Origin of the sequence: Zobellia russellii (genome assembly GCF_044597075.1) — a bacterium.
In the GTDB taxonomy this organism is placed as follows: Bacteria; Bacteroidota; Bacteroidia; order Flavobacteriales; family Flavobacteriaceae; genus Zobellia; species Zobellia russellii.
Genome location: NZ_CP139000.1, coordinates 1,276,276 through 1,506,961 on the forward strand (window position 1 = coordinate 1,276,276; position 230,686 = coordinate 1,506,961).

Below are 230,686 nucleotides of genomic sequence, written 5' to 3' on the forward strand. Positions count from 1 at the left end.
CTATCTATTGTTTTTCCCAAATGGTAAGTATCCTTTGCAATGGTTTTATACAGCTCATCGCCCTTATACATCAAACTGGTAAGTTCTTCTGTATATTCCTCTTCATTCATGGTATTAAAATTACCATAGAATAATAAATTATTGGTGCTTTTACTACCGTGCGTAAGCTCTGGTCTTGTAGCAAAAACAGCATAGCCAATAGAAAGTAAATTAGTTCCCAACATTATCGTTGCCGGAAAAATTAAATGAGGATCCTTATCTAATTGGCTAAGTACGGTACCAATAACTATAGATAAAATAAGGGCGTTAATAGATATAAGTATGTTGGACTTTCTATCAATCATCGTATTTAATGTATACTGATTTTTAGACACCAAACGAAACAAGGTTTCCGCACCTCGCTCTGAACGAGGTTCTATCTTTGAAAGTTTCTTCTTTAACTCTTTCAGCTTCTCTTTATCAATACCCAACTCTTTTCTTAATTGTTTATCAATTTCTTTGGCTTCCTGTTTTTCGTTCATCTTATAAGGGTTATAAAGCTATAAGTTGATTTTCCATAAAATTGGGCATTTTTATATTAAAATGCTCATAAACCAATTTTGGAATTCCCAAATCGGCCATATACACCTCTACATCGCTTGGCAATTTTTCCAATATAGTTTTTGGAGCTGCCAAGGTCATTACTTGATTTGCTTTAAACCCAACTAACTTTCCATCTTTAGAAATACCAACAGGAATATCCAATGATATTCTAAAGGCCGGTGATGTGTTGGCCAATTCAATGCTTTTTGCAAATGCATCTGACAGTGGTAGTCTCTGAGAGAACCCTAGATAAGCATCTACCCAAATATCCGTAATTTCGGGTATACCTTCTTTAGCCCCAAATAACAACGCTCTTTCTAATTGTGCTTTCGGCAAATCTTTGGTAATAGGCACAACCAAATCTAAATTCACATTAAATCCCCAAGCAGAAAGTCTACGGGCAGCCACTAGTCCGCCACCGCCGTTATTTCCATTACCAATACCAATTGTGATTACAGAGGTCTCAGTTGCCTTTTTGGTAATTAATCTTGCTAATTGAAGCCCTGCGTTTTCCATCATTAATTCAATGGACAGGTTATACTTTTCAACCGCCCAATAATCCATCTCCTTAAAGGCTCCTAAGGAAAGACTGGTTACCTGCATACTTACTTTTTGTACGAATTAATAGCTTCCTTGAAAAACTCTACCGCTTGTTCTTCGTTAATTTTTGTGGCTGGCAAAACGGCTCCTTTAAAACTATCATTTTTCCATTCTCCCCGAGAAAGTGAATTAAACTTAGTTGTATCTAAAGCGCTATGACCTTTATACCCGCTGATATAAAAATAATGCTCGTTGACCATATCGTCTGGAATAGCTAAACCAAAACCTACAAAAATATCTGAATTTAGACTGGCATAAGCCCCAGTATCAAAATGATGCGGCCATATACGAACATCGGATTCCAAACCCGTTTCTTGAAGTGTGTTTATCAAGCCCAACTGTGCTATTGTCCTAAAGACTCCTAGTTTTATTAAAGATATGGCATTCAGCGTATAAATAAAAGTATCATCTACTGAATACGGTAAATCATAATTGAAATCATAAATGTACTTTTTACCCAAAAAAGTATCCGCAGTGTGAGTTAACCACTCCAATACTTGCCTGTGCGTTTTCCCTTCCAACGAAAAAGAAACATCCTCATCCGGAGAAATCCACTCTAATGAAAAGTTATTATAACTTAAAGCGAGGAGATCTCCTTTCGGCGATAATGGGTGGGTTTCCAATTGTTGCTTTGCAATGGACCAACCTAGATTGGTATGACTATCATCGGCTTTCTTATCTACAAAACTAATTCCCGCTGCTGCCAAATATTGGGCCGCTAAATGCATCGTTTTTATCATTTGGTCTGTTTATTTAAATTTTTGGTTGGCTCAAACTTTTACGGTAACATGGGATAGGTTTAAATATTGGTCGCAGTAGTTGGGCTTTACTTTCAATCCTACCAAAGGAACCTTTTGTACATAAGGCTTTAACTTAATAAGAAAAACATATTACTTCTTAACCTCCCGTAATCTTTTAAACTGTTTATAAGCTTTGTCTATGGCTGTCTTTGGGGCTGTGTCAAATTCCTTATCCGTTATTTTATAAACCTTTTGTATACTATCTAGCTTATAGTGCATTTGTTCTATAACAGAAGAATATGTACGGTCATCAATGAGATTTGTCAACTCCCTAGGGTCTTTGTATAAATCATAGAACTCCCAGCTATCTATATCATCGTAAAAATGGATGAGCTTATACCGTTTAGTTCTAACTCCATAATGCTTTTTGACCATGTGAAAAGCCGGGTAATCGTAATAATGATAGTAGAGCACATCCCGAAATTCATCAGAATTCATACTCCCATCCAACAAACCTTTGAACGATTGTCCCTGCATGGCCTCACTTTGGTTTTTCACTTCGGCAAAGTCTAGGAACGTTTGTGCAAAATCCAAGTTCTGTACCATAGCATCTATTTTGGTCTTTGGGGGAATCGTTCCTGGCAACTGCATCAACAAGGGTGTGCCAAATGAGGTTTCGTACATAAATCGTTTATCGAACCACCCGTTCTCTCCCAAATAGAATCCTTGATCGGAAGTGTAGACCACCAACGTATTTTTATATAGTCCGCTTTCTTCCAAGTAATCTAAAATTTCCCCAACGCCTTCGTCTACCGCGGCTATAGTAGCCATGTAATCACGTAAGTAGCGTTGGCCTTTCCATTCGGCAAGGGCCTTTCCTTTTAAGTTTGCCTTATGAAATGTATTGTTTTTAGGTAAATAGGCTTTATCCCAAGTTATCCGTTGTTGGGTTGACATTCGCTCAAAATCCGTAGTCCATGGGTTGTGTGCCAATTTAGTGCTGCCGTACCCTTGGGTCATTTTTAAATCATGCCCTTCGTACATGTCTTCATAAATGGTCTGCAATTGCGCTTCCGCTGCGCTTTGCTTTTCAAAGGATGGAAAATAAGTGTCGGGAAGAGGAAACTGCACGGAGTCATATGTATTCATGTGACGTAAGGCGGGCATCCAATTACGGTGAGGGGCCTTATGATGTACCATCATAAAAAAGGGAAGACTGTCTTTTCTTTCATTTTTCAACCAGCTTAAAGCATCATTGGTAATAATATCCGTGGCATAGCCTTCTATACGGGTGGTGTCTCCATTTTCAACAAAATCAGGATTATAGTAATTGCCCTGATCAACAAGTATCTTGGAATAATCGAAACCTTGGGGTGCACCGTCCAAATGCCATTTTCCTATTAATGCCGTCTGATAACCTTCTCGCTTAAGTATTTTGGGCAAAGTAGTTTGGTTACCGTCAAAACGGTCTCCGTTCTGTCTAAAACCATTTATATGACTGTGTTTGCCCGTAAGAATGACCGCCCTACTTGGCCCACAAATGGAATTCGTTACATAGCTATGTTTAAAAAGCGCACCATTCCTCGCTAATCGGTCTATATTGGGTGTGGGAGCCAATTGTCCAATAGGATGACCATAGGCACTTATGGCCTGAATAGCATGATCATCGGCCATGATAAATAGGATGTTTGTCTTTTTAGCCTTCTCTTCCACCTGTGGAGAGCTTTCTTTACAACCCATAAGAATAAAAGCGAAAAGTACTCCCGGAAAACATAATCGTAAAAGCATAAAAACAGAATTGAGACTATTTTAATGTGAAAGAGGTTTTTAAATCTGCGGTAGCATCAGTTCCTACAAAAACTTGGAACTCCCCTGGCTCGGCAACAAATTCCAAGGCAGCGTTATAAAACTTCAGGTCTTCGGGTTGTAGGATCAGTTTAACCGTTTTTGTTTCACCCTTCATTAAGAATATTTTCTTGAACCCTTTTAATTCGCGCATGGGCGGGGTTACCGAGCGTACTACATCCCGAAGATATAATTGCACCACTTCTTCCCCATCAAATTTACCTGTATTGCTTACCTCTACCGAAACCGAAATAGACATGTCCTGTCCAATTTCATCTTTATTCAACTGAATATTTGAATAGCTGAAATCGGTATAACTCAGACCATGACCAAAAGGTAAGAGCGGCGTATTTTCCACATCTAGATAATTCGATTTAAATTTCTGAAAGTTATCTCCCTCTATGGGTCTGCCCGTGTTTTTCATACTGTGATATACTGGAATTTGCCCAACATTCCTGGGCCAAGTTGCCGTTAGTTTTCCTGATGGATTATAATCCCCAAAAACTACATCGGCTATAGCATTTCCCGCTTCTATACCTGGGTGCCACACTTGAAGTATACTCGAGGGAAGCTCCAGTTCATCGGCAATGGTCAAGGGTCTTCCGCTCATAAGGACAATTACCAGAGGCTTTCCAGTCTTTGCCAATTCCCTTAAAAGTCGCTTTTGGCTTTTGGGAAGTGAAATATCCGTTCTACTGGCCGCCTCTCCACTAAACTCACTGGCTTCCCCTACCACGGCTACAATGACATCGGCATCTTTGGCTAAATCTAACGCCTCCTTTAAAAGGGTCTCCGAAGAGCGCTCGTCTATTTCTACCCGTGTTCCAAAAACATTGGCCCGTTGGGCCAAATCGGGATTATCCGTAATATTGGCGCCTTTGGCATAGCTTATTTTGGCTTTGGGGGCCACATTCTTTAACCCTTCTAAAACGGGAACGGATAACTGTGGGTCTCCCGTTGGAGCCCAAGTGCCCAGCATATTGTTCTTGTTATTCGCCAAAGGTCCTATCAACGCTATTTGGGCATTCTTCTGTAACGGAAGTATTTTGCCCTGCTTCTTTAATAGTACAAAAGAGCGCTTTGCAGCCTCACGGGCCAGATTTCTGTTCTCGTCCGTAAGAATATCTTTTGCCGGTCTACTCTCATCGGAATAGCGGTAAGGGTCATCAAAAAGACCCAATTTGTATTTGGCGGTCAATATCCTGCGGCATGCCTCGGTTATTGCGGACTCGGTAACCTTGCCCTCATCTACTGATTTTTTCAAAGTGGTAAGAAATCCTTCGCCCACCATATCCATATCAAGCCCTGCGTTTAAAGCTAAAGCGGATACCGCTTGTAAATCTCCCAATCCGTGAGCGGTCATCTCATTTACCGACGTGTAATCGGAAACAACAAAACCTTTAAAACCCCATTGCTCGCGCAATAAATCGGTAATTAACCATTTGTTGCCCGAAGCCGGAACGCCATCAATATCATTAAACGAAGTCATGGCACTACCCACTCCGGAATCTACGGCCGCCTTGTAAACGGGCAGATATTGATTGTACATTTTCAACTTGCCCATATCTACCGTATTGTAATCGCGCCCGCCTTCTGCGGCACCATAAAGGGCCAAGTGTTTTACCGTGGCCATCATCGTATTTGGCGCCGACAAATCAGCTCCTTGATACCCTTCTATCATCGCCTTGGCAATGGCACTCCCCAGATACGGGTCTTCTCCAGCACCCTCCGCAATGCGTCCCCAACGAGGGTCTCTGGCAATATCCACCATAGGAGAGAAATTCCAGTTGATTCCATCTGCCGTGGCCTCCTTAGCTGCAGTTTCGGCCATTTTTTGAATAAGTTCCAAATCCCAACTAGCTGCTGTTCCCAGTGGAATGGGAAAGGTGGTCTTATACCCATGTATGATATCCGAACCAATAAGCAAGGGAATCTTTAATCGTGAATTTTCAATGGCTATTTTTTGTGCTTGCCTGACTTTCTCAGGACCGGAAACCCCAAATAGACCTCCTACTTGGCCTGCCTTGATTTTTGCCTCTACATTTTCGCTCACCACAGAACCTGTAGCAATGCCACCTCCTGGGGTCAGTAGATTAAGCTGACCAATTTTTTCTTCCAATGTCATTTTGGATAGAAGCTGCTCTACCGCTTCTATCTTTTCTTGGGAACTCGTGAAAGTCGTAAAGCCAACTACAAGTGTCAAAAAACAGATTACCTTCTTTATATCCTTCATTTTCTGTTGTTTATATTTTTTATATCGAATTAAATTTTGGCAAAATCATCCCTTTGGCAAATCAGTTTACACCAATTCCCCACATGGTATTCGTTAATTCTTAAAGTGAATTCCTAATAGGTAAAACCTAAATTATTGAGTCCGCGCTGCACATCTTCGTTTTGCATAAAGAGTTGCCATAACAATCCCGACCTATGGTTCTCAATCATTACTAAAATAGGACCTTGGTCAATGGCCAAATACGCATCGGCTACCCAAAAATCATTTTGCGGACTAAAAGCATCATAAAAACCGGCAGGCCCTAAAAGCTGGTCTTTTTTGCTATAAAAATACCGTAGTGCCTTCATGGATTCCTCTGGTGTGTATGGCATAGAGCTCAAAGCCGCCGTAGGCGAAATTATTCCTGTATCATTGGACGGACTATGGGCATTATAGCCCAAACTTCCATCGGCATCCCTACTGTAACTGGCGGTAAGCCCCCAACAATCTTCCCCATAACCTTTATAACTTTTAGGGTTATCCACGCAGTAGGCGTAATTGATTTTTGCATGGTTAACCGTAGCATCACCATAATTCACAAAGGCATCGGCCAAGTTACTTGGGTCTAGCCCCATATAGGAGTAGTGTGCCCAGAACAATGGCCCGCCTTTTTGGGAACTACCTGCATGGTCAACAATAAGCGGAATTTCATAAGCCGAAGCGCCATTGGCTATAGCACCAATGGACGCCCAACCATTTTCATATGTATCTTTGGTGATAGAAAAATCAGGGGAAGCCGCTGCCATGACATAGGTTATCAATACTTCATTATATCCCTTTAATTCTAAATTGATGTCAAAACCAAAATCAGGACTCCAATGCCAATACAACGTATTTTTATTTTGCGTGAACCAGTCCCATTCAACATCTTTCCAAAGTGCATCTGCTTTTTCGGCCACTGCCTTTTCTTTGGAACTACCCTCCTTTAAGTATTCTTTTACGCAGATAAGCCCCTGCGCCAAAAAAGAAGTTTCAACCAAATCGGCCCCATTATCCTTTTCACTAAAGGGAAGCGTTTTCCCGTTACGCCCATCTAACCAATGGGGCCATGCGCCATGAAACCTGTCGGCATTTTCCAAAAAAGAAATAACCTTAGACAGTCTTTCAACACCTTCGCTACGGGATACAAACCCTCTTTCCATAGCGACCAAAATCCCCATAAGTCCAAAACCGGTGCCTCCAACGGTTACTGTGTTGACGTCATTAGATGGTTCTTGGGGATGATACCTTTCACGCGCAGCACCAGATTCCGTTTGGGCAAAATCCCAGAAATATTTAAAAGTTTCTTTTTGGGTCAAGTCGAGAAGTTCCACATCCGTGAGCTCCACTTCTTCCTCCCCTACTTCCTGTTCGTCCTCAACAGGTGTTTCCGGAAGTTCAGAAATGCCGATTGCACCACCACCTCCATCATCCGAAGCACATGAAACTAATAGTAACGACACCAAAATTGAAACGAACAATTTACTCATTTGAAATATTTTCCGAACTAAAACCTAATTTTTTCAATCCGCTTTGAACATCAATATTCTTCATAAAAAGCTTCCAAAAAAGTCCGCTTCTGTAGTTTTCTATCATTACTGGAATAGGTCCTTGGTCTATAGCCAAATATCTTGGCACATACCATTTATCCTCTAAACTAAAGGCATCATAAGGACCGTATTTACCAATCAGGGAGTCTTGTTCCGTATACATATATCTCAAGAAGTTCTGACTCTGTTCCGGTGTGTAAGGCATTGAAGAAAGGGCAGCTGTTGGAGAAATAACACCCAAATCCTTATCAGGTCTGTGGCCTGCATAGCCTTTCATGGAATAACTTGAGGTCAATCCCCAAAGGTTCTTTCCGTATCCTTTATAATCATGTGGATTTTCAACCGCATGACGATACTGAATTAATGCATGGTTTTCGTTTAGTTTCCAATAATCCGCATATTGATCCGTTAATCCCTTTGGGTTCAAACCTAAATAGGAATAGTGCGCCCAAAACATGGGACCTACAGGAGACCTGTCATGCTCATAATGATTCAGCACAGTACGAAGGCCGTAAAAAGTAGTGTCATTTTTAATTCCTCCACTTTTTGCCCAACCTTGCTCATATACTTCTTTATTAATTGTATGAGTAGGCGAAGAAGCCGCCAAGACATACATGACCAGAGCCTCATTATATCCGCCCACGGGAAAATTCATCTCCCATTTGTATTCTGGAGACCAATGCCAATAAAGTACATTTTCTCCTTTGGTATACCAGTCCCATTCTACTTCTTCCCAAAGTTTTTGAATTCTGGCCGCCAATTCTTTTTCGCGGGCATTGCCCTCCTCAAAGTATTCCTTAACGGTCAATAAACCTTGAACCAGAAAAGCGGTTTCCACCAAGTCGCCACCATTATCCATTTTACTGAACGGTGTCATCTTACCATCGGGCATAAGCCAGTGAGGCCAAGCCCCATGAAACCGGTCTGCTTTTTCAAGGAAACCAATACTTTTTTCATATCGCTCCAGAGCCTCTTCACGTGTAATAAAACCACGCTCCACACCTACCAAAATGGCCATTAAACCAAAACCTGAACCTCCGGTAGTTATAATATCCTTATCATGCGCGGGATATACATTATCAAGGTGAATACGTTCTCTGGCTAAACCAGATTTAGGTTCCGCTCCTTCCCAAAAATAATTGAATGTTTGTTTCTGAACGGAATCCAATAATTGCTCATCCGTCAGTTCTTGTACAACCTTAAATTCGGTTTTGTTATTTTTATTATCTGTTTTGGAAGGGTTGCCTCCACAACCCACCAAAAGCATGCCTGTTACCAAGGCAATTGCGACTAATTTCATATTTTTTTATAAAGTGATTATTGAACTTCTGTTGGGTTTATCTACAGTCCCGAGTTCATAATTTCCTGTATTTCTTCTTGTGTAAGGGCCTTGTCAAATAAACGAAGCTCATCGATCAGGCTTTCGTCCGCCAAGTGGCCCCATTCCGTAAATCTAGGCGCCCCAGAACCTATGGATAGCAAATCGCATCCGGACCAATCTATTCCACCGCTTATCACATTTTCAGAAACTACTTCACCATTAATGTATAGAACCGCATTTGAACCTGAAATGGAAAATGCCAAGTGTACCCACCCATCGGTTGTTGGATTAATAGCTGCTAAATCACGACCGTCTAACCAAACATCAGATTCACCAGTACCAATATTTAACTTAAAAATTTCCTTTGTAGCATCACCTTCATGTAGCAACCTAAATCCACTAGTCCTCAAGTTCTGAGTTTCAGGATAATTTCCATTTTCAGTATCTTCAGGACTCATCGTCAATACTCCTCCATTACCTGATTCAATATCGACCTTATACCAGAGTGCAGCACTAAACTCATCAGTTGTTAAACCGTTAGAAGGAACTGTCAAATATGAATCCGCTGCTCCAGCGTAAGCACCTTCGCCAGCTACACTTTCTTCGGAAATAGAGGGTGTTCCAACCACATCGGCCTCTGCATCCGTAAACAGATTCGTGTACAAACCTTCAAAAGGCATATAGAACATCTCTCCTGGGAAATTAGGCGGATAATTGGATATTACGATACCCGAGTCATCCTGAATAATCTGTTTTACTTCATCTTGGGTGATAGCACGATCAAATATGCGCAGCTCATCCATTAGACTTAAATCTGACTTATGATTCCAAGCCGAAAAATTGGGCTCACCGGACATGATTGAAAGAATATTCACATCTGTCCAATCGACACCTGTTATTTGATCTTGACGGACCATCTGCCCATCAATATAAACTGTAGATTCCGTTGACGAAATTGTTAACGCTACGTTCACCCATTCCTCTCCGGAAGGGTCAACTTCAGCAACTTCCCATCCTCCTAAATTAGTGCTACTATCCCCAGAACCTACGTTAAGCATAAGGCGTTGATTTCCATTTGAGGCTTCGCGAAAGAACCTAAAACCACTGTTTATATTGTTTCCTCCATCTTCATTAAGCGGGGGACTCATTGCCAAAATACCGGCACGGTCAGGAACTGCATTTAGTTTTACCCAAAAAATGGCGCTTAATTCGGTATTCTTGAATCGCTCGGGGTCTAGGGTCAAATACGCGCCTTCTGCCCCTGCATAAGCGCCATCTCCCGCTAGACTCTCCTCAGTTATTGTAGGCGAACCAATTTGTTCCGCTTCTTCAAAGCTTAATAAATCTACATACCCACCTTCAAAAGGCATATATAGAATTTCACCAGGGTATTTTCTAATGTAGGCCGGTTCCTTAGTGAAGTTAACTACCTCACTAGTGGACTTTCCATCCAAATCTTTGGCAATAACCGTAAGCTGATGCGTTCCATCTTCAAGTTGGTCGTACACCAAATCATTTACGATCAACTTACGGTAGTCTTTAAAACTATTGTAATTGCCTATTCTATTACCATCAAGCAGTACTTCAACCGAACCCAACTCAATATCATCTTCGGCCTGGAACTTTACGGTTATCGTTGCCAACTCTTCATTTACCTTTACCGCTAAACCTTCCGCAGGCGAAGTAATGGTAATGGCCGGCGCAGAAGCATCTACACCTGGATCAACCTCGGTTAAGGCGTCTATGCCTTGATCACAGCTATAAAAAAGAGCAGTGAGTACCAAACACGATACTATATATTTTACATTTTTCATCTTTCTGTTTTGTTAGTTGATTAGATTAATTGCCCAATACAGGAAACTGGTCTACTTGCGGCTGCGGATAAGGCAGAAAAGTTTTTGCCTCGGTAAAGGTGCGACCGTCATATGTTAGTTCATCAAACTTTTTAAGGCGAATCATGTCGTAATAGCGTTTACCCCATTCCATGGCCAACTCGGCAAATTTCTCATCAATGACTTGATCCAAGGTTACACCGGACAAAGCAGGAAGCCCAGCTCTTTCCCGAACCAAATTCACCGCTTGATCGGCCGACATAACAGAACCTGAAGCCCCTTGTGTCAAAGCTTCGGCATACATCAACAAGATTTCGGCATAACGGATAACATTGTTATTCTTATTACTGCCATATTCCGTTCGCCCTTCAATCAACTGATTAGAAGGGAGGTAGTGTTTTCCACTTGAGAAATAACCTCGGGCAAAATCATTTATAACATCTCCGTCTCTAGTAACATTGGTCATAAAGGAAGGTAAATCAGCATACGATGGATCGGTCTGTAGTTCTGCAATACCTCGCTCCGTAAAAAGAACACTTGTTTCCAAACGTACGGTTTCACCACGGTCTAACATGAACTTGATAAATTTAAAGCTAGGCTCAAAGAAACCCCACCCGCTGTTGGAACCTTCTACCGCTGGAGTCCAATTTTGTGGCCCATAGGGGGCATATAAATGTGCGAAACGGTCGCCCTCACCTTGATTAAAATCCGAGTACTGTAAATCAAGAATGCTCTCGTTACTCAATTTTCCGGGCGTTTTAAAAAGCTCATAGAAATCCGGATAAAGGCTGAATTTCCCCGATGCTATAATCTGCCCGGCAGCATCTGCTACAAGCTGGTAATTCTCTAATTCCTGATTAGCCAAAGCTTTGATGGCCAAAGCCGTATATTTGGTAACGCCTCCTTTTAAATCCGTTCTTTCATTGGGTCGCATTTCGGGTAAAACCGGAATGGCCAAATCCATCTGGTCAGAAACGTGTTGCATAACCTCTGCCTTAGTAGGCAAGGTCTCTACTTCTAAAAGTAACTCCGTATCCGAAGATTCAGGAATAAATATATCTCCATATACCTGTGAAATCTGAAATAACATCATTCCGCGTAATACCTGAATTTCTGCTATATACTGGTTGCCCAGTGCAATTTCAGCATCTGTTCCAAATTCTTGGTATCTAGTTATCTGCTCCATAGCGGTATGTGCCGAAATAACATCTGCATAAATATTTTCCCAAAGCGAGTTTACCATCCAATGGTCCTTGCTGTAATTAAACTTGTCCATTTCCGTAAACTCGGGCTGATCGCCAAGACCACCGGAATTAACATCGTCTCCACGCACGGAAATAATCAGGGGTTGTTCCCATCCCCTGGAATAATAGGCCTCATATGCCCCAACGGTAGACAGCAGCATCCCCGATGCATCCGTAAAATCCGTTCCTCCGGCAAAATTATTGTTCAGTTCAGGTTCGTCCAATTTATCTGTACATCCCCAAACGGCCAGAACCAAAAGCAACACTAGGGAAGGTTTTGAGATTTTTTGTAATAGTTTCATAGTGCTATTTTTATATTTTAATATTTACTCCTACCGTATAGATAGCAGGTATTGGGTATGTATCATTATCTACGCCATTAGGCACTTCCGGGTTAAACCCGTTGTAGTTGAATACCGATAAAGGTTTCTCTGCCGTTACGTAAATACGGGTTCGTGGCAGTCCTTTTATAGCCCCATCGTTATTAATGGTATAGCCTAAAGTGATGTTCTGAATTCTAAAGAAGTCGCCATTTTCGATAAAGAAATCGCTTAACTGTTGATTCCAACCTTTTCTAATACCTGCGGAAGAAGGATAACTATTGGAAGTACCCTCACCATGCCATCTATTCAAGGCAAAATCACGGTCCCAGTTGGTATCATTGGTAAAGATGACCTCGCCACGTTTACGATTTAGGATTTTGTTTCCACCTTGACCTAATGCCGCAGCAGAGAAATCCCAGCCTTTATAGTTAAAACCCACATTAAAACCATAGGAATAGGTTGGCAAATAGTTGCCCAACATAACGCGGTCATCTGCAGTAATACCCTCTACCCCATCTTGATCTTTAAATTTCAAATCTCCGGGTACAATGGTCCTACCATTGGCAATTTCTACCTGAGCAGCAGGATCTGCAGCTATTTCTGCATCATTCTGATATACACCATCAACCTCAAGACCAAAGAAAGAAAAGACAGGGTCTCCCACTCGGGTACGTTGTCTGAACTCTGCAGAACCGGTATCAATATTCAATTGACGATCCGTATCCAGCACTTCATTTTTTAAGGAGGAAAAATTGGCCCCAATAGAGTAACTGAAATCATCCGAAACCTGATCGTTCCAGTTTAAGGCCACCTCAAGACCTTGGTTTCTTATTTCACCCACATTCTGACGGGTTGCATCAGGAATCAAAGGCACTTCAATAGGAATTACAGCATCCTTGGTATCCCTTACATAATAATCCGCTTCCAGCGAAAGCCTATTATTTAGAGAACGCGCGGATATACCCACATTCGTTTCTTCCGTAACTTCCCATTTAAGAGCCGTAAAGTTACTTGTAGTATTTACCCCGTTCACCATAGTATCACCAAAGGCCGTAGTTACTACCGTAGAAGTAATAGCACCCTCACTACCAGGTACTTTATCATTACCTAGCTTACCCCAGCTACCACGGAATTTAAGAAAATCGAAAACGCCATTGTTTTGCATGAAGTCCTCTTCGGACAACACCCATCCTGCACCAATAGTTGGGAAATAGCCCCATTTTTCTTGATACTTGTTGGTGCCATCTGCACGGTAGGTACCGTACAACAGGTATCTGTTATCATAGTTATAGGAAACTCTACCAAAGAACGATAGACCATACTCACGGCGGCCGTCATCCTTAACATCATCTTGTACTATGGTCTGTGCTTGATCTAAATAATAAGCCTCTTCTCCTGACAGTGGAAAGTTTAACCCTTTAGCCTCCAAACGCTCAAAAGATTCATCTCTAAAGGAAGAACCTCCCAGAACGGTTAGATTGTGTTTGCCAAAAGATTCGGTATAGGTTAAGGTGTTGTCCCAAATTTGATTTGAATACGTATCGTTACGCTTTAAAAGCTCTGCATTTTCCCGTTGAAAACCGTTTCCAATAAAGTAAGGCAAACGCACCTCTCTACGCTCAATGGTTTCAAAATTATGATTGTACGCTGTCTTAAAAGTCAATTTTTCAGGAATGATATGTACCTGGGCATAAAAATTGGCCAACACATTTCTGATTTTAGACCGTAGTTCGCTATTATCCATGGTCGGGAACGGATTCTGTCCGCCACGATATCCCAAATCCTGTGCATTTGCATAATTCGTAGGGAATACATTTTCGTTACCCGCCAGATTTTCACCATATACCGGAAGAATAGGAACCGCGTAATACGCCAACCGAAATGCAGAGTTTTCCGCATCGTAACGGGTTGCGTTACTTATTACCATATTTCCACCAACGGTTAAATTATCGTTTACCTTAAAATCTATCTTACTTCTAAGGTTAAAGCGTTCGTACTCATTTTTCATTTTAAGAATACCTTGTTGCCCAAAATAGTTGGCACCAATGGCATAGGTAGCATTATCACTACCACCTGTAACTCCCAAACTATGGTTTTGAATCAGGGCCGGTCTCAAAATTTCGTCGTACCAATCTGTATTTACATTGGGTACATTTGGGTTGATTCTGCTACGGCCGTAGCGTTGCATAGCATTATCTATAAATTGAATGTCAGGTGTAGAACCGGATTCTTGCGCCAAGGTCACGAATTGCTCCGAATTGGCTAGTTTCAAAACGTTCTGTGCCACTTGAAAGCCCGAATACCCGTCATAAGTAATCTCGGCTTTCTTATTGTATGCTCCAGATTTAGTTTCTATGAGCACCACCCCATTGGCTGCACGTACACCATAAATAGCGGCCGCAGATGCATCCTTTAATACCGAAATAGAAGTGATGTCCGCAGTATTTAAAAAGTCGATATCATCAAAGAACATCCCATCCACTACGTAGAGCGGACCAGAAGCACCCGTATCATACGAACCTATACCACGTACACGTATTGTTGGGCCTTGACCGGGACTTCCATTGCTTACCACCTGTAGACCCGCAACTTTACCTTGTAAAGCCTGCATAGGTGAACTTGTTGGTGTAGCGGCCAGCTCCTCTGCCTTAATTGTGGTAATGGCAGACGTAAGGTCTTTTGACTTCATTTCGCCATAACCAATAACAACTACCTCATCTAAAGCTTGAGCATCTTCCGATAAGGTAACATTAATACTCGCTTGCCCGTTCACGGCAATTTCTTGAAATGTAAAACCGATATAGCTTACTACTAAGGTTGCATCTTCTTCTACACCGTTGAGCGTGTAGTTTCCATCAAAATCGGTTTGGGTTCCTGTTGTGGTACCTTTTAAAACGATACTTGCTCCTGGTAACGGCTCCCCATTGGTATCGCTTATTATACCCGTAACAGTAATTCCATTTTGGGCAAACAATACCAGTTGAAAGAGAAAGAAGCATATCGATAAAATAATGTTTCTTATTTTCATAATTGTCTAAAAGTTGAGTTATAAATTTATCAATCTGTTAAATTCATGCACAAGTTATCAAAAGGACTTCCTCACATTTTTGAGAAAGGGTACATAAAAAGTACATCAGTCTTAATAGCGGGCCCAAACCCCGTAACACACGTCTTTTGCAGTAGTCCTAATGTTAAGTAATCATTAAACTTTAACATTGTGATGTAGTGTTGATGTAGTGGTATAATCTAATGAAAATTAGATATGTAAGAATTGTAGGGTTATAATACCCTCTATTTGAACTTAATTAGAAAGTTGGATAGGTTTTGTGAGCTATCAATACCCAATTTCTTTCTTAATCTGTACCTATGTATTTCTACGCCCCGTATGGAAATAGCCATAAGAGGTGCTATTTCCTTACTGGATAAATTCATTTTTAGATAGGCACAAAGCTTCAAATCTTTAGGAGTCAATTTTGGGAACTGTTGTAATAAATTATCAAAGAAGTCATCGTGAAGTTCCTTGAAATTGACTTCAAAATTCTTCCAATCTTCATTCTCGTTAATAGACCCATCCAATTTTTTGGTCAGCGAACGGTAACGTTGTTTGTTTGGGAAAGCATCCTTGTTCAAGACCATTAAATCCTTTAGCTCTAAAATAAGCTCGTTCTTTTTGGCTACACTCATTGTGGTTCGGGCCAATTCCGTTTGTTTATGTTTTATTTCTTTCTCCAGTTTTTCTTTCTCCAATTGTGCCAGACGTTCTTCCTGCTCCCGCTGCAGTTGAATTTTTAAAATCTTATGTTTTCTTTTTAATTTTTGTCTGTTGTACCATCGCACGCCCAAAACAATCAAAATTAAAATCAATGCATACCCTATCATACTTAATCTAGAGAGGTACCAAGGAGGTGCTATGGTAAAGGAAATAGTTCTAGGACTGCTCATTCTGTTATCCATAGTAACGGAGTGCACCTTCAACTTATAATCACCATGAGGCAAGTTTTGAAATTCCACTGTACCTTCTGTACGGTATTCCTTCTGCTCCAAAGGGCCATTTAGTTCATAATAGTATCTGGGCTGCACCATACTAGGTACAGATAACTGAAATTTTAATTCATGCGCGTTGGTATAGGGCACCTCAAAAACAGAGTCCTTAACGGCATACCTCACCTGATTATCTTTAAAGTAGTTGAGCTCCGGGACCGGAATAGCACTTGTACTTAATTGTCTTTGTAATTGAGCAATGTTCATTTTTGCAAAACCATCACTCAACGTTAGAAGGTAGATAGAGTCATTACGTTTTACCCCTCGCTCCATATCGGGCATTAAGCGTTGGTTCAATTGGGTTTCACTAATGGCTATGGTGTTATTCCGTAAATCGGTATACAGAAGTTCCTTGGTATCAGCATCCTTTAAAAACCAAAAGTGCTCGCCATCTGAGTAAATGAGCGATTTGTTGGTAAAAGGTTCAAACTCATCTAGAGTCGCTATTTTCCCAACTAGCGGGTCGTATTTGAACCAATTGCCTTCACTTTGTATTACAATTTGGTTTTTAATACGATACAACCTTACGTTGTAAATATTGGGTAATACAGTGGTGTCAAAAGCTATTTTCTCCTCCACCTGGGTTAGATCTTCATTCAGTTTAAAACGAAAGAGGCCTTTATAATGGTGCGCTGCCCAAATGGTATGATTGTCTTCAAAACACAATTGTTTTACCGGAAAATCTATTCCTGTAACCGTAGTCACGTTCCACCCATTACCGGAATCCTTTATATACTTGGTTACCCCAGTATATGTACCTTGCAAAAAAACATTGTTCTTTTCCGGAACTTTTACAAATTGATAACCCCCTGCACGATCGGATATTTTGGTAAGTTTCTCACCATCTACTTTATAAGTTCCCGTATTATGGCCGGCCAAAATATCATTGGCAATTATTTCCAGGTCCCAAACATGGCCTTGTGAACCTTCAAAAAATTGAAGTTCATTATCCTTAAAATAGTAAATACCCGTATTGCTACCCAAATACATAGAGTTGTCCTGTATTGCAACATCATGAGTTGTACCCAGGGCTCCTGTATGATCTGTATAAAATGTTATAGCCGAGTTAACTTGAATGCGGTCCATACCACTCTCCAGACCCACCCAAAATTGATTGTTAAATTTAGCTAGGGATAAAACCGTGTTATTTTGAAGTCCTGTTTTTCTATTCAAATTACGATAGGACCTTGAAGCGGAATCAAAAAGATAAATTCCGTTTTTAATGGTTCCAAAAGCAATTTCACCCGTCTCCAAAGCAATCAGCTTGTTGAGCTGATATTTCTTTAAAAGGCTGTTCATATCTTTATCCAACGGTACAAACTGCCCGTTTTGGTATACTAAGGCACCGTTTAATTGTGTGCCAATGAGTAATCCACCTTTAAAAGGAGTCATATCCGTTACCGTCTGGTCTTTAAGTACGTCATCATTTCCCATGGGTTCCAACTTTTCTCCATTCAAAACATACAGCCCCATGTTTTTGGCCGCTACGTAAACCTTGCCATCATATACGGCCAGCCCCGTAATCACAAAATCAGGATTTACTACCGTAATTCGCCCCTCTTCATACTTGTAAAGAGCCGAAAACGACCGGAAGTAAACAGCCTTCTCAACAGGTAGAATCTGCCAAAATTCTTCACTTGTAAACGTATGGCCCTTAATTAAATGGGTAAGCGAGGTATAATCAAGCTCTCCCGTTGTGGTAGTTTGCCAATACCCGAATTCCTCATAGGAACCTGTGTAAATCCTATCTTTTACTGTAGCTACCGATCGTACAATTGTAGCATTGGGTAACTTGTTCAAAATCCACTCTTCACCATTAAAAGAAAGTAGCCCCTTGTCATTGGCTGAAAAAACGTGACCTTTTTCATCTACGGTCAACCCCCAATTTTGGGCTCCCGCATTGTATTCAAAAACTTTATAATTATAAATGGGCGGCAATAAGGTTTGAGTGCTTGAAACCCATGGTAATAGAAATAACAAAAAGCATATATAGTATCCGTTTCTCATCTACATTAATTTCTTTTCATGTTAACAGAAGTAGCGCTAGTATATTCGCATTATAAAAGCAAAGATAAACAGTTTAAAGAAGCTTATAAGTACCGGCAAAATAATCAGTGCCACTCTTTAGTGGGGATTGTTCAACAAAACACAATACAGATGAACGAAGGAAAACGCCTGAAAACGGGTAGAATTATGTAATTTTGCCCATTGTACTTTGTAGATATAAGCTATTTATTGAGAAAATACAGGGTATTGCACACTTTATACACTCCATTGTATCCGGAGATGTATGACAAACACCTATTTAACTTATGAATATGATGAAAGAACATGAAGTTTTTATGCGCAGAGCTATTGAAATGGCGTCCAAAGGAATGAACTCAAATGCTGGTGGCCCATTTGGCGCCGTAGTGGTAAAGGATGGTAAAATCATTGCCGAAGGCCACAATAAAGTAACCTCTACAAACGACCCTACCGCGCATGCAGAAATGGTAGTCATTAGGGAAGCATGTAGTAAATTGAATAGTTTTCAACTAACGGATTGTATAATTTACACCTCTTGTGAGCCCTGCCCTATGTGTTTTGGAGCTATTTACTGGGCAAGACCTAAAGCGGTGTACTACGGCTGTGATAAGGCCGATGCCAAAGCAATAGATTTTGATGACCAATTTATCTATGACGAACTAGATAAGGAAATGGGAGATAGACAAATCTATTTTAAGCAAATGCTACAAGATGATGCCGTTCAAGTTTTTAATAACTGGGCAGAAAAACACGATAAAACTAAGTACTAGTGTTGTCACCTAAAATTTATATTCTATTTAAAGAAGCTTTCCATTGAATCTAGACGACTATGACCGAAAAAGAAAAGATGCTCAATGGCGAAGTTTATGATTCACGTGACGCGGAACTTCTTAAAATGTATCATAGGGCCCGTAAATTATTACAAGCCTATAACACTTTGGACTCAGAACTGTTAGAAGAGAGGGAGCGACTTTTAAACGAGTTACTTGCTAAAAAAGCTGCTGGCGTATGGATAGAGGCTCCCTTTTTCTGTGACTACGGAAGTAATATTTCTATAGGCCAAAACACTTTTGTCAATACCAATTGCATGTTTATTGACAACAATACAATTTCTATTGGCGAAAACGGGTTAATTGCACCTTTTGTACAAATCTACACCGCTACTCACCCCATTAAAGCTGCAGACCGGGTTATTGGAGAGGCACATAGTTCCCGTTATTTAACTCACACCAAACCCGTTGTAATTGGTGACAATGTATGGATTGGGGGCAATTCTATTATTTTTCCCGGGGTAACTATTGGTAACAACGTAACCATAGGTGCCGGAAGTGTTGTAACCAAAGACATCCCTAATGATGTGCTAGCTTATGGCAACCCGTGCAAAGTAATTAGGACAATTTAATTATTCAAATACCTTATCTGTAGTGGAGATTGAAGCTTCTTTGAAAATTCTTCCAAATAACTTTCCCATTCCATAGCATTTGAAAATTGTCCGCTCTCTTTCCAAGCAAAACCTTTTAAGTATCCTAGGAAAAGAGCTTAAAAGAACCAATGACCCATGGTACCAACAAAAAAAGTTCAAAGATGTTATCCGGTACCGATAGTATACCGTTTCATCTTTGAACTTTATTATACTTAAAACTCAATTTATTCTCCAACAAACCTTTAACGAATAAGCTAAAGTTTAGGTCCATCCTAGAAATAGCCCCCTACTCGTTAGACTCTTAATAAGAACGTGATAGTATACATATTACTATCACGTTCTTTGTAAAGAGGAATGCAATCCTATGCATTCTTCATTTAATGGTTATTTTACTCTTCTAACTAAAATTGTCCAGTCTTGTTGTTTTTTATCAGGCGATTTTCCTAAATCCACAACAGCACCACCAGATACTTTCTTGACTTTAGACTTCCTAAGGTCTCCTCCTTTTTTTGGATTGAACCATAATACTTCAAAATCTCCGGTAGCATTAGATAAATCTAATTTCGATGTTGGAACTGAATTAAGATAAATCACATAGACTTCGTTTTCCTTTGCCAAACAGTAGACTGTATTTTTATTCTCCATATTACCAACAAGGTCATTTCTGTTTTCAGTTTCCCAAAACGGAACATCATTATTCTTAAAGAAATCCATAGCGTGTACCGCTTGATCCCAGAACAAATCCCTAGAACGGTAATCTTCACAAGTAAGGTCTGAATGTGGATGTGCATATCCAAAATACCATTCATTACCCCATCCACCGGCCATAAACGTACCCCATAAGGCATTTCTACGTGCGTTATTATGATCAGGATTTTCAGCATCCGTAATTAACGAATGTTGTGCGTCACCGGGTTCATCAACCGCAACGGCCCATTGAAACCCAGCTTCCTTAGATGCTTTCAACCAACGCAATACTTGTCCGTGCACTCTACTAAAATCTTCTTTATTGGTCTGAACGGATGGTCCCGTAAGTCCACTTTCAGGCCCAAGCATATCATCAAATTCAATTCCATTATGGATTACCAAATGATGGTGGTACGGGTCGTTCTTTTTAAAGTAAGCGGCCATAGCTAGACGTTGCTCCTCTTCTTGCGGAGGTGTTGTTGGGTTAGTTACCCACTCGCCATTCTCTTCACAAAGATTCCAGTTTAAAGCCAAATGGTGTCCAAAACGGGCCATCAATTCTCGATAATACAATTTGGTGTTGGCTCCAACCCCACCATTATCCAAAAGTCCTTGGTTCTCTACTTCAAACATTTTAAAGTGAAGGAAAAGCCCCAACTTTTGGGCATGTTCAAAAATAATCTCCCATTGGTCCATTTTGGACACATCAATTCTATCATAGGTATCATAATCTATGTAAGGGAATACATTCTGATCATCTCCCGCAATATTGTTGGTCAAGAATGAGACCGAGTTCAACCCTTTTGAAGCCAAATAGTTTATAGCGCCAATGATAGCTTTACCCTTTCCGTTTTTCCAAGTTGGGTCATTCTGCTTATAATCCTGTAAATGAGCCGACCAAGTTTTAACCATACTATCTTTATGGCCATCATCTTTAAAGGTACCATCAAGGTCTACATAGGAAAGAAAATTTTCGGGCGCATCAGGACCTTGCTTTAGAAAATACTCACCAGTTTCAGCAAATTTTAAATAACGCTCCCCTACATATTGTAATCTTCCCTTAGCCCTAAAATCGTTTCCTTCTTTATCTGTTTTTTCAATAGTAAAGGCTCCACTGGCACCATCCATATAGGAACCACTGAGTCCCGTAGTAGGTTTTGTACTCACCGCCGAATAGTTTCCTTTTCTAAAATCAACCTTGTATGTCCACTCACCAATTTCGTCAGGAGCAAAATGAACACGCCACTTATTTCCTTCTTCCGAAGAAGATTGTCCCGCATAACCATCAGCAGCAAAATAACCAGGTATCACATAGGATTTACCACTTTGCGCGTGAGCAAAAGTTACATTAAAGCGATAGTTCATGAATGGGTTGTAATCCGCTTTTTCCGATGTTCTTGGGCCGTCAAAAGTCAAGGTTACTTTATGCCATTTTTTAAGCTCTCCCGAAATTTTCAAATTAGCTTGCTCAGCCATTTTTTGTTGCATTTCCTCTAGCAGTTTCTTACCGGTTCCCGCTTCAACAACCACCAATCCGGTCCATCGTGCTCGACTAAATTCCTTACCGTCCCTACTCTTTGGAACTGCCTTTATCCCTACTTCATCTTTGCCCTTTAGCTTAATGTTATTGTAGACTTTTACATACTCCAAGCCTTCTTCAAACATATTACTGCTTAACGGAGTTCTGAAATCCTGAAAGCTTTCCTCATTTTTCCGTAAAGTGTACACAGACCGTCCATCATTTTCGCCTACCGTAAACAATACCACATCATATGTACCGTCACCTCCGTCAAAGGGGAGAAAAGCCTCCGCTTCCTCATATTTTTCCGGATTGATGGCCAACCATTTTCTATCGTTATAAAATGAATTTTTATTGCTTTTAAACCCCTGTGCCGGATATATTTTGGCACTTGGCCTTATCTCCTTTGCCATAGCTAACAAATCATCAGAAGCAACCTCGTTAGTTTTTTCAGGATGAAAGCTACTATCCTTGGACAATATAAATTGGTCCATTTCAAAACCATCTTCCCTCATACTAAATTGAATATCATGCTCACCGGCCTTCTCAATATCCAAATATATCAACCCTGGTACACCGCAATGTACTTCTAGGGTTCTTTGGCTACTGCCCCAAGTCCAAACATCTTTACCTTCGCACCATTGCATACGCTGGCCCGACTCTGGCCATGTGCCATTTACCCCCACATGAATTCCATTATCTTCAGAACCGGTGCTATAGGCCCTTGCCCACACATAATATCTGCCAGGCGTAGAAAAGTTGACTTTATAATGCAAAATGGCCATCTTACCGGGCTCGTTGGAGAAATTTTCTCCTACTATAAGCTTTTCATCATGATTGGTACGCGTATCCGGTAGTATTTCTACATATCGCTCTCCACTCGCGTCTTTATAGTGCAACCTGTCCTCAGTACTTTTTAATGTTGATTTAAAGTTGGAATCTATTACATACCACTTACGGATATCCGTATTTGTTTGTTTGTAAAAATCCTCCGCTTCCACAACTACCTTTCCGCCAGTCTCATTAAACACATTGTTTTCCTGTGACTTAGCTTGAAAAAATCCAAGTGTGGTCAAGGATAGTGCGACTAAAAAGTGTTTTTTTAAACTAGACTTCCTTTCTTTTTGTTTCATTGATGTTCTGTTTTCTATTTGTTGGTATTAGTACTAAAATGTCTTTATCAAATTTTCGTTCTTTTTAAGTATTGCTATCTTAGCGTTAACCTCTTCAAAGATACAGGCGTAACAAGCTCAACAATACATTACTAATGCGATAAACAATTTGCGCAAATTTTGCACAAAACTTATGTAATCTTGTTTTTACACTATCGAATTTGCTAAAACCATACAATTATACTGAATAATTGGATGATATTTCATTTTTAATATGTGCAAAATTGCGCAAAAAATATTTAATATTTTAATAGGTGGAACAATTATCGTCATACATTTTTCAAAAAAGATTCTTTTACGGACTACAACCAAGACCTAATAGATTCTATCTTATCTTTGCTATAGACGCAGTGTTTCGTTTCATATTCTAATTAAATTATAGGACTTGAGAAATTCCCTATTCGTACTATTCTTTTTGTTTTCACTTTCCATAATTGCACAGGGTACTTTTACCAGAACACTAAAGTTAATGGGGAACAGGTTTGATATTACTGTAGTTGCCAAAGACTCAACCGAAGCAAATAAAAATATAGATTTGGCCGTAGCCGAAATTTCCAGAATTGAAGACTTGATATCTTCATGGAATCCCCATTCACAAACCTCTAAAATCAATAAAAATGCCGGTAAAAGTCCTGTAAAAGTTTCTCATGAGCTCTACAACCTCATTGAGCGAGCCATTGGCCTCTCCACACTTACGGATGGTGCTTTTGACATCAGTTACGCATCTATGGATAAAATTTGGGTGTTTGACGGCAGCATGACCCAAATACCAGACACCACAGCCATTCAATCATCAGTAGCAAAAGTAGGCTTCCATAATATAGTTTTAAACCCTGAAAATAGTACCATTTTCCTAAAAGAAGAAGGTATGAAAATAGGTTTTGGAGCAATTGGCAAAGGCTATGCCGCAGACAAAGCAAAGGCTCTATTGATTGAAACAGGGGTTGCTGCCGGAATAATCAATGCTTCGGGAGACATGAATACATGGGGGAAACAACCCAATCGCGAACCTTGGAAAGTTGCCATCACCAACCCAATGGACAAAAATAAGGTGTTTGCTTTACTACCCATTACACAAGGAGCGGTGGTTACTTCTGGTGATTATGAAAAATTCGTAAACTTTAACAGCAAGCGATACTCCCATATCATTGACCCAAGAACAGGCTTTCCGTCAACAGGAATTATTAGCGTTACCGTTTTTGCCCCAAAAGCGGAACTAGCTGATGCTTTGGCCACTTCGGTTTTTATAATGGGCAAAGAAGTAGGTTTGAACAGAATCAATCAAATGCCTAAAATAGAATGTATTATAATTGACGATCAAGGAAATATATCTACATCCGAGCATATTGAAATAGAGAAATTATGATGAAACGATTTTTAATAGGAATAGGGGTTGCCGCCACAATGCACAGCTGCATTGTAGTGAAAGAATACGAAAAAGTAAATCTCAGCGACCCGGATATGACCCTGAGCGACAAAAAATGTGACCGAAACGTTACCATAGCCCACTCCTATAGAGAAGCAGCTGTAGGAGCTAACGGAGGTAAAACAGGAGGTGGCTGCGGCTGCAATTAAGTTACAAGGTGATGCACAAACGAATTATGACTTCAATAAAAAACATAGCTTTTATCTTCTTGACAGTAGGACTTCAGTTTGCTTGGTCACAGGAGCAAAACCAGGGATATAAAAAACGGGTTCTTGAAACCACCGAAGTAGATTTTTTGACCAGCTATTATTCCCAAGATGGCGATAACGCAGCTGTAACCGGCGGAAAAGGTACAGAAGAACTAACGGATGCAACCGGAACAATTATCGTATCCATTCCGTTAAACGATGACGACGTACTCACCATAGATGCCGGCGTTTCCGCTTACACCTCTGCTTCCTCAAGCAATGTTAATCCTTTTGACAAAAGAAGCGATGCCGACCCATTTGTTGCCAGTTCAGGAGCTTCACAATCCGATACTTGGGTAAATCTAACAGGTAGCTACAGGCACAGTTCCGATGACAGAAACGATGTTTGGTCGGCCAAATTCTCCGTTTCCTCAGAGTATGACTACTTTTCTTTCGGTTTTGGCGGGAGCTACGCCAAACTCTTCAATGAAAAAAACACGGAAGCCAGCATAAACGCCAATATGTATTTGGATAAATGGACCACCATATATCCTTTTGAACTTAGACCTTTTGGCAATGATGGTGTTGGTTTTTTTAGACCCAATGAAATTACCGGCAACAGTAATTACACACCCAATTTCACCGAACTAGACAAAACCAACCGCAACTCCTACTCACTAGGACTTGGCCTTTCCCAGATATTACATAAAAATGTACAAGGTTTGATTTCATTTGATATCATCAACCAACAAGGCCTTCTTTCAACACCTTTTCAACGTGTATACTTTTCGGATGTACCAAACTCTTTTATAGAAAATTTTCAACTGGCGGATGATATTGAACGTTTACCTGATGGAAGGCTAAAATTTGCTCTAGGCGGACGTTTAAACTGGTACCTCAACGAAATTCTAACGCTTAGAACGTATTATCGCTATTATTTTGATGATTGGGGCGTCCACTCACATACGGCAAGCATAGAAGCAGCTGTTAAATTGAACAATAAGTTTACACTTTACCCTTCTTACCGATTTTACAATCAATCTGCTGCGGATTATTTTGCACCTTATGAAAGGCACCTTTCCAACGAAGAGTTCTACACCTCGGATTATGACCTATCCGAATACACCGCCAACCAATACGGTCTGGGAGTTTCCTATACCGATATTTTCACCAAAATGCATATCTCAAAATTTGGACTAAAGAGTATTGACCTGAAGTTTTATCAATACGACAGGGACACCACATTTAGCTCTTCAATCATTACCGCAGGAGTAAAATTCGTTAGGGATTAAATTGAACCCAAAACCTATTTCCAACTAGTTCGAAATAAGCATTTTATGGATTGTTGACCTTCCATCTACAGTTACAACTTGAATAGCGTACATTTCAGGTTTTAAAATACTTACGTCCATTTTATAAAGTTTAGGTTTAACCTGTATTGCATTACCCTTTTCCATTTTAACCAATGTTCCATCCATGGTATAAATAGCAATATATTCCGCTTCTTTTTGCTCTTCCTGAAGTGAAATATGAACTTCCGTATGTGCCGGGTTGGGGTATAAACTTACTGCACTTTCGCCCTGCTCCATCAACAAATCCGAACCAATTCCCGAATCCGTAACATTCCTAGACAACACACCAGCTTCTTTTTGTACGGTCGAATTTTTACTGCTCATCGAACATGTAAAATCACTCTCCCCAAAACCGGTTGGAAGTTGCCCATTTTTAGTAATATATATTTTATCAAGCTTAGCACCTTGCTCCCTATGGGCAAAATCTATGGTGTTATTTCCCTCGTTCAAATTAAAAGTAACAAACAGTGTCCTACGCTCCTTATCGTGCAATTGCCTCCAATTAAAACCATTACCCCCTAAAATATAATTCCACTTTAACCAAGGCCCGTTATTTGCCCGTACCCAAAAACTATCCGTATCACCTGTTGGAGTATCTACTAGAGCATACAGACGATATGTTCCTTCTTCAACAGAAAAGTCAAAACGTATCCTTGAACCGTCACTGGAAGGCGCACTATTAAAGTAATTGCCAGACGGCGCTTCTAAATACGTACCACCTGAAACAGAACTATCTGTTCTAAACAACCAATCAGCACCAACATCTGCACACTCCGCCTCTAGCCAAATATGGTCATCCAGACCAACCGCTTCCGGACTAACAACCACTGTAACCTCATCCGAATCTACTTGACTTTCATCATCGCTTACCGTTAACCGAAAAACATAAGAACCTTCAATTAGATTACTCACATTAAGTTCCGAAGTCGTAGCTGAAGACAAGGTAGCTGTACTTGGGCCAGTAACCTGCACCCATTGAAATGAAACCGCACCACCATCAGGATCGCTACCAGAACCATCTAAAACCACTTCATCTACAGGCAAAACTATATTTTGGTCTTGGCCTGCATTCGCAATAGGTTCAAGTGAAGGTTGCCCGCCTTCCCCGACAATCTCTATGGCATTTATAATCGGATGCCTAGAGCCTTCATCAGAAGCCAAGGCCGAAAAATCAATATTAAGCACACCATCCGTAATGGAAACCGAGTGCGTTCTTACCAATAACGCATCTGCTCCAGCCAATGCAAAAACATCTAAATTATCCTCTACCAATTCATTTTCCAACTGTACATCAAAAACGCGACTACCTATTCCTCCGGAACCTCCTCCTGTTGCACCAAACCATAGTTCGGCAAAATGTAATCTTACCGAATATGCCCCGTTGGGCAACGGAATATCATAACCCATAACCTGAGATCGGCTAAACCTAAAACTCCGGTACGGCTCAGACAAACCTGTTTGTGGCCTGTTAAGAGTTGAGCCAGTGTCAAAATGCTGGTCGGCAGTAAAGTCGATTCCGTTATAAACCGTAGACGAACCGCCTGCATTAATAAATAATGAAAAAGCCCCAGTAGTAGGTTCTGGCAGCACTTTCAGTTTAACCTCATCAAAATCCGATTCGCCCTCATCATCCGTAACTTGCAATCTAAAGACATAATCACCTTTAACCAGGTTACTAATCGTTAGGTTTTTAGTATTTGCTCCAGACAACTGTACCTCGCCAGGACCACTTTGTTTAAGCCATTGAAAGGACACCGTTCCACCGTCCGGGTCATTTCCCGAACCGTTAAAAGTATAGGTTGATGTACCTTCCAAACTCACCGTTTTATCGTTACCCGCATTTACTTCTGGCGGAAAAGAAGGTTGCTCTCCATCGCCTACAATTTCAATAGCATTAATTATAGGATGCCTGGACCCTCCATCGGAAGCCAAAGCGGAAAAATCAATGTTAAGAAGACCATCTTGTACTGTTACGTTAAAACTCTTTGTTAACAGGGTCTCCGCACCTACTTCGGCAAAAACATCAAGGTTATCAAGAACTCTACTATTCTCAATAGCCACATCAAAAACCCTACTACCAATGCCACCTGACCCGCCTCCGGTGGCACCGAACCAGACTTCGGCAAAATGTAGTTTTACCGTATAATCCCCATTAGCCAATGGAATATTGTAACTCATTTGCTGCGTACGGCTAAAACGTATGCTACTATAGGGTTGAGACAACCCTGTTCGAGGCCTGTTCAAAGTACTTCCGGTATTAAAATACTCATCTGCAACAAACTCTTCCCCATTCTGCACCACTCTTGGCCCACCGGCATTTATAAGCAATTTAGAACTGCCAGCAATGGGTTCTGGAAGGACTTTTACCAAGACTTCGTCCGCATCACTCTCGTTTTCATTATCAGTAACCGTAAATTGAAAAATATAATCCCCCTCAATTAGACCGGAAACCGTTAGATTCTTAGATGTATTGTTAGCCAGAGTCGCCGTGTTAGGTCCGCTTTTCTGCGCCCATTTATACGCTAGCGTTCCCCCATCCGGGTCACTGCCGCTACCGTTTAATGTAATAGTAGCTGTAGGCAAAACAAGGGTTTGGTCTTCTCCCGCATCCGAAATCGGACTACTATTTGTTATAGTGGACTTGTTTTCGAAAATCCGGGGAACAATATGGTCCCAACCAATGGAAACCACATCTAAATCGCCATCATTATCAATATCTACCACCTGAGCTCCATCGTGATGATCAAAACCGGTTCCGCCAGCATCTATGGTATGCTTTATCCAATCACCGGAATCACATAAATCATTCTCAAAAACGAGCAACCTATTATCTCCTTTCCATTCGCCCACCACAATATCCGGGTCGCCATCGGCATCAATATCCGTGGCATAAAGGCTAAGGCTAGAACTAATATCTGTGGCCAACACATGTTTTATCCATGTGGAACTTGGGTTGGAAGGCGCTTCAAACCACGCAAATTCTTTGCGATCCGAGGCACTAGTACCAATTCCTAATTGCCCAACCACAGCGTCCAAATCGCCATCCCCATCAAAATCGGCCAATTGTGACCTATCTGAAGTGGTACGATAACCAATACCAGTAGATATGGTAGTCCAATTGCCGTTACCGTCGTTTCTCAGCCAATTATCGGATTGAAATAAATCCAAATCCCCATCACCATCCAAATCGGCACTTTGCAAATCCTCTCCTAAGGAATCATCGCTAATATCCGTCAAGCTCCATGTACCGTTTTTGGGATCGGCCGGCACCGTCAACATTTGAACCGTAGACCCAGAAGATTCAGCACCGTTCCAATTGATTGCAATTTGAAAAGGCCCGCCAGGCTGGAATACACCCGATGTAATGCCTTGTATTTTTTTCTCCCAATACGTTGTTCTTCCCGAAGGAATATTGGTATGTATCGTAAAGTTTCCAGCGCCATCATTCTCCGCCCAAGCCATATCCGCACCTCTGTACGCACCTTGAGTACCCAATAAATCCTGATCTCCATCACCATCAAAATCATGAACAAAAGCAACATTCTTAAACGGATTCCCTATAGTTTTTTGCTCCCAATTTCCAGAAGCACTCCCAGGGTTTTTATACCACCATCCTCCAGCAACAATATCTTTTAGTCCATCTCCATTCAAATCTTCTTTGGGTAGAATATAAACGGCACGGTAGGGCAATTCCGAGCTTTGTAGTTCATGTGTTTGCCAGTCATTAGGAAAAGGGGTGGAGCTGCACGGATTTGAGGACTGGCCGTAGGCCATTCCCGTAATCAACATATTCAAAAAAAGCACCCAAAAATAAACCGATAGAAATGTATTTTCTATTTTCATAATCTCTAGTTCTAGCAAAAAGGTTGGTTAAACGTTTCCGTTAAATTATGGCATTACAGCGACCCGTAATTCCGTAATCCTCAATAAAAATAGGCTTAAAAAATAGACAAGCAATAGATGTAACCACTTAATCGACTAGTTGCTATATTAAAAGACAAACAACTACAGGACAATTACTTAAAAATTAATCCTTAAAAGAATCATTTAAATCCTTCAGACCAAAACAAGAAACTTTCTGTACCGATACCGGTACACATAAGGCCATACAATACCCTACTAAATTATTGAACGAAAACAGCTTCCAAGTATTCTTTTCTTTAGAATCCCATTGAGTTCTTAAAAGTTCCGGGGCCTTATCAGCGATAGAAACCGAAAAGGAGGTTAAATCAAAAGAGAGTCCAACTCCCTTAGCCTTAATAAAGGCTTCTTTTCGCGTCCAACAATTAAAGAAAACCTGAGCTCTTTTCTCTTCGGGAAATACCAACAAAGACGAAATTTCATCCGAAGAAAAGAAACCTTCCGCTATTTTAACTACCTCAAAATCATTTTTTATTCGCTCCACATCTACCCCTACTTCTCCTGTATTGGTAAAAGCTATTACAATGCTATCCCCTGAATGGGAAATGTTAAAGCGCAAGGGTGTGAAATGGGAATAATATGGCTTTCCAAATTCGTTATAACTAAAATTTATTTGAATCGAATTAATTTGTAAATATCCCCTGGACAAGACACGAAGGAGACCTCTGGCCAGGACATATACTTTTCTATCCTTTTCAAACTTAAACCTATTTCTTCGCTCTAGTTCATCCTGAGAAAGCAACTCTAAATAGTCAAGTTCATGAAAATCACTTGTCTTAAAAGACCATACGTGTGCTTCGTTTTCAGATAACTCCATAGGGTTCCATTCAACCTGTTTTTCTGCTAGTCTCAAAATTTTTCATACACGCATCTATAATGGCCGCCGTTTTCTCGGCAGTTAAAGCATCTTCAAAAAGTTTGTCATGATGACCTTCCACGGAAACAACAATGACTTGTTTATTCGTCATCTTTTCCCATGAAGCCACTACTTTTTCATTGAAATTCACCTCTTTTTTATCAGTTAGTAATACGTGTATATTATTATCTACGGGCTTCCAGTTGTACTGTCTATATAATTTAATATGATTATCATGTAACGTACGGACAAGCCTTTGACTACCACTGCTCATGAAAGACTTGTACTTTTCCTTGAGCGGCAGCATCAACTTTGACCTAACAAAACTACGAACTGCTTTTACCGGGTCAGACTTTAGCCTTTTTAAAAATGCCGTTGCCCTAACATTGGTCTGCGACGGAGCAAACAGACTAAGGTAGTCCGCCATAGTGTCCGCTATGATAAGATTGACCGAATCATTCATTTCATTCAACAATCTTGTAACCTCCATACCAATGGCCGTATTGAAACAATACGCTATAAAGTGGTATGGCCCTTGCGGTTGCACTTTTTTGATTTCCTTTATGAAATCAATCGCCATCTGATGGACGCTTCTATGCAAAACAAGTTTATCTTCATGACCCGATGCCTGCAGTGCATAAACCGGACGGTCTTGATGCAAATGTTTTGCAAACTGATTGTAATAAAAGAAATGGGTGCCACCGGAGTGCAAACAAAATAAACCAGGTTTTGTTCCTCCGGAACGAATAGCCACTAAATGCTTAAATTCTGAGGTGTCAAAAGCTTCTGCCCGCTTTTGTTTTTCAGTTTCTATATGTCGAGTAAGCTCAGCAATAGTCTGATACTGGAACAATTGATTGGGAGACACCTCTATTTTTTCCGCTTTCGCTTTTGAAATAACCTGTATGCTCAATATAGAATCTCCCCCTATATCAAAAAAGTTCTCATGTAAACCAATTGAAGGGAGATGCAAGACTTCTTTCCAAATAGTTGCCATTTTTGTTTCAAGCTCTGTAGACGGAAGTTCCATTTCTACAACAGTGCCGTGCACTACGGAAGGTTTCATACGAGACAGACTTACCTTGTCTACCTTGCCATTAGGCAAAAGTGGAAACTCCCCCACTTCTATTATCCTAGATGGCACCATATATTCCGGCAACTTCTCTTTTAAAAACAGTTTAAGTACCCTTTCCTCAACTGTACTGCTAACCGTAATATAGGCTACCAAACTTTTGTTGTTCTCTACCATGGCTACTGTAGCAGTCACCTTATGGTATTCGGATATGGTTTTCTCCACCTCATCCAGCTCAATTCTAAAACCACGTACTTTAACTTGATGGTCTGCCCTTCCTAAAAATTCAATAGTTCCATTATTGCGGTATCTGCCTAAATCACCCGTTCTGTAAATTATAGCGGAGCCTACTCCCAACGGATTCTTTACAAACACCTTTTCAGTAAGGTCTGCTCTATTAAGATACCCATTAGACACTCCTGGACCTCCTATATAAATTTCCCCAACTGCACCGTATGGAACCATACGCTTAGCTTTATTTAGAAGATACACCTCTGCATTAGCAACCGGCCTACCAATGGGCACATCGTCTAAGCTATTACTCTTTTCTACCTTGTGCGCAAGACACCAAACCGTAGCTTCCGTAGGTCCATATTCATTATATAAATTTACCCAGGGAACGTTTTTAAAATGGACCTCGCTCAGAGAACGTGTACAGGCCTCACCTGCCACAATAACCGTATCCAAGCTCTCTAATTTTTGCAGATTCCCCTGTTCAAGCAAAACTTGATACAAAGAAGGTAGCATAAGAGTATGACTCACCTTGTGTTTTTCAACTAGGTCCTCTATTCTCGTGAGGTCCTGTTCTATTCTATTTTCTGTTAGGATAAGATTGCCTCCTGTGCAGAGCGTCCAAAAAATTCCAGCTTTGGAACTATCAAACGAAATAGAGGACATCAACAAAAAAGCACTAGGATTTTTAGGATAAAAATCCAATCTTCCTGCTGTTGAATTGATAAGGTTTTTATGGGTTATGGGTACACCTTTGGGTTTTCCCGTGCTTCCCGAAGTATAAATAACATAGGCTAAATCGTCTTCTTTTACCTCGGGCAGAACAATATCTTTCTCCACATCAAAATCAACAGTATCAACTAAAATAGTATTCTTATTAGTGCCATCAAAAACTTTGGTGAGACTACTATGCGTCACAACAATATTGCAATTGGCATCTTCCAAAATAAAGCTTAACCTTTCCATGGGATAATTGGGGTCCATAGGCAGATAGGCACACCCAGCTTTAAGAATAGCCAATAAAGAAACTATCATTTCAACTGACCTATCCATACAAAGCATTACTATCTCGTTTCGCTTCTTTGTTTTTTGGAGTATGGCTTCAGCAATTATTCCTGACCGCCTATCCAATTCTCCATAAGACAAACATACATTACTAAATGTCAACGCATTACGATTCGTAATCTGATATGATACATCAGATATAATATTGTGAATTCCAGGATAAGTTTTGAAATGATTTCTGCCTTCTGCAACTTGAGGAAACAATACTTTTTTCTCTCCTATGGTCATCATTGGAAGTTGACCAATAGTTTCATTAGGGTTTGCAATTACCCCATTCAATAACATTTTGTAATGCGATAAAAAACGAGAAATAGTAGCAGATTCAAATAAGTCCGTATCATATTCAAAAGCCAAAGAAAGCGTTCCTTTTGACTCAGAGATAGACAGCGTTAAATCAAATTTAGAAACCTCGGTATCAAATTCAGTTTCATCTACTAAATGTAAATCAGTCCCAAAAGAAGGTGTGGCCGTAGCTGAATGGTATAAGAACATTACTTGAAAAAAGGGACTTACCGCTAAAGACCGTTCAACCTTCAATTCTTTTACCAATACATCAAAGGGTATCTCTTTATTGGAAAAAGCTGAAAGCGTATTGGCTTTTACAATTTCCATTAGGTTTAAAAAGCTACTGGAACCTTCTATCCTACTTCTCAAAACCACTGTATTGATAAAAAACCCAAGCACTTTCTCCAAAGACTTGGAGCTCCTATTAGCTATGGGGGTTCCTACTAAAATATCCGACTGTCCTGAGTACTTATACAAAAGAATGTAATACACGGTAAGCAGGAAAACAAAGGGTGTTGTGCCAAGTTGTTTTGATGTATTCAATATGTCCGAAGACAACTCTTTGTCTAGTGACAAGGCTTGTTGCTTCCCCTTAAAAGATGGTCTCGCCGGTCTCGTACGGTCTGTTTGCAGATTTAAAATAGGTAAATCTCCCGATAATGATTTTCTCCAATACTCCAATTGTTTTTCATCAATTGGTGTGTTTCGTTCCCAATATGCATAATCACAATATTGAAGAGTTTCATGTGGAATATCCAACGATTGTCCGGATAATAGTTTCAGGTACGTGTCTGCTAATTGTTGTTTTAAAACATCTATAGACCATTCATCTATTACAATGTGATGCATGGTAAAAAACAGAAGCGTTTTATTTACAGAAAGCTTAATTAAGGATACCCTTACCAGACTTGGAACGGACAAATCAAACACCTGTGATGACTGTTGCCGCATGACCGCCTCAGTTTCTTTTCCTGCTTCATGTTTCGTTAAATGACTAAAATCATATTCCTTAATTTCAGGAACATTATTATGTGTTTTAGCTATAGGACTACCCTCAACAGTTGGGTAATAAGACCTTAAAACCTCATTAGCAAAAAATATATGCTCTAGGCTATCCTTTAAATATTCAACTTTTAAATCTCCCTGAAAAGTAAGTACCTCAGAATAATTATAAAAAGGGTTGTCCTTATACAACTCTTGAAGAAACCATATACGTTGTTGCCCTGAAGACAAGGGTGCCGAGCTTGTATCAGGAGCCTTAGGAATGGTTGTTAAAGCAACCTCCTTCTCTTCACGATTTTTCCATCGGCTTAATAACGAATTATTTTTATCACTTTTTTCCAAATGCTAAGTTTTGGGTGTTATTACTTCAAACCAAAAAAATGCGCAACAGGATATAGTATGTTTTTATTGATGAAACTACCCAGACGTAAATCAATGTCAAAAGCACGTTCTGTTAACCAATAAGCGGATATAACAATTAAAACAATGGAAATCCAAAGTAGGAGTCTTGTATAAAATTTATTGTTTCTAATAAGATAAAGAATTGGAAAAATCAGTGCAATAATAGCAATTTGACCTAACTCCACCCCTATATTGAATCCAACCAGAGACAATGAAAGGTATTCGCCTTTAAAACCTAAATCTCCCAATACACTGGCAAAACCAAACCCATGAAAGAGACCAAAAACAAAAGCAATAACCCAGTCTTCTCCTTTAAATATAGGCCTGATATTGTGATAAGCTGCAAGGCCAACGGAAAAAGCTATTATTGATTCCACCACGCGAGAAGGCAATGTTATAATTTCTAAAGATGCAAGACTTAAGGTAATTGTATGGGCAATAGTAAAAAAAGTAACGATTTTAAGGATATACATAAAAGCAGGTCTAAAACTCTTAACCGGCTCCCAGCCCCAAAAACCTGACTTAGTAGTATTAATAGCTTCGCCTGTGACTCCCTCTTTTTTGCGTCTTCTTACCACAGATGGCAGAATTAGAGCTACTAAAAATAGGATATGATCCATTCCGATCCAAATGTGCCACACACCTTGTTGCACCATAGCCAGAAAACCCTTCCACAGAGAAGTTTCTTTGATAGAAAACGTTCCATTACGCTCCCCTTCGGATAAATATAGAGCAACAATATGCTCATTATTAATGAGACCCGCCTTCCAATTATACTCCATTGCCACAAGACACATATGTGATGGGTCTTCATCAAAAAAAGCGTTGTAATCCAACGTTAAGCTATCAGGTAAATTTTCTGAATTTTCAAGTCGGAAATGAAAATTGATAAAGTCTCCATAAGACAGATTTAGTTTTGTAATCTCCCCCGTAAAGACAATTGTATAGTCTGCCAGTTCAGATGAGAATTTAGCATTTTCGAATAAATAAGCCTGAATTCTTTCTTGGAATGGCCTTACCTGTTCTATACTCGGGTGCAACCCTAAATCCAGCCCAAAAACACTATTAAGTTCGTGAGCATTGACTTCAAAACGACCTTCTATTCCAGTCTTCTCATAAATCCGAAGATATATTAAACTTTGTTTTGGTTGGTGGCCAAACGTTACTATTGGCAACAGCAGAAATAGGCCAAAGATTAATGGCAGTAATAGTTTTTTCATAGCGTTCTCAAGATAGAAAATTATTTTTTAGTCTGGTCGTTAATGGTATTTTCAAAAATCAACTATTGAAAATGGTCTATAGTTTATACTGACAAAATGATATTCTTATGGTTCAGATAGGATTAATTAAATTCACCGTAATATCAATTTATCAACAAAACACCCTTCAATATTAATTTAATTTATAAAACATTAGGTAAAATTCAGTATTTTTCGATGATTGACCTATAAATCAGTTATTGAATTACTTTTAAATTTGATAAGCTCCAAATCATAAATTAACTTAGCCAAGCTATGAATCAGAAGATTTCAATACTGTTTGAAGTCCTCATGGTTTGTGGTATGATATCAACTAGACCGTGAATTTGGAATCAACTTACACCTTACCACAATTGTTGGGCAGTGTAGCAATTGCATCACCCCAAAGTGAAGCATTTCGCTATTTGGAGGAAACTATGTCTTATGGAGACCTTCACAAAAAAACCGATCAGCTAGCCTCATACCTTATCTCATTAGGTATTAAGAAAGGTGACCGTATTGGTATATATATGAACAGATGTTTGGAAACCTGTATTGCAGTATACGGAATCTTAAAAGCCGGAGCTGTCTATGTTCCCTTAGACCCTTTTACCCCAATTAACCGAACACTTGCAATTATAAATGATTGTGGAATTACGTGTCTGGTAACCACTCCTACAAAAAGAAGAAAGATAGACAACTTGCTGAACGAGCAAAGTCCAATAAAAACAATTATTGGAGATACCCTTAAAAACACAACGCAATCCATTTCATGGGATGAGATTTTCTCGGTTTCAACTGATGGTTTCATTGCGCCCAATATTTTGGAGCAAGATTTAGCATTTATTCTTTATACGTCCGGTTCAACAGGAGTTCCAAAAGGTATTATGCATACGCATTACAGTGCCTTGAGCTTGGCCAAAATTGCTGCTGACACTTACAGCTTTAACTCTGATGATGTTTTTGGGAATCCCGCTCCGCTTCATTTTGACCCTTCCACTTTTGGCTATTTTGTAGCTCCATTGGTTGGCGCCACTACGGTTATTATTCCAGATGCCCATTTAAAAATGCCAGCAAGCCTAAGTGCACTTATCGCAAATGAAAAAATTACAGTCTGGTATAGCGTTCCCCTTATGTTAATCCAGCTTTTAAATAGTGGTACATTAAGTAAAAATGACTTCGGTTCTCTACGATGGGTGCTTTTTGCCGGTGAGGTTTTTATCACTAAACACCTTAGAGCACTCATGAACGAATGGCCGCATGCCAAGTTCAGTAATCTATACGGTCCGGCAGAACTTATTCTTTGTACCTATTACCATCTACCGGAGCCTCCTAAAACAGATGACCCTATTCCTATTGGTAATGTTTGGGGCAACACCGAGTTTAAAATACTTTATAAAAACAATAATGATGTAAGCTCTAATGAACCTGGTGAGTTAGCAGTACGCTCAGCAACTATGATGCAAGGGTATTGGAACAACAAATCGCTAACGGAACGTTCCTTTCATAAAGTAACCATAGCGGAAGGATACGACCATATCTATTATAAGACCGGTGATTTGGTTAAACTTAACCCAAAAGGAGAATTATTGTTTTTAGGCAGAAATGACCGGCAAATAAAACTTAGAGGGTATCGCGTTGAGTTGGACGAAATAGAACTAACCTTATTAAAATATAAAGATGTTGAAGAAGTAGCGGTTCTGGTGTTAGGAAAAGAAGAGGAAGTACAAGAACTGGCCGCGGTAATAAAACCTTCTAAAGATTCCTGTATAAACCTTACCTATCTCATGGAGTTCTGTAAAATAGAACTTCCCTCCTATGCTGTTCCAAAAACCATAGAATTTATGGATGATTTTCCAAGAACCAGTTCCGGAAAAATAAGCCGAAAAGAAATAGGTAAATTATTGGAAGAAAACCAAATATGAAAGACAAGATAGTATCGTACATCAAAAATAAATTAGCCTCAGAACCTATTGAAGAAATAGAGGTTGATGAAGACCTCTTGGGGTCTGGACTTGTTGATTCTATTGGAATGGTACAGTTGATTCTTTTTATTGAAACCGAAGCAGCTATAAAGGTACTGCCAGAGGAGATGACCATTGAGAATTTCATGACCATAAACCACATGCTAAGATTTATAGACAGCAAACAAGATACCGACACGAAGCAGATTTAATTATGAAGAGTAATCAAAAAGATACGTTTCTACCTCTTACAAAAAGTCAGTCTGCACTTTGGGCCGGTCAGCGAATGCATTCAAATGTTCCGCTTCACAACGTGGTATACACCTTTGAAATAAAAGGAGAAATAAACCACACCCTATTCGAAAAGGCATTTCAAAAACTTATCAATGCGACAGATATACTTCGGATGGTCTTTTCCGAAGAACAAGGAAATCCAATACAGACCATTCTTAATGAAATAGATTTTTCATTGGAACTTGTAGACTTTACCAGTAACAATGATAATATTACTGTTGATGAATGGCTCTACCAACGTACATTGCAGCGCATGGATATTTCAAAAAGGGTATTTCATACTGCTCTATTGAGAACCGGCCCGAACAACTACATTTGGTTTTTAAAGCTTCACCATTTGGTGACGGATGCCGTATCCAATTCCATTCTTTATAATCGGATGAATTCCTTTTACCAAAACGAATTAGAAAAGGTAACCGCCCCATTACAAGATTTTCCAACGTTTTCAGATTATATAAAATATGAAAACGACCAGATTACAACCAAATCAGGTGCTGATAGCCAAAACTATTGGATAGATAAAACGAAAGATACATTAGAGCTACCTCAATTTTACGGAGAAAAGCTTAATAAAAGTACCGAAGCCAAGCGCACGTATGTTCACCTTGGAGCCGAACGTTCTCAGAAATTACGGTATTTAGCAAAACAACCTGAGTTTAGGGGATGGACGGAAGACCTGACACTCTTTAACTTATTCCTCACACTATATTTCAGCTATATCCACCGGGTAAGCGGACAACATAAAATAGCAATTGGTGCGCCAGCACATAATCGTCCTACCCGGGATTTTCAGAAAACTGCCGGGCTTTTTATTGAAGTTCTCCCCCTAGTGATTGAAATTGAGGAAGACGATACGTTCATCAGTCTTTTTAACCGAGTTAAAGTTGAAACAAATGCATATTTACGAAATGTAAGCCCTGGGTGTGCAACACCTAGCACCAATGCTAGTTTCAATGCCATTTTAAATTACATACACGCAGATTTTCCTGATTTTAACGGCTTTCCTACAAAAACCGAATGGCTGCATTCCGACCATATGGACAGCAATCATGCGCTCCGCACCCACGTTTATGACATGAACAAAAGTGGTGCGTTCAAGATAGCTTTTGATACAAATTGCCACACTTTTTCAAAAGCTACGGCAGAAGAAATGCCTAATCATTTTCTGAACATCCTAGACGGTTTTTTAGAAGATTTTGAACAATCCATATTTAAACCCGCACTACTACCTATTGAACCTTTAAAATGTAATAGTGAAGATATATCATCTACACAATTTCAATCTATTTTAAGTAGCTTTCAACATAATCAGGAACAACATCCAAATTCCGTTTCGCTACAAGCGGGGAATGAAATTCTCACCTACAGCTCATTGAACAAAAAGGCCAATCAACTGGCACATTATTTAAAAAGTAAAGGTGTTGATAAGCAAAGTAGAGTGGCTCTTCATTTTTATCGCAGTCCAGACTACATAATCAGCATACTAGCCGTTCTAAAAACAGGTGCAGCATTCATTCCCGTCTCATCGGACCAACCAGCGGAACGAATTAAATACATCATTTCAAATTCTCAGAGCGCTCTTTTACTTAGTCAAAGCGAACTCATTTCAAAAATAGAAGTGCCAGATATTGGCATTCTAGATATCCAAAAAGAACGTTCAATTATTAAAGAACAACCGGTTACCGATATTGAAATACAAAACGAACCCACAAGTTTAGCGTATATACTCTACACATCTGGGAGCACAGGCAAACCCAAGGGCGTCTTAATTTCAAACGGGGCGTTGTCTAATTATATTTTCTGGGCAAAGGAAGCTTATAGCGTTAATCAAAAATCGGTTTTTCCGCTTTTTACGTCCATAGGTTTTGACCTGACCATCACCTCTACCCTTTTACCTTTAGTAAGTGGTGGCAGAATCAATATCTATAAAGAACCCACTACCGGGCCGGACGTAAGTCTGTTGAAAGTTATAGAGGATAATCTGGTAAATTGTGTTAAGCTCACCCCTTCCCATCTATCTCTTTTAAAAGACAAGAAACTAGAAACCTCCTATATACACACCATGATTGTTGGTGGTGAAGAATTAAAATCGAGCTTAGCAAAAACAGTACAGGCAGCATTTTCTTCGGAATTAAAAATATATAACGAATATGGTCCTACGGAAGCCACTGTGGGCTGTATTTTTTCAAGATACGACCAAGATAAACACACAGCGAGTTCCGTGCCAATAGGCTTTCCTATTTCCAACATGAACGCCTATATTTTGGATACCTATAAAAATCAGGTTCCCAATGGCGTTATTGGCGAGCTCTATTTAAGTGGTGCTGGGTTATCTGACGGATATGCCAATGCCCCTAATATGACGGCCGAAAAATTTGAGAAAAACCCTTTTTCACCTGAAACTAAAATGTACAAGACTGGAGATTTGGGCAGAATGAATAAAAATGGGGAGTTTGAATATATTGGTCGCCTGGATGAACAAGTAAAACTTAGAGGATACCGTATAGAACTTGCGGATATAGAAAGTAACCTCCTTAAGGTTCCTGAAATAACCAACTGTGCAGTAGTATTAGTTGAGAACAAAGAAACTATCCCTGAAGAAGAGGTAGTAAACTGTACAACATGCGGATTACCTTCTAACTACCCAAACGCAGATTTTAATGAGGATGGGGTTTGTCATTTATGTACTGCGTTCGAAACCTATAAAGACAAAACCGAACGCTATTTTAAAAATGATGAACAGTTGGTTTCGCTCTTAACATCAAAAAGTGGTCAAAATCGCAGTTATGATTGCATTTCACTTTTAAGTGGTGGAAAAGACAGCACCTATGTTCTTGCACGCCTGGTAAATATGGGGCTCAATGTTTTAGCCTTCACTATGGATAATGGCTATATTTCCGAACAGGCAAAGGCAAATGTTGACCGTATTGTAAAAAAGCTGGGCGTAGACCACATTTATGGACGAACACCTCATATGAACGAAATATTCGTAGATAGTCTTAATCAACACCACAACGTTTGCAATGGGTGCTTTAAGACCATTTATACCCTGAGCACCAAAATAGCACTTGAGAAACAAATTCCATTTATAGTTACCGGTTTAAGTCGTGGTCAGTTTTTTGAAACCCGACTTACCGAAGAACTTTTTTGGGACGACGAATTGGACACCTCAAAAATTGACGATACCATTTTAGAAGCAAGAAAATTATATCACCAAGAGTCGGATGCCGTAAAACGACTTTTAGATGTATCCATTTTTGAAGACGAAAGTGTTTTTGAAAAAGTAGAATTTGTAGATTTTTATAGGTTTAGTGATGTCAGTTTAGAAGAAATGCTGGTTTATCTAAAAGAGAAAGCAGGCTGGATAAGACCTACGGATACCGGCAGATCTACAAACTGCCTTATTAACCAAGTTGGTATTTATGTCCATAAAAAGGATTTAGGGTATAGCAATTACTCTTTTCCATATAGTTGGGATGTACGATTAGGGCATAAGACTAGAAACGAAAGCCTTGAAGAAATAAACGAGGTAATTGATGAGAAGGAGGTTTTGCGAATCATGCACGAAATTGGGTATACCCCTTCACATCCAGACTGGGAAAACAACTCTAAGTTGGTTGCTTATTACACAGGTAAAAAAGACTTGTCCATTAAAAAATTACAAAATTTATTGGCCCAACAACTTCCTTCATATATGCTTCCATCTGTGTATAAACACTTGGAGGAAATGCCATTGACTTCCAACGGAAAAATTGATAAGAAAAGTTTAAAAAACCTATCGTCGGTACAGCTGGCTATGGACACATCATATACAGCACCAAGAAATGAAATAGAAGAACTACTGGAGAATATTTGGGCCGAAGTTTTGAAATTGAACAATGTTGGCGTACATGATAACTTTATTTCTTTAGGAGGTCATTCACTAGCAGCAATACGTGTCACTGCCCGGATTAACGAGGAAATTGAATATAATTTCCCTTTAAATAAAATATTTGAGATGCCCACAATTGCAGAATATGCAACCTATATAGAAGAAACCTTAACATCTCTTCTAGAAAAATAAAACCTTTAGTACCCTGTTTCCGTAAGTAAAACTGAATGCAGAGCAAAAAAGAAAATTTTAGCCGTTCAACAAAGCCAACGCTTATAAAATATGTAGCGTTGATAATCGCTTTGTGCTATATTTTAAATCCATTGCATCAAAAAATAAGCACTGTTTTTCACGAAGTTTCTCACATTTTGGAAATGCCTGATTCGATAATTGGCCATGACTCCTCCATTCATGAAAATAATACCCACTATACTCATCATCATACGGATATTGATAGGCATGAGCATAATTTTATTAATATAATTGACGCCATTTTTGATGCTTCCGGCACCAATGAATCAACAGAAGACTCGCTATTAGCAGATTTTAAGTTTGATAAGCATATTACTACAGCTTATCCGGTGTTTCATCATATTCCGGCAATGAAATCTTTAGCGAATTTTAAAACCATAGAAAGTAACCTAAAACTAGGTTATTTTACCGTTTTAAAAGAACCTCCACAACCAACCAACTTCCCCATTTCCGGTTAAGGTTTACTCCTACATTTTATTTTTTTATTCAGCATCAAGTTATGTCTATATATGTCTATGGATACGCTTGTATGTTCACTATATTTCAATCTTGTTTATTATGAAAAAACATATTACTCTTATAGTACTATTAGCTTTTGGTCTTGTGGTCCAGGCCCATGACCTTAATGGTACGGTAACGAACGAAAAACAAATTGCCCTAGAAGGTGTTGGCGTTTATAACAAAACTACCGGTGGGTATACATATACCAATGTTTCCGGATATTTTGAACTAGATGACATATCCGTTGGAGATGTTATTTATTTCTATAGTTTAGGCTATAAAAATCATCAACTTACTATTACGGAATCGCTTTTAGACAGCAACACAAACATCACCCTAATAGAATCTGCCGTTTCTTTGGAGCAAGTGGTACTGGTTTCAAAAGTAAACGCCCTTAGCAACTTTGTAAATGTTGATGTTAAAGCAAACCCTGTTAAATCTTCGCAGGAAATTCTGCGAAAAGTACCGGGATTAATCATTGGCCAACATGCCGGAGGTGGAAAAGCCGAGCAAATTTTCTTAAGAGGATTTGATATTGACCACGGAACGGATTTAGCCATTAATGTAGACGGTCTACCTGTAAACATGGTATCTCATGCTCATGGGCAAGGGTATTCGGATATGCACTTTATAATCCCCGAAACTATTGATAATATTGACTTTGGAAAAGGTCCTTATTATGCTAACAAAGGAAACTTTAATACCGCAGGGTACATCGACTTAAAAACGAAACGCAAACTAGAAAACAACTTGATTTCGGCAGAAATTGGTCAATTCAACACCTTGCGTACCGTAGGTATGTTCAAAGTGGCCGAAAGTGATTTTAGCAATGCTTATTTAGCTTCTGAGTTGGTTTTAACCGATGGCCCGTTTGATTCTTCTCAAAACTTCAATCGTCTAAATATTATGGGGCGATATACTTTTAACAATCGTAAAGACCAAGATTTGAGCATTACACTTTCTCATTTTCAAAGCAAATGGGATGCTTCCGGTCAGGTTCCGCAAAGAGCCGTAGATGCAGGTTTAATAGGTAGATTTGGAGCAATTGACGATACTGAGGGAGGAAACACAAGCCGCAGCAATATTCTCCTTAACCATACCAAACAACTAGATGAACATTCTAGGGTAAAGTCTAAGGCTTATTTGACAAAGTATGATTTTGAGCTCTTTTCCAACTTTACGTTCTTCTTGGAAGATCCAGTAAACGGGGACCAAATAAGACAATTTGAAGACCGGACCATAATTGGTGCCGAAACAAGTTACGAGCATTCCGTTCATGTTGGAGACCATGATTCTCAATTAAAATATGAATCAGGAATAGGTTTTAGGTATGACGATGTTAACGATGTTCAACTATCCCGAACAAAAAACCGTCAAACCCTATTGGAGCGTTTGGCTTATGGAGATGTTGACGAGTTAAATGCCTATGGTTTTTTTGATGTAACCTATAAAAAAAATAAATGGACTTTGAACACCGGTCTCCGTTTAGACTATTTTAAGTTTGATTATGTAAATAACCTTACCGAAACCTATGATAGCAAAAGCGAGAACAAGCTTTTTCTAGGTCCAAAATTTAATGTTATTTATGCCCCAACTTCCAATTTGCAGCTTTTTGCTAAATCGGGTATTGGATACCATTCAAATGATACTAGAGTGGTTACCGCAAACAATGGCAAGGAAATTCTTCCCTTGGCCTATGGAGCGGATTTAGGAGCAATTTACAAACCAGTAGACCGATTGGTTATTAATGCCGCTTTGTGGACATTGTTTTTAGAACAAGAGTTTGTCTATGTTGGTGATGCCGGTATAGTAGAACCAAGTGGAAAAACAAAGAGGCTCGGGGTTGATTTTGGTTTACGCTACCAAATTACCGATTGGCTTTATGCTAATGGAGACGTAAATTACACTTACGCCAGAAGTTCAGAAGATCCAGATGGGCAAGACCTTATTCCCCTTGCCCCAGATTTGACTTCCACAGCCGGGTTGTCATTTATTGATATTAAGAATTTCTCAGGTGGAATAAACTATAAATATGTAAAAGATAGACCGGCAAACGAGGATAATTCAATTGTAGCAGAAGGTTATTTTGTAACCGACTTAAATTTAAATTATTCCATAAAGAACTGGACACTGGGCGTTATTGTAGAAAACCTTTTTGACACCGAATGGAACGAAACCCAATTTGCAACGGAAAGCAGACTGTTTAACGAAACCGCTCCTGTTGAAGAAATACATTTTACACCAGGTATACCTTTTTATTTAAGAGGAAAAGTATCAGTTAATTTCTAATAGGATTTAGATTTTACTAAAGCGGAGATATGTCCAATTGGATATATCTCCGCTTTGTTATTTGTACCATACTGTAAAGATGTTAAGAATTATTCTCATTATGGTGGTTCTAACTTATCTTTGCACTATACAAAACATCATAAATATCGGCATTGTCCGTTATAACTCATACATAATAACGAAACCACTATACATGTTTCAATTTTTCAATAAGAAAAAATATTTAGTCGACTACCTAGATGGTTTTATTGACATTCATAATCACCTATTGCCAGGTATAGATGATGGGGCAAAAACAGTGGATGATTCCATAGCTCTTCTAAAAGCTTTGGCTGAATTTGGTATCACTCATTTTGTTGCCACTCCACATATCATGTCCAACTATTACCCCAATACAAAAGAAACCATAAATGCCTCTCTTACCGAGTTAAAAAACGCATTGCTACAAAATGATTTAAAAGAAATATCCATAGAAGCATCTGCGGAGCATATGATTGATGACAACTTTGAAAACCTGCTGGAAAACGACGGTGTTATGCCAATGAAGAAAAGTTATTTATTGGTAGAAATGTCCTATTTACAGCCCCCTATTAACTTTGACGAAGCTATTGTGAAAACCGCTTCGAAGCGTTTTTTCCCAATCTTGGCACACCCAGAAAGATATGGCTTTTTACACCATAGAAAGAAAAGGTATCAAGAATATAAAGACAATGGTATTCTCTTTCAAATGAACCTATTATCACTCAGCGAATATTATGGTAAAGAAGTGCCCAAAATGGCATTAGAGCTTCTAGATAACGGCTTAATAGATTTTGTAGCTTCGGATATTCATAACATGAATCAGCTTAATGCACTAAAGAAAATAACCCTTTCTAAAAAAATGGTAGATCAGGTTCTACCTTTAATTAATAACTCTATTCAGAACTTCTACTAAAAAAATTTAGTAATTTTCACATACGAAAATAGCATAAAAAATGCCGCTGAATTAGCGGCATTTTTTTATATCCAGTTATCAATTTCTTAATTCTGTACCAGTATTTTCATGGTTACTGGTTTTCCTTTATTATTGGCTATACTCAAGAAGTAGATACCGTCTCGTAAAAGATAAACAGGGATTTGATATGTATCAGCCCCAACCATAACTACTTCATCCGCATTGATTCCACTAATTAATCTACCTTGCTGGTCAAGCAAATTAATGCCCAACATCATGAAGTCCTCCGGTTGATTTAAAATTCTAACATTGGCTACGCCTTCTTTAATAGGATTCTTTTCTAAAATATAACCCATTTTATCTCCTTCCAAAGTTTCGGAAACCGTTATAACCACTGTATCCGAATGTGTTTCTCCACCGGCATTGGTAACTGTAAGGACTACCTCGTAGACTCCATTTTCTAGGAACGTACTTGCACTATCTGCTTCCTCTGATGTATTCCCATTATTGAAGTCCCAAAAATAATCTTCAATATTACCAATTGAATTACTACCCGTAAAAGTTACCTGTAAAGGGGCTTTACCCTCCTTTGGTGCAGCTTCGGCAACCGCCAAGAGACCATTTTCAGGAACTACGGTAACCTTTACCTCGTCCGTAACCGTTTGACTCTCATCATCTGTTACCGTCAATTTAAAGATATAGACACCTTCGACCATACTACTAACTGATAGTTCAGCCGTATTATCGCCATTTAATGTAGCCGTGTTGGGCCCGCTTTCTTGTGTCCACGCGAAAGTAACAGTCCCTCCATCAGGATCTGAACCTGATCCTGAGATTACCGTACTATTATCAGGTAAGGTTAACATTTGGTCCTCACCAGCATCTGCTGTAGGAGCTCCTTCAACAACCGGTTCTATTATTTCAATACCCGATATTTTAGGAAATTCCGTAACAGGACTTAAGGTAATGGTTAGACTTCCGTCTGTTACATTTATTCCGTTAAATGTTTCAATTATAGCAGTGGCAGCCCCTCCTGCTTCTACAAAAATATCATAGTTTTCAATTTGCTCTTGACCTTCTACATCAATATTAAAAACCCTAGAACCTGCGCCACCTGCAGAACCATCACCGGGTACACCATAATAAATCTCTGCAAAATGCAGATTAACACTATGCTCTCCATTAGCTACAGGTATATCATAAATTAGACTACCTGTGGTACGGTATCTTTCAGTTTGATAGAGAACATCGTTCTCTGTATTGGCTATAGCAATTGCGTTCGCAAGAGTCTCGCCTCCATTACTATGCTGATCAGACGCCCAACTTGTTCCATTGAAATTATAGTTAGGCCCGCCACTATTAACACGAGTTACCATAGATGTACTTGATTTTGTCACTGACACATCATCAAAACCTACATCCCCTTCTTCATCGGTAACGGTCAAACGAAATACGTAAAGACCATCTTGAAGATTACTAACAGATAACTCTGTTGTAGCGTCTCCACTTAATGTTGCAATACTAGGTCCGCTTTGCTGTGACCATTGATATGAAACGATTAAACCGCCATCAGGATTATTTCCAGAACCAACTAAGGTAACACTGGTTGTTGATATAATTTTATCGGACCCCGCATTTGCAATTGGTCTATTATCTTGCAAAAGTGGTGTAGTATTTTCGTATATTCTTAATACCCTATCATTTAACCATCCATTAGAAACAACATCTAAATCACCATCTGCATCAATATCTACGACTCTAGCACCATCATGATGTTCATAACCTAGAGCACCATCATCCAAAATAATTTTATTGAATTCTCCCGAACCGCAAAGATCATTTTCGAATGCTATCAGGCGTTTGTCACCCCTCCACTCTCCAACAACAATATCTTTGTCTCCGTCGAAATCTATATCTATTGCAAATACACTTAAACTCCCATTTACCTCACTATCCAAATCATGACGTATCCATAACTGTGTAGGATCTGAAGGTGCCTCAAACCAAGCAAATTGGGTCCTTGGACCTGTTCCATCACCCTCGTTACCCAAACTTAACTGCCCAACGACCGCATCCAAATCACCATCGCGATCAAAATCGGCCAACTGTGCACGGTCAGCTGTTGTAGAATAGGCATCATTTACACCGGTTTCAAACTTTTCAAAATTTAGCCCGCCATTATTTCGCAACCAATTAACACCTTGAAATAAATCTAAATCACCATCCTGATCAATATCTCCTGCTTGAATATCCTCTCCCGAAGAATCAGAACTAACATTTATTAAATCCCAAGTTTGGGTGGTTATACTATTTTTATCGGGAGGTGTAAGCATTTGAATGGGTGAACCAGTAAATTCCGCTCCGTTCCAATTTATTGCCATTCTATACGTACCAGTATTATCAAATACACCGCCAGCAAGGCCTGCCAAGAAAGGTTCTACGTAATCAGTATCTCCTTCCGGAATATTTTCAAAGACCGTAAAATTACCATTTCCATCATTTTGGGCCCACACCAATTGAGCTCCGGTATACTCGCCCGTAGTACCCAACAAGTCCATATCTCCATCATCATCAAAATCATACACATGAGCAACGTTTTTGAATGTGCTGCCTATAGTGTTCTTTTCCCAATTACCAGAAGCTGAACCTGGGTTTTTATACCACCATCCACCAGTAACAATATCTTTAAGTCCATCTCCATCTAAATCGTCATCTGCAAAGGTATAGACCACTGTATAAGGATTTGGGTCAAATTCATGCACAACCCACGATTCAGGAAACGGAGTTTCGTTACAAGTTATCAAACCTGTTACATTTACCACTACTTCATCATAAATTCCAGTCCCCGTATGGTCTGCATTAAATAATTCTATTCTAATAGTATGTTCTCCATCAGCTAAATCATTAAATGGGATAGGATCGTACCCATAGTATTTATCTATTAAGTCACTATCTACGTAATAATGAATATGAGTATCATCTTCATTAATAACCCAATTGTCTACCCTAAAAGCAACTTCGAAAGGTTTGTTAACATCCCAACCGTTTGAAGGTGAAGTAATGGTGATATTAGCATTTGTAGGAGTTCCACCTTCAAAAGTATCTTTTGATAAAATTTCTATCCCATTCACTTTAGGACTTTGTACCACACCATTAAAGAATATACTCGCAAAGCCATCGGTAACCGTAACATTGTCAAATTCCTTTACCAAAGCTGTTGCTGGGTCTGTTTCGGAAAGTATGTCAAAGTTAGATAAAACTTCATTACCTTCAATTACAACATTAAAGACACGAGCACCAGCACCCTTATCAAGTTGATTTTCATCCACACCGAAGAATATTTCAGCAAAGTGAAGTCTTATGTCATATTCCCCAGCAAGAGCTACCGGAATTTGATATTCAAAAGAGCCCTTATTATTGGTGTAACGTTCGGTTTGATACAATTCATCATCATCCGTTCCTGCAACGTCTACAGCTTTACCGTATTCACTCCCAGAGTTAAAATATTCATCTTCTTTGAAAATTTCCCCTCCAGGCCCGGTAATTTGATTTCCACCTGTATTGATTCTAATTTCCTCGAAAACAAAGAATGAAAAACTCTCAGCTACCATAGGAATACCGCTAATGTTCTCTACATTGGAAATACTAAGGTTATAATCGACATCCGCACTTAAAAGAGACGTATTTAGAAATACAGTGTGCCCGTCCGGTTGAAGCTCTGCACTTTGCACAGATACACCGTTGGTAATTGAATAATTTGACACATTCTCTGCAGTGCCCTCATCCACGTATTCGGAAAACTTAACCTCCAAAACGTTGTTTCCATCAGGTTGCACACCGTGAACTTCAGGAGGTGTGTTATCTTCTGAAACTCCATTGCCTAGAAATTCAACATAATTTAATCTTAAGATATCCTGTGATGAACTAGCATTCTTAAATACAAAAAACAAATCATGTTTTCCTGTTGGTACACTATTTATTGAAGTTTGCACATGTAACCAATTATCGTTCCCTCCGGTTGAAGGTATAGTTGTGGTTGTTACCAAGGTACCTGTAGGGCTGTCCAATCTAAGTTCAATAGTACTACCCGAATTGTCTGACGCCACCAAGTATTTGACGGCATTCATATTCATCAAATTACGTCCTTCAAAAGATATATATGAATTGTTATCTACCTGTATAGCATCCTTAGCTCCTTCCAATTCATACGTATTCGGTACAATCGTGACGCCACTTTGATTGTCAAAATATTCAGCTTCCCTCCTCTTTGGATATACTCGTATTTGCCCTCTAGATATAAGTCCATCACTATCCGTATAATTCGCATTTAGAACGTAAAAAATATCCATACCACCATCTATTTGGTGGTCTCCATCATCTAAATTAAGAGTTGATGTGCATGGATCTACGCTTCCTACATCGTGAAAATGGTTTTCATGTCCAAGAGATGGCACCACATTAATATCCTCACAGGGAATAACACCGTCTTCCGCATCATTAGCAACCAGGTTGAAATCTACATCATCGTTCCAATTAAAAAAGCCACCATCTACAGGCGAATTAAAACTAAATTCAGTAGGTGTATTACCAGCATAAATTTTTACTGTTTTAGCACCAATAGCCCCTTCAGGGTCTGTAACTTTAAGTTGTGCTGTATAAGTGCCTTTCGTAGTGTAAGGGTGTGAAATATTAGGCGTAGTATAATCGACCGTACCGTCTATATCTATATCCCAAGCATAACTTAAAGGAGAATCCCCGTTAGGATCAGTAGTCTGATCTCCAGTAAAATTAACAGTTAACGGTAAAAGTCCAAAAGTCACATCGGCCGACATAACTACAGAGGGAGGAGAGTTTGTGGTAATACCCGTATAATTAACTTGAATAAGTCTACCGATACCTTCAGGGACATCCTGAGGGCAACAACCTTCTCCATAAGCCAATATGTACATTTTACCATCTGGACCTAGTTCCATATCGATGTAGCCATCTCTACTGTTCCCAGACCCTGGAAACACATCGTCATCCAGCATTTCTTCAGAAATAATGGAACCATCTGCAGCCATTTCTACTGCCCAAATGCGACTCGTATTAAAATCAAAGTAAAAAAATAAACCATCAAATTCAGCGGGAAGACGTTGTTGATCTAATAATTCATTATCATAATTATATCTAAATCCCGCTAAATAACATTTATGGAATTTTTCAATCCATGCCTCTTGAGCTGGAGGCAGAACCGTCGCTCCCGTATTCCATTTTGAAATATTTTCTGGAGCAGCTGGATTATTATAATATGTTGGATTTGCATACGAAATTTGGTAAGGGTCATTATCTGCACCGGAAAAATAAGGCCAACCATAGTTACCCGCTTGTTTGGTCAAATTAATTTCATCTAAACCCTCTGGACCTAATTCGCTTGCAACATTTCCGTCTGGACCAACCTCTCCCCAAAATAACCAATCACTATGCTCTTTATCCACAAAAATCCGATAAGGGTTTCTAGCTCCCATTACATAAATTTCTGGTTTTGTATTTGGAGTTCCAGCGGCAAATAGATTTCCACTTGGTATAGTATAAGTTGCGCCTGGACCAGGTTTAATCCTTAAAATTTTCCCTCTTAAATCATTTGTATTAGATGAGGCCTTCTCTGCACTAAAGTCAGAATCATCTTCATCCAATGGCGAATAAAGTTTACTACCATAAGTAGTGTTATCACCTGTGGCTATATATAGGTTCCCTTGAGAATCAAAATCCATATCTCCTCCAGAATGCCATAATGCAGACCTCGAGGTATTCCACTGAATGATAACTTCCTCTGAGCTGAAGTCTACCATATCTTCAACAACACTAAACCTGGAAACTCTATAGCCAACAAAATCTATTGGTGCATAATGAAGATAAATTTTATTGTTATTTTCAAAATCCGGGTCAATCGCTACACCCACCAAACCATCTTCATGCTCATGATAAACTGGCAAAGTACCTGCTGAAACTGTAAATTGCTCGTCAGGTTTATAAATTAAGATTTCACCAAAGCGATCTAGAATAAATATCCTGCCATCAGGTGCAAATTTAAAGTTAGTTGCATTCGATAGCCCAGTTACAATATCAACTTTGGCAAATTCATCGGTTAATTGTGCTTTAACACTAGAAAGACCCGCTAAAAATATAGAGAGACATGTGAAAACTAGTTTTAAAAAGTACTTTTTTTTCATGCTAATTAAGTGTTTGGTATCAAAATCTAGCGTGTTAACACACGGCTGACAAATATAATGTAATAACACTTTGGGACTGAAATACCCTACTGCTTTTCGTTAAAAGAGGATTGATACTCGGCAAATAACCGACCGACTTGAAACTCTACAACTCATAAGGCATTTATGGACAACCTAATTCTTGACTCATTGATAAGTAGAACAAGATTAGATAAAATTTACAGGGGGAAGATTTACTTGTATTGAACTTCTTAAATTCTAAACTCTAAATTTAGCGTATAACAACAACTCATAAAAGTTAAAAATACCCCAAATATAAGTTCGGGGTATTTTTTGATGAAATTATTTAAAACTTCCACCATTTTTTTTGAGTTTTCCCATAGCCATAGCCATATTTCCCGCCATAACCTAGGTTAGAGGAATCTACATCATTAACAATAAATGACAACCCTTTAATTTTTCCTTCTTCTTGAAGTTTGATTGGGTATTCTACGGCATTTGTCTCTGTTACCCCTGCTCTAGTTACATAAAGAAGTAAGTCCGCATATTCACTAATTAAAAGCGTATCCGTAACCACCATCAAAGGTGCCGTATCTACAATTACGTAGTCATAAGTTTCAGAAACTTGGGCAAACAATTCCTTTATTCTATCGCTCATTAAAAGCTCAGCAGGGTTAGGAGGTATTCTACCTGAGTAAATCACATCAATTGTGTTTCTGTGGACCAACATAGGATTTACGATATCCCTAATTTCAATAGTGCTGTCATACAGAAATTCAGTAAGCCCGGCATCTTTATTTCTACTGGGTTTTTGCATATTATCTACATTACCTCCTGAGAAAAAAGTATACAACTTAGGATTCCTTATATCTGCACCAATCAAAAGTACTTTTTTATTGGTGCTAGCCAATATCATGGATAGGTTGGTAGAAAGAAATGTTTTACCCTCACCTGGCACACTAGATGTAACAAAAACAATGTTACTCTTCGCTGATTTTTTTTGCTTTGATTTTATTAAATAATCAAGATTGGTACGTATTATTCGTAATGACTCAGCTAACACAGAACGATCTTCTTTAACAACTAATTTCTCATCCTTTTTAGAAAGTTTAGGGAGCTCTCCCAATATAGGGATATTCTTAACAAGCTTTTCTAAATTATGCATATTATGCACTTTATTATCAAGTATATCTATCGTATATACCGTAGCGAAAGGAACCAAAAGCCCTAAAATAACAGCTGCCAAATAAACCATAGGAACTTTGGGCGATATAGGTAATTTACTAATACTATATGCTTGATCTACAATTTTAGACTTAGGAGAGCTAGATGCTGCCGAAATTTGAGCCTCTTCCCGTTTTTGAAGTAGGTATAAATATAATGACTCCGTTGTTTGTTGCTGCCTTGTAATATCCCTTAAAGCCCGTTCATTCGCAGGCGAAGAATAAATCTTAGAATTAAATCGTGCCTGCTGTCCACTTAAAGAATTCACGGTAAGTCCAAGATTATTTACCGTACTACTTAAACTGGACTGCATACTTCTTTTTAAGCCTGCAATTTGTTGATCCAGATTAACAATTACTGGGTTCTTCTCATTTGAACTTTTAAGAAGCCGCTTTCGTTCCAGAACCAGTTGGTTATATCGATCCGTAGTACTTGCTATTGTAGGGTCCGAAAGCCCAATGTTTGTTGGCAAAACTTCGTAACTGCCTTGTTGCTGAACTAATTCTTGCATTGACGCAGCCATATTAAGCTGATTTCGTGCATTTGCTAATTCCTGCTGATTAGCAACTCCCACGTTTAAGTTAACATTAGCTTCGGCTGCAATATCCGTTACACCTTTTTCAGTTTTAAAATCTTGCGCTGACTGATCTACACTGGCCAAATCAGAAGAAATATTAGCAATTCGCTCGTCAATAAAGTTAGAAGTACGATCGGCTATAATTTGCTTATCTTGGATTGCATTTTCATTATAAATCCTGACTAATGCATCAAGAATATTAGCCGCTTTTTCTCTTATTGGATCTTCTAGGCTAATATTTACAATATTTGAAAGTTCACTAGCCAAATTAACAACTATTCTGGTCCTGTATTCCTGAGAAACATCTTCTATAGGTTTTACTGAAATCCTCAATTTCTTGTCTATATAATTTTCAAACACACCAACATTTGGTGTTATTACAATATCACCAATTTCTGTTGGAATATTCTTTCCAAAAGCAAATATCTTAACAGGTTTATCCTCTTCTTCAGTATAACCGAAAGTAGTTGAGGAAGAAATAGTAACAAAAAAATCAAGCTCAGCTCTATTCAACACAGAATCAGCAGCTATAAAATTTATATTTATAGGAGGTTTTTTATATAACTCCGTTTCTTTAATATTTCCTTGAACTAAGATTTTAGTATTTAAATTCAGTTCTTTGACAACTCTAATAAAATTAGACCTAGAACTTATAAGTTGCAGCTCATCTTCTACTTTGTTTTTGCCTCCTCCTAACAAATTCAAATCCTGAAAGACATCAAGCTCAGAACCCGATGTTTTATCCTCCAATATCTGAATCTGGGTTTGAACAGCAAATTGAGGTGTTGCATATCTTATATACAGAAAGGCAATAATTAAAGCAAAAACTACGGATAGCACAAACCACTTCGCATGTATTGTATAAGTAGCTAGTATCTCCTTTAGATCAAACGAGTTGTTTGACGTTGAATTTTGATTATTCAAGCTCATTTTGTTTTTTTAATGTCATGTACTGATGTGCTACTATTTAACCTTAATTTGTTCTTGTAATTAAGAGTACAGTTGAAGTAATCAATAGTGACGCTATTGAAACTGCAATAGACATTCGGCTATCGAGAGTTGAAGACTTTATTGCAGAATTATTAGGCTCAACATAAACCACATCATTCTGAGTTAAATAATATACTGGAGAGCTTAGAGCTTCTTTTTTAGTCAAGTCTATTCTTGTATAAACTTTGGTTCCATCAAAGTCTCTAATGACCATAACATTTTCACGACGACCTTTAATAGTCATATCATTGGCCAAGCCTAAGGCTTCAAGGATAGTAATACGCTCCCCATCCACAGGATATGTCCCTGGCCTATTAACTTCTCCTAAAACCGAAACGCTGAAATTCCGTAGTCTTATATTTATAATAGGATCCTTTAAATAATCTGAAAGTCTGTCCCTTAGCAGAACCCTAACTTCTTCACCTGAAAGACCTGCAATTTTCACTTTACCTATTACTGGAAAATCTATTTCCCCATCTTTATCTATTAAATAATCTACCTGTTCCGGTCGAATACCACCTTCCGATCCACCTCGAAAAAGATTAAACGGAGCACTAGCTTCACTATCTAAAGTAGAAACATAAATGCTCACTAAATCATCAACTTTGAATTTTGGTGTAAAACTGTTTTTATCAACCAAAGTTTCAAAATCACCGGTATTTTGAAAATACACAACTTCCTTTCTTGAAGCGCAAGAAGACAATAAGATTGTAGAAACAGCCACAAGCGGCGCAACAGTTTTTAAAAATCGAAAAATATCAAGTGAAAACATTTTTTTAATGGACATAGTGTTCAAATTTTGGTGCAATGATAGTAAATAAAAAAATTATAGAACTTTTTTAAGAGGATGATTCTTAGTTGTAGTTTTGCCTTTTTTATCCAAAACACATAATTCAGAGTTATTAGATATAAATTCTGGAACTATCTCTTTCATTAAACTAACCGTACTCTCATTAAAAAACATATTGGACACACAAAGTTCATCAATTTTAGACCTTACCGATATATAGTCAAGTTCTCTAGTTTTACCTATCATAATCTTTTTATGATAGGTAGGCAAGGTGTTTTCTCCATTTGCCAACAACTCTTCGTAAAGTTTTTCACCTGGACGCAAACCGGTTATCTTGATATCTATATCTTCTGGATACTTAAGTCCTGAGAGTTTTATCATATTTTTTGCCAAGTCGAATATCTTTACAGATTCGCCCATGTCAAAAATGAATATCTCTCCTCCATCTCCCATTGCTCCAGCCTCCAATACCAATTGAGAAGCTTCCGGAATAGTCATAAAAAAACGAGTAACATTCTCATGGGTAACTGTTAACGGACCACCTTTTTCAATTTGTTTTTTGAAAAGAGGAATTACTGAACCATTAGACCCTAGCACGTTACCAAAACGCGTTGTTATAAATTTCGTTTTTCCTTTTTGCTGCATACAACTAATGTACATTTCCGCAATTCGCTTTGTAGCACCCATTACATTTGTAGGGTTAACAGCCTTATCAGTAGAGATAAAAATAAATTTATCTACGTTATGACTAATAGATAAATCGGCTACAACTTTGGTTCCCGCTACATTTATTTTAATGGCTTCATAAGCATTGTATTCCATTAAAGGCACGTGCTTATATGCTGCAGCGTGAAACACAATATTTGGCTTGTATTCTTGAAAAAGATTATTTAATCTATTTTTATCGCGAACATCTCCAACAATAGGCATAAAATTATGAAAGCCATTTTGTTTCAATTCCTGCTGCAAGTCATATAACGCAGATTCGGATTGATCTATAACGATGAGCGACTTATAATTATATGTACAAACTTGACGTACAATTTCGCTACCAATAGACCCTGCACCTCCAGTAACTAATACCACTTTATTCTTAACCTCTTCGGAGATTTTTGAATTTCTAATGTTAATTGGAGCTCTATCCAAAAGATCTTCAATCTGAATCTGTTTAATTTGAGAAACTTTCAGCTCACCATTAATCCATTGTTCTACAGGAGGGACAATTTTCACCTGAACAGGAAAATCAACCAAACCCTCAACTAACACCTTAAGGTCTTTAGGATCGATATTCTGAATAGAAAAAATAACCTCGGATATACTATTTTTCAATATAAAGTCCTTGTTCAAAACATCTTTATGGAAAACTTTTACTCCGTTTATCTGTTTCCCAACCTTTTTCTCATCTTCATCTATATAACCAACAACCCTAACCCTACTTTTCGTATGGTTAACGAGAGCACTTTGCGTTAGTATCCCTGACTCCCCTGCTCCGAATATCAGAACATTCTTATTGACCTTAAAATCACGGGCCATAAAAGTACTGTACAAAGACTTAAAGACATACCGGGAAGCAGTTAACGCAACAAAACTCAGTAAACTATGAATGATTATAATCCCTAATGGTACTGTGAAGTTTTCAAAAACCCCTAATTCACGATTAAAAAGAACCATTGAAATTAATAAAATACTAGATAGACAAATAGCATTAAATATGTTGTAAACATCCCTAACACCCGTATGCCGAACTACCCCTTTATAAGATCCTGTAAATACAAAAGAGGCCAAGGCTATCAACGATATTATTGGTAATTGAACAAAAAGTTTATCGATATCAAAGTCCAACGTGAGATTGAAACGTATAATATATGATAACACGAAAGAAATAGCTATCATAACTACATCAATAGCTAAAACCAGCCACTTAGAAGCGTACTTATGAGCATTATTGGATAAATATTCTTTTATCATCAGATTAAATTTTGGTTAGTATCAACTCTACCACTCTTTCAAGGTCACTTTGCAAAAGATTAGAGCCACTAGGTAAACACAGTCCCCGATTAAAAAGGTCTTCGGACGTACCATCAGAATAATGAGGGAACTCAGTGAAAACTGGTTGCAGATGCATAGGTTTCCATAAAGGTCTTGATTCAATATTGTCATCCAAAAGAGCAAGACGGATTTTTTCTCTTACAACAAAAGAAGGTGTAAGTATACAGCTCAACCATCTATTGCTATAATAACCACTTGGTTCTTCTAAAAATTCAATTTCAGGAAGATGTGCTAAATGTTTTTTATAAAATTCGAAATTCGATCTTCTCTGGTCAACACGATTTTGAAGTACCTCCATTTGACCACGACCAATTCCTGCTAAGATATTACTCATTCGATAATTGTACCCTACGGATGAATGTTGGTAATGAGGAGCATCATCCCTTGCTTGGGTAGCCAGAAACACAGCTTTTTTCTTTATTACTTCCTCTTTAGCAATCAGAGCCCCACCACCAGAAGTTGTTATAATTTTGTTTCCGTTAAAAGACAAAACCCCTATAGAACCGAAAGTACCGCATTTTTGATTGTTAACCCCGCTACCAAGAGCTTCAGCACTATCTTCAATAACCGGTATACCGTACTTTTTTGAAATTTCAGCTATGGCTTTAACGTTGTATGGCATACCGTACAAGTGAACTGCTACTATTGCCTTAGGTTTTTTACCCTTTTCAATCCTATCCTTAATGGCATCCTCAAGCAACTTAGGAGAAATATTCCATGTATCCCTTTCACTATCCACAAAAATTGGTGTAGCACCCAGATACATTATCGGGTTGGCAGAAGCTGAAAAAGTGAAACTTTGACAAATAACTTCATCACCTCTAGTAACACCTAATAATTCTAAAGCTAAATGGATAGCAGCAGTACCCGAACTTAGCGCGGCAACATGAACGTTACCTCCAACAAACTCGTTTATAGATTTTTCAAAATTATCTACATTTGGCCCCAATGGAGCCACCCAATTGGTATCAAATGCTTCTTTAACGTATTTTTGTTCACCCTCGCCCATATGTGGAGAAGACAGCCAAATTTTATCTTTAGTATCAGTTTTCAATTAAAAATGGTTTTAGTTCTTATAATTTGGGGTTGCCTTAATTTATTTAAAATCATCGGCCAAACATATAAATATAATCTAAAAATTACTAAAAAGTTCTTTTTGATTACGGAATACAAAACTAAACTCTAATTCCTGAACTCTTTACTAATTTTGTTGTAAGCCTAAAAAATTCGGTTAATAACACCTGAATAGCTTACATTCTTTAATTCAACTTAGACTGTCATACGTACGTAAGAAAGTTGAAAATAGATTTCCTAACCTATTTGCTACCGCTCACACCAATACATGCAAATCACTATTGGCGCTAACAATTATTAAATTAAAAAATAAAGGAGCAAATCTGTTTTCCGACTGCTCCTTTATCGTTTTTTAATTAAATTCTATTGTAATCCTTAAAATCTTTGTGATCTTTTTTGTACAATTCCTCTTCCGGTAGTGATTTAAAGTAATCATATGTCTTCTTCATCCCTTCGGACCTAGACACTTTAGGTTCCCAGCCCAAAATTTCTTTTGCCTTTGAAATATCCGGCTGTCGCTGCATAGGATCATCTTGTGGCAAGGGCTTATATATTACTTTTTGATCTGTACCTGTTAATTTAACAATTTCCTCAGCAAAATCCCTTATCGTAATCTCATGCGGATTACCTATGTTCACAGGTAAAGCGTAATCACTAAGTAAGAGTCGGTATATACCCTCAACTTCATCATCAACATAACAAAACGAACGCGTTTGGCTTCCGTCACCAAAAACAGTTAAATCTTCACCTCTAAGTGCCTGACCTATAAAAGCAGGAATAACTCTTCCGTCATTTAATCGCATTCTAGGACCGTAGGTGTTAAAAATACGTACAATTCGCGTTTCCAAACCATGAAATCGGTTATAAGCCATTGTAATTGATTCCATAAATCGTTTTGCTTCATCATATACCCCTCTTGGACCTATAGTATTTACATTACCGTAATATTCTTCAGTCTGCGGATGAACAAGGGGATCCCCATATATCTCTGAAGTAGATGCAATAAGGATTCTAGCATTTTTAACTTTTGCCAAACCTAAAAGGTTATGAGTCCCCAATGCCCCTACCTTCAAGGTCTGTATTGGGATTTTCAAATAATCAATTGGGCTAGCGGGAGAGGCAAAATGTAAAATGTAGTCCAGTTTTCCAGGAACACTAACAAATTTTGTAACATCATGATGATAGAATTCAAAATTCTCCAACTTAAACAAATGTTCTATGTTACGTAAATCACCTGTAATAAGATTATCCATGGCAATGACATAATAACCTTCTTTAATAAAACGGTCACACAAATGGGACCCTAAGAAACCTGCTGCCCCGGTAATCAGTATTTTCTTCATTTTGTATTTTTATTATTCTGATTAACTAGCCAAAAGAACTTTCACGCATTAAGCTCCAAATAGTTTGTCAAAATTCAATATCATAATCACCACGAATATAAATACAATGTGCAAAACAAAAGGTTATTTTTCTTTAAAAAACTATAAACTTCAATTATCTAAGTTAAAATGCATATAGTCCTATCCAACATCTTGTTCGTATATAATTTCGGACAATGCTTAGCAAACATAATTTACAATCCACATAAAAGGAGGTTTTAATGTGTAAGATATTGTCAAATCTGATTGTATTTCAACACATAATCTTGAAATAAATCTTTTTAAGCGAAAAAATGTAAGGTAGTTTTGAGTTATTTAGTAATCTTTGCAACCTAATAAAATGAACCCAGTCATGAAAAAAGTAAATAAAATATGCTGCATTGGTGCAGGATATGTAGGTGGACCAACAATGTCCGTCATTGCTAGTCAGTGCCCTGAGATTACCGTAACCGTTGTAGACATCAACCAGTCTCGCATTGACCAATGGAATGATTCAGACCTAGACAATTTACCCGTTTACGAACCTGGCCTAAAGGAAATAGTTGCCAAAACGAGAGGAAAAAACCTTTTCTTTTCTACCGAAGTGGACAAAGCTATTGATGAAGCCGAAATCATATTTATATCCGTAAATACCCCTACAAAGACTTACGGAAAAGGAAAAGGACAAGCGGCAGATTTAAAATTTGTAGAGCTTTGTGCACGTAATATTGCCAAAGTAGCTAAGAGTGACAAGATAGTTGTAGAAAAATCTACCTTACCGGTTAGAACAGCGAGTGCTATTAAAAGCATCCTTGAAAACACCGGAAACGGTGTTAAATTTGAAATACTCTCCAATCCTGAATTTTTAGCAGAAGGAACAGCCGTTGAAGATTTATTAAAAGCAGACCGCGTACTTATTGGTGGTGATGAAACACCTTCAGGTCAAGAAGCCAAAGACACGTTAAGTTCAATTTATGCACACTGGCTTCCAAAAGAACGAATACTGCAAACTAATGTCTGGTCTTCCGAGCTGTCCAAGTTGGTTGCCAATGCATTTTTAGCCCAGAGAGTTTCTTCCATTAATGCTATTTCGGCCCTGTGCGAACGAACGGATGCAAATGTTGCGGAAGTTTCAAGGGCAATAGGTACCGACAGTAGAATTGGACCAAAATTCCTAAACGCTTCCGTAGGTTTTGGCGGATCTTGTTTTCAAAAGGACATCTTAAACCTTGTTTATATCTCAAGAAGTTTTGGTCTGACTGAAGTTGCGGATTATTGGGAACAGGTAATTATCATGAACGATTACCAAAAGAGACGTTTTGCGGAAAACATTATATCTACCCTTTACAATACTGTTTCAGGCAAAAAAATTGTGTTTTTTGGATGGGCTTTTAAAAAAGACACGAACGATACTCGAGAATCTGCAGCCATTAATATTGCCGATGCCTTGTTAGAGGAAAAAGCAGAAATCGTAGTTTATGACCCAAAGGTATCTGCAGAGAGAATCTATGCTGACCTAGATTATTTGGATACCCGTTCTCCAGAAGAAAACAGAAAGCTTTTAACTGTTGTTTCCAATCCTATGGACGCCGTTCAAGATGCCCATGCCATTGCTATTTTGACCGAATGGGACGAATTTAAAAATTATGACTGGGATACCATTTTTGAAAAAATGTTGAAACCGGCATTTGTCTTTGATGGTCGCCGCTTGCTTTCAAAAGAAGATATGGAAGCCAAAGGCTTTCAGTATTATAAAATAGGACAATCATGAAAATTCTTGTCACCGGTGCGGCCGGTTTTATAGGATATCACCTTTGCGAAAAACTCCTTGAACAAGGATATGAAGTTATAGGCTTAGACAACATCAACGATTATTATGATGTAAACCTGAAATATAACCGATTAAAACAACTGGGCATTGCAAAAAACGATGCCCAAGTTTTTCTCAAAAAATGTTCTGGTTCTACACATGGCAATAAATTTTCTTTTGTTCGAATGAACTTAGAGGATAGAGAAGCTTTACCTCACCTCTTTAATGATGAGAAAATTGACAGAGTGTGTAATTTAGCCGCTCAGGCCGGTGTACGCTATAGTATTGAGAACCCTGAAACCTATATAGATAGCAATATTGTTGGTTACTTAAACCTCTTGGAATGCTGCAGACATAATAAAGTTGAGCATTTAGTATACGCCAGCAGTTCCAGCGTCTATGGTTTGAACGAAAAAATACCTTTTTCCACATCAGATAGTGTGGACCACCCCATTAGCTTGTACGCTGCAAGTAAAAAGAGTAATGAATTAATGGCTCATACCTACAGCCACTTGTTCGGTTTTGCGACAACAGGTTTACGATTTTTTACGGTCTATGGCCCTTGGGGAAGACCGGATATGGCCTTGTTTTTATTTACTGATGCCATCGCTAACGGAAAACCCATTAAAGTTTTTAACCATGGAAAAATGGAAAGAGACTTTACCTACGTGGATGACATTGTAGAAGGAGTTGTTCGGATTTTGACAAAATCTACCAAAAATAGAGAGTTGTACAAAATTTACAACATTGGGAACAACAACGCTGTTAAACTCACCAGTTTCATAGATGCTATTGAGAACAGTATGGGACAAAAAGCCGAAAAAGAGCTGATGCCTATGCAACCTGGGGATGTAGAACGTACTTGGGCGGATGTTGATGATTTGATTAGAGATTACGAATATCAACCTAATACCTCGGTTACAAATGGTGTTCAAAGATTTGTAGAGTGGTACAAGGATTACTACAAAGAATAATTTTATTTTGAATTAAATTTTAAAAAGAGGTCTGATCTATTGGCCTCTTTTTTATTTTTCTTCTCCTGTTTATAACTATATATTTATTCAAAGATAACTTTTGATTGAGTAAAACAGCATAGATATCTCTTTGGACTAATTTAGAGACATTTAGCAAATTTTTACTAGTTACAAAGCTATTTTTTCACATCTTTGCAGCCACTTTTTTAAAGCTAACTTAAAATACGGGCTACTAAAAATTGTAATTATTTAACATTGAATTTATGTCTCTCGAAAAACTAAATTTTTCATCTAAGTATACGATTTTGGTGACGGGTGGTGCCGGATTTATTGGTTCAAATCTATGTGAAGCCCTATTATTAAACGGTAATAAAGTTGTTTGTCTTGATAATTTCTTAACAGGAAAACGAGAAAACATTGAACCTTTTCTTAGTAATGAGAATTTTACTTTAATTGAAGGAGATATTCGTGAGTTAAATACTTGTGAGTGTGCCTGTAAGGACACTGATTATGTGCTGCACCAAGCCGCACTAGGATCCGTACCGCGCTCCATAAACGACCCAATTACAAGTAATGAGGTTAATGTTTCGGGATTTTTAAATATGTTGGTTGCAGCTCGCAAAGCAAAAGTTAAGCGTTTTGTTTATGCTGCTAGCTCCTCAACTTATGGCGATTCAAAGTCAATGCCCAAAGTAGAAGATGTTATTGGCAAACCTCTATCCCCATATGCCATTACAAAATATGTAAACGAGCTTTATGCCGACGTGTTTTCAAAAACTTATGGAATTGAGACTATAGGGCTTAGGTATTTTAATGTTTTCGGAAGAAGACAAGACCCAAATGGCGCATACGCTGCGGTAATTCCTAAAGTTACTATGCAACTGATGAATCATGAGTCGCCAGTAATTAATGGAGATGGAAGCTTCTCAAGAGACTTTACTTATATTGACAATGTAGTAGAGATGAATATCAGAGCACTTTTAGTTGATGACAAAAAAGCAATTAATACCGTTTATAATACAGCCTGTGCCGAACGAACGGATTTAAAAGAATTGGTTGAATTATTAAAACAATACTTAAGTAAGTACGACTCTAAAATTGGAAATATTAAAGTAACCTATGGTCCTGAGAGGCAAGGAGATGTACCCCATTCTTTAGCTTCCATTGACAAAGCCCAGAAATACTTAGGTTATGACCCCATTTACGACATCAAGTCGGGCCTAAAATCAGCAATGGAGTGGTATTGGAAAAATTTAAAATAAGCAAAAGTATGAACACATCAAAGATTGCGATTATCGGTCTAGGCTATGTAGGTCTACCCTTAGCACGTTTGTTTGCTACCAAATACCCAGTAATCGGTTTTGATATAAACCAAAAAAGGATTGAAGAACTACAATCTGGAAAAGATAACACCCTAGAAGTAAGTGATGAGGATTTAAAAGCCACTTTACAAGACTCCCCTAATTTTGATAAAGGTCTTTACTGTACATCCAATCTAAAGGATATTGCAGATTGTACTCATTATGTCGTAACAGTACCAACTCCAGTTGACAGTACTAATAGACCAATCTTAACCCCTCTTTACAAATCCAGTGAAACAGTTGGTAAAGTTTTGAAAAAGGGTGATTTAGTTATCTACGAATCTACGGTCTACCCTGGGGTAACCGAAGATGAATGTGTGCCCGTCTTAGAACGAGTAAGTGGATTAAAATTCAACGAAGACTTTTTTGTTGGGTACTCTCCTGAACGAATCAATCCGGGAGATAAAGAACATACTGTAGAAAAAATCCTAAAGGTTACTTCTGGCTCTACACCTGCCACTGGAAAGAAAGTAGACGAGTTATATGCTTCCGTTATTACAGCAGGAACACATTTAGCCCCCACTATAAAAGTTGCCGAGGCGGCAAAGGTCATAGAAAACTCACAACGCGATATAAATATTGCCTTCGTTAACGAATTGGCCAAAATTTTCAATCTAATGGAGATTGATACAACGGCTGTTTTAGAAGCTGCGGGAACCAAATGGAATTTCCTTCCATTTAAACCAGGCTTGGTTGGTGGACATTGTATTGGGGTAGACCCTTACTATTTGGCTCAAAAGGCACAAGAGTACGGTTACCACCCAGAAATTATTTTGGCCGGGCGCCGTATGAATGATGGAATGGGAAAATATGTTGCTTCAGAGGTCATAAAGTTAATGGTTCAAAGAGATATCAAAATTAAAGGAGCGAATATTCTTGTTTTAGGTATAACTTTTAAGGAAAACTGCCCAGACGTTCGGAACACCAAAGCAGTTGATGTTATAAGCAACTTAAAAAGTTACGGGACAAACTTAACTATATTTGATCCATGGGCTTCTAAGGAGGAAGTCAAAAAAGAATTTAATCTTGACATGGTATCAACCCTACCCAAAGAAAAGTTTGATGTGGTTGTTTTAACAGTAGCCCACAAAGAATTTCTTAAATTAAACCTTAAGAACTCTTTAAATCCTAATGGTATTATCTATGATGTCAAAAGTATACTTAAAGATAATGTAGACGGCAGACTCTAATAAATTCTACACAAATTAAAAAAGGCTAACACGCGGTGTTGGCCTTTTTTTTAATTCTGTCCTTACCTATTACAATTGAACCCAAAACAGACTTAGTTAAGAAGGGACATGCAAACATCCATGTTCACAGAATTTTCAGCTCTTCTCCACTCCTTCAATCGATTATTTTCTAGCTTATCACTTATCTATTCCAGATTACAGCGAAAATACATTGACAAATACTGCAATAAAAAATAGGCTTTATCAACTTAAGATTTAACCATATTGCGCATTTCATCGACTTTATTCTTAATTAAATGTTAAAAATTGTACTTGGTAACGTCTACAACATGGTACATTATCGTACTGTATCATGTATTCGACAAACGGTACATTTTAACATATTTTAGCGCTCTTCATCGATTTTTATATATTTTTTATCGATAAAAGCAATTTTTAAGATTTTGTTTTTATTTTTGGCCGCTTGCATTTTGTCGACTAATTTGGTTTTTGACCGATACAATACAATTTGATAACTGTAATTTTTTTGACAAAAATTTAACTTTTTAGCCCACTTATGAAATTTCACCCCACCGTTCCTAGCAAATATTTTATTGGATTCGTTTTCATCTTTCTACTCATTATTATATCGTGTAGTAAAGACAGTGAATTACTAAAAGATGCTGTTTTAGCCGACCCATCAACTGAAATTAAAGAAGATACTAAAGAAGCTTCCGAAGAAATTACGGAAGAGGAATTAGTTCCAGAAGAAGCGGTTCTTCCTGAAGAAGAAGAAATTGTAGAGGAAAAAGTTTATGAGATTAGAACAACTGTGTTTACTCCTATTCATGATGCACATTTACAAAGTGGTAAAGGATATAATCAAGATTTAATTCGTCTTGATGAAGGACATAGAGAAAGTTATTTAATGTTTGATATTAGCCCTATTGACTCTATTGGCGGAATCTTAGAAGAGGCTCACCTAGAGTTCACTATAAGTACAGATGATGGACATGGAACTATCTCTGTATTAAAAGGGGATTCAACTGACTGGTCTGAACATGATATATCAGAAATAACCGCACCTAAATCAGATACTTTATTAGGATTCACAACAGATGATTATCATGTGAATCAAACACAGGAGATTATTTTAGATCAAGAAAAATTAAATCCAGAAGTTCTTACGTTAGTACTTAAACACGAAGATGGAAATGATTTGGCTTTTGCGTCAAAAGAACATAGTTCAAAGAATGGCCCAAAACTGGTCATTACCTATAGCGCTCCCCAAGATTCTGAAGGTATAGTCTCTGATGACCAAAATCCAACTACAGAAGCACCATTGGCTCCATCTATAGATGACGAAGATTCTCCAGTAAGCGAAACACCGGAAGAGCCTACGAATCAAGAAGAAGAAGAAGAAGAAGAAGAAGAAGAGACACCAAGTAATGATACGCCTGAGGTTATAGAAGAGGAAGAGCCGGATACTCCTATTTCAACGGAAAATCAATCCCCTATTGCTGTAGTAGATGCATCACCTTCTTCAGGTACAGCTCCACTCAAAGTAAATTTCACAGGGAATAATTCCAGTGACGATGAAGAAGTTAAAAATTACGGATGGAACTTTGGGGACGGTTCATCTTCTAATGAAGCTAACCCTTCACACACCTTTGAGAAAGCCGGGACCTTTAAAGTTGTGCTTACAGTACAAGATGCACAAGGAAAAATTGATACAGAAGAAACTACGATTACGGTAAAAGCCAAAGAAAACAATGCTCCTACTGCTGTAGCCAAAGCCTCCGTAACTTCTGGCGAAGCCCCACTGAAAGTTACTTTTGATGGAAAAGAATCATCCGATGATATTGGAGTAACTAGTTACCTATGGGATTTTAAAGACGGCGACAAGGGAAGCTCGTCCTCTACTTCCCATACGTTTACAAAAGCGGGCACTTATGAAGTAGTGTTGACCGTTAGAGATAAGGATGGATTAGAGGATACAGATACCGTTACTATAACTGTCACCGAAAAAGAAAATAAAGCACCTACAGCCAAAGCATCTGCAAACACTACAGAGGGAGAGGCTCCATTAGAAATTCAATTTAAGGGAAGTAACTCTACCGATGACACTGCCGTAAAAAGCTATTTTTGGGATTTTAAAGATGGAAGTACATCTACAAGCTCAAATCCTTCACATTCCTTTACAAAAGAGGGAACTTATAATGTGATACTTACGGTAACTGATGAAGAAGGTTTAAAAGATTCCGAAACCATTACAATTACGATTACTGAAACAGAAAACAAAGCGCCAGTAGCAGTAGCAACTGGCACCCCTTTAACTGGAACGGCTCCTTTAAATGTTCAATTTAATGCCAATAATTCAACTGATGATAATGGTATTACAGGTTATTTTTGGGATTTTAAAGATGGGTCTACAACAACAAATAGGAACCCTTCGCATAGTTTCTCTAATCCTGGAGAATACAAAGTTGAGCTTAGCGTGAAAGACGCCGAGGGCCTTACTCATACTACAACCATTGACGTTAAAGTCAATCAATCTAATAACGGAAGTGGAAGTAGCGGAAGTGGAAGCAGCGGAAGTGGAAGCAGCGGAAGTGGAAGCAGCGGAAGTGGAAGCAGCGGAAGTGGAAGCAACAACAATCCGTCAAACGGTGTTAAAGCATCAACTTTTGGCTACAACTCCAATAATGCTACCGCAGCAATTAAAGCTGCTATTAACTCTTCTCATAGTGTAATCATTGTAGACAAGCAATCTAGTGATTGGGTTGTAGAACCACTTCATTTTAGAGATATCAAAAACAAAACAATTGTTTTTGAAGACGGAGTTACTCTTCGTGCTAAAAGTGGAGCATTTAGAACCTCCGATAGACTCTTACAATTTGTACACTCTAGTAATTTGACGATTAGCGGTTATGGAGCTACTTTAAAAATGAATAAAAATGAAAATGGTGGGCAACAAAATCATGCTCTCTCCATAATAGGTTCGAGCAACATTACAGTTAAAGGGTTAAAAATTCAAGATAGTGGAGGAGATGGCATCTATATATCTCAATACGATGTAAACGATTATTGTAGGAATATAAGAATCGAAGATGTTATTTCTACAAACAATAAACGACAAGGTATCTCTGTTACCTCAGTTGACGGGTTAATTGTCAAAAACAGTACTTTCTCTGCTACATCTGGAAAAGACCCTGCAGCTGGAATAGATTTAGAACCAAATTCTAAATATGAACGACTTGAAAATATAGTATTTGAAAATTGCACCGTTAAAGATAATTATGGCCCTGGAATTCTTTTAGCTTTCACATATCTTGATGGAACTTCTAGACCCATTGATATTACGTTTAAAAATATGTACTTAAGCAACAACTTCTCTTCGTCTAATTCACGTCTTTACAAGACAGAAATAGATTTGGGCATGAGCATAAACAACCGTACTAACCCAGTTAAAGGAAATGTGGTTTTTGATGGTTTACGAGTTGAAAACAGTAAATGGTCCGCCATATACACGAAAAAAACATGGGAAGCCTATCATGTTACTGTTAAAAACGCAGTTATAAAAAATGTAAGCCAAGCAAGTGATCTTCCCGCTATTCACATAGGCCTCCTTAGTTACGGGAACAAATCCAACGCTAATATGGGAGGATTTACATTTGAAAATGTTTTGATTGATTATGACGGAAAGGACCCTTCTCTCGAACTTTATGGCCCTACAAATAGCAACTGGCACCTTAAAGACATAAAAGGGGAAATAAAAGTAAAATCACCTCGAGGAATTCGTTTACACGATAATATGAATAGGTTAGGCAGTTCTTCCAGTGCTTCACTAAAAGTTGTTGAATACTAAATTTGTGAATTATTATATAACCTTGGCATCTTCCTTGTAAATCAGATAATTAAAAAATATTGGTAAATTCGGCGTCCACTAAGGTCTAGCACAGGTCCTACCTAGAGATTTTGAAGTTTTCTATTAAGTTTAATGTACTTCGCTGGGGAACATTTCCCCCAGCGAAGTACTCGATTTAGAGCTGTTCTAATTCTTTCTCCAAATTTTTGGACTTTTTCAAGTATCTTCCAATTAAAAGATGCTGATTGTATTGAGATGTTTCTCCCGAAACGAATCATTGAACCCTGCGTCAAAAGGTTTATCAGTAGGTTTCGCGGTCATAAGATATCAAGTTCGATATTGTTTTCGTAGACCCATATGCTTAATATCTTACATGAACTCACTTTGGTTGTCCGGTTTGCTTTGATAACACTTCGTTTCTCAGGCTTCCTAAGCATGAAGAGCGTCGGTTCTTTCTGCGAATTCCCGGCCATCTATGACCAAGTTTTGAGGTTAAATACTGACTAAGGATAAGGCCCTGAACTATTTAATACTGCACAGTAGATCACAATCAAAAAATCAATACTCAATACTCGCTCAAAGTAGAAAAGTTTTCCTCTACAGATTGTCTTTACTAAACCAAACAATTCCATTCAGACCTTTTATTTCTCGAGTCAAGTCATTTTTTTCACAATAGATTCTATACATGCACTTGTATCGTTAATCGCCCCTCTCTTCTAAGAAAGAATATGATGTATAAACTCTTAGCCCTTTACGGAGGCTATCTCATTCACATAAGCAATAGATTATCATTTCCCTTTCCTCAGCAAGAAATCACTTTCATTGAGGCAATTTCAGCTCATACAAAGGTTCCACAAATACTCTGTATTCCACCCTAATCTTATCGACCTTCCTACATTTTTTGAAACGACCCGAGAATTTTTATATTAAAACATCATGCCATATCCGGTTAGCGAGACTAAGGTTGGCACAAGCTTCTTGAACCGAGACTTCTCCTCTACTAACCCTTAAAACTTGCGAGGTTCAGAAAAGCCCAGACCCCATATTTTATATTCCAATTGCAAAGTGTGGACTGAAAGCTCTCTTCCTTGAAACGCACCTCTTGCCCACTGGTTTCCATCTCTGCTTATTTGATTACAAATACGATTTTCGATTCCGAGTTCCTTAATCCTTTCATAAGTAAATAATCGTTTAAACTTGAACATATATTCTCAACAACTTGTCTGCTTTTAAACTGTCTTGTTTAATGAGCAAGGTCAATCTAATTTTACTCTTAAAAAAGTTTATCAATTTGTTTCGTTACTTATTTGCACTTTTCCCGATGAAACGCATTATTTGTTAACAGCTAATACACTTTATCGAAAAAAAATGCATCTTAGCAATAATCTCAATTTTAATACCTTATACATATAAGAAGAAATTTAAAACAAAAACTCTAAATAGAGTGGTGTTCATTCCCAAATCAGCACCCGTTTCTATTGAATTTAAAACCTTGACCTACTTATGACATGCCTTAAAACTAACGCCATATGGTTACTTATGTCCATACTTTTTATATTTTTATTTTTTTCTTGTAGCAAGGATACCGATTTACTCTCTGATTATATTGTTGCTGACACGCAAGATGCTAAACTTATCGGTCATGCACTAGATGACTACTTTGTTTCCACAACTAATGCTCCAATAGTACTAGATGTCCTGGCCAACGATGGAATCGACAATATTGAGAACGTCAAAATAACTAATATATCAATTCCATCCAATGGGAATGTTACTACCAATGAAGATAAAACTATAACATATACTCCGGACACTAACCTTGATGAAAATAATGAAGAGAATCAAAGTTCTAATGAAGAACTAATAGAGCAGCCTGAAGCTCCTGTCAATGATGTAGTTACTAACGTGAATGACACAACTCCAAAAAATTCATCCGAGACTGTAGATACATTTACATATACTACTGAAACAAAAAATGAAGACAACACCACAAAAACCCAAACAGGAACCGTTACTGTAACGATAAATAAAAATTATGGAAAATTAAAAGCTTTTCCTTCAGCTTATGGAGCTGGGTCAAACGCAAGTGGTGGTCGCGGAGGCTCCGTATATCACGTTACTAATTTAAACGATAGTGGAAGTGGTAGTTTTAGAGATGCTGTTAGCAAATCTAATAGATATATCGTATTTGACGTTTCTGGAACTATAGAATTAAAGTCCAACTTAACCACAAGCTCGGACAACTTAACAATTGCAGGGCACACCGCTCCACAAGGTGGTATTACTATAACTGGGGAACTTTTTCTAATGAATAGATGCGACAATATAATAATGAGATATATCAGATTTAAACCTAAATATATACCAGAACATATAAGCGCAGGCAATAACAAAAACACCGGATATGATGCCTTAAACCTGATACATATTACAAATTCAATATTTGACCATGTGTCCATAGCCTGGGGCGGAGATGAAGCCGTAAGCATTGTTGGTAATAGTGATGATGTAACATTTCAAAACAACCTTGTTATTGATAGTCATAAAGGTATGATTCTTGGTGATAGTAACGCCTCTATCGATTCAGAAATGTCGTTGCTCAATAACGTTTTTGTCAATTCAGGATATCGATTTCCAAATGTTTGTGCGACCAATGCTGAATCCATTAATAATGTAGTACATAACTGGGACAGAAATCTCAATGTATTTCCTTGTAGACAAGGATCAGCACGATTTAATGAAATTAACAATTATTATCAACGAGGTAATAAATCTAAAAATGTCTTAGGTTCTTCAGTACATGGAGCTCATTGGTTAGACCTAAGATTTGAACAAGATGCTATGGCTTATACAAACGGTAATGTAATCAACGGGGTTCTTAATGCCGGTGATGATAATTGGCGGATGTATCGAATGCGATTTGATGTCAACTCTGGCCCTCATGCAGGATTAAAGCAATGGGATCAAGCCCCCTATGATTTTAAAGCAGACAACCCTTTCAAACTTCTAGGAAATCCAGTTCCCTTAAAAACGGCCGAAGAAGCCTTAGAAGTAGGCAAAAACAGTGCTGGATGCTCTCAAAGGTTAAATGCAGACGGATCTATTTCTTCTAATTATGACTCAATAGACGAAACTTTTCTTAATTATGTAAAAACAAATGCTGTAAACAAACATTCCAAGGCTGATGATGTATTAAAGGCTTCTTATTATATTGAATATCATCAAAATATAAGTTCTACTCCATTAAATATTCGTAACAAAAATTACGACACAGATCGAGACGGGATGCCCGATGAGTGGGAGTTAATAGCTGGTAGCGACCCAAAAAAACCTGATCACAATATTGATGCAAATAATAATGGGTACACAAATCTCGAAGAATATATCAATCTAATTGATTTTTAAATTAATAATTCGTCAAAAAAGCATAACCTTACAATGTAACTAGATTTTTTGAAGCTACAGATTATAAACTTTTTAAATGTTGTAAAACTGAAATCATTTCACATTAAGAATACTCTATATAAATTGACATTTTCGTTTATGATATAATCTAGAATAAAATTCGCTAAATTTGCACGGTAATAACGTAATTAAGACTCAGAAAAAATTAACTAAGGACTATGTCAAAATAATTCCGAAAGTCTATTTTACGCATTACGCTTGGTATCTTTCTGGAACAACTTGTTAAATCTATAATTTGAGCGAATCTCGTCATCAAGAAAAGTTAATTTCATTCTTTTTATATACAGGCTTATTTTTTGGCCTTTTGTATGTATATTTTGCACAAGAAAGATTATACTCATCAATGACCAGTGGTTCAATTGCTCTTGGTCCTGAAAAATTCTTACGGATATTTTCTGTTATCTGTATTTTTATTACAACTTTTATTAGTGTTTTTGCGGCTAAGACCAAATACGTAGTATCTATTTTTCTTGCTTATTTCCTTTTATTGTTAACGATTATATTGAACTATTCGTTAAGTGGAGCTAATTTTTCTGATATGGCTCAGTTTATGTCTAATAGAGGAATAGGCACGTGGATTTGTTTAGGTCTAATTTTTGTTTCTTACAATGACAACCGCTATGAATCGTTCAAAAAATTTGCATTAATATCTGCTATTTTTATTTCTGGTCTTTGTATTTATAATCTTCTGGATTTTGGTGTAGGGTTTTGGCGAGGTCAAGCATTGAGTAAATATAGAGTGTACGCTACAAATATGGTTTGGATTGCACCTTATGTTTTTCTCATTTTGAAAAATGAAAAAAAATTTAAGTGGGCAAGGATATTTGTTATAGTCATGGGCATTTTACTTGCACTAATCACCCAAACTAGATCATTTTTACTTATATATTTTTTTACATTACTTTTTGACTTCTTTAACACCAAAAAAAAGGCGAGCTATTTGGTTCTTTTATTTGTTGGGAGTTTAGGTTTTATTTACTTAGTTCTAAATACTTCGGTATTTAAGACATCATTGGACCTTTTGATAGATAGAGGTACTAATGACACTAGGTCCGAACAATTAAATGTTTTTCTAAATCAATTGAATTTTGTAGAGTTAGTAACAGGAAGAGGTCATTTTGCTTACTACCAATTCGGTAATGAGGTATGGACGGCCGTTGATAATCAGTGGCTCTACCTATTGTGGTGGGGTGGATTACTACCCTTTCTCTGTTATTTCTTTTTGACTTGCATTGTTCCGGTTATTTTAGTAATAAAAGGAAACCTAGATTATGAAACTAAGGTCGAATGCTTTGTCCTAATTTTATGGGTTTTGGGACTGACTGGCTTAGCAATTTACAGTACTATGTCCGTTGAGTTTTTCTTTTTTACTATGAGTATAATTTTAGGGCGAGTACTATACAAGTTTAGCTTATCAAAGACCTAACATGAAATCATCGTACAAAAAGATACTGACAATGTATGGCGCTAGCATACTAGCAATAGCATTTGGTTTCTTAATTAGTATTTTTAACTCCAGAATTTTAGGTCCGGAAGGTTTTGGTGATTATAAATTTATAGAAACTGTAGCCCGTTTTATTGCTAGTTTAGTTTCGGTAGGTTTTTTTATTTCTATTTCTCGATTATTAGCTATAAACACAAGTAATGAGGAGAAAAGAAAATACATCGGACTTTTTACCACCATTTTTGTGGTTACTTCTGCGGTTGGCATAGTCCTTTTTCTTGGTTTTTCTTATTTCCAACCTTATTTTTTTGACAATAATCTCTCCTCTACAATAAGAACAAATTTCTTTATAGTTTTGGTGATTTTGGGGCACTTGGCACTTGCGGAAATCTTGAAGGGATTACACCATATATATACGATATCCATTATAAGCGTAGTCCCGTCTATAGTCTATCTTATTTCAGCGTATATTGCAAAAACATATCTAAATATAGATATTAATGCTGAAATAGTTTTATCACTTTATTATGGTATACTTTTAATAACTTTTCTAATTGTCATTTCGAGACTCAAACCTAATTTTAAATACGAAAAGAATCTTATTACAAGCCTATTAAAAGAAAACAAATATAATGGTAGACCTATCTATTATGGCAGTCTTGCTGGCGTAGCTACAACTCATATTGCCGGTCTTAGTATTTCTTATTTTATGAATAATTCCCAAGTAGGTTTCTTCATGCTTGCATTAACCGTCTGCGGTCCATTACTTGTAATTCCATCTGTGCTCGGTACTATATTTTTCAAGCAATTTGCAGCAATTACACATATCCCAAATAAAGTATTTTACTTTAGTATACTTGGGACTGCTTTTGCGCTACTTATATTCTATCTTTTTATTGATATTGTTATTGTTACTTTTTATGATACCGCATATTTAGAAGTTGCCAATATATCTAAATATTTAATTTTAGGCTTTATATTTCATGGTTTTGGTGATTTAGTAAATCGTTTTCTTGGAGCGAAAGGTCAAGGCAAATTACTTAGAAATGCGGCTTATTTTGTTGGAGTTACGAACATTTTAGGCTACACCCTACTTATAAAGTTCTTTGGTATCAATGGAGCTATTTTAACAAAAATTTTAGCAAGTGGACTATATTTTTGTATCATGCTTTATTATTACCGTAGGTTTGTCAAAGAACAATAAAGTTTAAAAAGAACCCATAGATATATCATCCTATATAACAGCTAGTTTCTTAATTATTTTCTAAGACAAAGCGTTGAACTTATTTTAATCTTTCTTTTCATAAAAAATGGATAACTTTAACTATTATATATTTAGTAATTGTGATTTTTCCTACAATAGTGCAGCCAAAACCCGGATGCTATACTACGCTAAAGCTTTAGCAGGTGAAAATCATACTGTTTATTTAATTACCTGTTGTTCTACAGAATTTAAAAAAAAGGACTTTTCTCAGGTTTCCCCTAATGTTTACATTCTAAACCAAAAAAAAACAACAAAAAATATATTCCAAACATTCGGTTTTCTCAGACGCTTAGATGCTTTTTCAAGAAAGCAAGCCGGAAAAAATATGTTTTTAATATACCCCATGACATTTGTATTTTTAGAGCTTTTAACTATAGTATATCTTAAACTCTTTAAAAATCGCAGCGTCTTTTACGAACTAAATGAAGTTAGAAAACACGCTTCAGCAGTACATGACGTTTTATCCTTCAAAAAACTAAAATACTCAGTCAAGAAAATTGTGTTTAAAACAATTTTCACCTTAACTGAACCCATACTTGTATTTTTTGATGGTTTAATTTGTATTTCAACGGAGATAGAAAAATATGGTAAAAAGTTTAACCGTAATACTATCCGTATTCCTATCTTGACAAATCCTGATGTAGACGTTTATATTTCTGATTCGGTTTATACAACCAAAGGATATTTCAACATTGGTTTTTCTGGTTCAATTATACCTAGTAAAGAGAACTTAGTTGAATTTATAAATGTGCTCAATAAGCTTACAAAGAACAAACATAAAATAAAATTCAATATGTGTGGGCCAACAAAAGACAAATATTACAGTCAAATGTTGGAAATTGCAGAAAAGAAAGATACTCTTAATTATTATGGTAATTTAGACCCTAAGGAGCAATCAAATTTCCTAAGACAACAAGATTTATTAGTTATTCCAAGAGGGTATAATTTGCAAAACAACTATGGATTTTCGACAAAACTCTCAGACTATCTAAATCACAAAAAAATAATATTAATAACAGATATAAGCGATAATGGATTATATATTAAAGATGGAGTAAATGGTTTTATTGTGCCTCCAAATGACAATGAATCCATGTATATCAAGTTAGTGTATATTATTAACAACTTTGAAAATGTTAAGAAATTGGTTGTTAGTAATGCGCAAAAAACATCTCAAGATGAGTTTAGTTTTCAAAATTTCAGAGAACCTCTTAGAGATTTTTTTAATGGGAACAATAAAAAAAAACTCTAACAAATTAGTTCATATTTACAAGAAGTCAAGAATACATCTTTAATTATGAAAATAAGACTACTTCCTTTAATGTATACAATTAATAACCCGAACTTAAAATATAAATCTAAAAGAATACTTTACAACTCTAAAGACTTTTTAAATTAAAGAAAGATTATGAATGAAATCAATAACAATAAAAAAATCTATTTCAAGTTTGATAGTTAGGTTTTTTGGTCACTAATTTTATTTTATCAACCAAAAAACTAGTTAAATTTGAAAAATGAAGATGTCATACGTTAGTTCTGCATCTATAAATTTAAATAGTAATTGAAATATTCGATTTATAAAAAACATACCATGTTCAAAGATAAAACCTTGTTAATCACTGGAGGAACCGGTTCCTTTGGAAACGCCGTACTTAATCGTTTTCTTGAAACCAATATAAAAGAAATTCGCATTTTTTCTAGAGATGAAAAAAAACAAGACGATATGCGAAATACTCTTAAAAATGAAAAAATAAAATTCTACATTGGTGATGTTAGAGACTATAATAGCATTTCAAGGGCTATGAGCGGTGTCGATTATGTATTTCATGCGGCGGCTTTAAAACAGGTTCCTTCATGCGAATTTTTCCCTATTGAAGCTGCCAAAACAAATGTCTTTGGCACTCAGAATACTATTGATGCAGCCGTAGCGAACAAAGTAAAACGAATTATCTGCCTTAGTACCGACAAAGCTGCATACCCAATTAATGCTATGGGTATTAGCAAAGCTTTAATGGAAAAAGTAGCTGTTGCTGCTTCAAGAAACATTCCCAATGATGATACCATTGTTTGTTTAACTAGGTATGGCAATGTAATGGCATCTCGAGGTTCCGTGATTCCTCTATTTGTAAAGCAAATTGAAGAAAAAAACCCATTGACGATTACTGACCCAAATATGACTCGCTTCCTAATGTCTCTAGAAGATGCGGTAGATTTGGTTTTGTTTGCATTCAAGAATGGCAACCAAGGTGATCTTTTTGTTAATAAAGCACCCGCCAGTACTATTGGAGATTTGGCAAATGCTATTAAGGGGATTTTTAATGCCGACAATGATATTAAGATTATTGGAACCCGACACGGTGAAAAGTTATATGAAACTTTGTGCACTCGTGAAGAAATGCAGAAAGCCGAAGATATGGGAGAATTCTACAGAATTCCCGCCGATAATCGAGATTTGAACTATAGCAGATATTTCTCTGAAGGGGAAACTGACATTAGTGCTATTGAAGATTATCATTCGCACAATACGAACCAACTGACTAGTCAAGAATTAAAGCAAACGCTTCTTAATCTCGACTATATCAAAGAAAAACTTTAGATGATTTTTCATAAGAAAATTAAAGGATCTAATTTCTCAGATGAACGTGGAGGACTGATTTTTTTTAATGATTTTGACATGACCGAAGTTATTCGCATGTACGAGATATCTCCAAGTGACATTAAAATTATAAGAGGGTGGCAGGCACATCAAGAAGAAAAAAAATGGTTTTATTGTAACACGGGAAGTTTTATAATGAATATAGTACGAGTAAATGATTTCGATTCTCCCTCACCAAGCATAAATGCGGAAAAGTTTTTGCTTGATGCAAAAATTCCATCAGTATTAGAAATTTCAGGAGGTTATGCAACAGCGTTTAAAGCGCAAACTGAAAATTCAAAGCTGATCGTATTTTCAAACTTTTCTTTGGAAGAATCTAAAAATGATGATTATCGTTTTTCTATAGATCAATGGTCCGCAAATTGGCAATGAATTAAACGCACACTGATAAATTCAGCATAGATGATAAAAGTAGGAATAACAGGGCAAGCGGGTTTCGTAGGGAGTCATTTGTATACCACCCTCACCTTAGATAAAACTGTGGAATTGATTCCATTTGAACGAGCATATTTTGAAGACACAGAGGCTCTTGGAAATTTTGTGGCGCAGTGTGATACTATAGTTCACTTAGCTGCACTGAACCGTCATGAAAACATGAATGTCATCTACAACACAAATGTGGCCCTAGTCGAAGCATTGACAAATGCATGTAAAAACAAATCTGCAACTCCACATATAATTTTTTCTTCTTCTTCTCAAGAAGACCATGATAATCTGTATGGGAAATCGAAAAAAGAAGGAAAAGAGAAATTTATAGAATGGTCAACTGAAACCGAGGCGGCATTTACTTCTCTAAAGGTTCCCAATGTTTTTGGCCCTTTTGGAAAACCAAACTACAATTCAGTGGTTGCCACCTTTTGTCATAAAGTAGCGCGAGGAGAGGAACCAACTATTATACAAGATAGCGAGATTGGCTTGATTTACATCAATGAACTCGTTTCCATTTTTATCAATACAATTAAAAATAAATTAGAAACTGTGCCTTTAAGTAAATTTGGTTCAGAACTGGTAGTTCAACCTACGAGTAAAAATAAAGTTTCTCGCATACTGGAATTGCTCAATCAATATAAGTCTGACTATATAGGTAATGGAATATTTCCGAGTTTGGAAAATCCATTTGAGAAAGCCTTGTTCAACACATTTCGGTGCTATATACCAGAAAACCATTATCCTGTAAAATTCACGAAACATAGTGACCCAAGAGGAAGTTTTGTAGAAATTGCAAGAACACAGACAAGCGGGCAGTTTTCTTTCTCGACTACTGTTCCCGGGGTTACTCGGGGCAATCATTTTCATACCCGAAAAGCTGAACGTTTTGCGGTAATTAGTGGAAGAGCATTGATTCAGTTACGAAAAATAGGCACGGATAAGGTCATAGATTATTATCTTGACGGAAATGAACCTGCTTATGTTGATATGCCGATTTGGTATACTCACAATATCAAAAATATAGGAGATGAGGAACTAATTACTTTATTTTGGATAAATGAACCATATAACCCCGAAGATTCAGACACCTATTTCGAGGATGTATGATTTGGACACGATACTTTAAGTATTAAACGAAAAAATAACAAAATTTTCAAAGTTATAAGAATAAGCTAATAGCTTTGTAGGAATAATTTAAACTTATCAATCTTTTGAAAAAATTAAAAGTACTTACTGTAGTTGGCACAAGACCAGAAATCATCCGCTTAGCGTGTGTTTTAAACGCCTTAGACGCTAATAATGCCATAGAGCACACCTTAGTACATACGGGGCAAAACTATGATTATGAGCTTAACGAAATATTTTTTTATGATTTGGGAATTCGAAAACCTGATTATTTTCTTAATGCAGCTGGTAAAAATGCCACTGAGACGGTAGGAAATATTCTCATCAAGATCGATCCACTTTTAGAAGAGGTAAACCCGGATGCGTTTTTGGTTTTAGGAGACACAAATTCCTGTTTATGTGCCATTCCTGCAAAGAAAAGAAAGATTCCTGTTTTTCATATGGAAGCAGGAAACAGATGTTTCGACCAACGTGTTCCAGAGGAAACCAATCGTAAAATTGTGGACCATGTCGCAGATATAAACCTAACCTATAGTGACATAGCCAGAGAATATTTACTTCGAGAAGGCCTTCCTGCTGACAGAATAATTAAAACCGGTAGTCCGATGTTCGAGGTTTTGCAACAGTTCATTCCTAAAATCGAAAAGTCAAACGTACTTGAAAAACTTGGTCTTGAGAAAGAGAAGTACTTCGTAGTATCATCCCACAGAGAAGAAAACATAAGTAATCCAAAGAATTTTGATGGACTCATTAGCTCGCTGAACCAAATTGCAGAAAAGTATGATTACCCTATTATTGTTTCAACTCACCCGCGAACGCGAAATATGTTAAATTCTAAAAACATTGAAACGCATGAAAATATTCAATTTTTAAAACCCCTCGGATTTACAGATTATAACGCTTTACAATACAACTCTTTCGCAGTACTTTCTGATAGTGGTACAATTTCTGAAGAATCCTCTATTTTGAATTTTCGAGCCTTAAACATTCGTGAAGCCCATGAAAGACCCGAAGCCATGGAGGAAGCATCGGTAATGATGGTAGGCATGAATCCCGAACGTATTATACAGGCCTTAGCGGGTTTAGAAGTTCAAAAAAGAAATCCCGAACGCAACTTTAGGCCTGTGGCGGATTATTCAATACCCAATGTAAGTGAAAAGGTAGTTCGAATCATTCTATCTTACGTAGATTATGTCAACCGAGTTGTATGGTCAAAATAGACCGGTTGTTTCTAAATTGAATTTAGAAGTTATATCTTATAAAATACTGAAACCAACTCAAAAACATACTTGGCTCTTTGTGCTCCCTACGGACAGTGTCCAAGGTTCCGAACATATTGTAAAAAGTATGGCACTTTATGTTTCTCAAAACGAACATCCGTGCCGTGTAATTGTTCTATCCAAAAAAACTAGCATGGGTTGGCATGATGAAGAAAAAAGGTATGATATAGTCTATTTACCTTTTAACTCGTATTTCTTAGGAGCCCTTTACCTCCTGCCCTATTTGTTTTTTAAAAATTATAAGAACGTTAATTACACTTTCTCTTCTCAAACCATTATAAATGGCACGTTGGGCCTTGCTAAAAGGTTAGGAGTAGTTGAGGCCAAAGTAATTGTGAGGGAATCTAATTCAATTTTTGAACTTTTACATGGTTATAAATTAAAGATTTACTCCCTTTTTTACACTTTGGGATATAAAGGCTCTTCTTTGGTCATCACTCAAACGGACTATATGAAGGAGCAACTTCTAAAAGCGCTACCTACACTTACCAAAAACCTTAACATCAAAACAATTCCCAATCCTTTCAATTTTGAAGACATAAATTCAAGAACCGGGAACATAGCAAAAGAGTTCAAAACCAAAAATTTTATTGTTGCCGCAGGCAGATTGGCACCAGCTAAGGGTTTTGATATTCTGATAGATGCTTTCAAAGATATAACTACAGTACGTAATGATTTAGACTTGATTATTCTTGGTGAGGGAGCTGAAAGAGAAAACCTAAATAAAAAAATTGATGAATTAGGTTTAAATGAAAAAGTTCATATGCCTGGTTACGTCCAAAATGTATACGCATACTTTAAAAGGGCTAAGGTTTGTGTATTATCATCTCGTATTGAAGGGTTTCCAAACGTTCTATTACAGATGATGTCTCAGAACACTGCTATAGTTGCAACTTTAAGTGCTGGCGGAATTGAAGATATTCCCAACATCCAAACATGCCCCACAGAAGACATGGAAAAACTAAAAAATAGTATTATAAACGCACTTGAAAGTGATACCACAACCAATAAACCTATATTTGATTCGTTTTTAAAGTCAAGAACACAGTCTTCATTCTATACGCAAATAATGGAATCTGTTCATTAATTAATTCCTTATACAGGATTTTATGAATACCAATAAAAATATACTCATCCTCTGCTCCGCTTCCTTTTCTTTAAGCAATTTTAGAGGAGACCTTATAAAGCACCTATTAACTAAAGGATTTAAGGTATACTGTGGTGGACCCGACTTTGATGAAAATACATTAAAAATGGTTCACGAATTGGGTGGTATTCCCGTACCGTTCAACTTACAAAGAACCGGGTTAAACCCGCTAAGCGATTATAACACCATTAAGGAACTGAAAACCATAATGGTAACACATAAAATAGACGTACTTTTTCCATACACTATTAAACCCGTTATCTATGGCTCATTTGCTGCCAAGAAACTTGGCATTCCTGTAATTTCGCTAATTACGGGTCTCGGATTTACTTTTAGCAGGGTAACCACGAAGGCTAAAGTTTTGCAGTCCGTAACAGAGTTTCTATATAGAAAAGCCCTAAAATCCAACAAAGCTGTTATTTTTCAAAATTCGGACGATCTTGAACTTTTCAAAAACCATAAAATTGTTGCAAGAAATCAATCTTTACATGTAGTTAACGGTTCCGGTATCAACCTAGACAAATTTCCCTTTAAACCAAGAAGGCATTCCTCAAGTAGTGCTGTTAAGTTTGTACTTGTAGCCAGGTTAATGAAGGAAAAAGGGGTTGAACTTCTTATGAACGGGGCGCGAGAATTAAAACCCCATTATCCTAATTCAGAATTTCATATCATTGGCGAACCTCCTGAAAACAGTAGTTCTGCCGTCTCAAAAAAAGAACTTGAAGAACTAGACAGAAATGGGACCATAGTATATCATGGTAAATCCACCAATGTAGCAAAATCTATTTCAGAATTAGACATTTTTGTATTGCCTACTTACTATAGAGAGGGCGTACCCCGCTCTATCCTAGAGGCTTTATCTAGTGGTATGCCCATCATCACCACCATGCAGCCTGGTTGTAAAGAAACTGTTGTTGAGGGCAAAAATGGTTTTTTAATTGCGCCCAAAGAAGAAAAACCTCTTGTAGACGCTATGAAATACTTTTTGGACAACCCAGGACAAATTGAAATTATGGGTCAAGAAAGCAGAAAATTAGCTGAAAATAAATTTGATGTGAATCTAATTAACAGCCATATTTTTAATATTATTGAAAAACAGCTATAAAAGCTCTAACGGTATTAAAAAAAGTTCTGGTCTTCTGCTTAGCATGAAAGGAAAATCCGAATATCCCCCTACAACCATAAAAACCGTAATTGGTCTATCTGGATCAATGAAAAAGAAAATATTATAGTTAATTTGCCGTAGGAATATTTAACCAGTATGTACAAACATTTTATAAAACGGGTTTTGGACTTTTTTATAGCGCTATTCGGTTTAATCGTAGCCGGTCCAATAATCGTATTTGTCATAGTGTTCTTAGCCGTCTCCAATCAAGGAGACGTTTTCTTTGTTCAAAAAAGACCGGGAAAAAACGAGAAGATTTTTAAAATCTTTAAATTCAAGACTATGAACGACAAAAAAGACGAAAATGGCAACCTTCTTCCTGATGAAGTAAGACTGACACCTATTGGCAAGTTCATTAGAAAAACTTCTCTTGATGAATTACCCCAGTTACTTAATGTTCTAAAAGGTGAAATGAGCCTTATAGGTCCAAGACCATTATTGGTATCCTACCTCCCCCTGTATAATGACATGCAAAAAAAAAGGCATTTAGTAAGACCGGGTATTACCGGTTGGGCCCAAGTAAATGGAAGAAACGCGATTTCTTGGGACAAAAAATTTGAATATGATGTTTGGTACGTTGAAAACCGCTCGTTTTGGTTAGATTTAAAAATTCTTTTTCTAACTATCCAAAAGGTTATCAAGAGTGATGGCATTAGTTCAGATTCAAGCGCAACTATGGAAGTTTTTACGGGAAACAGTAAAGTATGAAGTTAAGTATAATCATCCCCTGCTACAACATGGAACTCTATCTGCCCGAATGTGTAGATAGCCTATTGAAGCAAAGCCTGCTCCCTGAAGAGTATGAAATCATTATTGTAAATGATGAGTCCAAGGACAAAACGCTTGAAATTGCCATGGACTATACCAAAAGAAATGACCATATAAAGGTCATAGATAAAAAAAATGCTGGGGTTGGGGCCGCTCGTAATTCAGGTTACGACATGGCACAGGGCGAATATATTTATTTTTTGGACCCAGATGATTATGTAGCGGAAAACACTTTGCCAGTGCTGTTAAAATTAGCTTCAGATCATAGTTTGGATATCCTTACATTTAGAACAAAGTCTGTTGTAGAAAAAAAGTATCCCGTTTCCGAAAACTTGGGTAGTAAATTAAATGATCTTACTATTGAAGATGGTATATCTTATTTGGCCCATAGGAAACACCAAAATGAAATCTGGTGGTACCTCATAAAAAGAGAGTTCATAAAAAATACGGGGATCCGTTTTATTGAAGGTAAATGGATGGAAGATGCCATACTCACTGCCGAGCTGTTCTGCCAAGCCAAAAGAATGGCACATACCAATTTAGACGTACATAGATACCGAATTTTACCAACTTCGGCAATGCGCAATAAGAGCCCGGAACATTACAATAAAGTAATTTATGACAATGCCAACGCCGCTCATGTATTTGATAAATTAATAGCAACTGTTCCTAAGGAGCATGAAAATGCCCAAGCATGCATTAAACGATTAAAGACCAGACAGCAATCGTTTGTTTTTTTCCTTATGGTACGCTTAATGAAATCGGATATATCAGTTTCGGAGATTCCGGCAATGTTATTAGACTTCGAAAAAATAGATGCTTACCCATTAAAAAAATTCATAGGAGAAGATTATCACGGAATAGGCTATTCTTGCTTGGTTTTCGTATTTAATAGAAAACCTTTGATTAATCCATTCATAAAGATGTTCCGATCTTTTTACACCTTAACACAATGAACATTCTCATATCTTCTGCGGGCAGACGCGTTTCTCTTGTCAGAGCTTTTCAAAAGGAACTTAAAAAAATATACCCTAGTGCAAAGGTATATGCTTCAGATGCCGATCCAACTTTATCCGGAGCCTGCCAAATAGCCGACGGTTATTTTAAAGTGCCTTTTGTTACACATCCTGACTATTTTGATGTTCTCATAAAAGAATCTAGAGATAGAAATATTGAGTTGTTGATTCCAACCATAGATACAGAATTACTACCGCTGGCCCAGAATAGGCTTCTTTTAGAAAAAAACGGGGTTACTCCTGTAGTAGCTTCATTTGATTTTGTGGGCAAATGCAGGGATAAAAGACAAATTCATAAGTTTTTTGAGGAACATAATGTTGCGGTAGCCAAAGAGTTTTCAAAAGATAATTATGAACTACCCTTATTCATTAAGCCAATAGACGGTAGTCGTAGTGTAGACACTTATCTTATAAAGGAGGAAAAAGATTTGACCTCCTATCATTTTGAAAATGATAAGCTCATGTTCTTGGAGTACCTTGACCATGACTTTTATGATGAATTTACCTGCGATTTATATTATGGAAAAGATAACAAACTAAAATGCGTAGTTCCTCGCAAACGGATTGAAGTCAGAGATGGCGAAGTTTATAAAGCTTTGACCGTTAAGAATCTCTTGGTTGATTACATAAAGAAGAATTTAGCGCATGTTAATGGTGCTGTTGGATGTCTTACAGCTCAATTTTTTGTTCATAATACAGAAGATAAGGTTAGGGCTATAGAAATTAACCCAAGATTTGGTGGCGGCTACCCCCTATCCTATTTATCAGGAGCCAATTATCCAAAATGGATTATTGAGGAATTTACTCAAGGTAAGCATATTGAGGAAGACTTTGATTGTTGGGAAAATGATTTGCTTATGATACGATACGATGATGAAATTCTAGTTCATGGATATAAAGGTTGATGAAAAAACAGTTATCGTTTTTGATTTAGACGATACACTCTATAATGAAATTGACTACCTCAGGTCTGCCTATTGTGCAATTGCCCAAGAATTGGATTCCAAAGAATGGAAGCCTCTATTTGCACAAATGTTCTCTATGTACAGAAATAAAGAAAACGTATTTGAACATTTAGCAACTACTTGTAATATCAAAAAGGAAGCTCTCATAAACCTTTACCGGAATCACAATCCTACTATACAACCATTTTCAGGGGTTCTTCCTTTACTACAATCAATCAAGGATAAGGGAGGTAAATTGGCTATAATTACAGATGGGCGCAGCAAAACCCAAAGAGCTAAGCTTTTAGCGTTAGGTATTGAAACTTACTTTGAGAAAATAATTATTTCTGAAGAGCTGGGCTCGGAAAAACCTGATAAAAACAACTACTTAGAAATAGAAAAAACCTTTGCAAAACATAGTTACTGCTATGTAGCGGATAATGTAAGGAAAGATTTTATAGCTCCTAATTTTTTAGGATGGGACAGTATTGGGTTGATTGATAATGGCTTAAACATTCATAGTGATGGCTATCGCTATTTTACCGAAACCCATCTTCCTAAAGTTTTTATAGAAAAAATTGGGGATATCGCCGTAACATAAAGCAATTTTCACCTTATTTTTTGAATAAAAGTTAACTATCCTATTTTTTTGAAAATCCTCCTTAAAGCAGTAATTTTATAATACTATTTTACTCATCTTTACACCATGCGAAAATAGGTTTACATTAGATAATTTGTAACTGAGTATCAATTAAATACTATCAAATGGCTTCAAGAAAAAGTTATTTGCTAACCAACACCACATCAGTAATCAAAATTTTGCTTTACGGTTAAATTCTATTGAGAAATCTCAACAATGAAATCCAACACTAACCTGAGGTTTAAGATTACTTCTACCTCAAGCATTTAACCTGCATTAATGATTGAAATTGTAACCGAAAGGAATGAATGGAACGATCTCATGAAAATGGTCGACCACTGTGACTTTTACCATACCTACCACTATCATTACCTTTCAAAAAACGAAGACGAGACACCTATTCTAATTCACTATGAAGAAGATGGGGCCAGTATTATTATACCTTTAATGCTAAGGGATATTGAAGGGACATGCTATAAAGATGTTACTTCTGTCTATGGTTATGCTGGACCACTCTGCAGCACCAAGAGCCTTAACTTTGAAAATACCACATTTAAAATTGAATTACAGAAGCTTTTTATTGAGCAAAAAATAGTTTCCGTTTTTTCTAGACTTCATCCTTATATAGACCATCAAGAAGAGATTCTTGCCAATATTGGAGACATTTCAAGTCCTGGAGAAGTGGTCTATATAGACCTTACCCTTCCGTTGGATATACAGCGCCAACAATACAGTAGTCGCTTAAAGACTTACATCAACAAAAGCAGAAAAGTATGTTCCGTCAGAAAAGGTACTTCTGAAGAAGATATTCGGACCTTTATGGATATCTATTACGAAAACATGCGTAGGGTAAATGCGGATGAAAGTTATTTTTTCAATGACCGGTATTTTTATCAGCTCATGTTAAGTTCATTCTTTAAAACAGAACTTTTACTATGTGTTATAGATGAAACCCAAGAAGTTATAGGTGGCGCCATGTTTATTAAGACCGATGAGATTGTTCAATATCATTTATCCGGCTATAAGGAAGAGTATGTTAACCTTAATGCCATTAAGCTGATTATTGATACTATGCGTATTGATGCTACTGAGGAAAACTACAAGTTTTTTAATCTTGGCGGTGGAAAAGGTGTTAAAAGTGATTCTTTATTCGCTTTTAAATCCACTTTTTCCAAAAATCACAGACCGGCTAAATTTTGGAAATGGATTGTAAATCCTAAAGTCTACAAAGACTTGGTTAAAAAGCGGGAAGAGCAGCTATGCGACAGCACAAATGATGGTGAAAGCAATTTTTTTCCAGCATATCGCCAAATGCCCAAATCTCATTAATCTTAATCTGTTTTGATAAAAAATAATCCCTTTCTCTCAGATACCTACGTTTCCGTTTGGTCTAAACACTTTAACCAAAATAAGAAACCACTGAGCTTTGATTGCTTTAAGAATATTGGTTTTTATGGCTCAAGCTACTTGCCTTTATACATTAATTCCGGAAAAACCCTAACCAAGGGCATGAATTACAGTATAGAAAGTACACATGGTAAGGGTTATAAAAATAAGGTCTTTCTTATTTATGATGTTCCAGCATATTTTAATAATGATATAAGCATTCCAGCTGACTCAAAACTCAAGTTTCAAAGCTCAAAGCAATATCCTGGTTTTGCAATAAATTTAGAAGAGTATAGCAACTTCAACGAGTATATGCTTGCTACTTTCAGTAAGAGTAGCAGATACAAATTGAATAAATACAAAAAGCGCTTTGAAGCCTGTTTTGATATTACTTACAAAATGTACTTTGGTGAAATCACTAAAGATGAGTACGATGCAGTTTTTGTTTCATTTAAAGAATTACTTACAAAACGCTTTAACGATAAACAAATAACAAATAATAACCTCAATCCTGAAGAATGGCAGTTTTATTATGATGTTGCTTATCCCTTAATTCTGGAAAACAAGGCTTCTTTGTTCGTTATTTATGACGGAAATACTCCCATTGGAGTTACCTTAAACTACCATTCCGATACCGTACTTTTTGATGCCATTACCGTTTTTGATATTGATTATGCCAAATTCCATTTAGGCTCGGTCACTATTATGAAACTAATTGAATATTGCCTAACTGAAAAAATTAAGATTTTTGATTTCTCAAAAGGATATTTTGATTATAAAACTAGATGGTCCAACAAAACATACGATTTTGAATACCATATTTTTTATGACTCCTCATCTATATTGGCTAAAACATTGGCTCAGGGACTAAAGTCCTTTTTTGATTTAAAACAGAAGTTGCGTGAGAAAAATGTAAACGAAAGATTACATAGACTAACTTATAAGCTTAAGAGCAGAAAAACAGAAGTATCAACAACGCAGACCGCGTTCAAATTTGAAGCTATTTCCGAAGAGCCACACTCACATGATTTAACCGAAATTGATTTAAAAGCTGCGGAAAACCATATACTAAAATCATTGGCTTTTGAGTTCTTATATCTTAATGATGAATGTTCAAAAGACTTAAAAGTATATAGAGACAATGCAAAACAGTATTACTTTATAGGCCAAGCAAAAAAAGCAAAGGCAATACCAGTTCAACAATTGTAAATATTGAACAAAATTGATATTAACTCAATAAACATTAAATAACAGTGCTGTTTAATTCGCTTGATTTTTTGATTTTTCTTCCAGTGGTCTTTGTACTGTACTGGTTCGTGTTCAAAAAGAGCCTGAAAATTCAAAATTTATTGGTAATTGTAGCCAGTTATGTCTTTTATGGCTGGTGGGATTGGCGTTTTCTCATTTTAATATTTCTTAGCACCGTTCTAGATTTTTTCGTTGGTCAACAAATTTTCAAATATCAGGACAACAAGCAAAAAGCCAAATATTGGTTATGGGTAAGTGTAGCTTTTAACCTAGGACTATTAGGCTTTTTTAAGTATTTTAACTTCTTTGTTGACTCCTTTATAGAGTCTGTAAATGCACTAGGTTATAGTATTAAAAGTGTTTGGACACTCCGTATTATCCTACCTGTAGGAATATCTTTTTACACTTTCCAAACCATGTCCTACTCGTTTGATATTTACTATAAAAAACTGAAGCCTACTACTAATTTCGTTTCTTTTGCCGCCTTTGTAGCTTTCTTTCCTCAACTTGTGGCAGGACCAATTGAAAGGGCGTCAAATTTATTGAACCAAATTAATACCCGCCGGGTTTTTAACTACGAACAAGCTACTAGTGGGCTTAAATTAATTCTATGGGGGTTCTTTAAAAAGCTAGTCATAGCCGATTCTCTCGCTCCTATAGTAGACGACATTTTTACCAATTACCCAGATTACCCGGCCTCTACTCTTATCCTTGGGGTATCGCTTTTTAGTTTTCAGGTATATGGTGATTTTAGTGGTTATACAGATATTGCCATTGGCACCGCAAAACTTTTTGGTGTAGAACTAATGTCTAACTTCAAGTTTCCAAACTTCTCTAGGAATATTGCGGAATACTGGCAAAGATGGCACATTTCATTAAGCACATGGTTCAGGCATTACCTGTACATTCCCATGGGAGGTTCCCGAGTAAGCAAACTAAAATCATTACGGAACATTGCGGTAATTTTCTTGGTAAGTGGCCTTTGGCATGGTGCAAATTGGACATTTGTTTTTTGGGGCGGTATTCATGCTCTACTCTACATTCCCGTATTTTTAATGGGAAGAAATCGGGTGTACGCAGATAATGTTATTGCAGAACGTACCTGGTTACCTAGTATTACGGAAATAGGCCAAGTACTTTTAACTTTCTTTCTGGTTACTTTTTCCAGAATATTTTTCCGGTCCCCCTCCCTATCCTCCTCTTTTGATTTCATAAAGCAGATAGGTAATAACTTTCGCTACGAACCCTATATGCACCCTATGGGCTATAGAATGCTGGACTTTTATGTATTGATTGCCCTTTTCACTATTTATGAATATCTGATAAGAAAGGATGAGAGGTCTCCATTTAAATTCAGTTCGCCTGTCGTCCGGTTCTTATTGTATACCCTGGTAGTTTTGAGTATATTATTATTCTATGATGATGGTGTAAACCGTTCGTTTATCTATTTTCAATTTTAGTTGGGATGAAAAAATTTGTTCTAAAAACTATAGTATATATTCTATTGATTCTTCTTGTATTGGAAGTAATTGTTAGGGTATTCCATTTATATACTGAAGACCCTCCTCGTTTTATAGATGAATACGGCGTTGAAAAGCGAGTACCTGACCATGACGGCTATTCTGTTACTGGAAATAGAAATCAAAATTTCTCGAAATTCCACATTAATAAAGCCGGTTTTAATTCCTTTAGGGAATTTACCCCATCTACGGATACATATGAAATGGCACTAATTGGAGACTCCTTTATTGAGGGTTTCCATCAAGATTTCACCAACTCTATAGGTAAACAAATAGAAAACCAGACTAATGGCGTACAAGTTTATGAGTATGGATATGCGGGTTATGATTTTGCCAATCAAATGCATCTTGTGTATGCCTATCAAGATGATTTTAAACTTATAGACCAAATTGTTCTATACTTGAATTACGATAACGATTTGGGCCGCGCAGAATATGAGCCAAACAAAGACCGAATAAAAATGTTGTCCTCTACATTGTTTAAAATAAGGGACAACATTAAGCTATTGGCCTACGGAAGCAAAATTGGGATTGTAGAGCCGCTAAAAAAACTAGCACAACGCGGTGTCGCTTTTAATGAAACCGATAAAGGGTATCAAACCAACGAGTTAAAAGACAGTGAAGAAGCAAAATTAAAACAAGATCAAGAACGGATTGCCAATTTCAAAAATCTTATAAAACTATATGGTTTTGACAAGGGTAAAACCAGCTTACTTTTGGACAGTAGAAAAACCAGTGAGCGTTTTCTAACATTTTGTCGTGATAATGACATACGTTATATTGATTTCTCTATTAGTTTTGAAAACTCAAAGAAACCCACTACTCTTATCTATGACCATCACTGGAACTCACATGGGAGAGCCTTAATTGTAAAAGAGTTAGTTAACTATCTAAAGAAAGCTAAATCATCCAAGCCTTTACCAAATACGGCAGAGTAAGCACCTGCTAATCATACACATGAATTCATTAAACTTTTTCTTTAGCGCATACACAAAAGAGTCCTTGCCCTCTTATTACAAAAGCTTACTGAACTGCTATACACAAGAACTAATCTTTACCAATTCTAAAGAAGAAAAATTTCAACTACCAGCTTCATCTTTTGTTGTGGAGGATATTCCTAGTTATTTTACGGTAAAAAAAGATGTACTTCCTAAAGAAATAGGGTGTTTAAGTATAAAGCAGTATCCCGGTTTTCTTATCAATTTTGAAAACGTAAAATCGCTCCCGGACTACCTTAATGAGAGGTTCGGAAAAACCAGTCGTTATAAACTACGTCGGGAACAAAAGAAACTGGAACAGTGTTTTGACATTAGGTATCAGATGTATTTTGGTGCTATTGAAAAACCGGAATACGATTTTTTAATGGACGAGTTTTACCGCCTATTGGAGCTACGTTCATTAGAAAAAGGAATCAAAGACAATATTAACCTAGCTACGCAAGACTTTTATAGAGCACATGTTTACCAAATGATCTTAGACAAAAAGGCTTCGTTCTATGTTATCTATAACGGTAAAATGCCAATTGATATTTGTCTTAACTTTCACATGAAAGACGTAATCTTTCAATATATAAGAACCTATGACATTGATTATTCAAAATTCAATACAGGATATACGGACTTAATGAAACAAATAGAATGGTGTATCTCTAACAAAATAAAACTTATAACTTTTTCTAAAGGCGATTTTTATTGGAAAAGACGTTGGTGCAATACTGTTTACGATTACCACTATGAAATTTTCTTTTTAAAAAAATCATTGATAGGAAGATTAAAAGCTTCATCATACTATTTATTGAAAGCCCTGAAGCAATATGTACGCGAAAAAGGATTGATCGAAAAATACCACGATTACCAATCCAAAAGAAAAAACTCTCAGGAATTAAATAGTGAGTTGCCTAAAATTAAACACACCAATATACCTTTTCATACGGAAATCAAGAATATTGAATCCATAAATTTTAAGAGCAGCGAATTCGATTTTTTAAGAAGGAATATTTACGATTTTCTTTATGAGAGCGACGAAAAAGAGTCGGAAATTAACGTTTACTCAATTTTAGACCAATCTGATTCTTACTTGGTTATAGGAAAAAACAGCAAAACGGTGCTCTCCAATACTGCATTTTCATCATCTTTTTAAAACAAATTAGAAAAAAAACCGGCTTTTTAAAACCGGTTCTGCTGTTCATCGAATATTTTCTTAATATTTTCTTAAAAAACATCCAGACACTACACTTCGTCGTATATATTCGCAGTTGAACCCCGTAAACGAGAACATCGTGGCTGAATTAAATAAAAGTTCCCAAAAGTCGACCCTAAAAGTTTGGTTCGCAGAATTGAAAGAAGATATTATTCTTTCTATTTATCATAGGTCCCCTATAATTTTTCTTCTATTTATACGTTAAATCTATCAATTAGAAGTTAATTAAAATTTTTTTAACTGATTCCCCTTGATAGACCTGAAGCATAGAATTTCGCGGTTTCCAAATCGGGAAGTTCTTTTCACAGACTTCTTTGATACACTAGTTCATCGTACTGTACACCCCAACTACGCTATACGCCTGTGGGGCAAGTTTATGGTCCGGGAGCTTGGTATGAAACTTTCTTCCGAAAAACTCTTTACAATACGTAACGAATCATTATTGTACCTTGGAAAAAAGCAACACCGGTCTACACTGGAGATAAAATACAAAGAGGTTATTGAGGAAGTCTACAGAAGACTTATCAATTCAGAGAATCTACATGATGTTCCATTCGCTAGATTCAAAAACCTATTTGAAAACGCAGATTATATTGCGGAAATATCCGTTCAGTTTAAAAATGACGAGCTTATTGAAATTCTTTCGCATTATAAACAGAAAGGATATAAAATATATTTACTATCAGACTTTTACCTTTCCAAAAGGGTAATTTTAAGAATACTAGAGCATCATAAAATTGCAGACCTCTTTGATGCTGTATTTATATCAAGTACCGTAGGACTTAGTAAAGAAAAAGGTGGACTATACCCATATGTACTTGATAAGACCAATACAGAAGCAAAATCTGTATTGATGATTGGAGACAATAAAAAAAGTGACGATATAAACGCCTCCAAATATGCTATTGACTCCTTACATTTAAAACATTTTTCGCATAAATTCAGGAATAAGCGTAATCTTTTAGGATCTGATAAAAATGATTTTAGAAAGGCCTGTAACCTTATTAAATCAAGATGTTTAAATAATGAACATAAGTTTAGTGAATATATAATCCATTTCTATTTCTTTACGGAAAGACTCTATATCAATGCCAGAAGAAATGGGACCAAAGACCTATTTTTCCTCGCCAGAGAAGGTCATTTTCTAAAACAATTGTTTGATTGTTATCAAGAAATGAACTTGTTTAAATGTGAAGAAAAGATAAACACACATTATCTAAAGGCTTCAAGACAATCTGCCACCCAACTGGCCTTGCGACCTTTGGAAAACGAAGATTTTGAAGAGTTATTAAGGAAGTTTGGAGATATGTCCTTACAGCATTTTCTTGATTGGTTTCCTTTTTCGGACACTACCAAGAACAACATTACCAAAGACATACCCGCCTCTAAGGACGAGACCATAACGGACTTCTTTAAATCGCCCACTATGGCACTTCTTAGAGAAAACGAAGCTTTTCAAATTGCCTACGAGAAAAATAGAAATTTACAGAAAACTGCATTTTTAACGTATCTAAAATCTTTTGGAGCCAATTATGAAAAACATGGCCTTGCCCTAGTTGATGTTGGTTGGGGAGGAACCATGCAAGAGAGCATTTACAAGTTCCTAAATAAAAAAACACCGGTAACCGGGTACTACTTAGGTTTAAAAGAAATATATAATATAGAAAAGGACACCAAAAGATTTGGTTTGAATTTCTCCATATATCCTAGCCAAGATTTCTATGATGATATCCTAATGGCAAACGGACAACTTTACGAACAATTATTAGCTGCACCCCATGGCAGTACATTGGCCTATAAGTTTGCAGAAGAAGGAGAGTCTCCAACCGTTGAATACCATGAACCTAATGAGAAAATGGTTTTCGATAAATTTATTTCTCCTATTCAAGATTACATGTACACAGAATTTAAAAATCTGTTTACAGAACTTCGTCCTATAGATTACTCAGAGCAAGTAACCCAGGAGTATATAACAGATATGGCTTTACGAACTGGTATATTCACCAATAGAAAGAAGCTTAAGTTTATTAACCAAATTACAAAGGGGTTCTACCAAAACGTAGGCGAAAACAAAGTTGGTCTAGAATACGACCCCAACCAAATAACTATTTCAAAAATAGGTCTTATCAAAACCTTTATAAAATCGCCTGAAAAGGTTTTTAGATACTTGGTAAAGATAAAACCCTTCTTGTACTACAAAGGCTTCTATTGGCTTTCTTGGCCGGTAAATTTATCTTACTATTATATTAAGTTCAACTTTTGGGCCAAGAGAAAATGGCTTAAGAAAGGTTTAATCTCTTAGTAACTAAAATTTAGAAATTATAAATTCTGATCGTCTGTTTATTTGATGCTTTTCTTCACTACAATGCGTAGTATCATCACATTCATTCAACAAATTGCTTTCACCATAAGCTTCGGCAGAAAGTCTACTAGCTTCAACGCCCTTCTTCAAAAGGTAGGCTTTGGTTCTATCTACCCTTCTTTGGGATAACCAGTCATTATATTTTGATGCACCTCTAGAATCCGTATGGGAAGTAATTTTCAATTCCAATTCCGGATGTTTTTCCAGAAGAGCCGCTAACCCATCCAATACTTTTTTCGATTTTGCATTTAAGTAGGATGAATTCAGGTCAAAGTAAGCAAAACCTAAATCATCAATTTCTGCTTTTATCTTTGCTTTACGTTGGTTCTCAGCCTCTAATCTAGCCTTTTCTGCAGCAGCCAAACGTGCTTCTTCCTTTTCTTTCGCCAAGCGAGCGGCTATAGCAGCCTGTTCTCTTTCCCGTTGCTCAACGGCAGCAAGAGAATCTTTTTCTTTTTGAAGCTTTTGGGCCAACTCTTCCATTAGGGCCAATTTCTCTTCTCCTTTTTTGGATAACCCCTTTTCTATTCCAAATTGATACACTACTCCCGCGGCATGTTGCAAATGATTGGTGGCCTGATCATTATTGGCCGACCATTTTCCTGATGAACTAAAATCCAGTCCAATTCTATCAGAAAACCAAGTTCTAAAGCCTACAACTGCATTATAAGTTGCCCTTGGCTCATTGTTTGCATCTGTATAACCGGCACCAACACCCAAGTAGGGGTCAAACCAGCCCGTTTGTCCTATAATTTTATTAAGATCATAAGTTAATCTTGCATCCAGCCCATAGTAGTGAGATTCTTCAAGGTTGGTTTCTCCATCAATAAACTTACCTATCTTATATTTATTATAACTACCAATAGCCTCTACTCCTATTCCACTTTTAAAATATCTGCCTATGCTTACCCTAGATGGATAAGAAAGTACGTTCCACTGCTCGCCAAATGAAAAGAGCTCGTCAAAAACATCACCAGAATCATCCACAATGTTGTAGCCAATGCCAAACATCCATGAGCTTTTTACAATACTATCTTTTTTAGTGAGTTGAAGTTCTTCTTGTGCCTGTAGCAAATTGACCGAAGCGCATAGCATAGCCACTATATAATACGTATAGGTTTTCATAGCAATTAGATTTGGGTGTTCTAACTACAAAGTAATGACTATCAAACCAATAAGACTACAATACACTTTGAACGGTAACAAAATTCGATGGTCTGCTGGAATTATAATATTCTTAACAGCCCTTAACGCTACTGTTGTAAGAGGATATTTTTCTGTGTAAGTGGTAATTTGTATACGGAGAACGGTGTAATTATAGAAGTTGATGTATCAACGTTACCGGTAATATTTTCAACTTTTAAAACAAGCTGGTCTTCGGTCTCATTTTCAACGAACAACCTAGGTTGAAAGGAGTTTTCCCTCTTTCCAGCACAATAAATAACCAAAACTTCCTTTGAAAAATCTACTTGAGGGACCGGTAACCCTGGTTTCCTTGTTCTGTTAACCGTTGAATAAAACTTCTGCAACGTTTTCATATCCGTAACTACCAAGAATTCTTCTTGGTCCGAACCGCTATAATTATCACTTTCTATAAGTTGCAATCGGGCTTGGGTTAGGGTTTGTAATTCTCCATCATTCTCTGCCCTCTTCTCCTGCACTTTACAGGTTGAAAACAAGACTAAAAAAATTAAGAGAACGGATTTCATACTAACTATACGATTTATCAAATCTTGCCTTATATGCTTTTTCATAAAGGGCTTCGTACAAAGGTAAAACCTTCATTATATCAAAACGCTCAGCAGAAATAACGGCATTTTTCTTGAACGTTTCCAAAGTTGCATCGTCCTTTAAAATACTTACGGCATTCTTAGCCATATCCACAACATCGCCAACATCACTTAAGAAACCGGTAATTCCATGTTCATTAACCTCTGGTATACCTCCTGCATTACTGGAAATAACAGGTACTTTATTTATCATGGCTTCCAGAGCGGCCAATCCAAAACTCTCCGACTCGGATGGCAATAAAAATAAATCGGAAAAACACAGTATCCGGTCTATCTCATTACTATTTCCTAAAAATATCACCCTATCCGAAATTCCTTTTTCTTCACATAACCTTTCGGCATTTGCTTTTTCAGGACCTTCTCCTACCATTACCAATTTGGCCGGAATTTCTTTCTGTACCCGGTCAAAAATCTCAATTACATCAGGAATACGTTTTACCTTTCTAAAGTTACTGATGTGGGTGATAATCCGCTCATCATCCTCTGCCATCAAAGAACGCTGACAGTCCGTAAAAGATGTGCTGTAATTTGATTTATCAATAAAGTTGGGTACAACCTCTATTTCCTTTTTTATATCAAAAATTTCCATGGTGTTTTGTTTCAGGTTTTCTGAAACCGAAGTAACCACATCCGATTGATTGATGCTAAAGGTAACCGCAGGTTTATAGAACGGATGCTTTCCAACCAAAGTAATATCCGTACCATGCAGTGTTGTAATCATAGGTACGTATATGCCTTCTTCCTCCAACATCTTTTTTGCCATGTAACCCGCATACGCATGTGGTATTGCATAGTGCACGTGAAGAAGGTCTATCTTATGAAGCTTTATAGTATCTACCAATTTACTTGATAAGGCCAGTTCATAAGGCTGATATTTAAATAGAGGATATTCGGGCACATGAACCTCATGAAAATAAATCTTGTTGCCCAAAAGCCCCAAACGAACCGGTTGCTTATAGGTTACAAAATGAACTTCATGACCTCTATTGGCCAAAGCTATACCCAGTTCTGTGGCTACTACACCGCTGCCCCCAAAAGTAGGGTAACAAACTATTGCTATTTTCATTAGTCAAATTTAGCTAAATCTGTAAAGTATGTCGGTATAAGTTGTTCTAAATTTCAAACCTGTCTCTAGATTGCACACGAAACGCGCGCTGTTTATCAATTGAGAAATTGATTAACAGTGAAGTACTACATGAAAAAAGATTGATTTAATTTAGAATGGCATCATAGATAACCTGCTGAATCCGGGTTCTTAACCCTGATTTTATCAAAAGTGTATTGGATGAAGACGGGTATGTTCTATTGGATAAGAACACATAAACAATCTCTTCCTCAGGATCAGCCCAAGTATACGTACCCGTAAAACCGCTATGTCCAAAACTTTTCCTTGAAACGCATCCACAAGTAGGTCCGCTATCTTTTAGTTGGGGTTTATCAAAACCTACGCCACGTCTCACATTTTCATCACAGAAATAACAGGTATTGAATTTTTTCACGGTACGGGCGTCCAAGAACCTAGTTCCCCCATACATACCGTTCTGCAAGTACATTTGCATAATCTTAGCCACATCTTCTGCATTGCTAAAAAGGCCTGCATGGCCTCCTACACCACCTTGCATGGCAGCGCCCATATCATGAACATAGCCCTGAACGGTTTCATAGCGGTAATATTTATCTTCTTCAGATGGCACAATCCTATTTTTTGGAAATTTCTCAAGTGGATTATATGCCGTACTTGTTGCACCTATCGGTTGATACAGAAACTTATCTACTTGCTCATCTAACCGTTTCCCGCCTACTTTTTCCACATATTTTTTCATGACGTAATACCCTACATCACTATATCGGTACCGGTTGGATTTTAAATCTTGACGCCCGATCCTATTATAAATTGAATCGTTATAAGCATCGGTCAAATACAACTTGTCCGTTACCTTATACGAAAAACCATCTGTTGGTTCCGTTCTGTAGAACTCCTTTGATGGCTTTCGGTTTTTATCAAGCGTATCTACATAGAAGGCAATCCATGCCGGAAGGCGCCCGTAATGGGACAAAGCTTTTAATACGGTAACATTTTTTAATTCCGTATCTGCGTACTCCGGGATTAAATCTTGAAATGTACTATTAAGTTTAATATCTCCCTCTTCTTCCATTTTCATAATCATAGGAAGTGTTCCTAAAATTTTAGTGATGGATGCCAAGTCATAAATACTCTGAGTGGTAATACTATCCTTGGAATCATAGGTAGGCTTTCCAAAACCTTTATTGTAAACAACCTTCCCTTTGCGGGCAATCAAGACCTGAGCCCCGGGAAACATTAACGAATCAATTCCATGGCCTACCAAGGTATCTACTTGGGCCAGTTTAGCGGCATCAAAACCTACTCTTTCCGGGTAACTGTATCCTAACCGTAACAGAGACTTTAACTTCACCTGAGTATTAACAGGAAAATCTTGGTTTGCTGTAACAGGAAGCTTTCCATCCGTAGGAATAGCGCCAAAAATCGCTTGGGCGGCCTTACGCTGTGCCAATTCACTATTTTGATATGCTACCAACACCGCGTCTATACTTTTGAAAGAAGGTACATCTAAGAGCGCATAGGGCTTAGCAAATACAGATAGAATGAGGTTGGAAGTCCTTTCCTCGGCTATCTCCTTCAACCATTGCAGTTCTTTTTTTGAAAATTTATAGGCTTTCCAAGGACTTTCATTGCTCTTATGATGACCAATAATCACCAAGTTATAATCTTTAAGTTTGTTTTTTAGCGTACCAATATCGCTTGCATTTACCTGAGTAACCTTAGCATACTTGTTCAGTTCTTCAACAAATGGATCGCTATCCGCATCGCCAAACTTTACATAAGCAATCTTTTTATTCTCCAGTTGCTTTATGCCCATTAGGTAAAAGTTGTTCTTTACAACAGTAAGTGCCTTTTCAATAGCCTCTTCATAGACCAAATCATCCGTTCTAGAATTTAAATCCTCATATAAATTCTCTAATTGAATGGGTTTGTAGTTGTTGAGTCCCACTTTGTATTTGGCCATTAGAATTTTCTTTACCGAACTAGCCAATCTTTCTTCGGAAATTTTCCCTTTATTATATGCTTTTGTTAGTTTTTCTTTGGCTTTTGCCACCTCTGTAGGCATTAAAAGAATGTCATTCCCGGCCATGAACGCCGCTACTTCAGCATCACCGTCCTTACCGTGGTTGGTTACGCCTTTCATGTTAAGGGCATCGGTAAAAACCAGACCCTCAAAGCACATTTCTTCTTTGAGCAAACCTGAAATAATTTGTTCCGACAGCGAAGAAGGAAGCTCTTTTTTCAATTCCAAGGCCGGAACTTCTAAATGTGCTACCATTACACTACTTAGGCCCTCATCTATCAACCTTCTAAACGGATATAATTCTACACTATCCAAACGTTCTCTTGTAAAATTGATGATAGGAAGAGCTTTATGTGAATCCGTGGCCGTATCTCCGTGCCCCGGAAAGTGCTTTCCACTAGAAAGTACCCCTGCACTTTCCATACCTTTCATAAAGGCAATACCTTTTTCGGCTACATTTTCTCGATCTTCACCAAAAGAACGGTTACCTATTATTGGGTTTTGTGGGTTTGTGTTGATATCTACATCAGGAGCAAAATTAATATGGACACCTAAGCGCTTGGCATGTTGCCCTATTCGCTCACCTACCTTATAAACAATGGTGTTATCCGTAATAGCCCCTAAGGTCATGTTCCAAGGAAAAGCGTAGGTAGAATCCAACCGCATGGCCAAACCCCATTCCGCATCCATACCAACCATAAGGGGTACCTTTGCTACAGATTGAAATTCATTGGTAAGTTTTGCCTGTCTAATTGGACCTCCGGTGGAAAATATAACCCCTCCTATTTGCTGTTCCTTAATGAGGCTTTTTATCTTGTCCGTACCAGCTTTTGCTTGGTCCGAAGCTACCATAACCATAAAAAGTTGCCCCAGCTTTTGATCCAAGGTCATTTCATTGTAGCGCGCATCTACCCAATTGCTTTGCGCCAAACTATCTTTGGTTACCAAAGGATGTTGCTGGGCACTGACACTCAGAAATACAAAAAAAAGAAAGGAAAAAACAGGGAAAAACCGCATTATAAAATAGATCTATGGCAATAACTAAAAACTAAAAAGAATATTGCATTTCATCCGATATATATAATGAAATCAATACCTCAGAAAATAAAAAAATAGTATTACTACATAAAACGGGAATGCCAACTTTCCGATGCCGGCACCTCCCAATGTTCCTGATATTCCTCTTTGTTGGTAACCAGATTATTGAAAACAATGGTGTTTTTTGAGACCGCTTTTTGCTTTGCCATCTTTTTAAAATCCACAAGAGGCTTGTAGGCAATATGCTCTCCTTGCTTATAGGAGACATTCATCTTATCCAACAGCTCAACATTGTATTTTTTTTCTAAATGTTGAATAAAATGTACAGATGCATCAATAGAACAACCTGATGCCGCTGTAGCACTCTGATCCAAAGCCAATACTATAAATCTCCTATATTTAATTTCGTATCCGGCCTTTAATTGACTGCCATGAGCCGTCCACTCGGTAATGAAAGCATCCAACTCTTTCTGAATTTCTTCTAATTCTGTTTCGGTAAAGCTGCGGCTACCTTGATAAATCCAAATGCGTGAAGCACTGGGTAATGTATTAAATTCTACTAGCATTTTAGTGTTCTAAATTTGGGGTTCTTATTGGGGCATTTATAAGTCTTCGGCAGAAGCCATAAGCTCTGCTATATCCATTACTGCAATGGCTCCTTCTTTCTCTTTATTCTTTACACCATCCGTCATCATAGTATTGCAAAACGGGCACCCAGCGGCAATAATTTCCGGCTGTGTTTCCAATGCCTGTTCGGTTCGCTCTATATTAACGTCCTTATTGCCTTTTTCCGGCTCCTTGAACATTTGGGCACCACCGGCACCACAACATAGTCCTTTTTCCTTACAGCTTTTCATTTCTATAAGCTCTGCATCCAATTTACGGATCAAATCCCGGGGAGCTTCATAAACATTGTTGGCCCTACCTAAATAGCACGGATCATGATAGGTTATACGCTTACCTTTAAATTTTCCGCCTTCCAAAGTAATTCTTCCATCTTCAAAAAGCTTTTTCAAGAATTGCGTATGATGAACCACCTCGTAATGACCGCCCAAACCGGGGTATTCATTTTTAATGGTGTTAAAGCAATGCGGACAGGCCGTAACTATTTTGTTAATCCCATAGGCATTCATCACCTCTATATTGGTGACTGCCTGCATTTGGAACAAAAACTCGTTCCCCGCTCTTTTTGCCGGGTCTCCGGTACAGCTTTCTTCGGTTCCCAAAACGGCAAAAGAAACATTTGCCTTATTCAACAATTGAACAAATGCTTTGGTTATCTTTTTTGCCCTATCGTCAAAACTACCTGCGCAGCCAACCCAAAACAAAACTTCGGGTTTTTGACCTGCAGCAAAAAGCTCTGCCATTGTTGGAACTTTTAATTCGTTCGCCATTCTATAAAATTCAAGTTCTATAAATTATTCTAGTGTCCTTAAAAGACTATACCTATTCTTCTTTAGCCCAATTTAATCGGTCCATTTGGTTAAAAGGCCAAGGAGCGCCATTGTTCTCTACGTTACCCATCATATTATTGAGGTCCGTAGGAGCGGCAGATTCCTCCATTACCAAGTATTGACGCATATCCATAATTATAGAAAGCGGATCAATGCTTACCGGGCAAGCTTGTACACATGCATTACAAGTAGTACACGCCCAAAGTTCTTCTCGGGTAATATAACCATCCAAAAGTTGCTTTCCGTCATCAACAAATTGGCCTTTATTGGCATCTATATTTTTGCCTACCTCTTCCAACCTGTCCCTGGTGTCCATCATTATCTTTCTAGGAGATAGCTTTTTTCCTGTCTGGTTTGCAGGACATTCATCAGTACAACGGCCACACTCGGTACACGTGTAAGAGTTTAACAGTTGCACCCAACTCAGATCCATAACATCCGAAGCCCCAAATTTAGCCGGTTCGGCAGACTCTTCTTCTGCCGGAGCAGCAAAAGGATCGGCAGACGGGTCCATCATTAATTTGACTTCTGCCGTTACCGCATCTAAATTTTTAAATTCCCCTTTAGGAGCCAACTTACCATAGTAGGTATTTGGAAAAGCCAAGAGAATATGCAAATGTTTGGAGTAATACAAATAATTTAAAAAGCATAGAATTCCAATAATATGCAACCACCAAGCAGTTCTTTCCAAAATAATTAAAGAACTCATTGACATTCCTTCAAAAAGTGGTGCTATAAACTGACTTACAGGAAACATGCCGGCTTCCGTATAGTGTGCAGCACCCATCTGTTGCAACTGGTAATCAGCACCGTTCATGGTCAAAAAAAGCACCATTAACACAAATTCTATATAAAGAATAAGGTTACCATCTTTTTTAGGCCAACCGGTCATTTCCGGTTTTAAGAATCTTTTAATCCGGACAATATTTCTACGAATCCAGAAAACGGTTACAGCCACAATAACCAAAAAAGCCAATATTTCAAACGAACCTATTAAAATATCGTAAACTGTACCGAATGGGGCAAAAAGACGATGTGTTCCTAAAAGACCGTCCAAAATAATTTCTACGACTTCAATATTTATGATAATGAAACCCACATAGACGATAATATGAAGGAAACCCGCAATAGGACGAACGACCATTTTGGTCTGCCCCAAGGCTATCATGGCCATATTTTTCCATCTCTGCCCTGTATTATCGGACACATCAACATCTTTACCCAGCTTAATATTTCTGGACAGACGTTTTACATTCCTCGCAAAGAAGCCAATACCGGCTACGAGTACGATTAAAAATAAAATATTGGGTAAGTATTCCATTTATTGTTCAGTTTGTTGAGGGTTGGCCGGGTCTTCTTCAGGAAGTTCATATTCCTTTTGCTTTTTACCAAAAACAGAAACATTTACATATCGTTTCGGGTTTAAACGAAAATCCTGTAACAACAAATCTAATTCTCTAGATGCATTGTTAAAATTATTGTACAATTCTTCGTCCTTCATGAGCTTACCTAATGTACCGTCTCCCTTTTCTATATTGGCCATCAGTTTATTTAAATTGCCCATAGTAGACTCAAGATTTGCCAATGTACGTCCTAAGCCTGCGTTATTCAATGAATCGGACAGTTTAGCAAAATTGGATGTCAATGTTTCAAAATTATCCAAAGACTCATTCAATCTACTCTCATTACTGCTCAAAATTCTGTTAAGCACTTCGGCACTTTTTTGAAAACTAGCTACGGTACTGTTCAATCCGCTTAAAGTTTCCCTTAAATCTCTTTTGGCCTTATCATCCAGAACTTCGTTTACGTTCATAAGCAAACTATCTGCATTCGTAACCGCGCCTTCTACTTTTTGTTGCAGAGGAGTAAGTTGTTTTTGGACCAATTGTGTAAGCCCCAATTGAATTCTACTTGGTAAAGTATCTCCCGTTTTTGCCATGGGAGCACCATCAAAAACAGGTTTTATCTGAATACCCTTACCTCCTATAATACCTGTGTCATAGAGTTCTGCGGTACTATTTTTAGAAAAATCGAAATCGCTCTTAATAAAAAGTTCCACCGATAAATCTCCGCTTTCATCTTTAAATTTCACACCGGTAACGTTTCCCACCACAAAACCATTTATGGTTACCGGAGTCCCTACTTGTAGGCCTCCAACTTCCTTATAAACAGCATTTAAAGTTTTACCATCTTCAAACAATGGCGACGATTTTAAGTAGCTAAAACCTAAGATGAACAACAGTATACCGCCTATAACGATAATTCCTGTTTTGATTTCCCTGGATAGTTTCAAAAGGATCGATTTTGGGTTAATGAGAGACTTTCATAAAGTTGAAGGTCTCTAACAAAATTAGAAATAAAATATGGAAGGTACTTATTTATTGCTGTGAAACCTACTTGAGGCTATCTTTAAAAGGTATACGCTTACCATCTCTATAGGCCACAATATATGATGTTTTATACCCTTTTAAATCGGCATTGGACTTCAACATTTTTGCTTCCTCTAGCGAACTTGTTTTACCATAAACATATCTAAACAGGTTTTTATAAGGCTCCTTTTCAACCCGGTTCAACCCATTAAAAGAGGAGGGTCGTAACGGAATATTTTTGGCGCTAGCCATAATTTGAACCTTATAGATAACATTAGATTTAGTTTTGGATGGTGTATCCGGTGCCTTCTGTTCTTTAGGCTCCTCTTTAACCGAAACCGCTTTTTCACCACTTTCTTTGGCCTCATCTATAATCTGAACCGCATTCTTTGTTTTTTCTTCTACTGCAACCTCGGTAGTCTTGGCCACAGACGGCTTATCTTCTATTTTCTTTGTTGCCACTTTTTTCTTAGCCGGACTTTCCTTTTTAGCTTTCTCTTCTTTTGCCGGTGCCTTAACAGCTTCCGGTTCTGGCACATCTGGAATGGTATTGGGTGTGAAATCCGCTATATTGGCCATCGCATTCTTTTTGTAGGTAAGAATAGCGTCTGCAATTGAAGTGGCCATTTCATTCTGACCTCTACTGGAATTGAGGTACGCACCTTCTTCTTTATTGGTCAAAAAACCAGTTTCTACCAATACACTTGGCATTACGGTCTGGTGTAAAACAATAAACCCGGCTTGTTTTACCTTTCTATCGGTACGTTTTAATTTATTGGAAAAATTATCTTGGATAGCTTTTGCCAAAGCAATGCTCTGATCCAAAAACTCTTCCTGCATAATGGTAAGACCTATAACAGATTCCGGAGAATTTATATCATAATCCGCATACTTAGCTTTATAATTGTCCTCTAGATAGATAACGGAATTCTCTTTCTTTGCAATCTCAAAATTCTGTTTATTGGCATGCAACCCCAAAACAAAGGTGCCGGCACCGTGTGCATTGGATGTATGAGAATCACAATGTACGGAAACAAAAAGGTCGGCATTTGCTTTGTTGGCTATTTGCCCTCGTTCATAAAGGTCTACAAATGTATCGTCATCTCGCGTGTAGATCACCTTTATATCCGGATTCTTCTCCAATTCCTTACCCGCTTTCAATACAATATTCAGTGCTATTTTCTTCTCCAAATAGCCGTTTCCAAGGTTGCCGGGATCATGACCACCATGACCTGCATCCAGCACCACAACGAACTTATCATTATCATTATCTTGGGCATTATTTTTGTGAAAAGAAGATAATAATAGTGTTAAAAAAACTATAGGAAATAAAAGAAACCGTCGTACGCGCATGTTCTCACTATGTTTATAAGCCTTCATTATGGTTAAATTTATGGTAACACCCTGTATGGGGAACGAAAAATATATGTAAGTTTGGACTCCGAAAATAAAGCCAAACGGTTACAAAAATAGGATATATAGCCTTGCAATCAAACAAACATCTTTTTCTTTTACTGGCATTGCTATTTGTTGGCACTTTCTCCTCACTTGCACAAGAAGATGGTATTATACCATTACCCATTAAGGCAGAAAAGGATACAATTATTGCGCCACTTTTTCCCGACCCGGCTAAAAAGGACAGTATTTCAGGGGACTCCACCGCATTAAAAAGAAAAAACGGAAATGATCCTCTTCTTCTAGATAAAATTAAATACAAGGCCAAGGATTACGTTAAACTTAGCCAAAAGGACCAAAAGATATACCTCTACAACGAAGCAGAAATCTATTATCAAGATACCGAGTTAAAGGCGGGTATCATTATAATGGATTATATAAAGAACGAGGTATATGCCGGCCGGATCAAAGATTCCCTCGGTAACTACACCCAACTCCCCTATTTTAAACAAGGAGACAATGAGGTAAGACCGGATAGTATCCGCTTTAATTTTGACACCCAAAAAGCGCTTATCTGGAATTCCAGAACCGAACAACAAGCAGGTCTTGGGCAATTGGGAAGCGATGCCATGAAGGTATATGCCGAAATCACAAAAAAAGAAAATGATTCGGTTTACTTTTTACACGAAGGAAAACTCACGACATCAACCGATACCGTAAATCCAGATTATTACATCCGTATTAGAAAGGCGAAGTTTGTCCCTAAAAAGAAGGTTATTGCCGGTTTCAGTAATCTTTACATAGCAGATGTTCCCACGCCCGTAGCATTGCCATTTGCCTATTTCCCCTTAACAGTTGGCCGATCCGCAGGTTTAATGATGCCTACATTCGGTAACGATCCGGACAGAGGTTACTTTTTACAGAACGGAGGGTATTATGTTCCTTTCTCCGATTATGCGGATATTACCCTTACGGGGGATTTCTATACTAACGGAAGCTATGGTTTTAGAACACAGAGTGTGTATACCAAACGCTATCGCTATCGTGGTAACGTAAACTTTAGGTATGAAAATCTAGTAACGAGTCAAAAAGGATTTGACGATTACAGCAATAGTAAGGTCTGGAACATTCAAATATCCCACTCCCAGGATACCAAAGCCAGCCCTAATTCACGTTTCTCGGCATCCGTAAACTTAGGAAGTAGTTCTTATTACCAAAACTCTTTAAACCAGGTTAACTTGCCTTTGACACAAAACAATAACCTGTCATCTTCTATCTCATATTCAAAGACATTTCCGGCCTATCCGTCCGTAAACATGAGCCTTACGGCCAGCCATTCGCAAAATACGAGTCCTACGGCCCGGGCCAATCCTGATCAGGACAACATACAAATGACATTGCCTACTTTTCAGGCCAGTATGGAACGTATATTTCCATTTGCAAAAAAGGACGGTATAAAAAAAGGCGTAATACAGAATATTAATTTTCAATATGATGTAAACGCTCGTAACTCTCTTACTACCAATGATGAGGATTTTCTAAAAGCGGCCATGTTCGATAATGCCAAAGTGGGCGCCAGACACAGAATCCCCATCAGCACCAACTTTAAAGTTGCCAAATTTTTTAGCGTTACTATGGGTGGTAGCTATGAAGACGTATGGACCCTGGAAACGTTTACCCAGCGGTACGAACTTGGTGAGGACGGCGCCATTGGCTCCGTAGTACGGGATACGATTTCCGGTTTTGACCGCTACAACAAATACAATATGAGTGCCAGCGTTGGAACTACCGTTTACGGTACTTTTAATTTTGGGGAAGACAAAAAAATTCAAGCACTTAGGCATGTTATGAGACCTTCGTTAAGTTACGGCTACTCCCCTTCCTTTGACCAGTTTTATGACGAATACCTCAATAATGATACTGGCGAAGTTGTACAGTACAGCCGTTTTGAGGGTACCTTAAACGGAGCTCCAAGCTTAGGGAAAAGTAATAGTCTTAGTTTTTCTTTGGCCAACACCTTGGAAGCTAAAGTGAGGGACAAGGATTCAACAGCCACCGAACCTAAAAAAGTTCCTATTCTTAGCAATTTTAATATTTCTACCGGATATAATTTTGAATCGGATTCCTTAAAACTAAGCCCACTTAGAATTAACGGTGGAACAAACATTCTAGACAATAAAATGTCCATTAACTTTTCCGCTGGGTTGGACCCCTACGCCATAGACAACAATGGCCGAAGAATAGAAAAGTTTAATATTGATAATGGAGGCAGCCTTTTTAGACTTACCCAGGCCAATCTTAATATTGGGTACTCTATAGACAGTGAAACCTTTTTTGGAAAAAAGGAGGATGAAGAAGAAGAAGAGGACGAAGATGAAGCCGGGGCGTACGATTATGTAGCACAAAGCGGTGGTAGGGATGACGACCTCTTTGGAAGGGCGGATAATTTTGATGACCGCCGTGGTGGGGACGATTACGACAGAGACGAAGATGAAGATATTGACAACCCGCGCTACGGGACAAAAATACCCTGGAATTTCAGGTTAGCTTATTCGGCCAGTTATTTCAATTCGGCCCGCCAGAACGAGTTTAGCAGCCACTCTCTAATGTTTTCAGGAGATATAGAACTTTCGCCGCGCTGGAAGGTTGGTGGCTCCAGTGGTTATGATTTCAAAAATAAAGGCTTCACCTTGACTCAATTGCGTTTTGAACGAGATCTTAAAAGTTTTAGAATGAACTTTAACTGGACTCCATTTGGACAATACTCCAGATGGTATTTCTTTATCGGTATAAAAAGTTCTATTCTTAGCGATTTGAAATGGGAAAACCGAAGTCAGCGTTAAGAAGCTAAATTCTTCACCGTTTCTTATTTATATTTGCTACCGTTGATGGCTTTGAGCCCAACCTTTTCCTTTTAAACCAAAATACATCATCATGAAAAAAATAATAAACACCACTAACGCCCCGGCCCCAATAGGACCTTACAATCAAGCAATTCTAAGCGGAGATACCCTATACGTTTCGGGACAAATACCCATTGACCCTGCCACAGGAGAGCTTGTTCAAGGAGATATTAAAAGAGAGGCTCGCCAATCTATGGAAAACTTAAAAGCGATACTTACGGAAGCTGATATGACTTTTGAAAACGTGGTGAAGAGTTCTATTTTCCTAGCGGACATGAATCAATTTTCAGAAGTAAACGAAGTTTACGGTTCCTATTTTGATAGCGAAACCGCTCCAGCCAGAGAAACCGTTGAAGTAGCCAATTTGCCCAAATTCGTAAATGTTGAAATTTCGGTGATAGCAGTGCGATAAAGCAAAACGGCCTTGGTTAATAACCAAGGCCGTTTTGCTTTCTTTATACAGATTGTTACAAGGTTTCCTTATGGAACTCCATAAGACCTTCAATTGGTCGTTGTCTGATAACCCCAACAATCAAATCATTACGTTCCAATACAGTTACCAGCTCATCTCTTAGGTAATGAGCAATACTTCCCACAAAGTTAATTGGCACCTTTGTAGCCAACTCAAACTGCATGATATAGTTGTTTACGAACTGCTGAAAACCTTTATCAATCACACCTTTGCAATAAGGATGATTTTTATTCTCAACTAAAAAACGGGCAAACGTGGCCAAATATGTATTTGGGTTAGGCTGCTTGTACAGGTTTTCCTTTATTACATCAGCATCCAAATCATATTCCTTGGCAAATCTGATTCCTAAATCTTGCGGCATTTTGTGGAAATAGTAATCCCTTATCAACTTTCTTCCAAAAAAGTTACCACTACCATCATCCATAGGGATATAGCCTAACGAAGTTACTTTCTGGAACAACTGATGCCCATCATAATAGCTGCAATTAGAACCCGTTCCCAGAATACAGACTATACCTTGATGACCAATTTTTGTTGTAGAGAAAATAGCTGCGTAGGTATCTTCTTTAACATCGGCCTTTGCATTTGGAAAAAACTCTTTAAAGATTTCCCTAAGGAAACTCTTCATACGCTCCGTTCCACATCCTGCGCCATAGAAATGCAATCTAGAAACCTTATCCCTGTTTTTAGAAAGTTCAAAATTATTGGCCAGTCTATCTTCTATTACTTCTCTTGTCAATACTTCAGGGCTTAACCCTAACGTTTGGGTCAAAAACAACTGATTTCCCTTTTCGTCCAAGGCAATCCAGTCCGATTTTGTGGCCCCACTATCTACAATTAAAATCATAATGTTCTTTTAAAAAAATAATCCTGAAAATAAGCAAATTTTTGCCCACTCTCAGGATTACCATTAGTAATATTCAAAAAAATTACAAACTAGCAACGTGCTGAGCTAAATCTACCATTTTGTTAGAAAAACCAGCTTCGTTATCGTACCAGCAAATTAATTTGAAGAACTTAGAGTTTAATTCAATACCGGCACCGGCATCAAAAATACTTGTACGTTTATCACTTACGAAATCCTGAGAAACAAGAGCCTCTTCAGTATATCCTAGAACACCTTTCAACTCACCTTCAGAAGCTGCTTTAAAAGCTTTTTTGATTTCTTCGTAAGAAGTTTCCTTTTCAAGACGAACCGTTAAATCTACTACAGAAACATCTGCTGTTGGAACTCTAAAGGCCATACCTGTAAGTTTACCTTCTAATGCAGGAATAACTTTAGTTACCGCTTTAGCAGCACCAGTAGACGCAGGAATAATATTCAACATAGCACTTCTACCACCTCTCCAGTCTTTTCTAGAAGGACCATCAACAGTCATTTGTGTTGCAGTAGTAGCGTGAACTGTAGTCATCAAAGCCTCTTCAATACCAAAGTTATCGTTCAATACTTTGGCCATAGGAGCTAAACAGTTAGTAGTACAAGATGCATTGGACACAATAGTGTTTGAAGCTTTCACTTCTTTATGGTTAACACCCATTACGAACATTGGCGCATCTTTAGACGGAGCAGAGATAACTACTTTTTTAGCACCACCATCAATATGGTATTGTGCAGTTTCCAAAGTTGTAAAAATACCGGTACATTCAGCAACTATTTCGGCACCAACTGCATCCCACTTAATACTTTTAGGATCACGCTCTGCTGTAATTCTTACAGTTTTACCGTTAACGATCAAGTTACCATCTTGAACATCAACAGTACCTTCGAACTTACCGTGTACGGAATCATACTTTAAAAGGTAGGCCAAGTGCTCAACATCCAACAAATCATTGATGGCAACCACATCTACACCTTCTCTTCTTACAGTTTCTCTAAAGACCAATCTTCCGATACGGCCAAATCCGTTAATTCCTATTTTTAAATCTGACATGTTCTATTGTTTTGAATTTAATTATGTTGTCATTATTTCTGAAACCCTAATAAGCTCCTTATCTATTTTAGTATGCCCTTTAATGGCCTTACTGATAGGAGTTAATATAATTTTGTTGTTCTGGATACCCACCATAAAATTGGTCTGGCCTTCCAACAAACTTTCCACAGCCTTTACACCCATTCTACTGGCCAGCACCCTGTCATAACAAGATGGTGCACCACCACGTTGCATGTGTCCTAATACGGACACTCTTACATCGTATATGGGTAAATGCTCCTCTACATATTCTTTAAGCTCAAAGACACTTTTTCCAATTTTATCACCTTCGGCAACAACTACAATACTAGAAGATTTTCCGGATTTTTTGCTGCGCTTTAACGATTCTAACAAACGCTCAAGACCACGATTAGCTTCTGGAATAAGAATTTCTTCCGCTCCTGCGCCAACTCCCGTATTTAAAGCAATATGCCCAACATCCCTACCCATAACTTCTACAAAGAAAAGTCGGTTATGAGAACTGGCCGTATCCCTAATTTTATCGATTACTTCTACGACAGTATTCATAGCCGTATCAAAGCCAACCGTATTGGAAGTACCGAATATGTCATTATCTATTGTTCCGGGAATACCTATTACAGGAAAATGATATTCTTGGTTGAATACCATGGCACCGGTAAAACTACCGTCTCCACCTATAACCACAAATGCATCAATACCTTCTGCCTGCAATTGCTCATACGCTTTTTTCCTGCCTTCTGGCGTTCTAAAGTCGTCACAACGTGCAGATTTAAGAATGGTACCACCCTTATTTATAATGTTGTTAACGCTTCTTGCGTCCATTGGCTTAAAATCCCCCTCTATCATGCCCTGATATCCTCTGTAGATACCTACGCAATCTACTTTCATATAGGCACATGTTCTAACAACTGAGCGTATTGCTGCGTTCATGCCGGGGGAATCTCCGCCAGAAGTTAAAACACCTATTTTTTTTATTTCTGAAGCCATTAAAAAAAACTAAGTCGCAAAACTAACAAACTTATTTGAATTCCAACTGTCTTATCCTTCTAATTTAACGTCATGATAACTTAGCTCACATTTTCTTAGTTTTTTCTTTAAATTATAACAAACTTATACTTTAAAACCCCTGTATATTGAGAATGCCGTAAAATGAGGTTTTCCTCCAAACTATAACGTTTTCGAGAATTTTTAGTGATTTCACTGGCGTAAAATAACCCATCTGCAGTTGAGGTTAATGGGCGTAATTTTTTGCATAAACGGTTTTATTTTAGCCGTTTATCCTTGGGGTAAAATTTTATTAAACTATCCTTACCCATTACCGAACTAGGGACTTGATCTGGTTTCGGAATTTTCTTTTTTGGTTCTTCCTTCTTTAAAATATTTTTGAAAAGCTCTCTAAAACTATTAAAATCCACCTCATAAGATATACCTACACCCTGCGTATACCCCAATCTATCCGCCAGATATTCCTGTATTTCATTTTCCCTATTAAAAAACTTGGCACTAAGCGTACCTTCTTCGTTCAGTAGCAACTGAATTTCAAAATTACCGGCCACGACGGTTTCCGTAGTACCACCAACAGGAACCCCAACTTTTCCATTAAAAAGCAAACGGTCACTTATTTGTGTAGATACCGTAACCCCTATTCTATTTTCGGTTTGATAATCTGCACTCCTGTCCAGAATACCTTGCTCATAGGACAGCCCCAAATTAAATTTGTCATTATCACCCAAAACTTGGTTTAAAAGACCTGATGCAGATTGTAACAAATTACCAGTTACCGCTTGCTGGTCTATACCCGTCTGATCATTTACAAATGAACCTTGGGCCAACAAAAACAATGCATTTCTTTCCTCTACCGTGGGATCCTGTAAACGATACTCCAGCTCTGACTGCACTATAGAGTTAGTTCCTGGAAAATCTATATTAAATTCAATATCTGGACTCTCAAGATCATCTGTTAGCTTAATAACAACCTCGGTTGCTATACGACGGGTATAACCAGGGTTATCCAATAAAGGAGCTGGATTGGCATTTAAAGCATATACGGCCTCAAGGTCCAGAGTAGCTTTTAAAGGTTCACGATCCCATACAATGGTTCCACCAGGTTTCACCTGAAAAGTCTTGTTGATGACCCCTCCAAATTTATAATTGTACTCTCCTTCAACTACAACAAAATCGCCATACATTTCAAAAGCCCCCCTAGTATTGATACGGATCAACAAAATTCCCACTCCGCTGCCCTTTAAGGAGCTTCCGGTTTTGGTATCGGTTACGATCTCTACCTCGGCATCTGGGGTAACATCTAAATCAAAAGTAAGCTCCAACCCCTGAAATTCATCAAGAACACGTTCTTCCTCTACATGGTTCAACTTGTTTTTTTCAACAAAATTGATAAATGAATAATCTCCAATAGACGCCACATCGCTCAACGGAATCTTTAACGAGGTGCCCCTAGCGGTTTTACCTTCTACTTTTATATTCAATGCTTTTGTTGGCCCAAAAATTCTACCCTTACCATCTAAATAACCGGTTCCGTAGTATAAAACCTCCTCTTCAAAATCTGTGTTTAAAATTAAAAGGCGGTCATTCTTGGTATCAACATTTAAATCTAAAAGCCAATTATCAAAAAAGGAATGACTGATCGTGCCATCTAATGTGGCTTTTGTCTTTTTATCTACATCGGTAATTCTGATCTGGTCAAAATCAAAAGTTTGTTTATCCAGATTTACCCTAGAATTGGCCGCAAAATCATAATCTACGTTCAAATAAGGTATTCCCAGTCCGGCCTTGTCCAATGTAAGCGTTCCGCTGAATTCCGGATTATCCACAGGCCCCTGTATACGGGCATTACCACTAACAAAACCTCGGATATGACTAATAATATCCTCTCCCAAGGGCGCAAAGGGCTCTAAATCAAACTTATCCAAACTCACCAATAAATTGGCCTTGGGCATATCTTCTTTGTTATTGATATTACCTACCACGCTGAGTTTTTCAATGCCTTTGTTCGTAATTTGCGAATTTACCGCGAACTCCGTTAAATCTTTGTTCCCAACAATGCCCACGGTTAAATCACCCAAACGCATATCGTTAATGGAAAAATCCTCTACAGCAAGGTTAGAAGATGGCAAGTAGATATTGTCTTTTTGTAGAATATTGAGGGTACCGTTAACTTCACCCTGCAGCTTTAAACTGTCTATTGCAGGAGTGATTTTATTAAGCGAAACGATTTTAAATTGAAGTTGTAAGTCCTTGTAAGTGGAATCTGCCAACTGCCCTTTGAGCCTAATTTGCTCTTGAGCACTATTGTTCATTACAATCTCCCGAATATCAATACTATCCAACGTACGGTTGACGACTACCTTATTTTTATTATCACCATCCTTATTAAGAATCCATTTGTTCCCTTTAAAATTAACATCCGAAGTTTTAAGACCTATAACGGATTTATTATCCTTATTAAACGTGTGGTAAAAATTGAGATTATAACTATCATTTAGATCACTACCGCCTTTAAATTCCGTTCTAAAGAACAGCGTATCTTTTAAAGTAGTGTTGATTAAATTGAAATCCTTTACATCATAATAGTTCGTAGAAAGGTCGCTTACAGAGATATACGTATTAAATAGCGGGTTCTTGTTATCTATTTTAACATCAATATTATCCGCTTCATTACCAAAAGCAACTATACTAGGCGATTTAAAAGTGAGTTTAAAATCTCCTTCATCTGCTACTATATTTCCTTTTATAAATGTATTAGGGTCAAATTTCACTTCTGGAAAAAAGACATCTACAATTTTATTGTAAATCTTGAAGTTAAAAGCAAGCGTTTGCCCATCCGAAATATTAAAAGGCCTATAGTTGGTATAGATACTACCCAGGGAATTCTGAACCAATCGCCCAAGCTCGGCAACTTTAAAACGCCCTTTCATGTACCCGGTTATAATATCCGGTGAATTGATATCTATAACCCTATCACCATTAGCCTCAAAAGCGGAAGACACCTTAAAATCTTCAAAATAATAAGTATCGTTCTTATTCTGAAAAATGGTTTTTGTAAACTTAATGTCGCCCACCAGATTATCCAAAGTGTTTCCGGTGACATCCATATTTACGTTACCCTTAAATATAGAAATGCTGTCCTTAATGAAATTCAACTTGTTCAAATCTGCATAGTCTACAGACGCTATAAAGTTGAAATCATTTCGGTTTTCACCAAAATCTGCAAGTCCTTTAAAACTGAATTTGACATTCTCATCATTACTCAACAAGGTACCATCAAACAACTGCTCTTTTAGTATTCCCGAAACTTTAAGATCATTATACTCGTAATTATTGAACTCTACGGAATACACTTCACCTATCACCTCTGTATTCAAGGTCTCTTGTACAAAGCCTTTCCCTTCTACATTAAAATCCAGAGAGGTTTTACCCAGCTTTTTATTCTCGGCAAAATCGCCCAGATCAAAGTCTATTAGCGACACAAAACCTTTATACGTAGCATTATCTATATTATTTATTTCCGAAAGCTCAAGATCGGCATAACTACTACCAATAGCGGTATTCAGGTTTACCTTGGCATCTATGGAATTTTCTGTGATAACCGCATCACCACGTATAGTAAACTGCCCCAATTTTTGAAACGAAGACGGTAAGGATTTACCCAAAATATTTGGCATTAGCGCCCGTAACTCATAATAACTAGAAGTTACGTTTTTCATATCTGCACGCATAATGAAAGGCATTTTCCGCACAAATAAATTCTTAAAGTTAAAATCACCCCTAATGCCCGTGTTATCAGATTGCAAGAAAAGCTCGTTGGCGTTCAAATCATTAAGAACACCACTTATTTTAGATGAAAAATTAACCTCCTTGCCTCTCCCGAACTGATCATAAAGCAAATTTATTTCATCAAAAGCCACGGCAGACTCCGTAAACTCAGCAGTAAGATTCACCTTGTTCAGAAAATCGGCAAAATCCTTACGCTCATAATTAAAAACCAAATCGCCCTTTAAATGCGAGCCTACCGTCTGTATCCGCAATGAATCAAAACGCATCTGTTGCTTGGTATATTTAAACTCGGTAGACATTTGTTTTACATCAATACCTCTTTGACTATTAAATGCCATGGTATTGATTTTAGCAGAAACTTCTGGACCTAAAATCTGAAAATCCGTAGCGCCAATATTGAGCTCCTCAAAATCCAACAAAAGTTCGTTCTCAAAATTCTCGTCTATTAGTTTAAATGTACTGTTCTGGATATCAACATTGGAAGAAGAGAAAAAGAACGGGTCCGTTCCCGGTTTACGTGGTTTTCCGTCATCAAACTTGTCAATGAATACCTCAAGATTAGTATTCCTGTTATCTAAATAGGTTTTTAGCTTAAAATCCAGCTCATCTATTTTAATATCTCCAAATTCCAATTTACCCTTGCTTAAATTACGCATACTAAGGATGGAAGTAGTGAGCTGGTTTACGTAAAAAAGTGTGTCTTTTTGATAATCTTCAATATACACGCCTTCTAAGTTGGTGTCCCAAGTAATTAAGGAAATACGGAGCTTATCAATATTTATACTGGTACCAAAGTCCTTGTTAATGGTATCTGTGGCATACTTAGCAAAACTTGTCTGAACAAAAGGCAACGAGAGGATGACCGTACCCAAAATACAGATCAGCACGAGTACCATCATGGTTCTAATCAGTATTTTTCTAAGTTTTTTGATAGGTCTTTATGTTTTACCTTTGCGATGTCAACTTTTATTCCAAACTCGGTGAAAAACGAAACTATTTATATTCTTGCTATTGAATCTTCTTGCGACGACACTTCCGCTGCTGTTTTAAGCAATAAAAAAGTGCTCAGTAATGTAACGGCCACTCAAAAGATTCACGAGGAATACGGCGGTGTTGTACCAGAACTTGCCTCACGGGCTCACCAACAAAACATTGTTCCGGTAGTACACCAAGCTTTGAATAAAGCAAATATCGACAAAAAACTAGTATCTGCCATAGCTTTTACACGCGGCCCTGGATTGATGGGTTCACTTCTTGTTGGAACCTCCTTTGCCAAGTCTCTTTCATTAGGCCTTAATGTACCCCTAATTGAGGTAAACCACATGCAAGCACACATCTTGGCGCACTTTATTGAAGGCCAACCAGATGGCACTCCGGAGTTTCCGTTTTTGGCCATGACCATTAGTGGCGGACACACGCAAATTGTTCTTGTAAGAGACCATTTTGACATGGAAATACTAGGCGAAACCCTAGATGACGCAGTGGGTGAAGCTTTTGATAAAAGCGCTAAAATTTTAGGTCTGCCCTACCCCGGAGGCCCATTAGTTGATAAATATGCACAAGAGGGAAACCCTAAGGCGTTTCCTTTTCCAAAACCTAAAGTTGACGGCCTTAATTTTAGTTTTAGCGGATTAAAAACGAGCATATTATATTTTATCCAAAGAGAAACGGCCCAAAACCCCAATTTTGTTGAAGAAAATCTAAAGGATATTTGTGCCTCCATCCAAAAAACAATCATTAACGTTTTGATGGATAAGCTAAAAAAAGCTGTGGAACAGACCGGTATTACGCAAATTGCCATTGGAGGTGGCGTTAGTGCCAATTCCGGAATAAGAAATGCACTTAAAATGGCCGAAAAAAATAGAGGATGGAAAACCTTTATACCAAAGTTTGAGTATTGTACGGATAACGCAGCAATGATTGGTATTGTAGGTCACCTAAAGTACAAACAAAATGTATTTGCAAAACAGGATGTTTCCGCTAAGGCGCGTTACGTTATTTCCAGCAAGTAAATAACAGTGTTCATTTTTTTCTTGTGCCCAAGTACAACCTAAGCCTCTAAAATTGTTTATACATTTGTCCTATGCAATTATTTTACAACCCCGATTTAGACAAGAGCATTACACAGTTTACCTTCTCTCAAGAAGAGAGTAGGCATATTGTTAAGGTATTGCGTAAAAAGGAAGGAGACCTACTACATATTACAAATGGAAAGGGTTATATTTTTAAGTCCGAAATACTTCTTGCGGACCAAAAACGATGCAAAGCACAAATAGTAGCTACACAAAAAAAACACCCAAAAGTACATTGGCTACACATGGTTGTAGCACCCACTAAAAACAACGACCGTCTGGAATGGTTTCTGGAAAAAGCCACAGAAATAGGTGTAAGTGAGATTACCCCCATATTTTGCGATAGATCGGAGCGAAAAGTCATTAAAAAAGAGCGCTTGGAAAAAGTGATACAATCTGCCATGAAACAAAGCTTACGCGCTTACCTACCCAAGCTTAACGATGCTATTTCTTATAAAGATTTTATGGCAAAGGAGCTTAACGGACTCTTATTTATTGCGCATTGCGAAGAGGAAGAAAAAGTTGATTTAAAACGAAGAGTTGCCCCAGACAAGGATGTTACCATACTCATAGGACCGGAAGGGGATTTTTCGCAAAACGAAATAGAAATGGCGTATGAAAAAGGGTTTCTTCCTGTTTCCTTGGGGGAATACCGCCTTCGTACCGAAACGGCCGCAATCGTAGCCTGTACTACCGTGAACATGATTAACAACGGGTAAAAAGAACACCACTAATTGAATAATTCGGTTTTAGCAGCAGCAGTGATATCGTAATCCGTTGTCTCCATTACAACAATAAGACTCAATTTTTCTCCATTTTCAACCACATCCGGGATTGTTATCGTGGCTTTACCATTTGTTTCATGTATTTCAATATTCTTTTCCCCAACTACTATGTTACTATTTTTTAGTGTTCTATTTCGGTTTTCACCACGCTTCACCACTGTAGTTCGCTCATCCAAGACCAATAAGGCCCGTAAATTTTTACCCGTAACATCTCCATCTAACTCATAATTGAACGAAACAGAGCCACCCCTTCTTTCCACCAGACTCAATACTACCGTATTTTCCGTTTCTATCGCTCCATAGCGCTTTATGGCCGCATTCATTTTACTTGAGTTAGACCCTACAAAATGAGCCTTACCATTCACCACTACCTGAGGTGTATAATTACTTCTACTCTTTAATTTGATATTATATTTACGTTGCTTATCCGTATAAACCGATTTACTGAACGGGTCTTTCCAACCAATATAATTCCAATAATCGACATGATATGAAAGTGCATAAACCGAATTACCATATTCTCTTTTCACCTGTTGCAACAATACATCTGCCGGTGGGCAACTAGAACAACCTTGTGATGTAAAAAGTTCCAAAACCACTATGGGGTCATGCCCATCAAAAGCTTCAAAAGCCTCTAGTTTTCTGGTCTTTACATCAATATTAAAAGCCATTGTAACACATCCTACCAAAACAATACATATAAGTGCAATTCTTTTCCCCACCATAATTCATACATTTGAGTTATTGTTATTTAGTTCGCCCTAAGATGAAACAACTTACATACTGCATTATAATCTTATCTCTTATGACCACCCACCTTACGGCACAAGAAGTAGCCATTCTTAAGTATAACGGAGGCGGAGATTGGTATGCCAACCCTACAGCTTTACCTAATCTTATTAAGTTCTGCAATGAAAATGTTGGCACTTTAATGAACGAAAAGCCAGAAACCGTAGAAATAAGCAGCAGTACTATTTTCCAGTACCCTTTTCTACATATGACCGGTCACGGCAATGTTGTTTTTTCGGACGAGGAAGCCCAAAATTTAAGAACTTATCTTTTTTCAGGTGGATTTTTACATATTGATGACAACTACGGAATGGCCCCTTATCTGAAAAAAGCACTTGAAAAAGCCTTCCCTAATACCGTTTTGGAAGAATTGGGCAGCGACCATCCTATTTTTAATGAATTTTATAAGTTTCCAGAAGGTTTGCCAAAAATTCACGAACACGACGGTAAACGCCCACAGGCATTAGGTTTGTTTCATGAAAACAGACTTGTACTATTGTTTACCACCGAAAGTGATCTAGGGGATGGCTGGGAAGACCCATCAGTACATAATGACCCCGAAGAAATAAGAACAAAAGCATTACAAATGGGTGCCAATATTGTGCTCTATGCTTTTAAAAACTAACATAGCCACATAAATAGACCAAAAATGACCTCAAGAACCATTAGTCAAGGAATTCTACGCTCAGTAGGGATAATAGTAGGCGTAGTCCTACTCCTTTATTTTCTTTGGAAGATACAGTCCGTAATTGCCTATTTGGCCATAGCCGCCGTCATTGCCCTGATAGGCAGACCAATAGTCCTCTTTTTAAGAAGAAAATTAAAACTACCCAACACCGTGTCCGTTATCATCACAATGATTTTTATGGTAAGCGTGCTGGCAGGTATTATAGCACTTTTCGTTCCCCTGTTGACGGAACAAGGCAAAAACCTCTCGTTGTTGGACATTAACCAGCTAGAACAAAACTTAAATTCACTGCATCAGCAAATTGTGGACTTCATTGGAACTGCGCCTAACGTTGTTGACGAAATTATTGAAGAAACAGATTTTGAAAAAACCATTGTTGATAGTTTAAATGTAGGCTTTATACCCAATTTTCTCAACTCGTTTTTAGACGTACTTAGCACGGCTAGCATTGGACTGTTCTCTGTTTTATTTATTTCTTTTTTCTTCTTAAAAGACAGCAATCTTTTTCAACGTGGAATTTTAGCTTTCGTCAACCAAAATAATGAAGGCAAAACCATAAATTCCATCGATAAAATCAATAATCTTTTATCTAGATATTTTGTGGGTCTGTTACTTCAAATTTTCATCCTGTTCGTAATTTACACCATAACCCTTTTAATCGTAGGTATAGAAAATGCGATTGTAATTGCCTTTCTTTGTGCCTTGTTTAATATCATTCCTTACGTGGGTCCTATCATTGGAGGAGTGATTATGGTAGTACTTACAATGACCAGCAATTTAGGCATGGATTTTAGCTCCGTAATCCTACCAAAAGCAGGGTATGTTTTAATAGGATTATTGATAGGTCAATTAGTCGATAATTTCTTTTCACAACCCTTGATATTTTCAAATAGCGTAAAGTCGCATCCACTAGAAATTTTCTTGGTGATAATTATTGCCGGTCTGCTCTTTGGAGTAGTAGGAATGATTGTAGCAGTGCCCGGATATACGGCGATAAAGGTCATTTTAAAGGAGTTTTTATCCGAAAACAAGCTAGTTAAATCACTTACAAAAAGTTTATAGTTATAGTTTGAATAAAAATATTTTAAATACTGGTGTACAGGAATTTATAAAAAATAAATTTAATACTGACATCATGTCAGTTCTGCTTAAAAAGCCTATTTTTGAAGAAATTTCCAATCGCGAACTTGCTGAACAACTTGAGTCTAAGAAAAAGTGCGAAAAAAAATTACCTACCTGGTTTTCTTCTGCTAATATTTACTACCCGAACAAACTAAATATTGAGCAAACTTCTTCCGAAGTTACAGCCAAATACAAAGCGGATTTAGTCAGTGGAAAATCACTTGTAGACGTCACCGGAGGTCTAGGTATAGATAGTTACTTTTTTAGCCAAAAAATAGACCAAGTTCACCATTGTGAATTAGATGAAAATCTATCCGAAATTGCAACCCATAATTTTAAAATTCTAAACATAAACAATGTAATAACCCATGCGGAAAATGGATTGGTTTTTTTGCAAAAATTAAAATCCCCCGTAGATTGGATTTACATAGACCCTTCTCGAAGAGGTGATTTAAAGCAACGCGTTTTCCTATTATCGGATTGCTTGCCTAATGTGGTAAAAAACTTGAATCTGTTATTTTCAAAATCAGAGAATATCCTCATAAAAACAGCTCCACTTTTAGATATTTCGGCAGGAATAAATGAGCTTGATTATATAAAGGAAATTCATGTAATTGCTCTAGATAATGATGTAAAGGAACTTTTATGGGTTTTAAAAAAAGGATACCAAGGTAGCATCAAAGTCAAAACAATAAATAAGACCGCAAAACAGGACCAAGATTTCGATTTTGAACTTCACGCGGAAAAAGATGCTATTTCCGAATTCTCAGAACCTCTCACCTATTTATATGAACCCAATGCGGCTATTCTCAAGTCAGGCGCATTCAAAATCATTGGCCAAGCAACACAACTAAAGAAACTCCATACTAACACCCATTTATACACCTCTGATAACCTGATTGATTTCCCAGGACGAAGATTTAAAATTGAAAGCATTTTTCCCTACAATAAATCGGCTTTGAAGAAAGCGGATATAAAGAATGCAAACATAACTACAAGGAACTTTCCTGAAAGCGTAGCCACCATTAGAAAGAAGATGAAAATTAAAGATGGCGGTCAGATTTATCTGTTTTTCACCAAAAACCTGCTCGAAAACGTTGTAGTTCTACGTTGCAAAAAGGTTTAATTTTAACATTTGTGTTTGCCTATTTGTTTTATTTGTAATATTTTTCTTTCAATATTTGATTAATTTTTAAAACATATGAAGCATTGATTACCAGATGTAAATATTACATAAACAACACTATATCAGCACTAAACAAAATTTCAAAAGCTCTAAATATTTAGTAATTGCAACATTTGTGTTATTGAAATAGGGTGAATTCGCCAAAAATAACTTGCGGCCTATTTTTAACATATCCATATTATCATTACATTTATTTTTTGTTTTTCTTAACATAAGGCTAGGAAAATAAGAATTTAATAAACTAACAAACAACACTCACATTATGAACCAAAAACGAAGTTACAATTCGTTAAAGCCCAAGGGAAAAATCTCAACTCTTGGAATTGGGCTTTTTTCGATGATGATTTGCGCTGGGTCACAAATCACCTATGCAAAATCAACCAATGACCCTAAACTTGAGGTCAAGGACATTTTTCAAACAACCATATCCGGTACTGTTTTAGACAGTGGAGGAATTCCTCTTCCGGGTGCAAACGTGGTAGTTAAAGGAACTACGAACGGAACACAAACCGATTTTGACGGAAACTTTACTTTAGAGGTAGAAAGTGATGCAACTCTAGTAATAAGTTATTTAGGGTTTGTTACGAAGGAAGTAGCTGTTGACGGACAGTCTACAGTGAATGTAACGCTGGCTGAAGATGCCGCAGCATTAGACGAGGTTATAGTTACCGGTTACTCAACAGAGACGAAAAGAGAAACCACTGCAGCCGTTTCCATAGTCAAAGCCGAAGAATTGGCGGCCATACCATCTGGAAATATAGAACAACAACTCCAAGGTAGGGTTGCAGGGGTTACCGTTCTTTCAAATGGACAACCTGGCACAACCAGCCAAATTAGAATTCGAGGCTTTGGCTCATTTGGCGGTAACCAACCTTTGTATGTAGTTGATGGTGTTCCGGTAGAAAGCACTGAATTCATCAATCCGGATGATGTTGAAACCACAACCGTTCTAAAAGATGCAGCTGCTGCATCTATATATGGGGCCAGAGCTGCTGGTGGTGTTGTTGTGCTAACAACTAAACAAGGAACAAGAAAAAGGGAAAAAACGAAAATTACAGTTGATATTACAAGTGGGGTCAGAGATCCAAACGTTGCCGGGTCTCCAAATCAATTAACACCACAACAAGATGCAGAGTGGTCTCACATTGCGTACAGAAACAACGGAATAGCAAATGGCGAAGCTCCTATTTATGATCATCCGCAATATGGCTCTGATGCTACACCTAGGATACCTGATTATTTATTGGTAGGTGGTATTGGCGGTGGTGATCAAAGTGGGGTTGTTGGAAACATTGATATGGCTGCAGTTCGTGCCGCATACGAACTTGACCCCGACAATGTGTTTCTAATAAAACCAAATCTACAAGGTACAAATTGGTATAAGGAAATTACTAGACCTGCACCAATAAGTCGTATTACCCTAGGCTTTGAAGGAGGTACAGAAGATGGTAGATACTACATGGGCATTAATGCCTACAACGAATCCGGAATACTTCTTGAGAATGAATTTGCCAGATATTCGGCCAGATTTAATTCTGAATGGGATGTAACTCCTTGGCTAAGCATTGGTGAAAACTTTCAAGCCACTTACCGGTCTATCAGAGGTGGTTATGGGGGTGACGGAGGTGTAAGTGGTGCGGACGACGAATCCGTATTATTATCCGCTTACCGTATGCCAACTATTATTCCTGTTTATGATGAATTTGGAAGTTTTGCCAGTACTAGGGCAAAAGGGTTCAATAACCCAAGAAACCCTGTAAGACAATTAAAAACCAATGATAGCCAGGATAAGAATTTTAGCTTAGCTGCATTTGGAAATTTATATGCTCTGTTAAAACCCTTTGAAGGATTAACAATAAGATCCAGTATTGGAGGACAATACTTAAATTATTATAATGTTAACTACGGTTTTAAATATTTAGGCGATTCAGAACCTGAAGCCAGTAACTCATTTTCAGAAGGCAGTGGTTATGTGTTCTCATACACATTTACCAATACAGCATCCTATGAAAAACTGTTCGGAAAACACAAAGTAAAAGCCTTAGCGGGTATTGAGGCCCTAAACACAGGTAAAGGGCGAAATATCAGTGGAAGTGGTATCAACCCGTTTTCTACTGACATCAACTACCAAAACCTGTCCACAGTACAATCGCCTAATGTAAACAGTAACTTGTTTAATGGTGTAAATTTCTTTTCGGTTTTTGGGAAACTAGATTACAACTATGACGAACGTTATTTTATCACAGGAGTATTAAGAAGAGATGGCTCGTCTAGATTTGGAGCCAATAACAGATATGGGGTTTTTCCTGCCATTTCCGGAGCATGGAGAGTCATTGGAGAATCTTTTATGCAAAATCAAGACATTATAAGCGACTTGAAAATTAGAGCTGGATGGGGAGAAATGGGTAACTCTAACAATGTTAACCCTAATAACCAATATGTTCTGTATAATTCAAATAGAGCAAGTACATTTTATCCAATTGGTGGACAAAATAGCGGAGCCGATGAAGGGTATAGACAAGGTCAGATTGCAAATCCAAATGCAAAATGGGAAACCAGTATTTCTACAAATATTGGCTTTGACGCCTCTTTTTTCAATGATAAACTAGATATTGAATTTGATTGGTGGAACAAGGACACCGAGGATTTACTTTATCAGGTTCCATTACCTGGAGTTACCGGAAACGATGCCAACGAGCCGTTTGTTAACATCGCCACCATGAACAATAAAGGTATAGACATTAAGCTTACCGGAAGAGGTAACTTCACTGAAGACCTATCTTTTGAAGTTACGTTGAACAATTCGTTCCTAAGTAATGAAATTGAGTTTTTAGCGGATGGAATCGACTTCTTTGACGGAGCGGCATATAGAGGAAATAGTCCAATTAGAAACGCCGTAGGTCAGCCATTATCCTCATTTTACGGTTATAAGGTAGAAGGTTATTTTAACACTCAAGAAGAGGTAGATGCTTTTAAAGCTGCAAATAATGATGCTGATGTTGCCTTGGGGAGATTTAAATATGCCGATGTAAACGGTGATGGACAAGTTACACCAGATGACAGGACTTTCATTGGTAACCCTATACCAGATTATACAGGAGGTGTTACATTTAACCTTAAATACAAAAACCTTGAATTTGAAACCTATTGGTTTGGTTCTTTCGGAAATGAAATTTATAACCAAACAAAATGGTTTAGAAACTTTTTTGGTACATTCCAAGGTGCGGCAAAAGGCACAGCAGCACTCAACTCATGGACTCCTGAGCTAGGTAATAATGCAGAAGCTCCAATATGGGAAAGCAAAACAAATATTTATACAAGTGGGGCAGCAAACTCCTATTATGTAGAAGATGGTTCTTTTGTAAGGCTTCAAAGGCTAGCTCTAACTTACAGCTTTGACTCTAACCTATTAGATCGCCTTGGTGTGACTAAATTTAAACTTGGTTTCTCTGCAAATAATATCTGGACCATCACGGATTATTCCGGTCTTGATCCTGTAGTAGCCGGTGCCGATACCAATTTTGGTGTTGACGTTGGAAATTACCCAGCTACTCCCTCCTATTTAATCAGCTTAAATATTGGCTTGTAGGCAACTAACAATTAAAAAATAAAACATATAATGAAAACTATAATTATAAAAAAAATATGCTACGGAACCTTGGCAACTGTATTTCTGATTGCCTCTTGTTCCGATGATTTTTTGGAAGTGGCCCCCACAGGGTCCATTGATGAAAATTCAGTCGCCACAGAAGATGGTGTACAAGGCCTTCTAATTGGAGCTTACTCTGCACTAAGCGGTGTTTTTGGAAACCGCTTTGAAGGACCTAACCATTGGGCTACGGGTTCAATCATGGGAGGAGAAGCTAATAAGGGTACGGATTCCGGAGATTATTCGTCACTAAACCCTATTCAGAGATATGAAGCTAGCCCGGTTGACCCCAACGGCGATTTCAACAACTTATGGCGAGGTCGTTACGAAGGTATCAAAAGATGTAATCAAACCTTAGAAAAATTAGCTAGGGCAGAGAACATTAAACCAGAGGTTGTTCAGCAAATTACGGCAGAAGCACGAATGCTCCGAGGACATTTCTATTTTGACCTTAAAAAGCATTTTAACAGTATCCCTTATATAGACGAATCTATTTACTTAGACGATGAACTGGATGAAGCTCAGAAACTTGAGGCTCTAAAAGCTATACCCAATACACCAGATGTTTGGGGTAAAATAGAAGCTGATTTCCAGTTTGCTTTTGACAATTTGCCCGAAACAACGGATGCGGGTAGAAACAATAAGTGGGCGGCAGCGGCTTATATGGGTAAGGCAAAGCTTTACCAACAAAAGTATGCCGAAGCTAAAGAATGGTTTGATGAGGTTATTGAAAAAGGAGTAACACCCTTAGGCGAAAAGTATGCTCTTCTAGAGGATTATGCCCAAATTTATAATGCTGAAAACGACCAGCATGCTGAAGCCGTTATGGATGTGGAATCTGCCAATAATACCGGAAACGTAAGAAATGCTAACTGGTTTGATGATTTAAACTATCCACATAACACTGGTCCCGATGGTCCTGGTAATTGCTGTGGCTTTTTTCAACCAAGTATTGAATTGGGTAATTCATTTAGAACTACGGATGAAGGGCTTCCACTATTGGATGGATCATATAACAATCCTGAAAACGAAGTTGCAAACAACTGGAAGCATGTCATTGTAGACAAACAACCCGAAAGTTCATTTGTTGAAGACGCAGGACCCTTAGACCCAAGAATTGACCATGCCATAGGTAGAAAAGGAATTCCTTACTTAGATTGGATTATTCATCCAGGGGCTGCTTGGATAAGAAGCTTTTCTTACGCTGGGCCCTATACTCCTAAAAAGTATATTTATTATCGTTCCCAAGAAAATAGTTTTACTGATGGTAGCTCTTGGACGCGAGGTTATGCTACAATGAATTATACAATTATTAGATTTGCCGATGTTCTATTAATGGCTGCCGAAGCGGAAATAGAGGCTGGATCATTGGAGCAAGCACGAACCTATGTAAATATGGTAAGAAATAGAGCCGCCAATTCAGAGCATTGGGTAAAGGAGTACGATAGCGATGAAAATGCCGCTAACTATGTGATTTCCGAGTATCCCCCGGCTCAGTTTGCAGATAAAGCTTCCGCAACCGCGGCAGTTAGGTTTGAGAGAAAACTTGAACTTTCAGGAGAGGGACATCGTTTCTTTGACCTCGTTCGTTGGGGCATTGCCGATAGTGTTTTGAACGCATATTTAGATTATGAGTCTCAATTTTTGAAAGAAAAATTTGGTGGCGCCAAATTTACTGCAGGTAAAAATGAATTTTATCCAATACCTCAAAGACAAATTGATTTGTCTGGAGGGTCAATAAAACAAAATCCTGGGTACTAATACTTAAGTTAGATACTAATAAAAGCTGCTCGTACGAGCAGCTTTTTTTGCTTATTTTAGAACCTTCTTACATATTTGCAACGTACCATATCCTATGTGTCAAATGAAATCAAATAATTCTTTCCAAGGAACATTTACGCTTCTCTTATCTATTGTATTAATAGTATTTACAAGTTGTTCCAAAAAGACACCTACAACAAGATTTGTAAACGTACACCCAAGCAAATCCAACCTGGTATTTAGCAATACCCTTGTTGAAAATGATTCTATAAACATCATGGACAACGAATTTGTTTATAACGGGGCTGGAGTTGCACTAGGAGACTTAAACGGTGATGGTCTTGATGATATTTTCTTTGCGGGAAACCAAGTTGAAAACAAACTGTTCCTTAATAAGGGAAACCTCAAATTTGAAGATGTAACCAAAGCTTCCAATATAATAAAAAACGATTCACTACAGTGGTCATCGGGGGTATCTATTGTTGATATAAATGCAGATGGCAAATTAGACATATACGTATGTAATACATTCAGAAAAAAAAATAGTAGAAGAAAGAACTTACTATATATCAATACAGGGAATTCAAAAGACGGTATTCCTTCATTTAAAGAAATGGCAGAAAAATATGGTCTTGCAGACGATACTTACTCATCTCACGCCCAGTTTTTTGATTATGACAATGATGGAGACCTTGACCTATTTATTGGAGTAAACAGGATTGAAGGTATTGACCCCAGTGATTTTAGACCTATTGAAGATGACGGCTCTTCTATGAGTAAAGACCGCCTCTACGAAAATATATGGGATTCTACCCTTAATAAGCAACGCTTTAGAGATGTTTCTGAAAAAGCTGGTATTAAATTTCATGGATATAGTCACAGTACTTTAATCCATGATTTTAACGGAGATAATTGGCCGGATATTTATGTAGCGAACGATTTTCTAAGTAGTGACCTTATATATATTAACAATCAGAACGGCACATTCAGTAATAAAGCACGGGAAATATTCAAGCATTTTAGCTTCTCTTCCATGGGGAGTGATGCGGCTGACATCAACAATAATGGAAATCTTGAGTTTTTTACTACGGAAATGCAGCCCTATTACAACAAAAGAAAAAAATTATTTCAAGGCCCCAGCAATTATCAAAAAGAGATATTCATAAAAAAATACGACTACGAAAAACAATATGCCCGCAACACACTCCAAACTCAGTTAGGAAATAACCCAAAAACAGGTTTACCCATATACGGTGATGTTTCCATGCTTACGGAAACAAAAGAAACGGACTGGAGCTGGGCCCCTCTTTTTGGTGATTATGATAATGATGGGCTACAAGACCTCTTTATTACCAACGGATTCCCTAAAGATGTTACTGATCGAGATTTTGGTGATTTTAGGATTGCCGCCAGCAAACTTCTGAATAAGGAAAAACTGATAGCTGCAATACCTGAAATTAAGATTCCTAATTTCATGTTTAAAAACAATGGAGATTTCAAATTTGTAAATAGTACCGAAAAATGGGGTTTAAACTTACCTACATACTCTAGCGGTGCGGCTTACGGTGACCTTGATAATGATGGAGATTTGGATTTAGTGGTCAACAATATTAATGACAACGCAATGCTCCTTGAGAATAAATCTAATGAGTTTAATGAACCGCAGCATTTTATCCGAGTAAAATTGACCGGAAAGAAAAACAATCCTAATGCCATAGGTTCTTATGTGGAAATTTTTTCGGATTCCATCCACCAAAAGAAATCTTTGTTATCGGGACGAGGATATTTATCACAACCGGAATTCACGCTTCATTTTGGCCTAGGAAATAATAAAAATATAGACAGTCTTGTTATAAATTGGCCAGACGGGCAACAACAAGTGGTTAAAACCAATGCCATAGATTCAGTTCTCGCTATCTCATATAGTCCTAAAGCAGGATCATTCTCCACTTTAAATACGAAAAAAACGAGCCCGATTTTCAAGAATGCTGCCAAAATGTATGACTTAGAGCATTTTTCTGAAGATTACGATTTTATTGATTTCAATTTTCAAAGTACGCTTCCTCATAAATTTTCTCAATATGGCCCTTCTCTCGCAGTTGGGGATATAAATGGCGATGGTTTAGACGATATGTTTGTTGCTTCTAGTAGAGGTTTTAAAGAAAAGTGGTTTATTCAAAAACCTGACCAAACCTTTGAACAAAACGAAGTAGCCTATAAAACTTCAGAAAAACTAGAAGAGGAAGATGCTGGAACATTACTTTTTGACGCAGACAATGATGGAGATTTAGACTTGTTCATTGCACGTGGTTGCGGCCAATACCCTAGCGGTCATGAATATTATCAAGATATTTTAATGGTCAATGATGGAAAAGGAAATTTTACTCAATCCAATATAGATCTTCCTGTAATGAAAACGAACTCATCTGCAGTTAAAGCTGCCGATTTTGATCGTGATGGAGATTTAGACCTTTTCATAGGAAGTAGGGTTTTGCCTTTCTCCTACCCTAAAACAGATCGCTCATATATTCTAAGAAATGATAGCACTAAAGACCGGATTAAATTTACCGATGTCACTACCCTTGTTTCCAAAAATCTAGAATACCCCGGTTTAATTAGCGATGCCATTTGGACCGATTTTAACGGAGACTTCTGGCCAGACCTTATTATAGCCGGAGAATGGGCCCAGTTACGCTTCTTCAAAAACGAAAATGGTAAGCTATTAGAAGTTACGGAGAACACAGGCTTATCTAACTATTCTGGGTGGTGGAATAGTATATCTTCCTCAGATCTGGACAATGACGGAGACATAGATTACATTGTTGGGAATGTTGGCGAGAATATAAATTTTAAAGGTTCGCTAGAAGAACCTGTGCGCATATACGCTAAAGACCTTGATCAAAATGGTTCCATAGACCCCCTTATATCCTTCTATTTAAGAGACAGTATTGGTGTTAAAAAAGAATATTTATACCATCCTTGGCAGGATGTAACAAAGCAATATGTTGGTATTAGAAAAATGTTCAATTCTTATGGGGAATTCGGGGAATCGACCCTACCTGAAATGTTCTCTAACGGACTTTTAGATGATGCCAAAGTAGATTCTTTGACTTATATGAAAAGTTCATGGATAGAGAATTTAGGAAACGGACAATTTAAAATGCACCAATTGCCCGTGGAGGCTCAATTTGCTCCAGTTTATGGTATTCTGCCACAAGACTTTAATGAAGATGGCCTAACGGATATTCTATTAATTGGTAATGATTACGGCATGGAAGTGCAACAAGGGCCAGCTGATGCATTCGCCGGTCTCGCCCTAAAAAATATAGGGAACGGCAAATTTACTACCGTTTCACTAAATGAGAGTGGCTTTTTTGTACCAGGAGATGGTAAAGCTATTGTTAGTTTGCGTACAGGAAATTCTAAGAAATTAATTGTAACCTCACAAAATAACGACTCCTTGAAAGCTTTTGAATATTCCGGACAAACCAGAGTAAAATTAATGGCCGTGCAACCCAATGAAATAAAAGCATTAATCAAGCTCAAGAATAATGCTAAGCAAATGCATGAGTTTTTTTGGGGCAATTCCTTTCAATCGCAATCAGGTCGTTTTGTAGAGATTCCTGCAAACTTTGTGGAAGTTCAATTTTATAATAATAACGGAAACCTAACTAGAACAATTAAACCGTAAAGGATCATTCTATCAATCTATTTTTGAGAACTAGTATATCCCAAGGATTTTCTTTGTAAATCTTGGACAAGTCTGCAGGCACGGAGTTAAAGTTAAAAGTAGAACAGCTTAAAGCTATATCAATATCTCCATCCTGGTCAAAATCACCTGAATCCATTAAAAACCATCGCCCTTGAAAATCATTTTCTATAACCTGAGTTTCAAAGACAAAATTATTTGTATCGATATTATTCAAATACACGAATGATTTTTGTGACTCTCCTTCGTAATCAGGAAAGGTAGACACTATTCCAAAATCTATATCTCCGTCTTTATCAAAGTCTGCACTTACACTTCTAGTAGCACCGTACAATGGATAGAAAAATTCTTCTTTAAAGTTATTAGCTCCGTCATTTAAATGAATACGCAGACCATGATAAGGTTTCAATACCTGAGTTCTATCTGCATTGTCCCCGTGTAAGGTTACAACATCTTGATCCCCATCATCATCAAAATCAAGCATTTCAAACCAGCTACTTCCATACAGAGGACTAAACCGAATTACTTGTTCTGTTTTAAATTCCAAATTTTCAGTTTGATAAAGAATGGTAATACCCTCATTACCTTGTGCTGTCAGCACAACAATATCTGCTTTGGTGTCTTGGTTCATGTCTTTGACCACCGTTCTTATTGCCCCTGGTTGCCCTAATAAGATATTCTTTTCTAAAGAACCGTCATCAGATTTTACAACTAATGATAAACTACCTGTTAAGTTACCATACTCACAAACTAAAATTTCATCTTCCCCATCATTATTAAAATCAAATACTGTGGTATGTACCGGTCTATGAAAATCTAAAGGTATAGGTTGAACAAATCTATCTTTTATAGTAAAAATTTTTCCGTTTGCAATTTCTGAAGGACTCAGAGAACCTATAGAAGTGGCGTACTTTACATCATCCATCTCGGTAAAGTCAGAAATAGGACCAATTCCATTAAGGATTTTTTTGAGAGTCTTAGTATCCTCCCGATACTCATAGATTCTACCTCTTAAGTCGGCAATATTTAACTTGCTATTTTCCGTATCAAATTGGGTAAATACGATAGAGCTTCCATGTACGCTATCTATATCTACCGGTACCAATTCAAAGCCATTGAGCTTTTTAGCTTGTTTTTGGGAATTGTTTAGAATAAGACTGTCTGGAGCGGTGGATACAATATATTCTTTGAGAAGTTGCCAATCAGCTTCCGAAATTTGGGGTTCAACACTATAAACGCCTGAATTTAAAATAGCATGCTGTTCTTCAAAGGAAAAACCGCTTAACGGATTAAATCCTGTGTTTTTAATCCCCATTCTTGCTCCCATTTCGGGCAACACCTTGTCTTTCCATAAACTTTTTGGCAAATGCTCAATATTGGGCAACTCATGACAAGCGGCACATTGCATTTTATACAAATGCACTCCTTTTTCATGCTTATTTTCCGAACAAGAAAATACAAACGGAAGTAGAACTACTAAAATTATAAAAACTCTCATTTTGTTTAATTACTTCCTTTAAATTGCTTGAAACAGAAGTCCTTGTTCTATTTTAGTATTCCCCCTTGTGCTTATAGTCGCCAAAACGATATTTTACAGTTCGTTTAATAGGGGTTTGCATACCATTTGTTCTTTCTAACCAATCATAAATGGCAATTGACATAGATTTTACTATTTCCTGTTTATCCGGATTCGCTATTAAATTATACATTTCATCAGGGTCGTTCTCTAGGTCATAGAGCTCATTTCTATCCCAAATTCCCTGATACTTCATATACTTATATTTGTCAGTTCGCATGCCAAATACGGTTGGAGTCATAGGAAAGTCATACTCCCAAAAATACTCATAGAAGACCTCCTCACGAACCTTTGCCCCTGGCTCTCCTGTAAGTGCCGGAATAAAAGATACTCCTGGCATATTTTCTGGTTTCTCTATTCCCGCTTCCGCTAAAATTGTTGGTCCAATATCTATATTTTGCACCATAGCCTTAGGTTTTAGGCCTCCTTTAAACAGTTCCGGACAACGCACCAGCAAAGGCACTTTAACCGATTCTTCATAAAAATGCCGTTTATCAATAAGCCCATGCTCTCCCCAACTAAATCCGTTATCGCCCATATAAATAACAAGGGTAGATTCATCAAGCCCTTCATCCTTTAAGTATTGCATAACAGAACCTACACTCTCATCTACCCCTAAAAGTGTTTCGCAATAATCCACAACCATTTCATTTATATCCCTATTCTCATGGTACATATAGTCTACGCCATGCCAACTTACTCTTTGGTCAGCTACCCATTGCGGCCATTTTAAATCTTTATAAGCTCCGGTCTTGGTCTGCTCATAAGTTGCCGGTAAATCTAATTTATTTCCTTTATATCGCCCTTTATGCCTTCTAGCCGGTTGAAACCCAGCGTGAACTGCTTTGTGAGATAAATACAGGAAAAACGGTTTCTTTTTATCTCTCTTCTCCATCCAATCAATGGCATGTTCGGTCAACAGATCTGTTATATAAGTCGAATCTTTATAAGCTACCCTCTTTCCATTGATATTTAACGTAGGGTTATAATAAACCCCTTGTCCCGGGAAACTTTCCCAGTGGGTAAAGCCTGGTTGAGGAGAGTCTCCATGATCGCCCATATGCCATTTACCAAAGAAGCTAGTTTGATAACCCGCTTTCTGAAGGTATTGAGGAAAATATGTCAAATTTCCAGGATCTGGAGCTTGGTTATCCACAATGGTATGTGAGTGGGAAAACTGCCCCGTTAAAATTGAAGCCCTACTTGGAGAACACAGAGATGTTGTAACAAAGGCGTTAGACAAATAAGCTCCATCTTCCGCAAGTTTATCCATGTTCGGGGTTTCTAACCAAGGAACTTTACCCGTAAAACCCATATAATCATAACGGTGGTCATCCGTTAAAATAAAAACAACATTGCGAGGTTTCTTCTTGATTTTCTTTTCAGGCTCCGTATTTGCAAATAGAACCGACATCTTAAAAACCATGAGAAACATTATTCCGTAAAACAACCTCATCTTGCCCATATCAATAGTATTAAATTATCGTTTTAAGAAAATTATTAATCATCTACCCTATTAAAAAAAACGTTTTTGACTACAAAATGTAACTTATTGCCGCTCCTGCTCCATAAACCATTTATACAGCTCATCATTATCATAGGCCGGCACCCAAGAATCATGGCCTACACCGGGGTACCTTGTAAATTTTACATCATACCCCATACTCTTTAATTTAGAAACCATAGTCTCCGATTCCGATATGGGAATGGATTGGTCCTCTTCTCCATGGAAGACCCACATGGGCATTTTTTTGTCTATCCAAGAAGCATATGGTAGCGGTGTCATACCACACACAACAGCCATTGCCGCAAATTTTTCGGGATACTGCACTGCCATTTCCCAGGCGGCTCCTCCACCCCTACTGAGCCCGGTTAAATAGATTCTTTTTTTATCTACACGATTGTTCTCCACTATCGTGTCCAATAATTGCATTACCGATCGCGTATTCCACCACATTTTCTTTTCTGGATTCTGAGGGGCCAAAATTAAGAACGGGAATTTTTTACCTCTCTTTATCAATTTAGGAGGGCCGTTTCTTTTTACATAAACCAAACTATCTCCAGATTCGCCACCACCATGAAGAAACAATAACAACGGAAACTTTTCCTCGGGTTTTTCCTCATACCCTTCAGGATAATAGAGGTAGTAACTATAATTTTCTTTGATGACGGTTTCTTGTTCGGCATCTATTAATTTGTATTTTGATTGTGCAGCACAACTCTGAAAAGCAAAACAGAGCAAAATAATATATAATTTCTGAGGCATTTACGTATTTTTTTCCGCGCTTAGTTGTAACGGAATTTATCCGGTTAAAATACAATTTTAAAAACAGTACAAAAAAGAAACGGACACCTAAAAAGGTGTCCGTTTTTTAATTTATTATTTAATTAAGATTTATCTATAGAGGGTGAAATGCCCTACATACCGTATATCTCTGTCATCATTTTGATTTACTACATACCAGTAATCTCCGGTTGGCAGCTCCTTACCTTCATAGAGTCCGTCCCACTTGCTTACTTGATCAAGTTCGGCAACAACCCTACCATAACGATCATAGATAATAACTTCAATATTAGGGAAGAACTCACGGTTGCCCGGTGCCCAGAAATCGTTTTCATTATCGCCATTAGGTGTAAAGAAATTAGGTATCTCTAACATTCCGGTAAACTCAAACGGAATCACCGCTACGGCCTCACATCCATTCTGATCTACCACACGTATTTCCACTTCGCCACTTTCTGTGGTCGTATACAGGCCTTCACTACCGTAAGACACTCCATCAAAGAAGAACTCATACCCTCCAAAACCTCCTTCGGCTGTTGCCGTAATCTCGTTAGGACCGGTCTTTTCAGCAAAAAGTGTTAAGGGGTCGTATGAATCTATAGTAAACTCTACAAAATTAGTACATCCATTTTCATGGTAAATATAAGCTGTATAGTCTCCTGCAGGCAAATCTCCCCAAGAACGTTCCGTGGTAGCCAATGCTGTTATAGCATCAGTTGGGTCAATAGGGTTCAATGCGAACAACAGTTCAGGAATTAAACTCTCTTCTTGCATCTGTACGGAAGCCGTACTGTTAGGGAAAATACCCTCACAACCGTATTGAACTACGGGAGATGCCGTTAAATCAACTCCTATTTCAATAGGTATGAATACATTTGTACTACATCCATTGGCATCTTGCACGAACGCGATATAGCCTTCTCCTCCTATTAGATTATCAAAGTATAAATCATCATTTCTTAGGAAAACCTCCGTTCCGTCCGAATTTGGACCTACCAAACGAGTTTCATAGTATTCAACTGATGTTACCGGATCTACAAAAGGAGTACCTCCCGTTACCGTTAACCTTGCGGTACCATCTTCAAAACCTATACAGGTCTCAGGCGTTGTACTAAAGTCCGCAATTTCCAATTCCGTAGGCTCATCCACTACAATTTCAAAAGTTTGTGGACAACCTTCCGCATCCTGCACCAATACAGTATAGGACGGATTACTAGGTGTGTTTGCAGGTAAATCTGTAAATGTATAAACCGTTGGGTTATCCGAATCACTAAAGAACTCGCTCAAATTAGGTTCTATGGCAAATTGTACCAATCCAACCGTAGGGCTGGTAACATTCATAGTTATTGTACCATCCGTTTCACCATAACAGGTTGTGGGCGTTGAACTATATGCTATAGTTACAGGCTCGGCCGGAGCAATAGAAAATGGCCCTTGTACCACACCACAATTGGCTCTACTGATTACTGAAATCCAATAGTCACCGGCATCCAAGTTTTCGAACGTTCCAAAATCCTGCATTGTTCTATTTTGGTAAGTTGGCAATGTTTCCGCCACAAACGCATCAGTACCTGGGTCTGAATTATAAATTCTGAACTCATAAATACCAGTACCACCATTAGCCACAGCTTCAATTCTACCATCTACCTCATAAGCACATGACACATCAAATGTTGGAGATGTTGGGTCAAGTGTAAGAGGTTCTGCGGCGGTAATTGTAATACCATTGGTCTTACGGGCCAAACAAGAGCTTAGACCACCCACTTTACGAACTTCAAAACGATAAGAGCTTCCTATTACACCTGGTATTCCTGTTTTTACCGGAAGTCCGTTTGCATCTAATTCATCTATAGGCAACCAAGGTCCTCCAGAATTGTTTACGCTATATTCATAGGTTCCCCCTTGTGGATTGTTCACACGTATCATCATAGTTGCACTGTTACCACAGGCCGGCACCGAAGTCTGAATTAACGCAGGGTTAATTGGTGGTGGTGGAATTACCTGTATAGGTGCAGAAACCACTCCACAATTTAGGGTAGACACTACCTCAACGGCATACCATCCTCCAGGGATTACCCCTGTTGTACCCGTAAACTCAGGATCACTTTGAAAACCGGTCATAGAAACTACATCCGCATTATTATTGCTTCCTAAATGCAATAATCTGTATTGGTATCCTGCACCTGGTACCCCACCAATAGCTCCCGGTGTTGTTGTACCTGGCTCTACCGCAACAATTACAGCATCGTTTCCTGTAGGACATTCCAATTCTCTTGTAATTATAGCTTCTACCTCAATTTGCGGAACAGCAATCAGTTCCAATTCCCTGCTATGGGTACAGCCTTCTATGTCTCTTACGGTTACTCGGTAATTTCCACTAGAAAGGCCTGTGAATGTGTCATTGGTTCCATTAGCAGCAAAAGTTGCATACGCCGGATTTGAATGTGGAGCAAAACCGCTACCCACCGTACTTTCATATTCCAACATATATTCATAAGGTGATGCATCCCAACCTCCTTGGGTCGTAGCTACTATTTCACCTAAATCATCACTACAACCTACGCGACCTATCTCATCCAACGAAGTTATGGCCAATACAACACTAGGTGTGCTCAGAACAGTAGCGTTACTGAATACATTACAGCCACTTACTGTTTTTCCCTGTTCGCGTATTACCACACGATGGTTACCTCCTTCAATTCCAGTAATAACAGCAGGATTACCATCTACAGCTGTATCTATAGTTCCTGTTGAATTACCTGCTACCGGGGTTCCAAATGCACCTCCTGAGAATCCTGGGTCAGAAGATTCATAAACCCAATACTCGTACACTCCTGTAAATCCGCTAACATTAATTGTCAGCTCTCCGTCAGTAGCCCCAAAACAACCTACTGCTTGTGATTCCGTAATTGAAACTGTTGGAAGTACAGGTTCTGCCACATTATAAGCCGCAATAGGATAGGTACAACCACCTACGTCGTTAATTTGTAAACGATATTCCCCTGCAACCATTGGAAGGTCAAACTCCACAAAGCTGCCACTAGGTTGAGATACGCTTGCTACTGGCGAAACAGAGAAACCTTGGTCTTCAATTATGAAATTGGTACTTCCTGTTACATCAATTCGGATACGCTCAGGATTTTCACAATCCATTGGTCTTATTTGAGTAATGGTTGCCGTTACAGTATTTGGCGCTAAAACCGTAACCGAATCGCTATATTCACATCCGTTTGCATCTCTTGCATAAACAGTTATTACTTGGTCCGACCCTGTATCTACTATTTCAAAATCCGGACTAGACTGATAACTATCCGCTAAATTAATTTTATAGCCATAAGGAGCCCCGTTACCTACATTACCACCAACTATACTAGCACTTACTATGGTTGTACTATATTGATTGGACGCAGGGTTACAAACAAGGGTTCCCGATGTTACATCGATTTCAAAAAGAGGCGGTTCATTAATAACTACTTCTTCTCTATCAAAACAATTTCTGTCCGTTACTACTTCTATTACATAGGTTCCTGGTGTTAAACCAGAGAAAGAACCTGAAATATTTGTATTCGTACGACCTGAAGTGTCCAGACCCGAAGGCATTGCAGCCAGTGTGCTGGAATATAAGTTGTATTCCTGAATACCGTCTACATCAGTACCCGCAATTAACGAAGCTGAAATGCTACCGTCATTGGCCCCATTACAACTTACATCAGACTCACCTGTTTCATCAATATCAGGACTGGTAGGAGCTGATCTAACTATACCGCTAACAGTAAAACTACAAGGGTTCGTTCCATCTGTAACCTGATTATCAGTTACTTCTACTTGATAATCTCCGGCAGCCATACCTGGGAAAATACCATCATTGTCTGGGTCGACAATGTTCACGGGACTACCAAAAATATCAGTACCAGTTAATGTATAGGTAAAGTCACCACTACCACCATCTGCGGTAATTGTTATTTCTCCATCGGTTTCTTCACAACTTGGCTCGCTAGTAAAATCTCCTGAAGCAGATAATACTTGGAATACTTCTGCCACATCATCAACATCACAACCGTTAGCATCAATGACATTTACGGGATAGGAACCTATATTATTTACCGTAAAAGTGGCTTGAGTAGGTGTACCCGCAACATAAGGAGGGGTTTGACTCTCTCCGTTCAAGGTAAAGGTGGGCGTATCTATATCACCTGGAACCTCTACTGTAATTGTAAAGCCTCCAACAGGAGTTGTAACGTCACATTGGTTATTCACACTTATCGTCGGTGGCGGTAAATCAGGGTTCAACTGTATAACCGCCGCAGAAATCCTATAAGCACAATCATTGGCGTCCTTTACCCATATATCATAATCAATACCAGGAGCCAATGCACCGGGCAAGGCAACTGTAGAAGCATCGCTAAAATCATCTGAAGGATCACTTGGTGTTGCGGTTCCGTCATTATCCACTGGAGTACCCGCCGGTACATAAGCGTACAGATATGGACTTCCTGTGGCATAAGGCGTACCTCCACTACCCCTAACCGTCAATTGACCTAGGGCATTACAGTTTGCGTTTTCGTTACTAATAATATCAACTCGTGGAGCCAACAAAATAGCTTCACCTTCATCTCCATAGGAACAATCACCAGCGTCTTCAACAGCCACTCCATATCTTCCACCAGGAACAGAAATAGCAGATGCCATAGTGGTTAATGAGGTACCTGAATCCGTATAAACAACTTCGCCTGTATCAAGATTGGTAATAACCACGTCAAACGGAGCAGTACCTGAAGTAATGTTGTAATTTACCCCAACATCACCGTTTCTACAAGTAGCATTATCTACCACTATATTAACATTGCCCCCTGGGCCATCCGGTAAAGTAATTACCTCTTCATAGGTACAACCAGTTCCCAAATCACGCACCTCAACCGTATAGGATACTCCCCATAACAAATTGTTGAAACAGTGATTTGCAGGCGGATTACTTGGTGTGGTCCATCCCACTAAAGGATCCGGATCCGCCAAGCGTATCTCATAACTACCCGATCCATTTACGATATCAACACAAACTGTAGTTCCACCTGGGCTACAAGTTGCTGGTGGCGGTGGATAGTTAGGAATAATGTCCAAACTTAAAGTACCTATAGTAAACGCTTCAATATCCCTACATCCTCTAGAGTCCAAAACAATTAACTGATAATTACCCGGAACAAGACTAGGATCCGTTACCGCTAAAGGAAAATCAGAATCCGATACGTTGTTTTGTGTATAGAAAGGGTTTCCAAAATTATCTTCAATTATAACTGTATAGTTCTCTACACCGGCAGTAGGCAAACCTATAGTTACCCCTCCAGAAAGTGCTCCGGGCGAACCTGGTGAACAAGTAGCATCAATTGGTGTTGCCGTGACATCCGGAGACGGACGACCATCAGCAGCTACAGTTATAGGAACTACGGCCGTGACACAATTTCTGGCATCTTTAACCACATACTCGTAATTACCGGCAGTTAACCCTGAATATATAGTTTGATCCGAAAAAACATAGTTTAAGGTTGGATCAGGGTTACTAGGGTTAGCTGTTAGATTACCTGCGGGTGCAAAGACCACTTCAAATGGAGGAATACCGGATGATACCGTTGGTATAATCTCTACAAAACCACTGTTAGCGTCACCACAACTGGGGCCCTCTATTCTATGCGTGGCAGCAATATTTGTAGGTTCCTCAAAAGTTATAATTTCCGAAGTATTCGTACATCCATTAGAGTCTGTAACCGTTACTTGATAATCTCCATGATCTCCAAAAGGAACTGTATAGTTAAAATTCCCAGAAGGCAACTGTACCCCATTATGCCCTGCAACAGGTGCAAATGGATTAGGACTTACATCTCTATACTCAATAGTATAGGATGTGGCTCCCAAATTAGAAATATCACCACCAGATATGTCAATTTCCATTTCTCCATCGCCACCACAAGGTATTTCACTGGCTATATCCAGACTTACTTGAACCTGCGGAGGTATCCTAATTGAGGACGTAGAAGCAATACAACCGTTACCATCTACTACCTCAATGGTATAATTACCAGGAACCAAGCCTGTAAATGTATGCGTACCCGCTGTACCTGGAGTTATTAACGCTCCTCCATTAATTCTATACTGGTGCGTACCAATCAAAGCGGAACCTGCCGTTGAGGATACTGTAATTTCAGCATTATTTGTAGGTGAATAACAATAATCCGCTGAATCAAATGTAATTGCGGGTGCATCTACACTGGTAAGTGTAAATGTCGTTGAAGCCCTACAGCCCTCAGAATCTATAACGGTTAAGGTATAAGTTCCCTCCTCTGTTAAATTACCGAACGTTCGCCCCGTTTTAGGACCTTGTGTTCTTCCATCGGAAGGCGGCCATTCTAATTCATAACGATATCCGCCAAATCCACCTGTGGCATCTGCACGAACTCTACCCACATTGTTATTCTGGCAGCTCATATCAGTTACTGTTGGAGTAATACTCAATGGTGTTGCCGCTTCTTCTATATCAAAAGAGGTAGTAGAAGTACAGTTCGTATCATTGTCCGTTACAGTAATTTCATAGGTACCTGCACCTAAACCAGAAATGGGAATTTCCAAATCAGTACTTGTCCCTGTGGAAATTACCGCTGCGGTAGGAGCAGTTCTATTTACCGTATAATCGTAATCCGTAGCAAAACCGTCTATTAAAAACGCACCATTACCATCCGTTGCACTAGGGCAAACACGTCTATCTCCTCCGGATTTTACACGAGCTCTAATAGTACTGAACCCACCTGTAGTATAACTCGCAGTATAGGTACAGCCACTTGCGTCCGTTATTTCAAATTGATAGGATGTATCTAAATCCAAACCTGGAAAAACATTACTAGCCTGTGCAGGCGGCAATGTGGTTGCCGGGATAGATGAAATAATTTCATATTGTGTAACCGTATAAGTTGCCGGTAACACATCTACCGTAACCCTACTCGTTCCGGTAGCACAATCAAGGTCATCTTGGGCAAAGGTAATTGATCCTGGAGGAGTTGGCTCCGTAATGTCAATTGGTGATAATGCCTGAAAACACCCTGCATCATCTTTTATATAGGGTATATAATTTCCTGGTGTTAAACCTGTAAAAGTTGTTCCTGATTGGTAGTTAACATTGTCTATACTATATTCATAACCTGTACCGGAACCTCCGCTTGCTGGCGCAAACTCAATTATCCCTCCTCCGTTAACACATGTATAATCTTGCGTCATAGAAGCAGAACCACTAAGCCCACCTGCAGATGTAACCGTAACAGCTGGTAATGACAATACACAAGTAAATGCTCCTTGTGAATACTGAACTTCAACTATACTATATGTTCCATCGGCTACGGGTATTGTAGAAGAACTTGTAAAGGGGTCCCCTGCATTGTTAGTAGCTCTAAATTCCAGGTTAAATCCTCTGGGATCGGTTACGTTAAAATCTACTTTTCCACCTCCATTGGTACATGTCCCAACAATATCGGATGCTGTAACATCTGGTGGGTCTAATTCTGCCACATATTCAGATTTTTCCGCAGTACACCCTTGATCGTCAGTAATATAAAAAGTATAAGTACCGGGACTGGTTACCGTATATGCACTTGTTCCTGTAAATGTCCCTCCTGAATCACCTCCATCACTAACAGTATAGCTATACGTACCTGAACCTCCAGAGGGGGTTACATCTATATCTACACTAGAAATTGTAGAACAGCCAAAACTCATTCCGTTAGTATCAGTAACTACTGTTATTGGACTTAAGCCTGTACCTACTGTAATAGGATTTCCACTTGTATCTGTATATTGGATTGGGGCAGGTATTCCATTTGGAATATCTTCCTTACAATCATTGGTCTCTACTTTAACCGCATATGTACCTTCACTAACGGCTCCGAACGTATAAGTGTTGCTAGATATAGTTGATGTAAATTCTATCTCTGCCCCACTATCATCCAATAAGGTATACACATATGGCCCGGGAACTTCAGGGTTTACGGTAACATCAATAGAACCTGTTTCTCCACTACATACCGGATTAGTAAAGGTTACATCTATTTCTATATCTACTTGTCTAATTTCAATAACATCATATAGATATTCACATACCTCACCTGGAATGTTCAATCTAGCTTGTACAGTATAAAATCCTGGGTCTAAGTTCGAAAATATAGAAGATGACTGGTAAGGACCAAAACCGCTAGACCCTTCTTGAATTCTAAACTGATAACTATTTGGAAGCCCAGTAATTTCTATCCTACCTGGATTATTACAAACAAAATCTTTCTTTTGGTAGGTCTGAGTAATAGTACTTTTCTTGACCTTGAAAAAGTACTGCTGCCCATCTGCAACAACACGAAATTCCGCACCTGTAGTGGCCGGAATAGTACTTGCATCTAAATTAAATGTTGGTCCCGAATGGACTTCTGAATAACACGATATGTTTGTATCCGGACAATCTTGGTTTATGTTAGGACTACAACTACCCCCCAAAACTTGCCAAGAGACCGTACTATAGGACCCCGATAGGGAAACAACCCTGTCATCAGAATCACCACAGAGATTAAATCGTGCTACGGTAAAACCATTGGCGGTACACCCAACTTCGTTATCGGCACCTTGAATGATTGTTGAGAACATTGGCGCGGCAGCTGCTGTCTTGGCCGTTGTACTATTCTTTAGTGACTCAGCAGAAATTGACTTGGCCATAGAGGTGGCCTCGCTTTTTTCGGAAACCACTTCTTTTACGGCAGAGGCTACTTCAGCATAAATGTTGAAAACCTTCTTACCGGCAATAGCAGAAGTACAGACTACTGAAAAGGTCGTTAACAGTAGAGCGTATAGAATACGCTGTGTTTTTTTTGGGAGCATAGGTTAAGTCATTTAAGAAAGAAAATGAGCGATTTGGGGTGCATCACTTTCTCTCGGGTAATTCTTTTAAACTTATAAATTCTCGTTACCTTTAACCGTAACGGGATACCTTAATAATATCATTTAACGTAAAATTATGCGAAATAGTGTACTATCTATAGCCATTGCCGCCATAACTCTTAGTTATTCTTGCGCACAAGACTCTGAAAACAAAGTGAATACCCCCAATAACAAACCCTACACCGCAGAGCTAATGATCGATGAACTGCAAACTCCATGGGGTATAGTATTTTTAGCAGAAAATGAACTCTTGATAACTGAAAAATCCGGTGAAATTATCCACTTTAAAAATGGAACAAAAACAGCAATAAAAAATGTTCCCGAAGTTTACGTTAGAGGACAAGGGGGGCTTTTGGATATTGAACTACATCCCGATTATAAAAACACAGGCTGGATCTATCTTTCCTATGCTTCCGAAGAAGGTGATGAAAAAGGAGGTCATACTGCCTTGATCCGGTGTAAACTAAATAACAACTCCTTAACTAACAAAGAGTTTCTGTACAAGGCTTCTCCCAATACAACTAAGGGTCAACATTTTGGATCCCGCATTGAGTTTGACAATGATGGTTACCTCTATTTGTCCATAGGTGAACGCGGCGCAAGAGATGTGAACCCACAGGATATTACACGGGATGGAGGTAAAATATACCGATTTCATGATGACGGTCAAATACCAAAAGACAATCCGTTTACAGGAAAGGAAGGGGCAAAAACTGCAATATACAGCTACGGACACCGAAATCCACAAGGACTGGCAAAACATCCGGAAACTGGAGAAATTTGGGAAAACGAACATGGCCCACGAGGGGGCGATGAAATCAATATTATCAAGGCTGGTGCCAATTACGGGTGGCCGCTTGTAACTTATGGAATAAACTATAGCGGTACATCCATTACAGATAAAACCGAAATGGAGGGTATGACCCAACCTATTCATTACTGGGTACCTAGTATTGCTCCTAGCGGTATGGCTTTTGTAACAACGGATAAGTACAAAGATTGGAAAGGTAGTATATTGGTAGGTTCTTTAAAGTTTCAGTATATGGAGCGTCTTATAATGGATGGAACCAAAGTTATAGGTCGTGAAAAACTATTGACGGATTTAGGACGAGTGCGAGACATAAAAGAAGGACCAGACGGGTTAATTTATGTGGCCGTTGAAGGAAAAGGAATCTATAAACTAGTACCTAAAGCGTAAACGTAAATCGCTACCAGAACCGTGAAAAATTCTCAAGCATGAAAACCTTTTGTTGCTTCCTCTTTTTTTTGATTTTCATAGGATATTTTACTCAGGCCCAAGAAACAGAACTCTCCAAAAGTATGTTACGTGGTAGCGAAATCTATGCAGATTTTTGTGTTACATGTCATTTAGAAGAAGGCGAAGGCATTGCCAATACCTTTCCGCCATTGGCAAAATCCGATTATCTGGCCCAAAACCGACAAGCGAGTATCCGAGGTGTTAAATTTGGGCAACAGGGTGAAATGACCGTAAACGGAGTAAACTACAATAACATCATGCCCCCAATGGGCCTTGACGATGAAGAAATTGCAGATGTTATGAACTATATTCTAAATTCCTGGGGCAACACCTCCAAAGAAATCGTTACTGTAAAGGAAGTTGAAGCTATTGAAAAATAATTTTAAGCCCCCGCATCAATGGCCGCTTTTACAGACCCGTGTTTTTTAAGCAATTCTTCGGCCTTATCATAATCAATTCCTAAACCTTCCGAAACATAACGTGCCCCACGGTCTACCAATTTGCTATTACTCAACTGCATGTTCACCATTTTGTTTCCTTTCACCCTACCAATCTTAATCATTAGGGCGGTGGAAATCATATTAAGTGCCAGTTTTTGCGAGGTTCCACTTTTCATTCGGGTGCTTCCGGTTAGGAATTCAGGGCCTACATTCAATTCTATAGGAATATCCGATGCTACGGCCAATGGAGAACCCGGGTTATTTGTTATCCCAGCGGTAAGAAGTCCGTTTTTCTTTGCTTCGTCTATACCTCCCAGAACGTAAGGAGTAGTTCCAGAGGCCGCAATCCCCACTACTACGTCATTATCCGTAATATTATGCTCCATCATGTCTTTCCAAGCCTGTATTCCGTCATCCTCGGCATTCTCTACAGCTTTTCGTATCGCAACATCCCCACCGGCAATTAAACCTATTACCCTAGTGTGCGGCATTCCAAAAGTGGGTGGTATTTCGGAAGCATCCAAAATCCCCAATCTACCACTAGTTCCCGCTCCAATATAAAATAGGCGCCCTCCTTTTTCAAAACGCTCTGCCAAAGCATCTACCAATTTGGTTATCTGTGGAATAACGGCTGCAACGGCATCCGCCACCTTTTGGTCTTCTTCATTTATCTTTTGAAGAAGAGTGGTGGTATCCATCTGCTCTAAGTTATCGTGGTTTGATGGTTTTTCGGTTATTTTGGTATACTCCATAATACTTACAGAATTCTAATATCGTGATTTCTAAATGAGTTCAAAAGGTCGTTCTCTGGGTCTAACTCGGTTACTAACGTATTAATTGCATTTATATCGCAAGTTTTATACCTATGTTGGGAATTCAATTTTTCAGAGATAGACAAAAGTACCGTTTTTTTTGAGCATTTTATCACCGCTTTTTTCACTTGTACAATATCCCAATCAAATTCAGTTAGTCCATAATGTGAATCCACATAACCGGTTCCTATAAAACTGAAATCTACTTTTATCTCGGCCAAATTATGAATAGCATTAGCCCCAATAGCTGTTTGCGACTCCCCAGAAACCTGACCGCCTACCAATATGACGGTAACCTTAGGTTTGGTAAGAAGTTCCATAGCCACGGGAAGACTGTGGGTAAAGCATGTTAACTCAATTCCTGTTGGTATTAAATGTGCCAGCTCTAAACAAGTAGTACCGCCATCCAAAAAAATAACGCCTCCTTCTTTTATAAGCGCCAGAGCTTTTTCGGCAATAACCATCTTCTCTTTCTGCTTATAAATATTACTATTTCTTGTATTGTTCGTAGTAAAACCCAAGGAAATGGCTCCACCATGTACGCGGCGTAGCTTATTTTCAGCATCCAACTCCTTAACATCACGTCTTACTGTATCTATAGAAACATCAAGGGTTTCGGCAATATCCGTCAACAAAATTCTATTATGGAGATCTACTTCCCTTAGAATGGTCTGTTGCCGTTCTTCTTTTAACATGGCACTTTATATTAGATTCATCGACAAAGATAGCAAAATATAAGAATTGCCGTTTTATACTACCTTAAAGTTAAATAATCATTAAAAATGCATAAAACAGCAACTTAAAAAAGCAAAAAACAGCAAATAGAATTTGTTTTGCCTATATTTGCATGATTCAAGCTACACACAACAAACACAAAAGAGCTACTTGCATGAAAACAATTTTAGAAAAAAATGGTGCTAACATAAGGTATAGACCTGTTGGCCAATTTGAAGAAACTCGTTTTGAAAAAATTCACAATGTAATTTTTGCAGATTCTAACCAAGCATCCATTAAAGTTGCGGAAGAAATAGCCGCTCTCATTAGAAAAAAGCAAGAAGCCAATAAGAATTGTGTTTTGGGCCTTGCCACAGGTTCATCGCCCATTAAGGTTTATGAAGAGCTTGTACGAATGCACAAAGAAGAAGGCCTTAGCTTCAACAACGTAATTACCTTTAACCTAGACGAATACCTTCCAATGGAAAAAGAGAACCGTCAAAGTTACTGGTATTTTATGCATGAACATCTCTTTAATCATGTAGACATTGCTCCCGAGAACATTCATATTCCGGATGGCACCGTTTCCCCAGAAGAGGTTATTGAATACTGCATTGCCTATGATGACAAAATAAAGAAGAACGGCGGACTAGACTTTCAGCTTTTAGGTATAGGACGTACCGGGCATATTGGATTTAACGAACCAGGATCTCATTACAACTCGGGCACCCGTGTCATAACCCTAGACCACATTACACTTGTAGATGCAGGTCCTGCATTCTTGGGGATTGACAATGTTCCTAGAAAAGCCATAACTATGGGTATTGCTACAGTTATGAGTGCCAAACGTATTGTACTTTTAGGATGGGGAGAAAACAAAGCCAGCATTATTAAAAAAACGGTTGAGGGCGAAATTTCATCCCAGGTACCGGCAACCTATTTGCAGAACCATAAAAACTGTACGTTTGTTTTGGATACAGGAGCGGGCAGCCAGCTTACAAGGAACAAAACGCCATGGTTGGTAGACGAATCTTTGGATTGGACGGAAAGCTTAACTTCCAAAGCTATTGTTTGGCTTTGCAACGAGACCAAAAAATCTATCCTTAGTTTAACGGATAAAGATTACAATGACAATGGTATGTCCGGCTTGTTGGCCATGAAAGATTCGTACGACCTTAACATTCAAATGTTCAACAAATTACAGCACACTATTACAGGTTGGCCCGGTGGAAAACCCAATGCGGATGATTCCAGTAGACCGGAGCGTGCAGAACCTGCTAAGAAACGAGTTATTATTTTTAGCCCACATCCGGACGATGATGTAATTTCAATGGGCGGTACTTTTGATAGGTTGATAGAGCAAGGCCATGACGTTCACGTGGTATACCAAACTTCAGGAAACATAGCTGTATCGGATACCGATGCCCTCAGATACGCCGAAATTTCAAAACGTATTGCACCATCGGATGAGGCCCAAAAAATTATCGATTCCATAAAAGAGAAAAAAGACAGCAGTTTTGATTCTCTTGAAGTACGGAAACTCAAAGGGAATATTAGAAGAGGAGAGTCCTATGCAGCGGTACGATACCTAGGTTTAGACGACGCCAACGTTCATTTTCTAGACCTTCCGTTCTACGAAACCGGAACCATAAAAAAGAACAACCTTTCTGAGACGGACATACAAATTATGATGGACGTTATTTCTGAAATAAAACCTCATCAGATTTTTGCTGCTGGTGATTTGGCCGATCCTCATGGAACACATAAAGTATGTCTTGACGCCGTTTTTGAATCTCTCAGACGCTTAAAATCCGAATCTTTCATGAAAGATTGTTGGTTATGGCTTTACAGAGGTGCTTGGCATGAATGGGATGTTGATGAAATTGAAATGGCGGTGCCAATGAGCCCAAGCCAGGTGCTTAAAAAACGATATGCCATTTTCTGCCATCAGTCCCAAAAAGATGGGGTAATGTTTCAAGGTGATGACTCCCGCGAATTTTGGATGCGCGCCGAAGAACGTAACAAAAATACCGCAGAAAGATATCGCGCACTAGGGCTGTCGCACTATGCCGCCATGGAAGCATTTGTTCGTTACAAATTCTAATTTCTTAAACCCTAAAGACCTGCTACTACAGCCTAGCAGGTCTTTTTTTTTATTGGAATTTGTCAATTTTAATCACTAAAAACAAATTCTGGAAATGGTTTTTATGAGAAACATGACAGTTCTGCACATAGGCTTTCCAAAATACCCCTAAAAAACAGTAGCTTTAAACCACTGTAAAGTTTTAAGCTACACATTTCATTTCATGATAGAAAAAGATAAAGGAGCATGGGTCTGGGTACCCATTCTATATTTTACCCAAGGATTGCCGTACGTTTTGGTCGTAAGCGTATCCGTCATAATGTACAAACAATTGGGCGTAAGTAATGAAGATATAGGTCTTTACACTAGCCTTCTCTACTTACCTTGGGTCTTAAAACCGCTTTGGAGCCCGTTTGTTGACCTTAAAAGCACCAAACGAAAATGGTTCTTGGCCATGCAACTAGTAATAGCTTTGGCACTTTTTGGAGTAGCCCTTACAATTCCCACTAGCCTTTTCCTGACCACTACCCTAGCCTGTTTTTGGATGGCCGCGTTTGCTTCCGCTACCAATGATATTGCTTCGGATGGATATTATATGCTAGGTCTTACCGAGAAAAAACAATCCTTTTTTGTGGGTATGCGCAGTACATTTTACAGACTTGCCATGGTTACGGGAGAAGGGCTTATTGTAGTCATGGCCGGATTCTTGGAAAATAAATACGGAGACAATACCAAAGCTTGGAGTGTTACCATGACCGCTGCGGCGTTCCTTATGTTAATACTTACGGTATCCAACTTTTTTGCGGCCCCAAAATATGAATCTGCGCAAACGGCAATTAAAGATAAACCTAAAGGCTTTTTTGAGGTGTTCGCTTCTTTCTTTAAGAAACCTGGAATAGGTATTGCCTTAGCTTTTATTCTTACCTACCGCCTTGGAGAGTCGCAATTGGTTAAAATGGCCGCACCTTTCTTATTGGATAGCCCGGATAAAGGAGGTTTAGGCTATTCAACGGAACAATTGGGAACTATATTTGGTACAGCAGGAGTAATTTTTCTTTCTATTGGCGGCATTTTAGGTGGTATTTTAATTTCAAAAGATGGACTCAAGAAATGGATGCTCCCTATGGTCATTTCACTAAACCTGCCCAACGTGCTTTATGCCGTTTTGGCCATGACCAAAACCACCAGTGTATATGCCGTAACGGCAACGGTTGTGTTGGAAAAATTCGGGTATGGGTTTGGTTTTGCCGCATTCTTAATGTACCTCATCTACATTTCCGAAGGCAAGTCAAAAACCTCTCACTATGCTATTGCCACGGGCTTTATGGCCCTAGGTATGATGCTTCCTGGCATGATAAGCGGCTTTATGCAACAGTGGTTAGGATATGGCGGATTCTTCATCTGGGTGGTCATTGCCGCTCTTCCCGCCCTATTTCTTGTGAACTTTATTAAATACCCGGCAGATTTCGGGAAAAAATCTACCAAATTAGATGCTTAAGATTTTACCGTACACCCAAATTACCAAAACACTAAGTTTAGCCGAAAAAGTAGGGCAATTATTTATGCCTGCGGCTTTTATAAACGATACCGAAGAAGAAATCAAACGGTTAGAAAAACTTATCAAGGAACAACATATTGGGTCCTTGTGCTTTTTCCACAGTAGGGCAAGCGCAGCTACCAATTTTGAAGGAAAGAAGAAAATAGTTTCCAACGAAAAGAGTTTTGAAACGTTACGAAACCTTATTGCCCGTTACCAAAAAGCAGCTAAATACCCTTTATTAATTGCTATTGATGCCGAATGGGGATTGGCCATGCGTATTGAAAATACACCGCAATACCCCTACGCTATTACCCTTGGAGCAATTCCCAATTCGTCCGAAACGTTGATTTATGAAGTGGGAAAAAACATTGCTAAAGATTGCAAGGCCGCCGGAATACACTGGAATTTATCTCCATGCATCGATATTAACAACAACCCGAACAATCCGGTTATTGGCTATCGTTCTTTTGGGGAGGATAAAATTCAAGTCACCCAAAAAGCCTTGGCATATATAAACGGTACGCGCTCCGAAGGCGTACTAACCAGCATCAAGCATTTTCCCGGTCATGGAGATACAGCAACGGACTCGCATCTTGGCCTTCCCGTAATCAGCAAAACAAAACAAGAGCTTACGGATAATGAATTGTACCCCTTTCGAGAATTAGTTTTAAAAGGAGTTGATTCAGTCATGGCCGGACATTTATCGGTTCCTGCTTTGGCCAACGGTGCAAGTACCTCTTCAAGTCTATCCAAAGATATGATTCAGGGAATTTTAAGAACGGAAATGGGATACGACGGAGTTGTAATTTCAGATGCTTTGAACATGCATGCCGTGTCCAAAAACTACCCTACAAAAGGAGAACTGGAGTGGTTGGCCTTTGATGCCGGAAACGATGTACTTTGCTTTGCAGAGCACATTAATGAAGGTAAGGCCGCTATTTTAAAAAATGCATCGGAAACTCAAATAGAGGAAAGTTTCAGTCGTATTTGGAAACTTAAGGAAAAAGCATTTTCATCAGGAAATCCTGATTCGCATTTGACAAATCCTGACGCACTGAACCAAAAAATAGCAGAGCAGAGCATCACACTATACAAGGGAAACCAAGTTGAATTAAAGGAATTCGCAAAGAACAAATTCTCCGGATTAGAAATAGCATTGAACACTGATAATCGCTTTTTTAAGTCGATTTTAAAAAATAAAAAGTTTAGCATTTCAACGAATGAAACCGAAATTGACAAAAACGATGAAAATATACTTTTCGCCCTTTTTCCACCTCAAGTAAAACCTACCAATAATTTTGGCTTTACCGCCGAAGAACTAGCCTCGATAAACCGCGTTATCAAAACCAAAAACGTAATTCTTTATGTCTTTGGAAACCCCTACATACTCAACCACATAAACGTAGAAAACGCAAAAGCCGTAATTATTGTTTATCAACACTTAAAGTCGTTTCAAAACGTTGCAGCAAATCATTTTTTAGGTAATTTAGAAGCTCATGGCAAACTACCAATAACCATTTGAAAACTATGACTACATATAAAATTCTTGGCTTAATGTCCGGCACCTCGTTAGACGGACTAGACCTTGCGTATTGCACCATTTGGCAAGAAGGACATACTTGGCAATTTGGTATAAAAAAAACCAAAAGCGTTTCATATTCCAAGGAGATGCAAACGCAGTTAAAAAATTCCATAGAACTATCTGCGGAAGAACTTTTAAAGCTCAATAACAGCTATGGCACTTGGCTAGGCGAGCAATGCGACCTGTTCATTAATGATAATGGACTGGAAGTAGATTACATTGCCAGTCACGGACACACCACACACCACCGGCCAGAAAACGGATTCACATATCAGGTGGGTAGCGGTCAGCATTTGGCCAATGCCAGCAAACAAAAAGTTATATGTGATTTTAGAACAAATGATGTTGCTCTAGGCGGCCAAGGCGCTCCACTTGTTCCTATTGGCGACCGTTTATTTTTCAATAAATACGACTTCTGCCTAAATTTAGGTGGTATTAGTAATATTTCGTTTGAACACAACGGTAAGCGTATAGCCTATGACATAGGTTTGGCCAATATGATTTTGAACCATATTACCCGTAAAAACGATTTGGATTACGATGCCGGAGGAAATCTGGCAAAAAACGGCAAAATCAATATAGAGATGCTAGAACAGCTTAACGCTCTAGAATTTTACAAACTTCCATTTCCTAAATCTATAGGGTATGAATGGTTTGTAGAAAAAGTTATTCCAATTGTTGAAAGTACCGAAGACCTTATGGAGAATCTACTCTGTACCGGAATCCACCATGTATGCGAGCAAGTGGCCATTCAGGTAAAGGCCAACAAGAAAAAAACGACTAACACGCTATTTGTTACCGGTGGTGGCGCATTAAACGATTTTCTAATAGAGACCCTACAAGAAAAACTAGGTAATTCCACCAAAGTAGTTGTTCCTTCAAAACAACTCATAGAATTCAAAGAAGCCTTGGTATTTGCTTTAATGGGGGTTCTTAGAATTGAAAAAAAGACAAACATTCTTAGTTCCGTAACTGGCGCACAAAGAGACTCGTCTTCAGGGGTGCTGTTCTTACCAAGTTAAGTCCTCATACCCTTAGTAGAAGAAAATTCGCTATTTTCAACATCATAACCAAAACTCCAAAAATGTCTAAAAAACAAGAGCACGCCACCGCATACTGGAAAGAGAACTTAAAATACCTTTTTATCTTACTGGCTATTTGGTTCGGGGTTTCTTATGGGGCCGGTATCTTGTTCAAGGACGCCTTAAACACCATAAAAATTGGCGGGTTTGAATTGGGTTTTTGGTTTGCACAACAAGGATCCATTTATGTTTTTGTTATTCTAATCTTTGTTTATGTCAGGCTAATGAACAAACTGGATAAAAAGTACGGATTTAACGAATAACCCAACCAAAACCAACCCGTTATGAGTGTTCAAACTTGGACGTACCTTTTAGTAGGAATTACATTTGCCCTTTATATTGGCATTGCCATTTGGTCTCGTGCAGGGTCAACCAAGGATTTTTATGTAGCAGGCGGTGGTGTTTCCCCCTTGGCAAACGGTATGGCCACAGCAGCGGACTGGATGTCTGCCGCATCGTTTATTTCCATGGCGGGAATCATTTCATTTGCGGGCTATGACGGCTCTGTTTATTTAATGGGATGGACAGGTGGCTATGTGCTCTTGGCCTTACTTCTGGCACCCTATCTACGTAAATTCGGAAAATTTACCGTTCCTGATTTTATAGGGGACCGGTATTATTCAAAAACTGCTAGGATTGTCGCCGTTATTTGCGCCTTAATCGTATCGTTTACCTATGTAGCTGGTCAAATGCGGGGTGTTGGCGTGGTTTTCTCCCGTTTTTTAGAGGTAGATATAAATACGGGTGTCATTATTGGTATGGTCATAGTTCTTTTTTATGCCGTATTAGGCGGAATGAAAGGGATTACCTATACTCAAGTGGCCCAATTCTGCGTGTTGATTTTTGCGTTTATGGTACCCGCAATTTTTATATCTATTCAAATGACCGGAAACCCCATTCCCCAATTGGGTATGGGCTCCAAACTGAACGATGGTTCTGGAATGTACTTATTGGATAAGCTAAACGGACTCTCCACTGAACTAGGTTTTGCCGCTTACACGGAAGGTAAAAAATCAACTATAGATATATTCATGATTACCCTTGCACTCATGGTGGGTACTGCCGGTCTACCTCATGTTATTGTACGTTTCTTTACTGTAAAACGGGTAAAAGATGCAAGAAAGTCGGCTGGGTTGGCATTACTATTAATTGCCATTCTTTATACCGCAGCACCTGCTGTAGCCGTATTTGCACGTACGAACATGATTAATACGGTTAGCAATCAAGAATACGCAAAGATGCCCGAATGGTTTAAAAACTGGGAAACCACGGGGCTACTGAATTTCAGCGACAAAAACGGAGATGGAAAAATTCAATATGTAGCAAACGGTGCACAAAACGAGCTTATAGTAGATCCGGACATAATGGTGCTTGCCAACCCTGAGATTGCGGACCTCCCCGCTTGGGTAATAGCCCTGGTAGCCGCCGGTGGGCTTGCAGCGGCCCTATCTACGGCAGCAGGCCTGCTTTTAGTTATTTCCGCCTCCGTGTCCCATGATTTAATAAAAAAAATATTCGTTCCAAATATTTCCGAAAAAGGAGAGCTTTGGGCAGCGAGAGGTGCTGCAACCGTAGCCGTTGTAATAGCCGGTTATTTTGGGATAAATCCCCCAGGGTTTGTTGCGGCAGTAGTGGCGCTCGCTTTTGGTCTGGCCGCCGCATCTTTCTTTCCTGCTATTATACTGGGCATTTTTTATAAAAAGATGAACAAAGAAGGAGCCATTGCGGGTATGGTGATTGGCATCTCGCTAATGCTTTTTTATATGTTGAAATTCAAATTTGGAATTTTTGACGGTGGAAAAGAAGCTGTTCCCGCCTTAGAAAAGGATTGGTGGTTTGGAATTTCACCAGAAGGCTTTGGTAGTGTAGCTATGGTAGTGAATTTTATCGTTTCAATAATCATTATGAAATTCACACCGGAACCTCCAGAAAATGTACAACAAATCGTAGAAAACATTCGTATTCCCAGTGGTGCCGGAGAGGCCATAAATCATTAATATTTTATGTAATTTTAAGATCCCGATGCATTTTTCACCCATTCAATCAAGAACCGCCATTCTCTAGGGTATTCGCATCAAAATAATATCAATTAAAACAATCAAGGCAAAATGAGTAATTACCACATTAAACATCTAGAAGAATATTATCAGGTCTATAGAAAATCCGTTAGAAACCCCGAAGGTTTTTGGGAGGAAATAGCGGAAGAGCATTTTGTGTGGCGAAAGAAATGGGATAATGTTTTAAGTTGGGATTTTTCAAAACCCGAAATAAAGTGGTTTGAAGGGGCTAAGCTTAACATTACTGAAAATTGCCTAGATAGACATTTGCCCACCCGTGGAGAGAAAATAGCTATTATATTCGAACCCAACGATCCTAACGAAGAGGCCCAACATATTACCTTTAGGGATTTACACGAAAGAGTTTGCCGCATGGCCAACGTTCTAAAGGACCATGGTATAAAAAAAGGAGATAGAGTTTGTATCTACCTTCCCATGATTCCGGAATTAGCCGTTTCCCTTCTGGCATGCGCCAGGATTGGAGCTATCCACTCCGTTGTTTTTGCAGGTTTTTCCTCCAATGCACTCGCTACGCGTATTAATGATAGCGACTGTAAAATAGTCCTTACTTCAGATGGTTCGTACCGAGGTTCAAAATCAATTGACCTTAAAGGTATTGTAGACAAGGCCCTTGAAGAATGTCCGGGTGTTAAAGATGTATTAGTGGCCAAGCGCATCAATAGCGATATTCATATGGAAAAAGGTCGTGATAAATGGCTACAACCATTACTGGACGAGGCTTATGCGGACTGTGTAGCCGAAATAATGGATGCCGAAGACCCTTTATTTATTCTATACACCTCCGGCTCTACGGGAAGACCTAAAGGAATGGTCCATACCACTGGGGGCTACATGGTATATACCGCGTATACGTTTAAAAATGTTTTTCAGTATAAAGAAGAAGATGTATACTGGTGTACTGCCGATATTGGTTGGATAACCGGACATTCCTATATTGTGTATGGCCCACTTGCCAACGGCGCTACTACCGTTATGTTCGAAGGTGTTCCTTCATACCCGGATTATGGTAGATTTTGGGAAGTTGTTGAAAAACACAAAGTAAATCAATTCTACACGGCTCCTACAGCAATTAGGGCTTTGGCCAAAGAGAATTTAGAATTTATTGAAAAACATGACCTTTCCTCTTTAAAAGTATTGGGTTCCGTAGGAGAACCTATTAATGAGGAAGCTTGGCATTGGTACAATAACAACGTTGGGAAAACCAATAGCCCCATTGTTGACACTTGGTGGCAGACCGAAACAGGTGGTATAATGATAACCCCAATTCCATACGTTACCCCTACTACCCCTACCTATGCAACTTTACCTTTTATCGGTATCCAACCCGCATTAATGGATGAAGAAGGAAAAGAACTTAAAGGCAATCAGGTTTCAGGGCGGTTATGCGTTAAATTCCCATGGCCTTCTATTGCAAGGACCATTTGGGGCAATCACGAGCGCTATAGGGACACCTATTTTTCAGCTTATAAGGATATGTATTTTACAGGTGATGGCGCACTTAGGGATGCTGTAGGCTATTATAGGATTACGGGGCGCGTAGACGATGTAATAATTGTTTCGGGCCACAACCTGGGTACGGCGCCCATTGAAGATTCCATAAACGAACATCCTGCAGTTGCAGAAAGTGCAATTGTTGGTTTCCCTCATGACGTAAAGGGCAATGCGCTATATGGTTATGTTATTCTAAAGGAATTTGGTGAAACAAGGGACCGTGACAACCTGCGAAAGGAAATTAACCAGCAGATTACAGAACATATAGGACCTATTGCCAAACTGGATAAGATTCAGTTTGTTTCTGGACTTCCCAAAACACGTAGCGGGAAAATTATGCGTCGTATCTTGCGTAAAATCGCCTCAAAAGACACCTCTAATTTAGGTGATACCAGTACATTATTGAACCCAGAAGTAGTTGAAGAAATAATAGAGAACGCCCTTTAATTAGAATGCGGATATTATAGAAAACCGGCAGAAGTGAATTAGAAGATTCACCTTTTGCCGGTTTTTTATTTTTCGTTTGCAAAGTAATACAACTTATGCCGTGGCAACAATTCTTCTTTTCGTAACCAAAAGAATAGTCCCTAAAGAAAGGAGTCCGCATACCGCAAGACCGGCAAACATAGGCCACACGGTATCTTGCACAAAACCTCCTATATAATTTGCTATGGGCACGGAAAGAAGTGTTGAAATAAAACCGTTTATAGCCGCCCCAATACCTGCAATATGACCTATGGGCTCCATGGCTATGGACCTAAAATTCCCCCATAGAAATCCCAAACATAAAAATTGAACGAATAAAAAGGCTACCAAAATAGGTACGCTCGGATTGGGTTTTCCCCAAAACACCACCACATAGGTTAGAGCAATGATACAAAATGCGCTCATAGCGGCAAGAGCCAAACGACGCATGCCAAAACGAATGACCAATGTACCGTTCAGAAATGTGGAAAGCCCTACAGAACAGGCAAGACCTGCAAAAATGTACGGAAAGTTCTCTACCATTCCATATTGATCTTCAAACACATGTTGCGATGAACTCAAATACACCAAGAACGCTCCTGTTACAAACCCGGAAGCAAATGTAAACGCAACGGTTTCCTTATGCTTTACAAACTCTTTTGTTCCGCTAACAAAAACGGACATGGAAAAGGGTATTTTAAATTGAGGTTTTAATGTTTCGGGCTGTCGTTTCCAAAACCAAATAGCCACTACTAGGCCAAAGAACAGTTGAATATAAAATATATACTCCCAACCAAAAGCATCCATAATCCACTTACCAATAGCTGGCGCCACAACAGGGACCAGAATGAAAAAAGCGGTAACAAAAGACATTATTTTTGCCATATAATCTCCCTTATAAGTATCCCTTATAATGGAAATAGCAATAGTTCTAGGTGCAGATAGTCCAATACCTTGGAGTATACGCCCCACAATCATAATTTCCAATGTGGGCGCTAAAACACAAATTACACTTGCTACCGCAAAAACGGTAAAACCAATATACACTACAGGTTTTCTGCCATAGCTATCGGATAAAGGTCCAAAAAACAATTGCCCTACTCCCAAACCCAAAAAAATCATGGTAATCAACAACTGATTTTCCAATGGATCCAAGCTATTTATAGTTATGCCTATGTGCGATAACGCGGGCAATAAAGCATCAATTGCCAAGGCCACGATAGACATTAAGGAAGCCATTAAGGCTATAAATTCAAAATTGGGTTTCACATTATCATTCTGCATGGTGCAAAAGTACATATTCGCCTAGGAAAGGACATTACCAAAAGTTCCTTTTAAGTATAAACCTATAATTGGTTCACAAATATGTATTTTTGACAAAAAATTGAAGAGCATGCTGATAATAGGAATAGCCGGAGGTACCGGTTGTGGAAAAACAACAGTAGTAAACCAAATTATAGACTCGTTACCGGAGGGCGAAGTTGGGGTAATTTCCCAAGATTCTTATTATAACGACCTTTCAGAATTGTCCTTGGAAGAGCGAAGAAAAACCAATTTTGACCACCCCCAATCTATTGATTTCAGACTGCTGGAAGAACACTTAAAATTATTAAAGTCAGGGCATTCCATAAAACAGCCCGTATACTCATTTCTTGAATGTAACCGTACGGACAAGACCGTTCCCGTGCACCCTACCAAAGTATTGATTGTAGAGGGTATTCTTATTTTAACCAACTCCCTACTCCGTAAAATGATGGATATTAAAATATTTGTCCATGCCGATTCTGATGAAAGACTGATCAGGAGGTTAAAACGAGATGTAAACGAACGGGGATGGAATTTAGATGAAACGCTAGACAAATATCAATCTAATATTAAACCCATGCATCTTCAATTTATAGAGCCTAGCAAAGAATATGCAGATATTATTATACCCAACAATAAATATAACACAGTTGCAGTTGATATTGTACGAACAATAATCAATGAGAAACTAACTTAGAAAAATGGGATTCAAAGATTTACGAAAGAAAAAATGGTTTGGTATACTCACCAATATGTATGTATTGGTGCTGACCGTTTTTGTGATATGGATGTTGTTTTTTGACACCAACTCCCTACTCATTCATTTAGAACTAAAAAAGGAAATTGAAAAACTTGAAAAACAACAAGAGTTTTTAAAGGATGAAATTGCCAACGATAGAAAAATCCTAGAAAAATTATCCGACCCAAAGGAACTAGAAAAGTTTGCAAGAGAGCAATATTTCCTCAAAAAAAAGAATGAAGAAATTTATCTTATTGAATACGAAGACAGTTTAAAAATTAAAGAAAAATAAGCAGGTTTTATATCCGTATTGCACTTCCGTAATTTCCATTGTTAATAATAAATTCGGTTTTTAGAATTAGATTCTATTTGTGCTTGACCACCCTACAAAGCTCGAAAAATGTTTTTCTCGCATCATGAACTAAAAATCCACACGAAACATTGTAATTAATTTAATTTCAAATACTTACATGTTTTATGATTTTAGCCTACTGGTTTCACTTAAATCACTTATTAGGAATATCATATTTACTCTGGCGTAAAATTAGCCGTGAAAAGGAGTGCTTTAGAAACCCTAAATTTCAAAAAAAGACACTTTCAGTTAACGAACTTTAACGCAAAAGACCACACTTATTCACTTTGTGTTAACAAAATGGTTTCAATAGCATTGTAAATAATCGTATTTTTACCCCCTAACTCAGACTGATAATGGGCAAGATTATTGCTATTGCGAATCAAAAAGGAGGAGTGGGTAAAACCACAACAACAGTTAATTTAGCAGCTTCCTTAGGTGTTTTGGAAAAGAAGGTATTGCTAATAGATGCAGACCCCCAGGCAAATGCCACATCGGGATTGGGCATTGATGTAGAGAGTGTTGAATATGGCACTTACCAACTACTTGAGCATACCAAAACGGCCAAAGAGGCTATTATAACTACAGATTCCCCTAATTTAGATTTAATTCCCGCACATATTGACTTGGTTGCCATTGAAATTGAATTGGTAGACAAGGATCAACGGGAATACATGATGAAAAGAGCAATATCCGAGCTTAGGGACAGCTACGATTATATCTTAATCGATTGTGCTCCTTCCCTAGGCCTACTTACATTGAACGCTCTTACTGCGGCAGACTCCGTTATAATTCCTATACAATGCGAGTATTTTGCACTGGAGGGACTTGGCAAGCTTTTGAATACTATAAAAAGTGTTCAAAAGATTCACAATGCCAATTTGGATATTGAAGGCATGTTGTTGACCATGTATGATTCGCGTTTACGACTGTCTAACCAAGTAGTAGAGGAAGTACGTAAACATTTTGCAGATATGGTTTTTGATACTATAATTCAGCGTAACGTACGGTTAAGCGAAGCTCCTAGCTACGGAGAAAGCATTATAAAATATGACGCAAGCAGTAAGGGAGCTACAAATTACCTAAACTTGGCCCATGAAGTAGTCAAGAAAAACAAAGAGATAGCTTAATGGCGAAAGCAACAAAAAAACAAGCACTAGGCCGCGGACTCTCCGCTCTATTAAAAGATCCTGAAAACGATATTCAATCCGCAGCGGATAAGAATGCGGATAAAGTAGTTGGCAACATTGTAGAGCTAGATATTGAGTCTATTGAAATGAACCCGTTTCAACCACGTTCTAATTTCAATGACGAGGCCTTGAACGAACTTGCTATTTCTATAGGTCAATTAGGTGTTATACAACCTATTACGGTTCGCAAATTAGATTTCAACAAATATCAGTTAGTTTCCGGGGAAAGAAGGTGCCGTGCGTCAAAATTAGCAGGGCTTACCACCATTCCGGCCTATATACGTATTGCCGATGACCAAGAATCATTGGAGATGGCTTTGGTTGAAAATATTCAACGCCAAGATTTAGACCCTATTGAAATTGCACTTTCGTACCAAAGGTTATTGGATGAAATTCAGCTTACCCAAGAAAAATTAAGTGATCGCGTAGGAAAGAAACGCTCTACCATAACTAACTATTTACGTCTTTTAAGGTTAGATCCTATTATACAAACCGGTATTAGGGACGGGTTTTTAAGCATGGGCCACGGTCGTGCCTTGGTAAACATAGAAAAGAAGGGCGATCAGATAGATTTATACGAAAAAATTATAAGTCAGAACCTTTCTGTTCGTGATACCGAACGTGCCGTAAAAGCGTATCATGAAGGTGACGCTCCCGAAAAACCGGCAAAAAAAGTTTCAAAAACCCCTGAATTTGTTCAAGGAAACATTAAACCGTTTACGGATCATCTTTCGGTAAAAGTAGATATTTCCGCAACCGAAAAAGGAAACGGTAAAATAACAATTCCCTTTCATTCTCAAGAGGAGTTTAGACGAATTAAAAAATTGATTCTAGGTGAGTAAATTCCTGCTAGCCCTTGTTTTTATTTCACTTTTTACGTTAACCGTTACCGCTCAAGAGGAAACGGCAAAAAATAAAGAGGTAGACTCGCTTCAAACAGATTTGGCAGAAGAGGGTATCATTGTGGCGGACACACTTAAAAAAGAAAGGGTGAAAATCAATCCGCTTGCCCCGAGTAAAGCGGCTTTTTTATCCGCAGTAATCCCTGGGCTAGGTCAAGTTTACAACAAACGTTATTGGAAAGTTCCTATTGTATATGGAGCCATTGGAGCTGCCGTTTATGGTTATACTTGGAACAACAATAATTACCAGCGTGTGCGAACCGCTTTTAAAAGACGAAAAGCCGGCTTTACAGATGATGAATTTTACGACCCGAACAATACAGGTAGCGGACCGCTCTTAGGGCTTGACGATTTACAGAACGAACAAGAAAATTTTCAGCGAGATCGTGATTTGTTATTGCTTGTTTCCATAGCACTGTATGCCTTAAACATTGTAGATGCCAATGTTGATGCGCATTTAAAGCAGTTCAACATAGATGATGACTTGAGCTTTGACACGGAACCTTTTTTAGATTTAGATCCTGTGACCAACAACCCCAACTACGGGATGGCACTGATAATAAAATTTTAACACAAGTAACTATTATCTAACCAATTACAAATAGTTACCGAAACAATTATACAAATTGAAAATAGCACTATTCGGATACGGTAAAATGGGCAAGATGATTGAAAAAATCGCCCTAGAAAGAAATCACACCATTGTAGCAAAAGTGGATGTTGATACAGTAGATATTGATTTTTCGGAAATGGATGTTGCCATTGATTTTAGTATGCCCAGTGCCGCTTACGGTAATCTTACCAAGTGTTTTGAAAACGGCGTTCCGGTAATATCGGGCACTACAGGATGGTTGGACAAGTATGATGATGCCGTATCAATATGTAAAAAAAACAAAGGTGCTTTTATATACGCTTCTAACTTTAGTCTAGGGGTAAACGTGTTCTTTGAGCTCAATGAATACCTTGCCAAAATGATGAAGAATTTAGACCAGTACAATGTGTCCATGGAAGAAATTCACCATACCCAGAAGTTGGACGAACCCAGCGGTACTGCCATTACCCTTGCAGAAGGCATCATTAAGAACACCAACTACAGTGCGTGGAAACTTGAAAACGCTCCGGCAGGTGAAATACCAATCGTGTCAAAAAGAATTGGAACAACACCAGGTACACATAGTATAGATTACAGTAGTAAAGTAGATTCCATAGAAATTAAGCATACTGCACATAACAGGGAAGGTTTTGCCCTTGGCGCTGTTATTGCAGCTGAATGGATTGTGGGGAAAACCGGTATTTTCTCTATGAAAGATGTGTTAAACCTTGGTTAATACATACAATATTTAAACAAGAATTAAGCTTACTTGCAATAGACGCCTTGAAATTCAATAATTTATAGGTTATAGATTTTTAGAGCGGCACTTAAAAATAAAAATACAAATGGACGCAACACAGTGGTTACTTTTTATTCTGGTCATTCAGATTATCCATTTTGCAGGAACCTGGAAATTATATGTAAAAGCAGGTAGAAAAGCTTGGGAAGCGGCCATCCCGGTGTACAACGCTATTGTATTGATGCAAATCATCAATCGCCCTAAATGGTGGACCATACTATTGTTCATCCCAATCATCAACCTTCTCATGTTCCCTATTGTATGGATCGAAACCATACGTAGCTTTGGACGAAATAGCACTGCAGACACCTGGCTGGTATTGCTTACTCTAGGGTTTTACATCTACTATGTAAATTATGCTTTAGATGTTAAATACATTAAAGACCGAAGTCTTCAACCTAAAACAGCAACCGGCGAATGGGTTAGTTCAATTGCTTTTGCAATTATTGCGGCCACTTTGGTTCACACCTATTTTATTCAACCTTACGTAATTCCAACACCTTCTTTAGAGCGTACATTACGTGTTGGCGATTTGTTGTTCGTAAGCAAATTTCACTACGGTGCCAGAACCCCAATGACCACGGTTGCAGCTCCCATGGTACATGATACCTTACCCATACTTGGTGTAAAGTCGTATTTGAACAAACCTCAGTTGCCCTATTTCAGAATTCCCGGCTTTACAAAAGTAGACCGAAACGATATTGTCGTATTCAGTTGGCCCGCAGATACGGTTCGCCAATTCTTTAAAAAAGAAAAAGGGGTTATTAAACCTATTGACAAAAAATCCAATTACGTTAAGCGTTGTGTAGGTATTCCCGGAGATTCATTGGCGGTCATAGATGGCTATGTGTACATTAACGGAAAACAGTTACAACTATCGGACCGTGCCAAACCTCAATATGATTATGCACTATACTCCAGTAAAGGAGTTTCTTCTACATTATTGGAAAAAGTAGGTGCAACGGGCTGGAGCAGAAAGTACATTATCAACTCATTAAACCAACAGCAGCTTAACGGTATTCAGAAATACGTTAAAGGCTATAGACAACGTAATGATGGTAAATTAGAAGTCTACACCAACGAAGGCGGTATTCCTGTTTCCGTGGCCCGAAAAAATGCTATTTCATTGGCCGAAGAAACGGGTCTTAAACGCATTGTTCCGCTAACGGATGAAATGGTGGCACAACTCAAGAATGAAGCCTCCCTAGACTCCATTGTACGGATTGTAGAGAAAAAAGGAGTGCCAGGCGGAAACATCTTCCCTCAAAGTCCGGATTACCCATGGAATTACGATCAAATGGGACCTATATACATTCCTCAAAAAGGAGCTACGGTACCCTTAAACCTAAAAGTACTTCCACTTTATAAAAAGATTATTAGAGAATACGAAGGAAACACCATTAGCGTTTCGGGCAATCAAATAAAAATTAACGATCAAGTAGCGGATTCGTATACATTTAAACAAGATTACTATTGGATGATGGGTGATAACCGAGATCACTCCGAAGACAGTAGAGCTTGGGGCTACGTTCCGGAAAACCATATTGTGGGCACACCTATATTCATATGGTTAAGTGTTGATAATTTTAATGATGGTATCTTCAGTTGGAAACCAAGATGGGACCGTATTTTTACTACAGTAAATGGTGAAGGAGAGCCCGTTTCTTACTTTAAGTATTTCCTAATTGCACTGGTAGCATACTTTGTAGGAAGTTGGTTGTGGAACAAAAAGAAAGCTAAAGGTTAATTTAAATCTATAGCCAAAATTATTACACATGATTTCTTTCGAAAATGCTTACGACCAAGTATTACAGCACACGTTTAATCTAGGTGATGAAACAGTGTCTCTATTAGAAAGTACAGGAAGGGTTCTTAGTGAGGATATTAGAGCCGATAGGGATTTTCCTCCGTTCAACCGTTCTACAAAGGATGGAATCGCCATTGCTTTTTCGGCTATAGAGAAAGGGGTTACCCGTTTTAAAATTGAAGGCGTGTTAAGCGCAGGAATGCCCCAACAAACGCTATCCAAAGACACCAATTGTTTTGAAATAATGACAGGTGCCGTTCTTCCCGAACAAGCCGATACCATTATCATGTACGAAGAAACAGAAACCGAAGATGATTACGTTTCTATTTCAAAGACCCCGAACAAGGGTCAAAACATACATCGCCAAGGCACAGATGAAAAAGAAGGTGCCATTTTATTAAAGAAAGGAACAGAGATTACCGCTGCTGTAATTGGTGTACTAGCTTCCGTAGGAAAAAATAAAGTTACAGTAAAAAAGCTTCCTAAAATTTGCGTGGTCTCTACGGGAAACGAACTTGTAGAGGTAGAAGATAAACCATTGCCCCATCAGATAAGGAAATCCAATTCACTATCCTTATTCGCCGCACTTGAAAGGGTGAAAATCACCCCTACTCTTTTACACTTGGCAGACAACCAAGCCATAATAGAAAAAGAGCTTGAAAAGGCCTTAAATAATTTTGATGTTTTAATGCTGAGCGGCGGAGTATCAAAAGGGAAGTTTGATTTTATTCCCGATGCCATGGATAAACTTGGTATAACAAAGGTTTTTCACCGGATTGCCCAACGCCCAGGCAAGCCTTTCTGGTTTGGAGTCCAAAAGGAAAAGCAGAAAGTTATATTCTCATTTCCCGGAAACCCAGTTTCCACTTTTGCCAATTATCATGTGTACTTTTTACCTTGGTTAAAAAAATGCCTTGGATTGAAAGTAGAAAAAAAGCAGATTATTTTAGAGGAAGCTATCCAACCTCACCCTTCTCTAACACTATTTGTACAAGTTACCACACAATACAAAAAAGGCAAGCTCATGGCCAAAACCGTTAAAGGAAACGGTTCTGGCGATTTGGTTAGTTTGGCTCTTGCAGATGGGTTTATTCGCGTTCCCCCGGGCACTGATGAAATGACCCAGGAAACGGTTTTCGATTATATAGAAACTACTTAGCCTTCAACCTTATTTCACTATTTACCTTGATATTTACCTTCATAACGCTTCCAAAGTTCCGTTTGATGAGTTTCTAATGAAATCTCCCTGCCATCTATAAAAGCATGCGTTAGCCGGTTTCCACTCATATCCAAAGCATCGCCTTCAGAAACAATAAGCGTAGCACTTTTACCCGCTTCCAAAAAACCGTACATATCATCTATACCAAGAATTTTAGCCGTGTTCCCGGTAATCAATTCCAATGCTTTTTCTTTTTCCATCCCTTGGGATACCGTTTGGCCCGCATAAAATGGAAGATTCCTGATTTGAAAATTAGATGCCGTACTGTTTTGAAGACCTACCAATAAACCTGCGTCTACCAAAAGTTTTGGCAGTTTGTACGGTAAATCATAATCATCCTCATCAAAAGCAGGTAAATTGTGCGTAGCACCTACCAATACCGGAACATCATTTGTTTTTAAAAAGGGAGCTACTTTATGAGCATGGGTGCCACCTACAAGAACCACCTCTTTGATTCCAGCCTCTTTCACATTCGTTATAGCATCAATAATTTCCTTTTCACCATTGGCATAAACAAATAACTTCTGTTTACCCGTATACAAACCGGACATAGCACTTAAAACAGGATTTTTTATTGCTGACCCAGAATCGTAAACAGCTGCATTTTTTAGAAAATCCATAGTTTCCTTAACCTCATCTCCATATTTTTTATTGGCTTGGTAACCACGGCCTTCACCTTCCCACCATTTTCCTTTGCGAAAAGTAGTTGGCCAGTGTAAGTGAATTGCATCATCTTCTTTGACAACCGCATCTTCCCAGTTCCAAGCATCAAACTGAACCACCGATGAAGTACCTGAAATACGCCCTCCTATTGGCGCAATCTGTCCTAAAAGCACGCCATTAGGGCGCATGCTCTCAACCACTTTAGATTCTGCATTATACGCTATTAAACTTCTAACATGCGGAATCATCTCTCCAATCTCATCTTGATCTTTTGAAGCCCGGACAGCATCTACCTCTATTAAGCCCAAAGACGTACTAGGTGCTATAAAACCAGGATACACATGCTTGCCCTGCCCTTTTATCTTCATGCCCTTTCTTGCGATTTTAGTCATGGCACTTCCCACAAAAGTGAGTTTACCGTCCTCAAACATAATCAGGGCATTCTCTATCACCTCACCATTGCCCAAATGTGCCGTAGCACCCTCTATTGAGTATGCGGTTACTTGTTTAGGTGCCGGTGTCTGTTGGCCGTTGGTCTGTACGGTCATCATTAAAAACGCTATCCATAAACAGACTTGAAACTTATATTTTTTATTTGACATCATATTTTTTATAATAAGTCCTTATTATTTTAATGTAAGTATTCCGAAAGGGTGTCGCAATGCATCATTTGCTTTTTACTTTGTTTGGGTTCTTGCGTCTTTTTGCCTTTCTCTTTTTCAAGTAACATCAAATTGATAAGTTCATTTCTTTCTTTGGCAACCTTTGCTCTTAACTGCATATCTTTTTCCAAATCAAAATAGATAGCTCCGTCAATCATTGTTTTTTCTGCTTTCGCATAAATAGATAAGGGATTATCGCTCCATAAAACCAAATCAGCATCTTTACCTTCTTTGATACTTCCGGTTCGGTCATTTAAGTGTAATAGCTTTGCTGGATTGATGGTAACCATATTCCATGCTTCTTGCTCCGTCATACCGCCGTATTTCATGGTTTTTGCCGCTTCTTGATTCAATCTTCTAATCATTTCTGCATCATCACTATTTATTGCTACAGTTACACCTTGATTGTGCATAATTGCGGCATTATAAGGGATGGCATCGTTAACTTCAAACTTATAGGCCCACCAATCACTAAAGGTACCGCCCCCGGCACCATGTGCTTTCATTTTATCGGCCACTTTATAGCCCTCAAGAATATGTGTGAACGTATTTACCCTAAAACCAAATTTTTCGGCCACCTTCATCATCATATTAATTTCGCTCTGAACATAACTATGACAACTAATGAAGCGTTCCCCGTTTATTATTTCCAATAAGGTTTCCATTTCTTCGTCATACCGAAAAGCTTCTCCGCTTTTTTTCTTTACCCCATATTCTTTTGCTCTTTGAAAATAATTCTCAAAAACCTGCTCAACTCCCATACGGGTTTGAGGAAAACGATTGAAACTGCCCCAATTACTCTGCTTTACATTTTCACCTAAGGCAAACTTTATGAACTTTGGAGAGTTATCATAAATCATATTTTCTGCACTCTCTCCCCATTTTAACTTTAGTATAGCCGAACGCCCCCCAATTGGATTTGCAGAACCATGTAAGAGTTGCAAAGAGGTTACCCCACCTGCCAAGGCCAGATAGATTCCTTTATCCTCATTGTCTACAACGTCTTCCATTTTTACTTCGGCAGAAGAGTTTTGCCCTGACTCATTTACCGCCAAAGCAGCTATATGACTATGTTCATCAATTATTCCGGCCGTTAAATGTTTACCCGTGGCATCTATGGTTTTTACTCCTCCTGCAGAAAGGTTTTGCCCCACTATTGCAATTTTTCCATTCTTTACAAGTACATCGGTATTCTTTAAAATACCTGACGCTTCACTCGTCCAGACAGTAGCATTCTTAAAAAGAACGTTTTCTTGTTTAGGGATAGCCTCATATCCATATCCTACATTAGGGTATGTAACCGCCACGGTTTTAGAAGGTTGCTTTTTATCTTCTTTTCCCTTCTCCGAAAAAGGAACCGTCCTTAAAGCGGAAAAAGTAGTTTCGTCCCCAGATGGGAGTACCGCTTTACCAATTATAGACTTGTTATCAGCTTTTACAAAAGCAATCATTCTATAACTTCCGGTTTTCTTTTTATCTGAAAACGATAGTTCCAACCAATTATCCGCGTAAGTCAATTTAGATTTTAAAGTAACGGTATCTTCCTTAACTACGAGTTTTGGTTTTTCTACCGTACCTTTTATTGAAGCTTTAAATTTTTGGTTACCAACAGACAGGTCATATTCGCCCCTAACATCAACCAAAGACATATCTGAAATTACATTCTTGGTACCTTGAACCCAATTTTCATATAAAACAGTGTTCTTGTCAAAAACATCTCCCGAAGTGATTAAAAAGTTGGCGTAGCTCCCCTTGGTTAACGATCCTATTTGTTCTGATTTTCCTAAAATCTGAGCTGGAATAGTGGTTAACGCCTCCAAAGCAGTGGTTTTACCCAAACCATGATCAATAGCTTTCAATACTCTCTCCTTAAAATCAACCGGGGATTTTAAGCCGTTTAACGTAAAGGAAAAAGATACTCCATTCTCTGCCAATACCTTTGGATTAGAAGGAGCCTGGTTCCAGTTTCTCATGTCTTCCAAAGTTACATAAGCAGCTGCATATGGGTCAGACACATCATAGGCATCCGGAAAATTCAAGGGTAAAATCAATTTTGCATTAGACGCCTTAATATCGGACACGCGTTCATATTCATTTCCTCCCCCTAAAATAACGTATTGTATACCAAAAGCATCTCCTATACCATCTGCCCTGATAATATTACCTTTATCACCTGCATCAAAAATCTGAACAAGATTTTTGTTGCGTGCCAAGGCCTCCAAAGATCTGTCCTTGGTATCTACCTTTCCTTGTGCGTACCAATTCTCATCATTGTACATCTGCCGTAGTAAAGCCATTGACCCCATTAATGAACTTGGGTATGATTGGCTTTTGGCTATGCTTTTTGTAAAAGAAAAATACTGTGCCGATCGGTCATCTATAATACGGTCTGCATTATTCCCTTTACCGTTAAGAGCTACCAAAATACTAGTACCACGGGCAATACCATCTTGAATATGCGAATTAACCACACCAAAACCTACCTTGCGCAAGGTCTCCGCAACAGTATCATCATATTCAAATTTAGCGATGGCATCATTCTCTGGCATGATATGATCGTTCCAGTAAAAACCAGATCGAGATGGCTCATATTCTGCCGACCTTCCTTGTTCCTTTAACTTCTCTGGTTTTTGCACACCAAAACTTGAAAACAAATCTATAAAAGAAGGGTACACAGACTTCCCGGAAATATCTATAACGACCGTATTTTTAGGGAGCGTTACACTTTTCCCAACTTCCACTACCCTTCCGTTTTGGACCAATAGTGTACCGGACTCCACTACTTGAGTTGGAGTAATATAAATTTTGGCATTGGTAAAAGCAGTATAATTTGTGTTTTTGGACTTTACACCTTCATTAGCAGGAAAGTAATCTTGTGCCAGGGCTACGAATCCGTAACAGACCATAGCTGTGGTAACTAATATTTTTTTTATCATTTTTTAGATTCAAATGTCTATCTCTAAAAGTAAGGAATGAGATCTAAATCAAAAAATAATATAACAATTACAAGGTCAATCCTTATAAAATCACATTTTTCCTTAATTAATATTCAGAAATTCACGTTAAACCAAAAGTAAAAATGTAGAAATTGTATTGTTCACTATTTTGCTAGATGGGGTATTTCTCATGATAGCCCACCATTAATTGTACTATTTTACTATAGCTCTTTATACCGTCTTTCTGTTGATTCGCCTTTAAAAAGGTATTGAAGACCGACTTAAAAATGGGTTCAAAAGGATTTAGATATTCCAAATTGTGCTCGTACAGCTCCCTATAATTTTCTTGTACCCCAACATTCACTTTAGCATACAGTTCATCAAACTTCTCCTTGTCCGTGCGGCGTATAGCACTTAAACAATGACTAAGGGCATAAGCCGATGCCGAATACTGAAAATAAGGGTCATCATTCTTCACCGTTACCAAGTAACCAATAAAGTTGGTTTCATTTTCTTTTGAATACCCCACTTGATGTCCAACTTCATGACCGCTTATTACGGGAAAACGAAATTCAGGGGTTAACGCATTTACTTGAGCCTCATTGGTAAAGGGGTTCAAGTACCCACCAATTCCCATATAACTTGCCAAGGTACTGAACATAGATTTTTTAAGGCTACGGTGGTCATATTCCAAAAATGGAAGTTCTTTCTGTAACTGCTCGTACCCATTTACCGTTTTATCAAAAATCTCATTCCGAGTATATGGCACCTGTACTCTTTTTGTACTATCCGATGTCAAGTTAAATTGAAGTTGATTTGTCTTTACTATCAACCTTTCGGCCAAATCAATAACCTCATTGGTTTGTATACTATCGCGAATGGCAAAATTCTCGGCAATGGGTTTTCGGTAATAGTTTAACCCCCAAACCAAATTGAATGTGAAGTAAAAAACAGAAAGCACCATTACAACATTTCTCAAAAACTGAAATGGAAACTTTCTAATCTTTAATCGGTTTGCATAAAGATACCGGATTCCCAAAACTATAAGTAACACATACAGAATTTCACCCACCGAAAAAGGAACCCACCCAAACAGAATTCTAAAAAACTGACTGATTACGGGATAAATACCGTTACTGTAGTACGTCTCTACAATCTCCGGTTTGCTACCCAACCACGCCACCAAAAGAATTTGAGGAAGCAAACTCAAGGCAATCCCGTTTCTTAATTTATTTTTCAAAAGCTTATGTTTAATGCAAAACCATCATACTGAAACGCTTAAAAAAAATGAACAGCTTCCGTATGACATACATAAAGCCAAAATTAACCAAATATCGTCCATACCAATTTTTGACTCCGTATTTTTGCAAAAATATAACATCACATGAACGAAGCTATAAGAGAATTAGAACCTAAGGAGGTTTGGAACAAGTTTGCGGACTTAAATGCCGTACCCCGCCCATCAAAAAAAGAGGAACGTGTTATACAATTCATGTTAGATTTTGGTAAATCCCTTAATCTGGAAACTTTTAAGGACGCGGTTGGCAATGTTATTATAAGAAAGCCTGCTAGCAAGGGAATGCAAGATAGGGTTACCGTTACCCTACAATCGCACTTGGATATGGTGCACCAGAAAAATAATGACACCGTCTTTGATTTTGACGAACAAGGTATTGAGATGTTTATTCAGGAAGACTGGGTAAAAGCCCGCGGAACTACCCTTGGTGCGGACAATGGCATGGGCGTTGCAGCAATTATGGCTTTGTTACAGAGTTCAAATATTGCCCACCCTCCATTGGAAGCTCTTTTTACAATTGATGAAGAAACGGGAATGACCGGCGCTATGGGTCTTGAAGGTGGTGTTTTGCAAGGTGAAATACTTCTAAACCTAGATACCGAAGAAGATGATGAGCTAGATATTGGATGTGCCGGTGGAATAGATATTACCGCAACCAGAAAGTATAATGAAAAATCTGTGCCCCGTGCCACGGTTGGTTATGAAATTACCGTAAACGGATTAAACGGAGGCCATAGTGGCATTGAAATACACAAGGGACTGGGGAATGCCAATAAAATAATGAACCGTCTCCTTTACGGCGCATCCAACTCTTTCATGTTGCGTATTGCAGAAATTGATGGAGGCAGCCTTAGAAATGCCATTCCTAGAGAAAGTGTGGCCAAAATTGTTATCCTTAAATCACAAAGCGAAGAATTTGAGAAGACGGTCAAAGAATTTGAACAGGTTGTACAGAAAGAACTGAACACCTTAGAACCCAACCTAAAAGTATCTTTTAAATCCATAAAATTGCCAAAAACAGTTATGGGTCTGGGAGCACAAGAACGTTTATTACAAGGGTTGTACGCCGCTCACAACGGGGTTTACGCTATGAGCGCTACTATACCCGGTTTGGTAGAAACCTCAAACAATGTGGCCCGGGTTCTTGTCAAAGAAGGAAAAGCTAAAATAGGGTGTTTAACACGTTCTTCCGTAGATTCGGCCAAGATGGATTTGGCACATGCATTAAAATCCACTTTTGAACTTGCGCGTTTTGATGTTGAATTTAGTGGTACTTACCCAGGATGGACACCCAATGCCAATTCTAAAATTCTAAAGGTAGCAGAGGAAAAATATAAATCGCTTTTTGGCGAACAACCCAAAGTAGCCGCGTGCCATGCCGGATTGGAATGTGGTATTCTAGGCCAAAATTATCCTGAAATGGATATGATAAGTTTTGGGCCTACCATCTTGGGAGCGCACTCTCCAGATGAGCGTGTGAGCATATCTTCTACCCAGAAATTCTGGAAATTTCTATTGAACATTTTAGAAGACATTCCAAAAAAATAGTTTCAAACAAAAAGGGTTTGCCAAATGGCAAACCCTTTTCTATATTGTTCAATTACTACTAAACTTTCTGTAAAGTAGCCTCTTCTTCCGCTTTAGGATTTGGACCATATTGGTTATCTCCGGCTTCACTATCCGTACAGGCCAAGATCAAACTGTAAATAGGTACGAGTAGAAACCAACCACTCTTTCCAACATCGTGCATTCTTCTTACACCTACAGCTATACCTGGTATTAAAACACCTAGTGAATATATAACCGATAAGAACAAAAGTGCCGGAACATCAATTACAATTGCTAAAATTTGTAACCCGTAAGCAATTAAAATATTGAATAAAAAGAACATCCAATACTCTTTTCTTCTTGCACGACCTTCAAAGCCAGCGTAGTTTTGTAATACTTTTAAATACCAATTCATAGGTTTAAGATTTAGGGGTTATTACTATTTATGAATGGTACAAACGGGCATCCTTACCTTGTATTATGATTTTTTAGATGAACTGCACCTAAAACGAAAAAAAATAGATTAACTGTACAGCTTAGCCTATCTTTTCATTGGTTTTTCAGCATCTTGTCCAAAATAAAAAACGCACAAAAAAACCCGCATAAAGCGGGTTTTGTACATTGTTGAAAGACTCTTATTCTGCCTCTCCTGTAATTTCAAGATCAAATACCAAATCTGCACTAGGTGGTATTGGCCCCGTACCTTGTGGTCCGTAGCCCAAATGCGAAGGAATAAAGATACGTGCCTTATCCCCTATTTTCATATTTAAAAGTCCTTCTTTAAAACCTGCTATTAAACTAGCATCAGGACTGTACTCCATTGGTATTGGCTCATAGCCACCTCCTTGCTTCCTACGAGCGTCAAACTTATTGTATTTAGTTGCTACGTCTTCGTAATTACTATCGAACAAGGTTCCATCTTCCAAGAATCCGGCGTAATATACAAGTACTTGACCACCTACAGTAGGTTTTGGCCCTTCCCCTTCTTTCAAGGTCAATATCTTAAGACCACTAGGCAATTCTTCGGCCTTTGCCTTTTGTTCTTCAAGAGCAGCTTTAAAGTCGCTCTTCATTTTTTCAAATGCAGCAATCTTCGCTTCTTCTTCAGCAAAATAATCGGTCATAACCTGAACGGCATCAAATTTTTTGGCCATTTTGCCATTACGTACAATCTCAACGCTATTCATCACTACGTCCTCAATTGGCCTGTCTTTTGTCATTGGGTCTTGAGATGTTTCTGTGTTGGCAATAGAATCTACCACATCCAAACCTTCAACTACATGACCAAAAACCGTGTGTCTTCCGTTTAAAAACGGAGTTTCTTTATGTGTGATGAAAAATTGGCTCCCATTGGTTGCCGCTCCCGAATTGGCCATAGAAAGAATCCCCTTTCTGTCATGCACTAAAGAATCGTTAAACTCATCCTTAAACTTATATCCTGGATTACCTCGCCCAGTACCTGTTGGGTCTCCTCCTTGAATCATGAAATCCTTAATGACCCTGTGAAAGATAAGGCTGTCATAATATTTTTTACCTTTTAAACTATCGGTAACAAAAGGGCTTTTACCCTCCGCCAATGTTATAAAGTTTGCTACGGTAACCGGTGTTTTTTCATATTCCAGTTTCACAATAATATCACCTTTACTGGTATGAATATCCGCAAAAACGCCATCTCCCAACTCGGCATACTGACTTTTACAACTAGATAGCAAAACCACTAGGGTTATCAAGTAATAGATTTTTTTCATGTTTTTAATCCTTTATTTATATTTTACTTTTATTGATTATTTGCAAGTTCTACTCTACTAACTCGTTCTGTTTTTGAATTTTAAAAACGGATAAGGTGACCTTAAACGGTACATTAATTCCAATTTTGTCATTATCGCCATGATAGCCGTACCCCAAAGAAGACGGAAACAAAAAGGTTGCCGTTTCTCCTTCTTTTAACATCTTAACACTGTTTCTTAGACCTGGAAAAAGATCTTGCTTATCAACTTTATAGGTAAGGGTACCTATATCGTCCATGCTATAGATAGTGTCATTTTTTAAGCTGACTACGTTATAGCTCATTACCACTACATCATCTGGCTTGGCGGTATATTCGGTTTCTTCATTTTTAACGTCATAATAGAACCAAGACCCACTTGCCGTATGCGTATACTCGTGCAATGTATCGTTAGCCATCACTTCTTGCATTGACTTCTCTTCCTTGGCCAAAAGTTCTTTGCTGCGTTTCACGGATTGCTTAAAAAAGCTTCCTGTCTTTACCTCAACAGGTCTTCTTGCTTCGGGGCCTCCACAGCCCACTACTATAATTAAAAAAATAAGACTTAATATTCTCATGCTTGTAATTGCTCTTGATAATTTTCTAAAAGCGATTCAAAATAAAGAGTCGTTTCTTTAAGCGACCTATCGCTTTTTCCACCTGCAGCATTATCATGACCACCACCTTCAAAATGGGCCCTTGCAAATTCGTTTACCGAAAATTCTCCAATAGACCTGAAGGAAATTTTTATGATACCTTCATCTTTATTCTCTATAAAAATAACCGCAAATATAATACCTTCTAAAGTAAGTCCGTAATTTACAAAGCCTTCCGTATCTCCTTTCTGATACTCATGGGCATCTAGCTCTTCTTGACTTAGCGTAATATACGCCGTTCTGTACTTATCAAGAATAACCATATTCTTTAAAGCGCAGCCCAAAAGATGTAATCTTCCCGGGGTGTTCGTGTCAAAAACCCTGTGATGTATTTCCGTGTTTTCCGCACCCTTATCAATTAAATCTGCAACTACACGGTGGGTTCTACCGGTAGTAGACCTGAATTTAAACGAGCCGGTATCAGTCATTATTCCAGTATAAAGACAGTCTGCCATTTCTGAGGTAATCTTATCTACATCACCTAAAAACTCAATGAAATTATAAACCATTTCACAAGTAGAAGTCATGGTTACATCAGAATACATAATCTGGGCATAATCAGATGGGGCCTGGTGGTGGTCAATCATCACAAAAGGCACTGTTAGGCTCTCCAATACGGATTGCATCTGCCCTATTCTTCCCAAATGATTAAAGTCTAAAGTAAAAATCACCGTAGCTTCGGCAATTTTTTCCTTGGCCTGGCTATTCTGTTTTTCAAAATTTAAAATATTTTCATTGCCCGGCATCCATTTCAAAAACTTAGGATAATCATTGGGCGCAACAACAACAGCCTCTTGCCCCCTATTTACAAGGTAATGACATAAAGCCAAGGTTGAACCAATGGCATCACCATCCGGATTTTTATGTGGTACGATTACGATTTTTTGCGGTTGGGAAAGTAGTTGCTGAACCGCTTTTATAGACTCCAAATTCATGCGCGCAAATATACAATTTAATAACATAGCCTTTGAAGGCAAAGTCTTATTTTTGCTGTTAGTTTTTAAAACGATTCTATGTTGAATAAATGTGTCGCCATTAGCGCCCTATTTGCCTTTATGGCTTGCAAGACCGTAAAACAGGACGAGCAGCCTATAAAAAAGGAAGTATATACCTCTACTTTTGATTCTGATTTTACCCTAACATTTGGCTCATGTAATAAACAAAACGAAACCAATTTACTTTGGGACGACGTTTTAAAAACGCAGCCCAATCTATGGATTTGGGGAGGAGATAACATTTATGCGGATACGGATAACATGAAACGGCTACGCTCCATGTACGCCCAACAAAACGCAGTTAAAGGATATCAACAACTAAAAAAGACGGTACCCGTTATTGGCACTTGGGACGATCATGATTATGGACTGAACGATGGAGGCGTTGAGTTCGAAAAAAAGAAAGAGAGCCAACAGAAGTTCCTTGATTTTCTAGGAGTGGACCAAAATGATCCGCGAAGAACCCAAGAAGGTGTTTATACCGCACATACCTATAATACGCCAAAGGGAAGCATTAAAGTACTGGTATTGGATACACGATATTTCAGAACAGCCTTAACCCCAGATCCTGTAACTAAAAAACGAACTAAACCAAATGCCTATGGCGTTGGCACCATTCTTGGAGAAACCCAATGGAACTGGCTCTCTAGTGAGCTTAAAAACTCTACGGCAGACTTTAATATACTGGTAAGTAGTGTTCAAATACTATCCAACGAACACGGCTTTGAGACTTGGGGCAACTTTCCGCACGAAGTAGATAGACTTAAAAAGCTTATTGTAGATTCTAATGCAAAAGGTGTAATGGTTCTTTCCGGAGATCGCCATATTTCAGAGTTTTCAAAAACGGACGTATCCGGATTGACCTATCCTTTAATAGATTTTACAAGTAGCGGACTTACACATTCCTATACCGCTTACAATGGTGAAACCAACCCGTTTAGGGTGGGTGAAGTGGTTTTTACTCAAAGTTTTGGACTAATTAAATTCAATTTTGAAACTAAAGAAGCGCAGATGCAAATTCTGGGTGACGACTTAAATCTTTTAGGGGAGTTACATCAAACCTATTAAAAGTTGCCGATTATTGAATAAAGCGTATTTTTGCAAAAAATTTTTACAATGACAACGAACAGAACATTTACGATGATCAAACCCGATGCGGTTGAAAACGGACACATTGGTGCCATCTTGGAAAAAATAACTTCCGCTGGCTTTAAGATCGTCGCCATGAAATATACACAACTTAGCACAAGAGATGCTCAAGAGTTCTACGCCGTTCATAGCGAGCGTCCGTTTTACGGAGAATTGGTAGAGTTCATGAGCCGTGGTCCTATTGTTGCCGCTATTTTGGAAAAGGACAATGCCGTTGAGGATTTTCGTGCATTGATTGGTGCAACCAACCCGGCCGAAGCTGCTGAAGGTACTATTAGAAAGTTATTTGCTACCGATATTGCAGAAAATGCGGTACATGGTTCGGACAGCGATGAAAATGCAGCTATTGAAGGTGCCTTTCATTTTGCTGGAAGAGAGATTTTCTAACAACCGTACAACTTTATAGAAAACCTGTAAGTATCAATTCTTTGAAGCTTACAGGTTTTTATCTTAGAACCAGTTTCTTTACCAGGTTTTTACCCAAATCTTCATTGAGCATCTTTACAATTTTAGATTTGCCCAAGCTAAGTTCTTCACGAAGCACGGAAGAGGACAACGCCACAAAAAGTGTATCGCCTCTAAGCTCTATATCCGTAGTATAATTATTTACGCCATTACCCATTAGATTGCGCCAAGCTTCGCGCGCATCTACTTTATCCATGCCCTTTTCCAGCCTATTCTCTTTTATGAATTCTTGAAGCGCTTCGCTCATATTCATATTTTCGTTTCGTCGCTTTGCCATCTTATTGGATTGAAATAGGTTCAAATCTTTTATAATCGTACTGTATCCCTTCTTGGTTCTTTACGGAAAAAGTAGCATCGTCCAAATCTACCAACGTCTCGGACCACTCACTTAATTCGGTCTTGTAATCAATTGAAAAACTGTTCTCTTTTTGGGTGATGACAAACGCTTCGGCATCATCAGAAGTTTCATAGGTTCCATCTAGTTTGGGTTGCATTTTTTTACGATATCCCTTTTTTCCGTCCGTAGAAATATAATCTACGTTGGTATTCACCTTATATTCTTTAACGGTACCATTAGGCAAGGTTACCCTTGTTATTTCCCAATACCCGTCCAACAGGTTTAAATCATCCTTTGACACACCTGAAGAGCACCCTAGAAACAAGCCTAAAAATCCTATTAAAATTATCTTTTTCATCGTCGTTTTCTAAAATCGGATTAATTATAATTTGAATAATTTATACGTTTGGTGGATCTGCTTTACGACTTCTTCGGTACGTTCTGCATGCGTATCACTAATAAAGATTTGTCCAAAATTTTCATTGTTCACCAAAGCTACGATATGTGACACCCTATGTTCGTCTAATTTATCAAAAATATCATCTAACAATAAAATAGGCGTTGTTTTTGAACGGGCCTTTATAAATTGAAATTGAGCAAATTTTAGAGCGATCAAAAAAGATTTCTGCTGACCCTGGCTACCAAATTTCTTAATGGGGTGCCCTGAAATTTCAAACCCTAAATCGTCTTTGTGTACCCCAACTGATGTGTACTGCAAGGCTTTGTCCTTTTCAACGGATTTTTCTAAAAGTGCCAATAAACCTTCATTGAGCAACTTACTTTCATAATTTAAGGACACCTCTTCATGACCTCCGGATATGGCAATGTACTGTTCTTTAAAAATAGGGATGAATGCCTCTAAAAATGCCACTCGCTTATCAAAAATCCGAGTTCCATAATCTTCTAACTGTTCATTGTAAACCGCCAACGTATCCTTATTAAAAGTATGGTTGGCCGCAAAATATTTTAAAAGCGAGTTACGCTGGGCCAAAACCTTGTTATACTTTAAAAGGTCTTGTAAATACTCCTTATCGGATTGAGAAATAACCCCGTCTATGAATTTTCTTCTGGTATCACTTCCTTCTATAATAAGATCTCTGTCTGCCGGTGAAATAATGACCAAAGGCAATAGACCAATATGATCCGACAGGCGATCATATGCCTTCCCGTTTCGTTTAATTACCTTTTTTGCCCCCCGTTTTAAACTACAAACTATTTTCTCTTCCCGCTCATTTTTTTCAAACTCTCCTTCTATTACAAAAAAATCCTCATCATGTTTAATGTTCTGGGTAGAAACCGGGTTAAAGTAGCTCTTACCAAAGGAAAGATGGTACACCGCATCCAGCACATTAGTTTTTCCTACTCCGTTAGGACCAACCATGCAATTGATTTTTTTATCGAGTTCAATATCCATTGAATCGAAGTTTTTATAATTAATCAGGGATAATTTCTTTAAAAACATGTGCAATAATTCCAGATTTGACGGTACTTGATATACAAACCTCAAAAATAACGAATAAATACCCTTTCGGTTTTGGATAAAACCTTTATTTTTGCGCCACCAATAAAATTAGAAAATGGCAACATATAAGAAGCGTGGTTTTAAACCAAAAGATAAAGCGGAAGAGCAAGAAGTTACAGAGCAAGAAAGCGCAACTGCAGAAGTCTTTAGTACACTAGATGAAAGTGCCTCCAAAACCGAAGCTTGGGTTGCTGACAACCAGAATTATATTTTAGGTATCATAGGTGTTATAGCTGTTGGTGTTCTTGGATATTTGGCGTATGCCCAATTTGTGGAAAAGCCCAAAGAAGCTAACGCTGCCAATGAAATGTACTACCCTCAGCAATATTTTGACCAAGCCCTTAACAGCCCAACAGCTAAGGATTCTTTATACACCCTTGCATTGAACGGTGCGGAAGGAAAATACGGTTTTCTTGATATCATAGACGAATACAGCGGAACAAAAGCGGCCAACTTGGCAAACTACTCTGCAGGTATGGCGTATTTGAACATGCAAAAGTACCAAGAGGCTATTTCACATCTAGAGGACTTTAGTTCAGAAGACGATATTCTTGGTGCATTGGCAAAAGGTGGTCTTGGTGATGCGTTCATGCAACTAGGTCAGCCAGAAGATGCCTTAGGTTACTATGACAAGGCTATTGCTCACAGCAACAACAACTATACAACTCCTAAATTCTTGTACAAAGCGGGTGTTACGGCTCTAGAATTGAACCAGAACGATAAAGCCCTTAAGTACTTTCAGAGAATTAAAGATGAGTATTCATCTTCTGATGAAGCGCGTACTGTTGATGCTTTTATAGGAATGGCTAAAACCAACAATTAATGGCTACGGCAAACAAAAACTTATCAGTTTACGATAAAACTAAAATCCCAAACGCGAAAAATCTTCGGTTTGGGATTGTTGTTTCTGAATGGAATACAGAAATTACCGAAGGGCTATACTCTGGTGCCGTTGAAGCCCTTTTGGATTGTGGCGCCTCAGAAGACAACATTTTACGCTGGGATGTGCCGGGTAGTTTTGAGCTGACTTTTGGATGCAAAAAAATGGCCACTACCCAAGAAGTAGATGCCGTTATTGCCATTGGAAGTGTTATTCAAGGTGAAACCAAACATTTTGATTTTGTTTGTAGCGCTACGGCTCAAGGCATTAAAGACCTTAACGTACAACTGGATACCCCTGTGATATTCTGTGTGTTGACGGATAACAACATCCAACAATCACGGGAGCGCAGTGGAGGCAAACATGGCAACAAGGGTACAGAGGCCGCTATTGCCGCTATTCAGATGGCCAGCTTGGGGAAATAATTATCTAGAACCAAGCCTCTACAAATTTTTATTGTCCTTTTTCTTTGGAAAAAGTCTTTCCTGTCCACAATGGCAAAACAGACAATTACCTTATATCCTTACATGTAAGGTAACATTTTACCCACTAAAAAGCTGTATCTCATGCGCTGTTAACAAATTTTGGCAGCGGTAACACGGCATATTTTTTGATTTTAAGTAACTTTGAGGTTCATGGGAATGCTAAGTAAATTCACACGCTTAAAGCGGAGCAAGAAATTTGAATACACCCCTCGTTATTATGACGACAAGGGTAAAGGCAGTCCGTTTAAAATTGAACCAAAATTTGACCAATACCGAAGTACATTAAATCCCGCCAGAGGTTTAAAGGGAAAGTTTGGTAGTGCCATGTCCGATATAAAGCGCCAAGGCGATACCAATCTAAAAATACGCATGGCAGTTATTTTGGCCATTCTCGTATTGATCGTACTTTATATTATCGATTTTGACCTCTCTATATTCTTCCCTAACTAATGGCAGATATCATAAAACTTTTACCGGACCATGTTGCGAACCAGATTGCAGCGGGTGAAGTGGTTCAACGTCCTGCTTCAGTCGTAAAGGAATTATTGGAAAACGCAATAGATGCCGGGGCTACCTCTATTAAATTAATTATAAAAGACGGCGGAAAAATCCTTATCCAAGTTGTAGATGACGGAATGGGCATGAGTGCTACGGATGCTAGATTAAGTTTTGAGCGGCACGCCACTTCTAAAATACAAAAGGCAGAAGACCTCTTTAATTTGAACACCAAAGGGTTCCGCGGTGAAGCCTTAGCTTCAATTGCAGCAATTGCCCATGTTGAGATGCAAACCAAGCCCGAGAGCGAGGAACTGGGCACCCATCTAAAAATTGAGGGCAGTAAAATTATATTTCAGGAAGCCAGCGTTACCCCCAAGGGTACGTCTATGGCGGTAAAAAACCTATTTTTCAACATCCCTGCCAGACGTAACTTTTTAAAAAGTAATCAGGTAGAGTTAAGGCATGTTACAGATGAGTTTCATCGTGTTGCCTTGGCGCATCCTAGTATTGCCTTTCATTTTTATAATAACGGAAGTGAAATATTTAACCTTCCATCGGACAATTACCGCAAGCGTATTGTCAATATTTTTGGTACACGAACCAATCAAAAGTTGGTTCCCGTTGAAGAAGAAACGCCCATTGTAAAGATAAGTGGTTTTATAACCAAGCCCGAATTCGCCAAAAAGAGCCGTGGGGAGCAATTTTTCTTTATCAATAACAGGTTTATTAAGAGTCCTTATTTACACCACGCGGTGGTAGCGGCTTTTGAAGGACTTATAAAATCAGATTGTCATCCTGGTTATTTTCTCTACCTAGAGGTTGACCCAGGCTCAATAGATATAAATATTCATCCCACTAAAACAGAAGTTAAGTTTGATGATGAACATAGCCTGTACGCCATTTTAAGGTCTACGGTAAAGCATAGCTTAGGTCAGTTTAACGTTGCCCCTGCGCTAGATTTTGAACACGACCCAAATTTACAGACACCTTATGAATTCAAGGATAAGTCCGTAGTACAGCCTAAAGTTACGGTAAACGCAGGGTTTAACCCTTTTCAGGAAACAAAAAATACAGCTTCGCCTGCTCCATCGCGTAGCTATCAAAAACCAAATACCCAAAGCTGGGAAAGCTTGTACGTTGGTTTAGAATCAAAAATGGGTACGGATGAAAACCTTGGTAGCATCAGTTTTGAATCTGATACAATTACCGGTTCTATTTTTGAGGGCGAAAAAGAAACAGCAGAAACAGTTACTACCACCTTTCAAATTAGAAGAAAATATATTGTAACCACTATAAAATCCGGTATGGTGGTAATTGACCAAAGTCGGGCGCACCAAAGAGTACTTTACGAAAAATTCTTAAAGAACAGCACTGTAAAACAAGCGGTTAGCCAACAACTATTGTTCCCGTTAACCCTTTCCTTTTCGCATACCGAAATTAGTGCGCTTAAAGAAATTGAAGATATTTTAACCTCTATTGGATTCATTTTTGAAAAAATAGAAGATGAAACAATTACCGTTACAGGTGTTCCCCTTCTGGTGGCCGAAAGTGAAGTTGGCATGATATTGGACCAGCTTATTTCAGATTACCAACAAGAAATAACGGAAGAGAGTTTCTCCCATACGGACATACTTTCAAAAACATTGGCAAAAACATTGGCGGTCAAGACTGGGGAGATGCTGGACAACGCCTCCCAAATTGCCCTTGTAAACGATTTGTTCGCCTGTAAGGAAGCAATGGTTAGTCCGTTTAATAAACCGGTATACATCACCATTACCGAAAATGACATTGACAAAAAATTTATTTAGATGGGAAGATTAACCGAAGCTATAAAACACCTGCTCATAATAAACATTCTGTTTTTTGTGGCAACCTCTCTTTACGGTGATCAGATGTACCAGTGGTTTTCGTTGTGGTTTCCAAAAAACGAGAACTTTGCCTTCTACCAGATTGTAACGCATATGTTCATGCACGGTGGCTTTATGCACATTGCTTTTAACATGTACGCTTTATGGGCTTTTGGAACGCCATTGGAACAAATGTGGGGACGCAATAAGTTTCTGTTCTTCTATTTTTCCGCTGGTCTAGGTTCTGCTTTGATTCATACAGGGGTAAACTACTACTACTTTAACGAGGGAATGCAAGCTTTGGTGAATAGCGGCATGACCGAGAGTAGTATTATGGAGATTATATCATCTGGCCAGTACAGCCCGGATTGGTACAATATTGCATCAAAAAGTACCATAGACAATTTTCTATCAGCTTATAACACACCCGCAGTAGGAGCTTCTGGAGCCATTTATGGTGTTTTAGTAGCCTTTGGGATGATGTTCCCTAATAGTGAGCTCTTCTTGATGTTCATTCCTGTACCGGTCAAAGCCAAATATTTTATACCTATTTTAATAGGATTGGATTTATTTTCCGGAGTAACCGGGTATAGTCTTTTTGGCCAAGGCATTGCCCATTTCGCCCATATTGGGGGCGCTTTGTTCGGTTTTTTAATGATGTGGTACTGGAAGAAGAATCAGTTTAACAACAACCGCTGGAACTAAGATGACAAACGGAGATTTAAAATATCAATATGCACGGTTGAGCGTTTCCGAAAAGCTCATAGCCATTAACGTTATCGTTTTTATCGTTATGGGGCTTATTACAGCGCTAATTAGCCCTAGCGTTGAAAACTGGTTTGCCCTGCCCAAGGATTTTTTCGACTTTTTAATGCAGCCGTGGTCCATTATTACTTACTCTTTTTTACACGGTGGCATTTTTCATATTCTCTGGAACATGTACGTATTGTACGTGGCCGGCCGTATTCTACTAAACCTTTTTGACGGTAGACGCTTCTTAAGCATCTACTTTTTAGGGGTTATTCTAGGCGGCCTTTTATTTCTTTTGAGTTATAACATTTTCCCGACGCTAATAGGCGTTAATGCTTCTCTTATTGGTGCTTCCGCGGGAGTAATGGCGGTACTTATATTTGTTTGCACCTACATTCCCAATCAAGAAGTACGTCTTTTTGTTTTTAACGTAAAGCTTTGGCAAATTGGTTTGTTCGTTGTGTTAATGGATCTAGTTCAAATTCCAATGGGCGGGAACATTGGAGGAAGAATTGCCCATTTGGGTGGTGCCTTTTTAGGGTATATGTATGCCCGACAACTTTATAATGGCAGAGATATTGGTGAGGGTTTTGCCGGCTTAATTGATGGTATAGCCAATCTTTTCAAAAAAAGCGAAAAGAAAGCACCTATGAAAACCGTTTATAAAAACAAGCAAAAAACAGCTACCAAACAAGCTAATCACGATAAGCAAACCCATCAAAAAAAGATTGATGCCATTTTGGATAAAATCAGCAAATCCGGATACGAAAGTCTTTCAAAAGCGGAAAAAGATTTTCTATTCAAGGCTGGAAAGGAAGACTAGCGTATGAAGGGACTTTCATTCTTTAATAAAATTGTTTTCTTTTTTAATATCATTTTTGCCTTTGTGCTCCTACTGGCATGTGCCGTCCCTTACCTATCCCTAGAGCTTTTTCCTTTTTTATCCATTTTAAGCTTGGGCGTACCTGTATTGGTAGTAGTCAATACCCTCTTTTTCTTGTATTGGTTGTTAGGCCTTAAAAAACAAGTTTTCACTTCTTTGTTCGTTCTTATTTTTGGGTACTTTGCTCTGGGTACTTTTATAAAATTATCATCGGAATCGACTGATTTTAAAGAAGACGAGTTAAAGGTGATGACCTATAACGTACGTGCATTTAACCGGTACCGATTTTTAGACAACGATAATATTCCCGAAGAGATAGAAGGCTTGGTAGAACAAGAGAAACCGGATATTATCTGCTTTCAAGAAGTAGGGCATGATATGCAAGAGGATTACTTGGACTATCCTTACCATTTTTTAAAACGAATACCGGCTGGCAATAAGGTTCATATGGGCATATTCTCTAAGTATCCCATAATTAAAGCGGAAATCATAAACTTCCCCAATAGCATAAATAATGGTTCCTATGCCGATATTCTCTATAAAGGCGACACCTTAAGGATTTACAATTTACACATGCAATCCTTAGGAATTACTCCAGGTACAGGAGTTTTGCGCTCACAATCTTCCGAGAGATTATACCGTAGAGTAACCAATGCCTTTAAAAGGCAACAGCAACAAGCACAAATCATAGCAGAACATAAAGCAAAGAGTCCTTATAGAACCTTGGTCTGTGGCGACTTTAACAACACTCAATTCTCGTCGGTGTATCATACTATCATAGGTGAAATGCAGGATACGTTTATTGAAAAAGGGGCTGGTTATGGCCGTACGTATAACTTTCTAATGATTCCTATTCGTATTGATTTTATTATGGCCGATTCCAGTTTTGAAGTTATGGGCCATAAAAATTTTGATGAAAAATTCTCGGACCATTTTCCGGTTATGGCTTCATTTCGATTGAAATAGGAAAAAACAATCCGTGGCATCCGCTAAAATGTGTATCAACAAGGCCAATCCAAAAATTCGGGTCTTTTTAAAACAAAAAAGCAAAAAATAGGCTGCTATGGCCCAATAACTATGGAGTGGATGAAACCCTATACTACAGCGGTCCGGAGAAAAAATGGGGGTTGCCAGCAAGTGGTCTATATCTATGACAATACCGGCCAATAAAATAAGAATAGCCTTTAAACGGTATTCCTTATAAAAGTACCACCCAATAAAAATAGGCACCAAAAAATGAATGCCGTAATGCATGATGAATCTAAGCATCTATAAAACTTAGTTTTTGACTCTTTAAGTAACTTAGCGCGTTGGTACCCTCATTAAAAAGTAAATCCAATATGCTAGTGTTTTTGGAAAACTCATTTCTATCGGAAAAAACCTGATTGTACTCTTCCTGTTCAAAATTCAGCTTTTTTTTAGCATTTACTAAAAACCTCCCGTCAACTAGGTTTTGCGGACTATCTTCATAAATTACGGTCCTTTCTGTTGGCATATCCATCTGTAAACAATTACAAATGGTTTCTATGGTCAATAAATTATAATCCAACAAATACTCATATTGACGCTCATAAAGCGGAGCTATTTCATCTTCATAGAACTCAAAAAAAGGCGATGTTCTATAGGCCGTTTTAAGGGTCCTCCAATGCTGTCGTTGCCATTCATAAGTGTTGTCCAACATTACTTCACTATATTTCTGCCTGCCCTGATCCTTACCCCTGTGTTTAATAGGTATACTTAGCATATGCCTTCCCCTATCATTACAAATGTAGGCGCGGTTTCTATACGTCTGTTTTTGGAAATTATCCTGTACCTCCCAACAAATCCCATGCTGGGCAATAACAGAAAAAGTAGCTATATCCGGAACATAGGCCGGGTTTAAAAGAATTTTCAATATGACTAATTTAAAGAACTATTTTGTTTAAAATACCTGCGGAATATATTTGAGCAAAATACGAACCCCTACAACAAAAACCAACAAGGCCGTAACCCTTTTGATGCCTTTAGGGGTAAATCGCTTTAAGCTCAGACGAATTCCCAACTGCCCTCCTATCAAAACCGATACTACAAGTGCCAAGGTCTCTTTCCACGGGAGCTCTAACATTCCACCTTGAACGAGACCTGCCAAGCCCGAAATTGAATTCACCAATATAAAAAAACTGGCCAAAGCCGCTATTTTAATGGATTTATCCCATTTTAGGTGATTTAGGATCGGTGCTAAAAATATGCCACCCCCAATACCTACTAAGCCTGACAATAGGCCAATACTACCTCCCAATACATAGGTCATGAATTTAGGGTATTGTACTGTTTTCTCGGTAGTATCGTGTTTTACAAAAGTTTGAGAGGCCAAGAAAACAGAGGAAGTTACCAAAGAAAAACCCAACAAGAGGAAAAAAATATGTTCCTCTAATCTAAACGAAGCGCCAAGAAACGCCAGTGGTATACTGGCCAAAACAAAAGGTAAAAAGTCTTTAAATTTAGCATGGCCATTCTTAAAGTATAAATAAGTACTGCCGGAAACTACTACCAAATTACATATTAAAGCAATGGAACGTATGGCAAAGAAGCCCCCTAAAAAGAGTGTTAACAACGCCAAATAGCTAGAGCCGCCTCCAAAGCCTACTGAAGAATACAGGGTAGCAACAATAAAGAATCCCAGACACAAGAACACCAAGTTCTCAGTACTTAAGAGCATGTTTTGAAATTTGGTTCATCCCTCCTTCAATATTAATCAGATTGGCATTGGCATGAATACCCTGCATTTTTGTTACTGCCTTTCTACTCCTTACCCCAGACTGACAGACCACATAAACCTTAGTGTCATATGCAATTTCTTCATGACGTTCATCCAATTCGGAAAGTGGGATGTTTTTGGCAAAAGATAAATGGTTTCTACTAAATTCCTTGGGTGTCCTTACGTCTATAAGTTGCACCTCGTTTTCTTCTATGATTTTTTGAAAAGCAGCTGGAGTAATAGAATTCATTGGCACTTCGCAATTAAACTCATAACTCTCTTGCAGCGCATTTATCTTCTGATTTTCAGGATTTGCCGCAAAACGGATTTTCTGGAACGTACTGGACAATCCATCAAAAAGTAACAGCTTTCCCGTGAGCACCTGCCCAATTTCCGTTATCACCTTAACAGTTTCCAAGGCTTGAAAATTGCCGATAATTCCCGGTACAATTCCCAAAACCCCGTTCTCATCACAATTAGGCACTTCATCGGGCTTTGGCATTTCTGGAAAAAGACAACGGTAGGTTGGCCCTCCTTCAAAATTAAACACACTCACCTGACCTTCAAAGCTATGTAATGCCCCATATACAAATGGTTTATTCAGGATTACACAGGCATCGTTCACTAAATAGCGGGTTGGAAAATTATCTGAAGCATCTACCACTACATCATAATCCGTTATGATTTCAAGTGCATTATCACGAGTTAGAAATGTTTCGTAAGAAATAATATGGGTCTCGGAATTCTGTTCTTTCAGTTTTTGAACGGCTGTTGCTACCTTAGGTTTTTTTACATCGCTTTCAGAATAGAGCACTTGTCTGTGTAGGTTTGAAAGAGAAACCACATCATTATCTACAATCCCCAAAGTTCCTACGCCCATTGCATTGAGATAGGTCAACACAGGAACCCCTAGTCCGCCAGCTCCTACCACCAGCACCTTGGCCGACTGTAATTTGAGCTGGGCCTCCATTCCAAATTCCTTTAAAATTGTTTGTCGGTCGTAGCGTTCTGCGTTCATTCCACTGCTAATTTCACGATGGCTTCCTTGTATTCTTCCTCCGAATTGGCATTCAAAAGCACATTGGGGTCAGAAGGGAAAACCAATTTCACATCACTATTAATCAAATATTTTCTAGGACAGGTTCCGTTACCACTTTCCAAATAGGCCAAACTCTCCTTAAAGGCCGCTGGCTCCCAAATAGCACATAACGGCTCGGGCAACGGGTCTTCTTTTTGAGCAAAGGAACTCGCCACTTTATTAGGGTCACGTGCCGCAATCAATTCTTGTAACGCCTTTAAATCCATTAAAGGAAGGTCACAAGCCAAAACCAACCAAGCCACATCCGGATGCTGTAAATGGGCCGAAAGGAGTCCGTTGTAAGGCCCTTTGTACTTATTCTCATCAACGATTACCGCTACATCATCTGCAATCTCATCTTGCTGCTCCGGCCGGATGCTTAAAAACGTCTTATCACAGACCCTTCCCAAAAGATTATAAAGATAATCGCGCTGTGGCATGCCATGATAAGGTATTAAACCTTTGTCTTTTCCCATTCGGGTGCTTTTTCCACCAGCAAGCACCAAACCGTATATTTTAGGACCTATAATCATTTTTTCCTCCTGTTTTTTCTTTCAATTGAATAGCGCTAATTTGTATGTCATGAGAAAGCGCCTTACACATGTCATAAATGGTGAGCGCACTAACAGAAACTCCGGTCAAAGCCTCCATTTCAACCCCTGTTTTTTCGGTACATTTTACGGTGCACGTAATATCTAAAGCCTGATTTTTGGGCAAAATATCTATCTGTACTTTTGAAAGGTTGATTTGATGGCAAAGCGGAATCAATTCTGATGTTTTCTTTACCGCCTGAATACCCGCAATTACCGCCGTTTGAATTATGCTACCTTTTTTACCTAGAAAATCTTGAGCCGCCAAAGTTTCAAACACCTCTTTGGGAAACTCAACGCGCCCTGAAGCTACAGCAGTTCTTGCCGTTACCTTTTTTTCGGACACGTCTACCATGGCCGCGTTACCCGAAGCATCTATATGTGAAAGTTTTTTTTCCATGAATCTAGCCCCCTATTGAGGTCATTGAATTAGAGAATACGCCTTTGTATTTCTGTTGCGCCTCAAAGCCCGTTTTTGAACGGCTTCCTATGGCCTTTAAAATACTTTCCTTTATTTTTTCTTCAGAATCCTTACCTCTCAAAATAGCTCGCAGGTTCATACTTGGCTGTGCGTAAAGACAGGTAATTACATCTCCCGTAGCGGAAATTCGTAAACGGTTACAGGTACCACAAAATGTTCTACTAAAAGAAGGGATAACCCCAAAAGTACCTTTGAACCCTGGTATTTTATAATTGATGGAGGTTGATGTTTTAGGCGATTCCAACTCGTAATAATCGGGATGGGCTTCTTTAATGTACCCAAGAATCCGCTTGTAGTCCCATGCAATGCTCTCAAAAGTCTTGCTCCCTCCGTTAAAGGGCATCTCTTCAAGAAAACGCACGGACACATCATAATGCTTGGTAAGTTCTAACATAGGTAGAATATCTTCCGTATTCTGACCATCCAAGGCAATAAAATTAATCCGAACATTAAAACCTTCCGTAATTAACCGAATAATATTGTTATGGACCGTATCATACTGATTGCGACGTGTGATTTTTTCAAAAGTCTCACGGTTAATGGCATCCATACTTACGTTAATGTTCTTGATGCCCAATTCCTTCAGCTCATCAATATAAGGACCTATTAACGTAGCGTTTGTGGTAATAGATATATCGTTAAGACCTTCTAGTTGCGCCATATGACGCATAAGCACCATTAAATCCTTACGTACAAATGGCTCCCCACCGGTAATCCTAATTTTATCCACACCTTGGGACACTAAAATTTCACTCAATCGCGAAAGCTCATCTATAGTAAAAAGCTTATCGTTTTTAGCAAAATTGATTCCCTCTGCCGGCATGCAATAGTTACAGCGCAAATTGCAACGGTCCGTTACCGCCAAACGGACGTAATTTATAGTTCTATTATGATTGTCTACCAGCATACATTTATCATTCTCCGTATAAATGAAAAATAAGGATTGTTTCTAATTTTTCAGTATCGTACTTTTTAGTTCCTATGGATGTGCCGAAACCCAAACCGTTTTGTTCTTAAAAATTTCTTTTTTCCAGATGGGCACACGCTCTTTTAAAGTGTCTATTAAATAACGACAGGCCTCAAAACAAGCATCGCGGTGTGCAGAGGATGCCCCTACCACCACAACTGGCTCTTCAACTGCCTTTTTTCCCACGGCATGACGGATAACCACTTTGTTCAACTTCCACTTTTCAGTGGCCTCAGTCGCTATTTTCCCCATCTCTTTGAGGGCCATGTTTTTATAAGTCTCAAATTCCAGACCTGTAACCTCTTCGTTATTGGTAAACTCCCTTACGGCACCTACAAAGACGCAAATACCCCCGCTATTGGGATGCGAAAGCTCTGTATAGACCTTTCCGGGATCAATTATATCTACAATTTCTATAACCATATATCAAAATCAACCACCACTTACCGGTGGTATTATAGCAATTTCATCTCCTTGATTCAGACTTTCACTATCTTCCGCATACTCGCTGTTTACGGCTACCGCTAAAGAAGAAAGCTTCCCGAAATCCGGGAAGCTGTTCTTTAAATTCTGTTTCAATTCCAAAACAGATTTAGGCACCTCGTCACCTTCCGCAAAACGGAAAGATGACTTACCTACTATATCTTTGGCAATGCCGAATAACAATACCTCCATATCCAAATAAAATTTAAAGATACAAGGTACTTAAAAAAATAAGAAATTTTAGAGATTTAAGATGACTTTTGCATTTTCGGGAACAGCATAAAACGCATCAGGTTTTGAAGCGTCCTCTAATGAAATATTGCTAAACTGGGCCGTATTCCTAACTTCCCCAATAATCCTTCCCTCATTGGTGTACCATGAAATGGACTTGGGCAATTTTACCCCGTTAAAGGTACCCCAATCATTATAACGAATAAAGCTCAATTTATCCGATTTTTCGTTGGTTCCAAAAGTAAATGTATACCCTAACCATGCCATTTCATAGGTTTCCGGGTCGTAATACAAGAAATAATCATCTTTAGAAGAAGCGCCTACCCCATCATTATAACTTATATGAATTCCAGGGTACTTTTTACCCTCGTACTCCAAATCTTCCGCCTCTCCGTAGTTTATACCCGAATCTGCCAAAACAAAGGGCATTGCGTAAAAATAGAACATAAGGTTGTGGTACATTTTAGCGTTACCCTTGTAGGCCTTCTGCTCATCTAGTAACCAAGCATCTTTTCCATCAAATCCTATAGTTGAAGGCGGAATTTCAATTTTATCTTTTCTTGAATATAAATCCACCGTGTGCTTCTCATTAGCATCTGGCTTAACCAATTCAAAACTGAGTGTTCGTTTGTTTTTCCACTCGGCCAATCCCCCGTGGGCATCAAAAACTTTGTTTAATGCTTCAGGGTAGTTATTTTCCTTAACTGGCATTTCTGTTTTCTTTGCCTGTTCAGACGGTTTACTTTCCTTTGAAGCTTCTTTACAGTTGGTTAGGCCCAATACCAATAAAATTGAAAAAAATCGTTTCATGTGATTGTTTTTAGTGTTAGATGCATAGGTCGCAGAATTCCTCTTTTATTTACATTTGCCGTATGCATAAAATTAAGCAAATCTCTAGCGTCCAAAATTCGTTAGTAAAAAAAATCCTGCTCCTAAAAGAGAAATCCAGGGAACGTAAGAAATCCGGGCTTTTTATAATAGAGGGATTTCGAGAAATTCAATTGGCGCTAAAAGGAGGGTATGAAATTGAAACCGTACTTTTTCAAGCAGAAGTAATTGACACGAACGAAACTACGGCTCTTTTTGAAAAATCTTTGTTAACGCCCGAATACATTGAGATTACAAAGGATATCTACCAAAAATTAGCGTATAGACAGACCACCGAAGGTATTTTAGCCATTGCTAAAAGTAAAACAACTTTGTTGAGCGATTTGCAACTCCCAAATAAGAATCCGCTTATACTTGTGGCCGAAGCTCCTGAAAAACCCGGAAATATTGGTGCACTCTTACGTACCGCAGATGCCGCCAACTTGGATGCTGTTATTATTGCCAACCCAAGAACGGACCTCTATAACCCTAATATTATTCGCTCTAGCGTAGGCTGCGTATTTACCAACAAAATAGCCATGGGCAGCACTACCGAAGTAATCGACTTTTTAAAAAAACAGAACATTGCCATTTATTGTGCCGCACTATCCGCTTCTGAAAACTATATCAAAACCAATTTTAAACCTGGCTCTGCCATTGTTGTAGGAACAGAAGCAGACGGACTCTCCCAAGAATGGCTAAACAGTTCTAAACAGAACATTATAATACCCATGCAAGGCGAGATAGATTCCATGAATGTATCGGTATCCGCAGCTATTCTTATCTTTGAAGCCAAAAGACAGCGAGATTTTCAATAAAAAGCCGTTGTTCTTCTATCAGGCCAACTTCATTTTTCAAAAAACGATAACATATGAGTATTCTGTTTTACACTATTGTAGCCATTCTTGTACTGCAGTTTATCATTGAAACCGTTCTGGATTACCTGAACGCCAAACGCTACAATGACCCCGTTCCCGATGAGCTCAGTGATGTTTTTGACGAAACCGAATACAAGAAATCACAAGCCTACAAAAAGACCAATTACCGTTTTGGACTGCTAACCTCTAGCTTTTCATTTCTCTTGACTTTAGGTTTTTTAATTTTTGGAGGATTTGAATGGGTAGATCAGATAGTACGAACGGTTACCGAACAACCCATACCCATGGCGCTTATGTTCTTTGGTATTATCATGATAGGAAGCGATATAATCACCTTGCCCTTCTCCTATTATTCCACTTTTGTAATAGAGGAAAAATTTGGGTTCAATAAAACTACAAAGGGTACCTTCTTTATGGATAAAATAAAAGGATGGTTGATGATGGCCATTGTAGGTGGACTTATCTTGTCATTGATTATTTGGTTCTTTCAATTAGCGGGCTCCTATTTTTGGGTGTACGCTTGGGCGCTTGTAGCCGTGTTTACAATTTTCATGAACCTGTTCTACAGCAAACTGATTGTTCCTATGTTCAATAAACAAACTCCTCTGGAAAATGGTAGTTTAAAAACCAAAATAGAGGCATTTGCAAAAAACGTAGGCTTTGAACTCAATAATATATTTGTAATAGACGGTTCCAAACGATCTACAAAGGCCAATGCTTATTTCTCCGGCTTCGGAAAAGAAAAAAGGGTTACACTGTACGACACCTTGATCAACGATTTGGACGAAGAGGAAATCGTAGCCGTTTTGGCACATGAAGTAGGACATTACAAGAAAAAGCACATTATCTTTAATCTTATCGCTTCTTTGGCGTTAACTGGCGTTACGCTATTCGTACTGTCATTGTTCATCAATAATCCGGCGGTATCCATAGCTATTGGGGTATCACAACCTAGTTTTCATGCAGCCTTGATCGGTTTTGCTATTTTATACAGTCCCATTTCGGAAATTACAGGTTTGATCATGAACCACTTTTCTCGAAAATTTGAATATCAAGCAGATGATTACGCCAAAGACACCTATGCCGCATTACCACTCATCACCTCATTAAAGAAATTGTCCAAAAACAGTTTAAGCAACCTTACGCCCCATCCTGCTTTCGTTTTTATGCACTATTCCCATCCTACTCTTTTGGACAGGATCCAGAATCTAAAACGGTAACCCCAATAGCCTTATTTAAAATTAAAGACACTTTGACCATAGCCCAAAAAGAGGAATAATTTTTGTTGTACGACTGCCAAGATTGTTCTATTTTTATTTGAATATGACGCAGGAAGCTATAGAAAAGGAAAATAAAGAGATTGCGAAGCAATACAAAGAATTGCTACGTATAAGCTATCAACACCTATCGGATGATGATAAAACGCTTATACGCTCTGCATTTGAAATTGCCGTAGACGCTCATAAAAACCAACGGAGAAAATCTGGCGAAGCCTATATATTCCACCCTATAGCGGTGGCAAAAATAGTAGCTTCGGAAATTGGTCTTGATGCTACATCCATAGCATCTGCCCTACTACATGACGTGGTTGAGGATACGGAATACACACTGGATGATATTGAACGGATGTTTGGTGAAACCGTTGCCCGTATCGTAGATGGTCTTACCAAAATTGCGCACCTAAAAAAGGATATGAGCACCTCACAACAGGCGGAAAACTTTCGGAAGATGTTGCTCACCCTTCATGATGATGTTCGTGTAATTATCATTAAAATCGCAGACCGCTACCATAATATGCTTACTATGGACGCCATGCCCGAGCATAAGCAGGTACAAATGGCTTCCGAAACTTTGTATATCTACGCCCCTTTAGCACACCGTATTGGGCTTTACAATATTAAAACAGACCTGGAAGACCTCAGTTTAAAGTATACCGAACCTAATGTATACAATGGCATTAAGGGTAAGATCGAGGAATCCAAAGAAGACCAACAGGCTTATATAGATGCTTTTTCGGGAGTTATAGATAAATCTTTAAAAGAAGAGGGACTTAACTATTACATTAAGGGCAGGATGAAATCCATTTTCTCCATTAGGCGAAAGATGAAAGCCCAGAATGTTTCTTTTGAGGAAATATATGACAAATTTGCCATTCGTATTATTTATAAATCGGATCGGCAGAACGAAAAATTCCTGGCCTGGAAAATCTACTCCATCGTAACCGATCACTTTACCCCCAACCCTGTGCGGCTTCGGGATTGGATTTCTTCGCCTAAATCCACAGGATATGAAGCCCTACATATTACCGTAATGGGGCCAAAAGGACGTTGGGTAGAAGTTCAGATCCGTAGTGAACGTATGCATGAAATTGCGGAAAAAGGGTATGCCGCACATTTTAAATATAAGCATGGCGACCAAAAAGAACAGGGTATTGAAGTTTGGCTCAACCGTTTACAAGAGGCACTTGAGAACGCCAATACCAATGCGGTAGACTTTGTTGAGGAATTTAAACTGAACCTGTATGCCAAGGAAATCTTTGTCTTTACCCCTAAGGGCGAACTAAAATCATTACCCAAAGGGGCTACCCCATTGGATTTTGCCTTTAATATCCATACAGAAGTGGGGATGCGCACGCGAGGATCAAAAGTAAACGGAAAGCTTGTTCCACTGAACACTACACTTCATAGCGGAGACCAAGTAGAAATAATTACCTCAGAACAGGCAAAACCCAACCAAAACTGGTTAGACTATGCTACAACCGCTAGAGCAAGGGCCAAAATAAAATCTTCTTTACGGGAAGAGAAAAAATCGGTTGCTGAAGAAGGCAAAGAAATTCTCCGAAGAAAATTAAAATCCCAGAAAGTTACGCTTAATGAAGATTCCATCAACAAAATGGTAACTTTCTTTAAGCTAAAAACTAGTCTGGACCTCTTTTACCGGGTAGGCATTGGGTCTATAGACAACCAAATGCTCAAAGACTTTTCGTCTTCCTACTCCAACGCCTTTATAAGTTTCTTCAAAAACAAAATGAGAAGGAACCCCAATCCGTTGGAAGTCCAAAAAGAAGAGATTACCTCCAAATACGATGTTCTTGTATTTGGCAAAGAAGAAGAGAAACTGGAGTACAAACTTTCGCAATGTTGTAATCCCATTCCTGGGGATGAAGTATTTGGTTTTGTAAGTGTAAATGAAGGTATTAAGGTGCATAAAAAGAACTGCCCCAATGCCATACAATTGCAGTCTAACTACGCATACCGCATCATTAGTGCCAAATGGATAGACTCCAGCCAAGAAGAATTCCTATCTGAAATACGCCTTACGGGAATTGACAACTTAGGTTTGGTAAGTGAGATTACCGAGGTCATATCGGACAATATGCACGTAAACATCCGTAACCTTAACTTTAGTACAGATGGCGGTACATTTAAGGGCACCATTACCGTAGTTGTTAAAAATAATGGTATTCTAAAAAAATTGATGGCAAATCTGAAGAAAATTAACGGAATAGATAAAGTCACAAGAATTTAGAATCGTAATTAAAATATAACCGTACCTTTGCGGATTGACGAATATAACCCTAGTTATGGCAGCCAACAAAAATCAAGAAATCGTAAAAAACGTTTTCACCACTTTTTTAGAAGAAAATGGGCATAGAAAAACACCCGAACGCTATGCCATACTTCAAGAAATATATGATAGCGAAGATCATTTTGACATTGAATCGCTGTACATAAACATGAAGAACAAGAACTACAGGGTAAGTCGTGCTACACTCTATAACACTATAGAACTTTTATTGGAGTGTAAACTGGTTCGCAAACATCAATTTGGCAAAAACCAGGCACAATACGAGAAATCATATTTTGATCGCCAACATGATCATGTTATTTTAACCGATACCGGTGAGGTAATGGAATTTTGTGATCCTCGTATTCAATCTATAAAGAAAACCATTGAGGAAGTTTTTGATATCAAAATCAATACACACTCCCTTTATTTTTATGGTACTCGAAATAAAAACGAAAACACGAACAGCTAACCAAAATTTTAAATGGCAGTAGATTTATTGTTAGGATTACAGTGGGGAGACGAAGGAAAAGGAAAAATTGTTGATGTACTTACAACAGATTATGACATCATCGCTAGATTTCAAGGAGGCCCAAACGCAGGGCATACATTGGAGTTTGATGGCATAAAACACGTATTGCACACCATACCTTCGGGAATTTTTCACAAAAATGCCTTAAATATTGTTGGTAACGGGGTAGTTATAGACCCGGTAATCTTCAAAAAAGAATTAGACGCATTAAAAAAGTTCAATTTAGACATAAAGTCCAAATTGTTCATCTCAAGAAAAGCACACCTAATATTGCCTACGCACCGCTTGTTGGATGCGGCTTCGGAAGCATCTAAAGGAAAAGCAAAAATTGGTTCTACCCTAAAGGGAATAGGCCCAACTTATATGGACAAGACAGGCCGTAACGGTATGCGTATCGGTGATCTTGAAATGTCCGATTGGAAAGAAAAATACCGCAATCTGGCCAACAAACACGAAGCTATGATCGCTTATTACAATGTAGATATACAGTATGATTTGGCAGAATTAGAAAAAGACTTCTTTGAGTCCGTTGCCGAATTGAAAGAGCTGACTTTTATTGACAGTGAGGAGTATCTGTACCAAGCTCAAAAAAGCGGGAAGAAAATATTGGCAGAAGGCGCGCAAGGTTCTTTATTGGATATTGACTTTGGAACTTATCCTTTTGTAACATCCAGTAATACCACGGCTGCAGGTGCCTGTACCGGTCTTGGAGTTGCTCCAAACCAAATTGGCGATGTAAAAGGTATTTTTAAAGCCTATACTACCCGAGTTGGTAGCGGCCCTTTTCCTACTGAACTTTTTGATGAGGACGGTGAGACCATGGCCCGCGTGGGTAATGAATTTGGCGCTACCACTGGCCGCCCTAGAAGATGTGGTTGGTTAGACCTTGTTGCTTTAAAATATGCTGTGATCATTAACGGTGTTACCGAATTGATGATGATGAAAGCCGATGTTTTAAGTGGATTTGATACCATAAAAGTATGTACCGCCTACAATTACAAAGGTGAGAAAATAGAGCACCTTCCGTTTAATATTGAAGCAGAGAATGTAACGCCAGTTTACTCGGAAATGAAAGGTTGGAAAGAAGACCTTACAAAAATGAGCAGCGCCGATCAGTTACCTGCATCGTTGCAGGAATACATCAGTTTCTTGGAAAAAGAACTTGAAGTGCCTATTAAAATAGTTTCCGTAGGGCCTGACCGTACGCAGACTATACACAGATAACCAAAGGTTACAGAAGAGCTTCGAAATATACATTTTTCGATATGTAGTTTAGGATAGTGTGGATACTTACAGATTTCAGTGCGTTCTGTAAACCTCCTAAATCTATCCTAAACTATATTGCTTCCTTTAAAAAAAACCTACTTTTGGGCAAAATTCAGATAGCATTGAACCTACTCCGCATTTTTTTGTTCTTCCTTGGCACAACTCTTATAGGCCATGCACAAGAGGAAAAGACTTCCTCTAAGGATACCACACAGAGTAAACAGATCAACATTGTTTACGGTGCCAACTTCACTAAAAACGAAGCCCAATTTCCCGGAGCCTCTATCTTTAGTAAGGATGACAAACAAGTACAATTTGAACACCAAGGAGCAGACCTCTGGTGCGATATTGCCATATATTACCAAAAAGAAAACCGTTTACGTGCTCTGGGCAACGTGCGCTTGCAACAAGGCGATTCCCTAGAAATGACCAGTGGTAAAATTAATTATGACGGAGAAACCAAATTGGCCAAAGCCTTTGAAAGCGTTCTTTTAGAGACTGACCAAAAGAGTAGTAAAGTAACACTTAGGACAGACACATTATATCTAGACAGAGAAAAACAAGAGGCTTACTACAACAGTTTCGGAACCATTGTAGATTCAACCAACACGCTTACCAGTGAAATTGGTCGCTATTTCATGGAACTGGATAAATATCAGTTTCTAGACAGTGTACATATAGACAACCCACAGTATATTGTGGATTCCGAGCAGCTGGACTACTATACTACCTCCAAGAACGCATACATGTACGGCCCTTCTACCATAACCGGAGAAACCTATAAAATCTATTGCGAACGCGGCTTTTACGACACTAAAATTGAAAGTGGCTACGGGATAAAAAACACCCGTATAGACTACAACAACCGTATTATTGAAGGGGATAGTGTTTATTTTGATAAAGCCACAGAATTTGCCTCAGCCACTAACAATATTATAGTAACGGATACGGTAAACAACGGAATTATCCGTGCGCACTATGCCGAGGTCTTTAAGGCGAAGGATTCTGTATTTGCCACAAAACGGGCTGTTTCAATTAGTCTTGTGGAGCAGGATTCACTCTATATGCATGGGGACACCTTAATGATTACCGGAAAACCCGAAAACAGGATACTACGTGCCTTTAGGAACGCAAAATTCTACAAAACCGATTTAAGTGGAAAATGTGATTCCATTCATTCTTCGGAGAAAACAGGAATTACCCAATTGATACGAAATCCGGTTTTATGGAACGGTGATAATCAAATGACGGGAGACAGCATTCACCTGATATCCAACTTGGAAACAGAAAAATTAGACTCGCTCAAAGTATTGGAAAATGCTTTTATTATCTCGTTGGATAGTATAAGTATGACCGGCTACAACCAAGCCAAAGGCAAAGACCTATTTGGTAAATTTGTAGACAACGAGCTTAAATACATAGACTTGGTAAAGAATACCGAAGTTATTTACTACATGTACAATGATGATGAAGAGCTTATAGGTATAGACAAGACCATTTGCAGCAAGATCAATATTGTAATGGCCAATAACGATGTGGAAGACCTTACGTTTTTCATAGAGCCCGATGGCGATATTTTTCCAGAAACGGAACTCCCCGTTGAAAGCAGGAAACTAAAAGGTTTCATTTGGCGTGGTGATGAACGTATAGTAACAAAAGACGATATTTTTGATGAAGATGACAACAACGTTATCCTCCCTATCATAAGAGGTATAGAAAATCCTATAGATATTGATGCCGAAGAGGCGGAACGTTCCGGTAATTCCAATGACCCGGTAAACAATATTCCCCCGGCCAACAACAAAGCTCCGGCCCCTACCCTTAGGCCTAAGGTCAAAAAAGTGACTTCCAGTTCCGTACAATGAAACAAGATTTTTTAAAATATCAGGCGCAAACCTCACCACATCCGTTGGCTTTAGAAGTTTCGCACGCTAAGGGCAGTTATATTTATGACACCAAGGGCAACGCTCATTTAGATTTTGTTGCAGGGGTTTCGGCATGTAGTCTTGGCCATTGTCACCCTAAAGTAGTAACCGCCATTCAGGAACAAACAGAAACCTATATGCATGTTATGGTATATGGGGAGTATGTTCAGCAACCTGCCGTAGCTTACACAAAATTACTAGCATCGCTTTTACCGGATTCTTTGGAGACCACGTATATGGTCAACAGCGGAACGGAAGCCGTTGAGGGCGCCATAAAGCTGGCAAGAAGAGCTACGGGAAGGAGCCAATTACTGGCTGCGCGGCACGCCTACCATGGCAATACCATGGGCAGTTTAAGCCTAATGGGCTATGAAGAACGAAAAAGTGCGTTTAGGCCGCTTCTACCGGATGTAGGTTTTATTGAATTCAATAACGAGGACGATTTAAAAAAAATAACCGAAAAGACGGCCGGGGTCATTTTAGAGACCATACAAGGGGGTGCCGGCTTTATTGAGCCTAAAAACGGGTATTTAAAAAAAGTACGCCAGCGCTGTAACGAAACGGGCACTTTGCTCATTTTAGATGAGATTCAACCTGGTTTTGGCCGTACGGGAAAACTGTTCGCTTTTGAGCATTATGACTGTGTTCCCGATATTTTGGTTACCGGAAAAGGAATGGCTTCCGGACTTCCCGTAGGTGCATTTACCGCATCCCAAAAGCTCATGGCTACCCTACAGGACAGCCCTAAACTAGGCCATATTACCACTTTTGGTGGAAATCCTGTCATTGCAGCGGCCTGCTTGGCCACGCTTAAAGAAATTACGGAAACGCAACTTATCTCTCAAACCCTTATAAAAGAAGTCCTTGTTAGAAAACTGCTTCAACACCGACTAATTAAAGAAATTAGGGGAAAAGGGCTTATGCTGGCTTTGATTCTGGAAAATGCCGAAATAGCCAACCATTTGGTACTAACCTGTGCCAAGAAAGGTTTAATTCTATTTTGGTTACTTTTTGAGCCCAAAGCGGTTCGGATTTCTCCGCCTCTAACCATTTCAACAGACGAGATTGAAAGCGGTTGTGGCATAATCCTTGAAGTTTTAGAAGGTTATAAGCAATAACCTGTTAACTAATTTGTTAATAATATAGGTGTAATCACGTTTAAAAGTGCCATTCAAAAGGCTACTTTTAATAACATAGTTTAACCAAAACGTTCCTATGGCGTTAGAATCCAACGAAAGGCCCAATAGGCCGATTGCCAAGTTTGAATCGATGCTTAAAACCGACGACATCTATTTCTTTGATGCCGAAGATTTTGAAGACATCATACATCACTATTTGAACAACGGCAAAATAGCGCTAGCGAAAAAAGCAATTAAAATTGGTCTGCAACAGCACCCAGATTCTATTGAACTGAAGTTGTTGAATATTGAGGTATTGGTTTTTGAAAACCAACTGGATATTGCGGAGCAGTATCTGGACGAACTTCAAATATTAGACGCTACCAATGAGGAAATCTTTATTCAGCGCGCTAACATATATTCTAAAAAAGACAATCACGAAGCGGCGGTAGCCCTGCTTAACCAAGCCTTGGATTTAGCAGAAAACAGCTTTGATATTCATTCCCTATTAGGAATGGAGTACCTCTTTATGGACGATTTTAAACTGGCCAAAGAGAGTTTCATGCGCTGTGTATCTTTTGATGAACAGGACTACTCCTCACTTTACAATGTTATTTATTGTTTTGAGTTTTTGGAAGATCATGACGGTGCCATCGTGTACTTGAACGATTACCTAGAGCGCAATCCTTATTGCGAGGTAGCATGGCATCAGCTTGGAAAGCAGTATATGTATAAAAAAATGTATACTGAGGCCCTTGCGGCATTCGACTTTGCCATTATATCCGATGACACCTTTATTGGCGCATATTTTGAGAAAGGGAAAGTGCTTGAAAAACTGGGCAAATACAATGAGGCCATTGAGAATTATGAGACTACCATTAAAATGGAGGACCCAACTTCGCATGCATATTTAAGAATAGGCAAATGTCATGAGCGGTTGCAGAATGACGATATGGCCAAGTATTATTACTACCATACCGTTCATGAAGACCCGTTATTGGACAAAGGTTGGTTGGCCATCACCGATTTTTATTATAGAAAGGAAAACTATACAAAAGCCCTTTATTACGTAAACAAGGCTTTGAATATTGATGGTGAAAATCCATTATACTGGAAGAAGTGCGCCTACATTAATGCTGCGCTTAAGAAGTACGATCAGGCAGATTTTGCCTTTAAACAAGCTGTAGACCTAGGCAATTACGAACTAAAGACCTGGCTTAACTGGGCAGATGTTGTCCTTAACAATGAAGACGCTACCAGCGCATTACAGATTTTGGCCCAAGGACAGGAATTCTATCCGGACAATGCAGAACTTAAATACAAAGCGGCCGGTTTTCATTTAGCCAATAATGATATCATTAACGGTCGTATTTGCTTGATGGACGCATTAAAAATAGATATTCAAAAATTACCGCTATTCTTTGAGGAATTCCCTCAGTATACCAAATCCGAGTGGGTTTTAAAAGCTGTAGAAAAAGCCGAAAAATCTTCAAAATAAACAATTAATTACCAAGCCCTTATAATTTTTCTAGTTTAAAATTATAAGGGCTTGGTCCATTTTTTCCTACGTTCAAATTTTAAAAGCTATTTTTGCTTTTCAACGAACAAACCACATGGAAAAAAGAAACTTTTTAGACTATACTTTCATTACCTTAAAAGGTATGGCCATGGGCGCCGCCGATGTTGTACCAGGAGTCTCAGGGGGCACAATTGCCTTTATTTCCGGAATCTACGAAGAACTTATCACCTCTATTAACAATGTAGACCTTTCTCTTTTTAAGGAGCTTAAGGAAAACGGACTAAAAGCCGCTTGGAACAAACTGAACGGAAATTTTCTATTGGCTCTTTTTGCCGGGATTGCCATAAGCGTTCTATCCTTGGCAAAACTAGTAAGTTGGTTGTTGGAAAATAAGCCAATCCTTATCTGGTCTTTCTTTTTTGGACTGGTTATAGCAAGTATTCTACTCGTAGGGAAAGAGGTGCAAAAATGGAACGCAAAAACGATTATTGCTCTAATTTTAGGAGCTGCCGTGGCCTATTACATTACTATTTTACCCCCATCGGAAAGTGCGGATAGCCTTCCCTATCTTTTTCTTTCAGGAGCTTTGGCCATTTGCGCCATGATTCTTCCCGGTATTTCCGGAGCTTTTATTTTGGTCCTGTTAGGATCGTATAAAACCATTATTGATGCCGTTCATAATCTCGATTTTAAGATTATTGGTACTGTAGGTGTTGGGGCTATATTCGGCCTTTTAAGTTTTGCCAAGCTTTTAAAGTGGATGTTCAATAATCAGAAGAACCTAACCTTGGCTTTGCTGACCGGCTTTATAGTGGGGTCGCTTAACAAAATATGGCCTTGGAAAAGAGTATTGGATACCAAAACCATTGGTGAAAAAATCATTACCATAGACGAAAATGTAAGTCCGTTTAATTTTGATGGCGACAATCAACTTATGATTGCTGTTGTAGCGGCATTGGCCGGTTTCTTGGTAATTTTCATCCTTGAAAGAACCGCTTCTAAAAAATAAATCCCCTTTTCATGTACAATACCAGAACATTTCTTGACAAATTCTTTTTGGTCATAAAAGGTCTGTGCATGGGTGCCGCTAATAAAGTGCCCGGTGTTTCGGGTGGTATTGTTGCATTTGTGGGTGGTTTTTACGAAGAGTTTATTTACTCGCTCCAAAAAATAAACCGCAAAGCATTCAAACTATTGCTAAACGGTAGGTTCAAGAGTTTCTTCAGGTATATTAATGGTACGTTTCTCTCCCTTTTGATTTTTGGAATGCTGGTAAGCTATTTTAGTGTTTCCAAACTCTTGGATTATTTCTTGGAGCAAAAAGAACTCTTTGTCTGGGCCGCATTCTTTGGTATGATCCTGGGTTCTATTTATTACATTTCAAAGGACTTTGAACACTGGAACAAAAAAACCATAACGGCCGGCATTATAGGTCTTATTGTAGGTATATCCATAAGTTTTTTAAATCCCGCAAAAGAGAACGACAATCTATTTTTCATTTTCGTTTGCGGTATTATTAGTGTATCCGGTATGACGTTACCGGGTCTTTCCGGCTCCTTTATACTTATTCTTTTGGGTAATTACGTGTTGTTATTGGTAGATTCCGTTAATGCCCTCTACGATACTTTTGCAGAAGTTTTACAAGGCGATTACAGTTTTACCAGCAATAAGGAACGCTTGGACACTTTAATCATTTTGGCCGTGTTTACGGCCGGTTCAGCAACGGGCTTGGTTAGCCTTTCCCATTTTCTGACCTATGTTCTTAAAAACTACAAACACATTACCACGGCCGTTATCATAGGCTTTATAACTGGGTCTCTGGGCGTGGTTTGGCCATGGAAACGCACTATTTTTAAAACCGATGCCTCAGGAGAATTGGTTTTGGATAGCAACGGAAAAGAGATTATAAGCAACTATGAACGTTTCTTTCCTGATGTGACTACTTCGGAAACCTGGTGGGCCTTATTTTTTGTGGTCTTTGGTATTGCCATTTTATTGGTATTGGACTGGTACGGAAAGACACGTAAGAATACGGAGTTAACACAGCAAGCATAAACTATTTTACACTTTAGCCTAAATATTAAAAATGAAAAAAGTACGATTCGGACTAGTAGGTAAAGACATTTCATATTCATTCTCCAGAGGGTATTTCACCCAAAAATTTGCGGATTTAGGTTTGGAGGACCATTCGTACGAAAACTTCGATTTTCAGGCTATTGAAGAAATTCAGGACGTATTGGACAACAACTCGGATATTAAGGGAATGAACGTTACCATTCCGTACAAGCAGGAGGTAATGCCGTTCCTCACAGAGCTAGACCCCGAAGCCGAAAAAATAGGGGCCGTTAATACGATACAGTTCTCTAAAAACGGGCTAAAAGGATTTAATACGGACGCCTATGGGTTTAAAAACGCCATGGCGCCTTTCCTTAAACCGCACCATAATAAAGCGCTTATTTTAGGTACAGGCGGCGCTTCTAAAGCCGTGGCCTATGTTTTGGGTGAACTTGGTATTTCCTATGTTTTCGTTTCAAGAAATTCGGGAAAGAACAAAATAAGTTACGACCAAGTCACCGAAGAGATATTAAAAGAACACACCATTCTTATAAATTGTACGCCCTTGGGAACGCACCCCAATATTGAGCAGCGGCCTGCCCTACCCTATGAATTTATAACTGACCAGCATTTTCTGTTCGACCTGATCTACAACCCGGAAAAAACGGCTTTTCTAACCGCCGGAGAGGCCAAAGGTGCCCAAATTTCCAATGGTTTGCGCATGCTGGAACTTCAAGCGGACCGTTCTTGGGAGATTTGGCAAGAAAGTTAATCCGTCTTTGCTCCCATCACCTTAAACGTAACTACCTAAGACCAAGCACCTTTCGGCTGCCCTGCCATTTTCTGGGCCATAGGAAATATTTCTATCGCACTCAAAAGCTAAAATACCCCCATACCTTTTGATGTTAGATTGGTTGTTAGTATCTTACCCTTGCATTTTGCAAAATCAATATCTCAGAAACGATGGAAGATAAGGAACGGGAACTACAACATAACGTAGGGGAAGAAAACAAAGAAGAAATTACCAAAACTACGGAGCCTACCGCAAATACGGAAGCCTCTGAAGTGGTAGATATTCCTGAAAAAGAACCATCCGGATCACCAGAGGAAAAAGATGCTCCAACAGAGCCTGCAACTACGGAAGCCGCCGAAACCGAAAAAACAGAAGCGGCCCCTTCAAAATCTAATGATGAGGAGGAAGTTGCCACAACTGCCGAAACTAAAGATACCGCTTCCAAAGATGATGATGCCGTACTGGAAGAAATAGATGAGAACAATGCCGAAGATGCCGAGGATACGGACAATCAAGAGCGACACACCATTCCGCTTTTGGACTATCACTCCATGTCTATGGAAAATTTAGTGGGAGAGCTTCAGAAATTGGTCCGTAACGAAAAAGTACAGGCCATTAAAAAGCATGTAGACGGAATCAAGTCAGAATTCGACCTGAAATTTCAAGAATTTATAGAAGGTAAAAAGGAAGATTTTATAAACGGTGGTGGTAACGAAATAGATTTTAGATACAATTCCGTAACCAAAAGGCAGTTTAACGAGGTGTATTCAGATTACCGTGAAAAGCGGAACCAGTACTATAAATCCCTCGAAAAAAATCTAAAAGAAAACCTTAACAAGCGCCTTGAAATTATTGAAGAACTTAAAAGTTTGGTCAATGTAGATGAGGATATGAACACCACCTACAAGGCGTTCAAAGAACTTCAAGAAAACTGGCGCAATGCAGGTCCTATTCCAAGAACGGAATACAACAATGTATGGCGCACCTACCAGCACCATATTGAGATTTTCTATGATTTCCTTCATCTAAACCGTGAGTTGCGCGACCTTGATTTTAAGCACAACCTAGAAGAAAAGGAAAAACTGGTGGCCCAAGCAGAACTATTGGCCAAAGAACCGGATTTAACCATTGCATTTAGGGATTTACAGACGTTACATAAAATCTGGAAGGAAGATATTGGGCCCGTTGGCCAAGAGCACCGCGAGGAAATCTGGGAACGGTTCAGCAATGCCACTAAGGTTTTACACCAAAGAAGGCAGGACCATTACAAGGAATTGGATGCCCAATACGAAAAAAACCTTGTTGCCAAAAACGAAATTATAGCGGCCATCCAAGCTATGTCCGCCAACGTGGCCACCAGTCACAAAGCACTACAGCAACAGATTAAAAAACTGGAAGAGCTTAGAAATGCCTTTTTTGCTGCCGGAAAAGTACCTAGAAATCAAAATGAAAAAACTTGGGACGCCTTTAAAACTGCGGTACGCAATTTTAACCGAAGCAAGAACGCCTATTATAAGAACCTCAAAAAAGAACAGCAAGAGAACCTGGACAAAAAACGGGCGCTACTTGACCGTGCCGTTGCCTTAAAGGACAGTGAGGAGTGGGATAGCACCACGCCCGAAATGAAGCGCATCCAGAATGATTGGAAGCAAATTGGACATGTACCTAGAAAATACTCGGACAAGATTTGGAAAGAGTTCAAAACGGCCTGTAACCATTATTTTGACCGTTTGCACGCTTTAAAGAACGAAGGCCTTAAGGAAGAACAAGAGAACTTTGAAAAAAAGAGTGCCTGTTTGGAACGGCTATCGGCTTTTGAACTTTCAGGTAAAAGGGAAGACGATTTAAAAACAATCAAAGAGTTTATTGCCGAATGGAAATCCTATGGAAGGGTTCCTTTCAAAAAGAAAAACATTGACCAGAAGTTCAATAAAATCTTGGACGGAATTTTCAAGAAATTAGATATTGACCGTCAAGAATCGGAGTTGCTTAAATACGGTAATAAAATTCAGCAATTGGCAGATGCGGATAATGAGCGTGCCATACAGAACGAGCGTAGTTTTATCCGTAAAAAAATAGAGGAAAGCAAAGCCGAGATACGTCAACTGGAAACCAACCTACAGTTTTTCTCCAATGCCTCAGAGGACAACCCGCTGGTGCGCGATGTGGTAAAACGCGTAGAAGCCCATAAAGAAACGCTTGAAACCTGGAAAGCTAAGTTAAAAAAGCTCAACATTTTAAAGCATGATTTAAACAAGGCCAACGAGGAAGAGGAAGCAGCAAGCGGCGAAGAAGAATAGTTTCTTTTCTTTACTAACTTTTTTATACCCTCAAGTTTCGTATGGACTTTGGGGCAAAATTCTGTGCGGGATTATTTTAATTAAAACGGCGAGAAAATTTTGGAAAAGCGGGTTTGGATTCTTCTCTGTTTAAGATGGTATATACGCTATATTTTGAAACCTGAAAGAATGAAGAACAACAACCAATTGAAGCCAAAATTTTTAGTTTTTACACTATTTTCCCTTTTTAGTTTTACCTCATTTTCGGCCCAGGTCATAGACCAAGATCCGCCTAACATTGTTATTTTTCTGGTAGACGATATGGGACTCATGGATACTTCGGTTCCGTTTCTAACGGATGCCAGCGGTAACCTAAAGAGTTATCCGCTCAATGACTTTTACCGCACGCCAGAGATGGAAAAATTGGCGAGTCAAGGTATTCGTTTTACCAATTTTTACGCCCATTCCGTATGTTCACCAACGCGAACCTCAATTATAACGGGTCAAAACTCGGCCCGACACAGGGTTACCACATGGATAAAATCCGAAGAGGACAATCGTACAGAATATGGCCCAACGGATTGGAATTGGAAAGGAATTACCAAAGAATGGGTTACCCTTCCTAAAATCCTACAGCAGGCCGGCTACAAAACAATCCATGTAGGGAAGGCCCATTTTGGGCCATTTCATAGCGAAGGGGAGAATCCGCTTCATTTGGGTTTTGATGTCAATATAGCCGGTAGCTCCATTGGGCAACCGGGCAGCTATTTGGGTACGGAAGCTTTTGGGCATACCGGAGGGAATAAAAAAAGGGCCGTACCGGGCTTGGAAAAATACCACGGTAAGGATATTTTTCTTACCGAAGCCTTGACCCTAGAGGCCAATTTGGCCATATCCAAAGCCAAAGAAGAAGGCAAGCCGTTTTTCCTGAACATGGCCCATTACGCGGTACATGCCCCGTTTTACTCGGACCCCCGTTTTGCTAAGAACTATGCAAATTCGGACAAATCGGAGAAAGCGCAGGCCTATGCCACCTTGATCGAGGGAATTGACAAATCCTTGGGCGATATTGTACAACATGTAAAGGATTTAGGACTGGGCGAAAATACGCTTATCCTATTCTTAGGCGACAATGGCTCGGATGCTCCCCTACCAATTGAAAACGATTATAGCAGTTCCGCTCCCCTAAAAGGAAAAAAAGGAAATCATTGGGAAGGCGGTATGCGGGTTCCGTTTATTGCATCATGGGTTACTCCTAACAAAGAAGTGGCATCCCAAGAGAAATTACCCATTGCCCAAAATGCCGTTCAGCAACAGATAGGTACGGTTTTGGATATTTTTTCAACCCTCTGCCATGTGGCGGATACAAACGTTCCTGAAAATTATGTTACGGACGGGTTCGATTTAAAAGAGCAGTTAAGGGGACAGAAAAACAACCAGCGTAACGAAGTTTTCCTTAATCATTTTCCGCATAGCCACCGCTCCAACTATTTTTCCAGTATGGTTGATGGCAATTGGAAGATCGTGTACCATTATCAGGTAGAAGAATCACCCCGGTATGAGCTGTTCAACCTAGCGGAAGACCCTTTTGAAACCCATAATTTATCAAAAGAAAACCCTGAACAACTTCAACAGATGGTAACCACTCTATCTAGCGAGCTAAAGAGCAAAAACGCACTCTATCCGGAAAAAGGGCAGCACACTTTAGAGGTGATAGCTCCCCAATAATGTTAAAATACATTGTTTTACCATTAGCCTAGAATAGCCCAAAAAAGAGGTGTAATTCCTTAACCGAAACCGCTAAATTCATTAATTTTGCCCTGCAAAATAACACTTGATGTGTAGCCTTGACACCTAGGTAAAGATTACTCTTTCCTCTTTGCCCTTATGACTGACTCCACACACTCTGTTCTAGGTCATTATAAAAATGAAAAGTACGTTTTACAAAAAATTATCTCTTTGGTATCGAAAATTTCAAATTAGCAAATCGCCTCAAATGAATTTGGTCTGGGGGTTCTTTTTATATACCCTTGTGGGATTTATTCTGCTCTCCATTCCCCTATTCCACAAGACCGATATTTCTTTTTTGGACAATTTATTCATCGCCACTTCCGCAATTTCTACTACGGGACTTGTCACGCTGAGCATATTTGACTCCTACAACTTTATGGGCCAGTTCATTATCATGGTCCTTATACAAATAGGCGGTATTGGTTATATGACCTTAACCACCTATTATCTAATGTTTACCACCAAAAAAATAACGCACTGGCATAACAAATTAATAGGAACGGAATTTACATTGCCAGATACCATACAAATCAAGGATTTTATAAAAAGTGTAATTGTCTTTACCCTATTTATGGAAACTATAGGAGCCGTTCTTTTCTACTTTGCATTTACAGATACAGGTATGGGAAGTTTAAAGGCTATATGGTTTTCTATCTTTCATAGTATATCATCCTTTTGTACCGCAGGGTTCGCACTGTTCAATGATGGTTTTGAGAGTTTCCATGATAATACCTTTATAAATACAATTGTTGCCTTATTGGCCATTGCCGGGTCCTTAGGCTTTATTGTAATTACGGATTTATGGTACCGCATTACCGGAAAATCTAAAGAAATTTCATTTACGACCAAAATTATCGTGTACGGGTTCACGCTCCTTCTATTTCTTGGGACCACCCTTATTTTTACCACGGAATCAGAAGCACATTTGGGGCCTAACCATACACTTATGACCTCTTTCTTTCAGGCCATGTCTGCGATGACAACGGTTGGTTTCAACACCACTGCCATTGGAGACCTCTCTTTGCCTATTTTATTGTTCATTACCTTTCTCATGTATATTGGTGCATCACCTTCCGGTACCGCGGGCGGAATGAAAATTACAACCCTCACCGCTATGCTCTCCATTCTAAAAAGTAGGCTTTTGGGCCAGGAAAAGATTACGTTCTTAAATAGGTTGATACCCTTTGAAAGAATTTATGTGGCCACCTCTACATTTATGCTCTATACGAGCTTGATTTTTTTGTTTTCTTTTCTGTTGTCCTACAGCGAAGACTTTTCTTTTGAGCGTATCCTTTTTGAAGTCGCTTCGGCATTGGGCACTGTGGGATTGAGTACAGGTATAACAGGTGAACTCTCCCAAGTGGGCAAGCTATTGCTAATTGCCCTTATGTTTATCGGTCGCGTTGGTGTACTTACTTTTGGCTTTGCATTACTCCGTCAGAAAAGGGAGGAATCCAAAAAAATAAGACGCGATGATTTAGCTGTCTAAAAGTTAATACCCTCTAAAGAGCCTAACAACCTACAAATCCTTAGGATTCACCCCAATGGAGTTGAACAATTTGGCTTTCGCCGAAAAGAACTTGTTCTGTACCGCATTCCTTTTCAGTTCGGCATCTATGAGTTTGCTTTCCCTAGAGTTGACCAAAAACAGGGAACTCTCCCCAAACCCGAACTTTCGTTCTTCGGCAGCTACGAGGGTGTTGTAGTTGAGCACCACATCGTCCATTAGAACGTTTTGTTTCTCAAAGGATTCTAGTTCACGGTAGAGCCCTACAATTTTGTTCTTGATCCGTATTTCGGCATCATCCAGCTCAAACTGGGCATTCTGTAATTTCATTTTTGCCAGCTTTAAATCGCCCCGTTCTTTTCTTAGAAAAAGTGGCACACTAAAGGCCACGCCACCTTTGTAGGCTTCGGTAGTAAGACTGGAAAGGTATTCCGGTTTCTCCGTTAGAAAGTTATACTGCAACTCAATTTTAGGCAATAGTTTATTGGCCTTCAGTCGTTTTTCTACGGTGAGGCCGTCAATTTTAAACTCCAAGGACTTAAGCTTCGGGTGGTTGGCTATGGAAAAACTATCCAAAGGCATTCCCATAATTTCCAAAGTAGTATCTATGGCGCCCGCCAAATTAGCTTCGGGAATTACGTTGGGCTGCAGTTCTACCGGCATATTATCACCCATCCACAGAAAATTGGACAACTCCAGTGCACTTTTCATAAAACGTACCTTGGCCTGCTCCAAATTCAGCTCACGGTCTTGCATGGTAATTTTGGCCTCCACAGTATCTATGGCAGCCACTTCTCCCGCCAGGGCACTCTTTTTTACTCCTTCAAAACGCATTTCGGCATTTGCCAGAAAATCAGTGTACACTTGTTTGTCTTGATAGGCATGCAACCAGTTAAAATAGGCCAACGATGCTTCAAAAAGTACCTCGTTCACTTGCAGGTCTCGCTCTACCAAAGAACGCTCCTTAAAAATTTTGGCCTGCTTTAACGTAGCCATACGCTCATTAATCCAAAGCCCCTGCCCTACGGACATGGAAACCCCGGCACTGTAGAGTCCGTCATCCGGGACGGTTTGATCAGGGTTTAGGTACACCCCTTCGTTCTGCTCAAAATTTCCTTTTAGCTCAACCCCGTACCAAGTAGGAATCTTGAACGTGGCGTTCAGGCGGTCATAATATTCCGTACCCTTAAACTCCTTTCGGTCATAATCTACCTCAATTTTGGGGTCGAATCCCCCACGGGAACTCATTAATTGGGCCTGTCCCATTCCTATATTCAGTTGGGCCTGTTTAGCTATGGGGTGGTACTTTTTTACATACCCCAAGTATTCGTTAAAACCCAATACCACCTCCCCGGGCTGTTGTGCCTGTGCAGCAAAACAGCAAACCCAAAAGAAGCAAAACCATATGTTCCTTATCATTTTTCCTTTTTTGCGGTGGATTGTTCAGGCTGATAATAATTAGGCGGGAATCCGTTTATCTGGCGCCATAGCTCGTACCAAATAGGCACATCTTCTAAAAGTGCAATGGTACTGGCTCCGGAACCTACCCTCATTTCTTTGGGCCACTCCTGCTCTTCCGGGTCCGGTGCGATCAATACCCTATATTTTCCGTTGGGATCAATAAACGTTTCTACGGCCACAATGGTTCCTCCAAAAGTACCGTAAGAGGCATTGGGCCACCCGCTAAACACAATGGCCGGCCAACCATCAAACTGTATGCGGACTTTCTCGCCCACGTGTACCAAAGGCAAGTCCATGGGACTTACAAAGGTCTCCACCGCCATTTCAAAATCGGACGGCATAATTCCCACCAAACGATCGCCTTCTTTAAAGTTCTGACCAATACCGCCCTGTACGGCCTTATTGATGTATCCGCTCTGGGGTGCGGTTATATAGTACATGCCCGTGCGTATTTCATAATTGGCATACTGGTTCTCTAGCTTGCTTACCTGCGCCTCGGAATCAAACTGACTGGACTGTGCCGTGTACATATCGCTCTGTGCCTTTGAAATTTTATCCGTGTACTCTACTTGTACACGATTTACTTCCATTTCGGCATTTAGGACCTCGTTTTTGGCGGCCAGTAATTTGTTCTCTTGAGAAATAAGCTTGGCCTGGGTTTCTTGCAGCTTCAATCGTTTCGCCTCCACATCGGTCATAGATTTTAGGCCTTCTTGCTGCAACTGCTCAATACGGTTGTACTGCCGCTCCGCAATCTGCAGGTTGGTATGGGCAGCCTCCAAGTCTATACTATCGCTCTTTACCTTTAACTTGGATTGTAGCAACTTGTTCTTTGCCTGCTCCAGTTTTAGGCCACGCTCATTGTTCAAAGCGGCAATCTGGTTGTTCAAGGCGCTTACTTTACCTTGGTAGGACTCTACGGACCTGCTTTTGGCCTGGATCTGTTGTCCGGTACGTTCTACCAAACGGGGGTCAAAATACTCGTTCTTAACTTCGGAGATATGTAAGATGGTATCGCCCTTCTCTACGTAATCGCCCTCTTGTACGTACCATTTTTCAATACGTCCCGGAATGGGCGATTGTATGCTCTGCGGGCGGTGCTCCGGACTTAAAGTAGTTAGGTTACCCGTACCACGAACACTCTGCGTCCACGGAATAAAAAGCAGGATAAACCCAAAAAGTGCGGAACCCAACAAAAACCGGTTCAGGTGCTTGTAGTGCCTTTGGTGGAACACCCGGTCCGTAGACTTATAGCCCGTTAGGTGTACCGTTTTATTAAGGGGGTTTTTAGAAATATTAAGCATAGTTTCTTATGTTATGGCTATAATTCGGCCTTGGTCCATGGTTATGATTTGTTTGCAGGTCTCCATCCACCTCAGGTCTTGGCTTACGACTACCAGTGCCCAAGGATTGGCGGGATCGCCCAGGAAATTCATAAGGCGTTCAGATTCCACTTGATCAAATTGGTTGAGTGGATCGTTCAGTAAGAGCAATTTTGGTCTGCGTACCACACTACGCGCCAGTACGATCTTTCGTGCCACGGTATACGGTATCTGCTGCCCTTCCGGATAGATAATGGTATTTAGCCCGTCCGGTTGTTCCTTTACGAACTGCAACAGCCCCACATTTTCCATGGCCCAATGCAGGTCTTTGTGGGAAATGGTACTATCGCCATAGGTAATGTTCTCTAGAATGGTACCCTCAAACGGACTCTCCTCTGTCATGGACTGGCCCAAGAAAGACCGGTAATGGTTAGGGTTGATTCCGCTTAGCGAAAAATCGTTCGCATAGATATTCCCTTCCGTAGGTTCTATGATACCCGCGATCAACCGTAATAAGGTAGACTTGCCCGAGCCGTTGGAACCAATAATCTGGTACCTAGATCCGGGTTCTATTTTTAAGGAAATATCGTGTAAAATTTCATGCTCTTTGGTACCAAAGGAAACCCTGTCCAGTTCTACCGTTAGGCTGCCTTCTTCGGTTAATGGACGCTCTCCGTCCTGTTTTTCCAGATCGCGGTCTACCACCTGCCCCATTTTCTCCAAGGAGGTCAACAGGTCATAAAAAGTCTCCAGCCCACGTATCAGTTTTTCCACGGAGGTAATTACCAAAAGAATAATGATTTCCGCCGCCACAAACTGCCCAATGTTCATTTCTTGATTCAGTACCAACAGCCCCCCAATAACTAGAAGTCCCGCTGTTACCAACACCTTAAAACCGATCATTTGTATAAACTGAAGTACCAACACCCTAAAATGGCTCTCACGCGCCTGTAGGTAGTCTTCCACCAGCATATCATTCTTATCTACGGCAAGACTGGTTCTCCCGGAAAGTTTAAAACTCACCAATGAACGCGCCACCTCTTGGATCCAATGCGCCACTTTATATTTGCGCTTAGACTCGTCCAAACTGGTATCCATACCCTTTTGTACCGTAAAACGGAACACCACATAGATCAATAACAGCAAAAGCATACCGTAGATAATAAAAAACGGATGGTAGAAAGATAACAGCAACAGGCCAAAAACAATCTGTAACAATGCCGCCGGAAAGTCCAATAAGAGTTTGGATAGCCCCTTTTGCACGTTTAGTGTATCAAAAAAACGGTTGGCCAACTCGGGCGGATAGTAATTGCGCAGCTCGCTCATCTTTATTTTTGGAAAGCGATAAGTAAACTCAAAAGACGCCCGCGTAAATATCTTCTGCTGCATATTCTCAATAATACGGATCTGCATTAATTGCAAAATACCGGCAAAGGCCACACCACCGGTAACCAAAATAACCAGAACGATCCATGAGGTGCTAATTTCCGCGCCCTGTATTAAGTTAATGATAGACTGTATACCCAACGGAAGCGAAAGGTTTACCAAACCGGCAAAAATGGCGTAATAAAAAATCTGTAACACATCTCTTTTATCCAGTTTTAGCAAGCCCATAAGGCGCTGCCATGCCGTTAATACGTTTTTAACCATTTGGTTTTTTGTTTAAAGAATTAAATACCAGTTCTGTAAAGTATTGGGTTGGGTCTCCTTTTTCATGGCAGTCCGTTAGGGAAGGAAAATGGTCCTTTAAAAAATATTGGTGCAAGGAACCTTCCAAGACCGTACTGGCCAAACTACTAGGATATGGGTACGAGGCATCTACCTCTTTGATCATGGTACTAAGGCGGTCTACCAACCTTTTATAGATTACAAAATAACCCTCCTTATTATTGGTGTCCACCTCTTTGGTCAAATAAGATTTAGAATACTCGTTAATAACAATGTGGGTTAAAAAAACCTCGTTAATGTGCGAGATATTGCTATCTACCTCCGTAGGTTGGGTAACGATGGCCAAGGCCGTTTTTAATTTCTCACTAGCATCTTTCATGCTATTGGTAGAGAAAACCAATTTGTACTCCAACCAGCTCCAATACCATGAGGTAAGGTACAACAACATTTTGTGTTTGTTCTCAAAATAGCGGTAGATAGAACTTTCATTGCTTTTAATTTTAACGCCCAACTTTTTAAAGGTGAAGGCCTCAAAGCCTATTTCATGGATCAATAGGATACTTTCCTCCACAATGCGCTTGCCCAAAGTGGTAGACTGTGGGTCTTTAATGTATAGCTTGTCATTAACCCCTATGTGAATTGATTGTAAAAGACGTTCCATGGTTAAAATAATAGTTACGCTAGCAAATATAATAGTATTACTATTACAACTTAAAAGTTTAACTTTTATTTTAGATGTAACTACTATTATTTACAGCTGAAGTACTGCTATTTTATGGGGATGAAAAAAAAGGGATTGTTTTTTTACGAATTCCTAAACAGTGCCTTACATCTATAAATTCTGATGTTTGGTCGAAAAACACTACAAAAACAGCAATTGTAAAACGGACACTTACTTGTATCTCAACTTAATTCTTGATATTTAAAGTTCTGTAGGAAAGTAACGTTTGGGTTTGAGCGAAAATGATGCTATGAGTTGTAACACAAGTTCTCAGTTAAATTTCGACCACATTTTTTTTGTGATTACACTTTTCCGTAAAATCATAACATTTAAAACGGAGATATTTGTAGCACACCGCTTAACCAACCTTATGTTCACAAAAACAGGAGTGGGCATATAATGCCATAAAGACTAATGAACTTTAAAAAAGTAATTTATTTAACCCCAAACCTGATGGTTATATGGAATTTGCCCTATATCCATTAGTTGCCCACAAGCTAAAGAAATAACCAACTAAGAAATGAATCTACAATTTTTAAAGCTACTTTACCATACAAATGAAGTTCCAATAGGTATGACAGGACTCTGTTGTGGATTTGAAGCTGGTGAATGGAGACATAAGCAATTTTCTGAATTTTTATTTGACCGCCACTTATTAGACTTTGCTCTAAAATTTTCTGAATATGAAAATTTAAACTATTTAGATGCTACAAATAAACTCAAAAAAGCTGCCAAATTAATCTATCAAAAATATCATTCTAGACGAGGTGAATTTGGAGAATTAATATTGCATAGCATTATTAAAGAATGTTATAAAACAACACCTGCAATAAGCAAAATACACTTTAAAGATGGACCCAATGAAACTGTAAAAGGCTTTGATGCAGTTCACGTTTTAGAGGTTGATAATCAATTAGAGCTTTGGCTTGGAGAAGTTAAGTTTTATAGTAATATTTCCAATGCAATTCGAGATGTTGTTCCAGAGATTAAAGACCATTTAGAAAATAACTATCTACGAAATGAATTTATCGCGATAACAAATAAAATAGATGAAAAATTTCCTTTAAAGGATAAATTAAAAAAACTAATCAACCCTTATACCTCATTAGATGAAATATTTTCTTCAATAAGTATTCCTGTTCTTTTAACTTATAATTCAAATACAACAAAGGATATCACAAAATTTACGGACGAGTATATTGACAAAATCAAACCTGAACTTGAAAAAATATTTGAATCATTTAAAAATAAAATTGGAGATATAGATTTGAAAATTCATCTATTTCTGCTTCCAATGAAAGAAAAAATAGAATTAACTGCATCACTTGACGAAAGACTTAACGTATGGCAGAACTTATAGAAATATCTCAACTAATTAAACTTATTGAAACAGAAGAGAGTTTTGGAAATCGTGAATTTGACATAGCAAAATCTATTTCTTACTATTACAATAAGCGCAATATTCAAGCAAACGATTTAATCCTTTTTGCCTTAAATTTCAAATATAAATTCAAATTTACAAGTGGAATTATAAATGATTTAGCTCGCGAACTAGGTTTGTTCCCATACTTAAACCCAGAAGAACTTTCTTTAGAGGATTTAATAGCTTACGAATTTCATAGACCTGAGGGAAAAAAAATAGAAAATATAGTTTTTCACAAAATACAAGCACAAATTTATTATTCTTTATTAAATGGAGAAAATGTAATTCTAAGTGCACCAACAAGTTTTGGCAAAAGCTTATTAATAGATGCAGTAATTGCTATAGAAAAATATGAAAATATCGTAATAGTTGTCCCAACTATTGCGCTAATCGATGAAACTCGTAAAAGGCTATCTAAATTTAAAGAATCTTATAAAGTAATAACCCATAGTAGTCAGACAATATCAGAAAAAAACATTTTTGTATTAACACAAGAAAGAGTTCTAGAGATTGTTCCTGATGATATTGATATTGATTTTTTCGTTATTGATGAATTTTACAAAATAAACTTTACAACTTCAGACTTAAATAGGACTATTGCTTTAAATCAAGCTTTTTACAAACTTTTAAAAAAAGGAGCTCAGTTCTATTTATTAGGCCCAAATATTGAAAATATTAATAATAGCTATTTTCCAAATGAGGTAACTTATAAATATATTAGAACAGATTATAAGACTGTCATTAACCGTAGAATAAAAGTTAATTATGATGGAAATCCTATTGATAAGTTAATTGAATTATGTTCAGAATTAGATGGCCAAACTTTAATTTATTGTAAATCCCCACGAAGTATAAATCAGCTTGCTAAGGCTCTATTTTTAAGTGGAATTTTTAAAAAGAATAAAAGTGTAGAGAAGTTATCAAATTGGATACGTTCCGAATTTCACACAGAATGGTATTTAGCCGATTATTTAGAATTTGGAATTGGTTTGCATCACGGAAGATTACCTCGTTCTCTTTCTCAGATCATATTAGATAAATTTAATAATGACGAGCTGAACGTTCTCTTATGTACAAGTACAATTATAGAAGGTGTTAATACAAAAGCTAAAAATGTTATTATTTATGATAATAAGGTAGCTCAAAATAAGTTTGATTTTTTTACTTATAATAATATTTGCGGTCGTTCAGGAAGAATGTTTGAACATTTTATAGGTGATGTTTATTTATTTCACGATGCACCTATCGAAGAATTACCTTTAGTTGATTTTCCTTTATTTACTCAAGGCGAAAACACCCCAGATAGATTATTACTTCAATTAAACGAAGAAGACTTAAATAAAAATTCCAAGAGTATTGTAGATGAGATAAAATCGAATTCAGAATTATCTTTTGAGACATTAAAAAGTAATTCTAATATAGAGCCTTCGTTTCAAAATGATTTAGCTAAAGTTATTTTAGATTATGAACAAAATATAAGATGGCATTATCCAGATTACAAACAACTTGAAGCAGTATGCTTTCTTATTTGGGAACATTTTATTGCACCTTCAAATTCTAAAGCTTTTATTAAATCTTATAAACAATTAACCTTCAAGATCTATCAAGTTATGCGTTATAAGGATATAAAGACTTTACTAGCGCTAGAAGTTGCCAATAAAACAAATAAAGACGAGATTAATAAAGCTATCGAAGCTGAAATTAATTTTATTAAGTACTGGCCTCAATACCATTTCCCAATATATTTAAAAAACTTACAATCTATTGCTAACGAGGTTTTTGAAAACAACAATAAAGAACCAATTGATTATTCATATTTTGCAAGTCAACTAGAAAGTCTTTTTACAAATAGCAACTATAATATTCTAGAAGAGTATGGACTTCCTATTCAAGTTTCAAAAAAAATTCAAGGTGCTCTAGAAAACACTGACAATTTAGATGATTTATTGGAAATTATATCCAAGCTAAATATTGAGAATTTAGCACTAACTGAATTTGAAAAGGAAATATTGTTGAATATGAAAGAATATATTTAAAAAAGTCAGTTGCAAACAATGTATAAAATAATAGCGGTTTAATCGCTAAAACGAAACTAAGTAAATATAAAAAAGGTCTGTGCTTAACCGAAAAGTTAGCGTTTAAAAACCCGCTACTATTCTTATACTAGACTGTTAGCACCAATACTGAAAAAACCAATGTCATATAAACAAGATACAGAATTAGAAGTAAAAGTTAAGATAGACGATAAGGATGACATTTGTAAATACATTGTTTCATCACAACATCGTAAGAGTAAAGGAAACGCTAAAAAAAGTATTTGGAGTATTTCTCAAAAAGAGGAATTTGAATGTTTCGGTTTTTCCAAAGTAAATAAGTGGTGTAAAAATCATTGTGGTTGGGGAATTCACCTTGTTAATAATAGTTTAGGAGTTTTAGGCTACAACAAAGTAAAAGATGAAACGAAGGAATTAAAGTTTGCTAAATTTATCGATGGTAATAAAAATAAAACTTGGCACGGATATCCTGCTGATTATATGACTAAAGTACAAGATATACCTTCAACTAATGTTTTATATGCCTGGGTGCAAAATGGTTATATTACAAAAGCAAAAATGAGAAAAATTTTACAAGGACAAAGATGCAACCTTTAAAAATATCAATATTAGGAGATTATTTTGACTGCCAAATTTATAGAGGCAGACTTTATCTATGGACTTTTGACGGAGATTTAAAAGTTTATGATTGGAATAGTCTGGTTAAATCTCTAATTAAAAAAGATACTGATAAAATCGCTCTTACGTTTAGCTTTCTTGATGGAAACTATTTGTATAAATCTGACTTAATTGAGCTTTTTAAAGACAAAGATTTTAAAACCTTACTCTTAAAAAAATTTAAAAATTTAGAGAAACAATCATTTGAACTTACAGAAAAGAAAATCAGTAAGTTCCTAATCGGAGAACAAACAACACCAAAAGGAACGATTCCGACTGATACAGAAATCTACAGCAATAAATTATATTTTATTACTGACGAGGGACTTTTTAGTGGTTCTGTTCATCGAAGTAAGTCTGAAAAATACGCTGTAAGTTCAAGACCGAAAAAATTATGGGATTGCAATTTATTATCTATTAAAGCAAATAAATATCCTCAATTAGCATTGTCTGGTGGAGATGAAGGACTTTTTGAATTGAATATGGCTAATAACAGTCCTAATAATTTAAAGTTAATTGAAACTCAAAAACCAATTTATCAAGTAAGTGAAAATCATTCTTCATTTTGCAATTATTCACATATAAATATTTTCAACACGTCATTAATTGAAGATTCATTTCTTGCCACTTTCAAATGGGATGAAAATAAAGATGATAGTAGAATTTATCAAAAGTGGCATAGAAATTTCGACAAAAACATAAGTGCAAACGAACTATTTAAAACAGACGAAAAAATAAATAACCGATTTAACATTAGCTGGGGAATTGAAGATAAAATTTACAGAGCTACACCAAACGGATTTGAAATTATTAAATTCAATAATTACGCAAATGAAGAAGAAGGCGAAGAAAAGTACAAACGTCTTCAATCTGTAAATCTTCAAGCTTGGAAAGGTCAGATTATAAATGGTGGTTCAGCTTATTTTGGGAATATTATAGAGTGTGAAAATGCTTTAGTGGTAACATTAAGTAATGGTAAGTTTTTGACTATTCCAGGACCAATAACTAAATGGCGAGTTTATCCACGTTCGTTAAATTATGAAAATCATTTACACGTTATCAAAGATGATAGGATAGAGATTTTTTCATTTAATCAAGATTATTTTATTGAACAAGAAGATAAGAGAATTGGAATCGAATTTGACAAATTTAAAAGAGTGAGAAAGCCAACGAATTCGACCACAAGTTTTTTTGCTAATTCAAATTAGAGTATTTTCAATAAAGGTCTTGATTTACCATTTTAGCGGAAAGTACTGGTGCTAACAATGTATATAAAAAATAGCGCAAGTCGTTGCTAACACGAAGTCTTGGGCATTTTTTGGAAGTCCCCCGCTAGCGCAATTGTCACGCTCGTGCCAGCTTGCTTCATTAAAGATAGTGTTCCCGAAGAACTATTAGCTACATTTCATTCCTTGGACCTTCAAACACCTCAAACGGCCTAATAGAATTCCTTTTCGGCAAAAATATAATGACTACTTAGGGTATAATCAAAATTTACATTCCCTCTTCGCCTTCAATTCAAAAAAATGTAGTAATTTTTTACCCGTTAAGGTCTTACGTAAGGCCTACTCCCCAAAACATGTTTCCCCTTTTTATGGTATAGGTGCAAAATTTGAGCTAAAATAGTACACGTAAGAGCGTACCTTAGCTTCGGGTGGTTCTACTCCCATGGGTTACGCCCCACCCCAATGATATCCGGCAGTTCAAAAAAAAACCGTTATGAAAAATTATGTAAAACTTTTATTGGTACTCCTGCTCGCAAGTTGTGGCAACCCTACAACGGTGGCTCCAAAATTGGCAGAAGTAGACCAGAACACGCTTGCCAAACATATAGAGCGTTTGGCATCAGATGAATTTTTAGGCAGAAAGCCCTTTACGGAGGGTGAGGTAAAAACGGTAAACTATCTAAAGGACGAGTTTGAAAAGTTGGGTGTTTCCCCCGGAAACGGAGATAGCTATTTTCAAGAAGTGCCCATGGTAGAAATTACGGGCACGCCTTCCGAAAAAATGGTCATTTCCGGTAAAGAGGGCAGTTTTAACCTAGATGTACTAAAAGATTTTGTGGCCACCACCAGCAAGGTTACCCCAAACGTTAGCTTGGACAATTCCGAACTTGTTTTTGCGGGTTACGGTATTGTAGCCCCGGAATACGACTGGAACGATTATGAAGGTATTGACTGGAAGGGCAAAACGGCCGTGGTCCTGATCAACGATCCCGGTTTCCAGTCCGGAGATTCTACCTTGTTCAAAGGCAACGAAATGACCTATTACGGGCGTTGGACCTATAAATACGAAGAAGCGGCACGGCAGGGCGCCAAAGGCCTTATCATCATTCACGATACGGAACCGGCCTCCTATGGTTGGAACGTTGTGGAGTCCGGTTGGAGCGGTTCCAAATTGATCATAGAAAGTGAGCAGCCCCTTTTGGATGTGGAGTCATGGATCAGTGGGCCAAGTGCCGAGCTGTTGTTTGATGCTTCGGTCATGAAGGGCGAAGATTATAAAACGCTGGCCAGAAGTAGGGTCTTTAAGCCTATTCCGTTAGACCTAGACGTTTCGGTGGCCATTCAGAATAAAATAAAAAAGGACGTTTCTAAAAATGTAATCGGGCTTATTCCCGGAACGGACCTAAAGGACGAGGTTATTATCTACTCCGCCCATTGGGACCATTTTGGGGTGGGCAAGGCCATTGATGGCGACTCCATTTATAACGGTGCCGTAGACAATGCTTCCGGTACGGCGGGTCTTTTGGCCTTGGCCGAAGCCTTCAAAAAAACGGATACCACCAGACGTTCCATTGCCTTTATTGCGGTTACCGGAGAAGAACAAGGCTTGTTGGGTTCTGCCTATTATTCCGAAAATCCCATTTACGACCCCAAAAAAACCGTGGCCAATATTAATATTGACGCGCTATCTAGCCCCGGAAAAATGAAAGACCTGACCATTACCGGTTTTGGGCAGTCCGAAATGGATGAATATGCCGAAGCTGCCGCGCTAAAACAGGACCGCTACATTATTCCCGACCCTGATGCGGAAAAAGGGTATTTCTTTAGATCGGACCATTTTAATTTTGCCAAAATAGGTATTCCGGCCTTGTACGCCAGTGGTTCCCATGAAGGTTTTGATATGAGTATTGAGGAGATCAAAGAATTGAAAGCGGACTACCTTACGCATACCTATCACCAACCATCGGACGAATACGATCCCGAAACCACCGAACTGAGCGGTGTACGGTTTGACCTGCAGTTATTTTACGATGTTGGATTGCGACTGGCCAATGAGGATTATTTTCCCAAATGGTACGATGGAAGCGAATTTAAAGCGGCCCGAAAGTAGTAACGATTCCGCTCCAGACTTTAAATGGTCTGTATACGCTTGAACAAAAATTCCTTATGTGATTTGCTTAACGGAATTACCTTTCTATTGATTTCCAAATGGCCGTCCGCGATGACATCCAATTTAGAAATATTGACTACATAGGAACGATGCACGCGCATAAACGTGGCATTGGGCAAGCGCTCCAACATGTTTTTTAGGGTACAGCTCAAGACCAGATTTCCGGTTTTGGTCACTACCGTGCAGTAGTTTCGGTCTGCCTCAATATAGAGGATATCCTCTAACAGCAATTTTTCCATTTTACCGTTGTGACGAATAAATACGCGATCGCCCAACACTTCCATATCCGTCAAAGGGTCCGTGACCGTTTCATCCTTCTCCTCTAGTTGGTCCGCCACCAATTCTATGGTGCGCTGCAGGTTCAATTTATTGAAAGGTTTGGTAATATAGGCCTTGGGCCTGGTTTCCTTGGCTTGGGCAAAAGTAGCTTCGTCCGCATTAGCGGTAAGATAGATTACAGGAATATCCTTAAACTGTTGAATGGCCTTTGCGGTCTGAATTCCGTTTAGATTTCCCTTTAGGTTAATATCCAACAACAAAATATCCGGCGCGTTCTCCTTGGCGTGGGTTACGGCCTCTTCTCCCCTAGTAACAACACCTGTGACCTCGTACCCCAGATTGCCCAGTTGTAACGAGATGTTGGCGGCAATGATCATATCATCCTCTACAATAAGTATACGGGTTCCTTTTTTCATTATCAAGCGGCTTTATGTAGTTGAAATTGAATGGATACCGCAGTACCCTGACTAACGTTGAGTACCATTTCACCATCTAATTGTTTGGTGAGCAAATCTACCAACTGCGTACCGAATCCGGTGCCTTGGGAAACCCCTTCTCCCCAATTCCCGATACCATCATCCCTAACATCTAATTGTAACATTTGCTCTTCCTCTCTTAGACTTATTTTTATTTTTCCTTTTCGCCCGTTGGGGAAAGCATATTTTAAAGAATTGGTAAACAGCTCGTTTACGATAAGCCCAATGGGAATGGCCATATCCACATCTAGCTCCATAGGTTCCATAACCACCTCCAAAGACACGGTTTCATTGGCGCCAAAGGCATCTACGATATATTCGCCCAACTGTTGAAAATACCCTTTCATTTCCACCGCGGCCAAGTTCTTACCGGTGTACAGTTTTTGATGGATCATACCCATGCTTTGCACCCTATGCTGACTTTCGCGCATGGCCTTTAACACATCTTCATCGTGTATACGTGCCGCCTGAAGGGATAACAGACTGGAAACGGTCTCTAGATTATTCTTTACCCTATGGTGAATTTCCTTGAGTAAAAATTCCTTTTCCTCATTCTGCTTCTGTAATATTTTATTGACCTTAAACTTATTCTGAATGGCCTTGTAGGACAGTATTAAAAGGAGCAACAACAAAGCCAAGATAACCACGGTAAGCTTTTGTGTGGTCTTTTGTTTGGAAATAAGGGCTTCTTGGGATTGGATCCTATCTTCTTTACCGGCCACATCAAACTCCGTTCGTAATTGCGAGGTTCTTTTGTCCGCCTCGGCGGTAAAAACATCGGCCTTGTATTTATCGTAACGGGCAAAGGCCGCATAGGCCTCTTTGTATTGGTGATTTCCCGCATGGGCCTTGCCCAGAGCTTCATACGCCTGACTCAAGAAAAAAGCATCGCCAAAATCTTCCGTAGCAATAGTGATGGACTTTTCCAGACATTCAACCGCTTTGGCATATTCCCCCTCCAGATTTTTTAGTTTGCCAATGGCCAACCAACTTCGCATGAGAAGAAAATTATTCTCTAGCAATTCCGCATACTTTATGGCGTTGACGCCTGCTTCTTCGGCCTTTTCAAATTCGTTTAAATACGAGTAGGTGTCCACCAGGAGCATATACACATCACTCAGATTATTATAAAAACCGTAGCGCTCCCCCACAACAATAGCATGCTGAAAATAGTTGAGCGCCTGCTCATAGTCCGCCAACGCCAGATAATTATTGGCTACCACAAAGAGGGTAAAATCATAATCCAGATCGTTTATACCCCGTTCTTCATAAAGTGCCAACGATTTTAGACCGTACTCCAGCCCTGTTTTAAATTTGGACTGTTTCCAGAACAGATTACTTAAATCACTATAAGCCATGGCAATTGCCCTTTTGTCGTTCAATTTTTCACCCAACCGAAGGCATTCCAAGGCATAATCTGCCGCTTTGCCCAGTTTTCCGCGTCTTTCGTACACATACCCCAATTGGGTATTAAGATGGGGCAAGTCTTTTTCCAGCACTTTGCAACGTGCGCTTTCCAGTACTTTTTCGGCAGAGTCCAGTTTTTCCATACGAAGCAAAATAGCAGCTTCCGTAATCTGAAAACGACCTTCCCAGACACTGTCCTTTCCGGTTTTAGTGAGCTGTAGACCTTCTTTGGTAAACTGCAAAGCCTTGTTCAAGTTCCGGGTATGCCAATAATAGGCCAGGTCATTGAGAATGGAAAACTTAAGGGTATCCGGTCTTGCGGATGGGTAGGCTCTTTCTAGGGTATCTAGGTAGGAGGCTCCAAAATTATCGGTTTCTACAAATACCTTTTTGTAAGAAAAATTGCCATTGGACTCTATAATTTGGGCACAAACAATACTGCAATTCAAAATAGAAAAGGCCCAGAAAGCAACAACTTTTGGTAGAATGGTTCTCATGGTTTGGCGTGCTACTCACCGAGGGAAATGAGAATGATTAAATATACGATAAAACTTGTTAGAATCCCTTTGATAAATAGAAATGAACGTTGGGACAATAATTTTAGGGGTTCGTCCGCATTGGAGAACGCCCTATGCTGAAATTATATAGTTTCATCACGAATTGAAGTGTTAAGTACCCCAAGTTCATTTATTAATTTTTATAAGACAGGTATGCATGAAGCGCATTGGACTCTTACTAACACTCTTTACGATGGTAGTGTTGTCCTGCAAAAACAATAACCAACTTCAAGCTACTACGTATTCCGCACAGGAAGACCTTATACGAACCAACTTTAACAACTTCATAAAAGCATCATGGAACGCAAAAGACATGGATAGTTTAAAATCTATTGTAACAGAGAACTACACCCGTATTCAAAACGGGATTAAAGTAGTTCATAACCAAAGTGAAATGCAGGCCCTTATGAACGTTTATTTTACGGGTTTCCCCGATGCAAAAATGACCATAGACACAGTGGTAGTGAAAGACCGAAAACTTTTTACCCACTGGACCCTGAACGGAACCAATACCGGTGTTTTTAGCGGAACACCTGCTACAGGAAAAAAAATAGAACTGAAAGGTTGTGTTACCGCTTCTTTCAGCAAAAAAGGAAAGCTCATACAAGAAGAGGTGTACTATAATGAACTAGAATTGCTCCAACAACTGGGGTATACTTTGGTACCACCTGTTTTGGAATAGAAGCGGACTAAATCCAAAAAATTAAATAGAATACGCCAAACTTTTATAAATATAAACAACCAATTAATTAGTACATATGTAATAAAACATTCCGATGAAATCTTAAAAGTGGTATCGGAACTAACACAGAAGTAATCTCAATTATTACATTCCAAACCAGACAGGACAAACCATTGCGGAGTTTCGGGGGAAGCCAAAGTGGAGTCCTGTCGGTTTATTTTATAGCTCAACTATAAACAAACAGATAGGTTATCTTATTCAAGGGAATTAAAAAGACAATGCTCTCAACGGTCTGTGGTAAACCTGTGAATTAGCTAAAATGTATTGTCCCGATAGCCTGTCTGTTTTATTGACTTCTATTTTGCTAAAAACCAAAGTCCTATTGGTATGCCCCCATTACACCACACTCCGGATTCATCCTTAAAAATTTAGGACCGCATTTCCACCACGTATAAAAGTGATT

162 protein-coding genes and 1 pseudogene (1 of these 163 cut by a window edge) are annotated in these 230,686 nt (G+C 38.5%); 93 read left to right on the forward strand and 70 right to left on the reverse strand.

The features are described from left to right. The 11 genes from SJY45_RS05440 to SJY45_RS05490 form a co-directional block, all read right to left on the reverse strand. Positions 1-521 carry the 5' portion of a Pycsar system effector family protein gene (locus tag SJY45_RS05440; protein WP_215914335.1) on the reverse strand. Its footprint begins 100 nt before the window's first position, so only the first 521 of its 621 coding nucleotides appear in the window; its start codon is at positions 519-521; the stop codon falls past the left edge of the window. A 10-nt stretch (positions 522-531) separates the two neighbouring features. After that, positions 532-1,185: an NAD(P)H-hydrate epimerase gene (locus SJY45_RS05445; protein WP_400073561.1), complete on the reverse strand. Its 654-nt coding sequence runs from the start codon at positions 1,183-1,185 to the stop codon at positions 532-534. A gap of 2 nt (positions 1,186-1,187) precedes the next feature. Continuing rightward, on the reverse strand, positions 1,188-1,922 hold the full coding sequence (locus tag SJY45_RS05450; RefSeq protein ID WP_400073562.1) for a hypothetical protein: 735 nt from the start codon (positions 1,920-1,922) through the stop codon (positions 1,188-1,190). Positions 1,923-2,072: 150 nt separating this feature from the next. Beyond that, entirely contained in the window at positions 2,073-3,710 is a 1,638-nt protein-coding gene (locus SJY45_RS05455; RefSeq protein WP_400073563.1) for a sulfatase, read from the reverse strand. A 16-nt stretch (positions 3,711-3,726) separates the two neighbouring features. Further along, the gene (gene bglX, locus SJY45_RS05460) at positions 3,727-6,000 is read right to left on the reverse strand and encodes a beta-glucosidase BglX (protein WP_400073564.1); all 2,274 of its coding nucleotides are present in this window, start codon (positions 5,998-6,000) and stop codon (positions 3,727-3,729) included. 113 nt (positions 6,001-6,113) lie between these two features. Continuing rightward, positions 6,114-7,508, reverse strand: a complete 1,395-nt coding sequence (locus SJY45_RS05465; RefSeq protein ID WP_400073565.1) for a glucoamylase family protein — start codon at positions 7,506-7,508, stop codon at positions 6,114-6,116. Then, a complete protein-coding gene (locus tag SJY45_RS05470; RefSeq protein ID WP_400073566.1) occupies positions 7,501-8,868 on the reverse strand; it encodes a glucoamylase family protein in 1,368 nt (455 codons plus the stop codon). The genes SJY45_RS05465 and SJY45_RS05470 overlap by 8 nt, the downstream gene beginning before the upstream one ends. Positions 8,869-8,909: 41 nt before the next feature. Then, positions 8,910-10,703: a LamG-like jellyroll fold domain-containing protein gene (locus tag SJY45_RS05475; protein ID WP_400073567.1), complete on the reverse strand. Its 1,794-nt coding sequence runs from the start codon at positions 10,701-10,703 to the stop codon at positions 8,910-8,912. A 25-nt stretch (positions 10,704-10,728) separates the two neighbouring features. Next, complete coding sequence (locus SJY45_RS05480) at positions 10,729-12,267, reverse strand: RagB/SusD family nutrient uptake outer membrane protein (protein WP_400073568.1); 1,539 nt, start codon at positions 12,265-12,267, stop codon at positions 10,729-10,731. 10 nt (positions 12,268-12,277) lie between these two features. Next, complete coding sequence (locus SJY45_RS05485; protein ID WP_400073569.1) at positions 12,278-15,316, reverse strand: SusC/RagA family TonB-linked outer membrane protein; 3,039 nt, start codon at positions 15,314-15,316, stop codon at positions 12,278-12,280. A 263-nt stretch (positions 15,317-15,579) separates the two neighbouring features. Continuing rightward, positions 15,580-18,336 (reverse strand): LuxR C-terminal-related transcriptional regulator, encoded by a 2,757-nt coding sequence (locus SJY45_RS05490; protein ID WP_400073570.1) that lies wholly within the window; start codon positions 18,334-18,336, stop codon positions 15,580-15,582. Between the two features lie 314 nt (positions 18,337-18,650). Here SJY45_RS05490 and SJY45_RS05495 point away from each other — a divergent pair, with 314 nt between their 5' ends. Then, positions 18,651-19,124 (forward strand): nucleoside deaminase, encoded by a 474-nt coding sequence (locus tag SJY45_RS05495; RefSeq protein ID WP_400074301.1) that lies wholly within the window; start codon positions 18,651-18,653, stop codon positions 19,122-19,124. 59 nt (positions 19,125-19,183) lie between these two features. Beyond that, positions 19,184-19,756 carry a sugar O-acetyltransferase gene (locus SJY45_RS05500; protein ID WP_400073571.1) on the forward strand — a complete coding sequence of 191 codons (573 nt, stop codon included), beginning with the start codon at positions 19,184-19,186 and terminating at the stop codon, positions 19,754-19,756. On the opposite strand, the pseudogene SJY45_RS05505 reads toward SJY45_RS05500, so the two are convergent. Both SJY45_RS05505 and SJY45_RS05510 read right to left on the reverse strand, forming a co-directional pair. Then, positions 19,753-19,866, reverse strand: a pseudogene (locus tag SJY45_RS05505) (DUF4861 family protein); the annotation flags it as partial. The gene SJY45_RS05500 and the pseudogene SJY45_RS05505 sit on opposite strands and share 4 nt — an antisense overlap. A gap of 295 nt (positions 19,867-20,161) precedes the next feature. Then, positions 20,162-23,116: a DUF5060 domain-containing protein gene (locus tag SJY45_RS05510; protein WP_400073572.1), complete on the reverse strand. Its 2,955-nt coding sequence runs from the start codon at positions 23,114-23,116 to the stop codon at positions 20,162-20,164. A gap of 424 nt (positions 23,117-23,540) precedes the next feature. On the opposite strand from SJY45_RS05510, the gene SJY45_RS05515 reads away from it, so the two are divergent. Genes SJY45_RS05515 through SJY45_RS05525 form a run of 3 tightly spaced genes read left to right on the forward strand, consistent with a single transcriptional unit; the run spans position 23,541 to position 26,061 of the window. After that, positions 23,541-24,521 (forward strand): FAD:protein FMN transferase, encoded by a 981-nt coding sequence (locus SJY45_RS05515; RefSeq protein WP_400073573.1) that lies wholly within the window; start codon positions 23,541-23,543, stop codon positions 24,519-24,521. Continuing rightward, positions 24,518-24,730: a DUF4266 domain-containing protein gene (locus SJY45_RS05520; protein ID WP_303406300.1), complete on the forward strand. Its 213-nt coding sequence runs from the start codon at positions 24,518-24,520 to the stop codon at positions 24,728-24,730. Before SJY45_RS05515 ends, SJY45_RS05520 begins: the two co-directional genes overlap by 4 nt. 26 nt (positions 24,731-24,756) lie before the next feature. Continuing rightward, a complete protein-coding gene (locus SJY45_RS05525; protein ID WP_400073574.1) occupies positions 24,757-26,061 on the forward strand; it encodes a DUF3570 domain-containing protein in 1,305 nt (434 codons plus the stop codon). Positions 26,062-26,085: 24 nt separating this feature from the next. Here the strand turns inward: SJY45_RS05525 and SJY45_RS05530 are convergent, their stop codons facing one another. The 4 genes from SJY45_RS05530 to SJY45_RS05545 all read right to left on the reverse strand — a co-directional run bounded on the left by SJY45_RS05530 (position 26,086) and on the right by SJY45_RS05545 (position 36,175). Continuing rightward, entirely contained in the window at positions 26,086-29,964 is a 3,879-nt protein-coding gene (locus SJY45_RS05530; protein ID WP_400073575.1) for a PKD domain-containing protein, read from the reverse strand. A 184-nt stretch (positions 29,965-30,148) separates the two neighbouring features. Then, positions 30,149-30,895, reverse strand: coding sequence for a 4'-phosphopantetheinyl transferase family protein (locus tag SJY45_RS05535; RefSeq protein WP_400073576.1), 747 nt, complete (start codon positions 30,893-30,895; stop codon positions 30,149-30,151). Next, the gene (locus tag SJY45_RS05540) at positions 30,870-34,895 is read right to left on the reverse strand and encodes an amino acid adenylation domain-containing protein (RefSeq protein ID WP_400073577.1); all 4,026 of its coding nucleotides are present in this window, start codon (positions 34,893-34,895) and stop codon (positions 30,870-30,872) included. Before SJY45_RS05540 ends, SJY45_RS05535 begins: the two co-directional genes overlap by 26 nt. Before the next feature lie 20 nt (positions 34,896-34,915). After that, positions 34,916-36,175 (reverse strand): HupE/UreJ family protein, encoded by a 1,260-nt coding sequence (locus SJY45_RS05545; RefSeq protein ID WP_215914309.1) that lies wholly within the window; start codon positions 36,173-36,175, stop codon positions 34,916-34,918. A gap of 359 nt (positions 36,176-36,534) precedes the next feature. Between SJY45_RS05545 and SJY45_RS05550 the strand changes: the two genes are divergently transcribed. The 6 genes from SJY45_RS05550 to SJY45_RS05575 all read left to right on the forward strand — a co-directional run bounded on the left by SJY45_RS05550 (position 36,535) and on the right by SJY45_RS05575 (position 46,298). After that, entirely contained in the window at positions 36,535-38,118 is a 1,584-nt protein-coding gene (locus SJY45_RS05550; RefSeq protein WP_400073578.1) for an amino acid adenylation domain-containing protein, read from the forward strand. Continuing rightward, on the forward strand, positions 38,115-38,369 hold the full coding sequence (locus tag SJY45_RS05555; RefSeq protein ID WP_400073579.1) for an acyl carrier protein: 255 nt from the start codon (positions 38,115-38,117) through the stop codon (positions 38,367-38,369). Before SJY45_RS05550 ends, SJY45_RS05555 begins: the two co-directional genes overlap by 4 nt. A 2-nt stretch (positions 38,370-38,371) precedes the next feature. Further along, complete coding sequence (locus tag SJY45_RS05560) at positions 38,372-42,514, forward strand: amino acid adenylation domain-containing protein (protein WP_400073580.1); 4,143 nt, start codon at positions 38,372-38,374, stop codon at positions 42,512-42,514. A 35-nt stretch (positions 42,515-42,549) separates the two neighbouring features. Beyond that, positions 42,550-43,032, forward strand: coding sequence for a hypothetical protein (locus SJY45_RS05565; protein ID WP_400073581.1), 483 nt, complete (start codon positions 42,550-42,552; stop codon positions 43,030-43,032). A 100-nt stretch (positions 43,033-43,132) separates the two neighbouring features. Then, a complete protein-coding gene (locus SJY45_RS05570; protein WP_400073582.1) occupies positions 43,133-45,364 on the forward strand; it encodes a TonB-dependent receptor in 2,232 nt (743 codons plus the stop codon). Between the two features lie 193 nt (positions 45,365-45,557). After that, the gene (locus SJY45_RS05575) at positions 45,558-46,298 is read left to right on the forward strand and encodes a tyrosine-protein phosphatase (protein ID WP_400073583.1); all 741 of its coding nucleotides are present in this window, start codon (positions 45,558-45,560) and stop codon (positions 46,296-46,298) included. Between the two features lie 86 nt (positions 46,299-46,384). On the opposite strand, the gene SJY45_RS05580 is transcribed toward SJY45_RS05575, so the two are convergent. The 6 genes from SJY45_RS05580 to SJY45_RS05605 form a co-directional block, all read right to left on the reverse strand. Continuing rightward, complete coding sequence (locus SJY45_RS05580; protein WP_400073584.1) at positions 46,385-52,510, reverse strand: malectin domain-containing carbohydrate-binding protein; 6,126 nt, start codon at positions 52,508-52,510, stop codon at positions 46,385-46,387. A 346-nt stretch (positions 52,511-52,856) separates the two neighbouring features. Further along, positions 52,857-55,241: a GumC family protein gene (locus SJY45_RS05585; protein ID WP_400073585.1), complete on the reverse strand. Its 2,385-nt coding sequence runs from the start codon at positions 55,239-55,241 to the stop codon at positions 52,857-52,859. Positions 55,242-55,284: 43 nt separating this feature from the next. After that, positions 55,285-56,088 carry a polysaccharide biosynthesis/export family protein gene (locus tag SJY45_RS05590; protein WP_400073586.1) on the reverse strand — a complete coding sequence of 268 codons (804 nt, stop codon included), beginning with the start codon at positions 56,086-56,088 and terminating at the stop codon, positions 55,285-55,287. A 39-nt stretch (positions 56,089-56,127) separates the two neighbouring features. Beyond that, positions 56,128-58,059, reverse strand: a complete 1,932-nt coding sequence (locus tag SJY45_RS05595) for a polysaccharide biosynthesis protein (protein WP_400073587.1) — start codon at positions 58,057-58,059, stop codon at positions 56,128-56,130. Between the two features lie 4 nt (positions 58,060-58,063). After that, positions 58,064-59,149: an aminotransferase class I/II-fold pyridoxal phosphate-dependent enzyme gene (locus SJY45_RS05600; RefSeq protein WP_400074303.1), complete on the reverse strand. Its 1,086-nt coding sequence runs from the start codon at positions 59,147-59,149 to the stop codon at positions 58,064-58,066. Between the two features lie 421 nt (positions 59,150-59,570). Then, positions 59,571-60,557, reverse strand: coding sequence for a UDP-glucuronic acid decarboxylase family protein (locus tag SJY45_RS05605; protein ID WP_400073588.1), 987 nt, complete (start codon positions 60,555-60,557; stop codon positions 59,571-59,573). A gap of 391 nt (positions 60,558-60,948) precedes the next feature. Between SJY45_RS05605 and SJY45_RS05610 the strand changes: the two genes are divergently transcribed. From SJY45_RS05610 to SJY45_RS05730, 25 genes are all read left to right on the forward strand, one after another. Then, complete coding sequence (locus tag SJY45_RS05610) at positions 60,949-62,346, forward strand: nucleotide sugar dehydrogenase (RefSeq protein ID WP_215440006.1); 1,398 nt, start codon at positions 60,949-60,951, stop codon at positions 62,344-62,346. Then, positions 62,343-63,359: an NAD-dependent epimerase gene (locus tag SJY45_RS05615; protein ID WP_400073589.1), complete on the forward strand. Its 1,017-nt coding sequence runs from the start codon at positions 62,343-62,345 to the stop codon at positions 63,357-63,359. The genes SJY45_RS05610 and SJY45_RS05615 overlap by 4 nt, the downstream gene beginning before the upstream one ends. Positions 63,360-63,622: 263 nt before the next feature. Further along, a complete protein-coding gene (locus SJY45_RS05620; RefSeq protein WP_400073590.1) occupies positions 63,623-64,621 on the forward strand; it encodes an SDR family oxidoreductase in 999 nt (332 codons plus the stop codon). 8 nt (positions 64,622-64,629) lie between these two features. Further along, positions 64,630-65,910: a nucleotide sugar dehydrogenase gene (locus SJY45_RS05625; RefSeq protein WP_400073591.1), complete on the forward strand. Its 1,281-nt coding sequence runs from the start codon at positions 64,630-64,632 to the stop codon at positions 65,908-65,910. Positions 65,911-66,466: 556 nt separating this feature from the next. Further along, positions 66,467-69,757 (forward strand): PKD domain-containing protein, encoded by a 3,291-nt coding sequence (locus tag SJY45_RS05630; protein ID WP_400073592.1) that lies wholly within the window; start codon positions 66,467-66,469, stop codon positions 69,755-69,757. A gap of 1,539 nt (positions 69,758-71,296) precedes the next feature. After that, positions 71,297-73,162, forward strand: a complete 1,866-nt coding sequence (locus SJY45_RS05635; protein ID WP_400073593.1) for an Ig-like domain-containing protein — start codon at positions 71,297-71,299, stop codon at positions 73,160-73,162. 295 nt (positions 73,163-73,457) lie between these two features. Then, the gene (locus tag SJY45_RS05640) at positions 73,458-74,648 is read left to right on the forward strand and encodes a hypothetical protein (RefSeq protein WP_400073594.1); all 1,191 of its coding nucleotides are present in this window, start codon (positions 73,458-73,460) and stop codon (positions 74,646-74,648) included. 1 nt (position 74,649) lies between these two features. Further along, the gene (locus SJY45_RS05645; RefSeq protein ID WP_400073595.1) at positions 74,650-75,870 is read left to right on the forward strand and encodes an oligosaccharide flippase family protein; all 1,221 of its coding nucleotides are present in this window, start codon (positions 74,650-74,652) and stop codon (positions 75,868-75,870) included. 106 nt (positions 75,871-75,976) lie between these two features. Further along, on the forward strand, positions 75,977-77,182 hold the full coding sequence (locus SJY45_RS05650; protein WP_400073596.1) for a glycosyltransferase: 1,206 nt from the start codon (positions 75,977-75,979) through the stop codon (positions 77,180-77,182). Positions 77,183-77,521: 339 nt separating this feature from the next. Then, positions 77,522-78,526, forward strand: coding sequence for a polysaccharide biosynthesis protein (locus tag SJY45_RS05655; protein ID WP_400073597.1), 1,005 nt, complete (start codon positions 77,522-77,524; stop codon positions 78,524-78,526). Continuing rightward, positions 78,527-78,958, forward strand: a complete 432-nt coding sequence (locus SJY45_RS05660; RefSeq protein ID WP_400073598.1) for a sugar epimerase — start codon at positions 78,527-78,529, stop codon at positions 78,956-78,958. Between the two features lie 30 nt (positions 78,959-78,988). Then, complete coding sequence (locus SJY45_RS05665; RefSeq protein WP_400073599.1) at positions 78,989-80,122, forward strand: NAD-dependent epimerase/dehydratase family protein; 1,134 nt, start codon at positions 78,989-78,991, stop codon at positions 80,120-80,122. A 104-nt stretch (positions 80,123-80,226) separates the two neighbouring features. Next, entirely contained in the window at positions 80,227-81,360 is a 1,134-nt protein-coding gene (gene wecB / locus SJY45_RS05670; protein ID WP_400073600.1) for a non-hydrolyzing UDP-N-acetylglucosamine 2-epimerase, read from the forward strand. Continuing rightward, positions 81,332-82,507: a glycosyltransferase gene (locus SJY45_RS05675; protein WP_400073601.1), complete on the forward strand. Its 1,176-nt coding sequence runs from the start codon at positions 81,332-81,334 to the stop codon at positions 82,505-82,507. Before wecB ends, SJY45_RS05675 begins: the two co-directional genes overlap by 29 nt. A gap of 22 nt (positions 82,508-82,529) precedes the next feature. After that, positions 82,530-83,672 (forward strand): glycosyltransferase family 4 protein, encoded by a 1,143-nt coding sequence (locus SJY45_RS05680; RefSeq protein ID WP_400073602.1) that lies wholly within the window; start codon positions 82,530-82,532, stop codon positions 83,670-83,672. Positions 83,673-83,828: 156 nt separating this feature from the next. Continuing rightward, positions 83,829-84,440, forward strand: coding sequence for a sugar transferase (locus SJY45_RS05685; RefSeq protein WP_400073603.1), 612 nt, complete (start codon positions 83,829-83,831; stop codon positions 84,438-84,440). Next, positions 84,437-85,456 (forward strand): glycosyltransferase, encoded by a 1,020-nt coding sequence (locus SJY45_RS05690; protein ID WP_400073604.1) that lies wholly within the window; start codon positions 84,437-84,439, stop codon positions 85,454-85,456. The genes SJY45_RS05685 and SJY45_RS05690 overlap by 4 nt, the downstream gene beginning before the upstream one ends. Beyond that, the gene (locus SJY45_RS05695; protein ID WP_400073605.1) at positions 85,453-86,421 is read left to right on the forward strand and encodes an ATP-grasp domain-containing protein; all 969 of its coding nucleotides are present in this window, start codon (positions 85,453-85,455) and stop codon (positions 86,419-86,421) included. Before SJY45_RS05690 ends, SJY45_RS05695 begins: the two co-directional genes overlap by 4 nt. Continuing rightward, positions 86,405-87,061, forward strand: a complete 657-nt coding sequence (locus SJY45_RS05700) for an HAD family hydrolase (protein ID WP_400073606.1) — start codon at positions 86,405-86,407, stop codon at positions 87,059-87,061. The genes SJY45_RS05695 and SJY45_RS05700 overlap by 17 nt, the downstream gene beginning before the upstream one ends. Positions 87,062-87,379: 318 nt before the next feature. Continuing rightward, complete coding sequence (locus tag SJY45_RS05705; protein ID WP_215439970.1) at positions 87,380-88,429, forward strand: peptidoglycan bridge formation glycyltransferase FemA/FemB family protein; 1,050 nt, start codon at positions 87,380-87,382, stop codon at positions 88,427-88,429. 180 nt (positions 88,430-88,609) lie between these two features. Then, positions 88,610-89,695, forward strand: coding sequence for a GNAT family N-acetyltransferase (locus SJY45_RS05710; RefSeq protein WP_289062457.1), 1,086 nt, complete (start codon positions 88,610-88,612; stop codon positions 89,693-89,695). 68 nt (positions 89,696-89,763) lie between these two features. Next, a complete protein-coding gene (locus SJY45_RS05715; protein WP_353889249.1) occupies positions 89,764-91,194 on the forward strand; it encodes an MBOAT family O-acyltransferase in 1,431 nt (476 codons plus the stop codon). A gap of 5 nt (positions 91,195-91,199) precedes the next feature. Beyond that, a complete protein-coding gene (locus SJY45_RS05720; protein ID WP_400073607.1) occupies positions 91,200-92,192 on the forward strand; it encodes a hypothetical protein in 993 nt (330 codons plus the stop codon). Between the two features lie 19 nt (positions 92,193-92,211). After that, positions 92,212-93,393, forward strand: a complete 1,182-nt coding sequence (locus tag SJY45_RS05725) for a GNAT family N-acetyltransferase (RefSeq protein WP_400073608.1) — start codon at positions 92,212-92,214, stop codon at positions 93,391-93,393. A gap of 310 nt (positions 93,394-93,703) precedes the next feature. Further along, positions 93,704-95,755: an HAD family hydrolase gene (locus SJY45_RS05730; protein WP_400073609.1), complete on the forward strand. Its 2,052-nt coding sequence runs from the start codon at positions 93,704-93,706 to the stop codon at positions 95,753-95,755. 3 nt (positions 95,756-95,758) lie between these two features. On the opposite strand, the gene SJY45_RS05735 is transcribed toward SJY45_RS05730, so the two are convergent. The 9 genes from SJY45_RS05735 to SJY45_RS05775 form a co-directional block, all read right to left on the reverse strand. Beyond that, positions 95,759-96,940: an OmpA family protein gene (locus SJY45_RS05735; protein WP_400073610.1), complete on the reverse strand. Its 1,182-nt coding sequence runs from the start codon at positions 96,938-96,940 to the stop codon at positions 95,759-95,761. A 128-nt stretch (positions 96,941-97,068) separates the two neighbouring features. Continuing rightward, positions 97,069-97,476 (reverse strand): hypothetical protein, encoded by a 408-nt coding sequence (locus SJY45_RS05740; protein WP_289062451.1) that lies wholly within the window; start codon positions 97,474-97,476, stop codon positions 97,069-97,071. A gap of 49 nt (positions 97,477-97,525) precedes the next feature. Next, complete coding sequence (bshA, locus tag SJY45_RS05745) at positions 97,526-98,671, reverse strand: N-acetyl-alpha-D-glucosaminyl L-malate synthase BshA (protein ID WP_400073611.1); 1,146 nt, start codon at positions 98,669-98,671, stop codon at positions 97,526-97,528. Between the two features lie 145 nt (positions 98,672-98,816). Then, a complete protein-coding gene (locus SJY45_RS05750; protein ID WP_400073612.1) occupies positions 98,817-101,729 on the reverse strand; it encodes a glycoside hydrolase family 3 N-terminal domain-containing protein in 2,913 nt (970 codons plus the stop codon). A gap of 104 nt (positions 101,730-101,833) precedes the next feature. Further along, the gene (locus tag SJY45_RS05755) at positions 101,834-102,316 is read right to left on the reverse strand and encodes an ABC transporter ATPase (RefSeq protein ID WP_215914272.1); all 483 of its coding nucleotides are present in this window, start codon (positions 102,314-102,316) and stop codon (positions 101,834-101,836) included. A 36-nt stretch (positions 102,317-102,352) separates the two neighbouring features. Further along, entirely contained in the window at positions 102,353-103,144 is a 792-nt protein-coding gene (locus SJY45_RS05760) for a (Fe-S)-binding protein (RefSeq protein WP_215439949.1), read from the reverse strand. 52 nt (positions 103,145-103,196) lie between these two features. Continuing rightward, positions 103,197-104,525: a 4Fe-4S dicluster domain-containing protein gene (locus SJY45_RS05765; RefSeq protein ID WP_400073613.1), complete on the reverse strand. Its 1,329-nt coding sequence runs from the start codon at positions 104,523-104,525 to the stop codon at positions 103,197-103,199. Next, a complete protein-coding gene (locus SJY45_RS05770; protein WP_400073614.1) occupies positions 104,526-105,497 on the reverse strand; it encodes an MlaD family protein in 972 nt (323 codons plus the stop codon). A 100-nt stretch (positions 105,498-105,597) separates the two neighbouring features. Then, the gene (locus SJY45_RS05775; RefSeq protein ID WP_400073615.1) at positions 105,598-106,953 is read right to left on the reverse strand and encodes an N-acetylmuramoyl-L-alanine amidase; all 1,356 of its coding nucleotides are present in this window, start codon (positions 106,951-106,953) and stop codon (positions 105,598-105,600) included. 104 nt (positions 106,954-107,057) lie between these two features. Between SJY45_RS05775 and SJY45_RS05780 the strand changes: the two genes are divergently transcribed. Both SJY45_RS05780 and SJY45_RS05785 read left to right on the forward strand, forming a co-directional pair. Further along, positions 107,058-109,811: a putative LPS assembly protein LptD gene (locus SJY45_RS05780; RefSeq protein ID WP_400073616.1), complete on the forward strand. Its 2,754-nt coding sequence runs from the start codon at positions 107,058-107,060 to the stop codon at positions 109,809-109,811. Between the two features lie 91 nt (positions 109,812-109,902). Then, positions 109,903-110,283, forward strand: coding sequence for a RidA family protein (locus SJY45_RS05785; RefSeq protein WP_400073617.1), 381 nt, complete (start codon positions 109,903-109,905; stop codon positions 110,281-110,283). Between the two features lie 55 nt (positions 110,284-110,338). Here SJY45_RS05785 and SJY45_RS05790 read toward each other — a convergent pair whose 3' ends face one another. From SJY45_RS05790 to SJY45_RS05805, 4 genes are all read right to left on the reverse strand, one after another. Next, on the reverse strand, positions 110,339-111,190 hold the full coding sequence (locus tag SJY45_RS05790) for an N-acetylglucosamine kinase (protein ID WP_303406255.1): 852 nt from the start codon (positions 111,188-111,190) through the stop codon (positions 110,339-110,341). A gap of 82 nt (positions 111,191-111,272) precedes the next feature. Then, entirely contained in the window at positions 111,273-112,274 is a 1,002-nt protein-coding gene (gene gap, locus SJY45_RS05795) for a type I glyceraldehyde-3-phosphate dehydrogenase (protein WP_215439938.1), read from the reverse strand. 21 nt (positions 112,275-112,295) lie between these two features. Next, positions 112,296-113,282 (reverse strand): 6-phosphofructokinase, encoded by a 987-nt coding sequence (gene pfkA, locus SJY45_RS05800; RefSeq protein WP_215914265.1) that lies wholly within the window; start codon positions 113,280-113,282, stop codon positions 112,296-112,298. A gap of 275 nt (positions 113,283-113,557) precedes the next feature. Further along, positions 113,558-117,988, reverse strand: coding sequence for a translocation/assembly module TamB domain-containing protein (locus SJY45_RS05805; protein WP_400073618.1), 4,431 nt, complete (start codon positions 117,986-117,988; stop codon positions 113,558-113,560). A 57-nt stretch (positions 117,989-118,045) separates the two neighbouring features. Here SJY45_RS05805 and tsaD point away from each other — a divergent pair, with 57 nt between their 5' ends. Both tsaD and SJY45_RS05815 read left to right on the forward strand, forming a co-directional pair. After that, positions 118,046-119,101, forward strand: coding sequence for a tRNA (adenosine(37)-N6)-threonylcarbamoyltransferase complex transferase subunit TsaD (gene tsaD / locus SJY45_RS05810; protein WP_400073619.1), 1,056 nt, complete (start codon positions 118,046-118,048; stop codon positions 119,099-119,101). Positions 119,102-119,172: 71 nt separating this feature from the next. Further along, positions 119,173-119,880 carry a 16S rRNA (uracil(1498)-N(3))-methyltransferase gene (locus SJY45_RS05815; protein WP_400073620.1) on the forward strand — a complete coding sequence of 236 codons (708 nt, stop codon included), beginning with the start codon at positions 119,173-119,175 and terminating at the stop codon, positions 119,878-119,880. 11 nt (positions 119,881-119,891) lie between these two features. Here the strand turns inward: SJY45_RS05815 and SJY45_RS05820 are convergent, their stop codons facing one another. Next, on the reverse strand, positions 119,892-120,671 hold the full coding sequence (locus tag SJY45_RS05820) for a DUF1223 domain-containing protein (RefSeq protein ID WP_400073621.1): 780 nt from the start codon (positions 120,669-120,671) through the stop codon (positions 119,892-119,894). Positions 120,672-120,712: 41 nt separating this feature from the next. Here SJY45_RS05820 and SJY45_RS05825 point away from each other — a divergent pair, with 41 nt between their 5' ends. The 6 genes from SJY45_RS05825 to SJY45_RS05850 all read left to right on the forward strand — a co-directional run bounded on the left by SJY45_RS05825 (position 120,713) and on the right by SJY45_RS05850 (position 132,832). Continuing rightward, positions 120,713-121,360: a DUF4159 domain-containing protein gene (locus SJY45_RS05825; protein ID WP_303406251.1), complete on the forward strand. Its 648-nt coding sequence runs from the start codon at positions 120,713-120,715 to the stop codon at positions 121,358-121,360. Between the two features lie 24 nt (positions 121,361-121,384). After that, positions 121,385-122,485 carry an AI-2E family transporter gene (locus tag SJY45_RS05830; protein WP_400073622.1) on the forward strand — a complete coding sequence of 367 codons (1,101 nt, stop codon included), beginning with the start codon at positions 121,385-121,387 and terminating at the stop codon, positions 122,483-122,485. A 73-nt stretch (positions 122,486-122,558) separates the two neighbouring features. Then, positions 122,559-123,671, forward strand: a complete 1,113-nt coding sequence (locus SJY45_RS05835) for a THUMP-like domain-containing protein (RefSeq protein WP_400073623.1) — start codon at positions 122,559-122,561, stop codon at positions 123,669-123,671. Positions 123,672-123,993: 322 nt separating this feature from the next. Beyond that, a complete protein-coding gene (locus SJY45_RS05840; protein WP_400073624.1) occupies positions 123,994-127,320 on the forward strand; it encodes a SusC/RagA family TonB-linked outer membrane protein in 3,327 nt (1,108 codons plus the stop codon). 30 nt (positions 127,321-127,350) lie between these two features. Next, positions 127,351-129,141, forward strand: a complete 1,791-nt coding sequence (locus SJY45_RS05845; RefSeq protein WP_400073625.1) for a RagB/SusD family nutrient uptake outer membrane protein — start codon at positions 127,351-127,353, stop codon at positions 129,139-129,141. Positions 129,142-129,244: 103 nt separating this feature from the next. After that, positions 129,245-132,832, forward strand: a complete 3,588-nt coding sequence (locus SJY45_RS05850) for a VCBS repeat-containing protein (protein ID WP_400073626.1) — start codon at positions 129,245-129,247, stop codon at positions 132,830-132,832. Positions 132,833-132,836: 4 nt separating this feature from the next. Here SJY45_RS05850 and SJY45_RS05855 read toward each other — a convergent pair whose 3' ends face one another. The 4 genes from SJY45_RS05855 to SJY45_RS05870 form a co-directional block, all read right to left on the reverse strand. After that, entirely contained in the window at positions 132,837-134,348 is a 1,512-nt protein-coding gene (locus SJY45_RS05855; RefSeq protein ID WP_400073627.1) for an FG-GAP repeat domain-containing protein, read from the reverse strand. Positions 134,349-134,400: 52 nt separating this feature from the next. Beyond that, positions 134,401-135,891, reverse strand: a complete 1,491-nt coding sequence (locus SJY45_RS05860; RefSeq protein ID WP_400073628.1) for a sulfatase — start codon at positions 135,889-135,891, stop codon at positions 134,401-134,403. A gap of 84 nt (positions 135,892-135,975) precedes the next feature. After that, entirely contained in the window at positions 135,976-136,692 is a 717-nt protein-coding gene (locus tag SJY45_RS05865) for a dienelactone hydrolase family protein (protein WP_303406243.1), read from the reverse strand. Between the two features lie 129 nt (positions 136,693-136,821). Beyond that, positions 136,822-145,608, reverse strand: coding sequence for a T9SS type B sorting domain-containing protein (locus SJY45_RS05870; protein WP_400073629.1), 8,787 nt, complete (start codon positions 145,606-145,608; stop codon positions 136,822-136,824). A 136-nt stretch (positions 145,609-145,744) separates the two neighbouring features. Here SJY45_RS05870 and SJY45_RS05875 point away from each other — a divergent pair, with 136 nt between their 5' ends. Beyond that, positions 145,745-146,866, forward strand: a complete 1,122-nt coding sequence (locus tag SJY45_RS05875) for a PQQ-dependent sugar dehydrogenase (protein WP_400073630.1) — start codon at positions 145,745-145,747, stop codon at positions 146,864-146,866. Positions 146,867-146,904: 38 nt separating this feature from the next. Beyond that, positions 146,905-147,306: a c-type cytochrome gene (locus tag SJY45_RS05880; RefSeq protein WP_400073631.1), complete on the forward strand. Its 402-nt coding sequence runs from the start codon at positions 146,905-146,907 to the stop codon at positions 147,304-147,306. Between the two features lie 2 nt (positions 147,307-147,308). Here SJY45_RS05880 and murQ read toward each other — a convergent pair whose 3' ends face one another. Further along, positions 147,309-148,118 carry an N-acetylmuramic acid 6-phosphate etherase gene (gene murQ / locus SJY45_RS05885; RefSeq protein WP_400073632.1) on the reverse strand — a complete coding sequence of 270 codons (810 nt, stop codon included), beginning with the start codon at positions 148,116-148,118 and terminating at the stop codon, positions 147,309-147,311. A gap of 5 nt (positions 148,119-148,123) precedes the next feature. After that, positions 148,124-148,873 carry a DeoR/GlpR family DNA-binding transcription regulator gene (locus SJY45_RS05890; RefSeq protein ID WP_215439906.1) on the reverse strand — a complete coding sequence of 250 codons (750 nt, stop codon included), beginning with the start codon at positions 148,871-148,873 and terminating at the stop codon, positions 148,124-148,126. A 194-nt stretch (positions 148,874-149,067) separates the two neighbouring features. On the opposite strand from SJY45_RS05890, the gene nagB reads away from it, so the two are divergent. From nagB to acs, 7 genes are all read left to right on the forward strand, one after another. Beyond that, positions 149,068-150,996 carry a glucosamine-6-phosphate deaminase gene (gene nagB / locus SJY45_RS05895; RefSeq protein ID WP_215439904.1) on the forward strand — a complete coding sequence of 643 codons (1,929 nt, stop codon included), beginning with the start codon at positions 149,068-149,070 and terminating at the stop codon, positions 150,994-150,996. Positions 150,997-151,198: 202 nt separating this feature from the next. Next, complete coding sequence (locus tag SJY45_RS05900) at positions 151,199-152,473, forward strand: MFS transporter (protein WP_215439903.1); 1,275 nt, start codon at positions 151,199-151,201, stop codon at positions 152,471-152,473. Beyond that, positions 152,466-154,037, forward strand: coding sequence for a glycoside hydrolase family 3 protein (locus tag SJY45_RS05905; protein ID WP_400073633.1), 1,572 nt, complete (start codon positions 152,466-152,468; stop codon positions 154,035-154,037). Before SJY45_RS05900 ends, SJY45_RS05905 begins: the two co-directional genes overlap by 8 nt. A 5-nt stretch (positions 154,038-154,042) precedes the next feature. Then, entirely contained in the window at positions 154,043-155,119 is a 1,077-nt protein-coding gene (locus SJY45_RS05910; RefSeq protein ID WP_400073634.1) for an anhydro-N-acetylmuramic acid kinase, read from the forward strand. A 62-nt stretch (positions 155,120-155,181) separates the two neighbouring features. After that, the gene (locus SJY45_RS05915) at positions 155,182-155,442 is read left to right on the forward strand and encodes a DUF4212 domain-containing protein (RefSeq protein WP_215439897.1); all 261 of its coding nucleotides are present in this window, start codon (positions 155,182-155,184) and stop codon (positions 155,440-155,442) included. 21 nt (positions 155,443-155,463) lie between these two features. Then, complete coding sequence (locus tag SJY45_RS05920) at positions 155,464-157,176, forward strand: sodium:solute symporter family protein (RefSeq protein WP_289062423.1); 1,713 nt, start codon at positions 155,464-155,466, stop codon at positions 157,174-157,176. Positions 157,177-157,287: 111 nt separating this feature from the next. Then, positions 157,288-159,195, forward strand: a complete 1,908-nt coding sequence (gene acs / locus SJY45_RS05925; protein WP_400073635.1) for an acetate--CoA ligase — start codon at positions 157,288-157,290, stop codon at positions 159,193-159,195. A 93-nt stretch (positions 159,196-159,288) separates the two neighbouring features. Here the strand turns inward: acs and SJY45_RS05930 are convergent, their stop codons facing one another. After that, the gene (locus tag SJY45_RS05930) at positions 159,289-160,497 is read right to left on the reverse strand and encodes a multidrug effflux MFS transporter (RefSeq protein WP_400073636.1); all 1,209 of its coding nucleotides are present in this window, start codon (positions 160,495-160,497) and stop codon (positions 159,289-159,291) included. Between the two features lie 109 nt (positions 160,498-160,606). Between SJY45_RS05930 and udk the strand changes: the two genes are divergently transcribed. From udk to SJY45_RS05970, 8 genes are all read left to right on the forward strand, one after another. Then, positions 160,607-161,215, forward strand: coding sequence for a uridine kinase (gene udk, locus SJY45_RS05935; RefSeq protein WP_215914242.1), 609 nt, complete (start codon positions 160,607-160,609; stop codon positions 161,213-161,215). A 4-nt stretch (positions 161,216-161,219) separates the two neighbouring features. Further along, positions 161,220-161,549 (forward strand): septum formation initiator family protein, encoded by a 330-nt coding sequence (locus tag SJY45_RS05940; protein WP_400073637.1) that lies wholly within the window; start codon positions 161,220-161,222, stop codon positions 161,547-161,549. A 416-nt stretch (positions 161,550-161,965) separates the two neighbouring features. After that, complete coding sequence (locus SJY45_RS05945) at positions 161,966-162,739, forward strand: ParA family protein (protein WP_215439886.1); 774 nt, start codon at positions 161,966-161,968, stop codon at positions 162,737-162,739. Further along, on the forward strand, positions 162,739-163,641 hold the full coding sequence (locus SJY45_RS05950; protein WP_215439884.1) for a ParB/RepB/Spo0J family partition protein: 903 nt from the start codon (positions 162,739-162,741) through the stop codon (positions 163,639-163,641). The genes SJY45_RS05945 and SJY45_RS05950 overlap by 1 nt, the downstream gene beginning before the upstream one ends. Then, the gene (locus tag SJY45_RS05955) at positions 163,634-164,272 is read left to right on the forward strand and encodes a DUF5683 domain-containing protein (protein WP_400073638.1); all 639 of its coding nucleotides are present in this window, start codon (positions 163,634-163,636) and stop codon (positions 164,270-164,272) included. Before SJY45_RS05950 ends, SJY45_RS05955 begins: the two co-directional genes overlap by 8 nt. Before the next feature lie 55 nt (positions 164,273-164,327). Beyond that, positions 164,328-165,029 (forward strand): 4-hydroxy-tetrahydrodipicolinate reductase, encoded by a 702-nt coding sequence (dapB, locus tag SJY45_RS05960; protein WP_215914240.1) that lies wholly within the window; start codon positions 164,328-164,330, stop codon positions 165,027-165,029. A 109-nt stretch (positions 165,030-165,138) separates the two neighbouring features. Then, positions 165,139-166,839 carry a signal peptidase I gene (lepB, locus tag SJY45_RS05965; RefSeq protein ID WP_400073639.1) on the forward strand — a complete coding sequence of 567 codons (1,701 nt, stop codon included), beginning with the start codon at positions 165,139-165,141 and terminating at the stop codon, positions 166,837-166,839. A gap of 28 nt (positions 166,840-166,867) precedes the next feature. After that, positions 166,868-168,058, forward strand: coding sequence for a molybdopterin molybdotransferase MoeA (locus tag SJY45_RS05970; protein ID WP_400073640.1), 1,191 nt, complete (start codon positions 166,868-166,870; stop codon positions 168,056-168,058). A gap of 17 nt (positions 168,059-168,075) precedes the next feature. Here the strand turns inward: SJY45_RS05970 and SJY45_RS05975 are convergent, their stop codons facing one another. The 3 genes from SJY45_RS05975 to SJY45_RS05985 all read right to left on the reverse strand — a co-directional run bounded on the left by SJY45_RS05975 (position 168,076) and on the right by SJY45_RS05985 (position 173,619). Further along, positions 168,076-169,386: an amidohydrolase gene (locus tag SJY45_RS05975; RefSeq protein WP_400073641.1), complete on the reverse strand. Its 1,311-nt coding sequence runs from the start codon at positions 169,384-169,386 to the stop codon at positions 168,076-168,078. Between the two features lie 26 nt (positions 169,387-169,412). Further along, positions 169,413-172,379, reverse strand: a complete 2,967-nt coding sequence (locus tag SJY45_RS05980; RefSeq protein ID WP_400073642.1) for an amidohydrolase family protein — start codon at positions 172,377-172,379, stop codon at positions 169,413-169,415. A 172-nt stretch (positions 172,380-172,551) separates the two neighbouring features. Next, positions 172,552-173,619: a DUF3810 domain-containing protein gene (locus tag SJY45_RS05985; RefSeq protein WP_400073643.1), complete on the reverse strand. Its 1,068-nt coding sequence runs from the start codon at positions 173,617-173,619 to the stop codon at positions 172,552-172,554. A gap of 144 nt (positions 173,620-173,763) precedes the next feature. On the opposite strand from SJY45_RS05985, the gene SJY45_RS05990 reads away from it, so the two are divergent. Next, positions 173,764-175,224: an aminoacyl-histidine dipeptidase gene (locus SJY45_RS05990; RefSeq protein WP_400073644.1), complete on the forward strand. Its 1,461-nt coding sequence runs from the start codon at positions 173,764-173,766 to the stop codon at positions 175,222-175,224. A 58-nt stretch (positions 175,225-175,282) separates the two neighbouring features. Here SJY45_RS05990 and SJY45_RS05995 read toward each other — a convergent pair whose 3' ends face one another. The 4 genes from SJY45_RS05995 to SJY45_RS06010 form a co-directional block, all read right to left on the reverse strand. Continuing rightward, positions 175,283-175,639, reverse strand: a complete 357-nt coding sequence (locus SJY45_RS05995; RefSeq protein ID WP_215439869.1) for a DUF805 domain-containing protein — start codon at positions 175,637-175,639, stop codon at positions 175,283-175,285. A gap of 220 nt (positions 175,640-175,859) precedes the next feature. Next, entirely contained in the window at positions 175,860-176,972 is a 1,113-nt protein-coding gene (locus tag SJY45_RS06000) for a peptidylprolyl isomerase (protein ID WP_215439867.1), read from the reverse strand. 49 nt (positions 176,973-177,021) lie between these two features. Next, the gene (gene gldI, locus SJY45_RS06005; RefSeq protein ID WP_289062412.1) at positions 177,022-177,567 is read right to left on the reverse strand and encodes a gliding motility-associated peptidyl-prolyl isomerase GldI; all 546 of its coding nucleotides are present in this window, start codon (positions 177,565-177,567) and stop codon (positions 177,022-177,024) included. Next, positions 177,564-178,580 carry a bifunctional oligoribonuclease/PAP phosphatase NrnA gene (locus tag SJY45_RS06010; protein ID WP_215439862.1) on the reverse strand — a complete coding sequence of 339 codons (1,017 nt, stop codon included), beginning with the start codon at positions 178,578-178,580 and terminating at the stop codon, positions 177,564-177,566. The genes gldI and SJY45_RS06010 overlap by 4 nt, the downstream gene beginning before the upstream one ends. A 78-nt stretch (positions 178,581-178,658) precedes the next feature. Here SJY45_RS06010 and SJY45_RS06015 point away from each other — a divergent pair, with 78 nt between their 5' ends. Together SJY45_RS06015 and SJY45_RS06020 are read left to right on the forward strand one after the other, a co-directional pair. Further along, positions 178,659-179,708: an alkaline phosphatase D family protein gene (locus SJY45_RS06015; RefSeq protein WP_400073645.1), complete on the forward strand. Its 1,050-nt coding sequence runs from the start codon at positions 178,659-178,661 to the stop codon at positions 179,706-179,708. A 48-nt stretch (positions 179,709-179,756) separates the two neighbouring features. Then, positions 179,757-180,176: a nucleoside-diphosphate kinase gene (locus tag SJY45_RS06020; protein WP_289039788.1), complete on the forward strand. Its 420-nt coding sequence runs from the start codon at positions 179,757-179,759 to the stop codon at positions 180,174-180,176. Positions 180,177-180,234: 58 nt separating this feature from the next. Here SJY45_RS06020 and SJY45_RS06025 read toward each other — a convergent pair whose 3' ends face one another. The 3 genes from SJY45_RS06025 to recF are packed head-to-tail and all read right to left on the reverse strand — an operon-like array spanning position 180,235 to position 182,053. Then, a complete protein-coding gene (locus SJY45_RS06025) occupies positions 180,235-180,531 on the reverse strand; it encodes a DUF721 domain-containing protein (protein ID WP_215439858.1) in 297 nt (98 codons plus the stop codon). 1 nt (position 180,532) lies between these two features. Next, the gene (locus SJY45_RS06030; RefSeq protein ID WP_400073646.1) at positions 180,533-180,949 is read right to left on the reverse strand and encodes a hypothetical protein; all 417 of its coding nucleotides are present in this window, start codon (positions 180,947-180,949) and stop codon (positions 180,533-180,535) included. A gap of 24 nt (positions 180,950-180,973) precedes the next feature. Next, the gene (gene recF / locus SJY45_RS06035) at positions 180,974-182,053 is read right to left on the reverse strand and encodes a DNA replication/repair protein RecF (RefSeq protein WP_400073647.1); all 1,080 of its coding nucleotides are present in this window, start codon (positions 182,051-182,053) and stop codon (positions 180,974-180,976) included. 115 nt (positions 182,054-182,168) lie between these two features. On the opposite strand from recF, the gene SJY45_RS06040 reads away from it, so the two are divergent. The 7 genes from SJY45_RS06040 (at position 182,169) to SJY45_RS06070 (ending at position 188,422) form a co-directional block, all read left to right on the forward strand. Then, complete coding sequence (locus SJY45_RS06040; protein WP_400073648.1) at positions 182,169-182,936, forward strand: tol-pal system YbgF family protein; 768 nt, start codon at positions 182,169-182,171, stop codon at positions 182,934-182,936. Further along, positions 182,936-183,418 (forward strand): 6,7-dimethyl-8-ribityllumazine synthase, encoded by a 483-nt coding sequence (ribH, locus tag SJY45_RS06045; protein ID WP_400073649.1) that lies wholly within the window; start codon positions 182,936-182,938, stop codon positions 183,416-183,418. The genes SJY45_RS06040 and ribH overlap by 1 nt, the downstream gene beginning before the upstream one ends. Positions 183,419-183,628: 210 nt before the next feature. Further along, positions 183,629-183,928, forward strand: coding sequence for a riboflavin synthase subunit beta (locus SJY45_RS06050; protein WP_215439848.1), 300 nt, complete (start codon positions 183,629-183,631; stop codon positions 183,926-183,928). Then, the gene (gene mutL, locus SJY45_RS06055; RefSeq protein ID WP_400073650.1) at positions 183,928-185,784 is read left to right on the forward strand and encodes a DNA mismatch repair endonuclease MutL; all 1,857 of its coding nucleotides are present in this window, start codon (positions 183,928-183,930) and stop codon (positions 185,782-185,784) included. Before SJY45_RS06050 ends, mutL begins: the two co-directional genes overlap by 1 nt. Next, positions 185,785-186,528, forward strand: coding sequence for a rhomboid family intramembrane serine protease (locus tag SJY45_RS06060; RefSeq protein WP_400073651.1), 744 nt, complete (start codon positions 185,785-185,787; stop codon positions 186,526-186,528). A gap of 1 nt (position 186,529) precedes the next feature. Then, the gene (locus SJY45_RS06065) at positions 186,530-187,396 is read left to right on the forward strand and encodes a rhomboid family intramembrane serine protease (RefSeq protein WP_400073652.1); all 867 of its coding nucleotides are present in this window, start codon (positions 186,530-186,532) and stop codon (positions 187,394-187,396) included. 3 nt (positions 187,397-187,399) lie between these two features. Beyond that, positions 187,400-188,422 (forward strand): endonuclease/exonuclease/phosphatase family protein, encoded by a 1,023-nt coding sequence (locus SJY45_RS06070; RefSeq protein ID WP_400073653.1) that lies wholly within the window; start codon positions 187,400-187,402, stop codon positions 188,420-188,422. Here the strand turns inward: SJY45_RS06070 and SJY45_RS06075 are convergent. The 10 genes from SJY45_RS06075 to SJY45_RS06120 all read right to left on the reverse strand — a co-directional run bounded on the left by SJY45_RS06075 (position 188,405) and on the right by SJY45_RS06120 (position 194,833). Further along, positions 188,405-188,725 (reverse strand): DUF6122 family protein, encoded by a 321-nt coding sequence (locus SJY45_RS06075; protein ID WP_215439838.1) that lies wholly within the window; start codon positions 188,723-188,725, stop codon positions 188,405-188,407. The genes SJY45_RS06070 and SJY45_RS06075 overlap by 18 nt on opposite strands. Then, positions 188,718-189,350 carry a WbqC family protein gene (locus tag SJY45_RS06080; protein WP_400073654.1) on the reverse strand — a complete coding sequence of 211 codons (633 nt, stop codon included), beginning with the start codon at positions 189,348-189,350 and terminating at the stop codon, positions 188,718-188,720. Before SJY45_RS06080 ends, SJY45_RS06075 begins: the two co-directional genes overlap by 8 nt. A 27-nt stretch (positions 189,351-189,377) precedes the next feature. After that, positions 189,378-190,154 carry a sulfite exporter TauE/SafE family protein gene (locus SJY45_RS06085; RefSeq protein WP_400073655.1) on the reverse strand — a complete coding sequence of 259 codons (777 nt, stop codon included), beginning with the start codon at positions 190,152-190,154 and terminating at the stop codon, positions 189,378-189,380. Next, positions 190,138-191,211 carry a molybdopterin-synthase adenylyltransferase MoeB gene (gene moeB, locus SJY45_RS06090; RefSeq protein ID WP_400073656.1) on the reverse strand — a complete coding sequence of 358 codons (1,074 nt, stop codon included), beginning with the start codon at positions 191,209-191,211 and terminating at the stop codon, positions 190,138-190,140. The genes SJY45_RS06085 and moeB overlap by 17 nt, the downstream gene beginning before the upstream one ends. Next, positions 191,208-191,804 (reverse strand): NTP transferase domain-containing protein, encoded by a 597-nt coding sequence (locus tag SJY45_RS06095; RefSeq protein ID WP_215439830.1) that lies wholly within the window; start codon positions 191,802-191,804, stop codon positions 191,208-191,210. Before SJY45_RS06095 ends, moeB begins: the two co-directional genes overlap by 4 nt. Further along, positions 191,788-192,261 (reverse strand): cyclic pyranopterin monophosphate synthase MoaC, encoded by a 474-nt coding sequence (moaC, locus tag SJY45_RS06100; RefSeq protein WP_400073657.1) that lies wholly within the window; start codon positions 192,259-192,261, stop codon positions 191,788-191,790. Before moaC ends, SJY45_RS06095 begins: the two co-directional genes overlap by 17 nt. Before the next feature lie 4 nt (positions 192,262-192,265). After that, positions 192,266-193,249 (reverse strand): GTP 3',8-cyclase MoaA, encoded by a 984-nt coding sequence (gene moaA, locus SJY45_RS06105; RefSeq protein ID WP_289062398.1) that lies wholly within the window; start codon positions 193,247-193,249, stop codon positions 192,266-192,268. Between the two features lie 72 nt (positions 193,250-193,321). Then, positions 193,322-193,732, reverse strand: coding sequence for a molybdenum cofactor biosynthesis protein MoaE (locus tag SJY45_RS06110; RefSeq protein ID WP_215439824.1), 411 nt, complete (start codon positions 193,730-193,732; stop codon positions 193,322-193,324). Between the two features lie 9 nt (positions 193,733-193,741). Next, complete coding sequence (locus SJY45_RS06115; RefSeq protein ID WP_400073658.1) at positions 193,742-193,984, reverse strand: MoaD/ThiS family protein; 243 nt, start codon at positions 193,982-193,984, stop codon at positions 193,742-193,744. Between the two features lie 48 nt (positions 193,985-194,032). After that, positions 194,033-194,833, reverse strand: coding sequence for a DUF6503 family protein (locus SJY45_RS06120; RefSeq protein WP_400073659.1), 801 nt, complete (start codon positions 194,831-194,833; stop codon positions 194,033-194,035). A 62-nt stretch (positions 194,834-194,895) separates the two neighbouring features. Here SJY45_RS06120 and SJY45_RS06125 point away from each other — a divergent pair, with 62 nt between their 5' ends. From SJY45_RS06125 to SJY45_RS06190, 14 genes are all read left to right on the forward strand, one after another. Then, positions 194,896-195,708 (forward strand): TrmH family RNA methyltransferase, encoded by an 813-nt coding sequence (locus SJY45_RS06125; RefSeq protein WP_400073660.1) that lies wholly within the window; start codon positions 194,896-194,898, stop codon positions 195,706-195,708. 53 nt (positions 195,709-195,761) lie between these two features. Continuing rightward, positions 195,762-196,988 carry a M48 family metallopeptidase gene (locus tag SJY45_RS06130; RefSeq protein WP_400073661.1) on the forward strand — a complete coding sequence of 409 codons (1,227 nt, stop codon included), beginning with the start codon at positions 195,762-195,764 and terminating at the stop codon, positions 196,986-196,988. Positions 196,989-197,091: 103 nt separating this feature from the next. Further along, positions 197,092-199,296: a bifunctional (p)ppGpp synthetase/guanosine-3',5'-bis(diphosphate) 3'-pyrophosphohydrolase gene (locus tag SJY45_RS06135; protein ID WP_215439814.1), complete on the forward strand. Its 2,205-nt coding sequence runs from the start codon at positions 197,092-197,094 to the stop codon at positions 199,294-199,296. Between the two features lie 55 nt (positions 199,297-199,351). Next, entirely contained in the window at positions 199,352-199,807 is a 456-nt protein-coding gene (locus SJY45_RS06140) for a Fur family transcriptional regulator (RefSeq protein WP_215439813.1), read from the forward strand. A gap of 12 nt (positions 199,808-199,819) precedes the next feature. Beyond that, positions 199,820-201,091, forward strand: a complete 1,272-nt coding sequence (locus SJY45_RS06145) for an adenylosuccinate synthase (RefSeq protein WP_215914210.1) — start codon at positions 199,820-199,822, stop codon at positions 201,089-201,091. 209 nt (positions 201,092-201,300) lie between these two features. After that, the gene (locus SJY45_RS06150) at positions 201,301-202,998 is read left to right on the forward strand and encodes an OstA-like protein (RefSeq protein WP_400074305.1); all 1,698 of its coding nucleotides are present in this window, start codon (positions 201,301-201,303) and stop codon (positions 202,996-202,998) included. After that, positions 202,995-204,176 (forward strand): aspartate aminotransferase family protein, encoded by a 1,182-nt coding sequence (locus SJY45_RS06155; RefSeq protein WP_400073662.1) that lies wholly within the window; start codon positions 202,995-202,997, stop codon positions 204,174-204,176. Before SJY45_RS06150 ends, SJY45_RS06155 begins: the two co-directional genes overlap by 4 nt. Before the next feature lie 97 nt (positions 204,177-204,273). Then, complete coding sequence (locus SJY45_RS06160) at positions 204,274-205,674, forward strand: tetratricopeptide repeat protein (RefSeq protein WP_400073663.1); 1,401 nt, start codon at positions 204,274-204,276, stop codon at positions 205,672-205,674. A gap of 115 nt (positions 205,675-205,789) precedes the next feature. Beyond that, a complete protein-coding gene (locus SJY45_RS06165; protein ID WP_303406208.1) occupies positions 205,790-206,704 on the forward strand; it encodes a DUF368 domain-containing protein in 915 nt (304 codons plus the stop codon). 11 nt (positions 206,705-206,715) lie between these two features. Continuing rightward, on the forward strand, positions 206,716-207,750 hold the full coding sequence (locus SJY45_RS06170; protein ID WP_400073664.1) for a DUF368 domain-containing protein: 1,035 nt from the start codon (positions 206,716-206,718) through the stop codon (positions 207,748-207,750). 31 nt (positions 207,751-207,781) lie between these two features. Beyond that, entirely contained in the window at positions 207,782-208,522 is a 741-nt protein-coding gene (locus SJY45_RS06175; RefSeq protein WP_400073665.1) for a shikimate dehydrogenase family protein, read from the forward strand. Between the two features lie 191 nt (positions 208,523-208,713). Then, on the forward strand, positions 208,714-210,843 hold the full coding sequence (locus SJY45_RS06180) for a DUF349 domain-containing protein (protein WP_400073666.1): 2,130 nt from the start codon (positions 208,714-208,716) through the stop codon (positions 210,841-210,843). Positions 210,844-211,011: 168 nt separating this feature from the next. Beyond that, entirely contained in the window at positions 211,012-212,550 is a 1,539-nt protein-coding gene (locus tag SJY45_RS06185) for a sulfatase (protein ID WP_400073667.1), read from the forward strand. Positions 212,551-212,749: 199 nt separating this feature from the next. After that, a complete protein-coding gene (locus SJY45_RS06190; RefSeq protein ID WP_400073668.1) occupies positions 212,750-214,102 on the forward strand; it encodes a TrkH family potassium uptake protein in 1,353 nt (450 codons plus the stop codon). 30 nt (positions 214,103-214,132) lie between these two features. On the opposite strand, the gene SJY45_RS06195 is transcribed toward SJY45_RS06190, so the two are convergent. The 4 genes from SJY45_RS06195 to SJY45_RS06210 are packed head-to-tail and all read right to left on the reverse strand — an operon-like array spanning position 214,133 to position 219,232. Beyond that, positions 214,133-215,539, reverse strand: a complete 1,407-nt coding sequence (locus tag SJY45_RS06195; protein WP_400073669.1) for a TolC family protein — start codon at positions 215,537-215,539, stop codon at positions 214,133-214,135. Beyond that, entirely contained in the window at positions 215,536-216,885 is a 1,350-nt protein-coding gene (locus SJY45_RS06200) for an HlyD family secretion protein (RefSeq protein WP_400073670.1), read from the reverse strand. The genes SJY45_RS06195 and SJY45_RS06200 overlap by 4 nt, the downstream gene beginning before the upstream one ends. A gap of 6 nt (positions 216,886-216,891) precedes the next feature. Then, positions 216,892-218,553 (reverse strand): peptidase domain-containing ABC transporter, encoded by a 1,662-nt coding sequence (locus SJY45_RS06205; RefSeq protein ID WP_289039813.1) that lies wholly within the window; start codon positions 218,551-218,553, stop codon positions 216,892-216,894. Continuing rightward, positions 218,546-219,232, reverse strand: a complete 687-nt coding sequence (locus SJY45_RS06210; RefSeq protein WP_400073671.1) for a TetR/AcrR family transcriptional regulator — start codon at positions 219,230-219,232, stop codon at positions 218,546-218,548. Before SJY45_RS06210 ends, SJY45_RS06205 begins: the two co-directional genes overlap by 8 nt. 580 nt (positions 219,233-219,812) lie before the next feature. Here SJY45_RS06210 and SJY45_RS06215 point away from each other — a divergent pair. From SJY45_RS06215 to SJY45_RS06235, 5 genes are all read left to right on the forward strand, one after another. Next, positions 219,813-220,652, forward strand: a complete 840-nt coding sequence (locus tag SJY45_RS06215) for a DUF1837 domain-containing protein (protein ID WP_400073672.1) — start codon at positions 219,813-219,815, stop codon at positions 220,650-220,652. Continuing rightward, entirely contained in the window at positions 220,637-222,751 is a 2,115-nt protein-coding gene (locus tag SJY45_RS06220) for a helicase-related protein (RefSeq protein WP_400073673.1), read from the forward strand. Before SJY45_RS06215 ends, SJY45_RS06220 begins: the two co-directional genes overlap by 16 nt. Positions 222,752-222,910: 159 nt before the next feature. Continuing rightward, complete coding sequence (locus tag SJY45_RS06225; protein WP_400073674.1) at positions 222,911-223,366, forward strand: hypothetical protein; 456 nt, start codon at positions 222,911-222,913, stop codon at positions 223,364-223,366. Further along, positions 223,354-224,634, forward strand: a complete 1,281-nt coding sequence (locus tag SJY45_RS06230; protein WP_400073675.1) for a hypothetical protein — start codon at positions 223,354-223,356, stop codon at positions 224,632-224,634. The genes SJY45_RS06225 and SJY45_RS06230 overlap by 13 nt, the downstream gene beginning before the upstream one ends. Before the next feature lie 511 nt (positions 224,635-225,145). Next, positions 225,146-226,762, forward strand: a complete 1,617-nt coding sequence (locus SJY45_RS06235) for a M28 family metallopeptidase (RefSeq protein ID WP_400073676.1) — start codon at positions 225,146-225,148, stop codon at positions 226,760-226,762. Between the two features lie 20 nt (positions 226,763-226,782). Here SJY45_RS06235 and SJY45_RS06240 read toward each other — a convergent pair whose 3' ends face one another. Both SJY45_RS06240 and SJY45_RS06245 read right to left on the reverse strand, forming a co-directional pair. Beyond that, positions 226,783-227,517 (reverse strand): LytR/AlgR family response regulator transcription factor, encoded by a 735-nt coding sequence (locus tag SJY45_RS06240; RefSeq protein ID WP_400073677.1) that lies wholly within the window; start codon positions 227,515-227,517, stop codon positions 226,783-226,785. A 2-nt stretch (positions 227,518-227,519) separates the two neighbouring features. Beyond that, positions 227,520-229,481, reverse strand: a complete 1,962-nt coding sequence (locus SJY45_RS06245) for a histidine kinase dimerization/phosphoacceptor domain -containing protein (protein ID WP_400073678.1) — start codon at positions 229,479-229,481, stop codon at positions 227,520-227,522. Between the two features lie 217 nt (positions 229,482-229,698). Here SJY45_RS06245 and SJY45_RS06250 point away from each other — a divergent pair, with 217 nt between their 5' ends. Next, positions 229,699-230,223, forward strand: a complete 525-nt coding sequence (locus SJY45_RS06250) for an ester cyclase (RefSeq protein ID WP_400073679.1) — start codon at positions 229,699-229,701, stop codon at positions 230,221-230,223. Positions 230,224-230,686: the final 463 nt, after the last annotated feature.

Bases quoted from the DNA above. Each gene is read 5' to 3' on its own strand.
- SJY45_RS05445 (WP_400073561.1), bottom strand. From the start codon at position 1,185: ATGCAGGTAACCAGTCTTTCCTTAGGAGCCTTTAAGGAGATGGATTAT.
- SJY45_RS05450 (WP_400073562.1), bottom strand. From the start codon at position 1,922: ATGATAAAAACGATGCATTTAGCGGCCCAATATTTGGCAGCAGCGGGA.
- SJY45_RS05455 (WP_400073563.1), bottom strand. From the start codon at position 3,710: ATGCTTTTACGATTATGTTTTCCGGGAGTACTTTTCGCTTTTATTCTT.
- bglX (WP_400073564.1), bottom strand. From the start codon at position 6,000: ATGAAGGATATAAAGAAGGTAATCTGTTTTTTGACACTTGTAGTTGGC.
- SJY45_RS05465 (WP_400073565.1), bottom strand. From the start codon at position 7,508: ATGAGTAAATTGTTCGTTTCAATTTTGGTGTCGTTACTATTAGTTTCA.
- SJY45_RS05470 (WP_400073566.1), bottom strand. From the start codon at position 8,868: ATGAAATTAGTCGCAATTGCCTTGGTAACAGGCATGCTTTTGGTGGGT.
- SJY45_RS05475 (WP_400073567.1), bottom strand. From the start codon at position 10,703: ATGAAAAATGTAAAATATATAGTATCGTGTTTGGTACTCACTGCTCTT.
- SJY45_RS05480 (WP_400073568.1), bottom strand. From the start codon at position 12,267: ATGAAACTATTACAAAAAATCTCAAAACCTTCCCTAGTGTTGCTTTTG.
- SJY45_RS05485 (WP_400073569.1), bottom strand. From the start codon at position 15,316: ATGAAAATAAGAAACATTATTTTATCGATATGCTTCTTTCTCTTTCAA.
- SJY45_RS05490 (WP_400073570.1), bottom strand. From the start codon at position 18,336: ATGAGAAACGGATACTATATATGCTTTTTGTTATTTCTATTACCATGG.
- SJY45_RS05495 (WP_400074301.1), top strand. From the start codon at position 18,651: ATGAAAGAACATGAAGTTTTTATGCGCAGAGCTATTGAAATGGCGTCC.
- SJY45_RS05500 (WP_400073571.1), top strand. From the start codon at position 19,184: ATGACCGAAAAAGAAAAGATGCTCAATGGCGAAGTTTATGATTCACGT.
- SJY45_RS05510 (WP_400073572.1), bottom strand. From the start codon at position 23,116: ATGAAACAAAAAGAAAGGAAGTCTAGTTTAAAAAAACACTTTTTAGTC.
- SJY45_RS05520 (WP_303406300.1), top strand. From the start codon at position 24,518: ATGATGAAACGATTTTTAATAGGAATAGGGGTTGCCGCCACAATGCAC.
- SJY45_RS05525 (WP_400073574.1), top strand. From the start codon at position 24,757: ATGACTTCAATAAAAAACATAGCTTTTATCTTCTTGACAGTAGGACTT.
- SJY45_RS05530 (WP_400073575.1), bottom strand. From the start codon at position 29,964: ATGAAAATAGAAAATACATTTCTATCGGTTTATTTTTGGGTGCTTTTT.
- SJY45_RS05545 (WP_215914309.1), bottom strand. From the start codon at position 36,175: ATGAAAAAACTATTACTGCCATTAATCTTTGGCCTATTTCTGCTGTTG.
- SJY45_RS05555 (WP_400073579.1), top strand. From the start codon at position 38,115: ATGAAAGACAAGATAGTATCGTACATCAAAAATAAATTAGCCTCAGAA.
- SJY45_RS05560 (WP_400073580.1), top strand. From the start codon at position 38,372: ATGAAGAGTAATCAAAAAGATACGTTTCTACCTCTTACAAAAAGTCAG.
- SJY45_RS05565 (WP_400073581.1), top strand. From the start codon at position 42,550: ATGCAGAGCAAAAAAGAAAATTTTAGCCGTTCAACAAAGCCAACGCTT.
- SJY45_RS05570 (WP_400073582.1), top strand. From the start codon at position 43,133: ATGAAAAAACATATTACTCTTATAGTACTATTAGCTTTTGGTCTTGTG.
- SJY45_RS05575 (WP_400073583.1), top strand. From the start codon at position 45,558: ATGTTTCAATTTTTCAATAAGAAAAAATATTTAGTCGACTACCTAGAT.
- SJY45_RS05580 (WP_400073584.1), bottom strand. From the start codon at position 52,510: ATGAAAAAAAAGTACTTTTTAAAACTAGTTTTCACATGTCTCTCTATA.
- SJY45_RS05585 (WP_400073585.1), bottom strand. From the start codon at position 55,241: ATGAGCTTGAATAATCAAAATTCAACGTCAAACAACTCGTTTGATCTA.
- SJY45_RS05590 (WP_400073586.1), bottom strand. From the start codon at position 56,088: ATGTCCATTAAAAAAATGTTTTCACTTGATATTTTTCGATTTTTAAAA.
- SJY45_RS05595 (WP_400073587.1), bottom strand. From the start codon at position 58,059: ATGATAAAAGAATATTTATCCAATAATGCTCATAAGTACGCTTCTAAG.
- SJY45_RS05600 (WP_400074303.1), bottom strand. From the start codon at position 59,149: ATGGGCGAGGGTGAACAAAAATACGTTAAAGAAGCATTTGATACCAAT.
- SJY45_RS05605 (WP_400073588.1), bottom strand. From the start codon at position 60,557: ATGAAGAAAATACTGATTACCGGGGCAGCAGGTTTCTTAGGGTCCCAT.
- SJY45_RS05610 (WP_215440006.1), top strand. From the start codon at position 60,949: ATGAAAAAAGTAAATAAAATATGCTGCATTGGTGCAGGATATGTAGGT.
- SJY45_RS05615 (WP_400073589.1), top strand. From the start codon at position 62,343: ATGAAAATTCTTGTCACCGGTGCGGCCGGTTTTATAGGATATCACCTT.
- SJY45_RS05620 (WP_400073590.1), top strand. From the start codon at position 63,623: ATGTCTCTCGAAAAACTAAATTTTTCATCTAAGTATACGATTTTGGTG.
- SJY45_RS05625 (WP_400073591.1), top strand. From the start codon at position 64,630: ATGAACACATCAAAGATTGCGATTATCGGTCTAGGCTATGTAGGTCTA.
- SJY45_RS05630 (WP_400073592.1), top strand. From the start codon at position 66,467: ATGAAATTTCACCCCACCGTTCCTAGCAAATATTTTATTGGATTCGTT.
- SJY45_RS05635 (WP_400073593.1), top strand. From the start codon at position 71,297: ATGTCCATACTTTTTATATTTTTATTTTTTTCTTGTAGCAAGGATACC.
- SJY45_RS05645 (WP_400073595.1), top strand. From the start codon at position 74,650: ATGAAATCATCGTACAAAAAGATACTGACAATGTATGGCGCTAGCATA.
- SJY45_RS05650 (WP_400073596.1), top strand. From the start codon at position 75,977: ATGGATAACTTTAACTATTATATATTTAGTAATTGTGATTTTTCCTAC.
- SJY45_RS05655 (WP_400073597.1), top strand. From the start codon at position 77,522: ATGTTCAAAGATAAAACCTTGTTAATCACTGGAGGAACCGGTTCCTTT.
- SJY45_RS05660 (WP_400073598.1), top strand. From the start codon at position 78,527: ATGATTTTTCATAAGAAAATTAAAGGATCTAATTTCTCAGATGAACGT.
- SJY45_RS05665 (WP_400073599.1), top strand. From the start codon at position 78,989: ATGATAAAAGTAGGAATAACAGGGCAAGCGGGTTTCGTAGGGAGTCAT.
- SJY45_RS05675 (WP_400073601.1), top strand. From the start codon at position 81,332: ATGTCAACCGAGTTGTATGGTCAAAATAGACCGGTTGTTTCTAAATTG.
- SJY45_RS05680 (WP_400073602.1), top strand. From the start codon at position 82,530: ATGAATACCAATAAAAATATACTCATCCTCTGCTCCGCTTCCTTTTCT.
- SJY45_RS05685 (WP_400073603.1), top strand. From the start codon at position 83,829: ATGTACAAACATTTTATAAAACGGGTTTTGGACTTTTTTATAGCGCTA.
- SJY45_RS05690 (WP_400073604.1), top strand. From the start codon at position 84,437: ATGAAGTTAAGTATAATCATCCCCTGCTACAACATGGAACTCTATCTG.
- SJY45_RS05695 (WP_400073605.1), top strand. From the start codon at position 85,453: ATGAACATTCTCATATCTTCTGCGGGCAGACGCGTTTCTCTTGTCAGA.
- SJY45_RS05700 (WP_400073606.1), top strand. From the start codon at position 86,405: ATGGATATAAAGGTTGATGAAAAAACAGTTATCGTTTTTGATTTAGAC.
- SJY45_RS05705 (WP_215439970.1), top strand. From the start codon at position 87,380: ATGATTGAAATTGTAACCGAAAGGAATGAATGGAACGATCTCATGAAA.
- SJY45_RS05710 (WP_289062457.1), top strand. From the start codon at position 88,610: ATGAATTACAGTATAGAAAGTACACATGGTAAGGGTTATAAAAATAAG.
- SJY45_RS05720 (WP_400073607.1), top strand. From the start codon at position 91,200: ATGAAAAAATTTGTTCTAAAAACTATAGTATATATTCTATTGATTCTT.
- SJY45_RS05725 (WP_400073608.1), top strand. From the start codon at position 92,212: ATGAATTCATTAAACTTTTTCTTTAGCGCATACACAAAAGAGTCCTTG.
- SJY45_RS05735 (WP_400073610.1), bottom strand. From the start codon at position 96,940: ATGAAAACCTATACGTATTATATAGTGGCTATGCTATGCGCTTCGGTC.
- bshA (WP_400073611.1), bottom strand. From the start codon at position 98,671: ATGAAAATAGCAATAGTTTGTTACCCTACTTTTGGGGGCAGCGGTGTA.
- SJY45_RS05750 (WP_400073612.1), bottom strand. From the start codon at position 101,729: ATGCGGTTTTTCCCTGTTTTTTCCTTTCTTTTTTTTGTATTTCTGAGT.
- SJY45_RS05755 (WP_215914272.1), bottom strand. From the start codon at position 102,316: ATGCTAGTAGAATTTAATACATTACCCAGTGCTTCACGCATTTGGATT.
- SJY45_RS05760 (WP_215439949.1), bottom strand. From the start codon at position 103,144: ATGGCGAACGAATTAAAAGTTCCAACAATGGCAGAGCTTTTTGCTGCA.
- SJY45_RS05765 (WP_400073613.1), bottom strand. From the start codon at position 104,525: ATGGAATACTTACCCAATATTTTATTTTTAATCGTACTCGTAGCCGGT.
- SJY45_RS05775 (WP_400073615.1), bottom strand. From the start codon at position 106,953: ATGAAGGCTTATAAACATAGTGAGAACATGCGCGTACGACGGTTTCTT.
- SJY45_RS05785 (WP_400073617.1), top strand. From the start codon at position 109,903: ATGAAAAAAATAATAAACACCACTAACGCCCCGGCCCCAATAGGACCT.
- SJY45_RS05790 (WP_303406255.1), bottom strand. From the start codon at position 111,190: ATGATTTTAATTGTAGATAGTGGGGCCACAAAATCGGACTGGATTGCC.
- gap (WP_215439938.1), bottom strand. From the start codon at position 112,274: ATGTCAGATTTAAAAATAGGAATTAACGGATTTGGCCGTATCGGAAGA.
- pfkA (WP_215914265.1), bottom strand. From the start codon at position 113,282: ATGGCTTCAGAAATAAAAAAAATAGGTGTTTTAACTTCTGGCGGAGAT.
- SJY45_RS05805 (WP_400073618.1), bottom strand. From the start codon at position 117,988: ATGATGGTACTCGTGCTGATCTGTATTTTGGGTACGGTCATCCTCTCG.
- tsaD (WP_400073619.1), top strand. From the start codon at position 118,046: ATGTCAACTTTTATTCCAAACTCGGTGAAAAACGAAACTATTTATATT.
- SJY45_RS05815 (WP_400073620.1), top strand. From the start codon at position 119,173: ATGCAATTATTTTACAACCCCGATTTAGACAAGAGCATTACACAGTTT.
- SJY45_RS05820 (WP_400073621.1), bottom strand. From the start codon at position 120,671: ATGGTGGGGAAAAGAATTGCACTTATATGTATTGTTTTGGTAGGATGT.
- SJY45_RS05825 (WP_303406251.1), top strand. From the start codon at position 120,713: ATGAAACAACTTACATACTGCATTATAATCTTATCTCTTATGACCACC.
- SJY45_RS05830 (WP_400073622.1), top strand. From the start codon at position 121,385: ATGACCTCAAGAACCATTAGTCAAGGAATTCTACGCTCAGTAGGGATA.
- SJY45_RS05835 (WP_400073623.1), top strand. From the start codon at position 122,559: ATGTCAGTTCTGCTTAAAAAGCCTATTTTTGAAGAAATTTCCAATCGC.
- SJY45_RS05840 (WP_400073624.1), top strand. From the start codon at position 123,994: ATGAACCAAAAACGAAGTTACAATTCGTTAAAGCCCAAGGGAAAAATC.
- SJY45_RS05845 (WP_400073625.1), top strand. From the start codon at position 127,351: ATGAAAACTATAATTATAAAAAAAATATGCTACGGAACCTTGGCAACT.
- SJY45_RS05850 (WP_400073626.1), top strand. From the start codon at position 129,245: ATGAAATCAAATAATTCTTTCCAAGGAACATTTACGCTTCTCTTATCT.
- SJY45_RS05855 (WP_400073627.1), bottom strand. From the start codon at position 134,348: ATGAGAGTTTTTATAATTTTAGTAGTTCTACTTCCGTTTGTATTTTCT.
- SJY45_RS05860 (WP_400073628.1), bottom strand. From the start codon at position 135,891: ATGGGCAAGATGAGGTTGTTTTACGGAATAATGTTTCTCATGGTTTTT.
- SJY45_RS05865 (WP_303406243.1), bottom strand. From the start codon at position 136,692: ATGCCTCAGAAATTATATATTATTTTGCTCTGTTTTGCTTTTCAGAGT.
- SJY45_RS05870 (WP_400073629.1), bottom strand. From the start codon at position 145,608: ATGCTCCCAAAAAAAACACAGCGTATTCTATACGCTCTACTGTTAACG.
- SJY45_RS05875 (WP_400073630.1), top strand. From the start codon at position 145,745: ATGCGAAATAGTGTACTATCTATAGCCATTGCCGCCATAACTCTTAGT.
- SJY45_RS05880 (WP_400073631.1), top strand. From the start codon at position 146,905: ATGAAAACCTTTTGTTGCTTCCTCTTTTTTTTGATTTTCATAGGATAT.
- murQ (WP_400073632.1), bottom strand. From the start codon at position 148,118: ATGGAGTATACCAAAATAACCGAAAAACCATCAAACCACGATAACTTA.
- SJY45_RS05890 (WP_215439906.1), bottom strand. From the start codon at position 148,873: ATGTTAAAAGAAGAACGGCAACAGACCATTCTAAGGGAAGTAGATCTC.
- nagB (WP_215439904.1), top strand. From the start codon at position 149,068: ATGAAAACAATTTTAGAAAAAAATGGTGCTAACATAAGGTATAGACCT.
- SJY45_RS05900 (WP_215439903.1), top strand. From the start codon at position 151,199: ATGATAGAAAAAGATAAAGGAGCATGGGTCTGGGTACCCATTCTATAT.
- SJY45_RS05905 (WP_400073633.1), top strand. From the start codon at position 152,466: ATGCTTAAGATTTTACCGTACACCCAAATTACCAAAACACTAAGTTTA.
- SJY45_RS05910 (WP_400073634.1), top strand. From the start codon at position 154,043: ATGACTACATATAAAATTCTTGGCTTAATGTCCGGCACCTCGTTAGAC.
- SJY45_RS05915 (WP_215439897.1), top strand. From the start codon at position 155,182: ATGTCTAAAAAACAAGAGCACGCCACCGCATACTGGAAAGAGAACTTA.
- SJY45_RS05920 (WP_289062423.1), top strand. From the start codon at position 155,464: ATGAGTGTTCAAACTTGGACGTACCTTTTAGTAGGAATTACATTTGCC.
- acs (WP_400073635.1), top strand. From the start codon at position 157,288: ATGAGTAATTACCACATTAAACATCTAGAAGAATATTATCAGGTCTAT.
- SJY45_RS05930 (WP_400073636.1), bottom strand. From the start codon at position 160,497: ATGCAGAATGATAATGTGAAACCCAATTTTGAATTTATAGCCTTAATG.
- udk (WP_215914242.1), top strand. From the start codon at position 160,607: ATGCTGATAATAGGAATAGCCGGAGGTACCGGTTGTGGAAAAACAACA.
- SJY45_RS05940 (WP_400073637.1), top strand. From the start codon at position 161,220: ATGGGATTCAAAGATTTACGAAAGAAAAAATGGTTTGGTATACTCACC.
- SJY45_RS05945 (WP_215439886.1), top strand. From the start codon at position 161,966: ATGGGCAAGATTATTGCTATTGCGAATCAAAAAGGAGGAGTGGGTAAA.
- SJY45_RS05950 (WP_215439884.1), top strand. From the start codon at position 162,739: ATGGCGAAAGCAACAAAAAAACAAGCACTAGGCCGCGGACTCTCCGCT.
- lepB (WP_400073639.1), top strand. From the start codon at position 165,139: ATGGACGCAACACAGTGGTTACTTTTTATTCTGGTCATTCAGATTATC.
- SJY45_RS05970 (WP_400073640.1), top strand. From the start codon at position 166,868: ATGATTTCTTTCGAAAATGCTTACGACCAAGTATTACAGCACACGTTT.
- SJY45_RS05975 (WP_400073641.1), bottom strand. From the start codon at position 169,386: ATGATGTCAAATAAAAAATATAAGTTTCAAGTCTGTTTATGGATAGCG.
- SJY45_RS05980 (WP_400073642.1), bottom strand. From the start codon at position 172,379: ATGATAAAAAAAATATTAGTTACCACAGCTATGGTCTGTTACGGATTC.
- SJY45_RS05990 (WP_400073644.1), top strand. From the start codon at position 173,764: ATGAACGAAGCTATAAGAGAATTAGAACCTAAGGAGGTTTGGAACAAG.
- SJY45_RS05995 (WP_215439869.1), bottom strand. From the start codon at position 175,639: ATGAATTGGTATTTAAAAGTATTACAAAACTACGCTGGCTTTGAAGGT.
- SJY45_RS06000 (WP_215439867.1), bottom strand. From the start codon at position 176,972: ATGAAAAAAATCTATTACTTGATAACCCTAGTGGTTTTGCTATCTAGT.
- gldI (WP_289062412.1), bottom strand. From the start codon at position 177,567: ATGAGAATATTAAGTCTTATTTTTTTAATTATAGTAGTGGGCTGTGGA.
- SJY45_RS06010 (WP_215439862.1), bottom strand. From the start codon at position 178,580: ATGAATTTGGAGTCTATAAAAGCGGTTCAGCAACTACTTTCCCAACCG.
- SJY45_RS06015 (WP_400073645.1), top strand. From the start codon at position 178,659: ATGTTGAATAAATGTGTCGCCATTAGCGCCCTATTTGCCTTTATGGCT.
- SJY45_RS06020 (WP_289039788.1), top strand. From the start codon at position 179,757: ATGACAACGAACAGAACATTTACGATGATCAAACCCGATGCGGTTGAA.
- SJY45_RS06025 (WP_215439858.1), bottom strand. From the start codon at position 180,531: ATGGCAAAGCGACGAAACGAAAATATGAATATGAGCGAAGCGCTTCAA.
- SJY45_RS06030 (WP_400073646.1), bottom strand. From the start codon at position 180,949: ATGAAAAAGATAATTTTAATAGGATTTTTAGGCTTGTTTCTAGGGTGC.
- recF (WP_400073647.1), bottom strand. From the start codon at position 182,053: ATGTTTTTAAAGAAATTATCCCTGATTAATTATAAAAACTTCGATTCA.
- SJY45_RS06040 (WP_400073648.1), top strand. From the start codon at position 182,169: ATGGCAACATATAAGAAGCGTGGTTTTAAACCAAAAGATAAAGCGGAA.
- ribH (WP_400073649.1), top strand. From the start codon at position 182,936: ATGGCTACGGCAAACAAAAACTTATCAGTTTACGATAAAACTAAAATC.
- SJY45_RS06050 (WP_215439848.1), top strand. From the start codon at position 183,629: ATGGGAATGCTAAGTAAATTCACACGCTTAAAGCGGAGCAAGAAATTT.
- mutL (WP_400073650.1), top strand. From the start codon at position 183,928: ATGGCAGATATCATAAAACTTTTACCGGACCATGTTGCGAACCAGATT.
- SJY45_RS06060 (WP_400073651.1), top strand. From the start codon at position 185,785: ATGGGAAGATTAACCGAAGCTATAAAACACCTGCTCATAATAAACATT.
- SJY45_RS06065 (WP_400073652.1), top strand. From the start codon at position 186,530: ATGACAAACGGAGATTTAAAATATCAATATGCACGGTTGAGCGTTTCC.
- SJY45_RS06070 (WP_400073653.1), top strand. From the start codon at position 187,400: ATGAAGGGACTTTCATTCTTTAATAAAATTGTTTTCTTTTTTAATATC.
- SJY45_RS06075 (WP_215439838.1), bottom strand. From the start codon at position 188,725: ATGCTTAGATTCATCATGCATTACGGCATTCATTTTTTGGTGCCTATT.
- SJY45_RS06085 (WP_400073655.1), bottom strand. From the start codon at position 190,154: ATGCTCTTAAGTACTGAGAACTTGGTGTTCTTGTGTCTGGGATTCTTT.
- moeB (WP_400073656.1), bottom strand. From the start codon at position 191,211: ATGAACGCAGAACGCTACGACCGACAAACAATTTTAAAGGAATTTGGA.
- SJY45_RS06095 (WP_215439830.1), bottom strand. From the start codon at position 191,804: ATGATTATAGGTCCTAAAATATACGGTTTGGTGCTTGCTGGTGGAAAA.
- moaC (WP_400073657.1), bottom strand. From the start codon at position 192,261: ATGGAAAAAAAACTTTCACATATAGATGCTTCGGGTAACGCGGCCATG.
- moaA (WP_289062398.1), bottom strand. From the start codon at position 193,249: ATGCTGGTAGACAATCATAATAGAACTATAAATTACGTCCGTTTGGCG.
- SJY45_RS06110 (WP_215439824.1), bottom strand. From the start codon at position 193,732: ATGGTTATAGAAATTGTAGATATAATTGATCCCGGAAAGGTCTATACA.
- SJY45_RS06115 (WP_400073658.1), bottom strand. From the start codon at position 193,984: ATGGAGGTATTGTTATTCGGCATTGCCAAAGATATAGTAGGTAAGTCA.
- SJY45_RS06120 (WP_400073659.1), bottom strand. From the start codon at position 194,833: ATGAAACGATTTTTTTCAATTTTATTGGTATTGGGCCTAACCAACTGT.
- SJY45_RS06125 (WP_400073660.1), top strand. From the start codon at position 194,896: ATGCATAAAATTAAGCAAATCTCTAGCGTCCAAAATTCGTTAGTAAAA.
- SJY45_RS06130 (WP_400073661.1), top strand. From the start codon at position 195,762: ATGAGTATTCTGTTTTACACTATTGTAGCCATTCTTGTACTGCAGTTT.
- SJY45_RS06135 (WP_215439814.1), top strand. From the start codon at position 197,092: ATGACGCAGGAAGCTATAGAAAAGGAAAATAAAGAGATTGCGAAGCAA.
- SJY45_RS06140 (WP_215439813.1), top strand. From the start codon at position 199,352: ATGGCAGCCAACAAAAATCAAGAAATCGTAAAAAACGTTTTCACCACT.
- SJY45_RS06145 (WP_215914210.1), top strand. From the start codon at position 199,820: ATGGCAGTAGATTTATTGTTAGGATTACAGTGGGGAGACGAAGGAAAA.
- SJY45_RS06155 (WP_400073662.1), top strand. From the start codon at position 202,995: ATGAAACAAGATTTTTTAAAATATCAGGCGCAAACCTCACCACATCCG.
- SJY45_RS06160 (WP_400073663.1), top strand. From the start codon at position 204,274: ATGGCGTTAGAATCCAACGAAAGGCCCAATAGGCCGATTGCCAAGTTT.
- SJY45_RS06165 (WP_303406208.1), top strand. From the start codon at position 205,790: ATGGAAAAAAGAAACTTTTTAGACTATACTTTCATTACCTTAAAAGGT.
- SJY45_RS06170 (WP_400073664.1), top strand. From the start codon at position 206,716: ATGTACAATACCAGAACATTTCTTGACAAATTCTTTTTGGTCATAAAA.
- SJY45_RS06175 (WP_400073665.1), top strand. From the start codon at position 207,782: ATGAAAAAAGTACGATTCGGACTAGTAGGTAAAGACATTTCATATTCA.
- SJY45_RS06180 (WP_400073666.1), top strand. From the start codon at position 208,714: ATGGAAGATAAGGAACGGGAACTACAACATAACGTAGGGGAAGAAAAC.
- SJY45_RS06185 (WP_400073667.1), top strand. From the start codon at position 211,012: ATGAAGAACAACAACCAATTGAAGCCAAAATTTTTAGTTTTTACACTA.
- SJY45_RS06190 (WP_400073668.1), top strand. From the start codon at position 212,750: ATGAAAAGTACGTTTTACAAAAAATTATCTCTTTGGTATCGAAAATTT.
- SJY45_RS06195 (WP_400073669.1), bottom strand. From the start codon at position 215,539: ATGATAAGGAACATATGGTTTTGCTTCTTTTGGGTTTGCTGTTTTGCT.
- SJY45_RS06200 (WP_400073670.1), bottom strand. From the start codon at position 216,885: ATGCTTAATATTTCTAAAAACCCCCTTAATAAAACGGTACACCTAACG.
- SJY45_RS06205 (WP_289039813.1), bottom strand. From the start codon at position 218,553: ATGGTTAAAAACGTATTAACGGCATGGCAGCGCCTTATGGGCTTGCTA.
- SJY45_RS06210 (WP_400073671.1), bottom strand. From the start codon at position 219,232: ATGGAACGTCTTTTACAATCAATTCACATAGGGGTTAATGACAAGCTA.
- SJY45_RS06215 (WP_400073672.1), top strand. From the start codon at position 219,813: ATGAATCTACAATTTTTAAAGCTACTTTACCATACAAATGAAGTTCCA.
- SJY45_RS06220 (WP_400073673.1), top strand. From the start codon at position 220,637: ATGGCAGAACTTATAGAAATATCTCAACTAATTAAACTTATTGAAACA.
- SJY45_RS06225 (WP_400073674.1), top strand. From the start codon at position 222,911: ATGTCATATAAACAAGATACAGAATTAGAAGTAAAAGTTAAGATAGAC.
- SJY45_RS06230 (WP_400073675.1), top strand. From the start codon at position 223,354: ATGCAACCTTTAAAAATATCAATATTAGGAGATTATTTTGACTGCCAA.
- SJY45_RS06235 (WP_400073676.1), top strand. From the start codon at position 225,146: ATGAAAAATTATGTAAAACTTTTATTGGTACTCCTGCTCGCAAGTTGT.
- SJY45_RS06240 (WP_400073677.1), bottom strand. From the start codon at position 227,517: ATGAAAAAAGGAACCCGTATACTTATTGTAGAGGATGATATGATCATT.
- SJY45_RS06245 (WP_400073678.1), bottom strand. From the start codon at position 229,481: ATGAGAACCATTCTACCAAAAGTTGTTGCTTTCTGGGCCTTTTCTATT.
- SJY45_RS06250 (WP_400073679.1), top strand. From the start codon at position 229,699: ATGAAGCGCATTGGACTCTTACTAACACTCTTTACGATGGTAGTGTTG.